This window comes from Gemmatimonadota bacterium, from assembly GCA_016719105.1.
Classification (GTDB): domain Bacteria; phylum Gemmatimonadota; class Gemmatimonadetes; order Gemmatimonadales; family Gemmatimonadaceae; genus SCN-70-22.
Map to the genome: position 1 here is coordinate 57,672 of JADKAQ010000017.1, position 166,402 is coordinate 224,073.

At 69.4% G+C, this 166,402-nt stretch carries 126 protein-coding genes and 6 pseudogenes (1 of these 132 running past the window's edge); 65 read left to right on the forward strand and 67 right to left on the reverse strand.

The window, feature by feature from the left end; all coding sequences use genetic code 11:
• Window positions 1-80: the final stretch of a cytochrome c biogenesis protein CcdC gene (locus IPN47_17475; GenBank protein ID MBK9409797.1), read on the forward strand. The gene continues 421 nt to the left of window position 1, outside the view; 80 of the gene's 501 nt are visible here — the last part of the coding sequence; its start codon lies beyond the left edge, outside the window; it ends in the stop codon at window positions 78-80.
• A gap of 254 nt (window positions 81-334) precedes the next feature.
• Here IPN47_17475 and IPN47_17480 read toward each other — a convergent pair whose 3' ends face one another.
• Together IPN47_17480 and IPN47_17485 are read right to left on the reverse strand one after the other, a co-directional pair.
• Window positions 335-1,939 (reverse strand): choice-of-anchor I family protein, encoded by a 1,605-nt coding sequence (locus IPN47_17480; protein MBK9409798.1) that lies wholly within the window; start codon window positions 1,937-1,939, stop codon window positions 335-337.
• Window positions 1,940-2,003: 64 nt separating this feature from the next.
• Window positions 2,004-3,029, reverse strand: coding sequence for an alpha/beta fold hydrolase (locus tag IPN47_17485; GenBank protein ID MBK9409799.1), 1,026 nt, complete (start codon window positions 3,027-3,029; stop codon window positions 2,004-2,006).
• Window positions 3,030-3,198: 169 nt separating this feature from the next.
• Between IPN47_17485 and IPN47_17490 the strand changes: the two genes are divergently transcribed.
• Window positions 3,199-4,698, forward strand: a complete 1,500-nt coding sequence (locus tag IPN47_17490) for a beta-lactamase family protein (protein MBK9409800.1) — start codon at window positions 3,199-3,201, stop codon at window positions 4,696-4,698.
• A 42-nt stretch (window positions 4,699-4,740) separates the two neighbouring features.
• Here the strand turns inward: IPN47_17490 and IPN47_17495 are convergent, their stop codons facing one another.
• Window positions 4,741-6,135: an FAD-binding protein gene (locus IPN47_17495; GenBank protein MBK9409801.1), complete on the reverse strand. Its 1,395-nt coding sequence runs from the start codon at window positions 6,133-6,135 to the stop codon at window positions 4,741-4,743.
• A gap of 205 nt (window positions 6,136-6,340) precedes the next feature.
• Here IPN47_17495 and IPN47_17500 point away from each other — a divergent pair, with 205 nt between their 5' ends.
• From IPN47_17500 to IPN47_17510, 3 genes are read left to right on the forward strand one after another with little or no spacing between them, the layout of a single operon-like run.
• Window positions 6,341-7,747, forward strand: coding sequence for an amidohydrolase family protein (locus tag IPN47_17500; GenBank protein MBK9409802.1), 1,407 nt, complete (start codon window positions 6,341-6,343; stop codon window positions 7,745-7,747).
• Entirely contained in the window at window positions 7,744-8,631 is an 888-nt protein-coding gene (locus tag IPN47_17505) for an ABC transporter ATP-binding protein (GenBank protein MBK9409803.1), read from the forward strand. Before IPN47_17500 ends, IPN47_17505 begins: the two co-directional genes overlap by 4 nt.
• A gap of 1 nt (window position 8,632) precedes the next feature.
• Window positions 8,633-12,241 carry a hypothetical protein gene (locus tag IPN47_17510; GenBank protein ID MBK9409804.1) on the forward strand — a complete coding sequence of 1,203 codons (3,609 nt, stop codon included), beginning with the start codon at window positions 8,633-8,635 and terminating at the stop codon, window positions 12,239-12,241.
• Between the two features lie 21 nt (window positions 12,242-12,262).
• On the opposite strand, the gene IPN47_17515 is transcribed toward IPN47_17510, so the two are convergent.
• Window positions 12,263-12,685, reverse strand: coding sequence for an acyl-CoA thioesterase (locus tag IPN47_17515; protein ID MBK9409805.1), 423 nt, complete (start codon window positions 12,683-12,685; stop codon window positions 12,263-12,265).
• 177 nt (window positions 12,686-12,862) lie between these two features.
• On the opposite strand from IPN47_17515, the gene IPN47_17520 reads away from it, so the two are divergent.
• The gene (locus IPN47_17520) at window positions 12,863-14,614 is read left to right on the forward strand and encodes an amidase (protein ID MBK9409806.1); all 1,752 of its coding nucleotides are present in this window, start codon (window positions 12,863-12,865) and stop codon (window positions 14,612-14,614) included.
• Between the two features lie 9 nt (window positions 14,615-14,623).
• Here IPN47_17520 and IPN47_17525 read toward each other — a convergent pair.
• A pseudogene (locus IPN47_17525) lies at window positions 14,624-17,803 on the reverse strand (efflux RND transporter permease subunit).
• Window positions 17,804-17,999: 196 nt separating this feature from the next.
• On the reverse strand, window positions 18,000-19,265 hold the full coding sequence (locus IPN47_17530) for a response regulator (protein MBK9409807.1): 1,266 nt from the start codon (window positions 19,263-19,265) through the stop codon (window positions 18,000-18,002).
• A 245-nt stretch (window positions 19,266-19,510) separates the two neighbouring features.
• On the opposite strand from IPN47_17530, the gene IPN47_17535 reads away from it, so the two are divergent.
• From IPN47_17535 to IPN47_17560, 6 genes are all read left to right on the forward strand, one after another.
• Window positions 19,511-21,358 (forward strand): serine/threonine protein kinase, encoded by a 1,848-nt coding sequence (locus tag IPN47_17535; protein MBK9409808.1) that lies wholly within the window; start codon window positions 19,511-19,513, stop codon window positions 21,356-21,358.
• 228 nt (window positions 21,359-21,586) lie between these two features.
• Window positions 21,587-23,395, forward strand: a complete 1,809-nt coding sequence (locus IPN47_17540) for a hypothetical protein (GenBank protein MBK9409809.1) — start codon at window positions 21,587-21,589, stop codon at window positions 23,393-23,395.
• Window positions 23,396-23,901: 506 nt separating this feature from the next.
• Window positions 23,902-24,876 (forward strand): serine/threonine protein kinase, encoded by a 975-nt coding sequence (locus IPN47_17545; protein MBK9409810.1) that lies wholly within the window; start codon window positions 23,902-23,904, stop codon window positions 24,874-24,876.
• Window positions 24,877-24,963: 87 nt separating this feature from the next.
• Window positions 24,964-27,468: a GcvT family protein gene (locus IPN47_17550; GenBank protein ID MBK9409811.1), complete on the forward strand. Its 2,505-nt coding sequence runs from the start codon at window positions 24,964-24,966 to the stop codon at window positions 27,466-27,468.
• A 52-nt stretch (window positions 27,469-27,520) separates the two neighbouring features.
• Entirely contained in the window at window positions 27,521-28,336 is an 816-nt protein-coding gene (locus tag IPN47_17555; protein MBK9409812.1) for a beta-lactamase family protein, read from the forward strand.
• A 12-nt stretch (window positions 28,337-28,348) separates the two neighbouring features.
• Window positions 28,349-29,065: a DUF3471 domain-containing protein gene (locus tag IPN47_17560; GenBank protein MBK9409813.1), complete on the forward strand. Its 717-nt coding sequence runs from the start codon at window positions 28,349-28,351 to the stop codon at window positions 29,063-29,065.
• A 57-nt stretch (window positions 29,066-29,122) separates the two neighbouring features.
• On the opposite strand, the gene IPN47_17565 is transcribed toward IPN47_17560, so the two are convergent.
• From IPN47_17565 to IPN47_17605, 9 genes are all read right to left on the reverse strand, one after another.
• On the reverse strand, window positions 29,123-30,145 hold the full coding sequence (locus tag IPN47_17565; GenBank protein ID MBK9409814.1) for a hypothetical protein: 1,023 nt from the start codon (window positions 30,143-30,145) through the stop codon (window positions 29,123-29,125).
• Between the two features lie 69 nt (window positions 30,146-30,214).
• A complete protein-coding gene (locus tag IPN47_17570; GenBank protein ID MBK9409815.1) occupies window positions 30,215-30,982 on the reverse strand; it encodes a TetR/AcrR family transcriptional regulator in 768 nt (255 codons plus the stop codon).
• A gap of 7 nt (window positions 30,983-30,989) precedes the next feature.
• On the reverse strand, window positions 30,990-31,742 hold the full coding sequence (locus IPN47_17575; protein MBK9409816.1) for a DJ-1/PfpI family protein: 753 nt from the start codon (window positions 31,740-31,742) through the stop codon (window positions 30,990-30,992).
• Between the two features lie 283 nt (window positions 31,743-32,025).
• Entirely contained in the window at window positions 32,026-33,459 is a 1,434-nt protein-coding gene (locus IPN47_17580) for an SET domain-containing protein-lysine N-methyltransferase (GenBank protein MBK9409817.1), read from the reverse strand.
• A 25-nt stretch (window positions 33,460-33,484) separates the two neighbouring features.
• Window positions 33,485-34,555, reverse strand: coding sequence for a hypothetical protein (locus IPN47_17585; GenBank protein MBK9409818.1), 1,071 nt, complete (start codon window positions 34,553-34,555; stop codon window positions 33,485-33,487).
• A 325-nt stretch (window positions 34,556-34,880) separates the two neighbouring features.
• Complete coding sequence (locus IPN47_17590) at window positions 34,881-36,080, reverse strand: hypothetical protein (protein ID MBK9409819.1); 1,200 nt, start codon at window positions 36,078-36,080, stop codon at window positions 34,881-34,883.
• A 113-nt stretch (window positions 36,081-36,193) separates the two neighbouring features.
• The gene (locus IPN47_17595) at window positions 36,194-37,417 is read right to left on the reverse strand and encodes a hypothetical protein (GenBank protein MBK9409820.1); all 1,224 of its coding nucleotides are present in this window, start codon (window positions 37,415-37,417) and stop codon (window positions 36,194-36,196) included.
• Between the two features lie 127 nt (window positions 37,418-37,544).
• Window positions 37,545-38,303 (reverse strand): peptidylprolyl isomerase, encoded by a 759-nt coding sequence (locus tag IPN47_17600; GenBank protein ID MBK9409821.1) that lies wholly within the window; start codon window positions 38,301-38,303, stop codon window positions 37,545-37,547.
• Window positions 38,304-38,433: 130 nt separating this feature from the next.
• Window positions 38,434-39,504: a hypothetical protein gene (locus tag IPN47_17605; protein MBK9409822.1), complete on the reverse strand. Its 1,071-nt coding sequence runs from the start codon at window positions 39,502-39,504 to the stop codon at window positions 38,434-38,436.
• A gap of 303 nt (window positions 39,505-39,807) precedes the next feature.
• Between IPN47_17605 and IPN47_17610 the strand changes: the two genes are divergently transcribed.
• From IPN47_17610 to nadC, 8 genes are all read left to right on the forward strand, one after another.
• Complete coding sequence (locus tag IPN47_17610) at window positions 39,808-41,319, forward strand: L-aspartate oxidase (protein MBK9409823.1); 1,512 nt, start codon at window positions 39,808-39,810, stop codon at window positions 41,317-41,319.
• Window positions 41,320-41,447: 128 nt separating this feature from the next.
• Entirely contained in the window at window positions 41,448-41,921 is a 474-nt protein-coding gene (locus IPN47_17615; protein ID MBK9409824.1) for a hypothetical protein, read from the forward strand.
• A gap of 258 nt (window positions 41,922-42,179) precedes the next feature.
• Window positions 42,180-43,097: a metallo-mystery pair system four-Cys motif protein gene (locus IPN47_17620; protein MBK9409825.1), complete on the forward strand. Its 918-nt coding sequence runs from the start codon at window positions 42,180-42,182 to the stop codon at window positions 43,095-43,097.
• A gap of 5 nt (window positions 43,098-43,102) precedes the next feature.
• Window positions 43,103-44,335: a di-heme enzyme gene (locus tag IPN47_17625; GenBank protein MBK9409826.1), complete on the forward strand. Its 1,233-nt coding sequence runs from the start codon at window positions 43,103-43,105 to the stop codon at window positions 44,333-44,335.
• A gap of 59 nt (window positions 44,336-44,394) precedes the next feature.
• Window positions 44,395-44,829, forward strand: coding sequence for a copper resistance protein CopC (locus IPN47_17630; protein ID MBK9409827.1), 435 nt, complete (start codon window positions 44,395-44,397; stop codon window positions 44,827-44,829).
• A gap of 6 nt (window positions 44,830-44,835) precedes the next feature.
• Window positions 44,836-45,744 (forward strand): CopD family protein, encoded by a 909-nt coding sequence (locus tag IPN47_17635; GenBank protein ID MBK9409828.1) that lies wholly within the window; start codon window positions 44,836-44,838, stop codon window positions 45,742-45,744.
• Window positions 45,745-45,843: 99 nt separating this feature from the next.
• Window positions 45,844-46,869 (forward strand): quinolinate synthase NadA, encoded by a 1,026-nt coding sequence (gene nadA / locus IPN47_17640; protein ID MBK9409829.1) that lies wholly within the window; start codon window positions 45,844-45,846, stop codon window positions 46,867-46,869.
• An 89-nt stretch (window positions 46,870-46,958) separates the two neighbouring features.
• On the forward strand, window positions 46,959-47,885 hold the full coding sequence (gene nadC, locus IPN47_17645; GenBank protein ID MBK9409830.1) for a carboxylating nicotinate-nucleotide diphosphorylase: 927 nt from the start codon (window positions 46,959-46,961) through the stop codon (window positions 47,883-47,885).
• A gap of 301 nt (window positions 47,886-48,186) precedes the next feature.
• On the opposite strand, the gene IPN47_17650 is transcribed toward nadC, so the two are convergent.
• Window positions 48,187-50,148, reverse strand: coding sequence for an Ig-like domain-containing protein (locus tag IPN47_17650; GenBank protein ID MBK9409831.1), 1,962 nt, complete (start codon window positions 50,146-50,148; stop codon window positions 48,187-48,189).
• Window positions 50,149-50,383: 235 nt separating this feature from the next.
• Complete coding sequence (locus IPN47_17655) at window positions 50,384-52,657, reverse strand: thioredoxin domain-containing protein (protein MBK9409832.1); 2,274 nt, start codon at window positions 52,655-52,657, stop codon at window positions 50,384-50,386.
• On the opposite strand from IPN47_17655, the gene IPN47_17660 reads away from it, so the two are divergent.
• Window positions 52,610-53,977 (forward strand): dipeptidase, encoded by a 1,368-nt coding sequence (locus tag IPN47_17660; protein ID MBK9409833.1) that lies wholly within the window; start codon window positions 52,610-52,612, stop codon window positions 53,975-53,977. The two genes, IPN47_17655 and IPN47_17660, sit on opposite strands and share 48 nt — an antisense overlap.
• 205 nt (window positions 53,978-54,182) lie before the next feature.
• Window positions 54,183-54,866 (forward strand): hypothetical protein, encoded by a 684-nt coding sequence (locus IPN47_17665; GenBank protein MBK9409834.1) that lies wholly within the window; start codon window positions 54,183-54,185, stop codon window positions 54,864-54,866.
• Window positions 54,867-55,003: 137 nt separating this feature from the next.
• On the opposite strand, the gene IPN47_17670 is transcribed toward IPN47_17665, so the two are convergent.
• Complete coding sequence (locus IPN47_17670; protein MBK9409835.1) at window positions 55,004-55,339, reverse strand: hypothetical protein; 336 nt, start codon at window positions 55,337-55,339, stop codon at window positions 55,004-55,006.
• A gap of 447 nt (window positions 55,340-55,786) precedes the next feature.
• On the opposite strand from IPN47_17670, the gene IPN47_17675 reads away from it, so the two are divergent.
• Window positions 55,787-58,144: a carbohydrate binding family 9 domain-containing protein gene (locus tag IPN47_17675; GenBank protein ID MBK9409836.1), complete on the forward strand. Its 2,358-nt coding sequence runs from the start codon at window positions 55,787-55,789 to the stop codon at window positions 58,142-58,144.
• Between the two features lie 66 nt (window positions 58,145-58,210).
• On the opposite strand, the gene IPN47_17680 is transcribed toward IPN47_17675, so the two are convergent.
• The gene (locus IPN47_17680; GenBank protein ID MBK9409837.1) at window positions 58,211-59,122 is read right to left on the reverse strand and encodes a sulfurtransferase; all 912 of its coding nucleotides are present in this window, start codon (window positions 59,120-59,122) and stop codon (window positions 58,211-58,213) included.
• 103 nt (window positions 59,123-59,225) lie between these two features.
• On the opposite strand from IPN47_17680, the gene IPN47_17685 reads away from it, so the two are divergent.
• A complete protein-coding gene (locus IPN47_17685; GenBank protein MBK9409838.1) occupies window positions 59,226-60,188 on the forward strand; it encodes a c-type cytochrome in 963 nt (320 codons plus the stop codon).
• Between the two features lie 43 nt (window positions 60,189-60,231).
• On the opposite strand, the gene IPN47_17690 is transcribed toward IPN47_17685, so the two are convergent.
• Window positions 60,232-61,098 (reverse strand): 1-acyl-sn-glycerol-3-phosphate acyltransferase, encoded by an 867-nt coding sequence (locus IPN47_17690; protein MBK9409839.1) that lies wholly within the window; start codon window positions 61,096-61,098, stop codon window positions 60,232-60,234.
• Between the two features lie 285 nt (window positions 61,099-61,383).
• Here IPN47_17690 and IPN47_17695 point away from each other — a divergent pair, with 285 nt between their 5' ends.
• The 4 genes from IPN47_17695 (at window position 61,384) to msrB (ending at window position 65,408) form a co-directional block, all read left to right on the forward strand.
• Window positions 61,384-61,830, forward strand: a complete 447-nt coding sequence (locus tag IPN47_17695) for a hypothetical protein (GenBank protein ID MBK9409840.1) — start codon at window positions 61,384-61,386, stop codon at window positions 61,828-61,830.
• A 98-nt stretch (window positions 61,831-61,928) separates the two neighbouring features.
• Window positions 61,929-64,175 carry a gamma-glutamyltransferase gene (locus IPN47_17700; GenBank protein MBK9409841.1) on the forward strand — a complete coding sequence of 749 codons (2,247 nt, stop codon included), beginning with the start codon at window positions 61,929-61,931 and terminating at the stop codon, window positions 64,173-64,175.
• Window positions 64,176-64,515: 340 nt separating this feature from the next.
• Entirely contained in the window at window positions 64,516-64,818 is a 303-nt protein-coding gene (locus IPN47_17705) for a gamma-glutamyltransferase (protein MBK9409842.1), read from the forward strand.
• 146 nt (window positions 64,819-64,964) lie between these two features.
• Window positions 64,965-65,408 carry a peptide-methionine (R)-S-oxide reductase MsrB gene (gene msrB / locus IPN47_17710; GenBank protein MBK9409843.1) on the forward strand — a complete coding sequence of 148 codons (444 nt, stop codon included), beginning with the start codon at window positions 64,965-64,967 and terminating at the stop codon, window positions 65,406-65,408.
• Between the two features lie 311 nt (window positions 65,409-65,719).
• On the opposite strand, the gene rho is transcribed toward msrB, so the two are convergent.
• Both rho and IPN47_17720 read right to left on the reverse strand, forming a co-directional pair.
• Window positions 65,720-67,324 carry a transcription termination factor Rho gene (gene rho, locus IPN47_17715; GenBank protein ID MBK9409844.1) on the reverse strand — a complete coding sequence of 535 codons (1,605 nt, stop codon included), beginning with the start codon at window positions 67,322-67,324 and terminating at the stop codon, window positions 65,720-65,722.
• A gap of 445 nt (window positions 67,325-67,769) precedes the next feature.
• Window positions 67,770-68,453: a hypothetical protein gene (locus IPN47_17720; protein ID MBK9409845.1), complete on the reverse strand. Its 684-nt coding sequence runs from the start codon at window positions 68,451-68,453 to the stop codon at window positions 67,770-67,772.
• Between the two features lie 33 nt (window positions 68,454-68,486).
• Between IPN47_17720 and IPN47_17725 the strand changes: the two genes are divergently transcribed.
• The 3 genes from IPN47_17725 (at window position 68,487) to IPN47_17735 (ending at window position 72,418) form a co-directional block, all read left to right on the forward strand.
• Complete coding sequence (locus tag IPN47_17725) at window positions 68,487-69,080, forward strand: hypothetical protein (protein ID MBK9409846.1); 594 nt, start codon at window positions 68,487-68,489, stop codon at window positions 69,078-69,080.
• Window positions 69,081-69,160: 80 nt separating this feature from the next.
• The gene (locus tag IPN47_17730; GenBank protein MBK9409847.1) at window positions 69,161-71,329 is read left to right on the forward strand and encodes a PBP1A family penicillin-binding protein; all 2,169 of its coding nucleotides are present in this window, start codon (window positions 69,161-69,163) and stop codon (window positions 71,327-71,329) included.
• 129 nt (window positions 71,330-71,458) lie between these two features.
• Window positions 71,459-72,418, forward strand: a complete 960-nt coding sequence (locus IPN47_17735) for a pyridoxal-phosphate dependent enzyme (protein ID MBK9409848.1) — start codon at window positions 71,459-71,461, stop codon at window positions 72,416-72,418.
• Between the two features lie 24 nt (window positions 72,419-72,442).
• Here the strand turns inward: IPN47_17735 and IPN47_17740 are convergent, their stop codons facing one another.
• Window positions 72,443-73,735, reverse strand: coding sequence for a DUF1501 domain-containing protein (locus IPN47_17740; protein MBK9409849.1), 1,293 nt, complete (start codon window positions 73,733-73,735; stop codon window positions 72,443-72,445).
• A gap of 92 nt (window positions 73,736-73,827) precedes the next feature.
• Window positions 73,828-75,621: a DUF1800 domain-containing protein gene (locus IPN47_17745; protein ID MBK9409850.1), complete on the reverse strand. Its 1,794-nt coding sequence runs from the start codon at window positions 75,619-75,621 to the stop codon at window positions 73,828-73,830.
• Between the two features lie 164 nt (window positions 75,622-75,785).
• Here IPN47_17745 and IPN47_17750 point away from each other — a divergent pair, with 164 nt between their 5' ends.
• The 9 genes and pseudogenes from IPN47_17750 to IPN47_17790 all read left to right on the forward strand — a co-directional run bounded on the left by IPN47_17750 (window position 75,786) and on the right by IPN47_17790 (window position 85,919).
• On the forward strand, window positions 75,786-76,040 hold the full coding sequence (locus IPN47_17750; protein MBK9409851.1) for an STAS domain-containing protein: 255 nt from the start codon (window positions 75,786-75,788) through the stop codon (window positions 76,038-76,040).
• A 113-nt stretch (window positions 76,041-76,153) separates the two neighbouring features.
• Window positions 76,154-76,519 (forward strand): response regulator, encoded by a 366-nt coding sequence (locus tag IPN47_17755; protein MBK9409852.1) that lies wholly within the window; start codon window positions 76,154-76,156, stop codon window positions 76,517-76,519.
• Between the two features lie 19 nt (window positions 76,520-76,538).
• Window positions 76,539-78,637 (forward strand): annotated as a pseudogene (locus IPN47_17760) (chemotaxis protein CheA).
• Window positions 78,634-79,122 carry a chemotaxis protein CheW gene (locus IPN47_17765; protein MBK9409853.1) on the forward strand — a complete coding sequence of 163 codons (489 nt, stop codon included), beginning with the start codon at window positions 78,634-78,636 and terminating at the stop codon, window positions 79,120-79,122. Before IPN47_17760 ends, IPN47_17765 begins: the two are co-directional and overlap by 4 nt.
• A 48-nt stretch (window positions 79,123-79,170) precedes the next feature.
• A complete protein-coding gene (locus tag IPN47_17770; GenBank protein ID MBK9409854.1) occupies window positions 79,171-81,267 on the forward strand; it encodes a HAMP domain-containing protein in 2,097 nt (698 codons plus the stop codon).
• Between the two features lie 6 nt (window positions 81,268-81,273).
• Window positions 81,274-82,740 carry a hypothetical protein gene (locus IPN47_17775; GenBank protein MBK9409855.1) on the forward strand — a complete coding sequence of 489 codons (1,467 nt, stop codon included), beginning with the start codon at window positions 81,274-81,276 and terminating at the stop codon, window positions 82,738-82,740.
• 18 nt (window positions 82,741-82,758) lie between these two features.
• The gene (locus tag IPN47_17780; GenBank protein ID MBK9409856.1) at window positions 82,759-83,328 is read left to right on the forward strand and encodes a hypothetical protein; all 570 of its coding nucleotides are present in this window, start codon (window positions 82,759-82,761) and stop codon (window positions 83,326-83,328) included.
• A gap of 38 nt (window positions 83,329-83,366) precedes the next feature.
• Window positions 83,367-84,455 (forward strand): chemotaxis response regulator protein-glutamate methylesterase, encoded by a 1,089-nt coding sequence (locus IPN47_17785; protein MBK9409857.1) that lies wholly within the window; start codon window positions 83,367-83,369, stop codon window positions 84,453-84,455.
• A gap of 126 nt (window positions 84,456-84,581) precedes the next feature.
• The gene (locus IPN47_17790) at window positions 84,582-85,919 is read left to right on the forward strand and encodes a response regulator (GenBank protein ID MBK9409858.1); all 1,338 of its coding nucleotides are present in this window, start codon (window positions 84,582-84,584) and stop codon (window positions 85,917-85,919) included.
• Between the two features lie 158 nt (window positions 85,920-86,077).
• Here the strand turns inward: IPN47_17790 and IPN47_17795 are convergent, their stop codons facing one another.
• Window positions 86,078-86,911, reverse strand: coding sequence for a hypothetical protein (locus tag IPN47_17795; protein ID MBK9409859.1), 834 nt, complete (start codon window positions 86,909-86,911; stop codon window positions 86,078-86,080).
• Between the two features lie 181 nt (window positions 86,912-87,092).
• Window positions 87,093-87,794 carry a response regulator transcription factor gene (locus tag IPN47_17800; GenBank protein ID MBK9409860.1) on the reverse strand — a complete coding sequence of 234 codons (702 nt, stop codon included), beginning with the start codon at window positions 87,792-87,794 and terminating at the stop codon, window positions 87,093-87,095.
• Between the two features lie 149 nt (window positions 87,795-87,943).
• On the opposite strand from IPN47_17800, the gene IPN47_17805 reads away from it, so the two are divergent.
• The 5 genes from IPN47_17805 to IPN47_17825 all read left to right on the forward strand — a co-directional run bounded on the left by IPN47_17805 (window position 87,944) and on the right by IPN47_17825 (window position 100,368).
• On the forward strand, window positions 87,944-88,390 hold the full coding sequence (locus IPN47_17805) for a hypothetical protein (GenBank protein MBK9409861.1): 447 nt from the start codon (window positions 87,944-87,946) through the stop codon (window positions 88,388-88,390).
• Between the two features lie 175 nt (window positions 88,391-88,565).
• Window positions 88,566-89,102 (forward strand): hypothetical protein, encoded by a 537-nt coding sequence (locus tag IPN47_17810; GenBank protein MBK9409862.1) that lies wholly within the window; start codon window positions 88,566-88,568, stop codon window positions 89,100-89,102.
• Between the two features lie 221 nt (window positions 89,103-89,323).
• Window positions 89,324-91,432, forward strand: coding sequence for an elongation factor G (locus tag IPN47_17815; GenBank protein MBK9409863.1), 2,109 nt, complete (start codon window positions 89,324-89,326; stop codon window positions 91,430-91,432).
• A 1,338-nt stretch (window positions 91,433-92,770) separates the two neighbouring features.
• Window positions 92,771-95,425 (forward strand): PAS domain S-box protein, encoded by a 2,655-nt coding sequence (locus tag IPN47_17820; protein ID MBK9409864.1) that lies wholly within the window; start codon window positions 92,771-92,773, stop codon window positions 95,423-95,425.
• Between the two features lie 1,937 nt (window positions 95,426-97,362).
• Window positions 97,363-100,368 (forward strand): response regulator, encoded by a 3,006-nt coding sequence (locus IPN47_17825; protein MBK9409865.1) that lies wholly within the window; start codon window positions 97,363-97,365, stop codon window positions 100,366-100,368.
• A 105-nt stretch (window positions 100,369-100,473) separates the two neighbouring features.
• Here the strand turns inward: IPN47_17825 and IPN47_17830 are convergent, their stop codons facing one another.
• From IPN47_17830 to IPN47_17845, 4 genes are all read right to left on the reverse strand, one after another.
• Window positions 100,474-100,890, reverse strand: coding sequence for a hypothetical protein (locus IPN47_17830; GenBank protein ID MBK9409866.1), 417 nt, complete (start codon window positions 100,888-100,890; stop codon window positions 100,474-100,476).
• A gap of 152 nt (window positions 100,891-101,042) precedes the next feature.
• A complete protein-coding gene (locus IPN47_17835) occupies window positions 101,043-102,002 on the reverse strand; it encodes a hypothetical protein (protein ID MBK9409867.1) in 960 nt (319 codons plus the stop codon).
• Between the two features lie 270 nt (window positions 102,003-102,272).
• Complete coding sequence (gene thyX, locus IPN47_17840) at window positions 102,273-103,022, reverse strand: FAD-dependent thymidylate synthase (GenBank protein ID MBK9409868.1); 750 nt, start codon at window positions 103,020-103,022, stop codon at window positions 102,273-102,275.
• Window positions 103,023-103,070: 48 nt separating this feature from the next.
• Complete coding sequence (locus IPN47_17845) at window positions 103,071-104,666, reverse strand: FAD-binding oxidoreductase (GenBank protein ID MBK9409869.1); 1,596 nt, start codon at window positions 104,664-104,666, stop codon at window positions 103,071-103,073.
• A 42-nt stretch (window positions 104,667-104,708) separates the two neighbouring features.
• Between IPN47_17845 and IPN47_17850 the strand changes: the two genes are divergently transcribed.
• Entirely contained in the window at window positions 104,709-105,920 is a 1,212-nt protein-coding gene (locus IPN47_17850) for a hypothetical protein (GenBank protein MBK9409870.1), read from the forward strand.
• A 79-nt stretch (window positions 105,921-105,999) separates the two neighbouring features.
• On the opposite strand, the gene IPN47_17855 is transcribed toward IPN47_17850, so the two are convergent.
• The 4 genes from IPN47_17855 to IPN47_17870 form a co-directional block, all read right to left on the reverse strand.
• The gene (locus tag IPN47_17855; protein ID MBK9409871.1) at window positions 106,000-106,725 is read right to left on the reverse strand and encodes a TonB family protein; all 726 of its coding nucleotides are present in this window, start codon (window positions 106,723-106,725) and stop codon (window positions 106,000-106,002) included.
• A gap of 369 nt (window positions 106,726-107,094) precedes the next feature.
• Window positions 107,095-107,595: a hypothetical protein gene (locus tag IPN47_17860; protein ID MBK9409872.1), complete on the reverse strand. Its 501-nt coding sequence runs from the start codon at window positions 107,593-107,595 to the stop codon at window positions 107,095-107,097.
• Between the two features lie 149 nt (window positions 107,596-107,744).
• Complete coding sequence (locus tag IPN47_17865) at window positions 107,745-108,461, reverse strand: hypothetical protein (GenBank protein ID MBK9409873.1); 717 nt, start codon at window positions 108,459-108,461, stop codon at window positions 107,745-107,747.
• 570 nt (window positions 108,462-109,031) lie between these two features.
• Window positions 109,032-109,328: a hypothetical protein gene (locus IPN47_17870; protein MBK9409874.1), complete on the reverse strand. Its 297-nt coding sequence runs from the start codon at window positions 109,326-109,328 to the stop codon at window positions 109,032-109,034.
• Between the two features lie 350 nt (window positions 109,329-109,678).
• Between IPN47_17870 and IPN47_17875 the strand changes: the two genes are divergently transcribed.
• The gene (locus IPN47_17875) at window positions 109,679-110,107 is read left to right on the forward strand and encodes a hypothetical protein (GenBank protein ID MBK9409875.1); all 429 of its coding nucleotides are present in this window, start codon (window positions 109,679-109,681) and stop codon (window positions 110,105-110,107) included.
• A gap of 112 nt (window positions 110,108-110,219) precedes the next feature.
• Entirely contained in the window at window positions 110,220-110,390 is a 171-nt protein-coding gene (locus tag IPN47_17880; GenBank protein ID MBK9409876.1) for a DUF2256 domain-containing protein, read from the forward strand.
• On the opposite strand, the gene IPN47_17885 is transcribed toward IPN47_17880, so the two are convergent.
• A complete protein-coding gene (locus tag IPN47_17885; protein ID MBK9409877.1) occupies window positions 110,359-111,537 on the reverse strand; it encodes a patatin-like phospholipase family protein in 1,179 nt (392 codons plus the stop codon). The two genes, IPN47_17880 and IPN47_17885, sit on opposite strands and share 32 nt — an antisense overlap.
• 144 nt (window positions 111,538-111,681) lie before the next feature.
• Here IPN47_17885 and IPN47_17890 point away from each other — a divergent pair, with 144 nt between their 5' ends.
• Window positions 111,682-114,090, forward strand: coding sequence for a TonB-dependent receptor (locus tag IPN47_17890; protein MBK9409878.1), 2,409 nt, complete (start codon window positions 111,682-111,684; stop codon window positions 114,088-114,090).
• A 192-nt stretch (window positions 114,091-114,282) separates the two neighbouring features.
• On the opposite strand, the gene IPN47_17895 is transcribed toward IPN47_17890, so the two are convergent.
• Window positions 114,283-115,749, reverse strand: a complete 1,467-nt coding sequence (locus IPN47_17895) for an MATE family efflux transporter (protein ID MBK9409879.1) — start codon at window positions 115,747-115,749, stop codon at window positions 114,283-114,285.
• A gap of 145 nt (window positions 115,750-115,894) precedes the next feature.
• Here IPN47_17895 and IPN47_17900 point away from each other — a divergent pair, with 145 nt between their 5' ends.
• A complete protein-coding gene (locus IPN47_17900; protein ID MBK9409880.1) occupies window positions 115,895-116,911 on the forward strand; it encodes a hypothetical protein in 1,017 nt (338 codons plus the stop codon).
• Between the two features lie 15 nt (window positions 116,912-116,926).
• Here IPN47_17900 and IPN47_17905 read toward each other — a convergent pair whose 3' ends face one another.
• The 20 genes from IPN47_17905 to IPN47_18000 all read right to left on the reverse strand — a co-directional run bounded on the left by IPN47_17905 (window position 116,927) and on the right by IPN47_18000 (window position 138,015).
• Window positions 116,927-117,268, reverse strand: coding sequence for a RidA family protein (locus IPN47_17905; protein MBK9409881.1), 342 nt, complete (start codon window positions 117,266-117,268; stop codon window positions 116,927-116,929).
• Between the two features lie 81 nt (window positions 117,269-117,349).
• Window positions 117,350-119,056, reverse strand: coding sequence for an AMP-binding protein (locus IPN47_17910; GenBank protein MBK9409882.1), 1,707 nt, complete (start codon window positions 119,054-119,056; stop codon window positions 117,350-117,352).
• Window positions 119,053-120,270, reverse strand: coding sequence for an acyl-CoA dehydrogenase family protein (locus IPN47_17915; GenBank protein MBK9409883.1), 1,218 nt, complete (start codon window positions 120,268-120,270; stop codon window positions 119,053-119,055). Before IPN47_17915 ends, IPN47_17910 begins: the two co-directional genes overlap by 4 nt.
• A 33-nt stretch (window positions 120,271-120,303) precedes the next feature.
• On the reverse strand, window positions 120,304-121,143 hold the full coding sequence (locus IPN47_17920) for an enoyl-CoA hydratase family protein (protein ID MBK9409884.1): 840 nt from the start codon (window positions 121,141-121,143) through the stop codon (window positions 120,304-120,306).
• A gap of 28 nt (window positions 121,144-121,171) precedes the next feature.
• On the reverse strand, window positions 121,172-123,580 hold the full coding sequence (locus IPN47_17925) for a bifunctional salicylyl-CoA 5-hydroxylase/oxidoreductase (GenBank protein MBK9409885.1): 2,409 nt from the start codon (window positions 123,578-123,580) through the stop codon (window positions 121,172-121,174).
• A complete protein-coding gene (locus IPN47_17930) occupies window positions 123,577-124,017 on the reverse strand; it encodes a hypothetical protein (GenBank protein MBK9409886.1) in 441 nt (146 codons plus the stop codon). The genes IPN47_17925 and IPN47_17930 overlap by 4 nt, the downstream gene beginning before the upstream one ends.
• Before the next feature lie 117 nt (window positions 124,018-124,134).
• Complete coding sequence (locus tag IPN47_17935) at window positions 124,135-124,704, reverse strand: hypothetical protein (protein ID MBK9409887.1); 570 nt, start codon at window positions 124,702-124,704, stop codon at window positions 124,135-124,137.
• A 16-nt stretch (window positions 124,705-124,720) separates the two neighbouring features.
• On the reverse strand, window positions 124,721-126,589 hold the full coding sequence (locus IPN47_17940; GenBank protein ID MBK9409888.1) for a M61 family metallopeptidase: 1,869 nt from the start codon (window positions 126,587-126,589) through the stop codon (window positions 124,721-124,723).
• Window positions 126,590-126,721: 132 nt separating this feature from the next.
• Window positions 126,722-128,215: a carboxypeptidase regulatory-like domain-containing protein gene (locus IPN47_17945; protein ID MBK9409889.1), complete on the reverse strand. Its 1,494-nt coding sequence runs from the start codon at window positions 128,213-128,215 to the stop codon at window positions 126,722-126,724.
• Between the two features lie 170 nt (window positions 128,216-128,385).
• The gene (locus IPN47_17950; protein MBK9409890.1) at window positions 128,386-129,825 is read right to left on the reverse strand and encodes a carboxypeptidase regulatory-like domain-containing protein; all 1,440 of its coding nucleotides are present in this window, start codon (window positions 129,823-129,825) and stop codon (window positions 128,386-128,388) included.
• A 1-nt stretch (window position 129,826) separates the two neighbouring features.
• The gene (locus tag IPN47_17955) at window positions 129,827-130,714 is read right to left on the reverse strand and encodes a 3-hydroxybutyryl-CoA dehydrogenase (protein MBK9409891.1); all 888 of its coding nucleotides are present in this window, start codon (window positions 130,712-130,714) and stop codon (window positions 129,827-129,829) included.
• A 71-nt stretch (window positions 130,715-130,785) separates the two neighbouring features.
• Window positions 130,786-131,295, reverse strand: a complete 510-nt coding sequence (locus IPN47_17960; GenBank protein ID MBK9409892.1) for a hypothetical protein — start codon at window positions 131,293-131,295, stop codon at window positions 130,786-130,788.
• Between the two features lie 378 nt (window positions 131,296-131,673).
• Window positions 131,674-132,828, reverse strand: coding sequence for a hypothetical protein (locus IPN47_17965; protein MBK9409893.1), 1,155 nt, complete (start codon window positions 132,826-132,828; stop codon window positions 131,674-131,676).
• A gap of 106 nt (window positions 132,829-132,934) precedes the next feature.
• Window positions 132,935-133,852 carry a zinc ribbon domain-containing protein gene (locus IPN47_17970; GenBank protein MBK9409894.1) on the reverse strand — a complete coding sequence of 306 codons (918 nt, stop codon included), beginning with the start codon at window positions 133,850-133,852 and terminating at the stop codon, window positions 132,935-132,937.
• 62 nt (window positions 133,853-133,914) lie between these two features.
• Window positions 133,915-134,097 carry a hypothetical protein gene (locus tag IPN47_17975; GenBank protein MBK9409895.1) on the reverse strand — a complete coding sequence of 61 codons (183 nt, stop codon included), beginning with the start codon at window positions 134,095-134,097 and terminating at the stop codon, window positions 133,915-133,917.
• A gap of 28 nt (window positions 134,098-134,125) precedes the next feature.
• On the reverse strand, window positions 134,126-134,758 hold the full coding sequence (locus tag IPN47_17980; GenBank protein MBK9409896.1) for a ribonuclease HI: 633 nt from the start codon (window positions 134,756-134,758) through the stop codon (window positions 134,126-134,128).
• Window positions 134,758-134,976, reverse strand: coding sequence for a hypothetical protein (locus IPN47_17985; GenBank protein MBK9409897.1), 219 nt, complete (start codon window positions 134,974-134,976; stop codon window positions 134,758-134,760). The genes IPN47_17980 and IPN47_17985 overlap by 1 nt, the downstream gene beginning before the upstream one ends.
• Window positions 134,976-136,130 carry an ArgE/DapE family deacylase gene (locus IPN47_17990; protein ID MBK9409898.1) on the reverse strand — a complete coding sequence of 385 codons (1,155 nt, stop codon included), beginning with the start codon at window positions 136,128-136,130 and terminating at the stop codon, window positions 134,976-134,978. Before IPN47_17990 ends, IPN47_17985 begins: the two co-directional genes overlap by 1 nt.
• Window positions 136,131-136,135: 5 nt before the next feature.
• Window positions 136,136-137,191: a hypothetical protein gene (locus tag IPN47_17995; GenBank protein ID MBK9409899.1), complete on the reverse strand. Its 1,056-nt coding sequence runs from the start codon at window positions 137,189-137,191 to the stop codon at window positions 136,136-136,138.
• A 68-nt stretch (window positions 137,192-137,259) separates the two neighbouring features.
• Complete coding sequence (locus tag IPN47_18000) at window positions 137,260-138,015, reverse strand: hypothetical protein (protein MBK9409900.1); 756 nt, start codon at window positions 138,013-138,015, stop codon at window positions 137,260-137,262.
• Window positions 138,016-138,251: 236 nt separating this feature from the next.
• Between IPN47_18000 and IPN47_18005 the strand changes: the two genes are divergently transcribed.
• The 7 genes from IPN47_18005 (at window position 138,252) to IPN47_18035 (ending at window position 146,142) form a co-directional block, all read left to right on the forward strand.
• Window positions 138,252-139,370, forward strand: coding sequence for a CoA transferase (locus IPN47_18005; GenBank protein ID MBK9409901.1), 1,119 nt, complete (start codon window positions 138,252-138,254; stop codon window positions 139,368-139,370).
• Between the two features lie 60 nt (window positions 139,371-139,430).
• Window positions 139,431-140,543, forward strand: a complete 1,113-nt coding sequence (locus IPN47_18010) for a hypothetical protein (protein ID MBK9409902.1) — start codon at window positions 139,431-139,433, stop codon at window positions 140,541-140,543.
• A gap of 182 nt (window positions 140,544-140,725) precedes the next feature.
• Window positions 140,726-141,292 carry an RNA polymerase sigma factor gene (locus IPN47_18015; GenBank protein ID MBK9409903.1) on the forward strand — a complete coding sequence of 189 codons (567 nt, stop codon included), beginning with the start codon at window positions 140,726-140,728 and terminating at the stop codon, window positions 141,290-141,292.
• Complete coding sequence (locus tag IPN47_18020) at window positions 141,292-141,717, forward strand: hypothetical protein (protein MBK9409904.1); 426 nt, start codon at window positions 141,292-141,294, stop codon at window positions 141,715-141,717. Before IPN47_18015 ends, IPN47_18020 begins: the two co-directional genes overlap by 1 nt.
• Window positions 141,718-141,817: 100 nt before the next feature.
• The gene (locus tag IPN47_18025; protein ID MBK9409905.1) at window positions 141,818-143,602 is read left to right on the forward strand and encodes a hypothetical protein; all 1,785 of its coding nucleotides are present in this window, start codon (window positions 141,818-141,820) and stop codon (window positions 143,600-143,602) included.
• Window positions 143,599-144,282, forward strand: coding sequence for a response regulator transcription factor (locus IPN47_18030; protein ID MBK9409906.1), 684 nt, complete (start codon window positions 143,599-143,601; stop codon window positions 144,280-144,282). Before IPN47_18025 ends, IPN47_18030 begins: the two co-directional genes overlap by 4 nt.
• A 78-nt stretch (window positions 144,283-144,360) precedes the next feature.
• Window positions 144,361-146,142 (forward strand): CocE/NonD family hydrolase, encoded by a 1,782-nt coding sequence (locus IPN47_18035; protein MBK9409907.1) that lies wholly within the window; start codon window positions 144,361-144,363, stop codon window positions 146,140-146,142.
• Between the two features lie 104 nt (window positions 146,143-146,246).
• Here IPN47_18035 and IPN47_18040 read toward each other — a convergent pair whose 3' ends face one another.
• The 3 genes from IPN47_18040 to IPN47_18050 form a co-directional block, all read right to left on the reverse strand.
• Window positions 146,247-146,597: a DUF2200 domain-containing protein gene (locus tag IPN47_18040; protein MBK9409908.1), complete on the reverse strand. Its 351-nt coding sequence runs from the start codon at window positions 146,595-146,597 to the stop codon at window positions 146,247-146,249.
• An 83-nt stretch (window positions 146,598-146,680) separates the two neighbouring features.
• On the reverse strand, window positions 146,681-148,015 hold the full coding sequence (gene argG, locus IPN47_18045) for an argininosuccinate synthase (protein ID MBK9409909.1): 1,335 nt from the start codon (window positions 148,013-148,015) through the stop codon (window positions 146,681-146,683).
• Between the two features lie 460 nt (window positions 148,016-148,475).
• A complete protein-coding gene (locus IPN47_18050; GenBank protein MBK9409910.1) occupies window positions 148,476-148,808 on the reverse strand; it encodes a hypothetical protein in 333 nt (110 codons plus the stop codon).
• A 357-nt stretch (window positions 148,809-149,165) separates the two neighbouring features.
• Between IPN47_18050 and IPN47_18055 the strand changes: the two genes are divergently transcribed.
• The 6 genes and pseudogenes from IPN47_18055 (at window position 149,166) to IPN47_18080 (ending at window position 157,043) form a co-directional block, all read left to right on the forward strand.
• Complete coding sequence (locus IPN47_18055) at window positions 149,166-152,165, forward strand: amidohydrolase family protein (GenBank protein ID MBK9409911.1); 3,000 nt, start codon at window positions 149,166-149,168, stop codon at window positions 152,163-152,165.
• 74 nt (window positions 152,166-152,239) lie between these two features.
• Window positions 152,240-153,580 (forward strand): amidohydrolase family protein, encoded by a 1,341-nt coding sequence (locus IPN47_18060; protein ID MBK9409912.1) that lies wholly within the window; start codon window positions 152,240-152,242, stop codon window positions 153,578-153,580.
• Window positions 153,581-153,772: 192 nt separating this feature from the next.
• Entirely contained in the window at window positions 153,773-154,123 is a 351-nt protein-coding gene (locus IPN47_18065) for a hypothetical protein (GenBank protein MBK9409913.1), read from the forward strand.
• Between the two features lie 414 nt (window positions 154,124-154,537).
• Window positions 154,538-155,100, forward strand: a pseudogene (locus tag IPN47_18070) (DUF4256 domain-containing protein).
• A 616-nt stretch (window positions 155,101-155,716) separates the two neighbouring features.
• Window positions 155,717-156,103 (forward strand): annotated as a pseudogene (locus IPN47_18075) (hypothetical protein).
• Window positions 156,018-157,043: a hypothetical protein gene (locus tag IPN47_18080; protein ID MBK9409914.1), complete on the forward strand. Its 1,026-nt coding sequence runs from the start codon at window positions 156,018-156,020 to the stop codon at window positions 157,041-157,043. Before IPN47_18075 ends, IPN47_18080 begins: the two are co-directional and overlap by 86 nt.
• Window positions 157,044-157,117: 74 nt before the next feature.
• On the opposite strand, the gene IPN47_18085 is transcribed toward IPN47_18080, so the two are convergent.
• The 8 genes and pseudogenes from IPN47_18085 to IPN47_18120 all read right to left on the reverse strand — a co-directional run bounded on the left by IPN47_18085 (window position 157,118) and on the right by IPN47_18120 (window position 164,795).
• On the reverse strand, window positions 157,118-157,768 hold the full coding sequence (locus tag IPN47_18085) for a hypothetical protein (protein ID MBK9409915.1): 651 nt from the start codon (window positions 157,766-157,768) through the stop codon (window positions 157,118-157,120).
• 160 nt (window positions 157,769-157,928) lie between these two features.
• On the reverse strand, window positions 157,929-158,492 hold the full coding sequence (locus IPN47_18090; protein ID MBK9409916.1) for a hypothetical protein: 564 nt from the start codon (window positions 158,490-158,492) through the stop codon (window positions 157,929-157,931).
• Between the two features lie 12 nt (window positions 158,493-158,504).
• Entirely contained in the window at window positions 158,505-159,077 is a 573-nt protein-coding gene (locus IPN47_18095) for a hypothetical protein (GenBank protein ID MBK9409917.1), read from the reverse strand.
• Window positions 159,058-160,791: a hypothetical protein gene (locus tag IPN47_18100; GenBank protein ID MBK9409918.1), complete on the reverse strand. Its 1,734-nt coding sequence runs from the start codon at window positions 160,789-160,791 to the stop codon at window positions 159,058-159,060. The genes IPN47_18095 and IPN47_18100 overlap by 20 nt, the downstream gene beginning before the upstream one ends.
• Window positions 160,788-161,864 carry a PKD domain-containing protein gene (locus IPN47_18105; protein MBK9409919.1) on the reverse strand — a complete coding sequence of 359 codons (1,077 nt, stop codon included), beginning with the start codon at window positions 161,862-161,864 and terminating at the stop codon, window positions 160,788-160,790. Before IPN47_18105 ends, IPN47_18100 begins: the two co-directional genes overlap by 4 nt.
• Before the next feature lie 668 nt (window positions 161,865-162,532).
• Window positions 162,533-162,718 carry a hypothetical protein gene (locus IPN47_18110; protein ID MBK9409920.1) on the reverse strand — a complete coding sequence of 62 codons (186 nt, stop codon included), beginning with the start codon at window positions 162,716-162,718 and terminating at the stop codon, window positions 162,533-162,535.
• A gap of 103 nt (window positions 162,719-162,821) precedes the next feature.
• Window positions 162,822-163,952, reverse strand: coding sequence for a DNA alkylation repair protein (locus IPN47_18115; protein ID MBK9409921.1), 1,131 nt, complete (start codon window positions 163,950-163,952; stop codon window positions 162,822-162,824).
• 41 nt (window positions 163,953-163,993) lie between these two features.
• Window positions 163,994-164,795, reverse strand: a pseudogene (locus IPN47_18120) (helix-turn-helix domain-containing protein).
• 104 nt (window positions 164,796-164,899) lie between these two features.
• Between IPN47_18120 and IPN47_18125 the strand changes: the two are divergent.
• Window positions 164,900-165,207 (forward strand): annotated as a pseudogene (locus IPN47_18125) (DUF2834 domain-containing protein).
• 74 nt (window positions 165,208-165,281) lie between these two features.
• On the forward strand, window positions 165,282-166,402 hold a 1,121-nt coding region (locus IPN47_18130; protein ID MBK9409922.1), incomplete at its 3' end, for an aminopeptidase P family protein.

The following is a 166,402-nucleotide window of genomic DNA, read 5'->3' on the forward strand; positions in this document are numbered from 1 at the left end:
TCCTCGCCTTCGGGATGATCGCGCGGTGGCGCTGGGTGATGTACCGGCAGTACCGCACCCTGACGGCGCCGAGGGGCTGACGATGGGCGCGTCGGGTGGTCAGCCGCCGTCGAGCGGGCAGGGGGGCGGGTGGGGGAGGGCGATGGTCGTCCTGACCATCCTCGGGCTCGTGGTGGCGCTCCTCATCCCGGTGATTGCGCGCTATCGGTCCCGGTAGCCGCGCGCGGGGAGGATGCCAGGCGCATCGCTCCGCATGCCGCGCGCCAACCACAGGGGTGCAGATGACACAGGGCGGCGCCCGGGTCGCGGACGCCGCCCTGTCATGTCACGGCTGTTACTGCAGCACCACGCGGAAGATCACCGTCGTCCCACTCACCTCATTCCCCACGATGAGGAGTGGCGCCCCGTTAGGCGATCGGGCCGCCGGGACGAAGTGGATCCCCTCGGGTCCCAGGTCGCCGGCCGCTCCGTCGCGGGTGTTGGCGTAGGTGACGAACTGCGGTGCGGTGGGACGGGTGACGTCGTAGACCATGATCCCGCCCACGCGCTCCAGTCCGATGAAGGCGAAGGTCTTGCTCCCCAGCCTGCCGATGACGACCCCTTCGGGCTCCGGTCCCTTGTTGTCGCTCCGATCGTCGAACGAGTTCCCGGTGCTGCCAGCGTTGAACTGCACCATCGGGAGCGCGCTCGTTCGTCGCTCCAGCTCCTCGCCCGAATCCCACAGCTGACGACCGTCGGCGCTCCAGATGCTGAAGGAGCGCGTGCCGAAGGCGTAGAGCGTCTGCCACTGCCCGGTCGCCGCGTTCATCCCCATCGCCTTGGTCACCATGAGGCGTGCGAGGTTGGCATCGCCGGCACAGCTGCCGCCGCAGCGCGCGCTGGTGAAGATCGCCGGATCGAGCTGCGTCCCGACCGGGACTTCTTCCTTGTAGGCGGCGTAGTCGCGCGGGTCTCCCTCATTGGCGGTGACCAGGTAGGTCGCCCCCTGCGCGGTGTAGGCGGCGATGGCGTCCGGCTGGTACATCCCGAGGACGGGCCATGGGCGGATGTTGACCCGCTGGTCGCGATCGCTGGCATCGAAGCCGTGGCCGGCCACGTTGTGGTCGCGGTAGCCTAACGCGACGACCTGCTCGACGCGTGCGCCCAGCACGTCGATGATGGCCAGCGCGTTGTTCTCCTGCAACGTCGCCCAGGCCCGTCGCCCGTCGGCGGAGACGGCGATGAACTCGGGCTCGAGGTCCTGTGCCGCGCTGGCGTTGGGACCGAAGATGCGGACTCCGCTGCGCCGCAACGACTCCTCCTTGCCGTTCCACGCCGTGAAGTCGGCGAAACGCACGGTCGGGTGCGTCACGTCGTGCACGTCGATGATCCCGACCGATCCCTCGGGGTCGAGCTGGTACGACGGGTCCGGCTCTCCCTCGTTTGCCACCAGGACGGTGCTTCCATCCGGGGTGAAGGTCACCATGTCGGGGAGTGCGCCGACGGAGACGCTGCTGATCAGGTCGAGCGTCGCGGCGCGATAGAAGGCCACGGTGCCGGGAGCGGTCTTGACCGGCCCCTCGATGGCGATGGCGACCACGCCCGAATACGCCGCCACGCTGTTGGCCCCCGTCCCGAACTGTCGCACGCTGATGGACGACACGAGCGTGGGAGCCGACGGGACGCGCAGGTCGAGGACATCGACGGTGCCAAGCGCGCCGTTCACGACGAACAGGCGCTGGCTCACGTGATCGTACGCGGTGATCTCCGCGGCTGCGGCACCGGCGCCAGCATACGAGCCGATCTTCTTCAGGGAGATCGTCTCTGGCGTGGCCTCGGCGGGGGGCGTCACGGGGGCCGCGCCGTGCGTTGCACTCGCCGAGGGGGTGGCGGCGCGCGAGCCGCTACAGGCGGCGGCCAGGATGAGACTGACAGTAGTGCGAACGAGGTGAGGCTTCATGCGACAGGGACGGAGCGGCGTGGGCGGCGGTCACGGACAATGGACCGAGACCGGGCGCCCCGAGTCAACGTCCGGGCCGGGAGGGATCCTCGGTCAGAAAGTCCCCCACGACCTGCTGAAAGCGGACAGGCTCCTCGAGGAACGGCCAGTGCCCACTCTGCAGGAAGGCGACCGGAGTGCAGCGCGGGAGCACGGCACACATCGCCTTGGCCGTCGGCTCCCCCGTGTAGTCGGTGTCGGCGGCGCCATACAGCACGAGGGTCGGGATGTCGAGACGGCCCAGCGCGTCCTCCTGCGCGTCACCCACGAGCGAGAGCGAGATCGCGTGCCACGCCGCAAACCGCACCGTCCCGGTGCTGTCCAGGAGCGCGCCCTTCTTGGGGTCGAACAGTCGCGCGAGGTTGCCGGCGGTATCGGACGTGGTGAACCAGCGATCGGCGTCATCTCCCGTGCCTTTGGGGAAACCGAGGGCGGTGGAGAGCAGGGCCGGGCCCAGCCATCGCCACACGAAGCGATTCGTCATCCCGTTGTTGAGGCGAATCCCGCCGACGATCACGAGCTTGTCGACGTGCGACGCGTAGCGCAGGGCATAGCGCTGCACGAGCGCACTGCCGAAGGAATGCCCGAGCAGGACGACCTTGTCGGCCTTCACCACGTCGCGTCGCAACGCCTCCAGCTCCTCGACGAGGCTATCGATGACGAAGTCCTGGAGGCGATCCTTGCTCTGCGAGTTTCCCGATCCGCGCTGGTCGTAATAGACGAGGCGGCGCTGGGTGCCGAGAAAGTCGAGGCTCCGCCGAAAGGAGAGGCTCGAATGGCCGGGGCCCCCGTGCACGGCAATCACCGGCGGGCGCGTCGTATCGCTCCCCACCTCGCGAACGAGCAGCTGGTAGCCGTTCACCGTCACCGGCGTGCCGCAGTCCAGGCAGGGGCGATCGGCGGGGCGCACGCGGTGGTACGCCCGGTACGCGACGACCGCATAGCCGGCCGCGGCCAGCGAGAGCCCGACGACGACTGTCGCCAGCAGGCGCAGGAGGCGCCTAACGGTGTTCGGGCGGGCGGCGGTGGTGGCGGCTGGCGGGATGGGCATGACGGCAGGACGAAGAGGACGGGATCATCGTGCGGCGGACGGCGTGGGGGAAGGGGGTGGTCGACACCGACAGCCGCGATTCGCCGTACGGCTCCGGATCCGGAGGCGCGCGCCCTTCCCGGCCGTGCGCTCCCGCGTGCATTCTCCACCGTCGCCGGGGGCCACCGGCGTGTCCACCCACCTCGAGGTCTCGATGCGTCATCGGTTTTCCCTCGTCGCCGCCGGCGCCGTCCTGCTCGCCGCCTGCAGCGCCCCCGCCCCCGTTCCCTCATCCGCCGAGCCTAACGACGACGCGGCCGTGGGCCGCGTGACCGCGGGGCTCCGTTCGCAGCTGACGGTCAAGGGGGCGCCGGCGATCACGTACACGCTCGCCGAGCGCATGGCGCATCACAAGGTCCCCGGCGTCTCCATTGCCGTGGTCGACAACGGGCGCATCGTGTGGGCGCGCGGGTACGGGCTCAAGGCGCTGGGGACGGCCGACTCCGTGGATGCGAACACGCTCTTCCAGGCGGCGTCGATCAGCAAGCCGGTGGCGGCGAGCGGGATGTTGCGGCTGGTGGAGGAGGGGAAGCTCGCGCTCGACACACCGGTCAACGACTACCTCAAGAGCTGGAAGCTCCCCGAGAACCCGTTCACCGCGAAGGAGAAGGTCACGCTGCGGCGCATCGCCTCGCATAACGCGGGGCTGACGGTGCACGGCTTTCCGGGTTACGCGGCGACCGACTCCGTCCCCACGGTGCCGCAGCTGCTGGACGGCACCAAGCCGGCCAATACCGCGGCGGTGCGTGTCGACACCTTCCCCGGCGCGATCTCCCGCTACTCGGGGGGCGGCATCACCATCGAGCAGCTCGTGATGACCGACGTGACGGGCGAGCCGTTCCCCGCGCTGCTCAAGCGCCTCGTCCTCGACCCGGTCGGGATGACCAACAGCGGCTACGACCAGCCGCTCTCGGCGGCCCGGGCGCCGCAGGCGGCCGCGGGGTATCGCCCCGACGGCAAGATGGTCGAGGGACGGTGGCACACCTACCCCGAGATGGCGGCTGCCGGGCTTTGGACCACCCCGAGCGACCTGATGAAGTGGTCGATCGAGATCGCTGCGGCACGCGCCGGCACGTCGACCAAGGTGCTGTCGCAGAAGATGGCGACCGAGATGCTGACGTCGCAGAAGGAGGCGTTTGGCCTGGGCCCCGCCCTCGGTGGCAAGGGGGCCGGCTTCAACTTCGGGCACGGCGGCGCCAACGAGGGCTACCGGGCGCAGATGACGTACTTCCCGGAGTTAGGGAAGGGGGCGGCGGTCATGACCAACAGCGACAATGGGTCGGCGCTGGCGCAGGAGATCCTCTTCGCCATCGCGGCCGAGTACAAGTGGGCCGACTTCGGGCCGCGGGAGATCGCCCCGATCGCTGTGGACTCGACGGCGCTCCAGGCGTTCGTCGGCTCGTTCGCGGTCGACGCCCCCTTCAAGGTGCGCGCCTCGGTGGTGCGCGTGGGGGGGAAGCTCTACCTCGAGGAGCCGCAGTTCATCCCGCGCACCGAGGTGCTCTTCCTGGCGCCCAACAAGGCCATCGCCCTCGAATCGGGGATGGAGTTCAGCTTCGGTACCGATGCCAAGGGGAGCGTGGACCGTATCGAGATTCCTGGCGTGCCCCCACTCAAGCGTTCCCGATAGGACGCGTCCGCCGATGGCACCGGGATCGTGTGGTCGCGCGCCCTAGGGCGAGAAGGCGACCACCTTTCCCGGGTTCATCAGGTTGCCGGGGTCGAGCGCCCGCTTGATCGCCCGCATGGCGGGGAGGAGGTCGCCGTGCTCCTTGGCCAGCGACCCCATCTTCCCCACGCCGACGCCGTGCTCACCGGTGCACGTGCCGCCGCAGGCGATGGCACGTGCCACCAGTCGGTCGTTGGCGTCGCGCGCCACGGCGACCGTCGACTCGTCGTTAGGGTCGACGAGCATGAGGAGATGGAAGTTGCCGTCGCCCACGTGCCCCACGAGCGGCGCGACGATCCCCAGCGCTTCGATGTCCGCCCGCGTCTCGCGGATGACCGCTGCCAGGTGCGATACCGGGACGCAGACGTCGGTCGTCCACGCGCGAAAGCCGGGACGCATCGCCAGCCCGGCGTAGTAGACCTTGTGCCGCGCCTCCCACAACCGGGTCCGGGCATCCTCGGTCGTCGCCGAATCGTGCACGCGGCCGGCATGATGGGCGATGATCTCGTGCACGGCCTCCAACTGCTCGGCGATCGCCGCCGCGGAGTAGGCGTGCAGCTCGAGGAAGACCATCGGGCACTCGGGATATCCGAGTCCGCTCAGCTGGTTCACCGCCCGCACCGTCATGGCGTCGAGCAACTCGATGCGCGCCAGCGGGACGCCGCACTGCAGGAGGGCCACCACGGCATGCACCGCGTCGTCGATCGACGCGAAGGCGCAGACGGCGGCGGCGATGGCGTCGGGGACGGGATGCAGGCGCAGCGTCACCTCGGTGATCACGCCTAACGTCCCCTCGCTCCCCACCATGAGGCGGGTGAGGTCGTAGCCGGCCGATGACTTGCGCGCGCGCCCCCCGGTGCGCACCACACTGCCGTCGGCCATCACGACGGTGAGCCCGAGGACGTTCTCGCGCATCGTCCCATAGCGCACCGAGGTCGTCCCCGAGGCGCCGGTGGCCGTCATCCCGCCGATCGTGGCGTCGGCCCCCGGGTCGACAAAGAAGGTCGCCCCGGTCCCCGCCAGCGCTTTCGTCAGCTGCAAACGCGTGACTCCTGCCTGCACCGTCACGTCCATGTCCTCGACGCTGGTGCGCAGGATGCGGTTCATGCGCGAGAGGTCGACCGTCACCCCGCCTTCCACCGCCGCCACATGTCCCTCGAGCGACGAGCCGGCGCCGTACGCGATGACGGGGGCGTCGTGCTCGGCACAGGCACGGACGATCGCGCTCACCTCGTCGGTGCTCTCGGGGTAGACGACCACGTCGGGGGGCGCTGCGGCGAGGTGCGTTTCCCCGCGGCCGTGCTGCAGCAACTCCGACTCGGCGCGGGTCCAGCGGTCGCCGAGGATGGTCGCGAGGGTGTCGAGCAGGGCGGGAAGGTCGCGCGTGCGGGAGGACATGTCGGGCACGATACGGGACGTCGCGCCGCTGTCAACACGGGCCGTCGCCACGTCCCATGTTACCCAGCGGCCAGCGCGCCAGTGGTTGCGCCGTGCGCCCCTTGGAGTGACAATCGGGGGCCTCGGCGCGCACGCTGCCGCGGCGATCCCCGACGGCGGACGCTCCCGCCTCACCCCACCAGCCGACCTTTTCCCACCGCACCGTATGCGCGCGCTCGCACTGGCCACCCTCCTGCTTGTCTCGCTGGCGCCGCGGTCCGGCGCGCAGGTCACGCGCACCGAGCGCCGGAAGTGGCTCGCTCCGGGGACCAACACCACCGACGATCCGCGCCGCATCCCGGTGCCGCCCAACGACGGCCCGGTGGCGACGCTCGTGCTGCGCGGTGGGCGCGTGTGGGATGGCACCGGAAGCGCCGCACGCGCGGCGACCGTGGTCATCACCGGCAACAAGATCGCCGCCGTCCTTCCCGCCAGCAGCAACTCGTGGCCCCGGGATGCGCGCGTGATCGACGTCGCGGGCAAGACGGTGATGCCCGGGCTCATCGACCTGCACACGCACATCGACTATCGCACGCCCGGCAACTCCGATGCGCGGGCGTGGAGTCGTGCCGACGGGGCGCTGCGTGGCGTGGAACGGCTGCGCTTCTACATCGAGGGGGGGATCACCTCGATTCGTGACACCGGCTCCGACGGCGAGACGCCGTTCCTGCTCAAGGAATGGGTGAACGAAGGACGACTCGCCGGGCCGCGCGTCTTTGCGGCGGGCTCGCTCATCACCGGCAAGGGCGGGCACGGCGCCGAGGTCGACATCGAAAGCGGGATGCCCCTCGCAAGCATTCGTGAGGCGTCGGGACCGCAAGAATGGCGCGAAGCGGTGCGTCAGCAGTTCCGGAAAGGGGCCGACTTCATCAAGCTCTCCAGTCATTTTTCGGAGGAGGAAGTGAAGGCCGCCGTCGACGAGGCGCACTCGCTCGGCATCAAGGTCACCGTCGATGCCGAGACGTTCTACATCGAGCGCGCGGTCCGTGCGGGCGTCGACATGGTCGAGCATCCGCTGCCGCGTACCGACGAGACCATCCGGCTCATGGCCGAGAAGGGGGTCGAGTCGGACCCGACGCTCATCCCCTACACCCTCATCTTTCGCCTGGCGGGGGGCTACTTCGGCAGCACGAGCCGCCGCTTCACCTTCTCCGACTCGGCCAACTTCGCCGTGGTGAAGAAGATGAAGGACGCCGGCGTCAAGCTGGGGATCGGGACCGACCTGGTGTCCGACTGGTATCGCTACCTCCCGTGGCCCTACCACGAGGAGATGCGGCAGTTCGTTAGGCTCGGTTACACCGTCCCCGAGGTGCTGGGCATCGCCACGCGGGTGAACGCCGAGCTGCTCGACATGGGCGACAAGCTGGGGACGCTCGAGGTGGGGAAGCTGGCCGACGTGCTGGTGGTGGCGGGGAATCCCGACGTGACGCTCGACGACATCGCCAAGGTCGACCTGGTGATTCGCGATGGGCGCCTGCAGGTGCAAGGCGGGGCGGTGGTGACGCCGCGGCACGAGCCGGTGCCGCCGCCGCCGGTCAACCGGGCGCCGGGTGGGGATCGACGCGTTCCGTGACGCTCGAGATTCGGGGACTGACAAAGACCTATCCCAACGGGGTCCGCGCCCTCAACGGCATCGACCTGTCGATCGGGAAGGGGCTGTTCGGGCTGCTGGGCCCCAACGGCGCGGGGAAGTCGTCGCTCATGCGAACGCTGGCCACGCTGCAGCTGCCGGACAGCGGATCGATCACCTTCGGGGAGATCGACGTGCTCGCACGCCCCGACGCGCTCCGCCGCGTGCTGGGCTACCTGCCGCAGGAGTTCGGACTCTATCCCAACCTCTCGGCCGAGGTCACGCTCGATCACTTCGCCACGCTGAAGGGGATCGCCGAGCGGGGGGCGCGAAAGGCGCTGGTGGCGCACCTGCTCAACCAGGTGAACCTGTACCAGGTGCGCAAGAAGCATGTCGGGACCTTCTCCGGTGGGATGAAGCAACGGCTCGGCATCGCCATCGCGCTCGCCGGAGGGCCCCAGCTGCTCATCGTCGACGAACCGACGGCGGGACTCGATCCCACGGAGAGCCGGCGCTTTCTCAACCTCATCGCCGAGATCGGCGAGGAGATCGTCGTGATCCTGTCGACGCACATCGTGGAAGATGTGCGCGAGTTGTGTCGGTCGATGGCCATCATCAACCGCGGGCGGGTGGTGCGAGCCGGCGACCCGCGCCAGATCGTGGCCCAGCTGGCCGGGCGCGTCTGGCGCAAGGAGGTGACCAAAGCCGAGTTGCCGGTCGTGCAGGCCACGCATCATGTGATCTCGGCGCAGCTCCTGGCGGGGACACCAGTGGTGCGTGTGTACGCTGAAACCTCGCCGGGCGCCGGCTTCACGGTGGTGGAACCCGACCTCGAGGACGTCTACTTCCACGAACTGAGCCTCGTACAGCGGGAAGCGGCGGCCTAACGTGCTCGCCTCGGTCGCAGCGTTCGAGCTGCACTTTCACCTCACGCGCCCCATCACCTGGTTCTACTTCGTCCTCTTCGTCGCCGAGGGGGTGCTCTTCATGGCGACGGGGATGGAGGTCGTGGCGGGGGGCGGAGTGGGGACGGTCGCGCGCAACGCCCCGTTTGCCATTGCCGCCGCCCTCCTCACCTTCACCGCGCTCAACCAGGTGATCGTGACGGGGCTGGTCGGGACGTCGGTGCTGCGCGACTACCAGTATCGCACGCACGAACTCGTCTTCACCACGCCGATCACGAAGCGCGACTACCTCGGCGGGCGCTTCCTGGGCGCCTTCGCGATCATGGCGCTGGTGCATGTCGGCCTGCCGGTCGGGCTCCTGCTCGGCGCCCTGGTGCCGCGGTCGGGAGGCACGCCGCTCCCGCCAACCGCGTTCCTTCCGTACGTGACGCAGTACGCGCTCCTCGTCCTCCCCACGTTGTTCCTGACGAGTGCGATCTTCTTCGCGGTCGGTGCGCTCACCCGTAGCCTCTTCGCGATCTATACGCAGGGGTTGGTGCTCCTGGTGGTGCAGCTCCTCACGGGCACCCTGCTGTCCAACCTGGACAGCCAGCGCCTCGCCGCGCTCCTCGACCCGTTTGGCGGGCAGGCGTTCAGCCTCCTCACGCGCTACTGGTCGGTGATGGAGAAGGGGAGTCGGCAGATTGCGGCTGACGGGTTCCTGCTCGAGAACCGCCTCGTGTGGATGGGAGTGTCGCTGGCGCTGCTCGGGGCGACCTACGCGGCCTTCCGCTTCCGCGCCGCGCCGGTGGTGCTGGGACGGGCGAAGGCGGCACGTGACGAGGGGGTGACGCCGGCACCAGCGGCGGTCGCCCATCCCGGCCAGCGGTTCGACGGCGCCGTCTGGCGCGCGCAGGTGGCCAGCAGCACGCGCCTCGCCTTCTGGAGCGTGGTGCGACAGCCGACGTTCGCGGCGATCGTGGCCATGGGCATCGTGCTCCTTTTGGTGTCGTCGCGGAACGTGGACGTGCTCTACGCGCAGGTCTCGTGGCCGCTCACCTATACCGTCGTCGAGACGCTGGCCAACAGCTTTCTCCTGCTCTTCATCCTCATTGTCACGCTGTACACGGGCGAGGCGGTGTGGCGCGAGCGACAGCTCAAGGCCGACCAGATTGCCGACGCACTTCCCTCGGGGACGAGCGTGGCGCTGCTCGGAAACCTCGCGGGCCTGGTCCTCGTCGAGGCACTCCTGCTCCTCATCCTTGCGGTCGTCGGGATGTGCATTCAGACGGCGAAGGGATACACCCACTTCGAGCCGGCGCTTTACCTGCGTTACCTCTTCGGCATCACCTTCCCTGCGCTCGTGCAGCTGACGGCGCTCGCCTTCGCCGTGCATGTCGTGGTGAACCAGAAGTACGTTGGCCACGTCGTCATGGTCGCCTTCTGGGGTGGCGGGATCGTCCTGGCGCAGCTGGGTGCGGGACACCCGATGGTCCGCTACGCGCAAGTGCCCGTGTTCCGCTACTCGGACCTGTATCGCTTTGGTCCGTTTGTTGGGGAGCTGACGGTCTCGGCGCTGTACTGGAGCGGCGTTGCCGGCCTGCTGACGGTCGTCGCCTTCCTCCTCTGGGTGCGTGGGACCGAGAGCCGCTGGCGGGTGCGCTGGGAGGACGCGCGGCGGCGGTGGACCGGGAGTGTCGCGACGACGGCCGGCGCTTCGTGCGCCCTCGCCCTGGCCGCGGGTGGGACCTTCTTCTACAACACCAACATCCTCCATCAGTACCGGAGCGCATCCGGCACGCGCGCGGCGCTTGCCGCCTATGAGCGCGCATACAAGCCGCTGGAGCGTCTGGCGCTCCCGCGCCTGGTGGCGGCCGACGTGCGCGCCGACCTCGAGCCGGAGCGCCGGGCCTTTGGCCTGAGCGGGACGTTCACCTTCGTCAACAAGCACCAGCGCCCGCTCGACTCGCTCCTCGTGATGGTCGCGCACCGGGAGCTGCAGGTCGACACGCTGCGGTGGGATCGTCCGGTGACCACGCTGACGACCGACGCGGCGAGCGGCATGCGGGTCGAGCGGCTCGCGACGCCCCTTGCGCCTGGCGACACGATTCGCCTGCGCTATCGCGCCCGCTATGCCCCGCGCGGCTTCACCGGCGACGGTTCCGCACCGGTCATCACGGTCAACGGGACGTACTTTCGGCGCGACTGGTTCCCGGTCCTGGGCTATGCGCCGAGCCTGGAACTGGTGGACGAGGAGGACCGACGAACGGAAGGGCTCCCACCCCGAACCCGGGTCGCCTCGATCGACGACGTCGCAGCGCGCGACAACGCCTACATGTTAGGCGACAACGCCGACTGGATCGCCTTCCGCGCCACGGTCAGCACCGCCCCCGACCAGGTGGCGGTGGCGCCGGGGATGTTCGTCCGCGACTACCAGGAGAACGGGCGTCGGGTGTTCGAGTACGCGATGGACGCGCCGATGTCCAACGACTACGCCATCCTCTCGGCTCGTTATGCAGTGCGGCGCGAGGCGTATCGGGGCGTTGCCCTCGAGGTCCTCTACCATCCCGGTCACGCCTTCAACGTCGACCGGATGATGACGGCGATGAAGGCGTCGCTCGACTACTACACCACGCACTTCGGCCCCTACCAGTTCCGGCAGCTGCGCATCGTCGAGTTCCCACGCTATGCGCAGTACGCGCTGGCCTTGCCGGGGACCATCCCCTTTTCCGAGGCCGCCGGCTTCATCGCACGCCCCGGCGATGGCCCGGACGACCTGGACATGCCGTTCTACGTCACCGCCCACGAGGTAGCGCATCAATGGTGGGGGCACCAGGTGGCGGGGGCCGACGTGCAGGGCTACGCGTGGCTCTCCGAAGGGCTGTCCAACTACTCGGCGCTCACCGTGATGGAAAAGCGCTACGGGCGCGAACGCCTGCAGAAGTTCCTCGCCTATGAGCTCGACCAGTACCTGCTGGGACGCGGCGCCGAGCGGAAGGGCGAACTCCCGCTCATGCTCGTCGAGGGGCAACCGTACATCCACTACAACAAGGGATCGCTCGCGCTCTACGCCTATCGAGAGCTGATCGGCGAAGCGGCGATGAACCGGGCGCTCGCGTCGTTTCGCGCGGCCACCGCGTTCAGCGGACCGCCCTATCCGACGAGTCGCGACCTGATACGCGCCCTCGCGGCGGAAACGCCCGACTCGCTGCAGTACGCCAGCACCGACCTGTTCCAGACGATCACGCTGTGGGACAACCGAACCGAAGCCGCCACCGCGCGTCGGCGCGCCGATGGCTTGTACGAGGTGTCCATCACCGTCGGTGCCCGGAAGTTCCGCTCCGATAGCCTGGGGACGGAGCGCGAGATCCCGGTCGGTGATCTCGTCGACATCGGCGTGTTTGGTGACCCGACGCCGGGCAACCGGCTCGGCGCACCGCTCCACGTGCAGAAGGCGTGGCTGCGGCGCGCGGATACGACGTACACCGTGGTCGTGCGCGCGCGTCCGGTGCGCGCGGGGATCGATCCGTACAACGTGCTCATCGACCGCAATCGGCGGGACAACGTGAAGACGGTGACGGTCGTCGCCGCTCCCGCCCGGCGCGCGCCGTAGCCGCCGACCGGCGCTGCTCGGTCAGTCGCGCGAAAAGACCCGCCGCACGTCGTCACCGACGCGCGTCACCTTCCCTGTGGTGCGAGAGATGGGGCACCAGAGCGTGCGCGTGCGCGCCAGCACGCGCCGGTCGCTGGCGCGCAGGATCTCCACGAAGCGCTCGAAGCGCACGCTCTCCGCCTGCCCCACCCAGGTCGACGCGACGATCGCGTCGCCGGGGAGCGCGGGGTGCTTGTAGTCGATCTCGTGCCGCAGCGCGACCCAGGCAAACGCCTCCTGCTGCTCGGGCGTCGCCAACGCGCGCCAGTGCGCGGTGGCCACGTCCTGCGCCCAGCGGAGGTAGACGACGTTGTTCACGTGCCCCAACTCGTCGATGTCGTCGGGGGTGATCGCCAGCGGAAGCTCGTAGCGGTCGATCGGATCGGGCGTGGCGGAGGACGACATGGACGCTGGGGCAGGTGTAGCGCAGAGGGCCTGATGGAAACAACGTCGCGTCCGCGGCAGGTCAACCGTGATCGTCGGCGAAGATCCGCGCGGTTGTTCCCGATCGGCCGCCGCGCTAACGTCGTGCCACCTCGCATCTCGCCCCTCGCCCTCCCCGCGCCGACCCTCGTGATGTCCATGCGTCGCCTTCGCGCCCTCAGACCGTCGCTCGCCGCCCTCGCGCTTCTCGCCGCGCTGGTCGCGCGACCGCTCGCGGCTCAATCCACCAAGCGAGGGAGCGCTCCCGCCCCCTTCTCCGTGGTCGAGGCGACGATCCCCGAGATGCGCGCCGCCCTCGCGTCGGGGCGCATCACCTCGCGGCAGCTCGTGCAACAGTATCTCACCCGCATCGCGCTCTACGAGGACCGGCTCAACGCGATCATCTCGATGAATCCCAACGCGCTGGCGGAGGCCGACGCGCGCGATCGCGAGCGCGCACAAGGGAAGGCACTCGGCCCGCTGCACGGCATCCCGGTCGCGCTCAAGGACAACATCAACACGGTCGACATGCCGACCACCGGCGGAGCGCTCGCCTTTGCCGACCTGTATCCGCCGTACGACGCGACGCTCACGAAGAACCTCCGCGACGCGGGCGCCATCATCCTTGCCAAGACGCAGCTGACGGAGCTCGCCAACTGGATCGCCAGCGGGATGCCGGGGAACTACAACGGGCTCAATGGTTACGGGATGAACCCGTGGGACCCGCGGCGCGACCCGCGCGATGCCAACTTCGACGGGCGCCCGGTCCTGAACACCGGCGGCTCCTCGTCAGGCGTCGGGACCAGCGTCTCGTTCTGGGCGGGCAACGTCGGCACCGAGACGTCGGGATCGATCCTCTCGCCGGCGCAGCAGAACATGCTCGTGGGGATCAAGCCCACGGTGGGGCGCGTGAGCCGCTGGGGGGTCATCCCGATCACCGCCGACCAGGACACCCCGGGGCCGATGACGCGCACCGTCACCGACGCCGCCATCATGCTCGGCGCCATGGAAGGAGCGGCGCCGGACCCTAACGACGCGGCAACCAAGGCCTGCCCGCCCCCCGCCGGGCGCGACTACACGAAGTTCCTCAACGCCAAGGGGCTCGCGGGCGCCCGCATCGGCATCCCGCGCGCCTTCTTCTACGACCGCCTCGCCCTCCCCGGGAGCAGCAACCCGCGTGGCGGGATCAACGACGCCCAGCGCGCGGCGATGACCGAGGTGATCGCCGTCCTCAAGGCGCAGGGGGCCGAGGTCGTCGACCCGGCGGACATCCCCAGCGTGGTCGACACGGTCGCCAGCCACAACTTCCTCAACTGGAACACCTGCGGGGGGCTCGACAACGCCAAGGGGCGCGACGCCGACTGCTCCATCGGCTTCAAGTACGGGATGAAGCGCGACTTCAATGCCTGGCTCAAGTCGTTAGGTGACAAGGCGCCGGTCCCGTCGCTCACCGCGCTGCGCCAGTGGAACATCGCCCACCAGCGGGCCGGCGCCATCAAGTATGGCCAGGCGCTGCTCGACATCTCCGACGAGATGGACCTGCAGGGCGACCGCGCGCGCTACCAGGCCGACCGTCGCAAGGACATCCTCCTCTCCGCCACCAACGGGATCGATGCCGCGATGAAGGCCAACCGCCTCGACGCGCTCCTCTTTCCCGGCGTGAGCAGCGCGGGCATCGCCGCCCGCCCGGGCTACCCGTCGATCACGGTTCCCTTCGCGCTTCTCCCCGTGACCCCGGGCGCCCCCGGCGGCTTTGGCGGCGGCGCGTTCCCCGCGGGCTTCGAGCCCAAGCCGGCCCCGTACGGCGTCACCTTCACCGCCGGAGCCTGTGCCGAGCCGAAGCTGATCGAGCTCGCGTACGCCTTCGAGCAGGCCACGAAGCGGCGCAGGTCGCCGCCGCAGTTCCCGTAAGAGGCGCGCCTAGTCGCCGCTCGGCGCAGGCGACGGTGCAGCTGGCGGTGACGCGGGCGGCGTCGCGTGCCCATGGCCGGCGCGCCGGAACCGCCCCAGCAGTGACGACCGCCAATGCTCCATGATCTCGTACACCGTCGGGATCACGACCAGCGTCAGGACGGTCGAGGCGATCACCCCGCCGATCACCGCCCGCCCCAGCGGCGCGCGGAAGTCGGCCCCCTCGCCGATGCCTAACGCCACCGGGATCATCCCGGCAATCAGCGCCAGCGTCGTCATCATGATCGGGCGCAGGCGGATGCGCCCGGCCTTGATGAGCGCGTCGCGCACGCTCAACCCGCCGTCGCGATGCGCCCACTTGGCAAAGTCGATGAGGAGGATCGCGTTCTTCGCCACCAACCCCATCAGCATCATCACCCCGATCAGGCTCATCACGTTGAGCGTGTCGCCGGTGAGCAGGAGCGCCAGCACCACCCCAATCAGTGAGAGCGGAAGCGAGAGCAGGATCACCAGCGGGTCGAGGAAGCTCCCGAACTGCACCACGAGGATGAGGTACATCAGCATCACGGCGATGCCGAGCGCGGTGATGATCGCGCTGAACATCTCGTTCTGGCTCTCGACCTGCCCCCGCTTCGCTGATGCGGTAGCCGGGCGGGAGCGGGATCGACGTCACCCGGCGCATCACGTCGGCCGCCACGTTCCCCATCGAGGCGCCGAGCACGTTGGCGCCCACCGTCACCACGCGTCGCCGCTGGTAGTGGTCGATGCGCGCCGGGCTCATCCCCGCCGTCACGGTGGCCACCTGCGACAGCGGGACGTACGGCATCGCTCCGTTCGCCCCGGGACGCTGCCCGGTGAGCATGATCGGGAGTTGCGCGACGTCGGCGGCGCGCGACCGCGCATCCGGCGCCAGGCGCACGCGCACGTAGCGCGAGATCCCCGACGGATCGACCCACGTCCCCGCGTCGACCCCGGCGAAGGCGAACCGCAGCGACGTGGCCAGCTGCCCCACGCTCACGCCGAGCGACGACGCGAGCGCCCGGTTCACGCGGATCGCCAGCTCGGGGGTCTGTCCCCGGGTCGAGAGCCCGACGTCGACCGCGCCGGGGACGACGCGCACCGAGTCGGCGACTCGCTCGGCGATCGTGGCAAGCTGCTGCGCATCGGGGCCCTGCACCTCGAGTTGCATCTGCTTCTGGTTGCCGGCCAGGCTGCCAGCATCGTACGTGTAGGCCACCGCCCCCGAGATGCTGGCCACCTCGCGGCGGATCACCTGCCCGAAGTCGAGCTGCGAGATGTTGCGTTGCTGCTTGGGGACCATGCGCACATAGACCGTCGCTTCGTCGACGGCCCCCGATCCGCTCGAGCTGCCTACGGTCGTGTAGGTGTACGCCACCACGCCCGTGTGCGCGCGGATCTGGCGCGCGACTTCCTCGGCCTTGAGTGTGGTGTACTCCAGCGACGACCCGGGCGGCGTCTCGATCGAGACGTTCAGCTCGCCGTTGTCCATGACCGGCTGGAAGCCGAACCCCCCAAAGGCCACCTGCAGCCAAAGCGCGAGCACCAGCGTGGTCGTGGCGATGCCGATCATCCACCAGCGGTGGTCGAGCGCCCAGGCGATGATCTTCTCGTAGCGCTCGGCCTGTCGGTCGAACCAGACGTTGAATCGGTCCAGCGCGCGGGCGATCGGGTTGCGACGCTCGTGCGCCTCGAGCTGCGGATCGGGCCAGTAGGCCGACAGCATCGGGTCGAGCGAGAACGAGACGAAGAGCGAGACGAGCACCGCGCTGGCGATCGTCAGGGCGAACGGCTTGAAGAGCTGACCGGCGATCCCCGGCATGAAGCCGACCGGGACGAAGACCGCCACGATGGAGAAGGTGGTCGCCGCCACCGCGAGCCCGATCTCATCGGTCCCTTCGTGCGACGCCGTCACGTGGTCTTTTCCCATCTCGACGTGTCGCACGATGTTCTCGCGCACGACGATCGCGTCGTCGATGAGGATGCCGATGGCCAGCGAGAGCCCCATCAACGACATCACGTTGAGCGAGAAGCCGAAGAGCAGGAGCGGGGCGAAGGCCGTCAGCACCGACACCGGGAGTGCGAGCCCCGTGATGACCGTCGAGCGCCACGAATTGAGGAAGAGGAAGACCACGAGCACCGTCAGCAGCGCCCCCTCGAACAGCGTCTCCTGCACGTTGCTCACCGAACGGCGCACGCGCGCCCCACCATCGCGCACGAACTCGATCGACACCCCGGCGGGGAGCGTGGCCTGCAACTCCGCGACGCGCGCACGCACCGCGTCGCCTACGCCGGTGGTGCTCGCCTCGCGCGACTTGATGATGTCGAGCCCGATCGCCGGGACGCCGTTGAACAGCGCGGCCGACGTGGGCTCCGCGGCCCCGGCTTCCACGTCGGCGAGCTGGCCGAGCCTGACGAGTTGCCCCGTGCGTTGCGCGACGACGATGTCGGCAAAGTCCGAGGGCGCCCCCAGGCGGCCGTCCAGGCGAATCACGCGGTTCTCGAGCGCCGCATTCACCCGCCCCACGGGGCGGCGCGATTCTGCGCGCGAATCGTGTTCACCACCTGGTCGATCCCCACCCCGGCCGCGGCCAGGTCGCTCGGGCGCACGTTGATGTTGAGCTGTGCGCTGTCTCCCCCGACGATGGTCACCTGTGCCACGCCAGCGATGGAGCGCAACTCGCCGCCAATCGTCTGGTCGGCCAACTGCGTGAGCTGCGGCGTGGAAAGCGTCCGCGACGTGAGGGCGAGCGACACGATGGGCAGCTGCGTCGGATCGAACCGGTTCATCACCGGCTCGAGGATCTCCTGCGGGAGTTGCGGACGCACCGCCGACATCGCGTCGCGCACGTCCTGCATCGCCTGGTCGATGTCCTTGGAGAAGACGAACTGCACCACGACCTGTCCAAAGCCGTCGGTCGACGTGGAGTTCATCCGGTCGACACCGCTGATCGATGACAGCTTGTCCTCGATGCGCGTGACCACCTCGCGCTCCACCACATCGGGGGCGGCGCCGGGGTAGGGCACGGCGACGAAGACGACGGGCGGCGTCAGCTCCGGAAACTCGTCGGTGCCGAGCCGAAAGAGCGACGCCAGGCCGAAGACCACGAGGGCGATCATCGACACGACGGTGATGATCGGTCGCTTGATCGCGAAATCGGAGATGTACACGGCGTACTGACAGAGGGGTGCGGCGCACCGTGGCGTCGCCGCATGACGTGTGGCCAGAATTCCCGCGTATGCTACTCAGGGACGCACGGCCGGGCGACCATCGGCCCACGGCACGTTCACCCGAGCGCTCGTTCGTCCTGCGTTCGTTGCACCTCCGGCCGCTCGTGGCCTTGCCGGGCGCTCCCGTCTCGGCCGGCTAGCGCTGCGCGGCGATCGCGCTCTCCAGGACGTCGCGCATCTGCTCGCCGTCGAATGGCTTCTCGAGAAAGAGCCAGGGACGCCCGGTGAGCACCAGATCACGCGTGAGCCCCGCCGTTTCGCCCGACATGAGCACGATGGGGAGCGAGGGGACGAGCGCCCGCACGCGACGCGCCAGCTCGGGGCCGTCCAGCGATGGCATGCGGACGTCGGTCAGCAGGACGTCGAAATCGCCTGGCCGCGCGCCCAGCTGCCGCAGAGCCTCGAGTCCGGTGGCGCAGGGGGTGGCGCTCCATCCCAGTCGGGTGAGTTGCCGCACGATCATCTCGCGCACCGCGGCGTCGTCGTCCACCACCAGCACGCGATGCGGGGCCGGCGCCGGCGCCGGCGACGCGGGCGTCACGCGCCCCCCGCGTCCCTCGCGGTTGCGGGGCGAGACGTCGCGCACGATCAGTTCGAGGTATCGGTCGCTTCCCGGGAGTTCCACCCGCGCAGCGGTGAGCGCGAGGTCGCGCCCCGAGTCGCGCACGTAGGCCCGCAGCAGCTGGTCGCAGGCACCGTGAATGTAGGCAGCATCCGCTGGAGCCCCGTCGTACTGCGACAGCAGCGCGGGGAACGACACGCCGGGGCGGACTACGTGCGGGGCCAGGCACCGCTCGGCGGCGGGATTGGCGTGCCGCACCGTCCCGTCCTCGTCCATGAGGACGATCCCGTCAGGTGCACGCTCGACCAGCACGCCGAGGCGCGCGGCCAGCGTTTGCGCCTGCTGGGTCAACTCCAGCATGGCGTGCCGAGCGACGATCACGAGCATCGTGGCCCCGACGCAGGCGAACTCGGTCATGATCACGCCGGCGAGTGAGGTCGCGTCGACGCGGCCGGCGAGCACCGCCGGCCACGGGACCGACGCCGGGATCGCGACCAGGTAGATCACCGCAACGACGACCGCCTCGCGCGTTCCCAGCAGCAAGCACGTCCCGACGACGACGTTGGGGACGAAGACCATCGCCGGATCGAACGCGGCGGGGCCCAGGAACATGTCCAGCACCGTGTCGATCACCACCGCCACGAGGGTCAGTCGCGTGCCCGCAGTCGGGTGCCCGGCGCGCATGAGCCACAGCGACACGAGGCACGTCACGGCACCGACCACGTTGGTGACGCCCAGCGGCACGAGCGGGAGGCGCAGCACCACCTGCATGACGAAGGTCGTCAGGAGGAAGGTGCCAAGGCAGACCCAGGTCGCGATCGGACCGATGGTGGCCGCCAAGCGGGGCGCCTCGGTCGCCGTTAGAATGGGCGAGGCGCCCGTGGGAGAGTTGGGAGGCGGGTTCAACGCGGTAGCAGGAGAGGCGTTGGGGAGGGGCCGCAAACCTGCCGTCGCTTAGCGGTGGTGGCAAGCCCCGGGGCGTGAGGGGCGAGCAAGATGAGTACAAAAGCAGCATTTCGGTGCGTGGTCGTGACGCCGGCGGTTTGGCACAAAGCGTCCCCTCTCTCCGTACACCAAGCGTGCCCATGGCTGACCTGAACACCGAACGTGAGTTCCCCGGCCTCGTGAACGCCTTGGCCGGGGATTACACCATCGTCCGGGAGTTGGGGCGTGGCGGGATGGGGGTCGTCTTCCTCGCGCGCGACGACCGCCTCGACCGCCCGGTCGCCCTCAAGGTCCTCCCCCCGGCGCTCGCCTCCGACCCCACGGTCCGCGAGCGATTTCTGCGCGAGGCACGCACCGCCGCGCAGCTCTCCCATCCCAACATCGTCCCCGTCTACTCGGCCGACGAAGCGGCGGGGTGGGCCTACTTCGCCATGGCCTTCGTCGACGGGGAATCGCTCGGCGAACGAGTCAAGGCGCTGGGGCCGCTCCCGGCCGATGCGGCGGTGCGACTGCTGCGGGACGCGGCCTGGGCCCTCGCCTACGCGCACGCCCGCGGCGTCGTCCATCGCGACGTGAAGCCGGACAACCTCCTGCTCGAACGCGGGACCGATCGGTTGGTCGTCACCGACTTCGGGATCGCACAGGCGCCGGAGGCGTCGCGCCTCACGCAGACCGGGCACGTCATGGGCTCGGTCCACTTCATGAGTCCCGAGCAGGGGGCGGGCGATGCGCTCGACGGGCGCAGCGACCTCTATTCGTTGGGCACCGTCGGCTTCCTCCTGCTCAGCGGGCGGCTCCCGTTCGACCATCAGCAGTCGGCGGCAATCCTGGTGCAGCGCGCCACGCGCGACGCCCCGTCACTGCGCAGTGTGGCTCCCACGGTGGCCGCGCCGATCGCGAAGGTCATCGATCGCTGCCTGGAGCGAGATCCCAGCGCGCGCCCGCCGACCGGCGAGGCGCTGGCCGAGCTGCTCGTGCGGGCGCTGCAGGACGTCGCCACCAGCGATGCGGCATCCCCGTCGCAACCGGTGCTCACCGAGAGCGAAGCCAACCTCGTCTGGCGGCGCGCCGCGCAGCTGCAAGCCGAGGCGGCGTCGCGGCTCGAGTCACGCACGCGCGAGCAGGTGGCGCTGGCCCGCACCGACGGGCGCGATGGCGCCGGGCGCGAGCCGTCCGGCGGCTTCCGCGTCACGGCCGTGCAGGCGGCCGCCGAAGAAGCCGGAATCTCTCGGCAGTTTGTCTCACTCGCCCTCGCCGAGCTGCGGGCCGACACCGGGGCAGGGCAGGGGATGGTGGCGCGGTCCGCCGAACCGTCGGCGATCGTGCGTGCTACGCTGGGTCGCACGCCGCGGACCATCTCCAATTCGCGCGTCTTCGACCATTCGCCGCGTCGCGTGCTGGCCGCCATGGGGATGGCGCTGCAGCGCGCCCCGGCAGGGCTGCGCCTGCGCGAGACGATCGGCGGCCACGCGTTGCATGGTGGGGTGCTCGTCTTCGACATCCAGGGGATGGAGGGGTACACCGCTTCGGGGACGGGGGTGGCGTACGGCAACTACCTGTGGTCGTGGACGCGCTACCAGATGTGGGTCAAGACGCTGCGTGCGCAGCTCGCGCCGGTCGGCGGTGACTCGTCTCGCTGTGAAGTGACGCTCACCATCGAGCCTCCCGAGGGGCGCGCCGGCGCCCTGTGGGAATCGTTCGGCTTCGGGGCCGGGGGCGGGTTGACTGGGGCCATGGCGGGAGCGCTCCTCGCCAAGAAGGCGATCCTCGTGGCGCTCTTCGGGCTGCCGACGGCGCTCCCCCTCCTCGCTGGCGGGGCGGCGCTCGGCGCGCTCGGCAATCGCCTGCTCTACCAGTACGCGATCCGTCAGTCGCGCGAGGAAATGCGCAAGGCGCTCGATGAGATCGGGCTCGAGTTCACGCGGGCGCAGACGTTCGGCGATCCCTTCGGCGACCCGGCGGGGGAGCCGCCACGACTGCGCCGTTAGGCACGCCGCGCGCATGGCGCCTGTATCGCGAGTTTCGCGGGCAGTGCGCGTAGCGCTTGCAGCGCTTGCACCACGCGCACGGGCTGGGGCGGCGCGCGTAGACCCACCGATTACTCACTTCCCTGTCCGCTCGCCGGACGCATAGGTTGCCTCGGGTGCGCCGCCGGGCGAGGCCGTGGCGGCACCCGTCATGTCGTTTGCCGTTCGACTTCCTTCGCATACGTCCGCATGCTCCGCCCGCTCTCTGCCTGCCTCGCCGCCCTCGTCGTCGCCTGCGCCTCTCCGGCTCCGGCCACGCTGACCCCTGCACCGGCGGCCGGCGTCAGCGCGCTCGCTCCCGGCGCCGCGCTCTCCCCCGCGCAGCGCGCCTGGGTCGATCGCACGCTCGCCTCGCTTTCCTTGCGCGAGCGCGCTGGGCAGATGGTCATGGTCTGGGTCCTCGGCGACTACACCAACGCCGACGACTCGACCTTCGCCGAGGTGCGGCGCTGGATCGTGAACGACGGCATCGGCGGGGTGAGCATGTCGTTGGGGACGCCCATCGAAGTGGCGGCCAAGCTCGAGGCCTTCCAGAAGCTGGCCCGGGTGCCGCTGCTCGCGTCGTCGGACCTCGAACCGGCGTTAGGCAGGCTGGAGGGGGCGGTCTTCTCGCACTACCTCATGGAATCCGGCGGGGCGACCGTCTTTCCGACGGCCATGGCGATTGCGGCCACGGGGCGCGACCAGGATGCGTACGACGTCGGGCAGATCATCGGGCGTGAGGCACGCGCCGTGGGGATCCACGTGAACTTTGCCCCCACCGTCGACGTCAACAACAACCCGCAGAACCCGGTCATCAACACGCGCTCGTTCGGCGAAGATGCCGCGCGCGTGGCGCGCCTGTCGGCGCTGTTCGTGCAAGGGTCGCAGGCGGCGGGGACCATGGCCACCGCCAAGCACTTCCCCGGGCATGGCGACACCGACGTCGATTCGCACGCCGGGCTCCCCGTGGTCTCGGCGGACTGGGCGCGCTTTCGCCAGGTGGAGCTCGTCCCCTTCCGTGCCGCGATCGACGCCGGGGCGGCGCTCGTCATGTCGGCGCACATCGCCCTCCCCGCGCTCGAGGGTGACTCCACCACGCCGGCGACGCTTGCCCCGCGCATCATGACCGGGCTCCTGCGCGATTCGTTAGGCTTCCGTGGCGTCGCCATCACCGATGCGCTCACGATGGATGGCGTCGGCAAGGGGTACGGCGTCGCCGAGAGCACCGTCCTGGCCATCAAGGCCGGGGCCGACATCCTCCTCAAGCCGAGCGATCCCACCGGGGCCATCGACGCGATCGTGGCGGCCGTGGAGCGCGGCGAGCTGTCGCGGGAGCGGATCGACGCGTCGGTTCGGCGAGTGCTCGAGCTCAAGGCGCGTGCGGGCGTGGCGTTCAACCGCTTCGTCTCGTTGGACTCGTTGCGCCGCATCGTCGGGGCCCCCGCCCACCGCGCCGCTGCCCACGACATCGCCCGTCGCGCCGTCACCCTCCTGCGCGACCGCGGCGCCCTGGTCCCGAGCGCGGGCAAGCGCACCCTGCTCATCCAGTACATGCCCGAAACCGAGCTGCGGGCGGGACGGGCCTTCGCCGCGTCGCTGCGCAGCGGCAATCCGTCGCTGCGCGTCGTGAAGCTGTCGCCGTCCACGGCGGCGTCGCAACTCGATGCCCTCGCGCCGGCGATTGCGGGGGCGGAGCGCGTCGTGCTCGCCGCCTACGTGCGACGCATCGAAGGCGAAGGGCGCCCCGCCATCCCCGCGCACATTGCCGAGTGGATGGCCGGGGTGGCCAGGGCCGACTCCGCCGCGGCCGAGCAACGGCTGGTCTTCGTGGCCTTCGGGAATCCGTACCTCCTGCGGCAGCTTCCGGCGGTGGGGAGCTACCTGGTCACCTATGGCGTGGGAGACGCGCTGGAGCGCGCCGCTGCCGACGCGATTGGCGGGCGCGCGCGCATCACCGGGACGACCCCCGTGTCGCTCCCGGGGTTCTTTTCCCGGGGGGACGGGATTCAGCGTTAGGCAGCCCGCCCCACGGCAGGCCCCCCCCGGCGCGGGGCGCAAGGCCAGCGCGTCTCTGCACCCGTCCGTTTGGGGCTCTCCGGGCCAAGAGCTTGCGCCGGAGGCGCTGCCACGCCCTTTTTAGGGGTGTTGTTGTTGCAGCTTCCCGCATGGACCGCTCGCCCGCTGCAGGCAGACCGAGGCCACGGATCGATACCGTGCGGCCTCGCGGCCTGTGCACCGATCTCCGTATTCGCCCCGCCGTGTTCGAGCCGCGCTGTACGGCCGTTCGGTCGCGACGTGGTGTCCAAGGCATCCTGACCTCTACGCGCTGGCACGGGCGTCGCCCGGCGCCGTTGCGCGGTCAGGATTCGGGCAGGTGCGGGACGTGCTAACGGTGTGTTGGTGCAGCAAGGCGCGGGAGCATGGCGCGGCTGGCGGTTGTGCGATCGGCAACGCGCGTGCGTGAACGGTGGGGTCAGGGGGAACGTGGCAATGGGGCTGGGATGGAGTGAGGGGATGAGACCGTGAGCGAGCTACGTACGCACTTGCAGCGCGCGCTGGATGGCGCGTTCGCCCTCGAGCGCGAGCTGTACACCAGCGATTCCACCCGCTCGTTCGTGGCGAACGACCTCGCGGGGGGGCGACAGGTCGTCCTGCGCCGGGTCGACGCCGAAGGGAGCACGCGCTCCTCGATCGAGCGATTCCTCCGCGAGGTGAAGCGCCTCGGGCGCCTGCAGCACCGGAACATCGTCCCCGTCTCCTCCGCCGGCGAACACGCGGGGGTGCTCTACTACACGATGCCGTTCATCGACGCGCCGACGCTGCGCGAACGGATGGCGACGGGGACGCCGGTCTCCCTGTCCGAGTCGATGCACGTGCTGCGCGATGTGGCCACCGCGATGGTCTACGCGCATGCGCAAGGCGTCGTCCACGGCGACCTGCGCCCCGAACGCGTCCTGGTGGCTGGTGGCACGACGATGCTCACCGACCTTGGCATCGTGCCGGCGATGGTCGGGTCGCGCCTGATGCCGCGCCAGTCGTTAGGGAGCCCTGCCTATCTCGCCCCCGAGCAGGTCGCGGGGGCGGTCGGCGACTCGCGCGCCGACCTGTACGCCTGGGGGGTGATGGCCTACGAGCTCGTCACCGGCGCACACCCTTTTGCGCGGCACACCACGCCGCAGGCCCTCCGGGACGCGCACCGTCTCCACGCGCCGGCGCCGATCGGTCGGGGCAACCCCTCGCTCCCCGCGGCGCTGGCGCGCGTGGTGATGCGATGCCTGGCGAAGGAACCGGACAAGCGCCCCCTGTCGGCGGCCGATCTCCTCGTCGCCCTGGACAACTCGGCGCGACCACAGGCGACCCCCGTGGGGCTCATGACGACCGCGGAGTTGGCGACGGACACCCGCCCCTCGCGCAAGCGCGGGGGCTGGCTTGCGGTGGCGCTGTTGTGCGCATCCATTGCAGCAGCCGGGTGGTTCCTGCTGCAGCGCACGCGCTGAGCGGCTCCCCCACCCGCGTTGGTCACGCTCGCCCTCCCGCACCGGGGGGGCGCGTGACGTGCTTTTCCACCATCACGTGCCTCGTTCATGTCCGCTTCCCCCGCGACCGCCCCGGTCGGCTCCGTTCCTTCGCACGCCCGCGTCGTCGTCATCGGCGGCGGCGTGATCGGCTGTTCGGTGGCCTATCACCTCGCGCACATGGGGTGCCGCGACGTCGTCCTCCTCGAGCGGCACCAGCTCACCGCCGGCACCACGTGGCACTCCGCCGGGCTCATGGTGACGTTCGGCTCCACCTCCGAGACGTCGACCGAATTCCGGAAGTACACCCGCGACCTCTACGCCCGCCTCGAGGCGGAGACCGGCCTCTCGACCGGCTTCAAGCCCGTGGGCTTCATCGAGTGCGCCATCGATGCGGGGCGCCTGGAGGAGTACCGGCGCGTCTCCACCTTCAACCGCTATTGCGGCATCGACGTCCAGGAGATCTCGGCCCGTGAGGTGCAATCACTCTTTCCCGTGGCCCGCACCGACGACATCCTGGCCGGCTTCTACGTGAAGGAGGACGGCCGCGTCAATCCGGTCGACGTGACGATGGCGCTCGCCGCCGGGGCGCGAATGCAGGGGGCGACGCTCCTCGAAGGCGTGGAAGCGACGGGGCTCCTCTCCGCCAACGGGGCGGTGACCGGCGTGCGCACGTCGGCCGGCGACATCACCTGCGAGATGGTGATCAACTGCGGTGGCGCGTGGGGGCGCGAACTCGGGGTGCAGGCTGGCGTCAACGTCCCGCTGCAGGCCGCCGAGCACTACTACCTGCTCACCGAGGAGATCGAGGGGGTCTCCAAGTCGTGGCCGGTGCTCGAGGACCCCGCCTCGTACGGCTACTTCCGCGAGGAAGGGGGCGGGTTGATGATCGGCCTCTTCGAACCCGTCTGTGCACCATGGCGGATCGAGGGGATGCCGACCGACTTCGCCTTCGGCGAGATCGCGCCCGATTGGGAGCGTGTGGGGGGCTACATCGAGACAGCGATGCAGCGCGTCCCGATCTCGCTCACCACCGGCGTGCGCAAGCTCTTCTGCGGCCCGGAGTCGTTCACCCCCGACCTCAAGCCGTGCCTGGGGGAGGCCCCCGAGCTCAGGAACTACTTCGTCGCCGCCGGACTGAACTCCATCGGCATCCTCACCGGCGGTGGGGTGGGGCGCGCGATGGCGCACTGGATGCTCAACGGACGCCCCGACTGCGACATGACCGGCTTCCACCTCGACCGGTTGCATCGCTATCAGGCCAACCCCGAGTATCGGCGCACGCGCACCGTCGAGTCGTTAGGGCTCGTGTACCAGACGCACTACCCCAACCGGTCGATGACGACGGCACGCGGGGCCAAGCGCGCGGCGATCCACGATCGACTCGCGGCGCGCGGTGCCTGGTTCAAGGACGTGAGCGGATGGGAAGGGGCCGACTGGTACACGGCGGATGGACGCCCCCCGGAGCCCGAGCCGCTCACCTTCGGCCGTCCCCGCTCCTGGGACAACTGGAAGGCGGAACACGACGCCTGCCGCACCGGCGTCATCCTGATGGACATGTCGTTCATGGCCAAGTTCCTCGTGCAGGGACGCGATGCCGGGCGCGTGCTCAACTGGATCTCGGCCAACGACGTGGATGGGGCGAGCGGGCGCACGACGTACACGCAGTGGCTCAACGAAGGCGGGACGCTGGAGGCCGACCTCACCGTCACCAAGCTCGAGCCGGGGTTCGCGGGCACGTCCGGCGAGCAGGCCTACATGGTGATTGCCTCCGATACGGCACACCGCCACGTGCTCACCTGGATCCGCCGCCATACCCCCGACGATGCGCACTGCATCGCCACCGACGTGACGAGCGCCTACGCGCAGATCAACGTCCAGGGGCCGCGTTCGCGTGAGCTGCTGCAGCGCCTGACGAGTGCCGATCTCTCCAACGCGGCCTTCCCCTTCCGCGCGGCCCGCGACATCGACATCGGCTTTGCGCGCGTGCTGCTGGTGCGCATCACCTACCTCGGCGAGTTGGGGTACGAGCTGTACATCCCGGCCGAACAGGCGGTGCACGTGTACGACCTGCTGGTCGAGGCGGGGCGTGACCTCGGGTTGCGGCACGCCGGCCTCAAGGCGCTCGCGTCGCTGCGCATGGAGAAGGGCTATCGCGACTACGGGCACGACATCGACAACACCGATTCCCCGCTCGAGGTAGGGCTCGGCTTCGCGCTCAACCTGCGCAAGCCTGGCGGCTTCCTGGGGAAGGACGCCGTGCTCGCCAAGAAGGCAGCCGGCATTCGCAAGCAGCTGGTGCAGATCCTGGTGAAGGATCCGGAGCCGCTCCTCTTTCACGCCGAGGTGGTGCGGCGCGACGGCGTGGAGATGGGATACGTGCGCGCCGCGTCGTACGGCCACACGCTGGGCGGCGCCGTCGGCCTGGCGATGATCGAACGCGCCGACGCCACCATCGACCAGGCATGGCTCGACGCCGGACGCTGGGATGTGGAGATTGCAGGGCGCCGCTATCCGGCGGTGGCGTCGCTCGCGCCGTTGTACGATCCGGCGATGGCGCGCATCAAGGCGTAGGCGATTCGACGTGGCATCTGACACTCACCCGTCCCACAGAGGCTCTGGTCCGATGATTCCGATCAGCGCGATGCGCGGCATTGGCGCGCTGTCCCTGGCGGTGCTGGCACTTGCACCTGTGCCGCTCACGGCGCAGGGGCGGGAGCCGTTTCCCGGGATGGACCGCTACATCGAGCAGGCGTTGGCGACCTGGAAGGTGCCGGGGATCGGCCTGGCGATCGTGCGCAACGACTCGCTGATCTATGCGAAGGGGTACGGCGTGCGCGCGGTCGGCAAGCCCGAGCGCGTGGATGCGCAGACCATCTTCGCCATCGGCTCGTCGTCCAAGGCGTTCACGGCGGCATCGATCGCGATGCTCGTCGACGAGAAGAAGGTCTCCCTCGATGCGTCGCCCGCGACGTACCTCCCGGGCTTCCAGCTGTACGACCCGTATGCCACCCGCGAGCTCACCGTCCGCGACCTGCTGAGTCACCGCAGCGGGCTGGCGCGTGGGGAGCTGGCGTGGTACGGCTCAGGCTTCGACCGCGACGAGATCGTGCGCCGCGTGCGCTACCTCAAGCCGACGTGGTCGTTCCGCTCGCAGTTCGGCTACCAGAACATCATGTACATCACCGCTGGGCAGGTGGTGGCCAAGGTGTCGGGGAAGACGTGGGACGACTTCGTGCGCGAGCGCATCTTCGCCCCGCTGGGCATGACCGCGAGCACCACGACGATCCGCGGCCTCGAGTCGACGGCCGACGTGGCGCAGCCGCACGCCGAGATCCGCGACACCGTGCGTGCGATTCCCTGGCGCAACATCGACAACGCCGGACCGGCAGGGTCGATCAACTCCAACGTCGTCGACATGGCGCAGTGGGTGCGCCTGTAGCTCGGGCGCGGGATGTATGGCACCCAGCGGCTCATCTCCGCGCGGCTGGTTGACGAGATGCACCAGGCGCACACGGTGATCCGCACCGACTCGGCGGCGCGGGCCAGCAATCCCGACACGCACTTGCAGGCGTACGGGCTTGGCTGGTTCCTGCAGGACTATCGCGGAAAGGTCCTCGTGCATCACGGGGGGAACGTCGACGGCTTCACGGCGCTGGTCGCGATGATGCCCGAGGAGAAGTTCGGCGTCGTCCTGCTCACCAACATGAACGGGACGGGGTTGCCGAACGCGCTGATGCTCAAGCTCTTCGACCTCCAGCTCAAGGCGCCGGCGAAGGACTGGAGCGGCGAGGGCTACAAGCGGTTGGAGCAGGCGCGGGCCCGGGCGCAGGCGGCGCAGGGCCGCGCCGAGGCGCGCGTGGCCAACACCACGCCCACGCTGCCGTTGGCGTCGTACACGGGGACGTACACCGACTCGCTCTACGGCGACGTGGTGATTGCGGAAGCGAACGGCAAGTTGCAGCTGACGTTCGGCCCGACCTGGCGCGCGGAGCTCGAGCACTACCATTACGACGCCTTCCGCGCGCGGTTCGACACGCCGGTCCTGCCGCCGGTGCCGGTCACCTTCCGCATCAACGGGGCGGGCAAGGTCGACGAGGTCCAGCTCGACATGGCAGGGGTGGCGGAGTTCCGCCGCACGCCGGCCCCTCCTGCTGGCGGAGGTCGTTAGGCGCGCACGCCGCGTGGCGGTGCCCGGTGGCGCGGGGGGCCGCCCGTACGACAGGACCTAACGAGCCGTCGCCCCCGAGTCGGCCGCCACGCCAAGGCGCGCGCGCAGCGTCTCGAAGGCGGAGCCCTGCTCGCCCTGCTCGCCCTCCGCGATCTTGGCCGCGACGAGCGAGCGCAACGTGGAACCGTCCGCGCCCGCGTGGTCGGCGGCGACCCCGTGGTCCAGCAGGAAGCGCGCCACGTCGTACTCCTGGATCTCCACCGCATACATCGCCCCCGTCCATCCGCGGCGGTCGTCGCGCGTGGTCTCCAGCGCGGTGAAGTCGGCCCCGTGCTTGGCCAGCATCTCGAGCTTGGGGAGGGTGAGGTAGCTGGAGAAGTACAGCGGCTGCCCCTCGTAGTTGCGCATGTTGGGATCTGCCCCTGCCCCCAGCACGAGGTCGAGCAGGGGGAGCGTGTTGGGGCTGTTGCCGCCGAAGACGTAGGCGACCAGCAGGTGCGCATCGAGGTCGCCTTGGGAGAATTCCGGCTCGATGAGGTTGGGGAGCGGCTTTCCTCCGGCCTCGAGGAGCATCCGCACCGATGCCACGGCTTCCGGTGCGTCGTACGCCCCCGAGGCGTGTTCGATGGCGCGGCCGAGGATGGTGCGACCGCGCTTGCTGCGTGCGGTGAAGTCGATGGGGCCTTCGGCGATGATGCTGCGGACCGTGGCCGTGTCGTTCTTCTCGATGGCGCGCGCGAGGCGCGTGAGGCGGCGGTCGTTGAACTTGCCGTACAACGCCTTGCCGGCGGCGAGGTCGAAGCCGCGCAGCGTTTTCTTTGCCGAGGTGACGAGGAAGAAGACCAGCGGGATCGCCATGATCCCGAATCCTGCCCAGAAGGCCGGGCGCGGCCCCCCGCGTTGCCCCCAAATGAAGAGAGCGGCCGCGACGAGGAGAATGGGGCCGAGGATGACCGCGAAGCCGCGCGCCATCCCTCGCCCGGCAGCGTCGTCGCCCATGTTCTTCGAGACGAAGAGTACGGCGACGAACAGGCCTTCGAGGGCGAGGAGGATCCACCCGGTGATGACGGCGAGCTTCATGGAGAGGATGAGGGGGAGGCGGGGAATATGTCGCGAGGAACGCCCGCCCTCCACGTGTGCGCCCGGTTCCTACTTCCGCCCCCCCTTCCTGGGTGCGGGCGAGGGGCGCCCGGCGGCCGCGCGCACCAGCGTGGACGCGACCCCCGGTCCTTCGCCGGCCGGCGGTTCGGCGCCATACAGCGCGCGATACCAGAGGACCGAGATGAAGTGTGCGAGTGCGTCGTCGTCGCTGGCGACCTCCTCCACGAGGCGCGTGACGTCGGCCGCGCGTGCCGCGAACAGCCGGCGCGTGAGTTCGTCGACCATCCCACCCAGCGCGACGATCGTGAGCTCGATGTCGGCGCGCTCACCCTCGGCACTCGGGAATCGCCGCACGATCGAGTCGACGATGCGCCGGTTCCATCGGTCGCTCTCGCGGGCGAAGAGTGCCTTGAACGCCGGCTCATCCTCCGAGGCCTCGAGGAGGCAGCGCATCAACCCGGCGTTGGCCCGCGCCATGGTGACCCAGCGGCGGTTCGCCGCGAAGATCGTCTGGTACGGCGTCAGCGTCCCGCCATCGCGCGGCGCCGCCATGAACCGGTCGAGAAACTCGCCCAGTACGTCCATGGTGAGCGCCTGCTTGCCATCGAAGTAGCGATAGAGCACGGGGGCGGTGACCCCCGCGCGATCGCAGATGTCGGCCACCTTGAGATGGCGGTAGCCGACCTCGTTGAGCAGCGCGACGGTCGCCAGCCGAATGCGATCGCGCGTGCGCTCGCCCTTGCGGCGCGGTCCGGCGTCGCGCTGCTGTTCGGCGACCCAGGCGTGAAACGACGCCGTCTCGGGCGGTGCTGCCACCAGCGCTTTAGCCAAAGCGCTTCGACGCATCGGTCGCCGCGGCGCGCATCCCGCCCACCAGCGGTTCGTACATGCGCGACAACGCACCGGTCACGACCTTCCCCGCTTCCTTCGGCGTCCCGGCGCGGAACGGCGGGTTGGGATCGTACTCCACATTGAGCATCTCGGCCTTGGCGTACGTCTCGCCCGTCAGGCGCGACGTGATGACGAAGGCGAGGTCGAGTCCCGCCGTCACACCGGCACCCGTGATGCGATTGCGATCCTCGACCACGCGTGACTTCACGGGCGTGGCGCCGAGCTGGGCGAGGATGTCGTGCGTGACCCAGTGGGTGGTGGCCTTGTAGCCGCGCAGCAGCCCGGCCGAGCCCAGGACCAACGATCCGGTGCAAACGCTGGTGATGAAGCGGGCCGTTTCGGCCTGCTTGCGCAGGAAGGCGTGCAGCTCCTGGTCGCGCATCATCGCCATCGTCCCGAGCCCGCCACCGGGGACGAAGATGACGTCCAGGTTCTCGGGGCAGTCGGCGAAGGTGACGTCGGGGAGGAGCTGCGCGTTGCGCCCGGTGGCGATCGGCGCCTTGGTCTTGCCGACGATGTGCACGTGCGTGTTGAGCAGGTCCTCGAAGATCGACTTGGGGCCGAGCAGGTCGAGCGGGAACATCCCGGGATAGGCGACCAGGGCGATGCGGCGCCACTTGGTGGGGACGATCTGCTCGCGAACCTTGGCATCACCCTGCGCCAGGTCGTCGATGAAGCGCTGCATCGAGGCCATGGCGTCGCCCTGCTGCGGCACGAGCGAGGCCTCGGGCGACGCCGGCGTCGCGGCCGAGAGCGCGTCGGGCACGAGGGGCAGCGCGGCGAGCGAGGCGGCGGCGACGGCCAGCTGGCGACTGAAGTCTCGACGATCCATCTCGTCCCTTCTCCTGGAAACGGGGGGGGGGAGGAAAAAAGCTAGTGGAGATTCACAAATAAGCACCTCCCTCCCCATTTCGCCAGCCGGGCGACCGGGCGTATCCCTGCGGTGCAGGGGCGCGCGTCGGCCGGCGCTAGTCGCCGCGCCGTCTCCGTTCCCGCAGCGTCACCGAGTTCCCCGGGGTCCCGCTTACCGTCCCGCGACACACCGGCGAACCGCAGTTGCACTGGAACGACGCACTGGTCTCGCCGAGCAGCGTGGCGAAGTCGAGCGTGAGTTCGTCGCCAGGCGCAATGTCGCGGCGCGCCACCACGTCGAGGCCGAAGAACTCGGTGTTGGGGTCGCACGAGTGGTTCTGTGGTGCCCACTCCGACGGGTTGGAGTCCCAGAGGACGAAGACCTCCTCCGAGACGGGATAGGCGTAGTGGCGAAAGCTCTCCAACTCCGATGCGCTCCACGTGCGCTCCACGTGCCCCCGGGTCACGATGCGCTGCGCCCGCTCCTCGCCGTGGAAGACGATCTCCCCCTTCGTGATGGGACGCGTGGCGTGGATGCCGTAGCCGGCGATGGGGCTCCCCTCGATGCGGAACGGGCGCACGCGCCGCCGGTGCCGAGCAATCCCTTCGGCGACCATCAGCTTGGCGAAGCCGGCCTGCCCGATCCCGTCGTGCTTGAGGATGTAGTCGGCGGACCCCTCGTAGCCGTCGGCGTAGAAGATCGAGCAGGAGAAGTTCACCTCGAGGAAGTACAGGTCGCCGTTCCCGTCGAGGCGAAAGTCCATGCGCGCGTAGCCCACCGCGTTGAAGCCGTTGAAGACGTCGATGGCCGCTTGTTGCAGCTGTCGGACGAGCCCCTCGTCGGTGACAGGGACGTTGGCGTCGGGGTGCAGCTCCGACGTCTTGTGGGCGTACGTCTTGAAGCGGGGCTCGCTGTCGAAGACCCATTCCACCGGGCGGAAGGCGCGCACCTGCCCGTGCGCCTCGGGATCGGAGATGACCAGGCAGGTGAGCTCGCGCCCGTCGATGTACTGCTCGACCAGGAGTTCGGGATAGTCGGGAAGGGTCTCCGCGACCTTGGCGCGCAGCTCGTCGACGGTCCATACGCGCGACCGGGCATCGATGCCCAGCGAGTCGCCGGCGTGCGCCGGCTTGACGAAGAGCGGGAAGGTGAGCGTGCGGGCCACCTGCTCCACCTGGTCGAGGCTCGTCACCACCACGTGCGGCGACGTCTTCACCCCGGAGATGTGGGCGATGTACTTCATCAGGACCTTCGGCGGATCGTACAGCTCCGCGTTGGGCCCGGTGTAGGGGAGCCCCAGCCGGTCGAGCGAGTGGACGACGTCGATCGACGGGATGTCCCAGTCGAGGTAGCCCTCGATGAGATTCACGTACAGGTCGAAGCCCTGCTTCGAGAGGTCGCGCAGCTGCCGGAAGGTGGTCAGCTTGTTGATCGCGACGTGGTGCACCTCGTGCGGCGCGAGGATCGCCGTGAGGTTGCGCGACGGGTCGTAGTTCCCGTAGTCGATGTCCGACCGGGAGTAGTCGGGCTGCAGGACGCAGATCTTCACGCCCGGCTCCGCATGCGTCGCATGCTCACGAGGCGAGCCGGACCTGTGCCTCTGCGTGACGCAGTGCCTCGTGCAGGATCGCCTGCACCACGGCCGCGTACGTCGTCCCCGCAAAGCGGATGACGGCGCCGATGGAGGTGATGTTCTCGTCCTCCGACAGCCCGCACTGCGCGTTGACCTCGAGCACGAGGAGGTCGCCGGTGCGTGCGTCCATGCGCAGGTCCACGCGACCGTAGCCGGTGCCGCCGACGGCCTCGTACGCGGCCCAGCTCACGTCGTGGAGGCGCTCGCGCAGCTCGGCGGGGGCCGGCGCGTACTGCCAGAGATCCTCGCCCGCTCCCACGGGCGCTTCGCGCTCGTAGAACTCCCACAACCGATCGAACGAGAGGAAGCGCTCGGTGGGCGGGAGGTTGCGGTTGAAGACGCGCTCCACCGCCGGATAGACGATCGCCTGGTCGTAGGCGCGCGCATTGCCCACGATGAAGGTGGTGAACTCGGGGCCGTCGACAAAACGCTCGACGAAGAGCCCGCCCTCGGCCAGCGACCAGCCATGCACCCCTTCACGGAGCGTGGCCAGCTGCTCGTTGAGTTCACGCGGGGTGGAGACGACGTTCTTGCAGCCGATCCCCATCGAGCCCGCGGAGACGGCCGGCTTGAGGATGATCGGGGCGGGGATGCGCGAGAAGATGCCCGGGACGCGCTTGGCGGTGGCGGGGATCACTTCCCACGGCGACGTGGGGACGCAGGCGGCCTCGAAGGCCGACTTCATCGTGATCTTCGACGTGGTGATGTCGTAGAAGTGCTCGTCCGCCCCGGTGTAGGGGAGTCCGCTCTGGTCGAGGTAGCGCACGACCGAGAGCCCGGGACAGCCGTTGATCTCATCGCCGTCACACAGGTTGAAGACGACCGGACGACGGTCGCGCGACTCGGCGGGGATGCGGTCGATGACGTCGCGAAAGGACGCCATCGTCACCGGCTGCCAGCGATACTCGAGGTCGAGCGCCGCGAAGGCGCGATCGAACTCCGCCTCGCCGGTGCTGAAGTCGTAGTAGTACTGGATCGTGGGGTCGTCGCTTTCGACCTGCGGGACGAGCACCCAGACGAGGAGCGGGGCAGAAGCGCGATCGCCAACACGGTCGTTGGCGATCGCGCCGCGCGCATTCGCACGTCGCTTACGGAATCCCGATGGTGATCGCCTCAATGGCGCACGGGGGCTCAGAGCAGCACGCGCCGACTTCGTCTTCCGGATGGCGCGGCGCAGGAAACGAGGGGCCCGGAGTTGACGGGCGACAGTATCGCGCATGAAACGCGTTTCGTCGAGCGTGAATTTCACTCGAATGCCGGCGTGTGCGTTGCAGCGGCCGCGCGCACCCCGTCGCGTTGCGTGCGCCGTGCGCTCTGCGCACGCGACCAACGACGGGCTATCGCGTCAGCGGTGCGAGCTTCACGAGCCCGTTGAGCATGTCCGACGCGAAGAGCGCCGTCCCGGTGAAGTGCACTCCCCACACGAACGCTGCCCCCGCATCGAGCGCCCCGGTCGCCTTGAGGCGCCCCGCGAGCCGCATGTCACACCGCCCGTCAGCCGCCTTCTGCAGGAGGGTGCACGTCCCGATGTTCCCGCTGACGTCGAGCGCTTGCACCCCGCCGTTGTAGTACGCCGCGTAGAGGATGCCGCGCGCCTCATCGACCGAGAAGTTGTGCGTGCCGGCGCCCGGGACGTTGAAGAACGCCACCTCTTTCGGCTGCGACAGGTCGGAGATGTCGATCACGTGGATATCGCCTGAGGACGACGAGAAGAGCGTCGCCGCCCCTTCCTGCCCGATGAAGGCGTAACGCTTGCTGTTGGTCGCCGGGTCGTGGAACCACCAGATGTTGTGCACCTCCCCGTTCTTCGTGACCAGGCGCCCGACCTCGGTCGGGTTCTGCAGCGTCCCGCCCTTGCCCCCTCCGCCGATGTCCCAGATCACGACGCCGTCGTTCCAGAGCGCGGTGAACAGGAGCCCGTCGCGCACGTAGACGTCATGGATGAACGGATTCCCCATGTCGCGATACATCACTTCGCGCGGGTTGGCCGGGTCGCTGAGGTCGACGATCATCAATCGCGACGGATGCGCCGAGGCGCTGTTCACCGAGAGGAAGGCGTACAGCTTCCCGTTGATGCGCTGCAACTCGGTGGTGTGCACGCCGCGCTGGATGTTCGGCGAGGTGAACCGGGCGAGCGCACGTGGCTTGGTGGGAGTGGTCAGGTCGTAGATCTCCACCGATCCCGGGGCCAGCTCGGTGGGAAAGACGAGCAGCTTGCCGTCGTCGCTCACCTGCACATCGCCGGTGGTGCGCACCGAGCCGCCACCCTGCACCGGCGGGACGATGACCGAGTCGACGAGCGTCGGCGCCCCCTTCACGTCCCAGATGAAGATCGCGTTTCCCGTCACCGCGGGATTGCCGCGTGATCCCCACGTGCTCGTGTACGCGTAGTCGCCATGGACCCACACTTCGGCGGTGTAGCGATTGGTGAGCGCGCCGCGCCCGCTCACCGTGATCGTGGTCGGCGTGACCGGGTCGGGGACCGGGGGGACGGGGGTGACGGGGGTGGCGGGGCCATCATCCCCTCCGCAGGCCATGGCGAGGACGACGGCGGCCGCGACGGAGGCGTGGCGAACACGGGTGCCTGACGAGCGAGGGGGCATGAAGCGCGGGGCAGAAGACGGGAGACGGGTGGGACGCGACAATGACCTCAGCCGCGTCCCAGCTGGGCAGCACCGTAGCGACCAAAGCGTGGGCGCATCACGCCGGCGTGCAGTCGTATACCAGCGGACCACATCCAGAGTTGCGAGGCGTCGTAGAAAACCTCGGGATCGAGCGCCGTGGGGTGCGTCGTGGCGCGCGGGCGCAGCCAGGCTCCTTCGGCAAACGGCGTCAGCTGCAGCCGCCCCCATCGCACCGGGGGGGCGCCGACGTTCACCGTCACGATGTGCCAGCGCGTGCGGCCGAGGATGTTGAAGTCGAGCAGCGGGCGCACCGAGCGATACGGGTCGTCGAGGCGATCCTCCTCGGGGCGTTCGGTGCGTTCGACGCGGGCCGACAGTTCGACCCCCTCGAGCGCCACCATCCCCTCGGCCAGCCACGACGAAAACGAAAAGATGTCGGCCTTTCGCGCATTGCCCTCGCGCGTGCGCCCCCACTCGGCCATCGCATACCGCAGCGTGCCTGTGGGGCGCACGAGACGCAACGAGGCGGCTTCCTTGCGCTGGTCGAGCCCCTCACCGGTGGCGAACTCCGGCGACTGCACGTGTGCGGCGCTCGCCGAGAGCTCGACGCCGAGCGGGGTGAGGGCGGTGAGGCGCGCGGCCCACGAGTCCATCGCGCGTCCGGCGTTCGGCCAGTCGGAGGGCCCTTCGGGCTCGTCGCCGTTGAAGCGTGCGACCTCGAGGGCGACGGGCGCCAGGCGCAGCGTGCCGACGACGAGCACGCGCTCCATCACCTGCGCGATGTGGTGGTTGACCGGGTACTTCACGAAGGGGCGCACCATCGGGTCGTCGCTCCCGAAGGGGACGAATCCCTTGCCGGCGAAGAGCGACGTGGCCATGGGGCCGCGCGTCGCCATCCCCCCGAGCATCACCTCGTGCAGGTAGGTGTGCGGGTGTCGGCGGTCGATGAAACCCTCGCCGTAGCCGCCCGGGTTGAGCTCGCCGCGACCGAGCGTCCACCCTTCGAGGTTGAGCGTCCCCACCGCCTGCAGCCGTCCACCCGCCAGCTGCACATTGCCGAACAGCATGGGCTGCGTGAGGTAACCCTCGGTGGCGGTCCGACCGAACGCGGCGGGTTGGGCGCGCGTGCCGAGGGCGATGGCCATGGCGCCGGCACTCCACCGGCGCGCGCTATCGGCGTGCGACGTCCCGGCGTGGTGCGTGGGGGGATGCTGCGCGGTGAGCGTGCACGGGGCCACGAAGGAGGCCACGGCCCCGACGAGGGCAACGCGTCGCGCGACAGACTGCGTAACACAGTGCGCAACGCGGCCGCGTGCCGGTTTGCGGCTCACGCACGGCACGCGGCCTTCTCGTCGTTCGGGACGGGTGGGGCCGAGCCTAACGTTTCTCGTTCGCGGCGGCCGGGGCGGTGGCGCTGTCCTTCGACGTCGCGCTGTCCTTGGCCGCGCTATCGGTCGCCGTGGGCGCCGACTCCACGAGGCGCGCGGTGCGGATGAAGTCGAGCTTGGGGAACTCCTTCTCCAGGTACGTGTTCCCCTGCCGCATGAGGCGCATCTGGTCGGGGCCGAAGCCCGCCGGCGGGCCGTCGCCGTAGCCGGCATAGAGCGAGTCGACCACCGCCATCCCCTCGATCACTTCGCCCACCGGCGCGAAGTCCATGTCGTCGAGCATGCGGTTGTCGACGAGGTTGATGAAGACCTGCGTCGTGCGCGTCCCCGGGCCGCCCATGGCGAACGACATGCGACCGCGCGTGTTGCTCTGCGCGACGGAGTCGTCGGGGATGGCGAGGTTCTCCCAGGCGGCGTTGACCGCTGGGTCGCCGTGCACGCCGAACTGCACCATGAAGCCGGTGACGGCGCGGAAGAAGCGCGTGTTGTCGAAGAAGCCGCTCTGCACGAGCGAGTACAGCCGATCGACCCCCTTGGGCGCCCAGGCGCGATGTGCCTCGAGGACAAAGGCCCCCTTGCTGGTCTCGAAGCGCACGCGGAACGAAGGCGGCGCCTCGGCGGACGAGGCGGGGGGGAGCCCGACATCGGAGGCTCCCTTGGGCGCCGGCTTGCCGTCGGTGCCGCAGGCGGTGGTCAGGAGCGAGGCGGAGGCGAGGAGCAGGGCGGTGCGACGGACAGAACGCAGCATGACGAGACCTGGCACGAGCAGATGGAGTCGAAGTCCCCGCGAAGTCGGGGAGAGGTGAACGGCTGTGACGAACAACGGTTGGTCGGGCGAAATGGTGTCGAGGAGCGCGCTCTCTCGCCCGGCGTTGGGGTCAGCGTAGCGCCCGTGCGTCGAACCGCGCGATGCGCCCGCCGCTCCCCGAGGCGAAGAAGATACCATCGCGGGCGGCGCGCACCGCGTGATATCCGACGCCGTCGAAGGGGGTCCACTGCATCCCGCCGTTGCGCGAGATGTCGCTCCCCTTTGGCCCCACCGCGATCCCGACGGGTGAGCCGCGGCTGGAGAGAAAGAAAGCGACACCCGAGCGATAGCCGGCAGGCGGATTGGGGGTGATCAGGCGCCACTGGGTGCCGTTGAGCGTGGCCGCCGCGTTGGCACGCGTGGAGTCGTCCTGCGCATAGTGCCCACCGACCACCATGAGCCCCTGTCCCGGGATCTCGGCGACCGAGAAGATCCCCGCCGACGATTCCCCCGAGCGGATCGGCGTGTCGTACGCGATCCACTCGCGGCCGCGGTTGATGCTGCGGTGCAGGCGCGCCACGGCGCCGCCGGTTCCGATCCACGCGACCATCTCGTCGCCCCCGCCCTGCAGGAGCAGCGAACTCCCGCTGGCGGCAAAGGCCGCTTCGCCCGGTGCCGCGACGGGGCGCTGTTCGAGGGGCGGCTCGCGCCACGTCTCGCCGCCGTCGTTGGTGACGAGGAGGAAGAAGCGCCCGCCGATGGGGTCGCCTAACGCCATCCCGTGCTGGTCGTCCCAGAAGTCGATCGCGTCGAGGAAGACCGTCGTGTCGCTCGCTTGGTAGCGCAGCGACCAGGTGCGGCCGCCGTCCGTGGTGCGCCAGATGCGCCCGGCGGTGGCGGCGACGTGCGCCACGCGTGGGCTGCGCGCATGCACCGAGCGCAGGTCGAAGGCCGCCGCGCCGGGGATGGTGTCGAGCGACCAGGTCGCCCCGCCGTCGGTCGAGTGCACGACCGTCCCCTTGCTCCCGCTCGCCCACACGGTGCGTGAGTCCACGACGCTCAAGCCGCGTAGCGACGCCGTCGTCCCACTGTGCAGCGGGGTCCATTGCGCCGGGGCCTCACGGGCGGCGAGGGTGACGGCGACACCGAGGAGGAGGCGACTCGTCAGGCGCTGGACCGATGGCGCGGACGAAGCGGACAAGGCGGGCATGGTGAAATGGCGGGGGAGGGAGGTATCGTGCATGCGTCCCGGCGCGGCCGGCACTCCCGTAATCTCGCGCGCTGGCGAGCGGGGGCAACCGGCGACCACCCGCGTCGTGCCGTGACTCGGCGCGATGTGATTCGGGGCGCAGTGGCACCGCGCTCGATGGCGTGGTGCCACCGTGCACCAGGTCTCGGCGGGGCATCGCACGGCGCGTCGGGGGGGGACCCGTGCCTCGCGGCGACGCACCGGTGAGGTGTCTCGCGTCGACTGCTCCACTCCTTTCACGTTCTGGTCCTCATCATGCCGTCCCTCCTTCGCACGCGGTTCCTCGTCATCGGCAGCGGTGTCGCCGGGTTGCACACGGCGTGGCGGGCTGCGGCCAACGGCGAGGTCCTCGTGCTCACGAAGCGCACGTTGCACGACAGCGCGACCTCGTACGCCCAGGGCGGGATTGCGGCGGCGCTGGGCGCCGGCGACTCACCGGAGCTGCACCGGCAGGACACACTCGCCGCCGGTGCCGCGCTCTGCGATCGCGAGGCGGTCGAGGTGCTGGTGGAGGAAGGGCCGGCGCGCGTGCGCGAGTTGCAACTGGCGGGGGCGGCCTTCGACCTCGGCACCGACGGCAAGCTCAAGCTCGGGCGCGAGGCCGCGCACTCGCGCCGGCGCATCGTGCACGCGCACGGTGATCGCACGGGGGCCGAGGTGGCGCGTACGCTCATCGAGCGCGTGCGGGCCACCAAGAGCGCGAGCGTCCTGGAGCACGCCCGCGTGCTGGAACTCATCGTCGAGAAGGGGCGCTGTGCGGGCGTGCGGGCCAGCGTGATGGGGCAGGCGGTGGAGATTCGCGCCGACGCGACCGTCTTCGCCTCGGGCGGGTGCGGGCAGATCTACCGGTACACGACCAACCCGGTCGTCGCCACCGGTGACGGCTTCGCCATTGCGCACCGCGCGGGGGTGCGGCTGGCGGACATGGAGTTCGTGCAGTTCCACCCCACGGCGCTCGACACCCCGGAAAACCCGCTCGCCCTCATCTCCGAGGCGGTGCGGGGCGAGGGGGCGACGTTGTGCAATGCCGATGGCGAACGCTTCATGCTCGGTCGCCACAAGCTCGCGGAGCTGGCCCCGCGAGACGTGGTGGCGCGCGAGATCTTTCGCGAACGGCAGCGCACCGGCGAGGTCTTCCTTGACGCGCGCAAGATCGGCCCCGGCTTCGTGCAGCGTTTTCCGGGGATCTTCTCGCTCTGCCAGCACCGCGGGATCGATCCGCGTCGCGACCTCATCCCGGTCACCCCGGCGGCGCACTACATGATGGGAGGGATCGTCACCGACCTCGCCGGGCGCTCGTCGCTCCCGCACCTGTATGCCTGCGGCGAGGTGGCGTGCACGGGGGTGCACGGGGCCAATCGCCTCGCCTCCAACTCGCTGCTGGAAGGGCTCGTCTTTGCCGAACGTGTGGCGCGCGACATGCACTCGGCGCCGCGCACCGCCGTTCCGCGCAAGGCGGGGCAGTGGGACGTCCCGCCGCTCTTCGATCGCGGGGCCGCGCAGGTGGCGGCCGACAGCATTCGCCAGTTGATGTGGGACCACGCAGCCATCGACCGCAACGCGCGCGGGCTGCGCAAGTGCCTCAACGCCCTCAACGACATCCACGCGCGTCTCGACGAGGGGATGACCGAGGAGCGCAACATGTGCGAGACGGCGCGCCTGGTCGCGGCGGCGGCGCTGGCGCGGCGCGAGTCGCGCGGCGGGCACTATCGCAGCGATTACCCGAAGGCCAAGGGGGAGTGGCGCGGCAAGCACATCGAGTGGTGAGTCGCCGTGCGATGGTCGCGCGCGTGGATTGACGCGTCGCGCGATTGCCGCGCGCGTGGCTTGACGCGTCGCGCGATTGACGCGCCCGGCGGTTTGACGCGCCGGGCGCGTATCGGTAGGTTCGCCGCATGATTCGCCCCTCGTGCGTGCGCCGGCTCGGCGCGGCGGCACTCGCGCTCTGGTTCGGCATCTTCATGGCCGAATCGGTGATGCTTGGTGCCTGCCCCATGCACGGTGGCGGCGAGGGCGGGGCGGCGCACGCGGAGATGAGCGGGGTGCCGCACGCGGCGATGAGCGCGGCGGCGCACGCGCAGGTGACGGCCGCGACGCCGGCGAGCACGGCGGGGGCGCATCTCCACCACACGGCGGCGCCTAGCGGGGACGACGCCGAGGCGCCGAAGACTCCGTCGCCGTGCGACTGCCTGGCCCAGTGCCTCGGCGGGGCGGTGGTCGCCGTCGCGCCACCACTCCTCACGCTTGACGTGTCGGTGGTGCAGGCGGCATCGGCCGCGGTCGTGCCGGCGGAGCGGGCACCGCGCTCCCTGGCGCCGCACCGCCTCCCCTTCGCCATCCCGCCCCCCGCGGGCGTGCGGGCAGCCTAACGACGATCCCGCGCCCGGGCCCTGCCCTGGCGTGGCGAACGCCCGCACGTCGCGCACCCGCGATGGTGCCGCGTCCCCAGCCGGGGACGACGGCGCTCGTTGCCGGCGACGGAGGGTCATCCCCCGCGTGGTGGCGGGAGAGAGTCGTTGCGAGGCGCCCGCTTCCGATGATTGGACTCGGAATCACGCCGCTCGCCCCTGTGCGCTCGCCCCATTCGTGGCGGTCGGGCGCCTTCACGTCACGCACTCCTGGACGACATGACTCCTGCATCCCTTCGCGTCGCGCGCCTGCGGGCCGTGCGCGCGCTCTCACTTGTCGCACTCCTCGCGGCGCCGGTCGGCGCCGCGCACGCGCAGTCGAGTGCCTCCCAACCGGTCGCCCTGCGCTTTCGAGCGACGGTCGACAACCAGCCGTTTGCCTGCGGCCAGTCGTACTCGGGGATCGGCACCACCAAGGGGACGATCTCCGTCACCGATTTCCGCTTCTACGTGCACGACGTGCGCCTCGTCGACGCCAGCGGGCGCGAGGTCGCCGTCCAACTCGACTCGGACGGACTCTGGCAGTCGAATGGCGTGGCACTGCTCGACTTCGAGGATGGGAGCGGTCCCTGCTCCAACGGCAACGCCGAGTTGCGCGACGTGGTGGTCGGCAGCGCGCCGGCCGGGAGCTACACCGGCGTGCGCTTCACGGTTGGCGTTCCGTTCGACCTCAACCACCGCGACCTCACGCAGCAGCCGTCGCCGCTCTCCCTGTCGCGTTTGTTCTGGGCGTGGAACTCCGGGTACAAGTTCATGCGCATCGACATGAAGTCCGGGCCGACGCAATCGTGGGTCCTGCACCTCGGCAGCACGGAGTGCCTCCCCACCGGGACGCCGTCGACGATTCCCACCAAGTGCGCGTGGGGGAACCGTCCCGAGATCGCCTTCGCATCGTTTGACCTGTCGCGCGATGTCGTTAACCTCGACCTGGCCGCGATGCTGCGGACGGCGAACGTCTCGGTGAATCAGCCGAAAACGGCGATGGGGTGCATGTCGGGGCAGGCCGACTCGGACTGCGCCCCGGTCTTCGCGGCGCTGGGGCTCCCCTTCGGCACCACCAAGGGTGGGGGACAGTGGGCCTTCTCCGTGGCACGCGGCGGTGGGGCGGCGGGCAACGCTCCGGCTGCCGCCCGGTGAGTCCCGTGTCACGCGCGCACACGTTGCGGCTGGCGGCGATCGTCGCGCTCGTGGGGTCGGGCGTCGCCGTCGCCAGTGCGCGACCGTCGATCGCTCGGCCACGCGCGGCGTCGACCGCGGTGGCCGACTACGAGTGGCGGCTCCCTCCTGGCTTTCCGCGTCCGCGCGTCCCCGCCGACAACCCGATGTCGGAGGGGAAGGTCGAGCTCGGGCGGCGCCTGTTCTACGACGTGCGCCTCTCGGGGAACCAGACCTTCAGCTGCGCCTCCTGTCACCAGCAGGCGCGCGCCTTTGCCGATGCCCTGCCACGCGGCGTCGGCTCCACCGGCGAGGTGCATCCGCGTGGCAGCATGTCGTTGGCCAACGTGGCGTACTCCCCGGCGCTCACGTGGGCCAATCCGAACATGAAGCGCCTCGAACAGCAGGCGCTCGTCCCCATGTTCGGCGAGTCGCCGGTGGAACTCGGCCTGGCCGGGAAGGACGACGAGCTGCTCGCCCGCCTGCGTGGCGACGCCGACTACCCACGCCTGTTCGCCGAGTCGTTCCCGAGCGATGCGGCGCCGATCTCGCTGGTGAACATCACGCGTGCCCTCGCCGCCTTCGAGCGCACGCTCATCTCCGGCAACTCGCCGTACGATCGCTTCGAGCGCGGCGACACGTCCGCGCTGTCACCCGCCGCCCGGCGTGGCGCGCAGGCCTTCTTTGGCGAGACGCTGGAGTGCTTTCACTGCCACGGCGGATTCAACTTCACCAACACCGTGGACTTCGTCGGGAAGGGGTTCGTCGAGGTCGAGTTCCACAACACCGGCCTGTACAACCTCCGGGGGACCGGCGCCTATCCGGCGGATAACCCCGGGCTCAAGGAACACAGCGGCGACCCCGCCGACATGGGGAAGTTCAAGGCACCGACGCTGCGCAATATCGCGGTGACCGCTCCCTACATGCACGATGGATCGGTCCGCACGCTGGCGGAGGTGATCGCGCACTACGCAGCCGGTGGTCGCACCGTGCATGCCGGGCCGAACGCCGGCGTCGGGCGTCGCAATCCGTACAAGAGCGGCTTCGTGAAGGGGTTCACGCTCACGCCGCGCGAGCGCGCCGACCTCCTCGCCTTCCTCCACTCGCTCACCGATTCGTCCTTCCTCGCCGATCCACGATTGGCGAATCCCTTCGCCCGTCCGGCGGCCCCAGGCGCGGCCCATGCGGCGCCGAGTGGCGCACCGTCTCGTGACAGGTGATAGTCTTCAACGCCTCACCCCCTCATCCAATGATTCCGACCTTTCGTACTGTATCGCGCATGGCCACGACGCTCGGCCTTTCGCTCGCCGGCCTGCTGGCGGTGTCGCTCCCGATCCGCGGCGCCATTCCATCTGCGAACGCGGCCGCGCTGGCCCCGGGCGTGGCGTCGAGCAACGCCCCGTTCCATCTGCGACTCGAGAAGTCCGAACCGTCCAAGGGGGCGGTGCTCGACGCATCGCCCACCGTGATCCGACTCTTCTTCTCCCTCCCGCCCGAGATGGCCGTGACCGCGATCAAGCTCTCGGACGCGGCCGACAACGCCATCACGCTCTCCGCGCCGCGACGCGGGGCTGGGGCCAAGGACCCTGTCGAGGCTGACGTGAAGCAGGCGCTCGCCGCGGGAACGTACACGGTCTCGTGGAAGACGTCGTCGAAGGACGGTCACCCGATCAAGGGCGACTTCACCTTCACGGTCAAGTCCGCGGGCAACTAGCGGGTGATGGCGCTCCTCGTCGGCGAGACGGCGCAGGCGGTCGTTCGCGCGCTGCTCTTCGCCGGGATCATGGGGGTCGTGGGCGGGACGCTCTTCGCGTACCGCCTCGCCCCCGCGTTCGATGGGGAGGCGCTTCAGGCGGAGGCGCGCGTGGGAGCGAAACGCGTGTTGCGCCTGGCGGGTGTGCTCCTGTCTGTCGTCGTCGCCTGGCGTCTCGTGCAGCAGGCGGCGGCGTTTGCCGATGCCCCAGAGCTGTGGCGGTCGGCGGTCGGGTTGGTCATCACGAAGACGACATGGGGCACGGGGTGGCTCGTCCAGGCCGTGGCCGTTCCGCTCGTCCTCGCCTCGGCGCTGCGCGAGCGGTCGTCGGGCGGCGTGGCGCCGTTCACGTTAGGCGCCGGGCTGCTCGCGCTGGCCGCGTCGCCGGCGCTCTCGGGGCACGCGATCGGGGCGCCGCGCCTCGCCACCGTCGCAGTGGTCCTCGACACGGTGCACGTCGTTGCCGCCGGCGCGTGGCTCGGGACGCTCGCCGTCGTGGCGTGGGTCGCCCTCCCCCTCGCACGACGCGCCCCCGACGGCACCATGCTGCGCGTGCTGGCGCGCTTCTCTCCCATCGCCCTCGCCAGTGCGGCGGCCCTCGCCGCGAGCGGTGTCTTCGCGTCGTGGCTGCATCTCGAGTCGCTGCAGGCGCTGTGGGCCACCGACTACGGCATGATGCTCGTCCGGAAACTCGTGGTCCTCGCCGGCGTGGCCGCAACCGGAGCCTACAACTGGAAAGTTGTCACGCCGCGGCTCACGACCGCTGCCGGGTTGCCGTCGCTCCGCCGGTCGGTGGCCATCGAACTCACCCTCGCCGTCGTCCTGGTCGCGATCACGGCCGTTCTCGTCGCCACCCCCCTGCCGGCCGAGGGGTAGCGCTCGGCGCGGGGGGCCGCGTCGCACGACGGGCTCGGTTCTCGCGACGGCCCGCGGCTCCGTGGTCATCGGCACCGCTGGGCGACTAGATTGCCGCCCATGACTCCCGCGTCGCCTCCTCAGTCCACGACCGAATCCGCCCGCGATCTCGCTGCGCGCATCCGCGCCCTGGCAAGCGAGAAGCGCGCCGTGATCCTCGCCCACAACTACGAGCGCCCCGAGGTGCAGGACATCGCCGACTACGTCGGCGATTCGCTCGGGCTCAGCCGCGAAGCGGCGCGTACCGATGCCGAGGTGATCGTCTTCTGTGGCGTGCACTTCATGGCCGAGACGGCCAAGATCCTCTCGCCCGGCAAGACGGTCCTCCTCCCCGATCTCGGCGCCGGCTGCTCGCTCGCCGATACGATCACGGCCGCCGAACTCATCGCATGGAAGCGGGAGCACCCCAACGCCGTCGTCGTCAGCTACGTGAACACCACGGCGGCGGTGAAGGCCGAGACCGACTACTGCTGCACGTCGGGCAACGCGGTGGACGTGATCAACGCGATCCCGGCCGACCAGGAGATCCTCTTCCTCCCGGACATGTTCCTCGGCGCCCATGTGCGTCGCGTGACCGGGCGCGACAACATCCACGTGTGGATGGGGGAATGCCACGTGCACGCCGGGATCACTCCGCAGTCGCTGGCCCGCCAGCGGGCTGAGCATCCAGGGGCCGAGGTGCTGGTGCATCCGGAATGTGGCTGCTCCACGAACGTGCTCGAAGCGATGTCGGCCGGGGCGATTCCTAACGAGGGAGTCCAGGTCCTGTCGACCGAGGGGATGATCCGGCGTCCGGGGATCTCCCACGCGACGTCGTTCATCGTCGCCACGGAGACGGGGATCCTTCACCGGTTGCGCCGGGCCAATCCCGACAAGACGTTCTTCGCGGCGAGCGATCGCGCGGAGTGCCAGTACATGAAGATGACGACGCTCCCCAAGCTGCTGCTTGCGCTCGAACGGATGCAGCACGAGATCACCGTTCCGGACGATGTGGCGGCGCGCGCGCGGCTGGCGCTGGAGCGGATGGTGAGCATCGGCGGAAGCCAGGCCGCGCATCAGGCGCCGCCCGGGATACTGGGCGAGTAGCCGGAACGGAGGAGCGGGGCCGCCGTTTGATGCCGCGGCCATCGGGGTGCCATCGGGAGGACCAGGAACCTGCACCGGGGGAGAACGCGATGTCGATGCACGAAGACCCCGTGACGCCGCCGCGCCGTGTCACGCCGCTGGATACGCCAAGCATCGATCGGCGGACGTTGCTGCGCTTCCCGCTGCACGAGACGCAGGTCGCGGCCCTGGTGCGCAGCGCCCTCGAGGAAGACGGCGCCTTCAACGACGTCACCACCATTGCCACGGTCCTCAGCGACCGGCGCGCGCGCGCCCGACTGGTGGCGCGCGAAGCCGGCGTGGTCGCCGGGCTCGCGCTCGCGATCGAGGCGTTCCATCAGCTCGATGACAAGGTGTCGATACGCGTCGATGCCGAGGACGGGACGCGGGTGGCGCGCGGCGACTCGATCCTCTTCCTCTCGGGGCATGCACGCGGCTTGTTGTCTGCCGAGCGGGTGGCGCTCAACTTCCTGCAGCGCCTGTCGGGCGTGGCGACGCTCACGGCGCGCTATGTGGACGCGGTGAAGGGGACGCGTGCCCGCATCCTCGACACGCGCAAGACGACGCCGGGGTGGCGTGCGCTCGAGAAGTACGCCGTGCGCTGTGGTGGCGGGGTGAACCATCGCCTCGACCTCTCGTCGGCGGTCCTCATCAAGGACAACCACCTCGTGGCAGTCGAGGGAGACGTGGGCGTCGCCATCCGCCGCGCGCGCGACCTGGTCTCGGCATCGGCCACCGTCGAAGTGGAGTGCGAGACGATCGCCCAGGTGAAGGCCGCCCTCGAGGCGCGCGCCGACATCATCCTGCTGGACAACATGTCGAACGACGAGATGGCGGCGTGCGTCACGCTTGTCGATGCCCGTGCCGTCGTCGAGGCATCTGGCGGCGTGAACCTGGATACCGTGCGTGGCATCGCGCAGACGGGGGTCGATCACATCTCCGTGGGCGCACTCACGCACTCGGCGCCGTCGATGGACCTCGCGCTCGACTTCGAGTAGAGCGTTCGCGCCCCATCCCAGTCCCGCGCCATGCCTGACGAGCCCCGCCCCATCCCGGGCGCCGAATGCTGCCCGGTCTGCGGCTCCGAGAAGCTGCAGGAGCTGCGCTGCAAGGTCATCTGCCTCAACTGCCGGACGATCCTGCAGAGCTGCGCCGACTTGTAGTGACATGGAGGTGCGCGCCCCGTTAGGCGAACGCCGCGACACGACATGGGGCCGTCATGCGAAGCGCCCCGAGATCGCGTGGATCTCGGGGCGCTTCGTCACCTCGGTAGGCGTGGAACCGGGTCGGTCGTGCCGATCAGGGGTTCACCGTGACCGGAACGTTGGTCGTTCCGCTGCCGAAGGAGACGGAGATCGTCGTCGTGCCGGCGACCAACCCCGTCACCATCCCCGACGACGAGACCGTCGCCACGGAGGATTGGAACGACACGAAGGTCGGCGGGCGCGTGGCCCGCAGGATGTTGCCGCTGCCGTCCTTCAGCACCCACGTGAGCTGCACGTTCTGTCCGACCGAGACCGTGATCGGATTGGGCGACACCGTCACCGTCGCTACCTGCGCCGCCACGACCTTGAGCGTGTTGCTCGTCACCTGGTCGAGCGTGAGGTTGATGTTCGCCGTCCCGGCGGTCACGGCCGAGACCACGATCCCCGTCGCCACCGTGGCCACCGATGCAATTGGCGAGTTGTCGTTCAGGATGCCGACGACGCGACCGGTCATCGAGGGGATCACCGCGCCGGTCGAGTCGCGCATCGCCGGGTTGTACTGCTTGGGCGTGTCGCCCACGACCAGCGTATCGGTGGTGGGAGTGAAGGTCACCGAGAGGACCGGGACCAGCGTGACCGTCACCTGCAACGCGGGCGACGAGCGTCCGTCGATGTCGGCGGTGATCGTCGTCGTCCCCACCCCGACGCCCGTGATCAACCCGCTCGCCGAGACGCTGGCGACGGTCGGGTTGTTCGTGAACCAGTTGGCCGTCTTGCCGGGGATCGGCTGGTTCTGGTTGTCCAGCGCCTGCGCGCTGACCTGCACCGACGTGCCCACGCGGAGCAGCTGCGGATTGGACGGCGTCAGTCGTACCGACGACACCTGCGGCGACACGTTGGCCACGGCGTCGTTGGACTTCACGCCATCGACCGTCACGCTGATGCGCGCCGTCCCAGCCCCCGTCCCCGTGACCACGCCCGTGTTGTTGACCGTGGCAACGATCGAGCTGCTCGACAGCCACACGACCTGCCGATTCGCCAGCGACGACACGACCTTCCCCGCCGAGTCGATGACGGTGAGCGTGAGCTGGCGGGTGAGCCCAGTCCCGAGCGCGAAGTTATCCGGATCGATGGTGACCGTCTTGGCCGGCACCTCCGACACGTTGACGGTGAGCGACGCCGTGCGCAGTTCGATCTCGGCGGTGATCGTCGCCGAGCCGACCGCGAGGGCGGTGACGACCCCCTGCTGGCTCACCGAAGCGACCGTGGGGTTGTTGGTGAACCAGGTGACGCTGCGGCCGGTAAGCACACCGCCTGTCGCGTTGCGCGGCGTCGCCGTGATTTGCAGCTGACCGCCGACGCGCATGATCTGCGCGACGGGGGGATTCAGTGTCACCCCGGCGACCGCTTCACGCGCCACCGTCACCACCACGGCGGCCGACTTTCCCTCGACCGACGCCGTGATCGTCGACGTCCCTTCGGTCACCGCGGTCACCAGCCCCGTCGTGCTCACCGAGGCGATGCTCGGGTTGGACGCCGAGTAGGTCACGGTCCGACCGCTGATGGACGAGCCGTCGGCCGCCACCAGCGTCGGGGTGATCTGGCGCTGGTTGCCGGTGTTGAGCGTGAAGTCGCCCGTGTTGAGCTGCACCCGGTCGACCGGGGCGATGATCTTCACCGTTGCCTCGATGAATCGACCGTCGGATGTCGCGCGGAAGAGCCCGAGCCCGATCGTCTTCCCCGCCACGACCCCCGTGGTGGGGTCGACCGTGAAGACGGTCGGCGCCGAGGAGGTGTAGGTGATCTTGCGCCCGTCCTTGATCTCCGTGCCGTTGAGGTCGAAGAGCGTGATGGCGAACGGATTGGCGGACGTCGTCTGCCCCGTATAGAACGAGTCGACCTGCGGGAGGATGCGGAGCGAGGCCAGGGCGATCGGCGGGATGCTCTCGGTGCAGCCCGCAGCGCCCAACCCGGCGACGGCCAGGAGCGCCGCGGAGAGGAGGCGCGAACGGCGCGTGCGGGCACGCAGGGATCGGTCGAAGTCGGAGGTGTGCATTCGATCGGACGGAGTGATGATCCCGGAGGTGGAATCTTGGGGTGGAAGTCGATCGGCGCCCTTGAGCGACACCGAATCGCGCCTCCGCCCCCGACCTCGGGTGAGTATAGCTGGACCGCCCCCCTCGACCATCGCCGAGGTGTGGCAATCTGCTACCCCCTTACGGACGAGCAGGTTGCCGGACGGGATACCGCATTGGAGCAAGCGCGGTGCCAGACCCGGAAAGCTCTGCCGGTTACCGGATCGCCTCGAGCTGGGCGGTGAGCACCGCGGGGTCGCTCGTCGGGACGTCGCAGCGGGCACGTTGGCACACATAGGCCGTCGCTCCCCCCGCAGGCGCGCTCCGCGCGTGCAGCAGCGGGAAGGGGCTCTCAGGCGTGGGGACGCCGCCGGCGAGGACCAGCGAAGGGAGGTACTGTCCCGCCACCACCTCGCGAAGCGAACGGAACGAGGCCGACTCCTCGTCGCCCACGAGCACCACCTCTGTGGCTCCATACAACGCCATGTCGGCCACCCCCAACAGGTGCCCGAAGGCCGAAGGATGCCGCTCGAGCGCGCTCGATACCGAGCGACAGGCCGCGAGCGCGAGCGCCTCCCCGCGCCCCTCGCCCGTCATGACCGAGAGCCGCATCAGGAGATCGGCCATCAGCGAGTTTCCGCTCGGCGTCGCGTTGTCGGTCACGTCGCGAGGCCGGGTGATCAGCGCCTCATGGTCGTTGGCCGTGTCGTAGAAGCGGCCGCTCGCCGGGTCGAAGAAGCGCGCGATCGCCACGTCGGCGATCGCCATCGCGTCTCCCAGCCAGGACGCGTCGAAGGTGAGTGCGTAAAGGTCCAGGAAGCCCAGCGCGACCGCCGCGTGGTCCTCGAGGAAGCCGAACGGCTTCGCCTCGCCGCTGCGCCACGATCGCGCGACGCGTCCGTCCCGCACCATGTGCTCGCGCAGAAACGCCCCGTTGCGCAGGGCGAGCGCCCGGAGTTCCGCATCTCCGAGGATACGCGCGCCGTCGGCGACGGCGCGCAGCATCAACCCGTTCCAGGCGGCGATCACCTTGTCGTCGAGCGACGGCCAGGGACGGCGCGACCGTTCGGCGTACAACGTGGTGCGCGCGCGCTCGACGACCCGGTCGAGCTCGTGCAGCGAGAGCCCGTGGCGTCGCGCCACGACCGACGGGGCGACGGCGACGTGCAGGATCGTGCGCCCCTCGAAGTTTCCGCCGCGCCGTACCCCCCAGTACTCGCGCACGATCTCGGCGTCGCCTCGCAGGAGCGACTCCACCTGGTCGTCACTCCACAGGTAGAACGTCCCCTCGTGCCCCTCGCTGTCGGCGTCGAGCGATGAGTAGAAGCCCCCCTCGGGCGAGGTCATCTCGCGCGTGAGCCAGGTGAAGAGCTGTCGCGTGGTGCGCCGGACCTCGGGTTCCCCCGTCGCCTGCCAAAGGTGAAGCCCCAGGCGAGCGAACAGGGCGTTGTCGTACAGCATCTTCTCGAAGTGCGGCACCAGCCACCGCTCGTCCACGCTGTAGCGATGGATCCCGCCCCCCACCTGGTCGTGGAGCCCCCCGCGTGACATGGCGCTGAAGGTGCGCCGCGCGATGTCCAGCGACTGCTCGGTCCCGGTGCGCGCCCAGTGTCGCAGGAGGAAGTCGAGCGACATCGACGGGGGGAACTTGGGCGCATCGCCAAATCCGCCGTGCTCGGCGTCGAAGCTGCTGGCCAGCGCGCGCGCGGCGCGGTCGAGGATGGGACGCGCCAGCTCGCCCGAGGCGCCGCCCAGCCGGTTCCCCCCCTCGAACAGCTCGCGCAGCTGGCTCGTCGTGCTGGCCACCGAGTCGCGTTTGTTCCGATACGCGTCGCTGATCGAGAGCAGCAGGCGCTTGAACGACGGCATCCCGTGGCGCTCGACCGGGGGGAAGTACGTCCCACCGTAGAACGGCTCGCCGGCCGGTGTGAGGAAGACCGTCATAGGCCATCCGCCGTGACCGGTCATCGCCTGCACCGCCTGCATGTAGATGCTGTCCAGGTCCGGCCGCTCCTCGCGATCGACCTTGATGCAGACGAAGTGCTCGTTCATGAGCGCCGCCGTCGCCTCGTCGGCAAACGACTCGTGTTCCATCACGTGGCACCAGTGACAGGCCGCGTAGCCAATGGAGAGCAGGATCGGTTTGTCCTCGGCAGCCGCTCGCGCCAGCGCCTCGGCTCCCCAGGGGAACCAGTCGACCGGGTTGGAGGCGTGCTGGCGGAGGTAGGGGGAGGACTCGTGCTGGAGGCGGTTGGGCACTGGACGAACGGGACGAGGACGGGAGACGGGAGACGGGAGGAAGGACCCTCGGGCGCCTCGGCGTCGTGATACGCCTGCTAAGCATACGCCGCACACCGGTTGTGCCCCAACTTCGCGCACGGCAGCTTCCCCGCGCACCGTCGAACTCCCGTCTCCCGTCTCCCGTCTCCCGCCTGGAGTCCCATGAGCGATCTGTTGGCCTACCTCGACTCCAACGACGCCCGTTTCCATTCCGAGCTCTTCGAGTTCCTCCGCATCCCCAGCGTGAGCGCCCGCTCCGAACACAACGCCGACGTCGCCACGGCGGCGAACTGGCTGCGCGACCAGATGCAGCGCGCCGGGCTCGACGCGAGCATCCATCCCACCGACGGGCACCCGGTCGTGCTCGGCGAGTGGCGCGGCGCCGGCGCCGGTGCGAAGACCATCCTGATCTACGGCCACTACGACGTGCAGCCCGCCGAGCCGCTCGACCTGTGGGATTCGCCCCCGTTCGAGCCGACGATTCGCGACGGGAAGATCTTCGCGCGCGGCTCGGTGGACGACAAAGGGCAGCTCTACCTGCACATCAAGGCGATCGAGGCGTACCTGGCGGTGCACGGCGCGCTCCCGGTCAACGTGATCGTGCTCGCGGAGGGCGAGGAGGAGGTCGGGAGCGAGCATTTGGCGCCGTTCGTCGAGGCGCACGCCGAGCGCCTCGCGTGCGACGGAGTCGTCATCTCCGACTCGGCGATGTTCGCCCCCGGGCTCCCGTCCATTCTGTCGTCGCTGCGCGGGCTGGCGTACTTCCAGATCGATGTGGATGGGCCGAGTAGCGACCTGCACTCGGGGAGCTACGGCGGGGCGGTGGTGAACCCGGCGATGGCGCTGGCGCGCATCCTGGCCACGTTGCACGACGCGACGGGGCGGGTGGCCATCCCCGGCTTCTACGATGCGGTGCGGGCGTGGGAAGAGTCGGTCCGCGCGCAGATTCGCACGCTCCCGTTCGACGAGGAAGCCTTTCGCCACGAGACCGGCGCATCGGCGTTAGGCGGTGAAGCCGGGTATTCCGTCCTCGAGCGCATCTGGACGCGCCCGACCTGCGAGGTGAACGGATTGCTGAGCGGCTACACTGGCGAAGGGGCCAAGACGGTGCTGCCGGCCAAGGCGATGGCCAAGGTGAGCTGTCGCCTGGTGCCCGACCAGGATCCCGACACGGTCGAACGGCTGCTCAAGGCGCACATCGCCGCGGTGCAGCCGGCGGGGGTGACGGTGACGGTGCGTGCGCTGCACGGCGGCAGGCCGTGGCGCGGCGAACTGGCCGGACCGCTCTTCGACGCGGGGGCCAGGGCGCTGGAGCGGGCGTTCGACCGTGCGCCGGTCATCGTGGGCGAAGGCGGGTCGATTCCGGTGGTACACGACTTCGCGCGCGTGCTCGGCGCCCCGGTGTTGCTCATGGGGTTCGGGCTTCCGGGGGAGAACGCCCACGCCCCTAACGAGTGGTTGAGCGACGCCAACTTCACGGGTGGGATCCGGGCGGCGGCCTTCCTGTGGGAGGAGTTGGGCAAGGCCTGAGCGCGGGGGGTGGGGAGCGGCTCGTGTTGCTGTGATCCCCGTCGTGTTCGCCGAGGACGCCCGGGCGTCCTCAGCGTGGGACAGCGGGGGCGGGGCGGTGGCGCGGGTTCCATCGTAAGTGGCTGATGCGCCGCACGTTATCGTCCGGCCCGGATTCGGCACCGGCTGTGCATACCATGGACTCCGTACCTCACCAGGAGCCACCATGACCCGCACCGTTGTCCGTTCCCGCCCCGTGGCGGTTGCACCTGTCGCGTCGTCGCGCCTTGCCTACGCGTCGCTCGCCCTGCTCGCCCTCGCCGCTCTCGTCCTCGTGCCGTCGCGCGCCCATGCGCAGCGCCCGAGCGTCGCGCGCCTCACGCCGTACGTCGGCTACATGACGTTTGGCGACTACATCGATGGCCCGATCGGGACGCGCATCTCCAACGCCAACTCCGCGGTGTATGGCGTGACCGGGGGGATCGACCTCACGCGCAACGTCTCGCTGGTGGGGAACATCGGCTACACCGACAGCAACGTGCGCGTGGGGCTGCCGATCATCGGTGGGGTCAACATCGCCGACAGCAAGGTGTTGCTGTACGACGGCGGGCTGCAGTTCCGCCTCCCGACCGCGTCTTCGTTAGGCACGGGGATCGCCCCCTTCGTCGAAGTCGGGGCCGGCGCCATTCGCTACGAGGTGCGCACCGGGCCGCTCACCACCAACGCCACCAACTTCGCCGGCAACTTCGGCGGGGGGATCGACCTGCAGGTCAACCGCTCGATCGGGATCCGCGGCGCGGTGAAGGACTACGTCGGCAAGTTCGACTTCAAGGAGGCGACCACCTTCGACCTCAACAGCCGTGTGTCGCACAACGTGGCGTTCACGGTGGGGCTGACGCTGGGCTTCTAGCACGGCGCCAGACCAACGCACGCGAAGGTCGCGAGCGCTCCAGCCACCGCTGGGGCCTCGCAGGAACGAGGGGCGGGGGCGCGCGGTGCGCCTCCGCCCCTCGTGCGCCTGCGATCGTGCGACTCGCGGACAAACGCCTACTTCTTCCACCCCTTCAGGTCGTCCAGCCACACGGGGACGTCGAGGTGTTCCTCCAGCAGTTCGAAGCGGCGCTGCTCCTCGCGCGCGAATCGCTCCTGGTCGGCGTAGAGCCGCTTGGTGATCACCGACGAGTCGAAGCGGTCGTGGGCGGTGGCGGCATCCTTCCAGACGATCGTGTAGCGAAAGTCCCAGCGGTTGGCCTCGCCCGCATGGTTCACCGGCGTCGCGGCCGACATGCTCACGATGCGCCCGAGCTTCTGCTGCTCCAGCAGTACCGGGTAGTGGTTCTTCTTGTATAGCTCGAGCCACTCGGCGGTGTGCCCCCACTTGATCTTGTAGTAGTACTCGACGGCGAAGGGCTCGCCCTTGGCGCCCGCGTCTTGCGCGGCGGCCGAACGGGCGGAGAACGTGAGGGTGGCGCCGATAGCCACGGCGAAGAGGATCCGGATCAGTCGCGTCATGGTCGGATTGGGAAAGGGGACGACGGAATGTATGATGCCGAGTCCGATCCCACCGGCAGGCGCCTCGCGGGGGTGCGTGCGACCTGCCCCGTCGCGCTTCGTCCCGTCCGCCTCCGCAGGCCTCTCATGGCGCCGGGGCGGTCGGATCGCCCCGCCGAGACAACGTTCCCGTCCGCCCCGCGCGTATCGGAGCGGCGAGCAGCCTTTCCACGAATCGGCGCCACGGCCCCGGCGACGATTGGCGAGATCCCCTGTAGCTTGTGGCTGCTTCGGGCCACTGGGTCCGCGCGACCCTGATCACCGTCCAGTCGACACCCTGTGCTCTCCATTTCGATCGCTGCGCTCTCGCTCCTGCTCCCTACCGATCCGCCGGTGGGCGGTGTCTTCAACGGCCGGGCCGGCCAGGTCGACGTCGCGCCGCCACGGCTCGAGCAGAGCATCACGATCGACGGGCTGCTCACCGAGCCGGCGTGGCGCGAGGCGGCGCTCCTCACCGGTTTCTCGCAGTTCCAGCCCACCGACCGGCGCGCGGCGACCGACTCGACCGACGTCCTGGTCTGGTACTCGCCGACGGCGATCCACTTCGGCATCCGGGCCTATGCCCCGCCGGGGGCGACCAACGCGCGCCTCTCCGACCGCGACAAGATCAGCGCCGACGATTACGTGGAGATCATCCTCTCCACCTTCAACGACGGGCGGCAGGCCTTCGTCTTCGGCGTCAACGCGTTAGGCGTGCAGGCCGACGGGACGCTCAACGAGCTGCAGAGCGTGACCTCGAGCGGCAGCTCGGCGACCGCTGCGCGCGCTACCGCCGACCTGAGTGCCAACTTCGTCTACGAGTCCAAGGGGCGGGTCACCGACTTCGGCTACGAGGTCGAGGTCCGGATCCCGTTCAAGTCGCTGCGCTACCAGCCGCGCGACGTGCAGGACTGGGGGTTGCAGCTGGTGCGCAAGGTGCAGCACCTGGGGCATGAGGACACCTGGACACCGGCGCGCCGCGACGCGGCGTCGTTCCTCCAGCAGTCGGGGCGACTGATCGGGCTGCGCGACCTGCGCCGCGGACTGGTGGTCGACCTCAACCCGTCGGTCGTCGCCTTCCAGACGGGACAGCGCAAGGGCGAGGTCGGGTGGGGCTACGTCCCGCAGGGGCCCGAGTACGGCGGCACCGTGCGCTGGGGGGTGACCAACAACCTCACGCTCAACGGCACGGTCAACCCCGACTTCTCGCAGGTCGAGTCCGACGTCGTCGCCTTCCAGTACGATCCGCGCCAGGCGCTCTTCTATCCCGAGCGCCGCCCCTTCTTCCTCGAGGGGATCGAGAACTTCGCCGTCGGCAACAACCTCATCTACACACGCCGCATCGTGCAGCCCGACGTCGCGGTCAAGCTCACCGGAAAGGCGTTAGGCACCAACCTCGCCCTCCTGTCGGCGTACGACGACCGGTCGACGTCGATCACCGGGAATGGGCACCCGATGTTCAACATCCTGCGCGGGACGCGCGACCTCGGGAAGCAGTCGCGCATCGGCGTGACCTACACCGATCGTGTCGACGGCGACGACTACAACCGCCTGCTCGGCTTCGATGGGCGTTTCATCGCCCGCAAGATCTGGTCGCTGGCATGGCAGGGGGCCGTCAGCCGCACGCGCACCAACGACAGTACGGGGGCCCTCGCCCCCCTGTGGGGCGCCACCCTCGCCCGGCAGGGACGCCGCTACAGCTTCTCGGCCCGCATCAACGCCATCGACGAGGACTTCGACGCGCAGGCCGGCTTCCTCTCGCGCGGCGACGTGGTCGACTACATCGTCGCCAACACGTGGACCTTCTTCCGCCCCACCGGCTCGCTGGTGGAGACGTGGGGCTTCACCGTGCGCGGGCAGGGGACGAGCCACTACGACGCCTTCGTGAACGGGCGGGCGTCGCAGGATCGCAAGCTGCACTTCACCTCCAACGCGGCGGTGCGCGGCGGGTGGCGCGTGAGCGGCGCGCTCTTCTTCGAGAACTTCGGCTTCGACAAGGACCTGTACGCCGGCTATCACGTCGAGCGCAACCTGGGCACGCGCAAGGACACCGTCGTCTTCACCGCGGCAGGCGACCCGCGGTTGCACAACATCGACCTGATGGTGACCATCGCCACCCCGGAGTTCTCCAAGTTTTCCGGCGACTTCCAGTACATCGGCGGCAAGGACGAGAACTTCGAGGAGTGGCAGTCGGGGCTGATCCACTTCGTCACGGCCAACCTGCGCTACCGCCCCACCGACCAGCTTCGCATGGAGGGGCAGTACCAGCACCAGGAGTTCAACCGCTGGACCGACGGGACGACGGTCAGCATCCGCAAGGTCCCGCGCCTCAAGGTCGAATACCAGGCGTCGCGCTACATCTTCTTCCGGATGATCGGGCAGTACGACACGCAGGAGAAGCTCGACCGCCGCGACGACGGGCGCACCAACGATCCGCTGCTCTTCAAGAACGCCGATGGCAGCTTCACGCGCCTCGCCGGCTTCAAGCGCAACCGCGTCCGCGCCGACTGGCTCTTCTCCTACCAGCCGACGCCGGGGACGGTCTTCTTCCTCGGCTACGGCAGCTCGATGGACGAGCGCGAGCCGCTCAAGTTTCGCGACCTGCGCCGCACGGCCGACGGCTTCTTCGTGAAGTGGTCGTATCTCTACCGGCTGTAGGAATCCCGCCGGAGACCGGAGGGTGAAACGGCGCCGTGCGGCGCCGTTTCACGTTTCTGCGGCGCCCTACGGCTTCTTCTCCGCCTCCACCACCACCGGCAACTCCGCCTTCTTGCTCCACTCCTCGAACGAGCCGTCGAAGATGCGGGCGTTGTAGCCCAGGCGGCGGGCGGCGAAGTACAGGAGCGAGGCCTGCATCCCGATGTGGCAGTAGGTCACCACCGTGTCTCCCTGCTTCACGCCGGCAGCCGCAAACAGCCGGCTCAGCTTGGGCTCGTCGCGCAGTTGCGTGAGCTCGCCGGTGAGCTGCGAGAAGGGGATGTTGGCCGCGCCCGGGATGTGCCCCGCCCGCGGCATCTGGCCCGGCGAGTAACCGAGGTAGAACTCCGGAGCGCGGGCATCGAGGATGCGCACGCCGCTGGCGCTCGTGTTCTGGCTTACCCAGCCGATGTCGGCGATGACCGAGGCGTCGACGTTAGGCGTGAAGCTCCCCCGCGTCACGGCCGGGGCCTCGCGCGAGATCGTGCGGCCGGCGTCGCGCCACGCATCGATCCCGCCGTCCAGCACCGAGACGCGCCCCTTGAGCCCCAGGTAGTCCAGCGTCACCAGCAAGCGCGCCACCTGCAACGGCTGCCCGTAGATGACGAGTCGGTCGCCATCGTTCACCCCGACGGCCTCGAGCGCCGAGTCGAGTTGGGCCAGGGGAGCCATCTGGCTGCTCAGCCCCTCGAGTGTCGGCGCGTAGGTCGCAAAGGGGAGCAGTCGTGCCCCGGGCACATGTCCCGCATCATACTCCGGGCGCGTCGACGCCGCGTGAATGATGACCTGTCGGGCGTCGGTGAGGTGCTTGGCGAGCCAGTCACCGGTGACGACGAGCGGCACCGCGGCGCTGGGGCGCCCCTGTGCAGGCGTGGGCGAAGGGGCAAGCGCGGAGACGAGCGCCAGCGCGGTGGCGGCGAGGAGGGGCACACGGATCATCAGGGCGATCTCTCTGGCAGAAGCGGGAAGGGAGCAATAAGGTAGCTGGCGTCTCCACGTGGCAAGTCGTCGCGGTGGGACACGACCCTCGCAGCGTGGACGCATGCATCGGCACGGGATGGTGGGACGAATCGATTTCACAGGCGGCGCGTCGCGGCGCGCCGGTCTTCTGGTGGCGACGGTCGTCGTCGCCACCAGCATCCTCGCATGTTCCCCGCAGGCCGAGGTCGCGCAGTCGACCGACTCGGCGGCCGGCACCGGCGGGGCGCCCAAAGCGGCGCAGCCTGCGCCGACGGGGGTGGCGAAGGCGCCCTTCCGTCTCCCGGACGAGTCGGAGATTCGAGACACCGTCATTCTGGCCTCGGTGCGTCGCGGGCGCGCGCTGCTCACGCACACGCGCGATTCGCTCCCCGACCATGTGGGGAGCGCCCTGGTCTGCACCAACTGCCATCAGCAATTCGGTACGCTGAAGAACGGGATGAGCTGGGTCGGGGTGTACGCGCGCTTCCCGCAGTATCGCAGCCGAGCCGGTGAGACGCAGATCATCGAGGATCGCGTCAACGACTGCTTCAAGCGCTCGCTCAACGGCACGCCACTCGATCCCGCCTCGCGCGACATGCGCGATATCGTGGCCTACATGGCGTTCCTCTCCACGGGCTATCCCGTGGGAAGCGAGACTGAGGGGCAGGGACTGCCGAAGATGGAACCGCTCGTCGGCGACACGGTGAGCGGCGCTGCACTCTTCGCGGTGCGCTGTGCGCGCTGCCATGGCGTGTCGGGCGAAGGAACCCCCATCGCCCCGCCCACGTGGGGGCCGCGGTCGTACAACGTCGGGGCCGGCATGGCGCGGGTGCGCACCGCCGCGACCTTCATCAAGCACTGGATGCCGCAGGACTCTGCCGGGGTGCTCACCGCGCAGGAGGCGTTCGACGTCGCGACCTTCATCGATACGCGTCCGCGCCCCGACTTCAAGGGGAAGGAAAAGGACTGGCCGCATGGCGACCCGCCCCCCGACGTCGCCTACGCGACCGATGCGGCACGTCGGAAGGGCGCGGCCAGGCAATAGCCCGGCGGTCGCGCGCCAACGCATGCGTCGTGGCGCGGACTCGTTAGGGCGTGGCCGCGTACTGCGCGCGATCGCGATCGGCGAGTGCCTTGACCCGGTCCATCACGGCGTCGGTAATCTGCTTGTAGGTGCTCCCCTTGCCGGGCATCGCGAGGTAGTCGTCGAGCGCCATCGGTGCGTCGAACCAAACCCGGATGGGTTCACCGCCGCGCCAGTTGCGGCGCAGCTGGTTGGCGAGGTCGTTGTCGAGCCCCGCGATGAAAGTGGGGATGACGATCGGGCGTGCGGCGTGGATGATCTTCCCCGTCCCCGGCTGGAAGCGCATGAACGAGTACGGGTCGGGGTTGAGGTTGCGCCCCCCCTCGGGGTGGATCCCGAGGATGTTCCCCGGCCCGCGCGAGCAGAGGTCGACGAGGATGTCCAACGCATACCGATCGCTCACCCCGTGCGTGGGGAGCGCGAAGAGCGGGGGAAACATCGACCAGAAGGCGAAGAGCTGGTTGAGCGCCAGCCCGGCCAGCGACTGGTAGTAGAACTGTCCCACGACCGGGAAGTACAGTCGCTTGCGCCCCCGAAGTTCGCGGTGCAGCAGGCTCGAGACGACGAAGAGGTCGAAGTACGATCGATGGTTGGCGACGAAGAGCAGCGGGCCGCGAGGAAAGGCATCGCGCACATGCTCGAAGCCGTCCACGCGCAGGAGCTTCCCGGTCGCCAGGGCAATCCACGTGGCGCCGATCGCACGCTGGCACCAGGTCCACGCCCCCTTGAGCGGTTCGCGATTCATGCGCAGCGCCACCTCGACGTGCATGCGCTCGAGCGGCGCCAGCGTCTCGCGCACCTCGCGCGGCAACGGGGCGTCGACCAGCGGGGGGCGCGTCGGACGGGAAGGCCCCTCGGGAGTGTCGGGCACTTCCGTCACGATGCCGCCTCGCGCCAATGCGGGGCCAATTCGCGTCTGGCAGAGCTCGGCTTCGGTGTGCAGCTTGTCCCGCGCGTCTGGCGATCGCCGCCGTCGCTCGACGCCGGGCGCCGGGCGACGAGCCTGGTGGGCGATGGGTGAGCGGGGCGCGTGGGGCCGCGGAGCTCCCCGGATCCGGCGGTCGTGCTGGGTGACATGGCAGGGAAGGGTGTCGAAGGCGCCGGTGGATGGGAAGCGGGGAGATCGATTTCGCAGGGCAACTGCCTGGAGGATGTGGTGATCGAACTGTTTGAGACGGACGGCGCGTGGTGGTGGACGGCGTGGTACGCGTTGCTCTGGATCGGGGTCCTCCCCTTTGCCACCCTCCTCGTCTACACCTTCGTCCGGGTCACGCCGGCGCGGAGCGGCGAAGAAAGCACGTGGCTCAACGGCGCCGTGCTCTTGGCGTTCGTCGTCCTCGTCGTGACATCGTTGGCGAGCGCGCTCCTGTACGCGCACGCACAGCCCGGGCACACCTGGTGGACCTACCTGCTCTGGCTGGCGATTCACTTCGCCTGTTGGACCTTTCTCGGCTCCGGGGTCGTCTTCGCGTCGCTGCAGGCATTGGCTGCGGGGCCTCGCGTGTGGCTGCGGCGCCTCTCAGCGCTGCTCGCGGTGGCCGGCGTGTCGCTCTTCCACTTGGCGTCACTCTTCGCGACCGCGACCTTCAGGGGTCGCCTGTAGGGAGCTGGCGGGTCCCGGCAAGGTGGCGCGGCGCCCGGCCTCCGGGCGGACCGCCCGAGTTAGGCGTCCACGCTCCTTCCCCTCTTTCGGATTCGCCGATGTCCGTCGTCGCCCTCCTTGGGGCCGCCCTCCTGCAGGGCGCGGTCTCCCAGCTCCAGGCCCCGCAACCGGCCATGCGCGACCCGGCCTATGCCGCCGATGGGCGCCTCGCGGTCAGCATCGATGGCGACGTGTGGGTGCAACAGTCGCCCGGCCGTGACGCGAAGTGGCGTCGCCTGACGAGTGGTGCGGCGTGGGATCGCGAGCCGGCGTGGGCGCCGGACGGACGGTCGATCGTCTTCACCTCCGATCGTGCCGGAGGGCTCGACCTGTGGCGCGTGACGTTGACGGCCGACGGTGGGGGACCACCTGAGCGCGTGACGACCGATGCGGCCGACGAGATGGAGGCGACGGTCGGGGGCGACGGGACGATCGTCTTCACGCGCGGGCGTGGCGCGCGCGCGAGGCTGTGGGTGCGCGATGCGGCCGGGGGCGAGCGACGGCTGACTACCACCGAGCTGGGCGAGCGGTGGGCGACGCTGTCGCCCGACGGCACGCGCGTGGCCTACGTGCAGCTGGCGGACGGGGCTCGTCGCCTGCGGGTGCGCGCCCTGTCCGGGCCATCGGCCGACAGTGTGGTCGTGGGAGACCGGGGCGCCGAGCGCCCCACGTGGGCCCCCGATGGCGAGCGCCTGGCGTTCGCGGCCGCCTCGCCGCGCGGGGGGATCTACGTGGCGCCGCGCGATGGGCGCTACGTGAACCTGGTGACGCAGCGGCGCGGCGCCCCGGCCTGGTCGCCGGACGGGCGGGCGCTGGTGGTCGCCGAGGCGGAGGGGGACGAAGCGGGCTACAACGGCGACCCGCGCCGGCTCCCGGATCGAGTCGCCGAGTCGTTAGGCAACGTGGCCCGGCTGCACTGGATCGAGGCGCCGGCCGCGCCCGACGTGCAGCTGGCGACGGCGACCGCGCCCGCCGTCGAGGACCGTCCGGCGCGTAACGCCGAGCTGTTCGATCGCATCTGGGCTCGGCTCGACCGCCTGTACTTTACCGCGCCCGCCGCCGCCGCCCGGCGCGTGATGTGGGCGGCGTTGCGCGACCGCTACCGCCCGCGGGCGATCGCCGCCGGCAGCGACCTCGACGTCGAGCGCGTCGTCCACGCGATGCTGATGGAACGCCCCACCTATCGGGACGAAGCCTCGGGGCGTGCCGCCGTGGCGAGCGCGCACCCGGTGTCGACCGCGGCCGGCCTCGAGGTGCTCGCGAAGGGGGGCAACGTCGTCGACGCGGCGGTGGCGACCTCGTTCGCGTTAGGCGTGGTCGAGCCGGACGCCAGCGGCATCGGCGGCTACGGCGAGATGCTCGTCCACCTCAAGGGGATGGATCGCCCCGTCCTCTTCGAGTTCATGGCGCGCGTCCCCGAGGAGGGCGGACTCTCCAACGCGTCGTTGCTCCAGGATGGGCGCTACCCGTCCGACGGCCCGGTGCTGGCGATGGTCCCGGGAACCGTTGCCGGCATGCATGCCGCGTGGAAGAGGTTCGGCAGCGGCAAGGTCGCATGGGCCGACCTCCTGGCCCCGGCCATTCGCGCGGCACGCGACGGTTACGAGGTGAGCGACGGGCTGGCGACCACGCTCTGGCTGGAGCAGGGGCGTTTCACCAAGTACGAGGGGAGCCGAGCCCTCTTCTTCCGCGACGGCCAGCCGATGGTGGCCGGCGATACGGTACGGAATCCCGACTTGGCGTGGACGCTGGAGCAGATCGCCAAGGCGGGGGCCGACGGCTTCTATCGCGGCGAGGTGGCGCGCCGCCTCGTGCAGGACCTGCGCGGCAAGGGGAACGCCGTGCGGCTGACGGACCTCGCCCGCTATTTCGCCCCCGAGCGCGAGCCGGTGGCCATCACCTATCGCGGCAACACCATCTACTCGAGTGCCCCGCCCGCGAGCGGCGGCGCGATCCTCGCCGGGCAGCTCAACAACCTCGAGCGCTTCGGCGTGCCGCGCCCGCTCACCGACGACCCGGCGTCGCTGCACGCGATGATCGCGGCCTGGCAACTCGCCCCGTCCGGGCGCGGCCGCATCGCCGACCCTTCGCTCTGGCCCGTGAACACGGAGCCGTTCACCAGCAAGGACACCGCCGCGGTGCGATGGCGCTGCTTCTCGCCCACGCGCGCGGTCGATCCGTCGATCTTTCGCGGCGACACGCTGCAGTGCGCGTCACCCGCCGGCGGCAAGTCGTTACGGCACCTCCGGTGCGGCCGGCGACGCCACGCCCCCTGGTGCGTACGCGACCACCGCCGGACGCGATGAGTGCGCGGGGCTCGACCATGCCGACGGAAGCCCGTGCCGCCCGCAGGGGACCACCGCCTTCACGGTCGGCGACGCCGACGGAAACCTCGTCGCGGTCACGCAGACGCTGGGGACGTGGGGAGGGAACTTCTACGTCACGCCGGGGCTCGGCTTCCTCTACAACGACAAGCTGACCTCCTACGGCACCGACCCCAGCCAATACGGGGCGCGACTTCCGTTTGCGCGCCACGGCAGCACCCTGGCCCCCTCCATCGCCTTCCACGGGACCGGCGCGGCCAAGCGCCCCTGGTTCGCCGTTGGCGCTGCCGGGAACGCCTGGATCAACTCCGCCGTCTATCAGGTGATCGTCGGGACAATCGACCTGGGGTTGGGGCCGCAGCGAGCGCTGGAACTCCCGCGCTTTCTCCCCGGGCAGCGTTCAGGGCCGGGGGGGCGCGAGTCGGTGATCGACATCGAGGATGGCTTCTCCCCCGACGCGATTGCCGCGCTCCGGGCGATCGGCTATCGATTTGACGTCGTCTCGCTCAAGGGCGAACTCCGCATGGGCTACGGCTCGGCCGTCATGATCGACGGCCCGCGTATCCGTGGCGGCGGCGACCCGCGCCGGGCCGGAGTCGCCGGCGCGATCGACGGCACGCGCTGAACGGTGCGCTGAGCGGTGGTCGGCAACGTACACTGAAGCGTGCGCTACGCCGCACCGGCGCTCGTGCCGCTGCACCTGACGACCACTGGTGTCACGACACCGAGATCATCGGACCACGACCGGACCCACGACAGGATGGACACTCGATGAGCGACCGCAGCAGCAACGACCGAGACCGGCTCGACAAGAGCGACGCCGAGTGGGAGGCGACGCTCACGCCGGAGCAGTATCGCGTGATGCGGGACAAGGGGACCGAGCGCGCCTTCACCGGGAAGTACTGGAACACCAAGACCCGCGGCGTCTACAAGTGCGCAGCGTGCGACCAACCGCTCTTCTCGTCCGAGACCAAGTTCGATTCCGGGACCGGATGGCCGAGCTTCTACGCGCCGGTGGCCCCTGACGCCGTCACGACGGAGACCGACTACACCCACGGCATGATTCGCGTGGAGGCGCTCTGCTCGCGCTGCCACGCGCACCTGGGACACGTCTTCAACGACGGGCCCAAGCCGACCGGGATGCGCTTCTGCATGAACTCGGTCTCGCTCGCGTTGGAGGAAGACGGGAAGACGGGACGACGGGACGACGAGTGACGGCTCGCGAGACGGAGCCCGTGCGAGAGTCGGCGCGCGCCGTTTGCTCCTTCTGCCGCAAGGCGTTCGAGCGGGAGGACGAGCAGATCGTGCACTACGCGCATGGCGAAGTGGCCGGCGTGTATCACGACTGGTGTCGCCCGGATCGGCGACGGTCGGGGTGCGGGGCTTCGGCGTGTAGATAGAAGACGGGAAGACGGGAAGACGAGAAGACGAGATAACGACCCTGGGGGTGCCAGCACTCGCGTGCCGACACCCCCAGGGTTCTTGCTGTCCCTCGTCTTCCCGTCTTCCCGTCTTCCCGTCCTCCCCTAGAGCCCCGCGAGCAACGCGTCGTTGTTCGTGGTCGCCGCGATCCGCTTGATCAACCACTCCATCGCGCTTTGCGGCGGCATCTGTTGCAGCCCGCGGCGGAGCGTGTAGATCGCGTCGAGCTGTCCTTCCTTGTAGAGCTTCTCCTCGCGACGGGTGCCACTGGTCGCGATGTCGAAGGCGGGGAAGATGCGCTTCTCGGCGAGCGAGCGTTCGAGCTTGATCTCGCAGTTGCCGGTCCCCTTGAACTCCTCGAAGATCACGTCGTCCATGCGCGAGCCGGTCTCGACGAGTGCGGTGGCGATGATCGTGAGGGAGCCGCCGCCATCCTTGGGGTGCACGGCGCGGGCGGAGCCGAAGAACGCCTTGGGCTTGGCCATGGCGCTGGTGTCGAGACCGCCGGACATCGTGCGGCCGGAGCCACGCTCGGCGGTGTTGTGCGCGCGGGCCATGCGGGTGAGCGAGTCGAGGACGATGACGACGTCCTTCCCCATCTCCACCATGCGGCGCGAGTGCTCGAGCACCATCTCGCACACTTCGACGTGGCGCGGGGCGGGCTGATCGAAGCTGGAGGCGATGACTTCGCCCACGCCCCACGAGATCGCCTCGCTCACTTCCTCGGGACGTTCGTCGACGAGGAGGATGAGCAGGACCGCGTTGGGATGATTGATCGCGATCCCTTCGGTGATGGCGTGCAGGAGCATCGTCTTGCCGGCGCGTGCCGGGGCGACGATGAGGGCGCGCTGACCGTAGCCCACCGGAGCGACAAGGTCGATGGCGCGACGGGTGAGCTCGGGCCCTCCCTTGGCCGGGCGACCGGTCTCCAGCGTTAGGCGGCGTTCGGGGTATGTCGCGGTGAGCGACCCGAAGTCGGGGCGGCGCACGAGGTCGGCCACCGGAACGCCGTTGAGCTGCGTCAGGTCGATGACGACGTTGCGCCCGCGATTGTCGCGCCCGGTCGTGGCCGCGAGGAGGTCGCCGCGGCGCAGCGTGTACTGGCGCACGACCTGCGGCGGGATCCATGCGTCGCCGTGGTCGGCGAGGTAGCTGTTCGCCGCGCGGCGAATGAAGCCGCCGTCGCGCGAGGCATCGAACCAGCCGACCGTCTCGCCGTCCGCTACGACCGGCAGTTGTGGAGGAGGTGGCTGGCCTTCCCGCTTGCCGCGGCCATGGCGCCGGCGATTGCGCCGTCCGCCGCGGTTGCCGCCGCTGTCGTCATCGCGGCGCTGGAAGTCCTGGCGCGGCTGTCGCTCGTTGCCTGGTTGGCGCTCGTTGCCCGGCTGGCGTTCGTTGCCCGGCTGGCGTTCGTTGCCCGGTTGCGCCTCGCGGGGAGGCGGTCCGTCGTAGTAGGCGCCACCCTCGTCACCACCGCGTGGCGGTGCGTCTGCCCGAGTGCCGCTGTCATCGCCCGAGGCGCCGCGGATTTCGCGCACTTCGCGCGACGGTGGTGCGCCGTCGCCGCCGTCCGCTCCGCCGCTTTCGCCAGGTGCGCCGTCGGCGTCACCATCACGATAGGGATTGGGTTCGGCGTACGGCTCGGCGTTTTGCTGGCGCTTGTTGGACGGTCGCCGGCCGCGACGAAAGGGGCGTCGACGTTCGGTCATGCAGCGGATTGGTGTGGGGGTGAACGGGCGAGCCAGCGGCACGGCCGCGCGGCATCGCAACTTGGGACTGGTGCCTGACGAATTCGATCGGGGTGCACGATGCGCGTGAAGCGCACAGCGCTGGCGGAGCGGGAGTCCGGCTTTCGAGCTGAGAGGGACGACTCGTGCGAAGCATCGCACGGACCGCGTTGTCATCGAACGGCGCGGAAGACTCACGCGTGGCCGACAACCACTTTCCCATCTTCGCGATCACTTCTGGCCACTGTCCCGGCGAGGAGCCGGGCGACTGAAGCAGCCGATGCGACGCAGCACCTGCGGGCGAAACCGTGTCTCGCCTGCGGATGCCAAGAGTATCGCACGGGTCCGCGATTCGCGCAAGCAGCGCGAGCCGCGACTTCCCTCCCGCCCCTACTGACCGTCCGACCCCTGAGCGCGCAACACACCCTTACGAAACAGGGGCGCCACCGATCCCCTCGATGGCCCGCGACACCTCGATCACCCGGCGGCACAGCTCCACCATGCGCTGCACCGACGCCAGATGCTCGGGCGTGAGCGGCTCGAGCTCCAGCAGCTGTGCCTCGGCGAGCAGCGCGGCGAGCGGATTGTTCAGCCGGTGCTGCAGCCCCGCGGCGATCTCGCCCGCGGCCACCAGCGCGCGGAGTCGATGCAGGGAGGCTACGATGGCCGCGGCGCGTGGCGACGACTGCTGCGCCGCCGCGGTCGCCATCACCCGCCCTAACGCATCGGGGAGTTGGAGCGCGACCTCCGACTCGGCGAGCACGGCTTCCACGCCGAGTCGCGACGATTCGTCGCGCGCGACGGCGGACGGTGACTCCACGACGAGAATGATCGGCCCCTCGTAGCCGCGCGCCCTGAGCTCGCGCACGAGCGAGAGGGCCATCGAATAGAGGCGCCCCACTGCGAGGATGACGCAGTCGGCATCCGGCGTGCTGCGCACGATCGACGTGTCAGCAGCGTCGACGCGCGCCGTCGGGAGGAGCGTTGCGACGGTCGTCTGCAGCGCCGCCGACGCCTGGATGTCGGTGGAAATGCAGACCAGGCGCAACGGAACATCGGCACTGGCCTGCGGCGTTGTGACACCCGCGCTCGTCGTCAGCGGCGTCCTCATGCGCGCGCGAACCTCCCCGCGTACCTTTCGCCCATGACCGCTCCCAGCTCCGGATTCTCCAGCGAACTCGCCACTGCTGTCGCGGAATATCGCGTCCACGGCAACATCGCGCACCTGAAGCAGCACCTGGAGTCGCTCGCTCGTGCGGCCACCCCCGATGCGGTGATCGTGGCCGCCGAACCGTACAAGGACGATCCGGAGATCGTCGCCCCCCTGTACGAGGCGGTGGTGGAGGCGCAGCCGGACAACGCGCGCGCCCTGGTGATGCTGGCCAACGCGTACTGGCTCCTCGGACTCGGCCCCGACGTGGTCGCCGGGCTCGCCAGCCGCGCGATCGCCGCCGATCCGGCCAATCGCGGTGCATGGCACCTGTGGGCGCTGGCCGAGTCCGATCCGCGCCAACGCGTCGGTCGCTGGCAACAGGTGGTGGCACGCTTCCCCGGCGACGACCTCGCCCTGGCCAACGTCGCCGACAACGCCACCGGCGTGGCCGGGAACGAGCAGGACTACGACATGCTCGACCTGGCCGTCGCCTCGTACGAGTCGCTGCTCGAGCGGGCGACCGAGCCTTCGCAACGGCAGGCACTCGATACGGCGCTCAAGGCGCTCAAGGGGTGGAAGTTCTAGCGGTCTGAGGGACGAGCCGAGAAACCTTCGGTGGGGGGTGACGTATCTAAAGACGCAGACGTCCCTCCCCCCGAGACTCCATGTCGCTCCGCGCCTCGCTCGTCGCGCGCTGGCAGTCGCTTCGTGCGGCCTTTCGCCGCGACCCGCTCGTGCCACTCGGCGCCGACCTGCGCCGGCATTGGCGCGCCTCGCTCGTCGTCGGCACGCTGGTGGTGGGGGCGGTGGTCTTCGATGCGTGGGTGTACAGCTGCGGCTTCAATGGCTGCCCCACGCCGGCCGCGATCAAGGCGTTCCAGCCGCCCGAGGGTGGGCGGGTGCTCGACCGCAACGGGCGCCTGATCGGGCGGCTGACGCTGGTCAAGCGTGTCAACGTCCCGCTCACGCGCGTCCCTGAGCACGTGCGGCAGGCCTTCATCGCCACCGAGGATCGCCGTTTCGCCTCGCACGAGGGGATCGACTGGCGCGGATTTGCCCGTGCCGTCACGCGCAACGTGCGTTCGCTCGACGTGCGGGAGGGGTTCAGCACGATCACGATGCAGGTGGCGCGCAACACGTTCATGGCGGAACGGGAGGCGCTGCAACGCTCGTTAGGCCGCAAGCTCATCGAGTTGCGCCTGGCGCGCCTGCTCGAGCGTCACCTCACCAAGGACGAGATCCTCGCGCGCTACCTCAACGTCATCTACCTCGGCAACGGGGTGTACGGCGTGGAGGGGGCGAGCCGCGACCTGTTCGGGAAGCACATCGACGAGGTGACGATCGCCGAAGGGGCGATGCTGGCGGCGCTCCCCAAGGGCCCGTCGCTCTACACCCCGCGGCGCAACCGCGCGCGGGCGCAGGATCGGCGCGACCTCGTGTTGCGCCTGATGCGCGAGGAGGGGTACCTCGACGAGATCGGGATGGTGGCGGCGCGCGCCGAGCCGCTGGAGATCGCCCGCCGGGAGTGGTCGCCGGCGCAGCCCAACGAGTCGTACGCCCTGGACGCGGTACGGGCGGCGGTGGATTCGGTGCTGCGCGTGTCCGGCGAGCGGATGTCGGAGCTGACGGTGCACACCACGCTCGACCTCACCGCCCAGCAGTCGGCGGAACGCGCCGTGCGCACGCACGCCGATCGCATCGAGCATGAGACGTCGTGGACGTGGGAGGGTGAGGATCATCGTCGCCTGCAGGGGGCGCTGGTCGCCCTCGATCCGCGCACGGGTGACATTCGCGCGCTCGTCGGCGGGCGCCGCTACGAGCGTGGTGGCTTCAACCGGGCCATCGCAGCGAAGCGGCAGCCGGGGTCGGCGTTCAAGCCGTTCGTGTATGCCGCGGCGTTGACCGCCGGCTTCACGCCGGCCACCATCGTCGACGACGATCCGGTGTCGGTCGAGACGGGGCGCGACACCTGGACGCCGGCCAACTACGGCGATGAGTACCGCGGACGCGTCACGCTGCGCCAGGCGCTGGCGCAGTCGGCCAACGCGGCGACGGTGCGCGTGTCGCGCGCGGTGGGCGAGGGGCGGGTGGCCGACCGGGCGCGCCAGAACGGGATTGCAAGCCGGCTGCAGGCGGTGCCCTCCATCGCGTTAGGCGCGGTGGAGGTGACGCCGCTCGAACTGGTGGCGGCCTACGCGCCCTTTGCCAACGGGGGGCTGCGCGTGACCCCGCGCCTGGTGCGCCGCATCGAGCGGTCGGACAAGAGCCTCCTGTGGGCCTCGGTGGTGACGACGTCGCCGGTGATGGACCCGCGCGATGCCTTCCAGCTCACCTCCATGCTGCGTTCGGTGGTCGACGAAGGGACCGGTCGTGCCGTGCGCGCGGCGGGGATCACCGGGCCGGTGGCCGGGAAGACCGGGACGACCAACAACGGGACCGACGTCTGGTTCGTGGGCTACACGCCGACGATGGTGGCGGGGGTCTGGTTCGGCTACGACACGCCGCACACGTTAGGCGACGCGGCCAACGGCGGGCGCTACGCAGCGCCGGCGTGGGCCGACTTCTATCGCCGCGGCTGGAAGGAGCGCGCCAACACCGCCGCCTGGAAGGCCCCCGACGGGCTCATCGCCCGCGAGATCGACCCCGCGACCGGACTCCTGGCCGAGGAGTGGTGCGACTCCCGCCGCCGTGAGTGGTTCAAGCCCGGGACCGAGCCCACGGAGTCCTCCTGCGAGATGGCGCACGACGACGACGAGTGGATGCGCGACGTCGAGAGCGAGGTGGGCGAGAAGCTCGCGGACCTCTTCCGGCGCATGATCCGCAGGCGCCTGTAGGGCGGAAGACGGGAAGACGGGAAGACGGGAAGACGAGTGGGGGCGGTGCACGCCTCCAGCGGCCGTTAGCTTTCCCATCTCGTCTTCCCGTCTTCCCGTCTTCCCGTCTTCCCGTCTTCCGTGGTTCGCATGTCTCGCATTTCCCTCGATGCCATCGCCCGCGCCGCCCGGGAGATCGACCCGGTCTTCCGGCAGTCGCCGCAGTATCGCCCGGAGTCGTTAGGCGAACGACTGGGCGTCGACCTCGTGGTCAAGGTCGAGACGGTCAACCCGATTCGCTCGTTCAAGGGGCGCGGGGCCGACTTCTTCGTGCGCGAGCTCGGCGACCCGACCGTGCCGCTCGTCTGCGCGTCGGCGGGGAACTTCGGGCAGGGGCTGGCCTTCGCGGCGCGCCGCGTCGGGCAGCGGCTCGACGTCTTCGCCTCGGAGGTGGCCAACCCGCTCAAGGTGGCGCGCATGCGCGCCTTCGGGGCCACGGTGCGCCAGGTGGGGCGCGACTTCGACGCCGCCAAGGCGGCAGCGAAGGAGTGGGCGGCGGCGCAGGGCGCCTTCTTCGTCGAGGACGGGCGCGAGGTCGCCATCTCCGAGGGGGCCGGGTCGATCGCCGTAGAGCTGGCGGCGTGGCCCGACCCGTTCGACGCGGTCGTCGTTCCGTTAGGCAACGGGGCACTGCTCTGTGGCGTCGCGACCTGGCTCAAGGCGCACGCCCCCGCGACGCGCATCATCGGCGTCTGCGCCGAAGCGGCGCCGTCGATGGAACGCAGCTGGCGCGCCCGTCAGCCGCTCGAGACCGAGCGTGCCGATACGATCGCCGACGGGATCGCGGTGCGCGTCCCCATCCCCGAGGCGGTCGGCGACCTGCAGGAGATCGTCGACGACATGGTCCTGGTGCCCGACGCGGTGACGCTCGAGGCGATGCGCCTCTTGTTTGCGCACCTGGGACTCGTGGTGGAGCCGGCGGGCGCGGTCGGCGTCGCCGCGCTGCTCGCCGATGCGCCGCGCTTTCGCGGGATGCGCGTGGCGACGATCCTGTGCGGGAGCAACCTCACCCCCGAGCAGGTCGCGGCGTACCAGCTGACCGGGGCGTGAGGGCGCGGCACTGCGTCACCTGCGTCAGGCGCGGCGGAGCACCCCCGGCCAGCCTGCCGCCCCGGGCTCGTAACCCGGGAAGACCGACGACAGGTCGGTCGCTCCCATATGGTGCGTGAGCAGCTCCGAGAAGACGGTCCGGAAGTCGGTGGTGAGCGCGAGGTCGCGCCCCTCGTAGAGCTGCTCGCGCTCCAGCCCGGGCCAGCGGCCGTGCACCGTGCGCCCCTGCACCCGCGAACCGATGACGAACATCGCGCCGGCATGCCCGTGGTCGGTGCCACCCGTCCCGTTCTGGCGCGCCATGCGTCCGAACTCCGACATCGTGAGGATCGCGACGTCGTCCATGCGATCACCCAGGTCGGTGACGAAGGCGGCGATGCTGTCGCCGAAGTCGCGCAGGCGCGCGGCCAGCTGACCGGTCCCGCCCCCCTGGTTCACGTGCGTGTCCCATCCGCCGACGTCGGCGAAGGCGATCTCGAGTCCCATCCCCGCCTTGATGAGCTGGGCGATCTCGCGCAGGCGCTGGCCGAAGGGGGAGCGCGGGTAATCGGCGCCGTGCTCGCTGCGATACCGCTGCGGGTTGGCGCTGCGCAGCATCTTCACCGCCTCGAACATCTCGCTCCCCGAGGCGTGGACGACGTCGGCCGAGCCCGTGCGATAGAGCGCCTCGAGCCGCGCGGCCGACGAGCCGGTGGCGCGCACGCTGAAGTCGCCTAACGACGACATGGCGACGGCCGGGGCCGGCCCCTCGAGGATGCGTGGCGTCTGGGCCGTCATCGCGACGGCGCGAAAGGGCGAGGCGGGGGCGATCGCGCCCCCCGGGGATGCCCCCCCGGTGCACGCCTCGCACGTCCCGGCGACCGCGAGATAGCGGTTGAGCCACCCATCGTGGGTCGACTTGCGGTCGGGCGTCCCCGATTCCATGTAGTCCTGCGCGTCGAAGTGCGAACGCGTGGCGCTGGGGCTCCCGACGGCATGGATCGGCGCGAGGAGCCCGTCAGCATACAGTCGTTGGAGCGAGCCGAGCGCCGGATGGAGCCCGAAGAAGCCATCGAGGTCGAGCGCGCTCGCATCGTTCGCGCGCGAGGGGCGCGGGATGGCGATGGTGGGGCGGAGCGCGTAGTAGGCGCGCTCGCCGTGCGGGACGACGACGTTGAGGGCGTCGGCGGCGCCGCGCTGGAAGAGGCAGACGAGGACCCTTCCCGTCTTCGCGCGCGACAGCTCGGCGGCGAAGGCGGAGCGGCGCAGGAAACTCGGCGAGAGCCCCAGGGTGACCAGGGCGAGGGCGCCGGACTTCACGAAGACGCGTCGTTGCATGGCGGGACTCCGAATCGAGACGGGAGAGGGGAGGTGAACGGGCGCGCGTGGGACGAGACGCCCGATCGGTCGGCCGGTGGCGAGCAGGAGGCCTAACGGCGCTGGAACTCCGGACTGCCTAACGCCAATCCGACGATCTGGTCCAGTCCGGCGAGGCGCCGGGGGGTGACGGGGCGTGCGTCGCCGCCCTCCCCCCCGGCCGGCGCCGCCCCCCCAGCGAGCAGCGGATTCTCCCCGGACATCAGGATCTCGCGCGTCTCGCGCGACGCCTCGCCGCCGAGGAACGCCTCGATCACTCCCGCCACCTGTGCCTCCCGTGGCGCCGCGCGCAGCGTCGCGTAGGGGGGCCAGTCGCTGAGCCTCGCCCCCGGAAGTCGGCTCGACGCCACCGTGAGGCCGAAGTTGATGCGCGACAAGATCGCCCCCGTGTTCATCCATGCCTCGCCGGTCTCGGGCCACCCATTGGGTGCCTGATGTCCATAGAGTGGCTGTCCCAGGCGCGCGACGGCGAGCGACGAGAGTGCCGACGTGTCGGCTTGGCCGCCGACGGCGCGCGCGGCGCTCACCACGACTTCGAACGGCGACTTGACCTTGGCGCGATAGGCCTGGTGCGAGAAGAACTCCGGCGATGTGACGATCGTCCGCACGACCTCGCGGATGTCGCCGTCGCTGCGGCGGAACGTGTCGGCCGCTCTCTCCACCAGCGCGCCCGGGGGCGAGTCACTCACGAAGCGGACGGCGAGCTTGCGGGCGATGAAGCGCGCGGTCGAGGGGTGGCGGGCCACGAGGTCGAGCACCTGTTCCCCGTCCTCGATCCCGCGCCCCGCGGCCAGGCGCGTTCCGAGGATGCGCTTCTCCCCGGCATCGTGCGCGGCGCCATTGAACCAGAAGGTGGGCTCGCCGGTGCGTGGCGGGCGAACCGTCCACCCGGTGAGGGCGCGCGCGACTTCGATGATGTCCTGCTGCGTGTAGCCGCCATCTACTCCCAGCGTGTGCAGCTCCAGCAGCTCGCGGGCATAGTTCTCGTTGAGTCCACGGGGGCGGCGTCCCTGCCCCGCGGCCACGGAATCGCGCAGCACGCCGCCCATGGTGGCGCGCCGGCGATCGACCGCGGTTTGCACCTGGCGACGACGTCGGGCGTCACCACGCCCGGCATTGCCGCGTGAGGCAAGCGTCGGGCGGCCGCTGTCGGCCACGCTCTGCGCGTTGTCGAGGTACGTCAGCATGGCCGGGCTCTTCGCGACCGCATCAAGGAGGTCGCGGAAGCGTCCCAGGGTGTGCGGCCGAATGGTGGTGCGTTCGTATTCGGGGAGCGTGTAGCGCAGCTGGTGCTTGCCGACGAAGACCGAGAAATGGTTGAGCCAGAAGTCGGTCATCACTTCCTGCAGCTGGCGTTCGCTTGCGACGGCGCGCGCGACGCGCGCCGACAGGAGCTCGGCGACGAACTGCCGGCTCTTCCGCGCCGATTGGCGCAGCGCGAGCGAGTCGGCGCCGTTCATGGTGGTGTTCCCGTCGCGCAGGCGCTGACGGGCGAGCAGCGCGGCCGGCGGTGGGTAGTCGCGCAGGAGCTCGCCGGCGGTGGCATCGAGCGTCGCGTAAGGCGCCAGCACCCGGTCCATGGCCGAGTCGTCCAGTCGCGTGGGCGTGAGCTGCTGGGCGATCCAGCGATCGACCCCCATCGCGGTGACCCGCGCCACGTCGCCCGGACGAGGGCCAAAGGCGAGTCGGTTGAGGGCGTGCCGCGCCTGTTGGTCGACGCTGAGCTCGCGTTGGCCGACGCTTCGGGCCGGTTCGACGAAGGTGGGCGACGGCGGCCCCCCGGCACAGGCCATCATCCCTGCCAGCAGGACGGCACGGAAGGCATGGCGGACGGGCGGCAGCGGCATGCGTCAGGCTCCATCGGTATCGAGGTGCGCCGTTGGACGGGGCGTTTCGGAGGCTGTTAACGCCGGGGCCGAAGGCAGGTGCTCGATTGCCGCTCATGAACCTCAGGTACCGCGCCGACACTTCCGAGCACGGCAACTGTTCACTCCGGCACGACGTCGACTCCATGCCCACGCACCGATTCCCCCTCAGCGGCAGCGCGACGGTTCGCACCGTGATGCAGCTCGCCTCGCAGCTTCGGGCCTTGCCCGCGGATGGCGAGGTCGTGGTGGACTGCGAGGGGCTCACGCAGTGCGACGCCGCGGCGTTGCAGCTGCTGGTGGCGCTCGGGCGACGGGGTGGCGCGGGCGTTCGGGTGGAGCGGGTGCCGGAGGAGCACGTGTGGCGGTTCCGCTGCGTCGGGATCACCCCGGTCTGCTGAGCACGATGCGGCGTCGCGGGGACGTCGCCTGGGTCCTGGGGCGCTGGCGGGGAGAGTTCGGTACGACGACGCGTCGAGGGCGGCGCGATTTTCAACCCTAACGCATTTCACAGATGGGCAAGACTGCATTGGTCGTCGACGATTCCACCACGATGCGTGAGATGGTCTCGTACTCGCTCAAGGAGGCCGGCTTCGAGGCCGTCACCGCGGGCAACGGTCAGGAGGGGCTCGATGCCCTGTCCGGCAAGTCGGTGGACCTCATCATCTCCGACCTGAACATGCCGGTGATGGACGGGTTGACCTTCATCAAGCACGTCCGGGCCATCGACAGCTGCAAGGGCGTTCCCATCCTGATGCTGACCACCGAGTCGCAGCAGTCCATGAAGGAGCAGGCCAAGGCGGCCGGGGCGACCGGGTGGCTGGTGAAGCCCTTCAATCCCGAGATGCTCCTGAAGGTGATCGCGAAGGTCGTTCCGTAACGGTCGGCGGCCCCCGCGCATGTCGTTCGACCTGTCGCAGTTCCGCGCGACCTTCTTCGAGGAGGCGGGCGAGCACCTCCTCTCGATGGAGTCGGGGCTGCTGGCCCTCGTCCCTGGCGCCAACGATCCGGAGCAGCTCAACGCCATCTTCCGCTCGGCGCACTCCATCAAGGGGGCGGCGGCGTCGCTTGGCTTCCAGCACGTGGCGGCCTTCACGCACACGCTGGAGAGCCTGCTCGATCGCATGCGCAGCGGCGAATTCCCCGTGACGGAGGCGGCGATCGCCGCCCTGCTCACGTCGTCGGACACCCTGCGCGCGCTGGTGGATGCCTCCAAGGTCGATGACGCGGGTGCCGTGGACACAAGCAAGGCCACGGCGGCGTTGGCGGCGCTCACCGGGGCGGAGGCGGAGGCGAGCGCCCACGCCGCACCGGTGGCCCCGCCGCCAATGGCCCGTGCCGCCGGACGCAACGTGGAAGTGCGCTTCGTCCCGCACCCATCGCTCTTCCTGACGGGGCAGGACCCGCTCCTCGTCGTTCGTGAGCTGGTCGGGTTGGGCGAGCGCTCGGACGTCACGTGCGACAGCAGCCGCCTCCCATCGCTGGACGAGCTGGACCCCGAGCAGTGCTACCTGGCGTGGACGATTCGCCTGCACACCACCGCGACGCGCGAGCTCATCGAGGAGGCGTTCCTCTTCATCGAGGACGACTGCCACTACGAGATTCGCGACCTGGTGCCGGCCGGGGACGTGGCGACGCAGGGCGACGTGGCGACCGCGCCGGCCGTCGAGCCGGCGCCGGTTGCTGCTGACGGCACCGCCGCGCCCGCGTCGGCGGAGCGGAGGCGAGGGGGCGAACGGCGAGCCGTGGCGGCCCCCGAGCTGGCATCGATCCGCGTTCCCATCGACAAGGTGGATGCCCTGGTCGACCTGGTGGGCGAGCTCGTGATCGCGCAGGCGATGGTCAACGAGATCGTCGCCAACTTCCATGACGGGTCGCTCGCGGCCCTGCAGGACGCCCTCGGGGCGCTCGACCGCAATACCCGCGAGCTGCAAGAGCGCGTGATGTCGGTGCGCATGCTCCCGGTCGGGACGGTCTTCAACCGCTTCCCGCGCCTGGTGCACGACCTGTCGTCGCAGCTCGGCAAGCGCGTGCGCCTGGTGATGGAAGGCGAAGAGACGGAGCTCGACAAGGGGATGATCGAGCGCCTGGGTGACCCGCTGACGCACCTGGTGCGCAATGCGATCGATCACGGGCTCGAACTCCCCGAGGCGCGCCGCGCCGCGGGCAAGCGCGAGGAAGGGACGGTGACGCTCCGCGCCGCGCACGAAGGCGGGAACGTCGTCATCGACATCGTGGACGACGGCAAGGGGCTCGACGCCGCCCGCATTCGCGACAAGGCAATCGCCAATGGCCTCGTGCGCGCCGACGAGCTGCTCTCCGCCGAGGACACCTACAACCTGATCTTCCTCCCCGGCTTCTCCACGGCGGCCGTCGTGAGCGACGTCTCCGGGCGCGGGGTGGGCATGGACGTCGTGAAGCGCAACGTCGAGGCGATGAACGGGTCGGTCACCATCCAGTCCGAGGCGGGGCACGGCTCGCGCTTCCGCCTGCGCCTCCCGTTGACGCTGGCGATCCTCGACGGACTCGTCGTGAAGGTCGGGGGACGGCCTACGTCGTCCCGCTGCTCTCGGTCGTCGAGTCGTTGCGCCCGGGGCCGCGTGATGTGCGCGCCATCCTCGGGCAGGGTGAGGTCCTTGTCGTGCGCGGCGAATCCATCCCCTTCGTCCGGTTGCACGCCCTCTTCAACCACCCGGAGGGCGTCGTCGAGCCCTCGCAGGGGATCATCGTCGTGCTGGAAACCGAGGAGCGTCGCTTCGGCGTCCTCGTCGACGAGGTCGTGGGGCAGCAGCAGGTCGTGATCAAGAACCTCGAGACCAACTTCCGAAAGCTGGACGCCATCATGGGGGCCACCATCCTCGGCGATGGGCGCATCTCGCTCATCACCGATGTGCAGGAGCTGTTTCGCATCGCCACCAACCGCCGTGCCCTCGGCGACGTCGCGGCCCTTGCGGCTGTCGGCGCGCACCAGGCACCTGACGAGGACTTCGTCTCATGACCCACGCCGGGCTCGATACCGATCTCGACCTCGCGATCGACGCCAACCAGTACCTCACCTTCATCCTTGGTGGTGAGGAGTACGGGCTGGAGATCCTCAAGGTGCAGGAGATCAAGGGGCACAGCGGGGTGACCCGCATGCCGAACACCCCGCCGCACGTGAAGGGGGTGACCAACCTGCGTGGTGCCGTTGTCCCCATCGTCGACCTGCGCACCAAGTTCGCGCTCCCCGAGCGCGAGTACGACAAGTTCACCGTCTTCATCATCGCGACCGTGGGGACGAAGATCGTGGGCCTCGTGGTCGATGCGGTGGAGGATGTCGTCGACATCCCGGCCGAATCGGTGCAGCCCACCCCCGAACTCGCCACGTCGCTGGGTGGCGCGTACGTCCGCGGCCTCGCGCAGGTGGGCGAGCGCCTCATCGCCCTGCTCGACATCGACCGGATCGTTGGCGCCGACGTGGCTGCCCTCGCCGCCGTCGCCTGACCTCGTCGTCTCATCGCCACCCTGCCAGACATCCACAAGGACACCACCATGCTCGCTCGATTCGCGTTTCGCAGCCTGCGAAGCAAGATGCTCGCCGCCTTCCTCGTCATGGGGCTCGTCCCCATGACGGTCGTGGGGTGGATGGAGTATGCGCGCAGCCGTGACATGCTCATCCACGACGCCAAGGAACGCCTCTCCTTGAACGCCGGGTCGGTGATCGACAAGATCGATCGCAACCTCTTCGAGCGGTACGGCGACGTACAGGCCTTTGCCGGCAACCCACTGGCGCGCGGGTCGCAGGGGCAACGGATCGATGCGGCCAACTTCTACACGCGGACCTACGGGATCTATGACCTGATGGTCATCGCCGATGTCAACGGCCGCGTGGTCGCCGTCAACAACGTCGACAAGGATGGCAAGCCGATCAACTCGGCCGCGCTGCTGGGCCGGACCGTCAAGGGCGAGTCGTGGTTCGAGGAAGCAATCTCGGGGCGCCTTGCCCAGGGGACGACGCACATCGTCGATGCCTCGAGCGATCCGATGGTGAAGGAAGTGCTTGGGGGGGCCGGCGAGGTCATTTTCTTCAGCGCCCCGATCCGTGACCCTAACGGTCGTGTGGTTGGCGTCTGGTCGAACCGCGCCTCCATGGCGCGCATCGTGGGCGAGATCGTCACGGCGAGTGAAAAGGAGATGGCGGCCACCGGGGCGGTCTCCGTGCGCACGACCGTCGTGAACAAGGACGGGCTCGTGATCGCGGCCGACAGCGGCGCGGGCGTACTCGAACGCAACCTGGCCAAGGTCGGGTGGGAGTCTGCTCGTCAGCTGCTCGAGGGGAAGAGCGGTGCGCTGGAGGAGCTGGAACCGGGCACGGGAGAGCCTCACGTCTCCGGCTTCGCGAAGTCGGCAGGCGCCCTGGGCTTCGCTGGGCTCGGATGGGGGGTGGTACTGCACCAGGACCGCTACGAAGCGCTCGCCGAGGCCACGTCGCTGCGCAACACGGTACTCGTGATCGGGTCGATCGCCGCGGTGCTCATCATCCTTGCGGCACTCACCTTCGCCCGCACCATCGTGCAGCCCATCCAGGAAGCGGTGCGCGTCCTCGGACACGTGGCGGAAACGGGCGACCTCACGCAGCAGCTCAACATCAAGTCGAACGATGAACTGGGCGAGATGGCCGTGTCGTTCAACGGCTTCCTCAGCAAGTTGACGCAGATCGCGACGGGGATGCGACGCTCGGCCACCACGGTGACCCGTGCAGCCCGCGAGCTCTCGGCGGTGGCCGACGACATTTCGTCGGCGGCGCAGTCGCAGGCCTCGAGCTTGGAAGAGACCGCCGCCTCGATGGAAGAGATCACCGCGACGGTCAAGCACAACGCCGAGAACGCGAGCCAGGCGAGCCAGCTGGCGGGGAGCGCGCGCGGGGTGGCAGAAAAGGGGGGACGCGTCACCGGCGATGCGGTCGACGCCATGGGGGCCATCAACGCGTCGTCGCGCAAGATCGCCGACATCATCACGACGATCGACGAGATCGCCTTCCAGACCAACCTGCTGGCGCTCAACGCGGCGGTGGAAGCGGCAAGGGCCGGCGCGCAGGGGCGCGGCTTCGCGGTCGTGGCGAGCGAAGTGCGCAGCCTCGCGGCACGCAGCGCCTCGGCGGCCAAGGAGATCAAGGGGCTCATCTCCGAGTCGACGGAGAAGGTGAACCATGGCACCACGTTGGTGAACCAGTCGGGGCAGACGCTGGACGAGATCGTGACCGGCGTGAAGCGCGTGACGGACATCGTCGCCGAGATCGCCGCCGCCAGCCGCGAGCAGAGCGTCGGGATCGAGGAGGTCAATCGCGCGGTCTCGCAGATGGACCAGATCACGCAGCAGAACGCGGCACAGACGGAGGAGTTGTCGGCGACCGCCGGAACGCTGGCCACACAGGCGACCGACCTGGAGCAAATGGTCTCGTGGTTCAAGCTCTCGCGCGACGATCAGTCCTTCCTTGGCGGCGCCGAGACGGCCGCACCGTCGCGGGCGATGAAGCGCCGCACGGCGAAGGCGCCGGCGGCTGCTGCCCCGGCGGCGCGCGAGGCCACGGACGACGACGAGTCGTTCATGGGGGCGGGGAGCGGCGGCGACGGCTTCGTCGACTTCTAGGCGACGATGGCCGCAACCGTGGATGTGGAGGAACGGGCTGGTGAGGCCGTCGCGGCGACGGTGACGCTGGGGGAGCGCGACTTCGCGTTCCTCCGCGACCTCATCATGCGCGAGGCCGGAATCCACCTCAACGAGCAGAAGCGCTCGCTCGTGGAGGGGCGGCTGGCCAAGCGTCTCCGCCACCACGGCATGCGCAGCTACCGCGAGTACGTCGAGTTGCTGCGCGAGCGCGACGCCGACGGCAAGGAACGGCTGGAGTTCGTCAACTGCATCACGACGAACAAGACGGCCTTCTTCCGCGAGCAGCACCATTTCGACTTCCTGCGACACGAGGTGATCGGCGCCGACCCGTCGCGCGCCCTGCGCATCTGGAGCGCGGCCTGTTCCACCGGCGAGGAGCCGTACTCGATCGCCATGACGGTGCGTGAGGCGCGTGCCTCGGCGTCCATCCTCGCGAGCGACATCGACACGCAAGTGCTGACCACGGCGCGGGCGGGGCTGTACACCGCCGAGCGCGTCGCCTCCATCGACGAGGCGGCGCTTCGCGCGCACTTCCGTCGCGGCGAGGGGAGCAACGCGGGGTGGTTCAAGGTGCGTCCCGAGTTGCAGCGCATGATCGACTTTCGCCGCGTGAACCTGGTGGAGGGGAACTGGCCCGGGGGCGACGCCTTCGACGTCATCTTCTGCCGCAACGTCGTCATCTACTTCAATCGCGAAACGCAGGAGCGCCTGTTCCGCCGCTTCGCCGAACGCCTTGTGCCTGGCGGCTACCTCATCCTCGGGCACTCGGAGAACCTGAATTGGCTGGGTGACCTGTACGAGCCGGTCGGGAAGACGATCTATCGCCGGCGTGGCGCGCGCGCTGCGTCGGCGCCTGCGTCGCCGCGCGTGCGCCACCTGGCCCCGCCGCCGCGCGTCGTCCCCACGCACGAGGTCGTGCGCATCGAGGCCGGTGGGCTGCACGTGTCGAGGACCGGGGCCGAGGTTCGCACGGTGCTCGGATCGTGCGTGGCGGCGTGCCTCTACGACCCGATACTCAAGGTCGGGGGAATGAACCACTTCATGCTCCCCGATGGCTTCCACGAGACGCGCCCCGCCCGGTACGGCGTGCACGCGATGGAGCTGCTCATCAACGAGATCATGAAGGCCGGGGGCGATCGCTCGCGCCTTCGGGCCAAGGTGTTCGGCGGCGCGAGCGTGATTGCCGCGTTGAAGTCGAGCGCCGACGTCGGGACGCGCAACGTCGAGTTCATCCGCCGCTTCCTGGCGGCGGAACGCATCCCGATCGATGCCGAGCAACTGGGCGGGGTGCAACCGCTCGAGGTACGCCTGCACACCGACACCGCCAAGGTGCGCGTGCGGGCGCTGCAGCAGGAACTCATGCGCGAGGTCGTGCGTGAGGAGGCGCGCAACACGCGTCGCTCGCTCGAGGTCCCGGCCATCGTCCAGGACCTCGACAACATCCTCTTCTGAGCCCCCAACCCGTTACCGATGTCCACCCCCGTTGTACCGGCCGCCGCGCCGCTCACCCCCGAACAGATTCGCGAACGCCTCTCGGTCTTGCATCTGGCGGTTGCCGAGTCGCTGGAGTCGCAATTCGGGTCGACGCTCTTCGACCTGCAGCAACTCCGGAACATGCTGGGCGACGCCACCGGGAAGCTGAGCCAGGCCTTCCAGCTCATGGTGCGGCAGGCGCGCGAACAGGGCGAGCTGGCGGGACGCCTGCGCGCCGAGACCGACGCCCCCATCGCCCGCGAGATCGAGGAACTGGCCGGCGAGATCTCCAAGGGGGCGATGCTGGTCGTGCAAAGCCTCCAGTTCGAGGACATGGCCAACCAGCTCCTGCAGCACGTGGACAAGCGCATCGACTGGCTCGGCAACTTCGCCCGCGATGCCTCGCTCCTGCGCACGGCGGTGCGCGAGGACATGGTCGGGATGAGCTACGCCGAGTTTCTCGCGGTGGAGGAACGACTCGCCGAGCTGCGCATGCAGCTCGGCCAGTGGGATCGCAAGGTGGTGCAGCAGCAGTCGCTCGACGAAGGCGACATCGAACTCTTCTAGCCGATGTCTGTATCCCGCTCCCGCACGACGGAACTCGCATGACGGTCGCCAGGCGTACCCGGGTCTTCATCATCGACGACAGCGCGCTCATGCGACAGGTGCTCTCCAGCATCCTGTCGACCGACCCCGCGGTGCAGGTGGTGGGGACGGCTCCCGACCCCATCTCGGCGTGGCGCAAGATCAAGGACATGGAAGTCGACGTCCTCACGCTCGACGTCGAGATGCCGCGCATGGACGGGCTGACCTTCCTCGACAAGCTGATGCAGAACCGCCCGATGCCGGTGGTGATGGTCTCGTCGCTCACCGAGCGCGGGTGCAACACCACGATTCGGGCGCTCGAACTCGGCGCGGTCGACTTCGTCACCAAACCCAAACTCGATCTTGCGGCGGGGACGTCGGCCCTCGGCGACGAGATCATCCTCAAGGTGAAGGCGGCGGCGCGCGCGCGCGTGTCGCGTCGCGCGCACACGTCGTCGGGCGGGGCGTCGCTCGCCCCTCGGGCGGCCGAAGTGCAATGGAAGGGGGCGTCGTTCGCCGAGGCCACGCATCGTGTGGTCTGTGTCGGCGCGTCGACGGGCGGCACCGAGGCGCTGCGCGTCCTCCTCACGGCACTCCCGGCCGACGCGCCGGGGATCGTGATCGTGCAGCACATGCCGGAGAAGTTCACCAAGTCGTTCGCCGATCGCCTCAACGAACTCTGTCGCATCCAGGTGCGTGAGGCGCAGGACGGCGACCGCGTGATGCCCGGGCTCGCGCTCATCGCCCCGGGGAGCAAGCACATGCGCATTCGCCGCAGTGGGGCCGAGTACCGCGTCGAGGTCGTGGTCGAGGACCCGGTCAACCGGCATCGCCCGTCGGTCGACGTGCTCTTCGAGTCGGCGGCGCGCGCGCTGGGGCCCAACGCGGTGGCGGTCATGCTCACCGGAATGGGGAACGACGGGGCGCGCGGGATGAAGCTCATGCACGACGCCGGGGCGCGGACGATCGCGCAGGACGAGGCGACCTGTGTCGTCTTCGGGATGCCGCGGGAAGCGATCGCGACCGGAGCGGTCGAGCAGATCCTCCCGCTCGAGGCGATCGCGCAGGCGTCGTTGAACGCGGCGAGTGGCGCGCCGTCGCACCGGTAGGGTGGGGGCGGCCCCGCCGGGTGAAGGCCCGACGGGGGGAATGGTGGGGCCTCGGCGACAACTTGCCGATACTTGGGCAAGGGTTCTCCGGCGGCGCATGAGCGCCGCCTCATCCCAACGGTTTGCATGAAGATTCTGGTGGCCGAAGACGATCTCGTCACCCGCGAGATCCTCAAGCGCATCCTGACGCACATGTCAGACGAGATCCTCGAGGCCAACAATGGCGTCGAGGCCCTCGAGATGATCGAGCGTCACGATCCCGACTTCCTTTTCACCGACATCCAGATGCCGCTGCTCGACGGCCTGGCGGTCGTGGAAGCGGTGCGTTCGTCGCGTACGCATAGCATGCTGCCGATCGTCTGCATGTCGTCCGTGAAGGACAAGGACGACATCACGCGCCTGGTCTCGCTGGGGATCGCCGACTACATCCTCAAGCCGCTGCGCCCGGGGGAGGTGCACGAGCGCTTTCGCCGCGTCATCTCGCAGCACGCCGGCTGGCGCCAGCGACAGGGGGCCGAGGGGCAGACGTCGCTCCTCGTGGTCGATTCGGATCCCAACTTCCGGCAGTTTGCCATCCCGCTGCTCGAGGGAGACTTCGTCATCTCGCAGGCCATCTCCGGGGCGCACGCGTTGCGCGTCTTCCAGGAGTCGGAGCTCAAGCCCACGACGATCCTCGTGGCCGAAGGGCTCCCGATGGTCTCCGAGACGCAGGTGGTGAACCTCATCAGCAAGCTGTCGATCGAGTCCCGCACGGGGATCCCCTCGTTCTGGCTGGTGACCGACAGCGAGCTGGTGCCGCATGAGAAGGCGCGTCACTTCGCCGGCGTCATCAAGCGCTCCTTCGTCCCCGAGACCTTCATGGCCGAGCTGCGACGCACGCTGCTGGCCGGGGCGTCGCCGGTCGACAAGCTTCGCCGTCACCTGCAAGAGGAGGCGCCGAAGTGGATGGTGACCGCCACGCGCCAGACGTTAGGCGTGATGTCGGGGCAGGACGTGACGACGCTGTCCTCCGAGGGCCTCACCATCACCGACGGCATCTCGGGGCGCATCACCCTCACCGGGGGCGACAGCCGCGTGGAGGTCGTCATCGCCTGCAACCGGACCGATGCCGAGCGCCTGGCGGCCAAGGTGCTGCGCCGCGACGCGACGCTCGAAAGCGGCGGACTGGATGTCTTCGGGGAGTTGAGCAACACCATCGGCGGGCGCGCTCGTGCCGCCCTCCTCGAGCGCGACTTCGACCTCCACATCTCGCTCCCCGAAATCAGCCAGCGCTACAACTTCGACGCGGCCGGGCGGTGGGACTCCTCGGCCTGGTTCTCCACCGCGAACGGCGACACCTTCTTCGTGGGGCTGCGTGCGGAGGAGGCGGGCGCCGATCTCGGTGGCTACGACGCGCTCGCCGAACTGGAAAAGGCCTCCGCCCCCGTGGGCGGCGGCGAATCGGCCGACGACGCCCTGTTCTAGCCGGTCGGCCGCGCACGCGTGGCGCGTCGCCCTTCACCTCCGCACGTCACCACAATGCGAAACGCTGCTCAACGCCAGTCGGCGCTGAACAGCGTCTGTCTGTTTCGGTCGCTCAGCGCCGAGCGAGGTGGGGCGCCGAGGGGCGCCGCTCGAGCGGCTCAGCGCTTGTCGAACGCGTGCGCCCACCCGAGGTCGAAGCCGAACCAGAGCTTGGCGCCGCGATCCGCGTTGCGCGCGAGTGCGCCGACGGCACGCGTGTTCTGGCCAGGCGGAGAGAGCTGCAGGTGCACCGCCGGGGCGATGGCCATGGCGGCCACGGCGATGGTGGTCGACGCGCTGATGTCGACGTGCGTGAGCCCCTTCTGCGTGAACGAGTAGTACTGGTCAGTCGCGCCGCGCGCCTCCTGTCCCGCGGTGTAGCCCGCGACGATCCCGACGACCGGGGCAAACCGCCCGAGCGGGACGCTATGCGCGGCCGCTGCCTCGACATACACGCCGTGGATCGTCTGCACGTCCCAGTTGGCGGTGATCGAGGGCGTCCCCCACACGTTGTCGAGGCGTGAGCCCAGGAAGATCTCGGTGGTGTTGTACGACGTCGTGAGGACGCGATTGTGCCCGCTGTACTCGTAACGCGTGGCACCCACGGAGAGCAGCGCCGGCCCCGCCTTGTGCGCGTACTGCGCGACGAGGTCGATCTCGTTGACCCCGGCCACGCCGCCGCCCTCGGAGAGGGTGTTGGCCCCGCTGGGGATGGCAAACTCCACGTTGCCGGCCACCCAGGCGCTCAGCGTCCCCCCGGCCGACGGGGCGGAGATCGCGAGCTTGGGCTGTGCGGTGGGGACGTTCGTGAGGGTCACGCCGCGAAAGACGTACGACGACGCCATCAGGGTGTTCGTGGCGACGGTGGATTGCCCGTGTGCCGTCACTGGGGCAAGCGTGGACAGCGACGCGAGCGTGGCGGACAGGGTGAGTGCGCGATTCCGGAGGGACATGCCGAGGGAGGCCAGGGGAGAGTGCGACGTGAATCACAGTCCTGCCTTGGCGAGTCTCGGTACCTCACGGGAGAAAACTGAAACGCCCCGCCGGACTTGGCGGGGCGCGTCGTGCGCGAACGGTGTCGTGCGCGGTCGGCCGCGTCGGTGGCGGCGTCGTCGTCAGGGTGTTGCGCGCCGCCTACTCCGAGGCGAGTCGGTAGCCGACCCCGCGCACGGTCTGCACCAGCGCCTTGTCGGCGTCGTGGTCGATCTTCTTGCGCAGGTAGTTGATGTAGACGTCCACGATGTTGGTCGTGGGGTCGAACTCCTGCTTCCAGACGTGTTCGGAGATCTGCTCGCGCGACACCGGCATCCCCGCGTGTCGCATCAGGTACTCGAGGAGGGCGTACTCCTTTTGTGTGAGCGCAATCACGCGGTCGCCGCGCATGACTTCGCGCGAGAGCGGGTTGAGCGTGAGGTCGCCCACTTTCATGAGCGTCGCCTCATCCCGCATCGACGAACGGCGCAGGAGGGCGCGCACGCGCGCCAGCAGTTCGTCGTAGTCGAAGGGCTTGGCGAGGTAGTCATCGGCCCCCGCCTCGAACCCCTGCACCTTGTCCGTCACCGTGTCGCGCGCGGTGAGCATCAGGACCGGGGCGGTGAAGGCGCGGGCGCGCAACTCGCGCGCGACCGACAACCCGTTCCGCTTGGGGAGCCCGATGTCGAGGATGATGAGGTGCGGCTGCTGGTCGAGCGCCGCCTGCAACCCCTCATCGCCATCCACCGCCGTGACGACGGTGAACCCGTTGTCGCTCAGCGTGCGCTGCAGGACGTCGAGGACCTCACGACGATCCTCGATGACGAGGATCTTTGCCTGCTGCGAAGATGTGGTGTGTTCCATATGTAACGACTGATAACGTCGGGTCCCAAACTCGGCAAGCATGAGTTCTCCCTGCCTTGCCGAGCGTTCATGCCGACGGTGGTTTGCGTGCGAATCGGTGATGGGTGGGCCCCCTTGAGTGTCGGCTGCTTCCCGTCTTCCTTTCGCATGTGCTTGCCAATCGAATTCGCCACGGGATTTCCATCGGGCTCATCGGCGCCGCCGCAACCGCGGGGGCGCTCATCGGGCTCGGCCTGCGCCATGGGGCGGCGACGCTCCCCTTCGAGATGGGGGGGCGCGCCCTTCTCGGGTCCTGGCGCCTCGCCACTCCGGTCGGCGGCGTCGCCGTCTCGCTCGGCGTCATGTCGCACCTGCTGTGGATGACGCTGTGGGGCGTCTGCTTCAGCGTCGTCGCGACACAACTCCGCGGTCTCGCCCTCCCCGCCGGCGCCCTGCTCTTCGTCCTCTTCCTCGGCGCCCTCGCGGGAACGGTGGTTCCCGGGGCATTGGGTGCCGCCGCGTTCGCCGGTTTGAGCACGGCACAAACTGCCTTTCTTCTCACGCTCCTCGCTGGTGCGTTCATTGCGGGAGTGGTTGGTGTGCGCAGTCGCGACTGATCCCGGGTCATCGGGAGTACGTCAAGGAACGGTCACGTAATCGGATCGTCATGTTCCGGGTGTGGCCGATCGCGCACTCCGGGGGTCCTTGTTGATGAAGGAACCCCGCTTCGCAGGTGCTGACGGACACATCGGCCCGCAGCTCCGCGAAGCGTATTTGCGAGAAGGAGGGGTGATGGACGTCCTCGTAATGCTCGAGGATCGCCCCGAACACTCGACGGTGCTTGCGCACGTGAACTCCGTGCCGTCACCGCTCAACTCTGAGCGCCCCTCGCGGGACGTGGTCACTCTCTTCGGAGACGCCACACCCGAGTCGCTGGCCCTCGCCTTGGCGGCAGCGGTCGAAGCACATCGTGAGCCCAGCGAGCGTTTGGACACGATCCGACACGTGGCCTTGTGGCCGGAGCGCGGCGCCGTGGGAGACGCCGCGTGGCGAGATGAATCGACGGGACATCTTGTCACGAGCGATCTGGCCATCCCGTTCGCGGTCCTGCAGGACACCGCCGAGCTCCTCCTGGCGGAGTGCGGGGCGGCCATTCGACGGCTGGTGGCTGGGCTCGTGATGCCCGACTGGCCCGAAGGGACGCACCGCGCGATCAGCTTCTCGCTGGCTCCCCACGCCATCATCCCGGCCGGGGCCGGGGCGCGCCTCGATGCGCTCCTCGACAGCTATCGGCAGGCCGATGGCCTCGACTACGATCAAGGAGACTGAACGACGATCCTCTTTCGTCCGAGCTGTGTCATGCGGGCCGCTCCCCAGGGGGCGGCCCGCATGCGTTTCCGGCACGCGCCGTCCCGACCGCGCCGCGTCTACGCGCCGCACCCCATGTGCCCGTGCACGCCCTTGGCAATCGGGCGTTCTCTTCTTGACGGACCCCTACACGGATACCAGCGTCCCCCCATGTCACCATCCCACCATGGGAGAATCATCGAATGCGTGAGTATCGCGCGACGGACATCCGAAATGTGGCGGTAGTCGGACACGGAGCCAGCGGCAAGACCACCTTGGTCGACGCCCTGGCTTTCGTGTCCGGATCAAGTAAACGGCACGGCACCATCAAGGAGGGAACGACCCTCACCGACCATACCCCCGAGGAGACCGAGCGGGGCTACTCCATCAGCCTGGGCTGCGCATACGCCGAGTGGATGGACACCAAGATCAACCTCATCGACACCCCGGGGTACCTCGACTTCCACGGCGACGCGATCGCCGGTATCGCGGCCGCCGACGGCGTGATCAGCGTCGTGAGCGCGCAGGGTGGCGTCGAGGTGGGGACCGAAAAGACGTTCCATGAAGCCGTCTCGCGCGGCGACCCGGTCCTCTTCGTCGTCTCGATGATGGACAAGGAGCACGCCGACTTCGATCGCGTCTACCAGCAGGTCAAGGAGCGTCTCACCAGCAAGGTCGTCCCGGTCGAAATCCCCATCGGGAGCGGCGCCACCTTCCGCGGCGTGATCAACCTCTTCACCCGCAAGGCGTACCTCTACACGGCCGGTTCCAAGGCGAGCGACTACACCGAAGCCGACATCCCGGCCGACCAGAAGGAGACCTTCGACAAGTACTACCAGGAGCTCATCGAAGCCATCTCGGCCACCGACGACACCTTGCTCGAGCGCTATCTGGAAGGCGCGGAGATCGGGCGCGACGAGGCGATCAACGGGATGAAGGAAGCGATGAAGCGGATGGATCTCTTCCCGCTCTTCGCGGTTTCGGCCGAGCACGTGATCGGTATCCAGGCGATGCTGACCGAACTCGTGCAGTTGATGCCATCGGCCTATGAGATGGAAGAGCTGCACGGCTTCAAGGGCGCGGAGGGCGATCACACCGTCGAGATCCACGCGGTCGACACCAACCCGTTCGCCGCGCTCGTCTTCAAGACGCACTCCGAGCCGCACGTGGGCGAGGTGTCGTTCTTCCGCATCTTCTCCGGGCAGGTGGCCAACGGGCAGGACGTCTTCAACGCCACGCGCGACGGCGTCGAGAAGATGGGGCACCTGTGCGTGGGGCAGGGGAAGGAGCGCATCGAGGTTCCGGTGCTGCACGCCGGCGACATCGGCTGCGTGGCCAAGCTCAAGAACACGCACACCAACGACACGCTGTCCACGAAGGAACACCCCGTTCGCCTCTTCCAGATCGACTTCCCCGAGCCGGTCGTGCACTTCGCGGTGCATGCCGCCACGCGCAACGACGAGGAGAAGCTGCAACAGGGATTGCACCGGTTGCACGACGAGGATCCGACGTTCGAGACGCACTACAACCCCGAAACGCACGAGACCATCATCGCCGGGTTAGGGGAACGCCATCTCGACGTGTCGCTGGCCAAGTTGCGCCGCAAGTACAACGTCGCGGCCGAGCTCACGCGTCCGCGCATCGCGTATCGCGAGACGCTCACGGGCAAGGGCGACGGGCAGGGGCGTCACAAGAAGCAGTCCGGCGGCCGCGGACAGTTTGGCGATTGCTGGATCCGCATGGCACCGCGTCCACGTGGCGACGGCTACCACTTCGTCGACAAGATCGTGGGCGGCGTCATTCCGTCGGGCTTCAGGCCGGCGATCGATCGCGGGATCCAGGAGGCGTCAGCACGCGGCATCCTGGCCGGCTATCCCTTGGTGGACTTCGAGGTCGAGCTGTACGACGGCTCGTACCACTCGGTCGACTCGAACGAAATGTCGTTCAAGATGGCCGGGATCCTCGGCTTCAAGGCCGTGGCACCCAAGTGCAAGCCGATCCTGCTCGAGCCGCTCGATCATGTGGAGATCACCACCCCCGATCGCTACCTGGGCGACGTGATGGGTGACCTCTCGGGTCGTCGTGGCCACATCCTCGGCTCCGATTCGCCGGCGGCGGGGCTGACGACCGTGAAGGCGCACGTGCCGCAGGCCGAGTTGCACCTGTACGCCACCGACCTCAGCTCGCTGACGCACGGACACGCCATGTACAAGCGGCGCTTCCACGGCTACGAGCAGATGCCGCACGAGGCCGCACAGAAGGTGGTGAACGAGGCCGCCAAGGCCAAGAAGGACGAGGACGAGGAGGCATAGGCGCCTCGCTCCGCGTCACCCGTGAGACCAGGACGGCCCGGGCGATTGCCCGGGCCGTCCTGTTTCCTGTGGCCCAATGCGACGCACGCCTAACGAATGGCCACGCTGCCGTTGCCGGCCGCCGGGAGTCGGTCGAAGACGGCCGGATCGTGACCGGGAACGACGAGGCGCGGCGGGTGGCGAGGCGCTGCATGCGCGACTGCGCCGCCAGGTTCGAGAGCGAGTCGAGCGTCTGCGCGATGGGGCGTCGCCGTTCGAGGTTCTCGTACAGATACGCATTGTCCGAGGCGATCACCACGCGACCCTCGGCCGTCTGTGCGCTCACGTACTGCGAGGCGAAGGTGTGCTTGCCGCCGAGGTACACGCGCACCCCCGGGCGGATCTCGGTGCTGTCGCCTTCGGCAAGGCGAATGCGACCAGCATCGAACAGCCGGCGGTACATCGCTGCCACCTCCGGGTCGATCGCCCGGTCCTTCGCCGAACCGTCGGCGCCGACGTAGTACTCGAACTCGGCGCGCTGGAGCCAGATGCGCGCGTTGGGGAAGCGCTCCACGCCGTCGGCATGATCCCAGTGGATGTGGGTCACGATGATGTCGGTCACCCGCGCGGGATCGAAGCCGGCGCGCCGGAGCGCCGAGTCGGGGGTGACGTACGCCGCGGGCTTCCACTGCGTGACGAACTTCTCGCGCGTGAAACCGGCATCGACCAGGACCAGGTCGCCGTTAGGCGCCCGCAGCGGCCAGACCATCATCGCGATGTCGAGTCGTCGTGATGTATCGCTCCCGGCGATGAGCGCGCGCACCGGGAAACGCGGAATGCTGGCGAATCGCACGGCGAACGCCTCCCAGGTGGGCGACGTGGCACGACCACCGGCGCTGGCGCAGGCGGTCAGCCCAACGAGTCCGGACAGAACGGCGGCGGAGCGTGCGATGCGCATGCGTGGTGGGTGACGGCGGAGCGGTGCGGCAGGGCCGGTCAGCGGCGTCTCGCCGGGGCGCGAGGTCGTGCGACCGCCGACGATGGTCTGTCGGACGGCGAGCGCTCGCAGGGTGAGCATCAGTCTCTGCAGCACGCTGCGCGCGGAGGCCGTGCCAAGCATCCCGGCAGGACGGGGCCACGTCAAGCCGAGACTCCCACTGGGGACACATGCGCTCCCCATTTGCCGCGTGGTCCGCTCCCGATGGCATCCGTGACTCCACGCGCGATTCGGAGGTGCCGATACTCTGCGTCAGTGCGCGTCTCCGTCGGGCGACCCACGAGTCATTGGGGTCGTCGCGCGCGGGACGTCGTGAAGCCGCGACTCGCTCGTCCCATCCCCGCCGACCGCCGCCATCGTTCATGCCGCCCGTCGTCCCGCCAGGAACCGACTTCCCGCTGCCCGCCGCGGCGGTGACTGCGCTGCTGGGCGACGAGGCACGGGTGCGGTCGGCCGCGCAGGACCTGGCGCAGGCGATCGTAGCGGGTGCCAACGACGGGATCGTCACCTTCGACGAGTCGCGTCGCTACACGCTGTGGAATCCGGCGATGGAGCAGCTCTATGGCGTGCCGAGCACCGAGGTCATCGGGCGCACGCCCGACGAGTGCTTTCCAACGCTCGCCCGTTCGTGGCTGAGGGACGCGTACGACGCCGCACTGCGCGGCGAAACGGTCTCGCTGCCGGCGCGCGAGATCACCTCGCGCTCGACCGGGCGCACGGCGATCGTCGACGCCACGTATCGCCCCTTGTACGATGCGCACGGGAGGCGCATCGGCGGTGTAGGGACGCTGCGTGACATCACGCGCGAGCGCGAAACGGCCCACCGCCTGGCGCGACTCTCGGCGATCGCGGAGCAGACGAACGAAGGGGTCGTGATGACCGACGCGGCCGGGTGCATCGTGTGGGTCAACGCGGCCTGGCAGCGCATCACGGGGTGGACGCTGATTGAGGTGGCAGGGCGCACCCCGGGCGCGGTGCTAAGGGGGCCGTACTCGCTCCCCGATGCCCGCGTGGTGATTCGCGAGGCCCTTGCAGCTGGCCAGCCCTACAGCGGGACGATCGTCAACCATCGGCGTGATGGCACGCCGCTCTGGATGATCGTGCACGTCACGCCGATGCGCGACGCCGACGGGACGCTCACCGGATGGGTCGGCATCCAGCACGACATCACCGAGCTGCGGGCGCGCGAGCAGCAACTCAAGGCCGAGCGCGCGTTCGCGGCGTCGCTCGTCGCGGCCAATGCGGATGGCATCGTGGCGTTCGACCGGTCGTTGCGCGTGACGGAGTGGAATCCCACGATGCACGAGTGGTCCGGCATCCCGCGCTCGGCCGCGCTCGGCCTGCACCTCGATGACGTCATGCCGCTGGCGGAGGCCGAGGCGCGACGGGCGAGATTCGAGCGACTGCTGCGCGATGGTGAGCCGTTCTTCAGCGCACGCGACTACACCTTTCCCTGGTCCTCGGCCGTCTGGCATGTCGAGACCGTTGTCACTCCCATTCGCGACCTCGACTCCGGCGAGATCACGGGCGCGCTGGCGACCATTCGCGAGATCTCCGACCGTTTGAAGGCAGAAGCCGCGGTCCGTCGCGAGCGCGAGCGACTGCTCGACGCCATCGGGGCGCTCGATTCCGGCATGGCGATGTTCGACGCCGACGAGCGTCTCATCGCCTTCAACCCGAGCTTCGCGCGCCTGCGGCCGGCATCGGCCCCGTTGTCCCTCGGGATGAGGCTGGCCGAGCTGCTGGGGTACGTGGTGCGGGGCGGGCGTCACCCGGGGACGGGAGAACCGGCGGCCGTCTGGCTCGCGCGGATGCTCGAGCGGCATCGTGGCGAGGGGGGCGTCTTCGAGGAAGAGGTCGGGCCGTTCATGATGCGCCGTGCAATCGCGCGTACGCGCGACGGCGGGAGCGTCGTCCTCCTCACCGACATCACGGAGCAGAAGGAGATTCGCACCTCGCTGGAGCAGGCGCGCGACGCGGCCAACGCGGCGAGTCGCATCAAGAGCGAGTTCCTTGCCCGGATGTCGCATGAACTGCGCACGCCGCTCAACAGCATCATCGGCTTCAGCCAGCAGGTGCTGCGCCGTCCGCACGCCCCGCTCCACGATCGCGACCGCCTGTATCTCGAGCGCGTGCACCAGAACGGGGCGCACCTGCTGACGCTCATCAACAGCATCCTCGACCTCTCCAAGATCGAGGCGGGACGCATGGAGGTGGTGCTCGCGCCGACCGACGTGGGGGGGCTGGTGCGCGAGACCGTCGCCTTGCTCGAGGGCAACGCGCGCGGCGACCGGGTCGAGCTGCGCCTCGAGCTCCCGCCCGTCCTGCGCCCGGTCCTCACCGATGCGGGTCAACTCCGGCAGGTGATCATCAACCTCGTCGGCAACGCCCTCAAGTTCACGCATGCCGGGAGCGTCGTCGTGCGGGTGGAGGCCGACGATCAGCAGCGTCCGACGCGGATCTCGGTGATCGATACCGGGGTCGGGATCCCCGCCGAGCGGCTCGACGCCATCTTCGAGGCCTTCGAGCAGGTCGACGTGTCCACCGCGCGCACTTATGGCGGAACCGGCCTCGGGCTGGCGATCTCGCGGGCGATCTGCCAACTGCTCGGCGCACGGCTCGACGACGAGCGTCGAGGGGAGCGGATCGACGTTCACCATCGCGCTGCCGTCGGCGCCCTAGGGCACGGCGCGTGGGGCCTGGCGCAAGGGCGGGGGCGCCCTGGGGCGCGCGCCGCTGGGCCCGGCGCCGCTGGGCACGCGCCCTGGTTCCGCTCCCCGCGCAAAATGGTCGTGAGCAGCCCCACCGCGAAGAGTCGCCCCTGGCCCGGTTCCGCCCACAGCTGCAACAAGTACCGCGTGGTGGGTGAGGCGAGCGACGTCCACGTCACCCCGTCGAAGCGGAGGATGGTGCCGTCCTCGCCTAACGCGTACACGTCGGTCGGCCCCGTCCCCCACACGTGGCGCAGCGTCTTCTGCACCGGGCTCGCCATGCCGTACCACCGCACGCCATCGTAGCGCAGGATCGTGGCCGAGTCGCCCACGGCGAACAGGTCGCGCCCGCTCGTCCCCCACACGGCACGCAGCAGGCGCTTGGTCGGCGTCGGCATCGAACGCCACTGCGTGCCGTCGTAGCGCATCACCAGCCCGGAATCGCCCACGGTGTAGACGTCGGTCGCCGACAGCCCCCACACGTGCCGAAGGAAGGCCGTGGTCCCGCTGGTCATCGTGCTCCAGGTGCCGTTCCCGCTGGAGTTGAGGATCACGCCGCGCTCGCCGACGATGAACAGGTGCGTGGGATCCGCGGCCCACACGGAACGCAGCAGCGTGAAGTGACCGCTCGTTTCGCTCCGCCACTGCGCCCCGTCGTAGCGCATGAGCGTCCCCGTGTCTCCCACGGCGTACACCTGCGTGGGCGACGCCCCATGCACGCCGTACAGCGGCTGCGACGGCGGGGCATCCATCACGCGCCACCCGAGCTGCAAGGTGCGTCGCAGGACCGCCCCGCCGCCGCCCACCGCGTAGAGCGTCCCGTCGCCCGGCCCCCAAATGGAGGTGAGCGCCGGTGACGTAGTCTCGGGGCGCCACCCGGCGGCCACGGTGCCGCGCAGCACGGTGCCATCCCACCCGGCGAGCAGTACGCCGCCGGCGCCGTCGCCCCACACCCCGCGCAGGTTCTGCCCCGTCCCCGTGTTCGGCAGCTCGCGCCAGCCCTGCCCGTCGAAGTGCACCACCGCCCCGGTGTTGCCGACGGCGAAGACGTCGTTGGCCGCGCGCCCCCAAACGCCGAACAGGTTGCGACGTGTCGTCGCGGGGCGCGCCTCCCAGCGCACGCCGTCGTAGTGCAGCGTGCGGCCGTTGATCCCCACCGCCCACACGTCCGTGCTGCTACTCCCCCAGAGCCCGAAGAGCGCGTCCTCGGTGGGCGAGGAGACGGGGACGAACTGCGCACCGTCGTAGCGGATGATGACGCCGTTCTGTCCCGAGAACCACATGTCGCTCGGCGACGTCCCCCAGATCGCCCAGAGCTCCCAGCCGCGCCGGCTCGAAATCGCCTGCCAGTCGCGGCCGTCGAATCGCAGGATGGTGCCGTCGGTTCCGGCCGCGTACACCTCGTTCGCCCCGAAGCCGAAGACGTCGAGCAGCGTTTCGCTGGTCGGGCTCGGCATCGGGAGCCAGGACGTCCCGTCGTAGTGCCAGATTGCCCCTGCGGTCCCCACGGCAAAGACGTCGCGCGCCGACGAGCCCCACACCCCCACGAACGTCTCCGGCGAGCCGGTGTTGACCAGGCGCCAGTTCCCCCCGTTCCCCTGCAGGATGACCCCGGCCTGCCCCACGGCGAAGCCGTCGCCCGTGGTGGGGTCGCTCCAGACGCCGAGCAACGAGACGTCGGTGACCCCCTCGCGTTCGACCCCGAACGTGGGGACGCGGACCGTGGTCCCGACCACGGTGATCTCGGAGGTGGACCGGAGCGTTCCGGCGCTCGCCGTGACGCGCGCCGTCCCGGCGCCGACCCCCTGCACGGCACCGGCCGCCGACACGGTGGCGACCGACGGGGCGCTGCTTTCCCACCGGAGGGTGACCCCAGAGACCGCCCCGCCCGTGGCATCGCGCGCCGTTCCCGTCAGCGGCAGCGTCGATCCGATCGGGATCCACGCCGTGGCTGGGACGACCTCGACCGCGGTGACCCCGGGCGGTGTGGGATCGACCGGAGAGCCGGGGTCGTCACTGCAGGCCGCCACGCCTCCGAGCAGCGCGAGCACCAGCCGCGCCGCGACCGTCGCGACACGCACCGTGGCCCCTCCGACCGCACGTCGCCGCGCGTCCGTGCGATTCACGTCATCCACAGGCATCCCACCAGCACTCTATCGGTCAAGAACTCCCCCAAAGTTGCCGATCTTCACAGGGAGGAGAAGGGGCACGCACACATCGAGCTGGATAACTAACAGGAAGCGGTGCCCGAGTCTCGTTCCGGCGTCAGCGCAACATTCCACATCGGGCTCCCGGCCGAGCAGTTCGCGTCGGCCTTCCCGTTTCACGTCGCGATCGGGCCCGACCTTGCCGTCCTGCAGGTGGGCAAGTCGCTGCGGCGCGTCTGCCCCGACGTGCGCCCGGGCGTAGCGGTCGAGGACGCCTTCACCGTCGAGCGCCCGCACGTCCCGCTCAGCTTCGGATCGTTGGTCAAGAACACCGGGCTGCTCTGGCTCCTGGTGCACAAGGCGTCGGGGATGCAGCTGCGCGGGCAGATGTCGCACGTGCCGGGCGAGGAGGCGGTCCTCTTCCTTGGCTCGCCCTGGCTCACCGACACGGCGGCGATCAAGGCGTACGGGCTCAACATCTCCGATTTCGCGCTGCACGACCCGGTCGTCGACCTCTTGCAGCTGGTGATGTCGCAGAATGCGGCGCTGAGCGACGTGCGCAAGCTCGCCGCCAAGCTCTCGGAACAGCGCGCCGAGCTGCGCGAAGCCAACCGTCGCATGGGGTCGCAGACGTCGACCACGCAGGCGCTGGAGCACGCCCCCACGCTGCGCGCCGCCGCCCCCACCGTCCTGCAGTCGCTGTTTGACGCCATCGGGTGGGACATGATCGCCCTCTGGTGGGACGCCGGCGACGAACGCACGCTCGAGTGCCTCGCGCTCGTCGCCGCCGAGGAACCGACGCTCGCCGAGCTCGCCACCGCCACCCGCGCCGCGCGCTTCGAACGCTCCATCGGGCTCGCCGGACAGGTGTGGAGCAACGAGCGCCCGCTCTGGGTCGAGGACGTCCGCGAGATGCGGGCGGCGCAGTGCCCGCGCGCCCCCGCCGCGCAGCGCGCCGGGATTGCGTCGGTCTTTGGCGTCCCCGTACGCGTGGGCGGCGTGGTGCGCGGTGTCATCGAATTGCAGAGTCGCCTCGAGCAGCCGCTGGACGAGGAGGTGCTCAAGCTCGTCGACGACGTGGCCTCGAAGCTCGGCCAGTTCGAGGCGCGTCGCGCCGCCGAACGCGCCCTCCTGCAAGCCAAGGAAGCCGCCGAATCGGCGAGCCGAGTGAAGTCCGAGTTCCTGGCCAACATGAGCCACGAGATCCGGACGCCGATGAACGGCGTGCTCGGGATGACGCAGCTCCTGCTCGATACGCTCCTCACCGACGAGCAGCGCGACATCGTGCGCACGATCGCTGCTTCGGGCGAGGCGCTGCTCACGATCATCAACGACATTCTCGACCTGTCCAAGATCGAGGCGGGACGCCTCGAGTTCGAGCACGCCCCCTTCGACCTCGGTCACACCATCGAGGATGTGCTCGAGCTGCTCGGCGCGCGCGCCGAGGAGAAGGAAATCGACGCGCTCGTGCGCATGACACCGGGATGCCCGCGCCTGCTCGATGGCGACGCGGGGCGCGTGCGACAGATCCTCGTGAACCTCGTGGGCAACGCGATCAAGTTCACGAGCCATGGGCGCGTGGTCGTCGAGGCCGAGTGCCTGGAGCGGTCGGGGAACGAGTCGCTCATCCGGCTGGCGGTCCACGACACCGGTCCGGGGATTCGCGCCGACGTGGTCCCCCAGCTCTTCCAGAGCTTCTCGCAGGGCGACAGCTCGACGACGCGCAAGTTCGGTGGCACGGGGCTCGGGCTCGCCATCACGCGACGCCTGGCCGAGGCGATGGGGGGAAGCGCGGGGGTGAGCAGCACCGAGGGCAAGGGATCGACCTTCTGGGTGACGCTGCGCATGACGGTGGGCAAGGCGCTCCCCTCGGTCGGGCTCCAGCTCGCGCGTGGTGCCGCGATCGTCGTCGAGCCCGATGGCGAGCGCGCGGGGATGTTGCGCCCCCTGCTCGAGGCGGCCGGCTACGTCGTGCACCTGACGGACAGCGCGGCCAACATCCCCGGGATCGTCGCGGCGCATCCGGGGCAGACGTTCGCCGCGGTCGTGGTCGGCGGGCGCGCCTCGACGGTGGCGCTGGAAGGCGACGCCGCGACCATTCGTGGCGCCCTCCCCGGGCTGCACACCGTCGTGGCCATCGTGCCGCTTGCGCAGCGCATGAGCAGCGCCTCGCTCCGCGAAGCGGGCTTCTCGAGCATCCTGGCCCTGCCGCTGCGCCCGTCGCATCTCGTGGCGGCCGTCGCCCCGGCAGAGCCGGCGCCCAGGCAGGGGGGCGCGCGCGAGTCCGCCGCCGAACAGTCGCACCGGGACGGTCTCCCGCGGAACGGCGAGGCGCTTCCCGTCACCCGACGCATCCTCGTCGTCGACGACAACGCCGTGAACCAGCTGGTGGCCGTCGGGATGCTGCGCAAGCTGGGCTGTGCCTCCGACGTGGCAGCTGACGGCGCCGACGCCGTGCGCCGGGTGGCCGAACAGCCGTACGACCTGGTGCTGATGGACTGCATGATGCCCGACATGGACGGATATGCCGCGACGCGCGCCATCCGTGCCGCGGAGCGGGCCACCGGTGCGCCGCGCCTCCCGATCGTCGCCCTCACGGCCAGCGCTCGCCGCGAGGATCGTGACCGCGCGATGGAATCGGGGATGGACGACCACGTCGCCAAGCCGCTCGTGTTCGACGACCTGCGCGAGGTGGTGGAGCGCTGGACCGCCGTGGAGATCCGGCAGGGGGAGCCTGCGGTGGACATCGCCGTCATCGAGCGACTGCGCGACACCTACGGCGAGGGAGGGGAAGAGTTCGTGCAGGCCCTCGTCGACCTCTTCATCGACGATGCCCCGCGCCGCCTGGCGACGCTGCGCGCCGCCGCGGAGTCGGGCGACGCCGATGCGGTGGCCAACGGGGCACACGCCCTGCAGGGGTCGGCCGCCACGTTAGGCGCCGTGGCGCTCACCCGGCTCGCCCGCGAGCTCGATGCCGCCGCGCAGGCGGGGCCGAACGCACCGCTCGTCTCGCTGGTCGAGCGCATCGGGCACGATGTCGCCCTCGTCTGCGCCCGCTTGCGGGAGTTGGTCGACCAGCATTCCCCCCCGGTCGACCTCTAGGACTCCCGAGGTCACGCACCTCGGGCACGCGACGTTTAGGCGTCGACGGCCGGCGAACTTCGAGCCGTCACGCCGCCAGCACGACGCTTCGCGCCGGACGCTCGCTCAGGGGACGCGGCGCGCGGCTCCGGTGAGCACGAGGATCGCCCCCGCCGGGTGGTCCATCCCCCAGCGCATTTGTGCCTGTGTGGCGCCGACGAAGCGAATCTCGACGATCCCGTCGATCGGGATGTTGCGCAGCGTTGACGAATCGCCGTACCGCTGGTTGTCGAGGTACACCACGGGCGACACGCTGCTCTCGCGCGGACGCAGGAGCGTGGTCGGGCCGCGTCCCGCGAGGAAGGCCGGACGCAACAGGCGCACCGCGTCGTATGCGTTGAGCGCGCTCGACTTGGCGATTTCGCTGCCATAGATGACGTCCGACTGCCGCCCCTGGCCGGCGCTACCACGACCGCCACTACCAGTCGCGCACCCTCCGGAGACAACGGACGCCAGCGCCACTCCCAGGAGGAGGCGCCGCATGACGGATCGTGGGGTCATGTGCTGTGCGGGGTTGGGGAACGGGGGCGTGCTCCAACTTGTCCGCTCATGCAGTCGCCTGTCCAGACGCGTGGGACGGACGGTGTTGCCCCGCTACGGAACGGTGCGCGAGCGCCCCTGAACGGGCCGGCGCGTCAGGACGCCACGCGTCGAATGCGCGCCCCGGACGCTGGCGTACGCCGCGCCAGTCGCGCCAGCAGCGGCGCGCTCGGGATCGCGAGCCCGACGCGCTCTGCCGCCAGGAGCAGGCAGCGCTGCACCAACTCCTCGTCGGCCAGCCCTGCGGCGCGCGCGGCGGTCAGCAGCCCTCCGTCACCAGCGACCGCGAGCGCCGGAATCGGATCGACGGCGCACACGTTGGGGACGCCGGTGTCCGAGAGGCGAATGTCCACGCGGGCCACGTCGCGGCACCCCAGGGCGTGAAAGGCGCGTAACGCGATCGCCTCCACCTCCTCCGCCAGCCCGTCGGCACTCAGCGGGATCGCCGTGCTCGCCGTGACGGCGGGGGCGAAGGGATCGTTGGAGACCCCAAGCGCGGGAAGCATCACGGCGCTGTCACCGTTGCCCAGGATGCCGCACACGAACGACTCGCCGGGGAGGAAACGCTCGATCAGGATCGGTTCGCTCGAGGCGCCCAGCAGCTCCGCGACGATCGACTCCAACTCGTCGAAGTCGTGGGCGATGAGTGTGGCAAAGCACGACGACACCCCGCGATCGCGCCGCACGGCGAACGGAAAGGCACGGCGCGCGTACGGGGCGAGCTGGGTGAGCGAGTGGACGATGGCATAGCTCGCCGTCGGGACGCCGTGCGATGCGAGCGTCGACTTCATGCGCCCGCGCGCCACGCAGGTGGCGTGCGTGACCGAGTCGCTCCCACTGAACGGAATGGCGAAGTACTCGAGGAAGGCGGGGACGTGCAGCCGTCGCTCAGGGGCCCCCGCCCCGCGGGCGAGGTTGAGGACGATGTCGGGCCGCGCCGCGTCGAGCCGAGACGGGAGCTGGTCGTCCGCGGGGAGGAAGGTCACCTCGCCCATCGACTCGAGTGCCCGCTCGATGAGCGCGCCCTCTGCGTTAGGCCCTGTGTCCAACGTCACGCCAATGCGCATCGTGTGCCGAGTCGCCTACCGTCGTTATGCTCGAGGCCGTCTGGAAGGCCGCAATACTACCGGAGCGCGCATCGACGGTCAACACGGATGGGACCGCCCGGCGCGGCCAGTACCCACAATGCGCCGTCAGGCACCACCATCCGGTCCCCGTCAGGCACCACCGTCGGGTCCCGTCAGGCATCAAAAAGGGGACCGACCCATGGGTCGGTCCCCCCAGCCTAACGCGCGTCGCCCCGTTGAGGACGCGTCGTCGTTCGCTCAGACCTTGTGGAACCCCGGACGCGCCGACTCGCGACGATCTTCGGCCATGTAGACCTCGAAGTCGCCGAAGAAGGCGGGGGCCTCGTGCTGCATCGTGCGCAGCACCATGAGCCCCAGGCGCCGGATCTCCTGCTCGGCCCCTTCACCGCAGCGCAGCTCGAGCATCGTGCGCCAGGCACGCACGTTCCCGGTCACCACGATCTTGGTCTCGGTGGAGTTGGGGAGGACGCCACGTGCCGCTTCTCGTGCCATCTTGCGGCGGTGCACCTTGTCGGCCACCCAGGCATAGCGCTGCATCAGATCGTCCACCAGCGCCACGTACGTCTGCTGCGCCGACTCCACCTGCGTGCGCCACGCCGTTTCCAGCGCCTCATCGCCGATGATCGCCGGCGGCACGACGAAGGCGGCCTCCGACTCGTCCACGTAGCGCTGGCTCAGCTGCGAGTAGGCGAATCCCGCGCGGTGGCGCACCAGTTCGTGCGTCAGCGAGCGCGAAATCCCCTCCAGCAGAAGCGAGTAGTTGGCGTGCTCCAGCACGCTCCCATGCCCCTGCTTGAGGATGTTCTGCAGGTACTCGCGCGTGGAGCGCCCGGCGGGATTGCGCTGGCTCATGTAGCACAGGCGTCCCGCGAACTCGGCGAGCCGCTCGCCATCGGTCGACTCTCCACTCCACGACACCGGGAGATGTGCCGCTTCGGTGAAGGCCGGGCGGGCGAGGACGGTGACGCGGGGCTCGTAGTAGAACATCGGGCGGGAGACGGGAGGCGGGAAACGAGAGATGGCGGCGGGGGAAACCTATGCGGGCTCGGACAGCATCTCCAGCCGCGCAGCATCGTACGCGCGCTCGCGCTCCACGCGCTGCAACGCGGCGCGAGCCGGCTCGGGGAGCGCCGGCAGGGCGGGGTCGTACTTGATGTGCGCGAACAGGTCCAGGTCGCGCGGGGCGACCTTCACCCCGGGGTTCAGGATCGCGGCGGGGTCGAAGGCGGCCTTGATGCGCGTGAAGAGCGCCAGGGCATCGGCCGACCACAGCTGCGCCAGCACCGGCGTGCGGAGCCGGCCGTCACCGTGCTCGCCGGCGACGGTCCCACCGAGCGCCGAGGTGAGGGCGACGACGTTGACGTACAGGAGACGCACGCGCTCGCGCCAGTCGTCGTCGCGCACATCGACCAGCGCATTCACGTGCACGTGCGCGTCGCCGGCGTGGCCGAAGATCACCCCACGAAAGCGCGACGCGGCGAGGGCGTCGCGCACGCCGCGCACATAGTCGCCAAGTCGCGGAGGCGGGACGCAGCCATCCTCGACGATCTGCATCGACTTGAGGTGGGGATCGAGGCGCGAGAGGATGGGGCTCGCCGCATGCCGCAGCGTCCACAGCGCCTCCTCCGATTCCGGATCGAGCCCCACCAGGACGCTGGTGGCGCCCTTCGCGTCGCACGCCTGCGCCAGCGTCGTGGCGCGATCGGCGACCGACGCATCGCCTTCCAGCTCGATCAGGAGGACACACTCGGCGTCGTCGGGGACCGGGAGTGGCTGCGCACTGCGCGCGACGTCGAGGAAGGTGCGGTCGAGCAGTTCGCACGCCGTGGCGCCGGCGTCGCGGGCGAGGGCGGCGCCGACCACGGCCAGCTCGAGCGAGGGCCACGAGGCGAGCACGCTGGCCGTCGACGGTGGGACGTCCGTCAGGCGCAACTCGACGCCGGTGAAGAGGGCGAGCGTCCCCTCGCTCCCGACGAGCAGGTCGACGAGGTCGCCGCTGGCCGCGAAGTCGTGCACCCCGTAGCCGGACGACTCCTTGCGCACCCGGGAGGGCGGGAGCGCCTGCGCGGCGGCGCGAACGTCGTGGGCCACCGCGCTCCAACGATCGAGAGCGCCACTCCCCGTGGGGAGCGCGTCGCCGCGGCGGATCGTCGCCCGGCTCCCATCGGCAAAGACGCAGTCGAGCGCCTGGACCCATCGGCGCATGGCGCCGAAGGCCAGGGTGCGAGGGCCCGCGGCGTTGGTCGATGCCATGCCCGCGATTGTGGCAAAGCTCCCACTCGACGGATCGACGGGAAAGCGCAACTGTTCGGCGTTCGCTGCCTGCTCCACCTCGCGACGCAGCACACCGGCTCCCCCCCAGATCGTACGACGCTCGAGGTCGACGGGGGCCAGATCGGTGAGGCGCGAGAGATCGACCACGACTCCGTCACCCACCGCCCCCCCTCCCATGCTGCTGCCACTGCCACGCGGGACGAGGGGGACGCGCTCGGTGGCGGCCCAGCGCATGAGCGCGACGACGTCGTCGGCGTCTGCAGGGACGGCGACAGCGAGCGGAACGAGTTGGAGGACCCCGGCGCTTTCCGAGTACACGGCACGGGCCGCATCATCGGTGCGGAAGGGGCCACGCATGCGAGGCGGCGTGTGAACGAAATGAGACCTCATGCAGGGAGAATGATGCCACGCGAGCGCTGCGACAATCGGGAGGTCGCCCGGGCGATCTGGGGAAGGATCACCCTGGTTGGGTTGGCCGCACTGGCGGTGATGGTCGGTGTCGCGGTCGCCCCCCGACCGGTCGTGGCGCAGCGCGCGACCTCCGCCGTCTCGCCGTCGCGTCGTGACGGCGGGCGCCCCCGTGCCGATACCGCCTTCGCCGCCGCCGTCGCGCGCCTGTCGGAGGCCAGCGGCTTCTTCGACACCGACAACCTCATTTCGAACGAGGCGTCGTACCTGCACGTCGTCCCGCGCCTGCGCGCGCTCGGCGTCACCGGGGGCGCCTACATCGGCGTCGGCCCCGACCAGAATTATTCCTACCTCGCGGTCATCCGTCCGCGCGTGGCCTACCTCGTCGACGTGCGACGCGACAACCTGCTCCAGCACCTGATGTTCAAGGCGCTCTTCGCCCGTGCGTCGAGTCGCATCGAGTTCCTCTGTCTCTGGTTGGGGCGCGCGCTTCCCCCCGATCCGGGGGCATGGGGGGCACGCCCCATCGATGACATCGTCCGCTACGTCGATGGGGCCCGGCGCGACGAGGCCGGGGCCCGCCAGTTGCAATCGCTGCTCGTGCGCGACGCCGTCGCCACCGGCATCCCGCTGTCGGCCACCGATCGCGCCACGATCGAGCGCTTTGCGGCCACGTTCGCGCGCGAGGGGCTCGATCTCCGCTTCACGTCGTTTGGCCGAGCGCCGCGCCCGTACTATCCCACGCTGCGCGACCTCGTGCGGGCGCGCGATACCGACGGCAAGCAGGTGTCATATCTCGCGAGCGAGGACGACTGGCGCGTCGTGAAGGCGATGCACGAGACGCATCGCATCATCCCCGTGGTCGGCAACCTGGGCGGCACGCACGCGCTCCCCGCCATCGCCCGCGAGGTCGCGGCCGCCCGGGAGACCGTCTCGGCGCTCTACACGTCGAACGTCGAGTTCTACCTGTGGGGGGAGCGCGCCTTCGACGACTTCGCGCGCGGCGTCGCCGCCTTGCCGCGCGACCGGCGCTCGGTGATCATCCGGTCGTACTTCGGGCGGCAGTTCGGCGACCAGCATCCGCTCGCCGTGCCGGGCTTCGCGAGCGTGCAGCTGCTGCAGCCCATCGACGACTTCGCGCGACGCTACCGCGGTGGCGGCTGGACGTCGTATCGCGCCCTCGTCACGGACGGCGCACGCTGAGCGGCGCTCGCTGACTGGCGCAGGCGGAGGCGGCGCTCGCAGGGGCGGCGCGGCGCGCCGTGCCCAGCGATGCGCCAAACTACGGCTTGTCGGACTTCTTGGGGCGCTGCGCGACGAGCGTGGTGTCGATCCGGAAGGCGAACAGCTGCTGCACGAGCTGCCGCACCTTGCGCCCCCCCATGACCGCCGGGCGGAACTTCATCTGCGGCAGCGTGGCCTTCACCGAATTGGCGAAGTCGGGATGCGTGGCGGAGAGGATGACGATGCTCGAGGCGTCGGCGGTCCCCGTCGTGTCGACGATGTACTGAATCCCCACCGACCCTTCGATCTTCTTTTCCAGCATCTCCGGCGGATACGGCGGCGCCGCACTGTCGTCGAATCGCGCCGCGGCCGAGTCGACCTCGAGCACCGTCATCACCGAGTCGCCCGGTGCTTCGGGGGCCGACTGCTGCGCGTCGGAGAGCTCGCTGCTCAACTCCGTCACCCCGGGGCCCGACTCCACTTCCCGCTGGCGAGGCTTGGACGCTGCCGGGTCGATCTTCTCATCACCGGCGCCGCCGGCGCGCTCGGTCGACATGTACGTGATGCGTTCCTGTTTTGGGCGCGAGCCGAGGATGCGATCCTTCGGGATGAAGAACGCGACCGGCGTGAACGAGTTGGCCAGGTCGGATGGCTTCACCTCGTGCGAGGCGACCAGGGTGCTGCCGATGATCGCGGCGTGCGCCACGAGGCTCACCGTGTAGCCTTCTACACTGGCGAGCGTGCTCGCGCGGGCGCTTGACTCGAGTAGGCGTCGGAACAGCATGGGAACCTCCGCGCATGACGGCGGACGGCTGAGGGACCGACGGGGCGTCCGTCGGCCACTACGAGTATGGGGCGCGTCTCGAACGGGAACAAGCGGCGAGGGGCGAACGGCCCATCCCACGCCGCCAACGCATGTTACCGGCCGGTGAACTGCGGGGGCCGCTCCTCCAGGAAGGCGTCGTGCTCTTCACCACGGTTCGCCCCGAAGCAGGCGAGACGACGCGTCCCCGCTCTCACTGCGTATCCCCTCGACCCAAGACGACAGTCGGGTCGCCCAAATCGCATCAGGGTGGCGGACGGCGACGCTGAGCCGAAACGCTACCTGGCGCGGTCGCTCGCGCTGGCGGCGTCGACGCGGTCGCTCACACCCCTAACCGCCAATGACCACCGACGCTCGCGGGCGTGCCGGTTCGATGTCCGTCAGCTTCGACATGCGGAACCCGCGCAGCCCCATGAAGCCCACGGCGACGACGAAGGTGAGGTGCTTGACCACCGCCTTCGACGCCGCCGACTCGAACGCCTGCTGGGCCTCCGCCTGCACCACGTTGCGCAGCTGGAAGATGTCGAGCAGGAAGAAGAGCAGCAGCGCCACGAAGCACGCAGCGATCACGAGGTTGGCGATCGCCATGATGCGTTGGAAACGCTGGTGTGAGGCGTACGCCGCGACTCCCATCGCCAAGCCGACCCCGAGGAGCGGGGTGAGGAGGAAGCCCGAGAGCAGCCCCACGGAGGCAAAACGCCACTCGATGTCGCTCACACGCAGGGGGACGATGCTGGTCACGAAGTCCAGCGCCGGCGTTGCGACGAGGAGGAAGGCCAGGACGTACAGCGGCGCGATCAGCGCGTCGGCGTCGTAATGCGTGCCATTCATGGAATCGGGATTCGGTGGCAGGGGACCGAGCGAGCGACGATTGCCCTGGGTGCCCGTCACGTTATGCCGAGGGGGTAACAATGAAAAGTGGGCTGGGTTCCGGGACCCAGCCCACTTTCCACCGGTCGCGCCGAAAGGGGGAGACGCGACTAGAACCGAATGGCACCCTTCGTCATCGCCACGCCGAGGATGACGAGCACCCCGGTGCCGAGCAGAATCCAGGTCTCAGGCTCAGGGGTCGCGACCGTATCGGTCAGGAACTCCTGCGCCCCCACCCCGGAGACGCGTCCGGCGGCGTTCACATCCGTGACGATCGACCAGCGCGAGAAATCGAAGGTCGACGCCCCACCATTGTTATACCACGAGTCGGCCTGGTTCAGCCAGTAGGCCTCCGACGAATTGATCGCCGGGTTCGCCCCGCCGTTGGGGTTGCCCGGGTTGAGCAGGTTCCAGATTGCGGTCTGGATCCCACCCCACTGTGCCGTCTGGATGCCAGGGGCCTTGTACGTCGAGGCGAGGAAGGCCGCCTTCTGGTAGTTGACCTGCTTGGCGTTGCCGTGGCGCGTGGCGCTCAAGTCGTTCGAGGAGAGGCGGGTGAACACCCCCGTCCACTTCTGCCCGAAGCTGATGCTGTTCAGGATGTCGACGCAGAACAGGTTGAGCGACGGACGCGTCGGATCGGAGAGCACCGTTCCCGTGAAGGGGCCCACATAGTAGCCGTAGGCCGTGACCGCGGGATTCGGCGCCCTCGTCTGGAACTGGAGGTTCTTGACCCGGTACGTCGGGACCGGCTGCTTCAGCGCGTGGGCAGGAGAGGCCGTGGCGGCGAGAGCGACGAGGGCGAGTAACGGACGGGAGAGGCGCATAATCGGAAGACGCAGGGCTGAGGACACGGCCGGGAGATTCCGGTGGCGCACATCGGCGAGAGTTGCCGCCCGAGGGACTGCTTCGGTGCGATGCAATGCCTCGCCGATGTGCGATACCTCACAATTGCACGCGGCATGCCGTCGGCGGCCGATTCGGAGAATCGAAGGGACAGATTTCCCGCGAGGTTTGCCGCAAGTCGTTTTCTTGCATCGACTTGCCGCCTTCCGCGGGCATGATGTTCCGTCCTGAACTTGTCTGGAAGCACGATGAAGGAACGGTCGCACGCGCTGGTGCTCCGCCAAGGCGTGTCGCGGGCGCTCGCCATCGGCGTCGTCTGACGTCGACGTTGCAGAATGCCGGAGTGATGCGGTCTGGCGACTCGATCTCGCGACGCGTCTTTTCCCGCGACGTCGTGGGGCGGAAAAAGCGACCGCCGATCCGGCGCGAGGCGTCGAATCGGCGGTCGGTGCGGACCGGGCGATGGGTCGGGGGGCTTGCCGTGCTACCGTGGGCGGGGGAGCGTCACGGGCAGGTTCGGCTGTCTACGAGCTGGGCTCCCCCTCGAATCGTCAGGCCGCGGCGGCGTTGTCGTAACCGCCAATACGGAGTGCTTCGCTGATCCCCTCGTTGGCGGCGGCGGCCATCTTCAGCGCGGCAGAGAACATCCGCTTGGACACCATCATTTCCACGGTGCCGTCCAGAAGGCCCGTCTCCTGGGCCGCCAACGCCTCCGCCTCCTTGGCGTTGGTCGGGGCATCGGTGACGTTGGTGGTAGTCGCGCGCGCCACCTTCTCGGCCGCACGGTCCATCGACGCCGACTGTCGCTGGATAGCGGTGAGACTGCTGGATATCGCGTTGATTGCCATGCACGCACTCCTGAAGGCGGGGTCACGGTTCCGGCACTCGCCGGCGCTCGCGGAGGGGGCGACCTGTCGGGGCACCGTGTGGGCGACCTGGAGGCGCTGCTCTGCGGGGCGGATACACTGCTGAGTGGGAGTGTCGGCAGCGGTCGACGGAACTTTAGCGATCCCCGAAAAACCGCGATTCGGGAGGGCCGCCGGCCGCTGCGGTGCGGAGGGAGGACCAAATCGGGGAATCCCCGAGGTTGTTGCGGACTTTTCAATTGCGGGCGTCGCTGACGAGCACGACCGTCCACTCACGAAGGATTCCGTCACGACGCACGGATCCGATCCGTGCCGAACGCCTGAGTGAATTGATGCCGTATGCACTGCAGATAAATGCGACGCTTCGATTGGCCGTCACCCGCGTAGACGGTGCGCTGTCGAGCGAGGACCTCCGCCGGCATGAACATGAGCTGCGGCATTCGCCCGACTTCGAGCCCAGCCTGCGTCAGCTCATCGACTTCCGACAGCTCACCTCCCTCGAGGTGACGGCGCGCGATATCCGCGACGCCGCAAGCGCGCAACCGTTCACCGGTGGGGCGATGCGCGTCTTCGTCATCACCACCGACGAGATCTTCGGGATGGCGCGCATGTATCAGATCCTGACCGAGGACACTCCGCACGACCTGCACCTGGTGCGTGACATCGACGAGGCGTTCTCACTGCTCGGGATCGAGCCGGGGAGCGACCGATGGGAAGAGGTGACGGACTTCCTGGACGGGCACGTCGTCCGCAGCGCGTGAACCGACAGGGCATATCACGGCGTTGATACTCGTGTGCGTCAGGCGGCGGAGGTCTCTCGCTCGCCCGGCGGCGCCGTGTTGTCGTGCCCCACCGCCTCGTCCCCTGTTAGCCGTGCCGCGTCCCAATCGCGCTCGCCCGCCCTCGCAGCGCCCAACCCGCATCTGCGCCAGCTGTGGCCGGCCGTTCACCTGGCGAAAGAAGTGGGCGCGCGACTGGGAGCAGGTGAAGTATTGCAGCGACGGCTGTCGCCTCACGCAGGGGCGAGCGTCCGCCCCTCGATGAACGCGGCGATGCGGGAGTGCTGCCGTTCCGCATCCTCCTCGCCCAACGCGATCACGCGTTTCAGGAAGTCCTCCTGGAACATGAGGAGCGAGAGGATGTCGGGGCTCGCCGATTTGCGCGTGCCGAGTCCTCGCGTCAGGAATCGAAAGACGCGTGGCAGTCGCGGCTCGTACTCCCGGGCCAGCTGTCCCAGGTCGACCGACGGGCGCAGGACGAGGATGTCGACCACGCGCATCCCGTCGCGCTGCTCGGGCGGCACTCGCTGCACGAGGTCGTTGATCATGTTCGTTCGCACCACGTCCTGGTCGATGACGTCGAGGAAGACGGCGTTGTAGAGCGTGCCGAGGATCTGCGCCGGCGGCGGATAGGCCGGGAGTTCGGTCGGTACGGGGCGCCGGCGCGAGGCGTCGCTGCGCGTGGAGATGGTCAGGATGCGCGACGCCCCGAGGTGCAGCGCCGGCGAGAGCGGCGCCGTGAGGCGCATCCCGCCGTCGCCGTACCATTCGTGCTCCACGCGCTCGGCGGGAAAGAAGATCGGCAGCGCTGCCGACGCCATGACGTGATCGATGCCTAACCGTGCGATGACGCTGCGGCGCTGCGGGCGCTCCCACATCAGGGGGCGTCGCCCCTCGACCCAGGTCACGGATTGTCCGGTGGTATAGCTCGTCGCACTGAGCGCCGCGGCCTGAAGCGTCCCGCGCTCCAGATTGTACCGGATCCCCGGAAGTGCCCCGGTCTCGTCCCGTTCGAGTGTGCGTTCGAGGAAGTCGCGCAGCGGCGCCGTGTCGACCATCCCGCGCACCCGTTCGCGTTCCGATGGATCGCCCGACATGAGCCCATAGCCCGAGCGAATGACCCCCGTGAGCAGCGAGCGCGCGTCCACGCGATACACCTGCTCGGGCGACATCGCCAGCCAGTGCCTGACGAGTTGCTCGGTGGACTCGGCGAAGGTGCCGCGGTGCGACGCGAGGTGCACCGTGTTGATCGCCCCGGCCGAGACGCCGACCAGGATGGGGAGCTGCAACTGTGGATAGTGGCGCGCGATGGCGCGCAGCAGCCCCGCCTGGTACGCGCCGCGCGCGCCACCGCCGCCGAGCACGAGGGCCAGGCCGTCGGTGACCGGGGTTGGGCGCAATGGGGTGGACATGGGGACGCTCCTCGAAAGTATCCCGCTTCGTGCCGACGTCGTTACCGGAGTGCAGGCCGCGGTGCGACCAAGGCGTTACGTGCGACCGAGAGCTTCGCTGGTGTCACGGGCAACGGCGCCCGTGCTCTTCACCTCGGAGCCTTCATGACGTCCGTCTCATGTTCGCCGCACGCGCACGAGTACGCCAGCGCATCTCGTGACGGGGCCATCGCCCCGCGCGCGCGACTCGTGGTATCCCCCCTGCTCGTCGCCCGGGCGCTGGCCCTTGCCCTGGTCACCGTCGCCCCCCTGCAGGCCCAGCGCGCCGACTCCACGTCGCGCGATTCCACCCGCGTGCTGCGCACCATCGAGGTCCGTGGCTCCGCCACCGGGCTCGGGCAGGTGCGCGCCGGGAACGCCATCTCCAAGCTCGACGTGCAGCTCGCGCCGTCGGGGACCTCGCCGCTCAAGGCCATCGAGCGGCTTCCCGGGGTCAACATGCAGGGGGCCGATCCCTTCGGCCTCTATGAATGGGCGACGCGCATCACCATGCGCGGCTTCCAGTCGTCGCAGGTCGGGCAGACCTTCGACGGGATCACGCTGGGCGACATGTCGTACGGCAACTTCAACGGCCTCAACGTCGGGCGCGCCGTCGACTCCGACAACCTGTCGGACGCGACGGTCACGCAGGGCGGCAGCGCGTTAGGCACCGCATCGAGCAACAACCTGGGGGGCGTGGTGCAGTACACGAGCGTCGACCCCTCCAACACGCGCGGCGTCTCGCTGCGACAGATGGTGGGGGCGTCCAGCGCCCGTCGCTCGTCGCTCAAGTTCGAGTCCGGGCTCCTCTCCAGCGGGAGCACGGCGTTCAAGAGCTACCTGAGCTTCTCGCGCTACGACACCGACAAGTGGAAGGGGTCGGGCGAACGCTTCTCGCCGGCGCGCTCAGGGCTCTTCGCGCAGAACGGGCTCGTGGGCGGCGCGGGGGAGCAGTGGATGGACCAGGTGAACTGGAAGGCGCAGCTCCTTCGCGGGGCGCACAAGTTCACCGCCTACTACAACTTCGCCGACAAGACCGAGTCCGACTACACCGACCTCACCCTGGCGCGCTTCAACCAGTCCGGGCGCGATTGGGACCAGTTCGCCAGCTGGGACGCGGCCAAGGTGGCCGCCACGTCGAGCAACCCGGACCAGGCGTACTTCCACTCGGCGCAGGGCGCCCGTCGCGACCACCTGGCCTACCTCTCGGCCGACTTCCAGCTGAACGATCGCGCATTGGTGAGCCTCAAGCCGTACCTGCACACGAACGTTGGCGCCGGCGACTGGCACGCCCCCAACTACGGCTCGACTGCCTTCTCGCCGGACCCCATCTACTTCCGCCAGACCATCTACGACACGCGGCGCATGGGCGTCCTGGCGCGCGGTCGCTTCCAGTTTGGCGGGAACGACCTCGAGGTCGGTGGGTGGCTGGAACAGAACGAAGCCAACATCACGCGCAAGGCGTGGCGCATGAAGAACTACGCCAGCAGCCCGGTCGTGGACTTCTCGAACGTGCTGGCGCAGTTCTTCGATCGCACCGGCGACATCTCGACGCGCACGCTCTACGTGCAGAACACCAACACCTTCGCCGGCGAGCGGCTCAAGGTGTCGTATGGCGTGAAGTACCTCTCCATCGGCGCCGACTTCACCAACAACGGCAAGACCGACGCGGCCGCCAAGCTGTTCGGCGACCCGACGCGTCCCAACGTCTCGATCCCGACCGACGGTGGGCTGCTGCCGCAGGTGGGGCTCGTCTGGTCGGCTGATCGCGACTGGCAGTTCTTCGGCAACTTCTCGCAGAACGTGAACGCGTATCCGTACTCGCCGCAGAGCGGTGTGTACAACACCAACGCGACGGCCTTCGACTTCTTCAAGGACAACACCAAGCCCGAGAAGGCGACGACCATCGAGGGTGGGGTGCGCATGCGCAAGGAGCGCGTCGAGGCGTCGCTGGGGCTGTACACCATCGACTACAACAACCGCCTCATCGGCGTGGCGGTCTGTCCGCTGACCGCCACCTGCGTCTCGTCGTTCGCCAATGTGGGCGGCGTGTCCACGCGTGGCGCCGAGGCGTTGCTCTCCTTCCGCCTGGCGGACGGCCTGAGCTGGGTCAACTCGGCGGCGTTCAACGACAGCAAGATCGACAACGACTACAAGAGCGGGACGACGACGGTCGCCTCGTCAGGCAAGACGGTGGTCGATGCCCCCAAGGTCCTCGCCAACAGCTCGCTGCGCCTCACCCGCGGCGGCGTGCTCGGCTCGCTCAGCGCCCGCCACGTGGGGAAGCGTTACTTCAGCATCCTGAACGACATCGCGGCGCCGTCGTACACGACGCTCGACATGTCGGCCGGCTACACGTTCAAGCGGGTCGGGGCGCTCAAGGGGCTCTCGATCCAGATGAGCGCGATGAACCTCCTGGATGAGAAGTACATCGCGACCGTCGGCACCGGCGGCTTCTCGGTGAGCGGCGACCTGGAGACCCTGATGGCCGGCTCGAAGCGTCTCGTCTTCCTGACGGTCGGCACCTCGTTCTAGGCTGGACCGGCGCAGGGCGGCCGTTTCACGAAGCAAGACACGGGGGTTCACGAGGGGAACACGGGGCTTCACGGAGAAGAGCGCGTTAGGCTGTCGTCCTCCGTGAACCCCCATGTGACCCCCGTGGACCTCCGTGTCGAGCGTTAGTAGTTGTCGTGGCAGCGGCCGTCACTCGCATCCCGTCTTGCAGGACTACACGTGCTTCAACTTCCAGCTCCCGCGCCTGAACAGGATCGCACTGACCACCGCCAGCGTCCCGTACGCGATGGCCACCGCCAGGAAGACGCCGTGCGGTCCCAGCTTCAGGTGCAAGGCGAGCGCCCAGGCGAGGGGGATCTCCCAGAACCAGAAGCAGCCGAGGTTCACCAGCGTCGGCGTCCAGGTGTCGCCGGCGCCGTTGAACGCCTGCGTGAGGACCATCCCGTACGCATAGAAGACGAATCCGCCCGACACGAGGCGCAGCGCGTCGACGGCATAGCGCGCGACGCCGGCGTCCTGCGTGAAGAGGGCCACGATCTGTGGCGCCAGGATGATGAACAGCGCCTCGACGATCCCGAGGAAGACGACGTTGTACCGCCCCGCGATCCAGACCGCCTTCTCGGCACGATCGGGTTTCCCCGCGCCTAACGCCTGCCCCACCATGGTGGCCGCCGCGTTGCTCATCCCCCATGAGGGGAGGAGGGCGAAGGTGACGACGCGCATGGCGATGGTGTAGCCCGCAAGCGCCTCGCTCCCGAACCCCGAGAGGACGCGGATGAGCAGGACCCAGCTCGCCATCCCGATGAAGATCTGGAACGTCCCCGCCGCCGAGAGGCGGATCATGCGCCACATCAGCACCGGCTCGATGCGCAGGTAGCGCGCGGAGAGGTGCACGCGTCCCCCGGGACGCAGGAGGCGGGAGAGCGCGTAGAGCGCCCCCGTCCCGCGCCCGATCGTCGTCGCGACCGCCGCGCCGGTCACCCCCATCTCGGGAAAGGGGCCGAGCCCGAAAATGAGGCAGGGGCCGAGGGCGATGTTGATCGCGTTGGCCAGCCAGAGCGTGCGCATGGCGATGGCCGCGTCGCCCGCACCACGGAAGATCGCGTTGAGCAGGAAGAGCATGAGGACGCTCGCGTTGCCGCCGAGCATCACGCGGGTGAAGTTGCTCCCCGTGGCGATGACCGCGGGCTCGGCCCCCATCAGTGCCAGCAGCTGCGGGGCAAGGACCGCCCCGGCCACGCCTAACGTGACCGACAGGAAGGCGCCGAGCCAGATGGCCTGCATCGCCGCGCGCGAGGCGCCCACGGGATCGTGCTCGCCGATGCGGCGCGAGACCATGGCGGTGGCGCCGATGCCCAAGCCCATGGCCAAGGTGTAGACGAGCGTCAGCATCGACTCGGTGAGGCCGACGGTCGCGATGGCCTGCGGGCCGAGCCGGGAGACGAAGAAGACGTCGACGACGGCGAAGATGCTCTCCATCGACATCTCGAGGACCATCGGGATGGCGAGGATGAGGATCGCCTGCCCGGTGGCGCCCTTCGTGTAGTCGATGTGCGTGCCGCGCAGCGCGTCGCGGATCAGCGCCCAGGTCGATCGCCCGGGGGCGAGAACGAGGGCGTCGCCGGACGACGTCGCGCTGGCTGCCGACGTATCGGCCGGTGGCGGTGACTGTTCTGGCATGGCTGGTGGCGTCTGTTGGCCAGACCCTGCGCGGGAAAGCGCCGTCACATTCCGCGGGTCGCGGCACCATCGGCAACCTACGCCGATTCGCGTCGGGGGAACTCCTTCTCGACAGTCGTGCGCGCCGTCGCCATTCTCCGCGACCATGACGCGCGTCCACGCCCCCAGTCCCAGCCACCCGTGGCATCTGCTCCAGGGGGCGATGCTGCTCGCGACGCTGGCCTTTCTCGTGGCCGTCTGGTTGAGCCCGGAGCCGTCGCTCTCGCTCTTTTGGGGCGTGGTGGTCCCCCTCCTCCCGTTCAGCTTCCTCGTCACTCCATTGCTATGGCGGGGCGTGTGTCCGCTCGCCACGCTCAACATGCTGGCAAACACCCCGGGGGGGCGGCGCCTCCCGTCGCGTGTCTCGCGATGGGCCGGCGCTCCGGCGATGCTCGCGCTCTTCGTGCTCGTCCCCGCGCGTCACTTCGCCTTCAACGTGCGTGGCGAGGCGCTGGCCCTACTCGTGGTCGGGGCGGCCGTGGCGGCGGTGGTCCTCGGACGCCGCTACGAGGCGCGCGCCGGCTTCTGCAACTACCTCTGCCCGGTGCTCCCCGTCGAGCAGCTCTACGGACTGCAACCGTCGATCGCCGTCGACAACCCGCGTTGCGCCACCTGCAGCGCCTGCACCCCGCGTGGGTGCCTCGACAACGCCCGGAGCAAGGCGGTCGCGCAGCTCCTCGGTCCCGCACGGCGGGGGCGTGGGTGGCTGCTCTCGGCGTTTGGGCTCTTCGCCATCGCCTTCCCGGGATTCGTCTACGGCTACTTCAACGTCAGCGACGCCGAGGCGTCGGCGGCGTGGACGATCTATGCGCACATGCTCGAACACGCACTCCAGAGCGCGGCGCTGTTCGGCACGTTGATCTTCATCTCCGGTGCGACGGCGGCGCTTGCCCTCCCGCTGCTCTCGGCGATCGCGGCGGGGACGTACTACTGGTATGCGGTCCCGGTGATCCTCAAGGCGCTCCACGTGCTGTCGCCAGCGGCGACGCTGGGCGGTCGGGTGGTCGTCGCCGTCTTCCTCGCCTGGTGGCTGCAGCGTGCGCTGCGGCTGACGGCGCGCGAGGCGCGAACGACCGGCACGCCGGAGTCGTCGCGCGAACTGCCCACGCTCGTCGTCGACTGAGGCGTCGCCGAGCGGTCAGTCGGGGATGACCGCCGTCGCTTCGATCTCGACCTTGGCGCGCGGCTCGACCAGACCGGCGACGATCACCACCGCCATCGCCGGGAAGTGGCGCCCCACGATCTCTCGATAGGCACGCCCCACCTCGCGCAGCGCCGCCGTGTACTCGTCGCGGCTGGTGACGTACCACGTGAGGCGCACGAGGTGCTCTCCCGAGGCGCCGGCGGCCGCGAGCACTGCCATCACGTTGCGAAAGGCCTGCGCACACTGTGTCGCGAAGTCATCGCTCTGGAACTGCATGGTGACGGGGTCCCACCCGATCTGTCCGGCGGTCACCACCAGGCGTCCGCGCGCCGTCATGCCGTCCGAATAGCCTGAGGGGCGCGGCCAACCGGGGGTGGCGAGCGGGGAGGGGAGCGCGCCTTCGCGTTCGGCCACGGGTCAACTCCTCGGTTCGGTGGCGGTCTCGCGCGCGCGGTCGCGCAGCACGAAGCGTTGCAGCTTGCCGGTCGCCGTGCGCGGCATCGTGTCGACGAACTCCACGGCCCGCGGGTACTTGTACGGGGCGAGCTGTTCCTTCACCCAGTCCTGCAGCACCCGCGCCGTCGCCGTGGAATGCTCGACGCCGGGTCTGGTCACGACGAAGGCCTTCACGAGCTGCCCGCGATGCTCGTCCGGCACGCCGATGACCGCGCACTCCTGCACCGCCGGGTGCTCCAGCAGCACCCCCTCCACCTCGGGGCCGGAGATGTTGTACCCCGACGAGATGATCATGTCGTCGGTGCGCGCCTGGTACCAGAAGTAGCCGCCGGCATCGCGAATGTAGGAGTCGCCGGTGAGGTTCCAGCCCCCCTGCACGTACGCGCGCTGGCGTTCGAGGTTGTCGAGGTATCGGCACCCGGTGGGGCCGCGCACGGCGAGTCGCCCGATGGTGCCGTCGGGGACGGGGCGCATCGACTCGTCCATCACGCACGCCTCGTAGCCCGGCACCACGCGCCCCGTTGCCCCCGGGCGCACGTCGTCTCCCGAGGCGCTGATGAAGATGTGCAGCAGCTCCGTGGCGCCGATCCCGTCGATGATCGTGAGTCCGGTCGCCTCTCGCCAGGCGGTGAAGGTCGACAGCGGCAACGCCTCCCCCGCCGAGACGCAGCGCTTGAGCGAGGAGAGGTCGTAGTCCTGTCGCATCCCCAGCATCGCACGATAGGCGGTCGGCGCGGTGAAGATGGTCGTCGCCCGGTACTCCTGGATCGCCTGGATGAGGAACGGGGGGGTCGCCTGCTCCAGGAGGACGCTGCTCGCCCCGACGCGCATGGGGAAGAGGACCAGCCCCCCGAGCCCGAAGGTGAAGGCAAACGGCGGGGAGCCGACGAAGACGTCGTCCATCTCCGGCTTGAGCACGTACCGCGGGAAGCAGTCGCAGATCGCGAGCACATCCCGATGGAAGTGCATCGTCCCTTTCCCCTCGCCGGTGGTGCCCGAGGTGAAGGCGATGAGCGCGACGTCGTCGGCGGCGGTCGCGACGTTGGTGAACGTCACCGGCTTCCCCGCCATCAGCGCCTCGATCGACCCGGTGGCGTCGACATCGGATGCCACGTTGTACTCGACGACCCGTCCCCCCTCACGCGCGCGGCCATCGTGATGGTGCGCCATCGCCACCGCACAGTCGGCGGCCAGGCGCGCGTCGGTGATGGCGAGCGCGATGCGTGCCTTGTCGGCGATGAAGACGAGCTCGCGGGCCCGGCTGAGCGGGACGGTGCTGACCACGACGCCGCCGGCCTTGAGGACCGCAAACCAGAGCGCGGCCATCATTGGCGAGTTGGGGCCACGCAGGAGGACACGGTTCCCCGGAACGAGACCGAGGTCGTCCACCAGCACGTGGGCGATCTGGTTGGCCCTGGCCAGCAGGTCGGCGTAGCTCCACATGAGGCCGGGGGCACGGAAGCAGGGGCGACCGCCCCATCCGCGCGCGACCGCCCCATCCAGCAGCTCGGCGGCGCAGTTCAGCCGGTCGGGATAGTCCAACTCCGGGATGCCGGCATAATCCATCGTCGGCCACAGGTCGCGCGCGGGGAGGGCATCGTGCGCGAAGTGGTCGACGTGTGCGGTGGCCACACCGCCTGGGAGGCGGCGCGTCGTGGGCTCGCTCATGCCTGGCCCTCCCGCGCCTGGTGCGGTGATTGCCCCTCGTGGCTCGCCGACCCGAGCACCTGCCCGGCGATGACCAGCTTCTGGATCTCGCTCGTCCCCTCGTAGATGCGCAGCGCGCGGATCTCGCGATACAGCGACTCCACGACGTGGCCCGTGCGCACGCCCAGCCCCCCCAGCAGCTGCACGGCGCCGTCGATCACCTGCTGGGCGCTTTCGGTGGCGTGCAGCTTGGCCATTGCGGCCTCGCGCGTGATGCGCGTCCCACGCGTGTCCTTCGTCCACGCCGCGCGGTAGATGAGCAACGCGCTGGCATCGATCGCCAGCGCCATGTCGGCCAGGCGCGCCTGCACGAGCTGGAAGTCGCTGAGTGCCTGGCCAAAGGCGCGCCGCTGGCGTGTGTGGGCCACCGCCTCATCGAGCGCCCGCCGCGCGAAGCCGAGGGCCGCCGCACCCACCGTGGAGCGGAACACGTCGAGCGTGCCTAACGCAATGCGCAGCCCCTTGCCGGCCTCGCCGATGAGCGCGCTCGCGGGAAGGCGGCATCCGTCGAAGGTGATGCGGGCCAGCGGGTGAGGCGCGATCACGTCGATGTGCTCGGCGACCCGGAACCCCGGCGTGTCGGCCTCCACGACGAAGGCGGCGAACGAACGTTCGCCGCCTTCCGGGTAGCGCGCAAAGACCGTGTAGAAGTCGGCGATCCCCCCATTGGAGATCCACGTCTTCTCGCCGTCCAGTCGCCACCCGCCGTCGGACTCGCGTCGCGCCGTCGTCGTCATCGACACGACGTCGCTGCCGGCGTTAGGCTCGGAGAGGGCAAAGGCGGCGATCGCCTCGCCGCGGGCCACGCGCGGGAGGTAGTGCGCCTTGAGTGCCTCGCTCCCGTACAGCGAGATAGGGCCGCTCCCCAAGCCCTGCATGGCGAAGGCGAAGTCGGCCAGCCCGTTGTGGTAGGCCAGCGTCTCGCGGGCGAGGCAGAGGGTGCGCACATCCAGCACGTCGCGCGCGCCGCCAAACGGGGCCGGGACGACGTGCTGCAGCCACCCCGCCTGCCCGAAGCGCCGCGCCAGCGTCGCCGAGGCGACGTCGACCGTCTCGTGGGCGATGAGGTGTTCCCACGCCGTCACCTCCCGCGACGCCGCCAGCGCCAGGTCGCGTGCGAAGGTACGATGCGACTCGTCGAAGAACGGCCAGTCGAGGTACGTCGTGTCGCTCATGGATTCGATGTCCTCAGTGCTGCGTGCGCCCCATCAGTTCCCCTCGAAGCGCGGGACCTCGCGCTTCACGAAGGCCCGATAGGCACGCTCGAAGTCGTTGGTGGTCATGCACACCGCCTGCGCCTGCGCTTCGTGCTCGATGGCCGCGTCGATGGACATGGCCCATTCGGCGTGCAGGCACGCCTTGGTGACGCCGTGCGCCACCGTGGGCCCGTCGGCGATGGCGCGCGCCAGCGCCAGTGCCTCCAGCTGCAACGACTCGGGGGTGACGAGGCGGTTGAAGAAGCCCCAGCGCTCCCCCTCCTCGGCGCTCATGAAGCGCCCGGTGTACAGCAGCTCGGCGGCCCGCCCCTGCCCGATGATGCGCGGCAAGAGGGCACAGGCCCCCATGTCGGCGCCGCTGAGCCCCACGCGCACGAAGAGGAAGGCGGTGCGCGCCCGCGCGGTCGCCAGGCGCAGGTCGCTCGCCATCGCCAGGATTGCCCCGGCACCGGCGCACACGCCGTCCACCGCGGCGACGATGGGCTGCGGGCAGGCGCGCATCGCCGCCACCAATCCCCCGGTCATCCGCGTGAAGGCCAGCAGGTCGGCGGTGCGCCCGCCGTTCTTCGCCTCCACCAGGGGCCCGATGATCTCGTGGACGTCGCCGCCCGAACAGAAGTTCTCGCCGGCACCGGTGATGATCACCACCTTCACGTCGACCGCATGCACCAGCGAGCGGAAGAACGACGTCAGCTCGGCGTACGACGCGAAGGTCAGCGGGTTCTTGCGCTCGGGACGGTCGAGCGTGACCGTCCCCACCCCGCCCTCCAGCGTCCAGCGGAAGTGGGCGGGCGAGTAATCGGCGAGGGCGAGGCGAGGGGCAGTGGACATGGCGAGGGAAATGGGCGCGAGGAAGGTGTCACCGCGTCGCGCGGCCGTCCAGCGCACCCGGCCCGCCCGCAGGACCACGCAGCTGGCGCTCCAGCGGCTGCTGTCCGCTGCGATACATCGGCGGCCAGTGCTGTTCGCGATACCCTAACGAGGCGGCGGCGCGCAACGTCCAGTGCGGATCCGAAAGGTGCGGTCGCGCCAGTGCACAGAGGTCGGCGCGCCCGGCGGCGATGATCGAGTTGACCTGGTCGGGCTCCGTGATGTTCCCCACCGCGATCGTGCGCGCTCCCAACTCGTTGCGAATGCGGTCGCTGAACGGCGTCTGCCACATGCGCCCGTACACCGGCTTCTGGTCGGGCGACACCTGCCCGGTCGACACGTGGATGATGTCGGCGCCGGCGCCGATGAAGGCGCGGGCGATCTCCACCGACTCCTCTCCTGTCACGCCCCCCTCCACCCAGTCGGTCGCCGAGATGCGGACCGAGATGGGGCGATCCTGTGGCCACGCCTCGCGCACCGCGGCAAACACCTCCAGCGGAAAGCGCAGGCGATGCGCCACCGACCCGCCGTATTCATCGGTGCGGCGGTTGGCCAGCGGCGACAGAAACGACGAGAGGAGGTAGCCGTGCGCGCAGTGCAGCTCCAGCATGTCGAAGTCGGCCTCGACGCTCAGGCGCGCCGCACGGGCGAAGTCGTGCACCACCTTGTCCATGTCGTCGCGCGTCATGGCGCGCGGTACCTGCATGGTGGGGCGATAGGCGATCGCCGACGGCGCGATGACCTCCCACGCGTCGCTCCCACCCAGCGGGAGGTCCCCGCCCTCGAGCCCGAGCTGCGTCGCCCCCTTGCGCCCCGAGTGGCCTAACTGCACGCAGATCTTCGCGCGCGACCACTGGTGCGCATAGTCGGTCACCCGGCGCCACGCCGCGACGTGCTGCGTGTCGTACATCCCCGTACAGCCGAGCGAGATGCGCCCTTCGGGGGAGACGCAGGTCATCTCGGTCATGACGAGCCCGGCCCCTCCCATCGCCCGCGCGCCGTAGTGCACGAGATGGAAGTCGTTCGGGACGCCGTCGGTGGCGCAGTACATGTCCATCGGCGAGACGACGACGCGATTGGCCACCGTCATCCCGCGCAGCCTGAACGGGGTGAACATCGGCGGGATCGTACGGTCATTGGGGGCGCCGTCCGGCGCGTCGGCCGTTGCCCCTCCTTGCAGCCGCTCCCTGGCCGCCGCCTCCCGCTCCGCGCGCGACGCGAACCATCGCTCCATACCGCCGAGGTAGTCGGCATCGCGCAGGCGCAGGTTCTCATGGCTCACTCGCTGGCTGCGCGTCAGGAGCGAATAGGCGAACTGCTCGGGCTCGAGCGTGATGTAGCGCTTCACGTGCTCGAACCACTCCATCGAGTTGCGCGCCGCGTTCTGGATGCGCAACACTTCGGTCACCCGTTGCGCCTGGTAGCGATCGACCGCCTGCGCCAACTGCGGCGACATGGCACCCCCGGCCGACAGGGAGTCGTCCGCTGCGCCGCACAATTCACGGGCGAGCGCGATCGCGTCTTCCATCGCCAGCTTGGTCCCGCTCCCGATGGAGAAGTGCGCGGTGTGCGCCGAGTCGCCGAGCAGGATGATGTTCTCGTGTCGCCAACGCTCGCACGTGACGCGCAGGAACGTCCCCCACGGATCACGCACGCGGTGGGGCGTGGCATTGAACTCCAGGCGGTGACCGTCCAACCAGGGCGCGAACATCTGCTCGCACGCGGCGATGGTCTCGGCGGCGTTCATGGCATCGAAGCCGGCACCGCGCCACGAGGCATCATCACATTCGACGATGAAGGCCGACTGCCGCTCGTTGAAGCGGTAGGCGTGCACCTGGTACACGCCGGCTGGCGTCTCGACGAAGATGAAGCTGAAGGCGTCGAAGAGGCGCGTGGTGCCGAGCCAAATGTAGTGATTGCTGCGTACGTCGCCCTGGTAGCCGAAGGCGTCGGCATAGGTGCGGCGCACCAGGCTGTTCACCCCGTCGGCCGCGACGATGAGGTCGGCCCCCTGCGCCTGGAGCGCCGCGACGTCCGGGACCTCCTCGCGGAAGTGCAGCTGCACGCCTAACGCTTCGGCGCGCCGCTGCAGGATCTGGAGCAGCGACTTGCGGGCGATCCCGCTGAAGCCGTGCCCGCCCGAGGTGATCGTCCGCCCGCGCACGTGGATGTCGATGTCGTCCCAGTGCGCGAAGTTGTCGGTGATGGCCCGATAGGTCTCCTCGTCGGCCAGCCGGAAGTTCTCCAGCGTCTGGTCGGAGAAGACGACGCCCCAGCCGAAGGTGTCGTCCGGGGCGTTACGCTCATAGAGCGTCACCTCGTCGCCGGGGCGCCCCTGCTTGAGCAGGAGCGAGAAGTAGAGCCCTGCCGGGCCGCCGCCGAGTACCGAGACCTTCATGCCTGTTCCCCTTCGTCGTCGTCTTCATCGAGCAGCCCCCACGCCGCCAGCTCGGCGGCGAAGTCCTCGTTGAGCTGCAACGGGCGGAGGTAGTACCACCACTCGCGCCCCGGGTCCAGTCCGTCGTCTTCCTCAACGTCCTCGCCCCACAGGCACGCGCTGGGCGCCGACGCCGCATGCAGCCGCTGGTCGAGCGACGTCACGCGTGGTTGTAGCACCGCGCGCTCGTCCGGCGTGGCCACCGCGAGGGCGGCGGCGATCGCATCGCGCAGGTCCATGTCGTTCAGGAAGTCGTCGAGCCCGAAGGGGTACCCGCCCTCCACGCTGGCCACGATCGCCTCCCACTTGTCCGCGACACCGGATAGCCCCTCACGTACCAATTCGTCGGGGCACCCTCGCTCGGCCAGCAGCTGTCGTACGGCGTCCTGTTCACTCATGGTCGTTCCTGGTGACGTTCACGCGGGGGGCGGCGGAAGGTGTGGCGGGATGCGTGGCGAGCCGTGCGGCGAGTGGCGTGGCGAACGATCGGTCTCGAGATGTGGCGAAGGGCTGGCTCACGAGCCCCCTCGCCGGCGCCCCTGACGCCGGAAGTAGCGTTCCCCGTCGTTCGGCCTGAAGTAGGTACGGATGATCCCGTCCTCGTCGAAGGCGAGAAAGGCCCCGCTTGCACGATCGAAGCGTGCGATCGTTCCGTCGCCCCGGCGGAGCTCGAGGATGTCACCTCCCACTGGCGCGTCACGCAGCTGTTGCGCCTGGCGGAGATAGTCGGCGCGAGTGATCGCCCCGAACTCGCCGCCGTGCTTGTCGAAGTGGTCGTCGAGCCGTTGCCGCGACCGAAAGCCGATGGATTTGCCAAAGCCGGTCGCGCCACGCGCCGACGACGGCGGCGCGACCTCCGGAGCGGCCGGCGCCGTCCCTTGCTCGCGTGCGTTGGCCGACATGGCGCGCGCCGCCAGCGAGTCGTCGGCGGATGCAGCTGCAACGGCCGTGCCGGTTCGCTGTCTCCGGCTGTCCGCGTCACCGCCGTCCGCGCCGCACCCCGCCGCGACGAACACCGCCAGCCACACCAAAGCCAGCGCCCGCGCGCGCGTGGCGCGGACGAGCACGGCGATCGAACGGCTCACGTGGGACACGGCGCGCTCACTTGCGCCCCAGCCATGACGCGCGGAACGCCCGAATCGCGTCGGTCACCGTCTCGCCCGCCGCCTCGAACGGGACGATCTCGATGCGCGGGCTCTCCGAGAGCGTCACCATCGCGTTGATCGTCTTCCCGCGCGACTCGAACACCAGCGGAAGCTGATCACCCGGCTTGTGCGCGGCCAGCACGGCGCCCCAGTCATCGGCGCTGGCGAGCGCCCGACCGTCGAGCGAGACCAGCCGATCATTGCGGTCGACGCCGGCCGCATACAACGGCGACCCGATCGGCGTCACGCCTGTCACGGCGGCCTTGCCTGCCTCGTAGCGCAGCCCCACGTCGCCGATCCACGCGCGCCCGGCGCGCGACGGGCGCAGCACGAAGCCCCCCTGCCGCAACAGTTCCGCGTATGGCGCGGCTTCGCGCCCTTCGATGTAGCGGTTGAAGAAATCGGTGGCGAACGCGGCATCGCCGGTCACGCGCGCCAGCGCGGCGCGTGCGTCGGCGACGCTGTACGGCTTCACCGGGGCATAGTTCCGTTGCTGCACACCATGCCTCGACCACATCTCGCGCATGAAGTCGTCGAGCGACTTGCCGCGCGCACGCAACGTGAGGTCGAGCGCGAGCCCGATGGCCTGGCCAAAGGGGTAGTACGAGATGAAGGTGTTCCCCTTGTTCTGCGGGTCGATGGAGACGGCGGCGTCGGTGAACGGCGCCTGCTGGCTCATCTCGACCGCCGAGAAGAAGCGGCGCCCCGGCGCGTGCATCACCAGGTTCACCGCCCCGGCCATGTCCTCCGCGAACTCGGCGTCGCTCTGCAGCTCGGCGCGCCGCATGGCCAGCGGGCCGTAGTAGCTGGTGAACCCTTCCGCCAGCCACAATTCGCCGGACATGTTCGCTTCCTCGAACGAGAACGGCTCGAGCGCCTTGGGACGGATGCGCTCCACGTTCCACGCATGGAAGAACTCGTGCGCCACCGTCCCGAGCAGGTCGGTCATGGAGCGGGCGAGTGATCCCGTGCTGGTGAGCGAGGTCGAGTTGCGATGCTCCATCCCATCGCCGGCCGCCCACGGGAGATAGTCGGCAAGGAAGGTGTAGGTCCCACCGTCGAACTCGGGGAGGGTGCCAAAGACCTTCGCCTCCTGCTCTACGATCTGCCGGGTCGCGTCAACAAAGCGCTGCGCCTCCTCGGCGGTGCCCAGGTGGTGCAGCGCGATGCGCAGCTTCTGTGACTTGCCATTGGTGGTCGCGTCCCACTCGTACCAGGACTGCGCGCCCAGGTGCGTGGGCGAGTCCATGAAGTACTGCAGGTGCGGGGCGGTGAAGGTCGAGGAGTCCTTCGTGGGGAAGAGCTGCGTCGCCACCGTCCACGAGGAATCGGGGCGATGGAACGTCACGCGAATGGGACGCGACTCGAGCCCGCGCGCCCACGCGAAGGTCGCCGGGATGTTGAGGTGCGCCATGCTGCGATCGATCCCGGCGTAGGTGCCGTCGCCGCGGTCGCCGAACAGCGTATAGGTCACCTTCACGGTGCCGTCGTGTCCGCGCACATCCCACTGGTGCGGGTTGGGGCGCGTTACCGTGAGCGCGCGCCCCTTGGAGTCGACCGCCTTGAGGGCGTAGACGTTCTTCGCGAACTCGTGCAGGGCGTAGCGCCCGGGCGAGCTGCGGCTCATGCGGAGCTGCAGCGCCCCCGGCGGCACGGCGCGAAAGGTCACCGCGACCTCCGCCTCGTGGTGCGCGGCATTGGGAAAGGCGATGGCATACTCGACCGCTGCCCCGCGCGCGGCAGCGTTAGGCGCGCGCTGGGCCTGCGCGGCGAGCGAGTGGGGAAGGGCGACGACGGCGGCGAACGCGAGGGGCGACAGGCGCATGGCGACGGGGAGCGATGGACGGGCCACGGACCCAACGCGGGACCCGGCGCAGGAGAATCTACGGCCCGGGCGAGGGGGGGCTACCGTCCAACGCCCCCCGTCGTGGTGCCCCCCCCCGCTCGCGCGCTGCCGCTACTTCTTCTTGGGCGCCTCGTACTTCGGCCGGCGTCCGCCCGTCCAGATCACCAGCGAACCGCACCCGTCCAGCGTCTGGAACTGCACCGGGACGCTCCCCCCGCGCGGGTAGACCTCCATGGCGCGGATCTCCTGCACGTTGACGAACGCGTCGATGTCGCCGTCCACGTTCATGACCTTCATCCCGTCGATGAAGACGGCGGGGTAGCAGAAGGCGCTGAAGCCCATGCCGCGCATCAGGATTCGGCTGCCGAACTGCCCGGGGATCACCTGCACCCCGGGAGTCATGCGCAGCAGGTCGGCCATGAAGAACGGGTTGCGCTTCTCGATGTCGTCCTCGTCCAGGAAGGTCCCGAAGCCGCGCTTGCGTCGCTCCTCGAAGTCGCGCATCTCGCGCGACGCAAAGACGCGCTTTGCCGTCACCTTCACTGTATCCAGGTACGTGCCGAACGACTCGAGACGCAGGTCCGTCACCGTTTCGTTCCCTTCCATGATGTCGATGGCGTGGCGCTGCGGGAGAAAGCCTAACGCGCGCGCCTCCATCGTGTACGTCCCGGCCGGGAGCTCCTGCATGCGGTACGCCCCGGTGGAGGTCGTCGCCACCTCGACCCCGCTCCCCCAGAACGTGAGGCGCGCCCCCTCGAGCGGCTCTCCGTCTGGACGGCGCACGACGCCGCGCAGCACGCCGTTGCCACGAAGCACGGTGGTGGTGATGCCGGTCGAGTCGGCGGTGGAGTCACGCAGCGACACCGCACGCGACGGTCCCACGAAGAGGTCGCGCCGCAGGAGCCCCGTCGACGGCACCTCCAACTCGGCGAATCCGCTCGAGTCGGTCGCGTTCCAGGCGTGCAGCATCACCGTCCCGCCCATGGGGACGCCGCAGATTGCCACACCGCCCACCTCGCTCGTTTCCCCCTGCACCGACGGCGTGACGCGCTGGATCCCCTCACCACCGATCGTGATCTCCGACCATTGCACCTTGACCGTCGACTTCGGGCGCGTCAGCCCATCGACCGCCGAACGCACGAAGCCGACAAAGACGCCGAGCGAGTCGCTGATGGCCCTGGGGCCGCAGAGCGCGGTGCGCAACGTGAAGGCCGAGGGCACCGCCAGCGGGGCGCGCAGGTCGCCGCTCGTGCGCACGTCCACGCGCACCAGTGGCGGGGTGATCCCTAACGAGTCGATCAGCGCGTGGTAGAAGCCCAGCAGGTAGGTCCCGGCCTGCACGGAATCGAACGCGAAGGCCCCGTTCTCCCCCGTTTCCACCGACCGCGCCTGTGTTGCCTCGCGTGCCGACACGAGCTGCACCACCGCCCGGGCCAGCGGGCGCATGGCGAGCGAATCGAAGACGACGCCCGAAAGGCGCGCGCGCACGGAGGGGGACTCCTGCGCCGCGAGCCCCCCCGGAGCGAACCCCAGCGCGATCGCCAGCGCCAACGCCGCCCCCACGCGTTGCGCCTGACGCCGCCTCGTACACCGCGCGCGTGGCACCCTCCGCTCCAATCTTGCCCAGTGCATCATCGCCCGTCTCCTCTGCGGTGTCCCACGCGTCGCGCCCCCGATAGCGACTGATACCTCCACGATGCCCGAACGGTACCACCGGCGCGAGCGGAGTTCGGCGTCGCGCCGCGCCGGCCGACGAACCCCGGTCGACGTCACCCCTACGGCGTGCGCGGAACCTCCCGTCCCCGTTTCGCCAGCCATCCACGCGCGCCGGTCCAGACGACCACCGTGCCGCACGTCAGCGACTGATACTCCGCAGGCGCCTGGATGCGCCGTGGGTAGACCTCGATCGCCCGCACGATGCTCGCCGGGATCAGGTCGTCGATGCTGCTCTCGTGTCGCGGGACATGGATCCCATCGATGATGAGCTTCGGCTCGCACTGTCCTTCACCCGCGAGGCTGCGCATCGCCACCGCTCGCGCCCCGTCCACCGTGACCACCTCCACACCGGCAATGCCGCGCATCAGGTCGGTGAAGCTCAACGGTCGCCGGCGTTCCACGTCGTCCGGGTCCAGGAAGACCCCCTGCGACAGCGCCTTGCGTCGCGTGAAGCCGGCCAGGTTGTCGCCCAGCGCCGGACGCCCCCCGAAGACCCGCACGGTGTCGATCGTGGTCGGGAACTCCTCCAGCGGGAGGTCGACCACCAGCTCCTGGCGCGCCACCAGGTCGATGAGTTCGCGGCGCGGGGCGTAGCCAAGCGCGCGCAACTCCAGCATTCGCGTCCCGCTCGGGACCCCCGCGAGGGTGAACTCGCCGCGGTCGTTGCTGCGCACCTCACGCGTCTCGCCGTACAGGCGCACGCGCGCGCCCGCGAGCGCGGCGCCATACGGGGTGCGTACCGTCCCGCGCACCGTGCTCGATGCCCCCTCCCTCGTGGCGACGAAGAGGTCGCGCACCAGCAGCCCGTCGTTGGGGACGCTCACTTCCAGCGTCGCGCCGGAGTCGCGCCCCGCCGCGGCGTTCACGAGCACCAGCCCGCCGGCGGGGACCTGGCAGAGGGAGAACCAGCCATCCTCGCCCGCGTGCGCCGTCACCTCACGCACCCGCACTTCGGCCCCGCGCTTGCCGATCACGATCTCGCTCCAGCGCGCCCGCACCGTCGCCTCGGGCTCGGCCCCGGTCGTGCTGGCGCTGCGCACGAATCCCACCACCGCGCCTGACGAGTCGCGCGTGGCGCCGCTGCCGCACGCCTGTCGCAGGACCGTCGTCACCGATGGGACGGCCAGGTCGATGGCGTGCACCGACTCGTCCTGCACCTCCACGCGCGACAGTGGCGACTCGACGCCAAGCGAATCGAGCTTGGGGTGGAAGAAGCCGAGCAGGAAGCGCCCGCGCTCCACCGGGGGAAAGGCGAAGCGCCCGGTGGAATCGGAGGTCACCGCCAGCCGCAGTGTCCCGTTGAGCGCGACCAGCTGCACCAGCGCCCCGGACAGCGTCGCGCGTGAGATGCTGTCGTACACCACGCCGACCACGCGCCCCACCGGCCTGGGTTGCACGGCCATCGACGGCCATGCGGAAACGGGCGAGGCGGGCGTGACCAGCCCCGCCAGCGCCACGCCGGCCATCGCCACTCCCCACGCGCCCTGCCGAAGCGTCACATCACCCCGCGAAATCGTTCGGGATCGGGACGTCGCCGCCGTAGTCGTAGAAGCCACGCCCGTTCTTCTTCCCCAGCATCCCGGCCGCCACCATGCGCACCAGCAGCGGGGGAGGGGCATAGCGCTGCTCCCGATACGCCCCCCACATGATTTCGGCCACGCGATGCAGCGTGTCCAGCCCCACGAAGTCACAAAGTGCGAGCGGCCCCATCGGGTGGCCCGCCCCGAGCTGCATCCCGACGTCGATGTCGGCGACCGACGCCACGCCGCGCTCCAGGGCGCGCACGGCATCGAGCATGTAGGGGACGAGCAGGAGATTCACCACGAAGCCCGGCGAGTCCTTCGACGCGATCGGCTCCTTCCCGATCGCCCGCACGAAGTCGAACGCCGCGCGCATCGTCGCTTCGCTCGTGGTGATCGTGCGCACCACCTCCACCAGCCGCATCGCCGGAACGGGGTTGAAGAAGTGCAGCCCGATGAAGCGATCACCCCGTGTCGTCGCCGTCGCCTGCTCCACGATCGACAGCGACGAGGTGTTCGAGGCGAAGATGGTGTGCGGGGCGGCCAGCGTGTCGAGCGCGGCCCAGAGCGCGCGTTTGGCCTCCAGCTGCTCCACCACCGCCTCGACGATGATGTCGCACGACGAGAGCGCGCCGAGATCGGTGGTGAAGGTGAGGGTATCGAGCGTTCGTTCCCGCGCATCGGGGGAGATCTTCCCCTTCTCAATGAGCCGGGAGAGCGATCGCTCGATGGCACTCCGCGCCCGCGCGCACAGCGCGTCGTCCAGCTCGCGGAGGATGGTCCGGTGTCCGTGTTGCGCCGCCACCTGGGCGATGCCGGCTCCCATGAGCCCGCCGCCGACAACGCCAACTGTGCCTGAGTGGGTCATTCCCCAGTATGCGCCGGTCCCCCGCCACCCGACAGCACGGCGAACCGTGACAGACTCCTCCCGAATCCCCTCTACCTGATGCTCTCGACCTTACGGGTGACCACGTCGATGAAGTCGGCGAGCGGGTTGGCCGGCTTGCGCATCTCCCCCCGCTCCAGCCGATCGAGCACCTGCTCCAGCGCGAGCTGCGCCCGCGTCACCCGCTGGCGTTGCGACGCCGCCACCGCGTAGCCAATCCCCCCGCCGCCCAGCGCCGGCAGCATCCCCAGCAGCGCGCCGAAGAACATCGACCCCTCGGGGATCAGCGACGCCAGTGCCATCACCCCGCCAAAGCCCAGGACGCCGGTCCCGGCGATGATCGAACTCCCCAGCACATGACGCTTCCGTGCCTCCACGAACGAGGCGTCGAGTCGCACGATGCAGCGCTGTGCGTCGACCGGCACCACCGTGGCCCCCACCTCGTCGCTGTTGATGAGCGAGTACGGACGCGCGCCCATCTTGAGCCCGGCCTGCAGCGACATCATGAAGTCACGCCGCCCCTCCCACGTGAGGCGGTCGTTGAAGCGACGCTTGGCGCGCATCCTCCTCGCGCTGCATCCAGTCGTCCAGGCGCCCGAGCAGGTCGGTCGGCGTTCCGTTGACCACGCGCGAGGCAGTGACCGCCTCGCCGCCGAAGAGGCTCCCCCACTACGCCACGCGCCTCGGGCACCTGCACGCGCGTGCGCTCTTCGGCCAGCGCCAACCGCACGTGCTCGGCGCTGATCCCCACTTCCTTCCCCACTTCGATGAGCTGCGCTTCGCTCATCTGCTCGGCCGGCTCGGACTGTCCAGCCTGCAACTCGGCGGCACGCGCCAGCACGCGCTCCAGCGACTCGCGGTCGAGCGGGGCCGGCGGCTGGGGGGTGGGACGGGGGATCGGGGCGCTCCCGGATCGTGGGTCGGTCATCGGTGGGTGAAGGTCAGATCCCGCCCAGCACGATCTCGATCTGGCGTTGCAGCGCCGTCACGATCTGCGCGGGGAGGGGGAAGGTCGCGTTGAACGATGCCGACGGATCGCCCGTCGGCACGGTGGCGCGGGCCAGTCGCAGGTAATATCGCTGGTAACCCGCCAGAAGGTCGGGGGCGATGCGCTCGAGGAGCATCGCCCCGCCACGCACTGCAGCCAGCGTGGTCCACTTCCCGGTGTCGCCGCTCCGCTCGTCGGCCGCCGACGTGTTGTCGCGCACCGCCGCCGTCGCCACCGTTCCCACCACCTCGTGCGCCACGACGTACAGCGCGTCGCGCGGGTCTTCCTGGTCGGCGGGGAAGGTCACCGAGACGAAGTTGTCGTTCCCCCCGACCGACAGCGTGCGCCCTTCGCCGCCCAGCGGCAGCGAGAGCAGGATCACCCCGTCGCGCTGCATCGAGTTGCGCATGAAGGGGGTGAAGGCGGTGCGATACGTGCCGGCCCACAGCGTCTCGATCGCGCTCCGCATCGAGCCCCGCCGCTGTTGTTGCTGCAGCCAGTAGCCGCGGTAGAAGCGCGTGCGCTCATCGTCGAGCCCCTGCACGAAGAGGCGCAGCCAGTCGCGATCGTCGGCGGTGGGGAAGTACGTGCGCACGGTGGCGTACATGCGCAGCTCTTCCTGCGTGCGCGCCTGTCGCACGTCGCCGTTGTCGCGCACGAAACGTTCAACGCCGCGGCGTAGGTCGTCCCACGAGGCGAAGTACAGGGCGAGGAACTGCGCCGATGCGAGGTTGGCGTTCTCGGAGAAGCGACGTTGCAGCTGCGAGCGGCTGGCGTCGAACGCGCCGTCGGCCGGCCGCACGCTCACGAGCCCGCTGCGATACCCCGGGCGGAAGTACGGGACGAGCGACGCATCGTCCTGCAGCAGCGCGAAGCCGTGCAGCCAGAGATCGACGTGCTCGCGCGACTCGATGCGCCAGCCCACTCCCCCGCGCACCACGCCACGCGCAGGCGCGGCGCCGGCCGAACCGCGCGTGCTGGTGTCGGGCCTCGTCGAGGTGTTGTCGACCGGAGGGCCCGGCACCGCCGCAACGGTGACGGTCTGAGACGAGGCACAGGCGCCAGCCACGACCAGCGCGAGAACGAGCGAGACGGAAGTTCGACCCATGTAGGGAGCACTACGAGACGGGAGGTGGAAAGAGTGTCACCCGTTCGATAGTACCCGGGCGAACGCCTGCGTTCGCCACCTCCCGTCTCTCGTGTTCCGTCCGTCCTTACGCCTTCCCCACCTCTCGTCCGCACGTGATGCAGAACTTCCACCCCACCTCCAGCTCCGTGCTGCACGCGGGACAGTGCTGCACGGTGAGGTTGTGCCCGCAGTTGGGGCAGAAGGTGACGCGCCTCCCGTCGGGGAGGACGCCGCCGCAGTAGCGGCACCCTTCGCCGGAGGATGACGGGGTCGGAGCGGTCGAGCGGGGAGCAGCCATTTTGGCGTCGGACGATGCCAGAGGAGTCGGGCGGCGAAGCGGGGCCGCACTCGCCCCCGCCGGTGCAGCGTTCGCACCCAGGGGGGGACGGGCGGGTGCGTGATGGAGCGTCGGCGATTCGGGGGGCGCACTCACCACGCGCGCCGCTGGCGGTGCCGCGGACGACGACGCGGCTGCTGCCGTCGGGGAGGCGGTCGGCGGCGCCGGCGCGAACGCCGAGGGCGCTGCGCTCTCGGGTGCGCCCCTCCCCACCATGGGGCTCTCGCCCGTCGCTTCCACCGACTCAGTCGCCCGACCGGCGAGGACGGCCTGCTCGCTCGGGCTCAGCGACGACGCGGACGACACCAGTTCGCCCCCCGCGGCGCGCTTCTCCAGGGCGCGGAGCGCCTCGGCCGAGAGCGAGACGGTCGACGTGGCGAAGATCCGAAAGGCGGCCAGGTCGGGGTTGGGTGACGCCAGTTCGGTGCGCATCGCCTTCTGCATCTCGGCGTCGCCCAGCAGGTAGCCGCGCAGCCCGGCCAGCAACTGCATCACCGCCAGCTCGTACTCCTCGTTGGAGTCGAAGCCCAGCTCTCGGCGGTTGGTGCGATACGGAATGATGTGCTGGTAGAGCTGCGACACCTCGAATCCCCGGGTGAGCAACTCGGGGAAGCCGGCGCGAATGTTCTGGACCAGGCGGCGATACAGGCGGTCGAGCTCGTCCATCGATCGGTGCGTTCAGGATGTGAGGCGGGGAGCATAACGAGTGGCGACGTGCGCCGCTCGCGTCAACGCCGCTCGAGGCGATCCATGGTCCCGTCGACGTCCTGGTTGTACTTGCCGCGCGCGGCGCCGCCCACGCGCTCGATCGTGCGCGTCACGACGTCCTCGTCATGCTGCTTCGAATCCTTGAAGCCGTACGAGTAGCCGGCGGCGAATCCGATGGCCAGGATGAGCAGGATCTTGAACATTTGGAGCTCCGGGGCGAGAGCAGTCCTGTCAGGGACGCCCCGCGGCGACCACGGGTAACCGCGCGGCTGCCTTGAACTTCGCCGCGTCGGGGAACGGCTCCAGTCGCATGCGGCTCGCCGCCTGGCTCGCCTTGGCCGCCCAGGCGGCGTAGCCCGACTCCACCAGGCCGGTGGAGTGCGTCTGTTCGCCGGCCGCCGTGATGGCCAGGTGGTTGGCGTATTCGTTCTGCGCGTGCCCGGCGTGCCCCTTCACCCAGCGCCACTCCACCTGATGCCCGTTGACGGCGGCCACCGCCTGCTGCCAGAGCTCCAGGTTCTCGATCGCCCCGCTCTTTCGCTTCCAGCCGCGGCGCGCCCAGTCATGCACCCAGGTGGACATGCCGTCGACGATGTAGCGCGAGTCGGTGGTGAAGACGACGCGAAAGCGCGACCCCTTGTGGGCGAGGGCGGTGAAGGCCTCGATCACCGAGCGCAGCGCCATTCGGTTGTTTGTGGTCGCCGGCTCCGAGATCCAGACGTCGCGCCGTACGATCTCGCCGCCATTGCGCGCGTACTCGACGAGGACGCCGGCCCCACCGGGGTTCTCGCCTTCGCGTCCGTTGCCCAGGCACGATTCGTCGGCATACACCGCCACCAGCGGGGCGTCGCTCGCGGTCGTCATCAGCGCACCACCTCGAAGGAGTCGATCTCGTCGAGAATGAGGATGATGCGGTCGCCGGTGGTGGGATGGGCCGCCTCGATCGCCTCCTTGCCTTCGCGCATGAAGAGGCGCTGCGGAATGACGATGTACTCCGTCCCGCGCCGAAAGACCGAGAGGCGCTTTCCCTTGGCGATCGCGTGTTCGAGGGCGTCGTACTCGCTCGTGGTGAACTGCGCCATCACGCCACCGTTCCGCGCATCCAGTCCTGCGCCAGGCGGGCGAGCACCCGGGTGGCGCGCTCCACCTCATCCATCGGGATCCACTCCTCGTCGGCGTGCGCCAGGATGATGTCGCCGGGGCCGTAGCAGATGGCGGGGATCCCGGCGTCGTTGAGCAGCGCGGCGTCGGTCCACGCGCTCATCCCCTCGTGCAGGATCGTCTCGCCTTCGGCGTGCATCGCCGCCTCGAGCGCGCGCACGATCGGGGCGTGGCCCGGCACGTCGCTCGGTCCCTGCGTGAGGACGTGTCGCAGCTGCACGTCGAGGGCGTCGTCGATCGCGGCCACCCGCTCGCAGGCGGCGGCGAACTCCTGCAGCACCTGGTCGGTCGATTCTCCCGGCAGCGTGCGGCGTTCCACGCGCAGGGTACAGCGGTCGGGATACGTCGACCATCCGCTCCCTCCCTCGATCGTCGCCAGATGCAACGAGGCGTGCCCGAGCAACGGGTGCGTGCGATGGTCGAGGATGTCGCGTTGCAGCTGGTCGAGCGCGGCGATCACCAGCCCGGCATGCCGGATGGCGTCGACCCCCAGGTCGTATCGGCTCCCGTGCGCGGCGCGCCCACGGAAGTCCAGCTCCACCCAGACGAAGCCGCGATGCGCCGGGTTGATCGCCAGGCGCGTCGGCTCGGTGACGATCGCCGCGTCGGCGCGCAGCCCCGTGGCCACCAGCGCCCGCGTGCCCAGGCTCTCGTACTCCTCGTCGGCCACGGCCGTGATCACGATCTCGCCGTCCAGCCCCTCGGCGGCCGCCCGTGCGGCGGCGGCGCACATCGCCGCCACCCCGCCCTTCATGTCGCAGGCGCCGCGCCCGTAGATGCGCCCGTCGCGCTCCTCGGCGCTAAACGGCGGATGCAGCATGCCGTCCACCCCCACCACGTCGAGGTGCCCGTTGAACAGGAGGACGCGGCCCCCGGGGCGCCCGATGCGGGCGACGACGTTGGGGCGCCCGGGCGCCGCCTCGACGAGCGTGGTGCGAAAGCCCCACGCATCGAGCGTGGTCGCGAGGGCATGGGCCACTGCGCCCTCGCCCGGCCCTCCCGGAACCAACGACGGATTGCGCGAATCGACGGCGACCAGCTGGCGGAGGAGGGCGATGGCATCGCCGGTTGGGATGGCGGTCACGTCTCAGACGGGGGAAGGGGATCGCCCTCCGGCCACCAGGCAAGGCCCTGCTGGTCGACGGAGAACGGAAGGGGGGTGGCGAGCGATTCGACGGCGCGGCGCACCGGTTCCTCGAAGCCGTGCGCGGCGACGAGCAGGACGCACCCGCCCCCCGATGCGCCCAGCGCCTTGCCGCCAATGGCGCCGGCGGCGGTGGCCACCTCGAGGATCCGGTCGATGAGCGGCGTGGTGATGGACGGGTGCAGCGCCCGCTGGTGCACCCAGTGCTCGCCCACCAGCATGCCTAACGCATCGAGGTCCTCGGCCACCAGCGCGTCGGCCATCGCCTCGGCCAGCGCCTTCATGCGCGCGAGGGCGGTGAGGACGCGCGCCTCGCGCGCTGCGTAGGCGTCGAGCACCGCGGCGATCGTGTCGCCGGAGATGCGCGACAGCCCGGTGTACACCACCACGCACCGCGCCTCGAGCGCGCGCACCATGGGGCGCGTGAGCGCGAGGCGGTGCACGCGCGTCTCCTCGCCAAAGGCGAGCGAGAGGGCGCCGCCATAGGCGGCGGCGTAGTGATCCTGCCGCCCACCGGCGATGTGCAACTCTTCCACCTCCACGCGCCGGCTGGCCTCGGCCAGCGCCGAGCGGTCCGCGGGGACCTGGTCGCGCACGGCGCGCAGGTGGGCGGGAATGGCAGCTGGCGGGAGCGTTGCCGGGTCGGTGACGCCGGCGTCGCGCGCGACGGCGCGCCACGCCTCGATGGCCCCCATCATCGCGACCCCGGCCGCCGACGAGCCGCCGAGCCCCGCGCCTAACGGGAAGTCGTTGTGCAGGCGGGCGCGCACCCCGGGAAGTGCCGCCACGCGCAACGCGGCGTCGGCCAGCGCCCGCTCGCGCGTCTCATCGATCCCGTCGTGTGGGCCGGCGCCGTGCAGGTGCACCGTCGCGTAGCGCGTGATCGCGAGGTTGCAGACGACGCCCCCCTGTTCGTTCGCATACGGCGGGACGTCGGTCCACCCCCCGCCAAAGTCGATGCGGGTGGGGGCGCGAGCAACGAGAGAAGGCATGTACCAAAACAAGCACACGGGGCGACGTCTCGCGACGTCGCCCCGTGTGCGGCATGCCCGCAGCGGCCCTACTTCTTCTTGGGCGCCGCCTTGGCCGCGGGGGCGCCCTTCGCCGGAGCCTTCGTCGCGACCTTGGCAGGCGCCTTCGCCGCGGGCACCGGAGCCTTGGCTGCCGGCTTGACTGGCGCCGGGGCCTTGGCGGATACCGGCTTGGGGGCGGGCGCCTTGGCCGCTGGCTTGGCCGGCGCCGCCGGCGGGGCGACGACCGCCTTCGCAGGCTTGGCCGCCTCGGCAACCGGCGCGGGGGCCGGCGACGGAGTCGGGGTGGGCGCCGGCTTGGGCGCGGCCTTCACCGGCTCGGGAGCGACGACCTTGGGCGGGCGCGGCACGACCGGGTGTTCGAGCGTCACCACCGGCGGCGGCGCGGCGGCAGGGGCGACCTTCTTGGGCGGCTCGACCTTGGCCGGCTCAGGCTTGGCGACCTTGGGCATGGAAGCGTGCGCCGCCTCCACGTCACGCATGAGCTTGTCGGCCTCGTCCTGCGTCATCTGCGCCCGGCGCACCATGTACTGCACCAGGTCACGCGCGCTCTCGATCGCAAACGGGGTGAGCCCAGCCGCAGCGCCCACCACCTCGCGCATCGTCCCGGCCATCCGGCTCCCGGCCTCCAACGAAATCTCGTGCGCCTTGGCCGCCATCTCGGCCATGGTGTCGCGCACGTCCTGCCCACGATGCCCCGGACCGCGCTTCGGCGGCGTGGGCGCCGGGGGGGCCAGCTCCTCCCCCTCGGGGATATCGTCAATAGATGCGATATTTTCGGACATGAAGCGTATGCTCCGGCGACGTGGTCAGGACACCACGGGGTGCCCGGCTACCCTCCCAAATCCCATCGGCCGCCGGAACCGGGCGGCGAAATGAGGGGGTAATGCGGCGGTAAGTATATGATTTTTCGGAGCCTACGCAAGTCGCGGCGACCCTCACCGCCCCCCATATTCTCCCGCGAATCGCCGCGGACGTCCCATTTTCGACACGCCACCATCCGGCCACCAAACGCCGAGTAATGCTACAGGGAATCCGAATACTCGACCTGAGCCGCGTCCTCGCCGGACCGCTCGCCTCCATGAACCTCGGCGACCTCGGCGCCGACGTTCTCAAGATCGAACGACCGTTCATCGGCGACGAGACCCGCGCCTGGGGCCCGCCGTTCGACGAGCGCGGCGAGGCGGCCTACTACCTCTCCATCAATCGGAACAAGCTCGGCGCGGCCCTCGACCTCGACCTCCCCGCCGACCGCGCCCTGATCGAACGGCTCGTCGCTGGCGCAGACGTCGTGCTCGACAACTACAAGCGCGGCACCCTCGAACGCAAAGGGCTCGCCCCGGAACGGTTCCTCCACGAGCACCCGGCGCTCATCTGGTGCACCGTGACCGGCTTTGGCCCCGAGGCTGACCGCCCTGGCTACGACTACGTCGTGCAGGCCGAATCGGGGTGGATGTCGATCACCGGTCCACAGGAGGGCGAACCGACCAAGAGCGGAATCGCGTTGGCCGACGTCACGGCGGGCAAGGACGCCACCATCGCCATTCTCGGCGCCCTTGTGGCGCGGGAGCGCGCGCCGGCGCCCCTGCCGGTGGCGCAGCGCCGCCTCTTCGTCTCGCTCCTGCACAGCGCGACCGCCGCCCTGGTCAACGTCGCGCAGAACGTCCTAGTGAGTGGGCGCGAGGCCGGGCGCTGGGGGAACGGGCATCCGAACCTCGTCCCCTACCAGCTGTTCCGGGCGGCGGACCGCTACCTGGTGCTCGCCGTCGGCAACGACGGGCAGTGGAAGGGGTGCTGCCGCGCGCTCGGGCTCGATGTGCTCGGGGATGATCGAGCGCTCGCCACCAACACGGGGCGACTGGCCGAGCGCGATCGGGTGGTGGCGGCGATCGCCGAGCGTCTGGTCGCGCGCCCGGCCTCCGAGTGGATCGCCGCGCTCGACGCGGCGGGGGTCCCGTGCGGCGTGGTGAAGGGGGTGCAGGAGGCGCTCGCGGCGGTCGACGCCTCTGCCGCGACCGGGGTCGCACCGGTGATTCCGGGGTGCTCGGTTCGCCGTCGCCCCCCGACGCTCGACCAGCACGGGGCGCTGGTACGCGAACTCGGGTGGGAGGCGTTCGCGCGCGTGCCGGGCGATGCCTGAATGCCGACGCGGTAGGTCGCGCGTCGTGAACCAACGCGCCGCTTCGGGGTAGCCCCGGGCGTGCCGACCGTCGCCTCCCTCCGCTCGCTCGTTGGCGCCATCAGCCTCGCGCTGGTCGCCGCCGCCTGCGGCGACGATACGTCGGCGCCGGTCACCGAGCCGTTCGTCACCTCGTTCGACCGGATGTGGAATACGGTCGATCGGGAGTACTCCTACTTCGAGTACAAGGGGATCGACTGGTACGCGGTGCGTTCGGCCTATCGCCCGCGCGCTGAGCGCGCGACCAACACGCCCGACTTCATCGAGGTGGTGCGCGAGGCGCTGGGAACGTTGCGCGACGTGCACGTCTGGATCCTCACCCCCGACGGGCGCTTCATCGGGACGTACACGCCCACGCACCGCCGCAACTGGTCGATCGCGATCAAGGCGGCGCAGCTGCAGCGTCCCGGTTGGGTGAACGTGTCGCCCTCCCTGTACCACGCCAACCTGGACGGCGTCGCCTACATCGCTATTGCGACCTTTGCCAACGGGCAGTTCGACGTTGCAGCCTTCGATGCCGTCCTGGACCGGTATCGCGACGCGCGGGCCATCGTGCTCGACGTGCGGATGAACGGCGGGGGGAACGACGCGTTGGCGTACCAGGTGGCGGGGCGCTTCACCACGGCGACGCGCACCACGGGATACGTGCAGTACCGGAACGGGCTGCGGCACGACGCCTTCACCGCGCTCACGGCGCGCACCGTCGGTCCGCGTGGCGGGTGGCAGTTCACGCGTCCCGTTGTGTTGCTGACCGGGCGCGGGGCGTACTCGTCGACGGAAGGGTTCGTGTCGGCGATGCAGGTGCTGCCTAACGTGACGCTGGTGGGCGACACCACCGGTGGCGGGTCGGGGAATCCCTCGGTCTATCCGTTGCGGGACGGCTACGGGATCTCGGTGTCGCGGTGGATCGAGTACACGGCCGATCGCCAGCCCATCGAGTGGCGCGGCATTGCCCCTGACAGCACCGTTGCATTCAGCGAGGCGGCGGTCGCGGCGGGGGAGGACGAGACGCTGACCTATGCGCTCGACCTGGCGGTGCGGCTCCCGGCGGCGCGGCTCCCGGCGAGATCGGGGCAGGTGGCCAGTGGTGCGCTCGGCGCGCGGCCCGGACGAGCCGGGTCGGGGGGGCGTTAGCCCTCGCTCGCGCGGCCGTTTCGGGGTGTTCCGGCAAGTATCGGCACGGGGCGCGGAGGGACTACGTCGGGCGTGTTACGCGCCTGATGGTCCGTCGTCTACCTCACGTGACTGTACTCGCGCATCCCATCGCCCCCCGAGCGGGACTATCGAGAGCCGCGGAAAGCGGTTATGCTAGCGCCGTGAAAACGACGGCACCTGCCTCTCCAGTAGACCAGCTCGAGGCCGACCAGGAGATCATCACCAAGGTGCTTGCGGGCGACCGCAATGCCTTTGGTGTACTGATCCAGCGTTACAGCGATCCGCTCTACCGCCATGCCCTGGGCATGACGGGAAGTCCGGACGTTGCGGAAGACATCCTCCAGATGTCCTTCATCAAAGCGTTCCAGCACCTCTCCGAGGTGCGCGGTCGATTTGATGCCTGGGTGTTCCGCATCGTCGCCAACGGGTGCAAGGACTGGCTGAAGAACATTCGCCGGACCCACCTGAGCTACGAAGAGGACGACCAGCCCACTTCGTACGCGACCCCCGAGGAAGAGCTCGATCGCACGCAGCTTCGCAATGACCTTGACGTCGCGTTGGCGCAGTTGCCGACATCGCTACGGGAAGCGTTCATCATGAAGCACGTGGAAGGACGGTCGTACGAAGAAATGGCTGATCTACTGGGTACAACGGTCGGGGCACTGAAGATGCGCGTCCATCGCGCGCGTGAAGCGCTCCAGGCTCTCTTAGAGGAGAAATACGCCTAATGCTCGACAGACATAACGAGCGCGACGGCCGTGCCGAGCGTGAACGCCCCCTGCGCCCGTCCGATGAGATGGGGAACGTCCGCGGAGAGCGTGAAGTCCCGCTGTCGCCGGTTGCCACGCCAGACGTGATCAACCGTTGGCTGGATGGCGAACTGCCGGAGCCGACCGGGCTGCGTGGCGATGCCGCGCGCTCGGTGGAGTTCTGGCGCCGCCTGGGCGAAGAGACGGACAAGCGTCGCCGCATGATGACGCCGGCCCATCTGCCGGAGAAGATCATGGCTTCGTTGCCGCCGCTGGCCACCCCGCAGACGTCGATGGTGCCGTGGTACCGCAAGGACATGAAGCTCAACCCGATGATGGCGCTGGCCGCTGGTGCCGCGCTCTTCACGCTGGGCTTGGTCGCGGCGCAGGCGTTGCTGCGCTAAGCGACGAGCAGGCCTGACGACGAGCGGGGCGGCGCCACACCGGCGCCGCCCCGCTGTGTTTCTCGGGTGCTCGCGGCGCCCGCACCTCCTACTTTGAGGGGTGCAGATCCAGCTCCCTCTCTCCGCGTCCACGGTCGAACTCGACGCCGCGATCCTTCAGGTCGCCGTTGCGACCGGGTTGGTGGCGTACGCGGGGTCGCTCTACCGCCGGTACCGCAAGTCGCACTTCGCCTGGTTCGCCATGGCGTGGGCGCTGTATCTCACGCGCCTGCTCGCCATCATGGCCTTCCTGGTCACGCAGGCGAGCGGGTGGCTCTACTGGCACCAGGTGGTCACGGGTTGGACGGCGCTCGCGCTGCTCTGGTCGGCCCTGGTCTTCTCCCGGCAGCTGCAGTTCAGATGGGTGTACCTGCTGGCCATGCTGTTCCCGCTCGGCTGGTCGTACGTGGCCATCTATGTCATGCGGGACTTCTTCTGGGCGGCGCTGCCGGCGGTTCTCTTCCTGTCGTTCGTGACCGTGTGGACCGGGGCGGTCTTCTGGCGGCACTGGCAGCGCACGCGCGTTGGTGGGGCACGATTCCTTGCCGTGGCGCTCCTGCTCTGGGCGATACACCATCTCGACTATCCGTTCCTGCGGGCGCGCGGAGCCTGGTCGCCGTGGGGGTACTACCTCGACATCATCTTCCTCCTGGCCACCGGCACCGGGCTGACCTTCCTGGTGCTCGACGAACTGCGGCAGGGGTTCGCGGCGCTGACCTCGCTGGCCGGTATCGCGACGGTCGGGGCTGAGGGGACGGATCTCGATGGGCTGCTCGGGCGGGCGATGACGCTCCCCGCCACGCGCGGGGCGGCGCTCTTCTCGCGCGTGGGGGGCGACGTGACGCTGGTGCGTGGGGTGGGGGAGTGCGCGCGATGGGAGGGAGGATCGCTCCCGTCGAGCGGAATCGACCTCGTGAACGCGGCGATTGCCGGTGCGGACGCACGGGTGCAAGGGGGGGAGTGGCCGCGCGGGAGCGGGGCGCACGCGGTGGGCTTCGCGTATGCGGCGGCCCTCCCCATCCCGCGCGCGACCGAGGGGACGGCGGCGCTCGTGCTGGTGGGCGACGTGCGCAATCCGTTCACGGCGCTCGACGACGCCTTTCTCCTCGCGTTGGGGCAGCAGATCGGTTCGGCGCTCGATTCGGCCGAGCTCACGCGCCGCCTGCGCCTGCGCACCGCCGACCTCACGCGCCTGTCGGCGCGGATGATCGATCAGCACGAGGAGGAACGGCGCCGCATCTCGCTCGAGCTGCACGACGAGACCGCACAGGTCTTTTCGGCGGTCAAGCTGCAACTCGGGCTGTTGCGCGAGCGAGTGGCTGGCGACGAGGCCAGGGGGTTGGAGCGGGCGCTCGCGCTGGTGGACGAGGGGATGCGCTCCATCCGGAACGTCACCGAGACGTTGCGCCCGACGGTGCTCGACGACCTGGGGCTCCTTCCCGCGCTGCGGTCGCTGGCCATCAGCTTCGAGGGGCAATGCGGGATCGAGGTGTCGCTCGACGCGCCCGACGAGCCGCCGCTCATGAGCCAGGACGCCGAGCTGGCGCTGTTCCGGGCGATGCAGGAGGCGTTGTCGAACGTGGCGCGCCACGCGCCGCGGGCTCAACATGTGTGGGCCATGCTGCGTGAAGAAGGAGGGGCGCTCCACCTCGACGTGCGCGACGATGGCGATGGGGGGGCGGTGCCGTTGGACCCCGAACGATTGGAGCGCGAGGGACACATGGGGCTGGCCGGCATGCGCGAGCGCATCGGTTCGTTAGGCGGCACGGTGACGCTGGGGCGGGGGAGCGAGGGGGGCCTCCAGGTCTCCATTCGCCTCCCGCTGTCGCCGGTGGAGGGACGATGACCCCCATTCGCGTCCTCCTGGTGGACGACCATGGCATCGTGCGCGAGGGGTTGCGCCAGGTGCTGCTGGCGGACGGCGACTTCGACGTGGTGGGCGAAGCTGCCAATGGAGTACAGGCGCTGGACATTGCCGCGCGCGAGCGGCCCGACGTGGTCCTGCTCGACCTCACCATGCCGGGCGATTCGGGGCTGGTGGTGGCGCAGAAGCTTCGGCAGGAGGTCCCCAACTCGCGCGTACTGATACTCAGCGTGCACGATGACGCCGAGTACGTGTTGGAGAGCGTGCGGGCGGGGGCGCACGGCTACCTGCGGAAGGACACCACCCCGGCCGACCTGCGTGCGGCGATTCGTGCGGTGCACAGTGGCGATGCCTACTTCAGCCCGGCGGTGGCCAAGCGACTCACGGAGGTGTTGCGCAGCGAGTCGTCCGTTCCCGCGCCCGCGCCGGTCGTGGTGCCGGCGTCGCTCGACGCACTCACCAACCGAGAGCGCGAGGTACTGGCGGCGGTGGCGCGCGGGCTGTTGAACAAGGAGATCGCCGGTCAGCTCGGCATCAGCGTGCGCACGGTGGAGGCGCATCGCGACAGCGTGGTGCGCAAGCTGGGGATCCGGAGTGCGGCGGGGCTCACGCGCTTTGCGATGGAGCAGGGGTTGTTGAAGGGGGACGGCGGGGCCGAGTAGCGGCGCGTGCGGGGGCGGTGCATAACGAGTTGGGCGCGGAACCGATCAGGACGTCTCCCGAATGGAGGAGAGTGCCCCATGGTGAGGTCAGCTGTCGCGTGGCGGGTGGTCGCGGTGTGGCTGGTGAGCGCGGTCGTGCGAGGCGTGGCGAGCCCGGAGATGGCGCACGCGCAGGTGTCGCCCGCGCCGACCGCGCATGCGCCGGTGCGCGCCGACTACGGCGTGATGATCCCGCTGCGCGACGGCGTGCGGCTCGCGTCGGACATCTGGCGCCCCGAGGCGCCTGGCAGGTACCCGGTGTTGCTCACGCGCACGCCGTACATGCGCACCAACCACCAGCTCCCCACCTGGGCGCGCTACTTCGCCGAGCGTGGGTATGTGGTCGTCACGCAGGATACGCGCGGGCGCGGTGACTCGGAGGGGACGTTCGAGTTCTTTGCTGGCGATGGGCCTGACGGGTACGACGTGATCGAGTGGCTCGCGAAGCAGCCGTGGTCGAATGGGCGCGTGGGGATGTTCGGGCTGTCGTACCTGGGGACGGTGCAGTGGCTGGCGGCCAAGGAGCGTCCGCCGCACCTGGCGTGCATGGCGCCGACTGCACCTGGCGGGCGTTGGTTCGACGAGATCCCCTACCTGGGCGGTGCCTTTGCGCAGGAGTGGGCGATCAACTGGTCGTTTGGCGTCACGGGGCGCATGCAGCAGGGGACGCAGCTCGAGGGGACGGATTGGGCGAAGATTCACGCGCACCGTCCGCTCCTGACGGCCGACTCGGTGTTGGGGCGCGTGAACCCGACGTATCGGTCGTGGCTGGAGCATCCGACCGCGGGGGCGTTCTGGCAGCGCATGGAGTACAGCGCGCGCGATTTCGCGTCGATCGACATCCCCACGCTGACCACGACCGGGTGGTTCGACGCTGATCAGCCCGGGAGCATGTTCTACTGGCGCGGGCTGATGGCCAACGCGAAGGACCGCGCGAAGCACTGGCTGATGATCGGTCCGTGGGACCACATGGGGACCTTCCAGGGGGCGACCGACAGCATCGGGAAGTTGCGCTTCACGCCGGAGTCGGTGATCGACAACAAGGCGCGGCATGTGGCGTTCTTCGATTGGTGCCTCAAGCAGTCGGCCGCGAGCTTCGCGGCGCCGCGGGCGCAGGTGTACGTGACCGGTGCGAATGTGTGGCGGACGTTCGACCAGTATCCGCCAGCTGCATCGTCCCCGACGCAGTTCTTCCTGACCAGCGGTGGTCGCGCCAACACGCGCAAGGGCGACGGGCGACTGGTGTCTGGGGCCGCCGCGGATTCGCCGCCCGACTCGTTCACCTTCGATCCCAGGCGCCCCGTACCGGGATCGATGTCCGACAACGCGATCGATCGCGGCCAGGTGCAGGATCGCGCTGACGTCCTCGTGTACTCGACCGAGGTGCTCACGGAGCCGTTGGAGATCATCGGCAAGGTGATGGTCGAGTTGCAGGCGGCGACCGACGCGCGCGACACCGACTTCACCGCCATCCTCTCCGACGTGCAGCCCGACGGAACCCCTATCCAGCTCGGCGCGCGCACCGGGATCAGGCGCGGGCGGTATCGCAACGGGTATGCGAAGGAGGAGCTGCTCACGCCGGGAAAGGTGGAGACCTTCCCCATCGAGCTGTTCGACATCGCGCACCAGTTCAAGGCGGGGCATCGGTTGCGGCTGGAGATCTCGAGCAGTGCGGCGCCGTACTACAACCCGAACCAGAACACCGGGAACCCGGTGGCGACCGATACCGAGTGGCGGGTGGCGCGGCAGGTGATTCACCATGATCGGGCGCGTCCGTCGTCGATCACCTTGCCGGTGGTGCCGCGCGGGGCGGTGCAGTGAGGGCGGGGTACGGGCGAGCCCGGGAGGGAGCACGCGGTGACGATGCCTCGGGAGGCGCTGTCCCGTCCTCGTGACGCCGATCGGGGCGGCGAGGACGGGGCGACCTACGGGCGCAGGATCTTGGCCATCGGGCGTCCCTTCGCCAGTTCGTCGATCAGCTTGTCGAGGTACCGCACCTTCTTCATCAGCGGATCCTCGATCTCCTCGATGCGCACGCCGCAGATCACGCCGGTAATCTTGCTGGCGTTGGGATGCAGCCGAGGGGCGTCGTCGAAGAAGGCCTCGAAGTTCTTCTTCTCGATGATCTGCGCCGCCAGCTGCTCTGCGGTGTATCCCGTGAGCCAGCGGATCACTTCATCGACCTCGGCCTTCGTGCGCCCCTTCTTTTCCGCCTTAGTGACGTAGTGGGGGTAGACGCCGGCGAACGCCATCGTGTAGATCCGGTGCTTTTCCATGGGCGGGAGCGCTGGCGACAAGGAGGACCGGCCGCGGCTGGGCGGTCGCGGTCGTGGGGGACAACCGACTCCGGGGTTGCGCCCTACTCTCCCCCCGCCGGCAACTGCGGCACCCCCGTCCCCCCACCGCCCTGCAACAACCCCTGTTCCACATACAACCCCAACTTCTCGCGCGTGTCCATGATGTCGAGGTTGCGCATGGTGAGCTGGCCGATGCGATCGAGCGGCGTGAAGAACGCCTCGCCGCGCTCCATCGTCAGGCGCTCGGGCTTGTACGTGAGGTTGGGGCTCGTGGTATCGACGATCGAGTAGTCGTTGCCACGACGCATATCGATGGTGACCTCGCCGGTGATCGCGCGCGCCACCCAGCGCTGCGCCGAGTCGCGCAGCATGAGTGACTGCGAGTCGAGCCAGCGCCCCTGGTACAGCAGGCGCCCCAGCTTTCGGCCGTTGGCGCGATAGGTCTCGATGGTGTCTTCGTTGTGGATGCCGGTGACCAGGCGCTCGTAGGCGATGTACAACAGGGCGAGCCCTGGCGCCTCGTAGATGCCGCGGCTCTTGGCCTCGATGATCCGGTTCTCGATCTGGTCGGACATGCCGAGCCCGTGGCGCCCACCGATCGCGTTGGCTTCCATGAAGAGCTCGAGCGCGGAGGCGAAGCTCTTGCCGTTGAGGGCGACGGGCATCCCCTCCTCGAAGCGGATCGACACGGTCTCGCGCGGCACCGCCACGTCGTCGCGCCAGAAGGCGACGCCCATGATGGGCTGCACGATCGAGATCCCCTTGTTGAGGAACTCGAGGTCCTTGGCCTCGTGCGTGGCCCCGAGGATGTTGGAATCGGTGGAGTACGCCTTCTCGACGCTCATCTTGTAGTCGAAGCCGGCCTTGATGAGGTACTCCGACATCTCCTTGCGTCCGCCCAGTTCATCGATGAACTGCTGGTCGAGCCACGGCTTGTAGACGCGCAATGCGGGGTTGGTGAGCAACCCGTAGCGGTAGAAGCGTTCGATGTCGTTCCCCTTGAACGTGCTTCCGTCGCCCCAGATGTTGACGTCGTCCTCGCGCATCGCCGCGACGAGCATGGTTCCCGTCACCGCGCGGCCGAGGGGGGTGGTGTTGAAGTACGTCTGCCCCGCGGTGGTGATGTGAAAGGCGCCGCACTGCAGCGCGGCGAGCCCCTCGGCGACGAGCTGCGCGCGGCACTCGATGAGACGCGCCTTCTCGGCGCCGTACCCCAGCGCCTTGCGCGGGATCTCGTCGTAGTCGCTTTCGTCGGGCTGGCCAAGGTTGGCGGTGTAGGCGTACGGGATGGCGCCCTTGGCGCGCATCCAGTGCAGGGCGGCGCTGGTATCGAGTCCGCCGGAGAAGGCGATGCCGACCTTTTCGCCGACGGGAAGACGCTGGAGGATGTTGGCCACGGGTGCTCGACCTTGAGGTGCTGAACGATGCGAGCCTCGAACTTACCATGATCGGCGGGGCCCCCCAATGCCGTAGGCGGAATTGGCCTGCGCGGCGCTGGGTGGTGGCCGAGACACTCACCGCGCCTGAGGGCGTGCAGTCGGGCACGGAGTACCCGCGCCGGCACGGATCCCCACGGTCACGGGGGTGAGCCGCGGACCAAGCCTCGGGACCAGCGCACGCCCGATCGCCGCGAGACTGACGCTCGCGCTGCGGGCGTCGATGGGCTCGGTCGACCGCTGGTGCCTGAGGATGGCGAGGGGCTCTCCCGCCAGGCCGTGGCGCGACGGGTAGGCGGTTGGCGGTCGGAGGAGTGCCGAAGTGCCGCGAGCGCAACGTTCGCTCCACGATGAAAGGGGGACCGGTAGCACCGGCCCCCCCGCTCGTACCATCGATCGCGCCGTCGTTACCGACGACGCGTCATGGCCTCAACGTCCTCGCGTACGCGAGATACAAGGCGTCGAGCTGCGCGATGGTGAGCCCGGTGCGCGTCGTGATCTCCTGCAGCAGCATCGCGTTGGTGAACGCGGTGCCGGGCGTTGCGCGGATGCGCGCCAGAATCGCCGGCAGGATCGCGGGATACTGGTGATTCAGGTACTCCACGAACATGACCGCCTGCGCTTGGCGCACGGCCACGGGGGTCCGCAGCTCGATGCCCACGAAGAAGCGCGCGTTCGGCAGGCGCACCTGGGCGGCGAGCGTGGTGGTCTCGCCGACGGCCGTCAGCGTGGCGGTCGATGGGGTGACCACCACCGACTGAATAGTGGGCGGCGGAGGGTTGGGAGTGGTGGCCTTGTCGCCGCCGGAGCACGCGAGTGCGCCAAGCAACGCGATGCCGAGCGCGAAGCCTCGAGGGGAGGGGGGAGGGGCATGTGGGCAATCCGGTGAGCGTGAGAGGCGGAGTGCCTACCCAACAAGCGACAGTTCCCGGCGATCCGGATATTTCTGGCTTCGCCCGCCGCCCCACCCATTTGCCCCGCGCCGCGATCGGCGCCAACATATGGGGTCCGTTCCGTCACGCGTCCCGCCTCCGGCGCGCGCGGCAGGCTGCTGTTCCCCCGTACATCTCCACCGACGGCCGCAACTCCGGCCATCCCCCGGGAGCCCTTCGTGAGAGCGTCTCGTTTCATCCTCGGCATCGCGGCGCTCGCCGCCGGCTCGCTCGAGGCCCAGCAGTCGTCCCGCACGCAGCCGGTCACCGGGCTGCGCGACAACAGCACGGGCTACCACGCCCTGGTGGGGGCGCGCGTCGTCACTGCCCCTGGCCAGGCGCTCGACAACGCGACGATCGTCGTGCGGAACGGCGTCATCACCGCGGTGGGCGCCGGCCTGAGCGCGCCAGCCGGTGCCCGCGTGTGGGACCTCAAGGGGCTCACGGTCTATCCCGGCTTCATCGACGCCTCGGCTGATCTTGGCGGTGACGCGCCGCCGCAGGGGGGCGATGTGGGCCCCACGCACTGGAATCCGCAGGTGCGCGCCTGGTTCAGCACGACGGCCAACCTCAAGGACGATTCCACGCGACGCATCGCGCTTCGCTCGCTCGGCTTCGGCGCCGCGCTCGCGGTGCCGAGGCAGGGGATCTTCCGCGGCAGCGCTTCGGTGCTCAACCTCGGCGATGCGGGCGCGCGCGAGCGCATCATGCGCCCCGACCTCGCGCAGGCGATCGGTTTCCAGCGCTCCTTCGCACTGGGCGGGATGTATCCCAACTCGGCGATGGGGACGATTGCGCTGATGAAGCAGACCTTCATGGATGCGGAGTGGTACATCCGCGCCTGGGGGGCGTACGAGGGGAGCGGGCGCGCGTTGCTCCCGCCAGAGACGAGCGAGGCGCTCGCCGCGCTTGGCAAGGCGGTGAAGGGGCAGCAGCCCGTCTTCTTCGAGACGGGGAGCGAGGAGGAATACCTCCGCGCGTACAAGCTCGCGCAGGACTACAAGCTCACCCCGTGGTTCCGCGGCAGCGGCCAGGAGTATCGCCTCCTCGACGTGCTCAAGGGACGCACGCAGCCGCTGGTGGTGCCGCTCGCCTTCCCCGATGCGCCTAACGTGTCCGGTCCCGAGGCGGCGGCCAACGCGACGCTGGCGGAGTTGCGGCACTGGTACCTGGCCCCGACCAACCCGGCGCAACTGGCGGCGGCCGGGGTGCCGTTCGCCATCACGGCCGATGGTCTCTCGTCGCTGGCGCAGTTCCTCCCCAACCTGCGGACTGCCGTTGCGCGTGGGCTCGCGCCCGACAAGGCGCTGGCTGCGCTGACAACGATTCCTGCGGCATGGCTGGGGATCGAGAAGACGCACGGGACGATCGCGGTCGGCAAGGCGGCCAACCTGGTGGTGAGCGAGGGAGACCTCTTCACCCAGGAGTCGGCGGTGCGCGATGTGTGGGTGCAGGGGACGCGCTACGGCGTGACGCGCCCACCGCAGGTGGATCCGCGCGGGACGTGGACGATCACGTCGTCCGACGCCGGGACCTTCAACAGCGCCACGCTGCGCCTGGAAGGGCCGCTCAATCGCATTCGCGGGACGATCGAGATTGCCGGGCGTCGTCCGGTGAACCTGACGTCGGCGCGCATCACCGCCGAGACGGGGCGACTGGAGGCGACCTTCCCCGGCGAGGCGGTGGGGCTGGAAGGGGCGATGCTGCTGGCGGGGTCGGTGCGGGAGGCGGAGTTCTTCGGCTGGCTGTCGCTGCCTAACGGGACCGACGCCACGTATCGGGGGACGCGCACCGAGACGTACGAAGGGCCTGCCCGCGGCGCCGTCGCGGTGAAGGTCCCCAAGCTCGACCTGCCGTTCATGCGACCCTCCATGGAGTTCGGTCGCACGGCGGCGCCGGTGCAGCCGGCGGCGGTGGTGGTGCGCAACGCCACGGTGTGGACGCAGGGGGGGCAGGGCCGTCTGGAGAACGCCGACCTGCTGGTGCAGGCCGGCAAGGTGGTCCGCGTGGGGCAGAAGCTCTCGGCCCCCACCGGCGCGGTCGAGATCGACGCCACGGGGAAGCACGTCACCCCTGGGCTCATCGATCCGCATACGCACTCGGGAGTGAGCGCGGTGAACGAGAGCGGCTTCGCCATTGTCCCCGAGGTGCAGATGGGGGACGTGATCACGCACAACAACATCTGGTTCTATCGCCAGCTCGCTGGCGGGCTGACCACCACGATGATCAAGCACGGCTCGGCCAACCCGATCGGCGGCGAGAACGTGTACGTGAAGATCCGCTGGGGGTCGCTGCCTGACGAGTACAAGATTGCCGGGGCGCCGCGGACGGTGAAGTTCGCGCTCGGCGAGAACCCCAAGCGCTCCCCCACGCGCTATCCCAACACGCGCATGGGGGTGCAAGAGATCATTCGCGACCACTTCCTGGCTGCGCGCGACTACCAGAAGGAATGGAAGCGCTGGGAGAAGGAGAAGACGGGGATCCCGCCGCGCCGCGACCTGCGCATGGAGGCGATCCTCGACATCCTCGACCAGAAGCTGCTGGTGTCGTCGCACGGCTATCGCGCCGACGAGTTCCTGGCGCTCGTGCGCCTGGCGGAGGAGTTCGGCTTCCGGATCCAGACGCTGCAGCACGGCGTGGAAGCGTTCAAGATCGCCAGTGAGCTCAAGGCGTCGGGCGTTGCCGCCGTGGTCTGGAGCGACTGGGGGGCGTTCAAGATGGAGGCGTATGACAACACGACGTACAATGCGCGCCTGCTGATGGAAGCGGGCGTCGTGACATCGCTCCACTCGGACAACGCCGAGATCTCGACGCGCATGAACTGGGAGGCGGGGAAGCTGCTCCGCACCGGCGTCGACGAGATCGCCGCCCTCTCCACCGTCACCAACCAGTCGGCCAAGGCGATCGCGATCGACAGTCGGGTCGGGTCGCTCGAAGCGGGGAAGGATGCCGACTTCGTGATCTGGAACGGCAACCCGCTGTCGCAGTTCACCAAGGCCGAGCAGACGTGGGTGGACGGCCGACGCTACTTCTCGCTCGACGAAGACACGGCGCTGCGGGCGGAGACGGCCCGGCAGCGTGCGCAGCTCATCCAGGCGGTGCTGGCGGCAGCGCCCGCGGAGAACGCGCCGGCTGGCGCCCCCGCGCGTCCCCGTGGCACGGAGGGCTCGCGCCGATGACCCGCTCATTCCTTCTCCGACGCCTAACCCTGCGCATCATGCCCTCCACCGCGACCTCTCCCTCGATGCGCACCGTGCGCAGCGCTCTGCTCGCGCTGGCTGCGTCGATGACGCTCGCGCCGGTCGCGCTGCGCGCGCAGGAGCGCATGACCGTTCCCCCGCAGGATCGGCCCTTCGTACTGCGCGGGGCGACGATCCACACCGTCACCAAGGGGACGATCACCAACGGGACGATCGTCTTTGACCGCGGCCGGATCACCGCGATCGGCGGCGCCGAGGTGGCGGTGCCGACGGGTGCCAAGGTGGTGGATGTGAGCGGGAAGCACATCTATCCCGGACTGGTCGACGCCTACAGCACGGTCGGCATCACCGAGATCGGCGCGGTGGATGTCTCCAACGACATCAACGAACTCGGCGACTTCAACCCGAACGTGCGCGCCGAAGTCGCGGTGAACGCCGAGAGCCGGCACATCGGCACCACTCGCTCCGCCGGCGTGCTCGTCGCCTTCAGCACGCCGGAGGGCGGGGTGATCTCGGGGCTGTCGTCGGCGCTGTCGCTGGAAGGGTGGACGTGGGAAGAGATGTCGATGAAGGGGGCCGCGGCGCTCAACGTGAAGTGGCCCGACCCCAACGCGCAGCCGCGCCGTGGCTTTGGTGGTGGCCCTGGCGGTCGTGGCGCCGGCGGTCCGCCCCCCAAGAGCTACGCCGAGCAGGTGCAACAGATCAAGGACTGGTTCGGCGAGGCGCGGGCGTATCGTGATGCGGTGAAGTCGGGGCAGGACGTGCGCACCGATTCGCGCTATGCGGCGATGATCCCGGCACTCAACGGCGCGATCCCGGTGGTGGTGGCGGCCGAAGGGGCGGCGCAGATCAACGACGCGATCACGTGGGCCAAGGCCGAGGGGGTGAAGCTGGTGATCCGCGGCGGGCGCGACGCGCTGTTCGTGGCCGACCGGCTCAAGGCGGAGAACGTCCCGGTGATTCTCACGTCGACGATGTCGGCCCCGGATCGGGACTACGAAGGGTACGACGGGGCATATGCGACGCCGGCCAAACTGCATGCAGCGGGCGTGAGGTTCGCCATCTCCGGCGGTTCGGGGGGGCTCTACAGCAATCGCCTGCCGTGGGAGGCCGGTGTTGCGGTCGCCTTCGGCCTGCCGGAGGAAGAGGCGCTCAAGGCTGTCACCATCAACGCCGCCGAGTTCCTGGGAGTGTCCGACAAGGTGGGGTCGCTCGAGGTCGGGAAGGAGGCGACGCTGCTGATCACGACGGGGACGCCGCTGGACATGACGAGCAACATCATCCAGTCGTACATCCAGGGGCGCGAGATCAACATGATGGACATCCACAAGCTCTTCTTCCAGAAGTACATGGAGAAGATCAAGCAGCAGACGCCGAAGAAGGTGGTGCCGTGAACGGTGGCGCGCGCTCACTCGTTGACCTGTGAGAGCGTCGCCGCATCAACACGGCTGATTTCGGAGGATTGTCGTGATGGATGCGCTAACCCGGGAATTCCTGATCGCCTGCGAGATGCACTCGCCATCGCGCCTGCGGGCGGTGCTGGACGCCGGCTTCGATGTCCACGCCCGATCGACGGGACGAGTCCCGTGATGCAGCTGGTCGAGATGTACTTCCGATCGGATCACTTTCCCCACTGTCTCGCGCTGTTGCTCGGCGCCGGCGCCGAGCTCGAGGATCCGCGGCTCGCCCCCGTGCTCCTGAACGACGCGGCGATGCTGGCCGACGCGATCACGCGCGATCCGCAGTTGGTGTCCCATCGCACCTCGCTTCGCTGCGCCTTCACGCCGCTCATCGGTGCCACGCTGCTGCACGTCGCGGCCGAGTACGGGCACCGCGCCGCCGCCGAAGTCCTGATCGCACACGGGGCTGACGTAAACGCACGCGCCGCGGTCGATGCCGACGGCTCAACGGGCACACGCCGCTGTTCCACACCGTGAATGCCAATGCCAACCGGTCGGCGCCGGTGATGGAGCTTGCTGGCGCACGGGGCCCGCACGGACCTTCTGCTCCCCCGGTATCACCGGGGACACGGCTTTCCGTGGGCCACGACCTGTTTCGACGTCACGCCGATCGCGTACGCGCAGCTGGGCGCGCTGCCGCAGTTCCAGCGAGCGGAGACCGACGTTGCCGCCAATGTGATCGCCATGCTCGGCGCTGCCGGTCGCCGGATCCCGTCCGACCTCAATGTGCCTAACCGCTACCTCAGGGCGGGTGATCCCCGCTCCCGCGCTTCGTTGCGTGCGGCTTGGTTGCGAAGGCTGAAGCGGCGGCTAACGTAGTGCGGACGCGCGCACCGCGACGAACGTCCGGCGAGCGGCGCTGACGAACTCCCGGCAGCGGCGGGTTGCACGATGGCAAAGGCAAAGTCCCTGACCGCGAAACAGCGCGAGGCGCTGCTGAGCGTATTGAAGGCCCGCTTCGAGCAGCACATGCAGCGGCATGCCGGTCTCGCGTGGGCCAAGGTGTACGCGAGGGTGGACGGCGCAGACGATCGGTTGTGGTCGCTCAACGAAATGGAACAGAGCGGCGGCGAGCCTGATGTGGTGGGCGTGGACGACACCACGGGCGAGTACCACTTCGTCGATTGCTCGGCCGAGAGCCCGAGTGGCCGGAGAAGTCTGTGCTACGATCAGGAGGCGCTGGAAGCGCGGAAGGAGAACAAGCCCAAGGGAGCGCGGCGGAGATGGCGAGCCGGATGGGCGTCGAGCTGCTGACGGAGGCGCAGTATCGCGCGCTGCAGGCGCTGGGCGAGTTCGACCGGAAGACGTCGAGTTGGGTGAAGACTCCCGCCAACATCCGAGCGCTCGGCGGCGCGGTCTTCTGCGATCGCCGCTACGACACGGTGTTCGTGTATCACAACGGGGCGGAGTCGTACTATGCCGCGCGGGGGTTCCGAGGGCTGCTCAAGGTGTGAGTGTCCGGCGCCATGTGCGCCGATCCATCTACAGTGTGCCGGCGACGCCGCAGCACGAAGAGCGCGACAGCGCGTGGTGGCGCGTCGGAATTGTGTCGGTCGCGCACGGCTGCGATCACGGTTCGTAACGTGATCGCCTCAGCTTGGACACTGCTGTATCGGTCGAGAACCGGCCGGTCCAGACTGTTGCAACATGGAAACCACCACTTCGACCGCCGCCGCGGATAGCATCGCCGTCTTCACAGCCGATCGGTTCGTGGAGGGGCTGTACGCCTCGCTCGCCTGGGAAGCAACGATTCAGCTCGGCGATGCCGCGATCTCATCGCGCCCTGGTCGAACGGGTATTGCGCCGCGCGTGGGACGAGCGCGATCGATTCGCGACCGCCGACGCGCTCCTGCGGCACGCGCGCGACGCGGCGCGCGACGCGATCGCGCGCGAGGCGGAACGTCGGCTGGACGTCACGAAGTTCGACGATGACACGCAGCGCATGCTCCCGTTGCCCGGAGACCTGCATGCCATGTCGGCCGTCGAGGTGCATCGTCGACTGGTGGAGCATGGGTCGGCCAATGGTATCGGCGACGTAGCGCCGCCGACGATCGCTCCGGCGTTCGCACCGGCAGCACCGGCAGCACCGGCAGCACCGGCAGCACCGGCAGCACCGGCAGCACCGGCAGCACCGGCAGCATCGGCAGCATCGGCAGCATCGGCAGCATCGGCAGCATCGGCAGCATCGGCACCATCGGCGTCACCGGCAGCGAGCTTTTCACCCGCAGCATCGGCGGCGCGGTCATCCGAAGTCACCGGCGGTCCGAGCCTCGCAATGCCATCGGCGAGCGCGCACGCATCGTCCAGCACCGTTGCTCACGTCGACGCCACTCGCGTGGCACGAGGGCGGTCGACTCCCGCGCCCGCGCCCGTGGTGGTTACCGATGCACCGCGGCGCATCGTTGCGACGCCCGAGCCGGCGGTCGGGGCGGGAGTCGCGCGACCGTCCGACGTTAGGCGCTCGTCTGCCGTACGCGAGCGTCCGCACCTGCGCGCGGCATCGTTCATCACGCACGAAGACCGCAAGGGCTTTCGGCCGCGCGTCGTGGCGGGCGCCCTCGCCCTCGTGGCGGTCTGCGCGGTGCTGGCATGGAAGGCCCTGGGCGGTGACTCGGCCGAGTCGGTCGCGATCGCCGCGCTCGACGCACCGAGCGGAGCGTCCGGGGCGACCAAGGACGGGGAACAACTCACGCTGGCGCTCCCAGGTGGCTCGATCGCCCGGCTGGGAGCGGGGGCGTCGATCAAAGCGAGTGCCACCTTTGGCGACGGTGCGCGTGCGCTCACGATCGCCGGGCCCGTCAGCGTCTCCGTGGCCGATCGCGAGGGTGCACCCGTCGCCTTCGGCACGGGAGCGCATCGCTGGGTCATGCACGAAGGGGTGGTCGCCTTTGCGCCTGACGGTGAGCGCCTGCTGGCGAAGGTCGACAGCGGAGTCGTCACGTTCGTCGCCGGCAAGAACCGGACATCGATCGAGAGCGGACGCACGGTCGCGGTCTCGGCCGACGGTTCCATCGTTCCGGTCGAGGGCGCGGCGCAGGACGAAGCGTTCTCCTGGCAACGCGGGCGATTGCAGCTGCGCGACGCGTCGATGCTCCAGCTGCGCGAGCGCATCCAGCAGTGGTATGGCCTCGACGTGCGCTTCGCCTCGCCTCGTGCCTCCAGCGAGCGGGTCACGCTCGACGTCCCGCTCGAGCCAGCCGACAGCCTGTTGGCCGCCCTGGCCACGCTCGGCGGCGGGGAGATCGAGCGCGCGGGAGGTGTGGTCACCGTTGGCCTAACGCAATCGAAGCCCGCGCGCCGCACGGCGGCGTCGCCGCGGCCCCGTGGACGCGAGTCCCTTTCGGCCTTACCGGCGATGCCGCGAATTCAGCCGCTGCCGACCATTCCGGACGAGTGATCGGGAGGTAGTCGATCTCGTCGATCACCACGAGGCTGGAACAGACGGAACGTCCTGCTGCGTCGCGGCCTTGCCTACTTCCCCTCGAACTTCCGGGCCACGTCCTCCGCCATTCGCTTGAGCATCGCCAGCTCGTCCGTCCCGTGATGGCGTGCCTCGACGGTGATCAGGTAGCGATAGCGCGTTACTACGGTCACCTTCGAGTCCTTGTTGTCCTTGTCGAATTCCTCCGTGCCCCAGGTGAATGGGGTGTCCATCTTCAGCGTCGTCATGCGACGGTGCGCGTCTTCCTGGCTGAGGTTCATCATCATCGGGAGCGCCATGATCCCATACGCGGACTGGGTACCGCCGAAATCGACCAGCGTAACCTGCACGCTCGGGGCGCTGCCATCGGGGGGGGCCGGCTTGCTGAACGTCTGCTCGGCCTGTGACATCGAGAAGCCGGTCATGCTCTGGCTTGACCCACTTGGCTCCTCGTCCGCCTTGTAGCCGTCTGGCGCCGATGGGAGGTACTTCTGAAGTTCCTGGTACCCCATCGCGACGGTATCACCCCTGCTCCGTCGCTCCTCCTGGAACTTGGCCGCTTCGTTCTGGTTGTCCACGATTTGTGGCGCCGCCGCAGCCGCGGCTTGCGCGGCGTTGGCCGCATTCTTCACGTCCTGAGCCTTCTCTCCACAGCCGACGACGGCGATGCCGGCTACAACCGCGAGAATGCGTGTGCGCATGGTCCCCTTCCTGCTGGAGTGAGGTGCGACCATCCCCTACGAGCGAACCCATAGCCTGAACGGCCGATACACTCAATCGGGGAAGCCACGCGACGTCGGGACGTGTCTCCCTGATGCGTGTCACCGTTCACGCATCCGGCGGTCGACCTCGTCGCCGATGTCAAGCCGGGTGTGGAGTCGCCGAGCGCTCGCGCACGACCTCGCGTACGCGCGCAAAGTTCTCCTCCGTACAGTGTATCCCGACCGGTTTGGAGCCGAGGGCTGCGCGAACCTGGATGTACCGACTTCGCGCGTCGATGGTGACCTTGCGAACGTCACGCCATGCGATGAACGCGCCCTGCTCTGCGCTGGCCAGGAGTCCTGCGCCGATGGCGGCCGGGGACCGCGACAGGAGTCCGATGAGTGTAGCCGCGTCCGCCGCACCGCGCGCACCCTTGCCGAGCCGGAAGTGCACGCCGCGGTTTGTCACGGCGTAGCCCGCGGTGAATCCTCCCGTCACGTCAATGACGATACCGACGGCAGCCCACAGGAACGCGAACAGGGCGAGTCCGCCCACGAGCACGATCAACCCGTCGTACGCGCCTGACGCGAGCGCCACGACGACGCTGAACAGCGTCACCGGGATGCCGAACACGAGGACGAAGCTCTTCCACAGTCTCGCACTGACGAGCATCCGGATGCGGACGGTCCATCCGGGAAGGAGGAGTTCCTCGGTGTCGTGCATTCTCACGCTCAGCTAGCGCCCGAACTTCACGGCACCTTCCATCACGGTGCCCATGTCGTCGATGATCTCGTGCACGCTCGACTTGCCGGTGAGCGCCGCGAGTTTGTGTCGCGCGGTGATGGGACCGATGCGGTTGGCACCGAAGTCCTCCATGACTTCCTGCACCTGCTTCCAGTGCGCGCGCGCCTGCCGCAGCGCCTCCTTCTGCGCCGGGGTGGTCGCCTTCGCGGCGGCCAGCACCGGATCCAGCTTCGTCTTCATGTCCTTCGCCGTACCTCGACAGATCTCCTGCAGCTTCGCGGCTTCTCCCATCGATGCGTTGTTGCGAAACTCCCAACCCTTGACGCTCGTGACGTCGGCGGCCTGCTGCGCCAATTCGGCCTTGAGCTTCGCGATGTTGGCCGGATCGCGCAGGTCTGACAGCCAGCCTTCGAACTTGCCCGTCGACCGGTCGCCAACGTCCTTGTACGCTTCGACGTTGACGCTCGTGGTCACCATCTCCCAGGCCTCCTCGGCGCTCTTCCCGGTCTTCTCCTTGAAGGCGCGATCGTAGGCATCGCGCGCCTCACGTTGCCACTCGGACACGCTCGATGGCTTGCCGTTGCGCAGGATCGCGCCCTTCGACGAGGGCGAGATCGTAGTCCATGCCGGCGGTGCCGGAGCTGCTCGCATTACGCACCGGCTGCACCTCCTGCGGGTTGAATCCCTTCTCCGCCATGCGCTCGTGGAAGCGCGCTTCGACGGTGGCGTGGATCGCCCGGTGATAGCTCTCGTAGGCGCGAATCGTCGCCGGCTTGGCCTGGCCCGACTTCAGCAGGTACATCTTGGCATGCTGGTCGGCATTGATCTCATTGGCTTGCTTCATCACGGCAGACTGCAGCTCCTTGATCTTCTTCGCTGACGCGCCGCTCGAGCCGGCGGCCTGCAGTTCGGCCTGGGCACGTTCGAAGGCTTCAACCTTCGCCTTTCCTGCTGCCTGATCGCGACGGAACTCGCGAGCGTTCACGAACTCCTGCGCGGTGGGCATGCGTCCGGTCGCACGAGGCGGGGCGAACGCGGGGCCACCGCCAATCCTTGCCACGGCGAACTGCGAGGCCTTGCCGGAGAGCCAACCGATGGCGAGCCCCTTGCCGCCTTCCTTGAGCGCACCAGGCCAGCCGCCGCCGTCCTGATAGCCATCAAACGACGAGACCCCCACCATCCCCACCGTGGACGACCACGCGACGCTCGACTTCAGCGCTTCCTTCACGCTGCCGCTGGCGATGTATCCCGTGGTGCCGGCGTACCCCATCGTACCGGCGCGGGCCAGCCACGTTGGCGCCGCGTAGACCACCCCCAACTCGCTCATGCCGGCCGACACCACGATCGTGCTTGCCGCGATGACGCTGTTCGCCACGAAGATGTTCTGCTCGGCGTCCAGCGCCGCCTCGTCGCCGAGCGCGCCCTGTCGCTGCCAGTAGCCGGTCACCTGACCGTGGAGCGCATTCGCGACGCGGCGAATGGCGGCGAAGTCGGCGCGCGCGATCGCCCCGCTCTCCAGCAGCTGCTTGCGCGCGAAGTCACGTAGCGCGTCGGCGTCCTCGCCCAGCGCCGCAAGGCGCAGGATCGCCGCCATCTCGCGCTGCGCTTCCTGCATGGCGAGCTGGTTCTCGCGGGTGTTGGCGATGAAGGCGTCGTGCGCGAACTCGTCGAACGGACTGCGCGTGTGCACCGGTTGTCCGGACTCGAGCGAGGCGATCAGGTCCTGCTCGGCGAGCTTGCTCGTCTCGGCCTGCATGATCTGGAAGTCGAGCGCGCGTGCCGCGGCCGGATCGGTGGCCTGTCCACGATCAGCGCGCAGCCGCGCGAGCGTCTGGTCGATGTATGCGACGTTCGATTGCAGCTCTTCGATGCGCTGCCGGTTCACGTCGCTCGCGGACTCGATCAGCACGGGTTGCGGGGCCGCGGCAGCTGCGGATTCCTGCTGAAGGACGTAGGTGTAGGTCTCGTCGTACTCACCAAAATCGGTGGACCCTGCCGAAACGATGGCCGGCGTGCGCACCTCGTACAGCAGCCGCCAGCTCTGGCCAGGCTTGCCTGCGGGCGCCGTGAGCGCTTCGGCGAACGCACCCGTCGCGCTGCGAGTACCGATCTCGTTCGGCAGGAGGTAGCCGTCGATGCCAAATGGGTACGGGAACTTGAGCTCCGGATACCGCGCGGTCGTGAAGCCGATTGGCGCGGCGACGACCACGAATCCCGCGCGCATACTCCACAGCGCAATGCCGGGAAGCCGCTCGGACGAGTAGAGCATCCCGGTCATGCCGGCGGTCTGAGCGATCCCGCGCGAAGATCACCGGACTGCTTGATTGAATAGGTGGCCGTCGAGCCAAACGACGCACCGACGGCGAGCCGCATCGGCGGTGGCGTGAAGTTGACACGGACCGTGCTGGACAACGTCACGCGCCGTGTTTCCGTCGGGAGATACACGTCCGTGAACTGCGTCACGTCGAAGCGTACACCGTGGCTTTCGGGGGTGTACTTGTGCTCGGTCGTGTTGGGATGGTCCCCGATGTAGTAACCGACCGCATCGTACCCATCGTCCTTCATCTTCTTCAGCTTCGGCTCCACGCTCTGCAACACCCACACGAGGCCGTCGGCGGCAGCGTTCACGACCGCCGTCCCCGATGTCGTGGCCAGCACCGCGCGCGGCGACGGTTTCACCAGCTGTGCGGTCACGGCAAACGATCCCGCTTTCGCGAAGGTGTGAGGCAGCGACTTCGCCCGCGACGATGCCTTCGTGCCGTCGCCAAAGCTCCACTCGATCACGTACGCCGCCGGCAGCCTGCTCGCCTGCACGGTGAAGGTGACGGGCTCCCCCACGGTGGCGTGCACCGACGACGGTACCAGGCGAAACGCCGGCACCAGCTGCTGTGTCACCGTGAGTGCCGAGTCGTGATGCGCACGAACACGCGCCTTGGCTTGCGTGGCATCCGGTGGATCGCCGAGCGCATCGACTTGCTGGCCGATGTCGGCCATGCGTCGGGTCAGGGACTGTAACAGCAGCAGCTGCTGCTGCGCGATGGCCAGTGCCTCACGGGTGGCCGATTCGTTGTTGTACGACGACGCCATCACCGCCTCGCGCCACGCGGCCTCGAGTTCGGCCGAGACCATGGGAATCGAGGAGCGGAGCGCGAGGAACTCCTGCAGGAGCGGGAGCAGCGCGTTGAGATAGGCGACGGCTTCCGGCGTGGGGAAGTCGTAGAGGGGCGCCCATTTCGACTCGAACTGCCGAGTCTCGTCAGGTGACATCGCCCCCTGCATGCTGCGCATCGCCTCCACGGCCGCCGACACTGCACCGGTGAACTGCGTGGGGGTGATGGTCGCGACGCTCAATCGCGGGGCGAGCGTTAACGTGGGCAAGGACTGTGCAGCTGGGGGCTGCACGGCCGTCGCTGGCGATGGTGGTGGGGGTGGTGACCTCGGCGGCGGCTTCTGCGGCGATGCCGTTCGAAACGACAGTACGCTGCACAGGAGAACGAAGCCGGTGCGTGATGCGCACGACCGGACACCGACCCGACGTTTCGGCTTGGAGAGCATGATTCGGCCTTCGAGAGGCAGAGATCCATCGTTACGCTCACATGCCGGGCTGCAGTGTAGTGGGAATGCTTACGGCAGCGGAACTAAGTCAGGATGAGCGCGTGTTCGGGAGATGTTGCCGCACCATCACCGCGCCCGGCGCGTAGACTTGGCGAAGCGCAGGTCGGTATCGGCCAGACGTGCCGCCGTAGCCTGCGTGACGCGACCCCCAACCGCGGCTGACTCACGACGCAAGCCAATCAGCAGGCATCCATGAACCCCGTCACAGACATTCGCGAACGACGCAACCTCGGACGTGTCTCGTGCGCGTTGATACCGCACACCCTCTCAGAGAGCGCGATGGACCTCGCCGACCGCGCCGTACAGAGCGTCGGCCTGCGAGCGCTCGAAGACGCCTGGCTCGAGATTAGCGAGAGCGACGCGGAGTCGATCGCGACCGGCATTCTGCACCGCGACCTCGCCTATCACACGGAGATCATGCCGTTGGCGCTGGCCGCCGAGCTGGCGAGCGAGCTGTTGTCGCAGGTGCCGCAGCCCATGACGTGCTTCACTAACGGCGACTGGGCGGAGGCCTTCAGCGAGAACCTGGAGTCGCTTGACTCGGTCGGCTTCGATCCGATCTCCGATGCCGCGCTCGACGCCGGGATCATCTGCGTGGGCGACGGAGTGACGGCGCTGCTCTGGGAGGACGAGGACCAGGACGTCAGGGGCGCGAGGGGGGGGGCGCGACGCGCCTGGTTGGCGCGGCCTCCGTCACCGCGTGAGAGTGAAGTGCCCGCTGGCGCCCGTCGTGCCGTTGATGTTGATGTCGACGGCGTGCTTTCCGGGGTAGTAGCGCCGGGTGGTGACCACCTTCATGGAGTGGCGCTTCGTCAGGTGCAACTCGCCACCGGCGGGGAGCGTCACGCGCCATCCCTTGAAGACCTTGGGTGATGTGCGGCCGTCCTGCTTCTGGTGATGCCCCACGTAGTCGATCACCAACGGCTGCGGCGACCGGGCGGTCGAGCGCAGGGTCAGCGTCATCGTGAACGACTCGCCGACGGCCACCCGGCGCGGCGTGATGGTCAGCGCCGCCGTCCCCCTGAAGTCCCGCCCGAGCCCCCACGCTGATAGCACGCGGCGATCGCCGCGCTTGATGAGGGTGCGGCTGGCGTGCTGCAACAGCGCGCGCCGCTCGTCGCTGGCATGCTTCAGGTGCTCCTCGAGCCACTGCGCAACGATGGCCGGATGATCTTTGGCGATGTCGTTGAGGTGATTGGCCACGCTCCGTCGCACGTATTCGCTCGGGTCATCCTGCAGGGCGCTGAGAAGCGGGAGCGTGGGCGATGGGTCGGCGATGAGTGCCTTGAGCTGCAACCCCCACGGGAGGCGTGGGCGGCTCCCCTCGCTCACCAGGCGCCGCACATGGGCGCTGGGGTCGGTGGTCCACCGCCTGAGCGTGGCAAAGGCGAGTTCGGGATGGGCCACGATGATCGGGCGGATCGCGAACTCGGCGGTGAAACGCTGCGTGAAGGCGTGCAACGCCTGCAGTGCGCGCTCCGGTCGGGCGAGGCCGCGACGTGCCACGTACTCGCCCGCCGACCAGAGGATCCACCCCTTGAGGCCGTCATCGGCGAGTTGGAGCCCCGCCATGTTATCCCCAGACTCGGCTGGCGCGAGTGCGCCCTCTAGGATGCCGGCCGCTTGCGCGAAATCGTCAGGAAGCGTCGCCTCGAGCGCGTCGGCGACCTGCATGGCGCGCGCCTTGAGTTCGAGCGATTCCAGCCCGCGCACGCTCAGCGCGGTGAACCGCGGTGCGTCGAACGCGGGCCACACGCGTTGCAGCTGCTGCGCGGCGGCGTGCACCAGCGCGGGCTTGATGAGGTGCTTGAACGGCTCGGCCAGGGACGGGCTCCGTGCGGGGGGCGTCCTGAATATGCGCGTCGCTAGCCGACGCTCGCCACCACGGCCTGGTGCGTCGATGCGTCAGCCGGAATCAGGTGCTCCACGCGCAGCGACGCGAGGGTGATGTCCTGCGGGGTGCCGAAGGTCGTGAAGAGGCTGAAGAACGACAGGTCACCAGCTGCCGTTGTGTAGGTGGCGGCGAGCACGGGGGCCGGTGCGGTCCCCACGCGCCCGCGCAGCCCCTTCTCACCCAGGCGCTCGCGCAGCACACGTGCCAGCGCCTCGGCGCGAGCCTCCAGCGCAGGGACGCCGAGCGCCTCGTGTCGGACGTGGGCGAGCAGCGCGGGGCCCACCTCGGCCAGGTTGCGCACACGTGTGACGATTCCGTCCGGATGGACGAAGGCGTCGAGCAGGTTGAGCGGCGCCGCCGCGGCGAGGAGCGCGGGTGGTACGAGGAGCGACGCGAGCCAGTGGCCCCCGCGGTTCCCCCCGCGCACGTTCCACTCCGCGTCGAGCAGGAGGGCGGGTAGGGGATCGTGCGCCTGCACGAGACGATCGAGTGCCTCGCGTGCGCGCGTGAGCGCGGGGTCGTGCAGCGGCCGAGGAATACACGGGGGCGTAGCCGGCTTGCAGCATCGCCTCGTTTCGGACGACGAGTGGTGCCTCGAGCTCGTGCAGCCACCCCGCCAGCAGCTCGCGGCTGGGCGCGGCACGACCGCTCTCCACGAAGCTCACGTGGCGTTGCGACACGCCGAGCCTGAGCGCGAGCTGCAGCTGGCTCAGTCGGCGTGCCTTGCGTGCGGCGACGAGGGCACGCCTGAGGGGAGGTGTGTCGTTCGGCATGACGAAATCTTGCCCGCGATGGCGCGACGGCAATGACCTCCGACGTAATTGCCGCGCCGCGCGCGCGGCGTCACCCTGCGGCAACCCTTCCGCGGAGACTGACCATGTCCAGGCGCATCCTGCTCGCGATCCTCCTCCCGTTTGCGGTGCTGAGTGGCATCGCACTCTGGCACCACGGCTTCTGGGGGATCATCGCACCGCACTTCAAGAGCTGGGGGCAGGGCAGGTCTTCGCCGACCTGGTGATCGCTCTCACGCTCGTCATCACCTGGATGTGGCGCGACGCGAAGGCGACGGGGCGCAATCCTCCCTGGGTGGTGGCCACGCTCATCGGTGGCTCGTTTGGCCCGCTCGTGTACCTGCTCACACGGCGCAGCGACACGCGCGCGCGCACTCAGGGAAAACACCCTTAACGCCCCTCGGCGACGGGCATAGCTTCTGGACGTCACGCCCACCGATCGCCCGAGCCATTCGAAGGCCTGTCGCCATGACCGTTCCAGTCGCCACGACCGCGGCGCCGTCGCGCGCGGAACTCGCCGAGCGCCTCGACCGCGTGCGCGCGCGCATGCGCAGCACGGACGTCGATGTATACGTGTGCTTCGACCCGGTCAACATCTACTACCTCACGAACTTCGCCAACTACGTCCACGAGCGGCCATTCCTCCTGGTCATCCCGCTCGACGGCCTCCCGGTCATGGTGGCGCCGCTCCTCGAGACGAGCCACGTGCGCGCTCGCGCCGGCTGCGACCTCGCGTATGCGACGTACGCCGAGTTTCCCGCGCCGTCGGGCGCGAACTGGTTCGATGTGTTCCGAACGCTGATTCCTGCCGAATCGCGGGTGGGGGTCGAATCGGCGATGCCGATCGGGATCTTCGAGCGCACGCCCGGAGTGAAGGCTGTGGTCGACGTGATCGAGGAGGCGCGACTCGTGAAGACACCGTACGAGATCGCGCGCAACGTGCACGCTTGCCAGATCGTGACGGCGGGGCACGAGAAGTTGCTGCAGCTGTGTCGCCCCGGCGTCCCCGAGGCGGTGATCTACGGTGGCGTGACGCAGTTCATGATGGCGATGGTCTTTCGCGACATCCCCACGGCGAACATCATGGTGACCAACGCGAAGGCCGCGGTGTGGCCGCCGTCCATCTCGTTCGACCCGCACCGCATCCCATCGTTAGGAATGCCGATGGAGAACGGCGGCCCTCACGTGTCGATCGTCACGGCACAGGTGGACGGCTATGGCGTGGAGTTGGAGCGCACCTTCTTCCTCGGCTACGTCCCCGAGTGGGCGGCGGCCCCCTTCGCCGCGATGCTGGAGGCGCGGGCGACGGCGTACGCCATGGCGCGCCCAGGGGCGATTCTCGCGGAGATCGATCGCGCGGTGCGAGCGGTGATCGCGCGACATGGCTACGGCGACTGCATCCTGCATCGCACAGGCCACGGCTTCGGGATCACCGGCCACGAAGGCCCCTACGTGGCGCTCGGCGATGAACGGACGCTGCAAGAGGGGATGCTGATCAGCATCGAGCCAGGGATCTACGTTGCCGGACGTGGGGGCTTCCGCCACTCGGACACGGTCCTGATCACGGCTGACGGCTGCGTGAGCCTGAC

Bases quoted from the DNA above. Each gene is read 5' to 3' on its own strand.
- IPN47_17480 (MBK9409798.1), bottom strand. From the start codon at position 1,939: ATGAAGCCTCACCTCGTTCGCACTACTGTCAGTCTCATCCTGGCCGCC.
- IPN47_17485 (MBK9409799.1), bottom strand. From the start codon at position 3,029: ATGCCCATCCCGCCAGCCGCCACCACCGCCGCCCGCCCGAACACCGTT.
- IPN47_17495 (MBK9409801.1), bottom strand. From the start codon at position 6,135: ATGTCCTCCCGCACGCGCGACCTTCCCGCCCTGCTCGACACCCTCGCG.
- IPN47_17500 (MBK9409802.1), top strand. From the start codon at position 6,341: ATGCGCGCGCTCGCACTGGCCACCCTCCTGCTTGTCTCGCTGGCGCCG.
- IPN47_17515 (MBK9409805.1), bottom strand. From the start codon at position 12,685: ATGTCGTCCTCCGCCACGCCCGATCCGATCGACCGCTACGAGCTTCCG.
- IPN47_17520 (MBK9409806.1), top strand. From the start codon at position 12,863: ATGCGTCGCCTTCGCGCCCTCAGACCGTCGCTCGCCGCCCTCGCGCTT.
- IPN47_17535 (MBK9409808.1), top strand. From the start codon at position 19,511: ATGGCTGACCTGAACACCGAACGTGAGTTCCCCGGCCTCGTGAACGCC.
- IPN47_17540 (MBK9409809.1), top strand. From the start codon at position 21,587: ATGCTCCGCCCGCTCTCTGCCTGCCTCGCCGCCCTCGTCGTCGCCTGC.
- IPN47_17550 (MBK9409811.1), top strand. From the start codon at position 24,964: ATGTCCGCTTCCCCCGCGACCGCCCCGGTCGGCTCCGTTCCTTCGCAC.
- IPN47_17555 (MBK9409812.1), top strand. From the start codon at position 27,521: ATGATTCCGATCAGCGCGATGCGCGGCATTGGCGCGCTGTCCCTGGCG.
- IPN47_17560 (MBK9409813.1), top strand. From the start codon at position 28,349: ATGTATGGCACCCAGCGGCTCATCTCCGCGCGGCTGGTTGACGAGATG.
- IPN47_17565 (MBK9409814.1), bottom strand. From the start codon at position 30,145: ATGAAGCTCGCCGTCATCACCGGGTGGATCCTCCTCGCCCTCGAAGGC.
- IPN47_17575 (MBK9409816.1), bottom strand. From the start codon at position 31,742: ATGCAGCGCTTCATCGACGACCTGGCGCAGGGTGATGCCAAGGTTCGC.
- IPN47_17590 (MBK9409819.1), bottom strand. From the start codon at position 36,080: ATGGCCTGCGGAGGGGATGATGGCCCCGCCACCCCCGTCACCCCCGTC.
- IPN47_17600 (MBK9409821.1), bottom strand. From the start codon at position 38,303: ATGCTGCGTTCTGTCCGTCGCACCGCCCTGCTCCTCGCCTCCGCCTCG.
- IPN47_17610 (MBK9409823.1), top strand. From the start codon at position 39,808: ATGCCGTCCCTCCTTCGCACGCGGTTCCTCGTCATCGGCAGCGGTGTC.
- IPN47_17615 (MBK9409824.1), top strand. From the start codon at position 41,448: ATGATTCGCCCCTCGTGCGTGCGCCGGCTCGGCGCGGCGGCACTCGCG.
- IPN47_17620 (MBK9409825.1), top strand. From the start codon at position 42,180: ATGACTCCTGCATCCCTTCGCGTCGCGCGCCTGCGGGCCGTGCGCGCG.
- IPN47_17630 (MBK9409827.1), top strand. From the start codon at position 44,395: ATGGCCACGACGCTCGGCCTTTCGCTCGCCGGCCTGCTGGCGGTGTCG.
- IPN47_17635 (MBK9409828.1), top strand. From the start codon at position 44,836: ATGGCGCTCCTCGTCGGCGAGACGGCGCAGGCGGTCGTTCGCGCGCTG.
- nadA (MBK9409829.1), top strand. From the start codon at position 45,844: ATGACTCCCGCGTCGCCTCCTCAGTCCACGACCGAATCCGCCCGCGAT.
- nadC (MBK9409830.1), top strand. From the start codon at position 46,959: ATGTCGATGCACGAAGACCCCGTGACGCCGCCGCGCCGTGTCACGCCG.
- IPN47_17650 (MBK9409831.1), bottom strand. From the start codon at position 50,148: ATGCACACCTCCGACTTCGACCGATCCCTGCGTGCCCGCACGCGCCGT.
- IPN47_17660 (MBK9409833.1), top strand. From the start codon at position 52,610: ATGAGCGATCTGTTGGCCTACCTCGACTCCAACGACGCCCGTTTCCAT.
- IPN47_17655 (MBK9409832.1), bottom strand. From the start codon at position 52,657: ATGGAAACGGGCGTCGTTGGAGTCGAGGTAGGCCAACAGATCGCTCAT.
- IPN47_17665 (MBK9409834.1), top strand. From the start codon at position 54,183: ATGACCCGCACCGTTGTCCGTTCCCGCCCCGTGGCGGTTGCACCTGTC.
- IPN47_17680 (MBK9409837.1), bottom strand. From the start codon at position 59,122: ATGATCCGTGTGCCCCTCCTCGCCGCCACCGCGCTGGCGCTCGTCTCC.
- IPN47_17685 (MBK9409838.1), top strand. From the start codon at position 59,226: ATGCATCGGCACGGGATGGTGGGACGAATCGATTTCACAGGCGGCGCG.
- IPN47_17700 (MBK9409841.1), top strand. From the start codon at position 61,929: ATGTCCGTCGTCGCCCTCCTTGGGGCCGCCCTCCTGCAGGGCGCGGTC.
- msrB (MBK9409843.1), top strand. From the start codon at position 64,965: ATGAGCGACCGCAGCAGCAACGACCGAGACCGGCTCGACAAGAGCGAC.
- rho (MBK9409844.1), bottom strand. From the start codon at position 67,324: ATGACCGAACGTCGACGCCCCTTTCGTCGCGGCCGGCGACCGTCCAAC.
- IPN47_17720 (MBK9409845.1), bottom strand. From the start codon at position 68,453: ATGAGGACGCCGCTGACGACGAGCGCGGGTGTCACAACGCCGCAGGCC.
- IPN47_17725 (MBK9409846.1), top strand. From the start codon at position 68,487: ATGACCGCTCCCAGCTCCGGATTCTCCAGCGAACTCGCCACTGCTGTC.
- IPN47_17730 (MBK9409847.1), top strand. From the start codon at position 69,161: ATGTCGCTCCGCGCCTCGCTCGTCGCGCGCTGGCAGTCGCTTCGTGCG.
- IPN47_17735 (MBK9409848.1), top strand. From the start codon at position 71,459: ATGTCTCGCATTTCCCTCGATGCCATCGCCCGCGCCGCCCGGGAGATC.
- IPN47_17740 (MBK9409849.1), bottom strand. From the start codon at position 73,735: ATGCAACGACGCGTCTTCGTGAAGTCCGGCGCCCTCGCCCTGGTCACC.
- IPN47_17745 (MBK9409850.1), bottom strand. From the start codon at position 75,621: ATGCCGCTGCCGCCCGTCCGCCATGCCTTCCGTGCCGTCCTGCTGGCA.
- IPN47_17750 (MBK9409851.1), top strand. From the start codon at position 75,786: ATGCCCACGCACCGATTCCCCCTCAGCGGCAGCGCGACGGTTCGCACC.
- IPN47_17755 (MBK9409852.1), top strand. From the start codon at position 76,154: ATGGGCAAGACTGCATTGGTCGTCGACGATTCCACCACGATGCGTGAG.
- IPN47_17765 (MBK9409853.1), top strand. From the start codon at position 78,634: ATGACCCACGCCGGGCTCGATACCGATCTCGACCTCGCGATCGACGCC.
- IPN47_17770 (MBK9409854.1), top strand. From the start codon at position 79,171: ATGCTCGCTCGATTCGCGTTTCGCAGCCTGCGAAGCAAGATGCTCGCC.
- IPN47_17775 (MBK9409855.1), top strand. From the start codon at position 81,274: ATGGCCGCAACCGTGGATGTGGAGGAACGGGCTGGTGAGGCCGTCGCG.
- IPN47_17780 (MBK9409856.1), top strand. From the start codon at position 82,759: ATGTCCACCCCCGTTGTACCGGCCGCCGCGCCGCTCACCCCCGAACAG.
- IPN47_17785 (MBK9409857.1), top strand. From the start codon at position 83,367: ATGACGGTCGCCAGGCGTACCCGGGTCTTCATCATCGACGACAGCGCG.
- IPN47_17790 (MBK9409858.1), top strand. From the start codon at position 84,582: ATGAAGATTCTGGTGGCCGAAGACGATCTCGTCACCCGCGAGATCCTC.
- IPN47_17795 (MBK9409859.1), bottom strand. From the start codon at position 86,911: ATGTCCCTCCGGAATCGCGCACTCACCCTGTCCGCCACGCTCGCGTCG.
- IPN47_17800 (MBK9409860.1), bottom strand. From the start codon at position 87,794: ATGGAACACACCACATCTTCGCAGCAGGCAAAGATCCTCGTCATCGAG.
- IPN47_17810 (MBK9409862.1), top strand. From the start codon at position 88,566: ATGGACGTCCTCGTAATGCTCGAGGATCGCCCCGAACACTCGACGGTG.
- IPN47_17815 (MBK9409863.1), top strand. From the start codon at position 89,324: ATGCGTGAGTATCGCGCGACGGACATCCGAAATGTGGCGGTAGTCGGA.
- IPN47_17820 (MBK9409864.1), top strand. From the start codon at position 92,771: ATGCCGCCCGTCGTCCCGCCAGGAACCGACTTCCCGCTGCCCGCCGCG.
- IPN47_17830 (MBK9409866.1), bottom strand. From the start codon at position 100,890: ATGCGGCGCCTCCTCCTGGGAGTGGCGCTGGCGTCCGTTGTCTCCGGA.
- thyX (MBK9409868.1), bottom strand. From the start codon at position 103,022: ATGTTCTACTACGAGCCCCGCGTCACCGTCCTCGCCCGCCCGGCCTTC.
- IPN47_17845 (MBK9409869.1), bottom strand. From the start codon at position 104,666: ATGCGTGGCCCCTTCCGCACCGATGATGCGGCCCGTGCCGTGTACTCG.
- IPN47_17850 (MBK9409870.1), top strand. From the start codon at position 104,709: ATGATGCCACGCGAGCGCTGCGACAATCGGGAGGTCGCCCGGGCGATC.
- IPN47_17855 (MBK9409871.1), bottom strand. From the start codon at position 106,725: ATGCTGTTCCGACGCCTACTCGAGTCAAGCGCCCGCGCGAGCACGCTC.
- IPN47_17860 (MBK9409872.1), bottom strand. From the start codon at position 107,595: ATGAATGGCACGCATTACGACGCCGACGCGCTGATCGCGCCGCTGTAC.
- IPN47_17865 (MBK9409873.1), bottom strand. From the start codon at position 108,461: ATGCGCCTCTCCCGTCCGTTACTCGCCCTCGTCGCTCTCGCCGCCACG.
- IPN47_17870 (MBK9409874.1), bottom strand. From the start codon at position 109,328: ATGGCAATCAACGCGATATCCAGCAGTCTCACCGCTATCCAGCGACAG.
- IPN47_17875 (MBK9409875.1), top strand. From the start codon at position 109,679: ATGCCGTATGCACTGCAGATAAATGCGACGCTTCGATTGGCCGTCACC.
- IPN47_17885 (MBK9409877.1), bottom strand. From the start codon at position 111,537: ATGTCCACCCCATTGCGCCCAACCCCGGTCACCGACGGCCTGGCCCTC.
- IPN47_17890 (MBK9409878.1), top strand. From the start codon at position 111,682: ATGACGTCCGTCTCATGTTCGCCGCACGCGCACGAGTACGCCAGCGCA.
- IPN47_17895 (MBK9409879.1), bottom strand. From the start codon at position 115,749: ATGCCAGAACAGTCACCGCCACCGGCCGATACGTCGGCAGCCAGCGCG.
- IPN47_17900 (MBK9409880.1), top strand. From the start codon at position 115,895: ATGACGCGCGTCCACGCCCCCAGTCCCAGCCACCCGTGGCATCTGCTC.
- IPN47_17905 (MBK9409881.1), bottom strand. From the start codon at position 117,268: ATGACGGCGCGCGGACGCCTGGTGGTGACCGCCGGACAGATCGGGTGG.
- IPN47_17910 (MBK9409882.1), bottom strand. From the start codon at position 119,056: ATGAGCGAGCCCACGACGCGCCGCCTCCCAGGCGGTGTGGCCACCGCA.
- IPN47_17915 (MBK9409883.1), bottom strand. From the start codon at position 120,270: ATGAGCGACACGACGTACCTCGACTGGCCGTTCTTCGACGAGTCGCAT.
- IPN47_17920 (MBK9409884.1), bottom strand. From the start codon at position 121,143: ATGTCCACTGCCCCTCGCCTCGCCCTCGCCGATTACTCGCCCGCCCAC.
- IPN47_17925 (MBK9409885.1), bottom strand. From the start codon at position 123,580: ATGAAGGTCTCGGTACTCGGCGGCGGCCCGGCAGGGCTCTACTTCTCG.
- IPN47_17930 (MBK9409886.1), bottom strand. From the start codon at position 124,017: ATGAGTGAACAGGACGCCGTACGACAGCTGCTGGCCGAGCGAGGGTGC.
- IPN47_17940 (MBK9409888.1), bottom strand. From the start codon at position 126,589: ATGCGCCTGTCGCCCCTCGCGTTCGCCGCCGTCGTCGCCCTTCCCCAC.
- IPN47_17955 (MBK9409891.1), bottom strand. From the start codon at position 130,714: ATGACCCACTCAGGCACAGTTGGCGTTGTCGGCGGCGGGCTCATGGGA.
- IPN47_17960 (MBK9409892.1), bottom strand. From the start codon at position 131,295: ATGCGCGCCAAGCGTCGCTTCAACGACCGCCTCACGTGGGAGGGGCGG.
- IPN47_17965 (MBK9409893.1), bottom strand. From the start codon at position 132,828: ATGGGTCGAACTTCCGTCTCGCTCGTTCTCGCGCTGGTCGTGGCTGGC.
- IPN47_17970 (MBK9409894.1), bottom strand. From the start codon at position 133,852: ATGGACGAGCTCGACCGCCTGTATCGCCGCCTGGTCCAGAACATTCGC.
- IPN47_17975 (MBK9409895.1), bottom strand. From the start codon at position 134,097: ATGTTCAAGATCCTGCTCATCCTGGCCATCGGATTCGCCGCCGGCTAC.
- IPN47_17980 (MBK9409896.1), bottom strand. From the start codon at position 134,758: ATGACGACCGCGAGCGACGCCCCGCTGGTGGCGGTGTATGCCGACGAA.
- IPN47_17985 (MBK9409897.1), bottom strand. From the start codon at position 134,976: ATGGCGCAGTTCACCACGAGCGAGTACGACGCCCTCGAACACGCGATC.
- IPN47_17995 (MBK9409899.1), bottom strand. From the start codon at position 137,191: ATGCCTTCTCTCGTTGCTCGCGCCCCCACCCGCATCGACTTTGGCGGG.
- IPN47_18000 (MBK9409900.1), bottom strand. From the start codon at position 138,015: ATGTCCGAAAATATCGCATCTATTGACGATATCCCCGAGGGGGAGGAG.
- IPN47_18005 (MBK9409901.1), top strand. From the start codon at position 138,252: ATGCTACAGGGAATCCGAATACTCGACCTGAGCCGCGTCCTCGCCGGA.
- IPN47_18020 (MBK9409904.1), top strand. From the start codon at position 141,292: ATGCTCGACAGACATAACGAGCGCGACGGCCGTGCCGAGCGTGAACGC.
- IPN47_18030 (MBK9409906.1), top strand. From the start codon at position 143,599: ATGACCCCCATTCGCGTCCTCCTGGTGGACGACCATGGCATCGTGCGC.
- IPN47_18035 (MBK9409907.1), top strand. From the start codon at position 144,361: ATGGTGAGGTCAGCTGTCGCGTGGCGGGTGGTCGCGGTGTGGCTGGTG.
- IPN47_18040 (MBK9409908.1), bottom strand. From the start codon at position 146,597: ATGGAAAAGCACCGGATCTACACGATGGCGTTCGCCGGCGTCTACCCC.
- IPN47_18085 (MBK9409915.1), bottom strand. From the start codon at position 157,768: ATGCGCACACGCATTCTCGCGGTTGTAGCCGGCATCGCCGTCGTCGGC.
- IPN47_18090 (MBK9409916.1), bottom strand. From the start codon at position 158,492: ATGCACGACACCGAGGAACTCCTCCTTCCCGGATGGACCGTCCGCATC.
- IPN47_18100 (MBK9409918.1), bottom strand. From the start codon at position 160,791: ATGACCGGGATGCTCTACTCGTCCGAGCGGCTTCCCGGCATTGCGCTG.
- IPN47_18110 (MBK9409920.1), bottom strand. From the start codon at position 162,718: ATGATCCCGGCGTCGAGCGCGGCATCGGAGATCGGATCGAAGCCGACC.